Source organism: Mesorhizobium sp. P3_B5 (assembly GCF_056402815.1).
The window spans coordinates 281,730-506,665 of the sequence record NZ_JBFUGR010000001.1 but is presented as its reverse complement, the minus strand read 5'-3'; the positions used below and the strand labels follow the sequence as shown (position 1 = coordinate 506,665).

Annotated in this window: 215 protein-coding genes, 2 tRNA genes and 5 pseudogenes (2 of these 222 cut by a window edge); 110 read left to right on the top strand and 112 right to left on the bottom strand. The window is 62.8% G+C overall.

The features are described 5' to 3' along the window. Nucleotides 1-667: the 3' portion of an NAD(P)/FAD-dependent oxidoreductase gene (locus AC1DVW_RS02460; protein WP_477320935.1), read on the top strand. 503 nt of this gene lie to the left of the window's left edge; only the last 667 of its 1,170 coding nucleotides appear in the window; its start codon lies beyond the left edge, outside the window; the stop codon is at nt 665-667. A gap of 66 nt (nt 668-733) precedes the next feature. Here the strand turns inward: AC1DVW_RS02460 and AC1DVW_RS02455 are convergent, their stop codons facing one another. The 13 genes from AC1DVW_RS02455 to minC form a co-directional block, all read right to left on the bottom strand. After that, nucleotides 734-1,867 carry a substrate-binding protein gene (locus AC1DVW_RS02455; RefSeq protein WP_477320934.1) on the bottom strand — a complete coding sequence of 378 codons (1,134 nt, stop codon included), beginning with the start codon at nt 1,865-1,867 and terminating at the stop codon, nt 734-736. 67 nt (nt 1,868-1,934) lie between these two features. Beyond that, entirely contained in the window at nt 1,935-2,207 is a 273-nt protein-coding gene (locus AC1DVW_RS02450; protein ID WP_477320933.1) for a hypothetical protein, read from the bottom strand. A 91-nt stretch (nt 2,208-2,298) separates the two neighbouring features. Further along, a complete protein-coding gene (locus AC1DVW_RS02445; protein ID WP_477320932.1) occupies nt 2,299-3,876 on the bottom strand; it encodes an HD domain-containing phosphohydrolase in 1,578 nt (525 codons plus the stop codon). Nucleotides 3,877-3,957: 81 nt separating this feature from the next. Further along, nucleotides 3,958-4,833, bottom strand: a complete 876-nt coding sequence (locus AC1DVW_RS02440; RefSeq protein WP_477320931.1) for an aldose 1-epimerase — start codon at nt 4,831-4,833, stop codon at nt 3,958-3,960. A 5-nt stretch (nt 4,834-4,838) separates the two neighbouring features. Then, a complete protein-coding gene (locus AC1DVW_RS02435) occupies nt 4,839-5,639 on the bottom strand; it encodes a FadR/GntR family transcriptional regulator (protein ID WP_477320930.1) in 801 nt (266 codons plus the stop codon). A gap of 2 nt (nt 5,640-5,641) precedes the next feature. Further along, nucleotides 5,642-6,643 carry an ABC transporter permease gene (locus tag AC1DVW_RS02430; protein WP_477320929.1) on the bottom strand — a complete coding sequence of 334 codons (1,002 nt, stop codon included), beginning with the start codon at nt 6,641-6,643 and terminating at the stop codon, nt 5,642-5,644. Beyond that, complete coding sequence (locus tag AC1DVW_RS02425; RefSeq protein WP_477320928.1) at nt 6,640-8,163, bottom strand: sugar ABC transporter ATP-binding protein; 1,524 nt, start codon at nt 8,161-8,163, stop codon at nt 6,640-6,642. Before AC1DVW_RS02425 ends, AC1DVW_RS02430 begins: the two co-directional genes overlap by 4 nt. 104 nt (nt 8,164-8,267) lie before the next feature. Beyond that, complete coding sequence (locus AC1DVW_RS02420) at nt 8,268-9,251, bottom strand: substrate-binding domain-containing protein (RefSeq protein ID WP_477242005.1); 984 nt, start codon at nt 9,249-9,251, stop codon at nt 8,268-8,270. A gap of 25 nt (nt 9,252-9,276) precedes the next feature. Beyond that, nucleotides 9,277-10,053: an SDR family oxidoreductase gene (locus AC1DVW_RS02415; protein WP_477320927.1), complete on the bottom strand. Its 777-nt coding sequence runs from the start codon at nt 10,051-10,053 to the stop codon at nt 9,277-9,279. A 5-nt stretch (nt 10,054-10,058) separates the two neighbouring features. Next, nucleotides 10,059-11,231 carry a galactonate dehydratase gene (gene dgoD, locus AC1DVW_RS02410; protein ID WP_477320926.1) on the bottom strand — a complete coding sequence of 391 codons (1,173 nt, stop codon included), beginning with the start codon at nt 11,229-11,231 and terminating at the stop codon, nt 10,059-10,061. A 615-nt stretch (nt 11,232-11,846) separates the two neighbouring features. Beyond that, nucleotides 11,847-12,119 (bottom strand): cell division topological specificity factor MinE, encoded by a 273-nt coding sequence (gene minE / locus AC1DVW_RS02405; RefSeq protein ID WP_477241999.1) that lies wholly within the window; start codon nt 12,117-12,119, stop codon nt 11,847-11,849. Next, on the bottom strand, nt 12,116-12,931 hold the full coding sequence (gene minD, locus AC1DVW_RS02400; protein ID WP_477241997.1) for a septum site-determining protein MinD: 816 nt from the start codon (nt 12,929-12,931) through the stop codon (nt 12,116-12,118). The genes minE and minD overlap by 4 nt, the downstream gene beginning before the upstream one ends. Nucleotides 12,932-13,003: 72 nt before the next feature. Then, nucleotides 13,004-13,735 (bottom strand): septum site-determining protein MinC, encoded by a 732-nt coding sequence (minC, locus tag AC1DVW_RS02395; protein WP_477320925.1) that lies wholly within the window; start codon nt 13,733-13,735, stop codon nt 13,004-13,006. Between the two features lie 722 nt (nt 13,736-14,457). Here minC and AC1DVW_RS02390 point away from each other — a divergent pair. The 3 genes from AC1DVW_RS02390 to AC1DVW_RS02380 all read left to right on the top strand — a co-directional run bounded on the left by AC1DVW_RS02390 (nt 14,458) and on the right by AC1DVW_RS02380 (nt 21,154). After that, complete coding sequence (locus AC1DVW_RS02390) at nt 14,458-16,215, top strand: ATP-dependent nuclease (protein WP_477320924.1); 1,758 nt, start codon at nt 14,458-14,460, stop codon at nt 16,213-16,215. A 231-nt stretch (nt 16,216-16,446) separates the two neighbouring features. Then, nucleotides 16,447-19,425 (top strand): P-loop NTPase fold protein, encoded by a 2,979-nt coding sequence (locus AC1DVW_RS02385; RefSeq protein ID WP_477320923.1) that lies wholly within the window; start codon nt 16,447-16,449, stop codon nt 19,423-19,425. 580 nt (nt 19,426-20,005) lie between these two features. Next, nucleotides 20,006-21,154 (top strand): sulfite oxidase, encoded by a 1,149-nt coding sequence (locus AC1DVW_RS02380; RefSeq protein ID WP_477320922.1) that lies wholly within the window; start codon nt 20,006-20,008, stop codon nt 21,152-21,154. A gap of 81 nt (nt 21,155-21,235) precedes the next feature. Here the strand turns inward: AC1DVW_RS02380 and AC1DVW_RS02375 are convergent, their stop codons facing one another. Then, on the bottom strand, nt 21,236-21,661 hold the full coding sequence (locus AC1DVW_RS02375) for a globin family protein (protein WP_477320921.1): 426 nt from the start codon (nt 21,659-21,661) through the stop codon (nt 21,236-21,238). A gap of 763 nt (nt 21,662-22,424) precedes the next feature. Between AC1DVW_RS02375 and AC1DVW_RS02370 the strand changes: the two genes are divergently transcribed. The 6 genes and pseudogenes from AC1DVW_RS02370 to AC1DVW_RS02345 all read left to right on the top strand — a co-directional run bounded on the left by AC1DVW_RS02370 (nt 22,425) and on the right by AC1DVW_RS02345 (nt 29,205). Then, nucleotides 22,425-23,582 (top strand): acyltransferase family protein, encoded by a 1,158-nt coding sequence (locus AC1DVW_RS02370; RefSeq protein ID WP_477320920.1) that lies wholly within the window; start codon nt 22,425-22,427, stop codon nt 23,580-23,582. After that, nucleotides 23,579-24,685, top strand: coding sequence for a glycosyltransferase family 2 protein (locus tag AC1DVW_RS02365; protein WP_477320919.1), 1,107 nt, complete (start codon nt 23,579-23,581; stop codon nt 24,683-24,685). The genes AC1DVW_RS02370 and AC1DVW_RS02365 overlap by 4 nt, the downstream gene beginning before the upstream one ends. A gap of 3 nt (nt 24,686-24,688) precedes the next feature. Then, on the top strand, nt 24,689-25,723 hold the full coding sequence (locus AC1DVW_RS02360) for a glycosyltransferase family 2 protein (protein ID WP_477320918.1): 1,035 nt from the start codon (nt 24,689-24,691) through the stop codon (nt 25,721-25,723). A 9-nt stretch (nt 25,724-25,732) separates the two neighbouring features. Then, a complete protein-coding gene (locus tag AC1DVW_RS02355; RefSeq protein ID WP_477320917.1) occupies nt 25,733-27,517 on the top strand; it encodes an ABC transporter ATP-binding protein in 1,785 nt (594 codons plus the stop codon). Between the two features lie 310 nt (nt 27,518-27,827). After that, a pseudogene (locus AC1DVW_RS02350) lies at nt 27,828-28,304 on the top strand (FAD-binding oxidoreductase); the annotation flags it as partial. A 178-nt stretch (nt 28,305-28,482) separates the two neighbouring features. Then, nucleotides 28,483-29,205 carry an FAD-binding oxidoreductase gene (locus tag AC1DVW_RS02345; RefSeq protein ID WP_477320916.1) on the top strand — a complete coding sequence of 241 codons (723 nt, stop codon included), beginning with the start codon at nt 28,483-28,485 and terminating at the stop codon, nt 29,203-29,205. A 55-nt stretch (nt 29,206-29,260) separates the two neighbouring features. Here AC1DVW_RS02345 and AC1DVW_RS02340 read toward each other — a convergent pair whose 3' ends face one another. Continuing rightward, entirely contained in the window at nt 29,261-29,512 is a 252-nt protein-coding gene (locus AC1DVW_RS02340) for a hypothetical protein (RefSeq protein ID WP_477320915.1), read from the bottom strand. Nucleotides 29,513-29,882: 370 nt separating this feature from the next. Continuing rightward, nucleotides 29,883-30,557 (bottom strand): BA14K family protein, encoded by a 675-nt coding sequence (locus AC1DVW_RS02335; RefSeq protein ID WP_477320914.1) that lies wholly within the window; start codon nt 30,555-30,557, stop codon nt 29,883-29,885. A 224-nt stretch (nt 30,558-30,781) separates the two neighbouring features. Between AC1DVW_RS02335 and AC1DVW_RS02330 the strand changes: the two genes are divergently transcribed. Together AC1DVW_RS02330 and AC1DVW_RS02325 are read left to right on the top strand one after the other, a co-directional pair. Next, nucleotides 30,782-31,312 carry a FecR domain-containing protein gene (locus tag AC1DVW_RS02330; RefSeq protein ID WP_477320913.1) on the top strand — a complete coding sequence of 177 codons (531 nt, stop codon included), beginning with the start codon at nt 30,782-30,784 and terminating at the stop codon, nt 31,310-31,312. Between the two features lie 6 nt (nt 31,313-31,318). Continuing rightward, nucleotides 31,319-33,187, top strand: coding sequence for a CHASE2 domain-containing protein (locus AC1DVW_RS02325; RefSeq protein WP_477320912.1), 1,869 nt, complete (start codon nt 31,319-31,321; stop codon nt 33,185-33,187). A 79-nt stretch (nt 33,188-33,266) separates the two neighbouring features. Here the strand turns inward: AC1DVW_RS02325 and AC1DVW_RS02320 are convergent, their stop codons facing one another. Continuing rightward, on the bottom strand, nt 33,267-34,394 hold the full coding sequence (locus AC1DVW_RS02320; protein ID WP_477320911.1) for a KamA family radical SAM protein: 1,128 nt from the start codon (nt 34,392-34,394) through the stop codon (nt 33,267-33,269). A 121-nt stretch (nt 34,395-34,515) separates the two neighbouring features. Then, the gene (locus AC1DVW_RS02315; RefSeq protein ID WP_477320910.1) at nt 34,516-36,219 is read right to left on the bottom strand and encodes a BTAD domain-containing putative transcriptional regulator; all 1,704 of its coding nucleotides are present in this window, start codon (nt 36,217-36,219) and stop codon (nt 34,516-34,518) included. Between the two features lie 136 nt (nt 36,220-36,355). Between AC1DVW_RS02315 and AC1DVW_RS02310 the strand changes: the two genes are divergently transcribed. From AC1DVW_RS02310 to AC1DVW_RS02285, 6 genes are all read left to right on the top strand, one after another. After that, entirely contained in the window at nt 36,356-37,021 is a 666-nt protein-coding gene (locus AC1DVW_RS02310) for a peroxiredoxin (RefSeq protein ID WP_477241959.1), read from the top strand. A 114-nt stretch (nt 37,022-37,135) separates the two neighbouring features. Next, the gene (locus tag AC1DVW_RS02305) at nt 37,136-37,369 is read left to right on the top strand and encodes a hypothetical protein (RefSeq protein ID WP_477320909.1); all 234 of its coding nucleotides are present in this window, start codon (nt 37,136-37,138) and stop codon (nt 37,367-37,369) included. Then, nucleotides 37,363-38,277: an NAD(P)/FAD-dependent oxidoreductase gene (locus AC1DVW_RS02300; protein ID WP_477320908.1), complete on the top strand. Its 915-nt coding sequence runs from the start codon at nt 37,363-37,365 to the stop codon at nt 38,275-38,277. The genes AC1DVW_RS02305 and AC1DVW_RS02300 overlap by 7 nt, the downstream gene beginning before the upstream one ends. 146 nt (nt 38,278-38,423) lie before the next feature. Further along, nucleotides 38,424-40,082 (top strand): acyl-CoA synthetase, encoded by a 1,659-nt coding sequence (locus AC1DVW_RS02295; RefSeq protein ID WP_477320907.1) that lies wholly within the window; start codon nt 38,424-38,426, stop codon nt 40,080-40,082. Nucleotides 40,083-40,362: 280 nt separating this feature from the next. Next, nucleotides 40,363-41,256, top strand: a complete 894-nt coding sequence (locus tag AC1DVW_RS02290) for a hypothetical protein (protein WP_477320906.1) — start codon at nt 40,363-40,365, stop codon at nt 41,254-41,256. Between the two features lie 131 nt (nt 41,257-41,387). After that, the gene (locus AC1DVW_RS02285) at nt 41,388-42,236 is read left to right on the top strand and encodes a class II aldolase/adducin family protein (RefSeq protein WP_477241951.1); all 849 of its coding nucleotides are present in this window, start codon (nt 41,388-41,390) and stop codon (nt 42,234-42,236) included. 44 nt (nt 42,237-42,280) lie between these two features. Here AC1DVW_RS02285 and AC1DVW_RS02280 read toward each other — a convergent pair whose 3' ends face one another. After that, nucleotides 42,281-42,919, bottom strand: a complete 639-nt coding sequence (locus AC1DVW_RS02280) for a TetR/AcrR family transcriptional regulator (protein WP_477320905.1) — start codon at nt 42,917-42,919, stop codon at nt 42,281-42,283. Nucleotides 42,920-43,056: 137 nt separating this feature from the next. Between AC1DVW_RS02280 and AC1DVW_RS02275 the strand changes: the two are divergent. From AC1DVW_RS02275 to AC1DVW_RS02265, 3 genes and pseudogenes are all read left to right on the top strand, one after another. Beyond that, nucleotides 43,057-44,190, top strand: a pseudogene (locus AC1DVW_RS02275) (alpha-hydroxy acid oxidase). 321 nt (nt 44,191-44,511) lie between these two features. Then, complete coding sequence (locus AC1DVW_RS02270; RefSeq protein ID WP_477320904.1) at nt 44,512-46,050, top strand: winged helix-turn-helix domain-containing tetratricopeptide repeat protein; 1,539 nt, start codon at nt 44,512-44,514, stop codon at nt 46,048-46,050. Nucleotides 46,051-46,331: 281 nt separating this feature from the next. Next, entirely contained in the window at nt 46,332-48,185 is a 1,854-nt protein-coding gene (locus tag AC1DVW_RS02265) for an ABC transporter ATP-binding protein (RefSeq protein ID WP_477320903.1), read from the top strand. Nucleotides 48,186-48,302: 117 nt separating this feature from the next. Here the strand turns inward: AC1DVW_RS02265 and AC1DVW_RS02260 are convergent, their stop codons facing one another. From AC1DVW_RS02260 to AC1DVW_RS02240, 5 genes are all read right to left on the bottom strand, one after another. Beyond that, nucleotides 48,303-49,925 (bottom strand): ABC-F family ATP-binding cassette domain-containing protein, encoded by a 1,623-nt coding sequence (locus tag AC1DVW_RS02260; protein ID WP_477320902.1) that lies wholly within the window; start codon nt 49,923-49,925, stop codon nt 48,303-48,305. Between the two features lie 194 nt (nt 49,926-50,119). Beyond that, nucleotides 50,120-50,281 carry a hypothetical protein gene (locus AC1DVW_RS02255; RefSeq protein ID WP_477320901.1) on the bottom strand — a complete coding sequence of 54 codons (162 nt, stop codon included), beginning with the start codon at nt 50,279-50,281 and terminating at the stop codon, nt 50,120-50,122. Between the two features lie 51 nt (nt 50,282-50,332). Beyond that, nucleotides 50,333-50,830, bottom strand: a complete 498-nt coding sequence (locus AC1DVW_RS02250; RefSeq protein ID WP_477277578.1) for a YciE/YciF ferroxidase family protein — start codon at nt 50,828-50,830, stop codon at nt 50,333-50,335. Between the two features lie 70 nt (nt 50,831-50,900). After that, on the bottom strand, nt 50,901-52,064 hold the full coding sequence (locus AC1DVW_RS02245; RefSeq protein ID WP_477320900.1) for an extracellular catalytic domain type 1 short-chain-length polyhydroxyalkanoate depolymerase: 1,164 nt from the start codon (nt 52,062-52,064) through the stop codon (nt 50,901-50,903). Nucleotides 52,065-52,184: 120 nt separating this feature from the next. Beyond that, nucleotides 52,185-52,928 (bottom strand): 2OG-Fe(II) oxygenase, encoded by a 744-nt coding sequence (locus AC1DVW_RS02240; protein WP_477320899.1) that lies wholly within the window; start codon nt 52,926-52,928, stop codon nt 52,185-52,187. A gap of 137 nt (nt 52,929-53,065) precedes the next feature. On the opposite strand from AC1DVW_RS02240, the gene AC1DVW_RS02235 reads away from it, so the two are divergent. Both AC1DVW_RS02235 and AC1DVW_RS02230 read left to right on the top strand, forming a co-directional pair. Continuing rightward, a complete protein-coding gene (locus AC1DVW_RS02235) occupies nt 53,066-53,821 on the top strand; it encodes a bestrophin-like domain (RefSeq protein ID WP_477320898.1) in 756 nt (251 codons plus the stop codon). Between the two features lie 154 nt (nt 53,822-53,975). Next, nucleotides 53,976-55,229 carry a GGDEF domain-containing protein gene (locus tag AC1DVW_RS02230; RefSeq protein WP_477320897.1) on the top strand — a complete coding sequence of 418 codons (1,254 nt, stop codon included), beginning with the start codon at nt 53,976-53,978 and terminating at the stop codon, nt 55,227-55,229. Between the two features lie 531 nt (nt 55,230-55,760). On the opposite strand, the gene AC1DVW_RS02225 is transcribed toward AC1DVW_RS02230, so the two are convergent. Both AC1DVW_RS02225 and AC1DVW_RS02220 read right to left on the bottom strand, forming a co-directional pair. After that, a complete protein-coding gene (locus AC1DVW_RS02225; RefSeq protein WP_477320896.1) occupies nt 55,761-56,288 on the bottom strand; it encodes a carboxymuconolactone decarboxylase family protein in 528 nt (175 codons plus the stop codon). Between the two features lie 24 nt (nt 56,289-56,312). Further along, complete coding sequence (locus AC1DVW_RS02220; RefSeq protein ID WP_477320895.1) at nt 56,313-56,738, bottom strand: OsmC family protein; 426 nt, start codon at nt 56,736-56,738, stop codon at nt 56,313-56,315. Between the two features lie 277 nt (nt 56,739-57,015). Here AC1DVW_RS02220 and AC1DVW_RS02215 point away from each other — a divergent pair, with 277 nt between their 5' ends. Then, nucleotides 57,016-59,451, top strand: a complete 2,436-nt coding sequence (locus AC1DVW_RS02215) for a putative bifunctional diguanylate cyclase/phosphodiesterase (protein WP_477320894.1) — start codon at nt 57,016-57,018, stop codon at nt 59,449-59,451. 114 nt (nt 59,452-59,565) lie between these two features. After that, a complete protein-coding gene (locus AC1DVW_RS02210) occupies nt 59,566-60,222 on the top strand; it encodes a phytochelatin synthase family protein (protein ID WP_477320893.1) in 657 nt (218 codons plus the stop codon). A 34-nt stretch (nt 60,223-60,256) separates the two neighbouring features. Here AC1DVW_RS02210 and AC1DVW_RS02205 read toward each other — a convergent pair whose 3' ends face one another. Beyond that, the gene (locus AC1DVW_RS02205; RefSeq protein ID WP_477321571.1) at nt 60,257-61,747 is read right to left on the bottom strand and encodes an AMP-binding protein; all 1,491 of its coding nucleotides are present in this window, start codon (nt 61,745-61,747) and stop codon (nt 60,257-60,259) included. 53 nt (nt 61,748-61,800) lie between these two features. After that, on the bottom strand, nt 61,801-62,616 hold the full coding sequence (locus tag AC1DVW_RS02200; RefSeq protein ID WP_477320892.1) for a p-hydroxycinnamoyl CoA hydratase/lyase: 816 nt from the start codon (nt 62,614-62,616) through the stop codon (nt 61,801-61,803). A 123-nt stretch (nt 62,617-62,739) separates the two neighbouring features. Between AC1DVW_RS02200 and AC1DVW_RS02195 the strand changes: the two genes are divergently transcribed. The 8 genes from AC1DVW_RS02195 to AC1DVW_RS02160 all read left to right on the top strand — a co-directional run bounded on the left by AC1DVW_RS02195 (nt 62,740) and on the right by AC1DVW_RS02160 (nt 69,251). Beyond that, on the top strand, nt 62,740-63,192 hold the full coding sequence (locus AC1DVW_RS02195; protein WP_477320891.1) for a MarR family winged helix-turn-helix transcriptional regulator: 453 nt from the start codon (nt 62,740-62,742) through the stop codon (nt 63,190-63,192). A gap of 201 nt (nt 63,193-63,393) precedes the next feature. Beyond that, complete coding sequence (locus AC1DVW_RS02190) at nt 63,394-64,119, top strand: 3-keto-5-aminohexanoate cleavage protein (RefSeq protein WP_477320890.1); 726 nt, start codon at nt 63,394-63,396, stop codon at nt 64,117-64,119. Between the two features lie 333 nt (nt 64,120-64,452). After that, entirely contained in the window at nt 64,453-64,962 is a 510-nt protein-coding gene (locus AC1DVW_RS02185; RefSeq protein WP_477321569.1) for an Lrp/AsnC family transcriptional regulator, read from the top strand. Further along, complete coding sequence (locus tag AC1DVW_RS02180) at nt 64,959-66,122, top strand: saccharopine dehydrogenase family protein (protein WP_477320889.1); 1,164 nt, start codon at nt 64,959-64,961, stop codon at nt 66,120-66,122. Before AC1DVW_RS02185 ends, AC1DVW_RS02180 begins: the two co-directional genes overlap by 4 nt. Before the next feature lie 104 nt (nt 66,123-66,226). After that, a complete protein-coding gene (locus tag AC1DVW_RS02175) occupies nt 66,227-67,015 on the top strand; it encodes an ABC transporter substrate-binding protein (RefSeq protein ID WP_477320888.1) in 789 nt (262 codons plus the stop codon). Nucleotides 67,016-67,132: 117 nt separating this feature from the next. Next, nucleotides 67,133-67,810, top strand: a complete 678-nt coding sequence (locus AC1DVW_RS02170; protein WP_477320887.1) for an amino acid ABC transporter permease — start codon at nt 67,133-67,135, stop codon at nt 67,808-67,810. Next, entirely contained in the window at nt 67,807-68,481 is a 675-nt protein-coding gene (locus AC1DVW_RS02165) for an amino acid ABC transporter permease (RefSeq protein ID WP_477320886.1), read from the top strand. The genes AC1DVW_RS02170 and AC1DVW_RS02165 overlap by 4 nt, the downstream gene beginning before the upstream one ends. A 26-nt stretch (nt 68,482-68,507) precedes the next feature. Then, nucleotides 68,508-69,251 (top strand): amino acid ABC transporter ATP-binding protein, encoded by a 744-nt coding sequence (locus AC1DVW_RS02160; RefSeq protein ID WP_477320885.1) that lies wholly within the window; start codon nt 68,508-68,510, stop codon nt 69,249-69,251. A gap of 245 nt (nt 69,252-69,496) precedes the next feature. Here the strand turns inward: AC1DVW_RS02160 and AC1DVW_RS02155 are convergent, their stop codons facing one another. Together AC1DVW_RS02155 and AC1DVW_RS02150 are read right to left on the bottom strand one after the other, a co-directional pair. After that, a complete protein-coding gene (locus tag AC1DVW_RS02155; RefSeq protein ID WP_477320884.1) occupies nt 69,497-70,009 on the bottom strand; it encodes an OmpA family protein in 513 nt (170 codons plus the stop codon). An 11-nt stretch (nt 70,010-70,020) separates the two neighbouring features. After that, nucleotides 70,021-70,680: a L,D-transpeptidase gene (locus AC1DVW_RS02150; protein ID WP_477248077.1), complete on the bottom strand. Its 660-nt coding sequence runs from the start codon at nt 70,678-70,680 to the stop codon at nt 70,021-70,023. A gap of 366 nt (nt 70,681-71,046) precedes the next feature. Between AC1DVW_RS02150 and AC1DVW_RS02145 the strand changes: the two genes are divergently transcribed. Beyond that, nucleotides 71,047-72,864: a patatin-like phospholipase family protein gene (locus AC1DVW_RS02145; protein ID WP_477320883.1), complete on the top strand. Its 1,818-nt coding sequence runs from the start codon at nt 71,047-71,049 to the stop codon at nt 72,862-72,864. Here the strand turns inward: AC1DVW_RS02145 and AC1DVW_RS02140 are convergent. The 5 genes and pseudogenes from AC1DVW_RS02140 to AC1DVW_RS02120 all read right to left on the bottom strand — a co-directional run. Beyond that, nucleotides 72,860-73,066: pseudogene (locus AC1DVW_RS02140) on the bottom strand (ubiquinone-dependent pyruvate dehydrogenase); the annotation flags it as partial. The gene AC1DVW_RS02145 and the pseudogene AC1DVW_RS02140 sit on opposite strands and share 5 nt — an antisense overlap. A gap of 247 nt (nt 73,067-73,313) precedes the next feature. Further along, nucleotides 73,314-73,601 (bottom strand): annotated as a pseudogene (locus AC1DVW_RS02135) (adenylate/guanylate cyclase domain-containing protein); the annotation flags it as partial. A 101-nt stretch (nt 73,602-73,702) separates the two neighbouring features. Next, nucleotides 73,703-74,977, bottom strand: a complete 1,275-nt coding sequence (locus tag AC1DVW_RS02130) for a GGDEF domain-containing protein (protein ID WP_477320882.1) — start codon at nt 74,975-74,977, stop codon at nt 73,703-73,705. Nucleotides 74,978-75,157: 180 nt separating this feature from the next. Further along, the gene (locus AC1DVW_RS02125) at nt 75,158-75,901 is read right to left on the bottom strand and encodes an alpha/beta fold hydrolase (RefSeq protein ID WP_477248081.1); all 744 of its coding nucleotides are present in this window, start codon (nt 75,899-75,901) and stop codon (nt 75,158-75,160) included. A gap of 110 nt (nt 75,902-76,011) precedes the next feature. Continuing rightward, a complete protein-coding gene (locus AC1DVW_RS02120; protein ID WP_477320881.1) occupies nt 76,012-77,556 on the bottom strand; it encodes a bifunctional AfsR/SARP family transcriptional regulator/alpha/beta hydrolase in 1,545 nt (514 codons plus the stop codon). A 298-nt stretch (nt 77,557-77,854) separates the two neighbouring features. Between AC1DVW_RS02120 and AC1DVW_RS02115 the strand changes: the two genes are divergently transcribed. Next, the gene (locus AC1DVW_RS02115; protein WP_477320880.1) at nt 77,855-78,397 is read left to right on the top strand and encodes a class I SAM-dependent methyltransferase; all 543 of its coding nucleotides are present in this window, start codon (nt 77,855-77,857) and stop codon (nt 78,395-78,397) included. Between the two features lie 8 nt (nt 78,398-78,405). Here the strand turns inward: AC1DVW_RS02115 and AC1DVW_RS02110 are convergent, their stop codons facing one another. From AC1DVW_RS02110 to AC1DVW_RS02090, 5 genes are all read right to left on the bottom strand, one after another. Further along, nucleotides 78,406-78,807 carry a GFA family protein gene (locus AC1DVW_RS02110; protein ID WP_477320879.1) on the bottom strand — a complete coding sequence of 134 codons (402 nt, stop codon included), beginning with the start codon at nt 78,805-78,807 and terminating at the stop codon, nt 78,406-78,408. Nucleotides 78,808-78,970: 163 nt separating this feature from the next. Further along, on the bottom strand, nt 78,971-79,963 hold the full coding sequence (gene add / locus AC1DVW_RS02105) for an adenosine deaminase (RefSeq protein WP_477320878.1): 993 nt from the start codon (nt 79,961-79,963) through the stop codon (nt 78,971-78,973). Between the two features lie 120 nt (nt 79,964-80,083). After that, nucleotides 80,084-81,142, bottom strand: coding sequence for a Gfo/Idh/MocA family protein (locus AC1DVW_RS02100; RefSeq protein WP_477277527.1), 1,059 nt, complete (start codon nt 81,140-81,142; stop codon nt 80,084-80,086). 111 nt (nt 81,143-81,253) lie between these two features. Beyond that, nucleotides 81,254-82,039, bottom strand: a complete 786-nt coding sequence (locus AC1DVW_RS02095) for a ThuA domain-containing protein (protein WP_477320877.1) — start codon at nt 82,037-82,039, stop codon at nt 81,254-81,256. Nucleotides 82,040-82,215: 176 nt separating this feature from the next. After that, nucleotides 82,216-83,748 carry a DUF2778 domain-containing protein gene (locus tag AC1DVW_RS02090; protein WP_477320876.1) on the bottom strand — a complete coding sequence of 511 codons (1,533 nt, stop codon included), beginning with the start codon at nt 83,746-83,748 and terminating at the stop codon, nt 82,216-82,218. Nucleotides 83,749-84,245: 497 nt separating this feature from the next. Here AC1DVW_RS02090 and cueR point away from each other — a divergent pair, with 497 nt between their 5' ends. Both cueR and AC1DVW_RS02080 read left to right on the top strand, forming a co-directional pair. Then, nucleotides 84,246-84,638 (top strand): Cu(I)-responsive transcriptional regulator, encoded by a 393-nt coding sequence (cueR, locus tag AC1DVW_RS02085; protein WP_477320875.1) that lies wholly within the window; start codon nt 84,246-84,248, stop codon nt 84,636-84,638. 80 nt (nt 84,639-84,718) lie between these two features. Then, on the top strand, nt 84,719-85,186 hold the full coding sequence (locus AC1DVW_RS02080) for a cytochrome c (RefSeq protein WP_477320874.1): 468 nt from the start codon (nt 84,719-84,721) through the stop codon (nt 85,184-85,186). Nucleotides 85,187-85,455: 269 nt separating this feature from the next. On the opposite strand, the gene AC1DVW_RS02075 is transcribed toward AC1DVW_RS02080, so the two are convergent. Further along, nucleotides 85,456-86,388, bottom strand: coding sequence for a dimethylarginine dimethylaminohydrolase family protein (locus AC1DVW_RS02075; RefSeq protein ID WP_477320873.1), 933 nt, complete (start codon nt 86,386-86,388; stop codon nt 85,456-85,458). Between the two features lie 21 nt (nt 86,389-86,409). Next, nucleotides 86,410-88,011, bottom strand: a complete 1,602-nt coding sequence (locus AC1DVW_RS02070; protein ID WP_477320872.1) for a zinc-binding metallopeptidase family protein — start codon at nt 88,009-88,011, stop codon at nt 86,410-86,412. A gap of 84 nt (nt 88,012-88,095) precedes the next feature. Here AC1DVW_RS02070 and AC1DVW_RS02065 point away from each other — a divergent pair, with 84 nt between their 5' ends. Further along, entirely contained in the window at nt 88,096-88,992 is an 897-nt protein-coding gene (locus AC1DVW_RS02065) for a LysR substrate-binding domain-containing protein (RefSeq protein ID WP_477320871.1), read from the top strand. A 73-nt stretch (nt 88,993-89,065) separates the two neighbouring features. Further along, the gene (locus tag AC1DVW_RS02060) at nt 89,066-89,740 is read left to right on the top strand and encodes a helix-turn-helix domain-containing protein (RefSeq protein WP_477320870.1); all 675 of its coding nucleotides are present in this window, start codon (nt 89,066-89,068) and stop codon (nt 89,738-89,740) included. A gap of 52 nt (nt 89,741-89,792) precedes the next feature. On the opposite strand, the gene AC1DVW_RS02055 is transcribed toward AC1DVW_RS02060, so the two are convergent. Further along, the gene (locus AC1DVW_RS02055; protein ID WP_477277512.1) at nt 89,793-90,911 is read right to left on the bottom strand and encodes an epoxide hydrolase family protein; all 1,119 of its coding nucleotides are present in this window, start codon (nt 90,909-90,911) and stop codon (nt 89,793-89,795) included. A gap of 256 nt (nt 90,912-91,167) precedes the next feature. Here AC1DVW_RS02055 and AC1DVW_RS02050 point away from each other — a divergent pair, with 256 nt between their 5' ends. The 4 genes from AC1DVW_RS02050 to AC1DVW_RS02035 all read left to right on the top strand — a co-directional run bounded on the left by AC1DVW_RS02050 (nt 91,168) and on the right by AC1DVW_RS02035 (nt 95,109). Continuing rightward, nucleotides 91,168-92,262: an ABC transporter ATP-binding protein gene (locus tag AC1DVW_RS02050; RefSeq protein ID WP_477248112.1), complete on the top strand. Its 1,095-nt coding sequence runs from the start codon at nt 91,168-91,170 to the stop codon at nt 92,260-92,262. Nucleotides 92,263-92,345: 83 nt separating this feature from the next. After that, nucleotides 92,346-93,461, top strand: a complete 1,116-nt coding sequence (locus AC1DVW_RS02045; RefSeq protein ID WP_477320869.1) for an ABC transporter substrate-binding protein — start codon at nt 92,346-92,348, stop codon at nt 93,459-93,461. 11 nt (nt 93,462-93,472) lie between these two features. Next, on the top strand, nt 93,473-94,306 hold the full coding sequence (locus AC1DVW_RS02040; protein ID WP_477248116.1) for an ABC transporter permease: 834 nt from the start codon (nt 93,473-93,475) through the stop codon (nt 94,304-94,306). Beyond that, nucleotides 94,306-95,109 carry an ABC transporter permease gene (locus AC1DVW_RS02035; RefSeq protein WP_477248118.1) on the top strand — a complete coding sequence of 268 codons (804 nt, stop codon included), beginning with the start codon at nt 94,306-94,308 and terminating at the stop codon, nt 95,107-95,109. Before AC1DVW_RS02040 ends, AC1DVW_RS02035 begins: the two co-directional genes overlap by 1 nt. Here the strand turns inward: AC1DVW_RS02035 and AC1DVW_RS02030 are convergent. From AC1DVW_RS02030 to AC1DVW_RS02005, 6 genes are all read right to left on the bottom strand, one after another. Next, nucleotides 95,106-95,894 carry a 2-keto-4-pentenoate hydratase gene (locus tag AC1DVW_RS02030; protein ID WP_477320868.1) on the bottom strand — a complete coding sequence of 263 codons (789 nt, stop codon included), beginning with the start codon at nt 95,892-95,894 and terminating at the stop codon, nt 95,106-95,108. The genes AC1DVW_RS02035 and AC1DVW_RS02030 overlap by 4 nt on opposite strands. A 51-nt stretch (nt 95,895-95,945) precedes the next feature. Continuing rightward, nucleotides 95,946-96,800 carry an arylamine N-acetyltransferase family protein gene (locus AC1DVW_RS02025; protein ID WP_477320867.1) on the bottom strand — a complete coding sequence of 285 codons (855 nt, stop codon included), beginning with the start codon at nt 96,798-96,800 and terminating at the stop codon, nt 95,946-95,948. A gap of 265 nt (nt 96,801-97,065) precedes the next feature. After that, nucleotides 97,066-98,505, bottom strand: coding sequence for an FAD-binding oxidoreductase (locus AC1DVW_RS02020; protein ID WP_477320866.1), 1,440 nt, complete (start codon nt 98,503-98,505; stop codon nt 97,066-97,068). A gap of 278 nt (nt 98,506-98,783) precedes the next feature. After that, a complete protein-coding gene (locus tag AC1DVW_RS02015) occupies nt 98,784-99,143 on the bottom strand; it encodes an ArsR/SmtB family transcription factor (protein ID WP_477248125.1) in 360 nt (119 codons plus the stop codon). A 306-nt stretch (nt 99,144-99,449) separates the two neighbouring features. Next, nucleotides 99,450-99,526: transfer RNA gene (locus tag AC1DVW_RS02010), tRNA-Arg, on the bottom strand. Between the two features lie 64 nt (nt 99,527-99,590). Further along, entirely contained in the window at nt 99,591-99,896 is a 306-nt protein-coding gene (locus AC1DVW_RS02005; protein ID WP_477248127.1) for an ETC complex I subunit, read from the bottom strand. Between the two features lie 151 nt (nt 99,897-100,047). On the opposite strand from AC1DVW_RS02005, the gene AC1DVW_RS02000 reads away from it, so the two are divergent. The 6 genes from AC1DVW_RS02000 to AC1DVW_RS01975 all read left to right on the top strand — a co-directional run bounded on the left by AC1DVW_RS02000 (nt 100,048) and on the right by AC1DVW_RS01975 (nt 106,948). Beyond that, nucleotides 100,048-101,253: a flavin-containing monooxygenase gene (locus tag AC1DVW_RS02000; RefSeq protein ID WP_477321567.1), complete on the top strand. Its 1,206-nt coding sequence runs from the start codon at nt 100,048-100,050 to the stop codon at nt 101,251-101,253. 161 nt (nt 101,254-101,414) lie between these two features. Further along, nucleotides 101,415-102,956, top strand: coding sequence for a M20/M25/M40 family metallo-hydrolase (locus tag AC1DVW_RS01995; protein ID WP_477320865.1), 1,542 nt, complete (start codon nt 101,415-101,417; stop codon nt 102,954-102,956). Nucleotides 102,957-103,167: 211 nt separating this feature from the next. Next, entirely contained in the window at nt 103,168-105,783 is a 2,616-nt protein-coding gene (locus AC1DVW_RS01990; RefSeq protein ID WP_477321565.1) for a bifunctional diguanylate cyclase/phosphodiesterase, read from the top strand. A gap of 75 nt (nt 105,784-105,858) precedes the next feature. Then, a tRNA-Pro gene (locus AC1DVW_RS01985) sits at nt 105,859-105,935 on the top strand. A gap of 270 nt (nt 105,936-106,205) precedes the next feature. Continuing rightward, a complete protein-coding gene (locus tag AC1DVW_RS01980) occupies nt 106,206-106,520 on the top strand; it encodes a hypothetical protein (RefSeq protein WP_477248133.1) in 315 nt (104 codons plus the stop codon). A 161-nt stretch (nt 106,521-106,681) separates the two neighbouring features. Continuing rightward, nucleotides 106,682-106,948, top strand: a complete 267-nt coding sequence (locus tag AC1DVW_RS01975; RefSeq protein ID WP_477320864.1) for a hypothetical protein — start codon at nt 106,682-106,684, stop codon at nt 106,946-106,948. Between the two features lie 223 nt (nt 106,949-107,171). Here AC1DVW_RS01975 and AC1DVW_RS01970 read toward each other — a convergent pair whose 3' ends face one another. The 5 genes from AC1DVW_RS01970 to AC1DVW_RS01950 all read right to left on the bottom strand — a co-directional run bounded on the left by AC1DVW_RS01970 (nt 107,172) and on the right by AC1DVW_RS01950 (nt 110,341). Beyond that, entirely contained in the window at nt 107,172-107,555 is a 384-nt protein-coding gene (locus tag AC1DVW_RS01970; RefSeq protein WP_477320863.1) for a type II toxin-antitoxin system VapC family toxin, read from the bottom strand. After that, nucleotides 107,552-107,809: a type II toxin-antitoxin system Phd/YefM family antitoxin gene (locus AC1DVW_RS01965; RefSeq protein ID WP_477248139.1), complete on the bottom strand. Its 258-nt coding sequence runs from the start codon at nt 107,807-107,809 to the stop codon at nt 107,552-107,554. Before AC1DVW_RS01965 ends, AC1DVW_RS01970 begins: the two co-directional genes overlap by 4 nt. A 96-nt stretch (nt 107,810-107,905) precedes the next feature. Next, entirely contained in the window at nt 107,906-108,607 is a 702-nt protein-coding gene (gene hdaA, locus AC1DVW_RS01960) for a DnaA regulatory inactivator HdaA (protein ID WP_477320862.1), read from the bottom strand. A gap of 5 nt (nt 108,608-108,612) precedes the next feature. Continuing rightward, entirely contained in the window at nt 108,613-109,812 is a 1,200-nt protein-coding gene (locus tag AC1DVW_RS01955) for an AI-2E family transporter (RefSeq protein WP_477320861.1), read from the bottom strand. Beyond that, a complete protein-coding gene (locus tag AC1DVW_RS01950; RefSeq protein WP_477321563.1) occupies nt 109,784-110,341 on the bottom strand; it encodes a CDP-alcohol phosphatidyltransferase family protein in 558 nt (185 codons plus the stop codon). The genes AC1DVW_RS01955 and AC1DVW_RS01950 overlap by 29 nt, the downstream gene beginning before the upstream one ends. A gap of 187 nt (nt 110,342-110,528) precedes the next feature. Between AC1DVW_RS01950 and purM the strand changes: the two genes are divergently transcribed. The 6 genes from purM (at nt 110,529) to AC1DVW_RS01920 (ending at nt 113,826) form a co-directional block, all read left to right on the top strand. Continuing rightward, on the top strand, nt 110,529-111,608 hold the full coding sequence (gene purM, locus AC1DVW_RS01945) for a phosphoribosylformylglycinamidine cyclo-ligase (protein ID WP_477320860.1): 1,080 nt from the start codon (nt 110,529-110,531) through the stop codon (nt 111,606-111,608). Beyond that, nucleotides 111,605-112,312: a phosphoribosylglycinamide formyltransferase gene (purN, locus tag AC1DVW_RS01940; protein WP_477320859.1), complete on the top strand. Its 708-nt coding sequence runs from the start codon at nt 111,605-111,607 to the stop codon at nt 112,310-112,312. The genes purM and purN overlap by 4 nt, the downstream gene beginning before the upstream one ends. A gap of 75 nt (nt 112,313-112,387) precedes the next feature. Further along, nucleotides 112,388-112,675 (top strand): type II toxin-antitoxin system ParD family antitoxin, encoded by a 288-nt coding sequence (locus AC1DVW_RS01935; RefSeq protein ID WP_477320858.1) that lies wholly within the window; start codon nt 112,388-112,390, stop codon nt 112,673-112,675. Next, nucleotides 112,668-112,961 (top strand): type II toxin-antitoxin system RelE/ParE family toxin, encoded by a 294-nt coding sequence (locus AC1DVW_RS01930; protein WP_477320857.1) that lies wholly within the window; start codon nt 112,668-112,670, stop codon nt 112,959-112,961. Before AC1DVW_RS01935 ends, AC1DVW_RS01930 begins: the two co-directional genes overlap by 8 nt. 16 nt (nt 112,962-112,977) lie before the next feature. Next, nucleotides 112,978-113,301: a hypothetical protein gene (locus AC1DVW_RS01925; RefSeq protein ID WP_477320856.1), complete on the top strand. Its 324-nt coding sequence runs from the start codon at nt 112,978-112,980 to the stop codon at nt 113,299-113,301. A 9-nt stretch (nt 113,302-113,310) separates the two neighbouring features. Continuing rightward, on the top strand, nt 113,311-113,826 hold the full coding sequence (locus AC1DVW_RS01920; RefSeq protein WP_477320855.1) for a SixA phosphatase family protein: 516 nt from the start codon (nt 113,311-113,313) through the stop codon (nt 113,824-113,826). A gap of 128 nt (nt 113,827-113,954) precedes the next feature. Here AC1DVW_RS01920 and AC1DVW_RS01915 read toward each other — a convergent pair whose 3' ends face one another. The 8 genes from AC1DVW_RS01915 to AC1DVW_RS01880 form a co-directional block, all read right to left on the bottom strand. Continuing rightward, complete coding sequence (locus AC1DVW_RS01915; RefSeq protein ID WP_477320854.1) at nt 113,955-114,188, bottom strand: DUF680 domain-containing protein; 234 nt, start codon at nt 114,186-114,188, stop codon at nt 113,955-113,957. Between the two features lie 349 nt (nt 114,189-114,537). Further along, nucleotides 114,538-115,323 (bottom strand): 4-hydroxy-tetrahydrodipicolinate reductase, encoded by a 786-nt coding sequence (gene dapB, locus AC1DVW_RS01910; RefSeq protein WP_477320853.1) that lies wholly within the window; start codon nt 115,321-115,323, stop codon nt 114,538-114,540. Between the two features lie 65 nt (nt 115,324-115,388). After that, nucleotides 115,389-117,497, bottom strand: coding sequence for a molybdopterin-containing oxidoreductase family protein (locus AC1DVW_RS01905; protein WP_477320852.1), 2,109 nt, complete (start codon nt 117,495-117,497; stop codon nt 115,389-115,391). A gap of 236 nt (nt 117,498-117,733) precedes the next feature. After that, entirely contained in the window at nt 117,734-119,611 is a 1,878-nt protein-coding gene (locus tag AC1DVW_RS01900; protein WP_477320851.1) for an ABC-F family ATP-binding cassette domain-containing protein, read from the bottom strand. A 169-nt stretch (nt 119,612-119,780) separates the two neighbouring features. After that, a complete protein-coding gene (locus tag AC1DVW_RS01895; RefSeq protein ID WP_477320850.1) occupies nt 119,781-120,227 on the bottom strand; it encodes a Ros/MucR family transcriptional regulator in 447 nt (148 codons plus the stop codon). Nucleotides 120,228-120,393: 166 nt separating this feature from the next. Continuing rightward, nucleotides 120,394-120,612: a hypothetical protein gene (locus tag AC1DVW_RS01890; protein ID WP_477320849.1), complete on the bottom strand. Its 219-nt coding sequence runs from the start codon at nt 120,610-120,612 to the stop codon at nt 120,394-120,396. Continuing rightward, nucleotides 120,605-121,504 (bottom strand): DMT family transporter, encoded by a 900-nt coding sequence (locus tag AC1DVW_RS01885; protein WP_477248170.1) that lies wholly within the window; start codon nt 121,502-121,504, stop codon nt 120,605-120,607. Before AC1DVW_RS01885 ends, AC1DVW_RS01890 begins: the two co-directional genes overlap by 8 nt. Continuing rightward, nucleotides 121,498-122,331 (bottom strand): hypothetical protein, encoded by an 834-nt coding sequence (locus tag AC1DVW_RS01880; RefSeq protein ID WP_477248172.1) that lies wholly within the window; start codon nt 122,329-122,331, stop codon nt 121,498-121,500. Before AC1DVW_RS01880 ends, AC1DVW_RS01885 begins: the two co-directional genes overlap by 7 nt. A 111-nt stretch (nt 122,332-122,442) precedes the next feature. Here AC1DVW_RS01880 and AC1DVW_RS01875 point away from each other — a divergent pair, with 111 nt between their 5' ends. From AC1DVW_RS01875 to AC1DVW_RS01845, 7 genes are all read left to right on the top strand, one after another. After that, nucleotides 122,443-123,384, top strand: coding sequence for a LysR substrate-binding domain-containing protein (locus tag AC1DVW_RS01875; RefSeq protein ID WP_477248174.1), 942 nt, complete (start codon nt 122,443-122,445; stop codon nt 123,382-123,384). A gap of 298 nt (nt 123,385-123,682) precedes the next feature. Continuing rightward, complete coding sequence (locus AC1DVW_RS01870; RefSeq protein WP_477248176.1) at nt 123,683-124,006, top strand: ArsR/SmtB family transcription factor; 324 nt, start codon at nt 123,683-123,685, stop codon at nt 124,004-124,006. Further along, nucleotides 124,003-124,434 carry an SRPBCC family protein gene (locus AC1DVW_RS01865; protein ID WP_477320848.1) on the top strand — a complete coding sequence of 144 codons (432 nt, stop codon included), beginning with the start codon at nt 124,003-124,005 and terminating at the stop codon, nt 124,432-124,434. The genes AC1DVW_RS01870 and AC1DVW_RS01865 overlap by 4 nt, the downstream gene beginning before the upstream one ends. A gap of 69 nt (nt 124,435-124,503) precedes the next feature. Next, nucleotides 124,504-124,896: a VOC family protein gene (locus AC1DVW_RS01860; protein ID WP_477320847.1), complete on the top strand. Its 393-nt coding sequence runs from the start codon at nt 124,504-124,506 to the stop codon at nt 124,894-124,896. A 33-nt stretch (nt 124,897-124,929) separates the two neighbouring features. Further along, nucleotides 124,930-125,151, top strand: a complete 222-nt coding sequence (locus tag AC1DVW_RS01855) for a hypothetical protein (protein ID WP_477272337.1) — start codon at nt 124,930-124,932, stop codon at nt 125,149-125,151. Nucleotides 125,152-125,257: 106 nt separating this feature from the next. After that, on the top strand, nt 125,258-125,674 hold the full coding sequence (locus AC1DVW_RS01850; protein ID WP_477320846.1) for a DUF1801 domain-containing protein: 417 nt from the start codon (nt 125,258-125,260) through the stop codon (nt 125,672-125,674). A 26-nt stretch (nt 125,675-125,700) separates the two neighbouring features. After that, the gene (locus AC1DVW_RS01845; RefSeq protein ID WP_477321561.1) at nt 125,701-126,147 is read left to right on the top strand and encodes a DUF1801 domain-containing protein; all 447 of its coding nucleotides are present in this window, start codon (nt 125,701-125,703) and stop codon (nt 126,145-126,147) included. 161 nt (nt 126,148-126,308) lie between these two features. Here the strand turns inward: AC1DVW_RS01845 and AC1DVW_RS01840 are convergent, their stop codons facing one another. Continuing rightward, nucleotides 126,309-126,476, bottom strand: a complete 168-nt coding sequence (locus AC1DVW_RS01840) for a hypothetical protein (protein ID WP_477320845.1) — start codon at nt 126,474-126,476, stop codon at nt 126,309-126,311. Between the two features lie 123 nt (nt 126,477-126,599). Between AC1DVW_RS01840 and AC1DVW_RS01835 the strand changes: the two genes are divergently transcribed. The 3 genes from AC1DVW_RS01835 to AC1DVW_RS01825 all read left to right on the top strand — a co-directional run bounded on the left by AC1DVW_RS01835 (nt 126,600) and on the right by AC1DVW_RS01825 (nt 129,392). After that, nucleotides 126,600-126,869: a hypothetical protein gene (locus AC1DVW_RS01835; protein ID WP_477320844.1), complete on the top strand. Its 270-nt coding sequence runs from the start codon at nt 126,600-126,602 to the stop codon at nt 126,867-126,869. After that, on the top strand, nt 126,850-128,928 hold the full coding sequence (locus tag AC1DVW_RS01830) for an ATP-dependent helicase (RefSeq protein WP_477320843.1): 2,079 nt from the start codon (nt 126,850-126,852) through the stop codon (nt 128,926-128,928). The genes AC1DVW_RS01835 and AC1DVW_RS01830 overlap by 20 nt, the downstream gene beginning before the upstream one ends. 161 nt (nt 128,929-129,089) lie before the next feature. Next, on the top strand, nt 129,090-129,392 hold the full coding sequence (locus tag AC1DVW_RS01825; protein ID WP_477320842.1) for a DUF982 domain-containing protein: 303 nt from the start codon (nt 129,090-129,092) through the stop codon (nt 129,390-129,392). 25 nt (nt 129,393-129,417) lie between these two features. On the opposite strand, the gene AC1DVW_RS01820 is transcribed toward AC1DVW_RS01825, so the two are convergent. Continuing rightward, nucleotides 129,418-129,681 carry a DUF982 domain-containing protein gene (locus AC1DVW_RS01820; protein WP_477320841.1) on the bottom strand — a complete coding sequence of 88 codons (264 nt, stop codon included), beginning with the start codon at nt 129,679-129,681 and terminating at the stop codon, nt 129,418-129,420. Nucleotides 129,682-129,810: 129 nt separating this feature from the next. Between AC1DVW_RS01820 and AC1DVW_RS01815 the strand changes: the two are divergent. From AC1DVW_RS01815 to AC1DVW_RS01795, 5 genes and pseudogenes are all read left to right on the top strand, one after another. Next, a pseudogene (locus tag AC1DVW_RS01815) lies at nt 129,811-130,043 on the top strand (hypothetical protein). A 735-nt stretch (nt 130,044-130,778) separates the two neighbouring features. Next, complete coding sequence (locus tag AC1DVW_RS01810) at nt 130,779-132,866, top strand: methyltransferase domain-containing protein (protein WP_477320840.1); 2,088 nt, start codon at nt 130,779-130,781, stop codon at nt 132,864-132,866. Further along, a complete protein-coding gene (locus tag AC1DVW_RS01805) occupies nt 132,863-133,936 on the top strand; it encodes a glycosyltransferase family 2 protein (protein WP_477320839.1) in 1,074 nt (357 codons plus the stop codon). The genes AC1DVW_RS01810 and AC1DVW_RS01805 overlap by 4 nt, the downstream gene beginning before the upstream one ends. 77 nt (nt 133,937-134,013) lie before the next feature. Then, a complete protein-coding gene (locus AC1DVW_RS01800) occupies nt 134,014-134,745 on the top strand; it encodes a class I SAM-dependent methyltransferase (RefSeq protein WP_477320838.1) in 732 nt (243 codons plus the stop codon). A 97-nt stretch (nt 134,746-134,842) separates the two neighbouring features. Beyond that, on the top strand, nt 134,843-135,517 hold the full coding sequence (locus tag AC1DVW_RS01795) for a CmcI family methyltransferase (RefSeq protein ID WP_477320837.1): 675 nt from the start codon (nt 134,843-134,845) through the stop codon (nt 135,515-135,517). Nucleotides 135,518-135,633: 116 nt separating this feature from the next. On the opposite strand, the gene AC1DVW_RS01790 is transcribed toward AC1DVW_RS01795, so the two are convergent. From AC1DVW_RS01790 to AC1DVW_RS01780, 3 genes are all read right to left on the bottom strand, one after another. After that, nucleotides 135,634-136,422 (bottom strand): GGDEF domain-containing protein, encoded by a 789-nt coding sequence (locus AC1DVW_RS01790; RefSeq protein WP_477320836.1) that lies wholly within the window; start codon nt 136,420-136,422, stop codon nt 135,634-135,636. 291 nt (nt 136,423-136,713) lie between these two features. Beyond that, entirely contained in the window at nt 136,714-137,238 is a 525-nt protein-coding gene (locus AC1DVW_RS01785) for a hypothetical protein (protein WP_477320835.1), read from the bottom strand. A 517-nt stretch (nt 137,239-137,755) separates the two neighbouring features. Then, on the bottom strand, nt 137,756-138,268 hold the full coding sequence (locus AC1DVW_RS01780) for a DinB family protein (RefSeq protein WP_477248208.1): 513 nt from the start codon (nt 138,266-138,268) through the stop codon (nt 137,756-137,758). A 60-nt stretch (nt 138,269-138,328) separates the two neighbouring features. Between AC1DVW_RS01780 and AC1DVW_RS01775 the strand changes: the two genes are divergently transcribed. The 4 genes from AC1DVW_RS01775 to AC1DVW_RS01760 all read left to right on the top strand — a co-directional run bounded on the left by AC1DVW_RS01775 (nt 138,329) and on the right by AC1DVW_RS01760 (nt 141,081). After that, nucleotides 138,329-139,021, top strand: coding sequence for a glutathione S-transferase family protein (locus AC1DVW_RS01775; RefSeq protein ID WP_477248210.1), 693 nt, complete (start codon nt 138,329-138,331; stop codon nt 139,019-139,021). A 160-nt stretch (nt 139,022-139,181) separates the two neighbouring features. Beyond that, nucleotides 139,182-139,817, top strand: coding sequence for a 5,6-dimethylbenzimidazole synthase (bluB, locus tag AC1DVW_RS01770; RefSeq protein ID WP_477320834.1), 636 nt, complete (start codon nt 139,182-139,184; stop codon nt 139,815-139,817). Nucleotides 139,818-139,908: 91 nt separating this feature from the next. Further along, a complete protein-coding gene (ndk, locus tag AC1DVW_RS01765; RefSeq protein WP_477248214.1) occupies nt 139,909-140,331 on the top strand; it encodes a nucleoside-diphosphate kinase in 423 nt (140 codons plus the stop codon). Between the two features lie 141 nt (nt 140,332-140,472). Next, the gene (locus AC1DVW_RS01760) at nt 140,473-141,081 is read left to right on the top strand and encodes a class I SAM-dependent methyltransferase (protein WP_477320833.1); all 609 of its coding nucleotides are present in this window, start codon (nt 140,473-140,475) and stop codon (nt 141,079-141,081) included. 49 nt (nt 141,082-141,130) lie between these two features. On the opposite strand, the gene AC1DVW_RS01755 is transcribed toward AC1DVW_RS01760, so the two are convergent. From AC1DVW_RS01755 to AC1DVW_RS01730, 6 genes are all read right to left on the bottom strand, one after another. Beyond that, nucleotides 141,131-141,892 carry a YbaY family lipoprotein gene (locus AC1DVW_RS01755; RefSeq protein ID WP_477320832.1) on the bottom strand — a complete coding sequence of 254 codons (762 nt, stop codon included), beginning with the start codon at nt 141,890-141,892 and terminating at the stop codon, nt 141,131-141,133. Nucleotides 141,893-141,977: 85 nt separating this feature from the next. Beyond that, nucleotides 141,978-142,460, bottom strand: a complete 483-nt coding sequence (locus tag AC1DVW_RS01750) for a molybdenum cofactor biosynthesis protein MoaE (protein ID WP_477320831.1) — start codon at nt 142,458-142,460, stop codon at nt 141,978-141,980. 1 nt (nt 142,461) lies between these two features. Beyond that, nucleotides 142,462-142,716, bottom strand: a complete 255-nt coding sequence (gene moaD / locus AC1DVW_RS01745) for a molybdopterin converting factor subunit 1 (RefSeq protein WP_477320830.1) — start codon at nt 142,714-142,716, stop codon at nt 142,462-142,464. A gap of 1 nt (nt 142,717) precedes the next feature. Then, on the bottom strand, nt 142,718-143,314 hold the full coding sequence (gene pgsA / locus AC1DVW_RS01740; RefSeq protein ID WP_091577231.1) for a CDP-diacylglycerol--glycerol-3-phosphate 3-phosphatidyltransferase: 597 nt from the start codon (nt 143,312-143,314) through the stop codon (nt 142,718-142,720). Between the two features lie 102 nt (nt 143,315-143,416). Beyond that, a complete protein-coding gene (gene uvrC / locus AC1DVW_RS01735; protein ID WP_477320829.1) occupies nt 143,417-145,483 on the bottom strand; it encodes an excinuclease ABC subunit UvrC in 2,067 nt (688 codons plus the stop codon). Then, a complete protein-coding gene (locus tag AC1DVW_RS01730; RefSeq protein ID WP_477320828.1) occupies nt 145,480-146,244 on the bottom strand; it encodes an SDR family oxidoreductase in 765 nt (254 codons plus the stop codon). The genes uvrC and AC1DVW_RS01730 overlap by 4 nt, the downstream gene beginning before the upstream one ends. A 411-nt stretch (nt 146,245-146,655) precedes the next feature. Here AC1DVW_RS01730 and AC1DVW_RS01725 point away from each other — a divergent pair, with 411 nt between their 5' ends. Further along, entirely contained in the window at nt 146,656-147,303 is a 648-nt protein-coding gene (locus tag AC1DVW_RS01725; protein WP_477320827.1) for an outer membrane protein, read from the top strand. An 88-nt stretch (nt 147,304-147,391) separates the two neighbouring features. Here AC1DVW_RS01725 and AC1DVW_RS01720 read toward each other — a convergent pair whose 3' ends face one another. The 3 genes from AC1DVW_RS01720 to AC1DVW_RS01710 all read right to left on the bottom strand — a co-directional run bounded on the left by AC1DVW_RS01720 (nt 147,392) and on the right by AC1DVW_RS01710 (nt 148,984). Further along, nucleotides 147,392-147,814: a GFA family protein gene (locus AC1DVW_RS01720; RefSeq protein WP_477320826.1), complete on the bottom strand. Its 423-nt coding sequence runs from the start codon at nt 147,812-147,814 to the stop codon at nt 147,392-147,394. A 74-nt stretch (nt 147,815-147,888) separates the two neighbouring features. Then, nucleotides 147,889-148,260 carry a TfoX/Sxy family protein gene (locus tag AC1DVW_RS01715; protein ID WP_477272297.1) on the bottom strand — a complete coding sequence of 124 codons (372 nt, stop codon included), beginning with the start codon at nt 148,258-148,260 and terminating at the stop codon, nt 147,889-147,891. 127 nt (nt 148,261-148,387) lie between these two features. Further along, a complete protein-coding gene (locus AC1DVW_RS01710) occupies nt 148,388-148,984 on the bottom strand; it encodes a glutathione S-transferase family protein (protein ID WP_477320825.1) in 597 nt (198 codons plus the stop codon). 348 nt (nt 148,985-149,332) lie between these two features. On the opposite strand from AC1DVW_RS01710, the gene AC1DVW_RS01705 reads away from it, so the two are divergent. Beyond that, nucleotides 149,333-149,752 (top strand): hypothetical protein, encoded by a 420-nt coding sequence (locus AC1DVW_RS01705; protein ID WP_477320824.1) that lies wholly within the window; start codon nt 149,333-149,335, stop codon nt 149,750-149,752. Nucleotides 149,753-150,131: 379 nt separating this feature from the next. Here AC1DVW_RS01705 and AC1DVW_RS01700 read toward each other — a convergent pair whose 3' ends face one another. Beyond that, entirely contained in the window at nt 150,132-150,662 is a 531-nt protein-coding gene (locus AC1DVW_RS01700) for a DinB family protein (protein WP_477320823.1), read from the bottom strand. 96 nt (nt 150,663-150,758) lie between these two features. Here AC1DVW_RS01700 and AC1DVW_RS01695 point away from each other — a divergent pair, with 96 nt between their 5' ends. Beyond that, a complete protein-coding gene (locus tag AC1DVW_RS01695; protein WP_477321559.1) occupies nt 150,759-151,364 on the top strand; it encodes a TetR/AcrR family transcriptional regulator in 606 nt (201 codons plus the stop codon). 117 nt (nt 151,365-151,481) lie between these two features. On the opposite strand, the gene AC1DVW_RS01690 is transcribed toward AC1DVW_RS01695, so the two are convergent. The 3 genes from AC1DVW_RS01690 to AC1DVW_RS01680 all read right to left on the bottom strand — a co-directional run bounded on the left by AC1DVW_RS01690 (nt 151,482) and on the right by AC1DVW_RS01680 (nt 153,793). After that, nucleotides 151,482-151,934: a hypothetical protein gene (locus AC1DVW_RS01690; protein WP_477272291.1), complete on the bottom strand. Its 453-nt coding sequence runs from the start codon at nt 151,932-151,934 to the stop codon at nt 151,482-151,484. A gap of 393 nt (nt 151,935-152,327) precedes the next feature. Beyond that, complete coding sequence (locus AC1DVW_RS01685; RefSeq protein ID WP_477248242.1) at nt 152,328-153,176, bottom strand: 23S rRNA (adenine(2030)-N(6))-methyltransferase RlmJ; 849 nt, start codon at nt 153,174-153,176, stop codon at nt 152,328-152,330. Next, nucleotides 153,173-153,793: a hypothetical protein gene (locus tag AC1DVW_RS01680; RefSeq protein WP_477320822.1), complete on the bottom strand. Its 621-nt coding sequence runs from the start codon at nt 153,791-153,793 to the stop codon at nt 153,173-153,175. Before AC1DVW_RS01680 ends, AC1DVW_RS01685 begins: the two co-directional genes overlap by 4 nt. Before the next feature lie 1,232 nt (nt 153,794-155,025). Here AC1DVW_RS01680 and AC1DVW_RS01675 point away from each other — a divergent pair. After that, nucleotides 155,026-156,063, top strand: a complete 1,038-nt coding sequence (locus AC1DVW_RS01675; protein ID WP_477320821.1) for a UDP-glucuronic acid decarboxylase family protein — start codon at nt 155,026-155,028, stop codon at nt 156,061-156,063. Further along, entirely contained in the window at nt 156,064-157,197 is a 1,134-nt protein-coding gene (galE, locus tag AC1DVW_RS01670) for a UDP-glucose 4-epimerase GalE (RefSeq protein ID WP_477320820.1), read from the top strand. A 296-nt stretch (nt 157,198-157,493) separates the two neighbouring features. Here the strand turns inward: galE and AC1DVW_RS01665 are convergent, their stop codons facing one another. Both AC1DVW_RS01665 and AC1DVW_RS01660 read right to left on the bottom strand, forming a co-directional pair. Then, the gene (locus AC1DVW_RS01665) at nt 157,494-159,851 is read right to left on the bottom strand and encodes a sulfatase-like hydrolase/transferase (protein WP_477320819.1); all 2,358 of its coding nucleotides are present in this window, start codon (nt 159,849-159,851) and stop codon (nt 157,494-157,496) included. Nucleotides 159,852-160,254: 403 nt separating this feature from the next. Further along, nucleotides 160,255-160,773 carry a hypothetical protein gene (locus AC1DVW_RS01660; protein ID WP_477320818.1) on the bottom strand — a complete coding sequence of 173 codons (519 nt, stop codon included), beginning with the start codon at nt 160,771-160,773 and terminating at the stop codon, nt 160,255-160,257. A 349-nt stretch (nt 160,774-161,122) separates the two neighbouring features. On the opposite strand from AC1DVW_RS01660, the gene AC1DVW_RS01655 reads away from it, so the two are divergent. Beyond that, nucleotides 161,123-163,702: a DUF6212 domain-containing protein gene (locus tag AC1DVW_RS01655; RefSeq protein ID WP_477320817.1), complete on the top strand. Its 2,580-nt coding sequence runs from the start codon at nt 161,123-161,125 to the stop codon at nt 163,700-163,702. 162 nt (nt 163,703-163,864) lie between these two features. Beyond that, nucleotides 163,865-164,152, top strand: a complete 288-nt coding sequence (locus tag AC1DVW_RS01650; protein ID WP_477320816.1) for a hypothetical protein — start codon at nt 163,865-163,867, stop codon at nt 164,150-164,152. 37 nt (nt 164,153-164,189) lie between these two features. Here AC1DVW_RS01650 and AC1DVW_RS01645 read toward each other — a convergent pair whose 3' ends face one another. After that, complete coding sequence (locus AC1DVW_RS01645) at nt 164,190-165,203, bottom strand: glycosyltransferase family 2 protein (protein ID WP_477320815.1); 1,014 nt, start codon at nt 165,201-165,203, stop codon at nt 164,190-164,192. A gap of 235 nt (nt 165,204-165,438) precedes the next feature. Between AC1DVW_RS01645 and AC1DVW_RS01640 the strand changes: the two genes are divergently transcribed. Both AC1DVW_RS01640 and AC1DVW_RS01635 read left to right on the top strand, forming a co-directional pair. Next, nucleotides 165,439-168,636: a DUF6212 domain-containing protein gene (locus tag AC1DVW_RS01640; protein WP_477320814.1), complete on the top strand. Its 3,198-nt coding sequence runs from the start codon at nt 165,439-165,441 to the stop codon at nt 168,634-168,636. A gap of 85 nt (nt 168,637-168,721) precedes the next feature. Beyond that, on the top strand, nt 168,722-169,006 hold the full coding sequence (locus tag AC1DVW_RS01635) for a hypothetical protein (RefSeq protein WP_477320813.1): 285 nt from the start codon (nt 168,722-168,724) through the stop codon (nt 169,004-169,006). Between the two features lie 44 nt (nt 169,007-169,050). On the opposite strand, the gene AC1DVW_RS01630 is transcribed toward AC1DVW_RS01635, so the two are convergent. Further along, entirely contained in the window at nt 169,051-169,659 is a 609-nt protein-coding gene (locus AC1DVW_RS01630; protein ID WP_477320812.1) for a TetR/AcrR family transcriptional regulator, read from the bottom strand. Nucleotides 169,660-169,795: 136 nt separating this feature from the next. Between AC1DVW_RS01630 and AC1DVW_RS01625 the strand changes: the two genes are divergently transcribed. After that, a complete protein-coding gene (locus AC1DVW_RS01625; RefSeq protein WP_477320811.1) occupies nt 169,796-170,263 on the top strand; it encodes a carboxymuconolactone decarboxylase family protein in 468 nt (155 codons plus the stop codon). A gap of 65 nt (nt 170,264-170,328) precedes the next feature. Here the strand turns inward: AC1DVW_RS01625 and arsK are convergent, their stop codons facing one another. From arsK to AC1DVW_RS01595, 6 genes are read right to left on the bottom strand one after another with little or no spacing between them, the layout of a single operon-like run. After that, a complete protein-coding gene (gene arsK / locus AC1DVW_RS01620) occupies nt 170,329-171,573 on the bottom strand; it encodes an arsenite efflux MFS transporter ArsK (RefSeq protein WP_477272264.1) in 1,245 nt (414 codons plus the stop codon). After that, a complete protein-coding gene (locus AC1DVW_RS01615; protein ID WP_477320810.1) occupies nt 171,570-172,982 on the bottom strand; it encodes an NAD(P)-binding protein in 1,413 nt (470 codons plus the stop codon). Before AC1DVW_RS01615 ends, arsK begins: the two co-directional genes overlap by 4 nt. Nucleotides 172,983-173,034: 52 nt before the next feature. Beyond that, nucleotides 173,035-173,355 (bottom strand): ArsR/SmtB family transcription factor, encoded by a 321-nt coding sequence (locus AC1DVW_RS01610; RefSeq protein WP_477320809.1) that lies wholly within the window; start codon nt 173,353-173,355, stop codon nt 173,035-173,037. A 37-nt stretch (nt 173,356-173,392) separates the two neighbouring features. Beyond that, nucleotides 173,393-173,842, bottom strand: coding sequence for an arsenate reductase (glutaredoxin) (arsC, locus tag AC1DVW_RS01605; protein WP_477320808.1), 450 nt, complete (start codon nt 173,840-173,842; stop codon nt 173,393-173,395). Next, nucleotides 173,839-174,528, bottom strand: coding sequence for an aquaporin (locus AC1DVW_RS01600; protein WP_477320807.1), 690 nt, complete (start codon nt 174,526-174,528; stop codon nt 173,839-173,841). Before AC1DVW_RS01600 ends, arsC begins: the two co-directional genes overlap by 4 nt. 51 nt (nt 174,529-174,579) lie before the next feature. Next, nucleotides 174,580-174,912 (bottom strand): ArsR/SmtB family transcription factor, encoded by a 333-nt coding sequence (locus tag AC1DVW_RS01595; protein WP_477248277.1) that lies wholly within the window; start codon nt 174,910-174,912, stop codon nt 174,580-174,582. Between the two features lie 184 nt (nt 174,913-175,096). Here AC1DVW_RS01595 and AC1DVW_RS01590 point away from each other — a divergent pair, with 184 nt between their 5' ends. After that, nucleotides 175,097-175,678 (top strand): cation efflux transmembrane domain-containing protein, encoded by a 582-nt coding sequence (locus AC1DVW_RS01590; RefSeq protein ID WP_477321557.1) that lies wholly within the window; start codon nt 175,097-175,099, stop codon nt 175,676-175,678. A 101-nt stretch (nt 175,679-175,779) separates the two neighbouring features. On the opposite strand, the gene AC1DVW_RS01585 is transcribed toward AC1DVW_RS01590, so the two are convergent. Beyond that, nucleotides 175,780-178,014 (bottom strand): heavy metal translocating P-type ATPase, encoded by a 2,235-nt coding sequence (locus AC1DVW_RS01585; RefSeq protein ID WP_477320806.1) that lies wholly within the window; start codon nt 178,012-178,014, stop codon nt 175,780-175,782. 67 nt (nt 178,015-178,081) lie between these two features. Between AC1DVW_RS01585 and AC1DVW_RS01580 the strand changes: the two genes are divergently transcribed. Continuing rightward, nucleotides 178,082-178,498: a MerR family transcriptional regulator gene (locus AC1DVW_RS01580; protein WP_477320805.1), complete on the top strand. Its 417-nt coding sequence runs from the start codon at nt 178,082-178,084 to the stop codon at nt 178,496-178,498. 18 nt (nt 178,499-178,516) lie between these two features. On the opposite strand, the gene AC1DVW_RS01575 is transcribed toward AC1DVW_RS01580, so the two are convergent. The 3 genes from AC1DVW_RS01575 to AC1DVW_RS01565 all read right to left on the bottom strand — a co-directional run bounded on the left by AC1DVW_RS01575 (nt 178,517) and on the right by AC1DVW_RS01565 (nt 181,220). Then, nucleotides 178,517-179,125, bottom strand: a complete 609-nt coding sequence (locus tag AC1DVW_RS01575) for a class I SAM-dependent methyltransferase (RefSeq protein WP_477320804.1) — start codon at nt 179,123-179,125, stop codon at nt 178,517-178,519. A 68-nt stretch (nt 179,126-179,193) separates the two neighbouring features. Next, on the bottom strand, nt 179,194-179,643 hold the full coding sequence (locus tag AC1DVW_RS01570) for a DNA polymerase III subunit chi (RefSeq protein WP_477320803.1): 450 nt from the start codon (nt 179,641-179,643) through the stop codon (nt 179,194-179,196). Nucleotides 179,644-179,723: 80 nt separating this feature from the next. Further along, on the bottom strand, nt 179,724-181,220 hold the full coding sequence (locus AC1DVW_RS01565) for a leucyl aminopeptidase (protein WP_477320802.1): 1,497 nt from the start codon (nt 181,218-181,220) through the stop codon (nt 179,724-179,726). Between the two features lie 340 nt (nt 181,221-181,560). On the opposite strand from AC1DVW_RS01565, the gene lptF reads away from it, so the two are divergent. From lptF to rsmA, 6 genes are all read left to right on the top strand, one after another. Further along, on the top strand, nt 181,561-182,763 hold the full coding sequence (gene lptF, locus AC1DVW_RS01560) for an LPS export ABC transporter permease LptF (RefSeq protein WP_477272247.1): 1,203 nt from the start codon (nt 181,561-181,563) through the stop codon (nt 182,761-182,763). 16 nt (nt 182,764-182,779) lie between these two features. Continuing rightward, the gene (lptG, locus tag AC1DVW_RS01555) at nt 182,780-183,862 is read left to right on the top strand and encodes an LPS export ABC transporter permease LptG (RefSeq protein ID WP_477320801.1); all 1,083 of its coding nucleotides are present in this window, start codon (nt 182,780-182,782) and stop codon (nt 183,860-183,862) included. Further along, on the top strand, nt 183,862-186,270 hold the full coding sequence (locus AC1DVW_RS01550; RefSeq protein WP_477320800.1) for an LPS-assembly protein LptD: 2,409 nt from the start codon (nt 183,862-183,864) through the stop codon (nt 186,268-186,270). Before lptG ends, AC1DVW_RS01550 begins: the two co-directional genes overlap by 1 nt. Nucleotides 186,271-186,394: 124 nt before the next feature. Continuing rightward, complete coding sequence (locus AC1DVW_RS01545) at nt 186,395-187,330, top strand: peptidylprolyl isomerase (RefSeq protein ID WP_477248292.1); 936 nt, start codon at nt 186,395-186,397, stop codon at nt 187,328-187,330. Between the two features lie 12 nt (nt 187,331-187,342). After that, nucleotides 187,343-188,371: a 4-hydroxythreonine-4-phosphate dehydrogenase PdxA gene (pdxA, locus tag AC1DVW_RS01540; RefSeq protein ID WP_477321556.1), complete on the top strand. Its 1,029-nt coding sequence runs from the start codon at nt 187,343-187,345 to the stop codon at nt 188,369-188,371. 10 nt (nt 188,372-188,381) lie between these two features. Further along, nucleotides 188,382-189,236 (top strand): 16S rRNA (adenine(1518)-N(6)/adenine(1519)-N(6))-dimethyltransferase RsmA, encoded by an 855-nt coding sequence (gene rsmA / locus AC1DVW_RS01535; RefSeq protein WP_477320799.1) that lies wholly within the window; start codon nt 188,382-188,384, stop codon nt 189,234-189,236. Between the two features lie 211 nt (nt 189,237-189,447). Here the strand turns inward: rsmA and gmk are convergent, their stop codons facing one another. The 9 genes from gmk to fabD all read right to left on the bottom strand — a co-directional run bounded on the left by gmk (nt 189,448) and on the right by fabD (nt 196,531). Then, nucleotides 189,448-190,104 (bottom strand): guanylate kinase, encoded by a 657-nt coding sequence (gene gmk / locus AC1DVW_RS01530; protein ID WP_477320798.1) that lies wholly within the window; start codon nt 190,102-190,104, stop codon nt 189,448-189,450. 5 nt (nt 190,105-190,109) lie between these two features. Continuing rightward, nucleotides 190,110-191,000, bottom strand: a complete 891-nt coding sequence (locus AC1DVW_RS01525; protein ID WP_477320797.1) for a YicC/YloC family endoribonuclease — start codon at nt 190,998-191,000, stop codon at nt 190,110-190,112. A gap of 174 nt (nt 191,001-191,174) precedes the next feature. Beyond that, the gene (mltG, locus tag AC1DVW_RS01520) at nt 191,175-192,437 is read right to left on the bottom strand and encodes an endolytic transglycosylase MltG (protein ID WP_477320796.1); all 1,263 of its coding nucleotides are present in this window, start codon (nt 192,435-192,437) and stop codon (nt 191,175-191,177) included. Between the two features lie 90 nt (nt 192,438-192,527). Further along, on the bottom strand, nt 192,528-193,790 hold the full coding sequence (gene fabF / locus AC1DVW_RS01515; protein ID WP_477320795.1) for a beta-ketoacyl-ACP synthase II: 1,263 nt from the start codon (nt 193,788-193,790) through the stop codon (nt 192,528-192,530). 34 nt (nt 193,791-193,824) lie between these two features. Further along, nucleotides 193,825-194,061 carry an acyl carrier protein gene (locus tag AC1DVW_RS01510; protein ID WP_056109445.1) on the bottom strand — a complete coding sequence of 79 codons (237 nt, stop codon included), beginning with the start codon at nt 194,059-194,061 and terminating at the stop codon, nt 193,825-193,827. Between the two features lie 190 nt (nt 194,062-194,251). Then, entirely contained in the window at nt 194,252-194,989 is a 738-nt protein-coding gene (fabG, locus tag AC1DVW_RS01505; protein WP_477320794.1) for a 3-oxoacyl-[acyl-carrier-protein] reductase, read from the bottom strand. 41 nt (nt 194,990-195,030) lie between these two features. Beyond that, a complete protein-coding gene (locus AC1DVW_RS01500) occupies nt 195,031-195,297 on the bottom strand; it encodes a type II toxin-antitoxin system RelE family toxin (protein ID WP_477320793.1) in 267 nt (88 codons plus the stop codon). Then, nucleotides 195,281-195,502 (bottom strand): type II toxin-antitoxin system RelB family antitoxin, encoded by a 222-nt coding sequence (gene relB / locus AC1DVW_RS01495; protein WP_477234946.1) that lies wholly within the window; start codon nt 195,500-195,502, stop codon nt 195,281-195,283. Before relB ends, AC1DVW_RS01500 begins: the two co-directional genes overlap by 17 nt. A gap of 87 nt (nt 195,503-195,589) precedes the next feature. Then, on the bottom strand, nt 195,590-196,531 hold the full coding sequence (fabD, locus tag AC1DVW_RS01490; RefSeq protein ID WP_477320792.1) for an ACP S-malonyltransferase: 942 nt from the start codon (nt 196,529-196,531) through the stop codon (nt 195,590-195,592). A gap of 231 nt (nt 196,532-196,762) precedes the next feature. Between fabD and AC1DVW_RS01485 the strand changes: the two genes are divergently transcribed. From AC1DVW_RS01485 to AC1DVW_RS01425, 13 genes are all read left to right on the top strand, one after another. Beyond that, nucleotides 196,763-198,724, top strand: coding sequence for an LTA synthase family protein (locus AC1DVW_RS01485; protein WP_477248308.1), 1,962 nt, complete (start codon nt 196,763-196,765; stop codon nt 198,722-198,724). A gap of 314 nt (nt 198,725-199,038) precedes the next feature. Next, entirely contained in the window at nt 199,039-199,539 is a 501-nt protein-coding gene (rpsF, locus tag AC1DVW_RS01480; RefSeq protein ID WP_477272221.1) for a 30S ribosomal protein S6, read from the top strand. Beyond that, the gene (rpsR, locus tag AC1DVW_RS01475) at nt 199,539-199,787 is read left to right on the top strand and encodes a 30S ribosomal protein S18 (protein ID WP_006203718.1); all 249 of its coding nucleotides are present in this window, start codon (nt 199,539-199,541) and stop codon (nt 199,785-199,787) included. Before rpsF ends, rpsR begins: the two co-directional genes overlap by 1 nt. 218 nt (nt 199,788-200,005) lie before the next feature. Then, nucleotides 200,006-200,590, top strand: a complete 585-nt coding sequence (rplI, locus tag AC1DVW_RS01470; protein WP_477248313.1) for a 50S ribosomal protein L9 — start codon at nt 200,006-200,008, stop codon at nt 200,588-200,590. 178 nt (nt 200,591-200,768) lie between these two features. Further along, nucleotides 200,769-202,058, top strand: a complete 1,290-nt coding sequence (locus AC1DVW_RS01465) for a class I SAM-dependent methyltransferase (protein ID WP_477320791.1) — start codon at nt 200,769-200,771, stop codon at nt 202,056-202,058. 85 nt (nt 202,059-202,143) lie between these two features. Then, the gene (locus AC1DVW_RS01460; protein ID WP_477248317.1) at nt 202,144-202,467 is read left to right on the top strand and encodes a YnfA family protein; all 324 of its coding nucleotides are present in this window, start codon (nt 202,144-202,146) and stop codon (nt 202,465-202,467) included. A 3-nt stretch (nt 202,468-202,470) separates the two neighbouring features. Beyond that, entirely contained in the window at nt 202,471-203,439 is a 969-nt protein-coding gene (locus tag AC1DVW_RS01455) for a small ribosomal subunit Rsm22 family protein (protein WP_477320790.1), read from the top strand. A 210-nt stretch (nt 203,440-203,649) separates the two neighbouring features. Further along, a complete protein-coding gene (locus AC1DVW_RS01450) occupies nt 203,650-205,140 on the top strand; it encodes a replicative DNA helicase (RefSeq protein ID WP_477248321.1) in 1,491 nt (496 codons plus the stop codon). Between the two features lie 231 nt (nt 205,141-205,371). Next, a complete protein-coding gene (gene radA / locus AC1DVW_RS01445; protein ID WP_477320789.1) occupies nt 205,372-206,775 on the top strand; it encodes a DNA repair protein RadA in 1,404 nt (467 codons plus the stop codon). Between the two features lie 48 nt (nt 206,776-206,823). Further along, nucleotides 206,824-207,498 (top strand): CvpA family protein, encoded by a 675-nt coding sequence (locus AC1DVW_RS01440; RefSeq protein WP_477248325.1) that lies wholly within the window; start codon nt 206,824-206,826, stop codon nt 207,496-207,498. A 129-nt stretch (nt 207,499-207,627) separates the two neighbouring features. Next, nucleotides 207,628-209,109: an amidophosphoribosyltransferase gene (purF, locus tag AC1DVW_RS01435; RefSeq protein ID WP_477248327.1), complete on the top strand. Its 1,482-nt coding sequence runs from the start codon at nt 207,628-207,630 to the stop codon at nt 209,107-209,109. Nucleotides 209,110-209,157: 48 nt separating this feature from the next. Further along, nucleotides 209,158-209,913 (top strand): SDR family NAD(P)-dependent oxidoreductase, encoded by a 756-nt coding sequence (locus tag AC1DVW_RS01430; protein WP_477320788.1) that lies wholly within the window; start codon nt 209,158-209,160, stop codon nt 209,911-209,913. Between the two features lie 135 nt (nt 209,914-210,048). After that, a complete protein-coding gene (locus AC1DVW_RS01425; RefSeq protein ID WP_477248331.1) occupies nt 210,049-210,270 on the top strand; it encodes a hypothetical protein in 222 nt (73 codons plus the stop codon). Between the two features lie 207 nt (nt 210,271-210,477). Here the strand turns inward: AC1DVW_RS01425 and AC1DVW_RS01420 are convergent, their stop codons facing one another. Together AC1DVW_RS01420 and AC1DVW_RS01415 are read right to left on the bottom strand one after the other, a co-directional pair. After that, nucleotides 210,478-210,984, bottom strand: a complete 507-nt coding sequence (locus tag AC1DVW_RS01420) for an OsmC family protein (protein ID WP_477320787.1) — start codon at nt 210,982-210,984, stop codon at nt 210,478-210,480. Between the two features lie 313 nt (nt 210,985-211,297). Further along, the gene (locus tag AC1DVW_RS01415; protein ID WP_477248335.1) at nt 211,298-211,729 is read right to left on the bottom strand and encodes a nuclear transport factor 2 family protein; all 432 of its coding nucleotides are present in this window, start codon (nt 211,727-211,729) and stop codon (nt 211,298-211,300) included. Between the two features lie 292 nt (nt 211,730-212,021). Between AC1DVW_RS01415 and AC1DVW_RS01410 the strand changes: the two genes are divergently transcribed. Beyond that, nucleotides 212,022-212,963: a DMT family transporter gene (locus tag AC1DVW_RS01410; RefSeq protein ID WP_477320786.1), complete on the top strand. Its 942-nt coding sequence runs from the start codon at nt 212,022-212,024 to the stop codon at nt 212,961-212,963. A 133-nt stretch (nt 212,964-213,096) separates the two neighbouring features. Here AC1DVW_RS01410 and AC1DVW_RS01405 read toward each other — a convergent pair whose 3' ends face one another. Continuing rightward, nucleotides 213,097-213,960 (bottom strand): LysR substrate-binding domain-containing protein, encoded by an 864-nt coding sequence (locus AC1DVW_RS01405; protein ID WP_477320785.1) that lies wholly within the window; start codon nt 213,958-213,960, stop codon nt 213,097-213,099. Nucleotides 213,961-214,075: 115 nt separating this feature from the next. On the opposite strand from AC1DVW_RS01405, the gene AC1DVW_RS01400 reads away from it, so the two are divergent. Continuing rightward, complete coding sequence (locus AC1DVW_RS01400; protein WP_477320784.1) at nt 214,076-214,483, top strand: tautomerase family protein; 408 nt, start codon at nt 214,076-214,078, stop codon at nt 214,481-214,483. 159 nt (nt 214,484-214,642) lie between these two features. Next, nucleotides 214,643-216,865 carry an AMP-binding protein gene (locus tag AC1DVW_RS01395; RefSeq protein ID WP_477320783.1) on the top strand — a complete coding sequence of 741 codons (2,223 nt, stop codon included), beginning with the start codon at nt 214,643-214,645 and terminating at the stop codon, nt 216,863-216,865. A gap of 443 nt (nt 216,866-217,308) precedes the next feature. Here the strand turns inward: AC1DVW_RS01395 and AC1DVW_RS01390 are convergent, their stop codons facing one another. Together AC1DVW_RS01390 and AC1DVW_RS01385 are read right to left on the bottom strand one after the other, a co-directional pair. After that, a complete protein-coding gene (locus AC1DVW_RS01390) occupies nt 217,309-218,124 on the bottom strand; it encodes a CDP-alcohol phosphatidyltransferase family protein (RefSeq protein WP_477248347.1) in 816 nt (271 codons plus the stop codon). 3 nt (nt 218,125-218,127) lie between these two features. Then, nucleotides 218,128-218,826 (bottom strand): phosphatidylserine decarboxylase, encoded by a 699-nt coding sequence (locus tag AC1DVW_RS01385; RefSeq protein ID WP_477248349.1) that lies wholly within the window; start codon nt 218,824-218,826, stop codon nt 218,128-218,130. A gap of 210 nt (nt 218,827-219,036) precedes the next feature. On the opposite strand from AC1DVW_RS01385, the gene AC1DVW_RS01380 reads away from it, so the two are divergent. Further along, on the top strand, nt 219,037-219,930 hold the full coding sequence (locus AC1DVW_RS01380) for an SMP-30/gluconolactonase/LRE family protein (RefSeq protein WP_477320782.1): 894 nt from the start codon (nt 219,037-219,039) through the stop codon (nt 219,928-219,930). On the opposite strand, the gene AC1DVW_RS01375 is transcribed toward AC1DVW_RS01380, so the two are convergent. From AC1DVW_RS01375 to AC1DVW_RS01360, 4 genes are all read right to left on the bottom strand, one after another. After that, nucleotides 219,909-220,250 carry an antibiotic biosynthesis monooxygenase family protein gene (locus AC1DVW_RS01375; protein WP_477248352.1) on the bottom strand — a complete coding sequence of 114 codons (342 nt, stop codon included), beginning with the start codon at nt 220,248-220,250 and terminating at the stop codon, nt 219,909-219,911. The two genes, AC1DVW_RS01380 and AC1DVW_RS01375, sit on opposite strands and share 22 nt — an antisense overlap. 285 nt (nt 220,251-220,535) lie before the next feature. Beyond that, complete coding sequence (locus AC1DVW_RS01370) at nt 220,536-222,422, bottom strand: ABCB family ABC transporter ATP-binding protein/permease (protein ID WP_477320781.1); 1,887 nt, start codon at nt 222,420-222,422, stop codon at nt 220,536-220,538. A gap of 24 nt (nt 222,423-222,446) precedes the next feature. Further along, nucleotides 222,447-222,779, bottom strand: coding sequence for an ArsR/SmtB family transcription factor (locus AC1DVW_RS01365; protein WP_477243986.1), 333 nt, complete (start codon nt 222,777-222,779; stop codon nt 222,447-222,449). A 229-nt stretch (nt 222,780-223,008) separates the two neighbouring features. Further along, a complete protein-coding gene (locus tag AC1DVW_RS01360; RefSeq protein WP_477320780.1) occupies nt 223,009-224,625 on the bottom strand; it encodes a LysM peptidoglycan-binding domain-containing protein in 1,617 nt (538 codons plus the stop codon). Between the two features lie 128 nt (nt 224,626-224,753). On the opposite strand from AC1DVW_RS01360, the gene AC1DVW_RS01355 reads away from it, so the two are divergent. After that, on the top strand, nt 224,754-224,936 hold the 5' portion of the coding sequence (locus tag AC1DVW_RS01355) for an LOG family protein (protein WP_477316436.1). The gene runs 429 nt beyond the window's last position; only the first 183 of its 612 coding nucleotides appear in the window; the start codon lies at nt 224,754-224,756; its stop codon lies beyond the right edge, outside the window.

Genomic DNA, 224,936 nt, shown 5'->3' with positions numbered 1-224,936 from the left:
ACGAACAAGCCGACCCTCCGATCTTTTCGGGTTCAAGGCGCATTTTAGAGGCGCCGCGCTGCCGCCCGACCTGATGCCGCTGCTGGTATTCCCAGGCGGCTATGGCGGGATGGTAACGGCGGACCGTGGCCGGGTTTCGATTTCCTGCTGTATCCGCAGGGATGTTCTATCCGAGCTGCGCCAGCGCTTTGGAAACATCGCGGCCGCCGATGCACTATCGCGCCACGTCCTGGCTTCGTGCAGAGGCGTAGCGACTGTGCTGGCCGGTGCCGAACTGGATGGGCTATGGCTTGCCGCGGGACCGATTCATCCCGGCATTCGAGCCGGCTATGATCAGGGCATCTTCCGCGTCGGCAACATCGCAGGCGAGTCGCACCCTGTCATCGCGGAAGGCATTTCGATGGCGCTGCAATCCGGCTGGCTTCTTGCGAGAGAACTGGTCGCATCGGGCGAAGATCGCGATGGTAGCGACGCCGCCGGACGTCGCTACCAACGCGCATGGCGTCGGCAATTCTCGGCTCGTCTGCGTGCCGCGGCCCTGATTGCCCGAATAGCGATTGGGCCTGGTGGCGCGACGGCCATGCGTGCCGTGATCAAGAATTTTCCGGTGGCTTTGACGCTTGGCGCTCGATTGAGTGGAAAGACCCAGCCTCTTCCGGGCTTTTGACGTTTAGCGGTATTGCGGCGGTGGCGAGGGCAACTTCCCCTCGCCCCCGCAGTTGCCGCCGCCGGCTCAGCCGGCTTTGCTGAGTTGGAGTTCGTCGGCAATCACCCGTTCGTTGGGATCGATCGGACCCAGGTTCTTGACGACCCTGAAACGACCGCCCCGCGCCTGCGCGATGTACATATTCATGCGCACATGGTGCTGGCCGGGGACCATTTCGGCCGGGCCACCCGGCCCCTCGCTGATCCTGGCGTGATCGAGCGCCCGGATGACCGCGCCCTGCTCGAGCGTGCCGGCTTCCTTCACCGCGGCTTCCCACATCTTGATCGCCCGGTAGTGGCCGGTGCAGCCGCTGCCCGCGGTCAGCATGGCGCTGCCGGGGAAGCGGTCCTGGTAGCGACGCAAGAGCGCGCGGCCGAACGGATCCTCGAGTTCCTGATAGTAGTCGAGGCAGCTGTAGAGGCCTTCGATCTGCGCGGACGGCACGAGATTGAAGAAGTTTTCGTCGAAGTAGGTACAGATGGTCTTGCCGCCCCGTTTGCTGAAACCGGCTCTGTCCAGTTCGTCGAGGAAAGGCATCAGGCCCGGCGGAACCAGGGTGTTGAACACCACGTCGGCGCCGCTCGCCATGATCTGCTGCACCGTGCGCCGGAAATCGACGGTATCTAGCGGGAAATACTCCTCACCGACGATCTCGCCGCCATTGGCGCGCACCACCCGGCTCGCCGCCTTGTTCAGCAAATGGGGCCAGATGTAGTCGGCCGACGGCAGGTAGAATGTCTTCGCCCCGGTGCTCTGCATCAACCACGGGATCAGCGGTTCGACCTGCTGCGCAGGCACCGGACCGGTGCAGAAGATCAGGGGATCGTTTTCCTGGCCCTCATACTGTTCGGTGTAGATGTAGAGCGTCCTGCCGCGCGCGACCGCCTCGCTCTTGATGGCCTGGCGGGTCGAGCTGTAGATGCCGCCAACGACCAGGTCGACCTTGTCGACGTCGATCAGTTTCGCAGTCCTTGCCTTGGCGACGCTGTCGGTGGTCTCGCCGTCCTCGATGACGACCTCCACCGGCCGGCCCAGGAGACCGCCTTTGGCATTGATGTCGTCTACGAGCATGGTCGTGAGGTTGGCGTTGGCGATGCCCATGAAGGACAACGCACCGGTGAGTTCGGCAACAAGGCCGATCTTGATGGGTTTCGGGTCCATTTCAGTTCTCCGATCTTGGGGTTTGGTAGGCGCGCCGCTGCCGGTGGCAGGCGGCGCGCGGCGCACATCAGGCCTCGTAGTGGCCGAGCAGCAGCGCCGCCTGCGGCTTGCCCATGTGGCCGGCTTCCTGCAGGATCGCCGGCACTTCGGGGTCCGAGACGAAGTTCTTCCAGCCCTCGGCATCCCAGTCGAAGATCGCCCAGATGCGGTCGGCCTCGCTGGGGTCGCGGAACACGGTTGCGCCGTTCGAACCGTGCAGCCGGCGCTTGTCGGCGCCCTTGGTCGAAAAGATACGGATGAAGCGGTCGACGTCCGCCACCTTGGTCGTTGCGAGAAGCATCTGATTGTCCTCCTGTCGGTCGCGGCCACCATTGGTCCGTCGACAGGATCACGATGCGCGCCCCGAAGCGGGCGCACATGGGGTGGATTCCCTATGCCTGCGTTTCGCCGGGCCGGACAAGGCCGTGCTCGACCGCATAGAGTGCGGCGGCGGCGCGGGTGGTCACGCCGATCTTGGCGTAGACGCTCTGGATATGGTGGTCGGCGGTCTTGGGCGAGATATCCAGCTTGCGAGCCGTCTCCTTGGCTGTGAGGCCGGCGGCGATCAGGCGCAGCACCTCGATCTCGCGTGGCGTCATTCCGCCCATCGGCCGGGGCGGCGCCCGGCGCGACGGCTGCCCGGCGAAAGACAGCACGGCCTCGGCGGCGTCGGGGCAGATACAGCCCTCACGAATGGCGGCGCGCAACTGCGTTGCCGCCGCCTCGCTGGACAGCGCCCGGCGGTGAGGACGTTCCTCTCGCGACGTCTGGAAGGCTTCGGCAGCGGCCAGGATCCTCGCCGCGGGCGACAGGTCGGAGCCGTGGACCTTGCGATGATAGCCCGAACCGTCCAGGCGTTCGTGATGGCGCAGGACGAGTGCTGCCATCGCCTCACCCTCGCGACCGAACGAGGCCAGCGCCCGCTCACCGTAATAGGCGTGCAGTTGTGCTGCGTCGCGCTCGCGCACCGACAGCGGACCGTTGCGCATCCAGGTCGCCACCGGCACCACGAGTTCGCCGATGTCATGGATGCACCCCGACCAGCGCAGCGCGCGGACGTCGGCGGCTGGCAACCCCATCTGTCCCCCCGCTCCCTCGGCCAGTTCCGCCACCATCCGAGAATGGCCGTAGGTAAACGGCATGCGCATGTCGATCATGTCGGCAATGGCGAGGAACGCCTCGTCGCGGGCTGCCTCGTCGAGCGTCACCGGCGGATCGGGCTCGAGCGCCAGGATCGTCTCGCGGTCGACCGTCGCGCCGATGCCTTCCATCAGCGCCGGCGCGTTGGCCGAAAAGAGCCGCGCCAGATCCGCTTCGTATGGGCCGTCGGCGCGGCTGGCGACGATTTCGGCCATCCCTTGGATACCGAGGGCATCGCTGAGCGCTATGGCGTCCTGCGCCAATGTGATCAGGCGCACAGCTGGCAGGACATCCTCGCCGCTCAGCCCACGCGGCAGACCCTTGCCATCCCAGCGTTCGTAGATTTGTCCAAGGTTGCGCCGGATGTCCTCGGACAGGCCGAGCCGCTCGCCGATCCGCTGCGCGACCTCGCAATGCGCGGTCAGGACCGGGCGGGCCACCGCGATCGCCTGCGACAGCCCGGCCTCGATCGCCTTCGCCTGGGCGTCAGGCTCGAGATCGTAGTAGAACCGCTTGAAGGCCTGGACGAAGACCCTGCCCAGTTCCGCACGGTTGCCCATGTCGAGGCCGACGAGATCCTGACGGAGCGCGATTTCGTCGCCAAAGGTGGCCGACATGAGGTCGGTATCGGCATTGCAACCGGCATAACGGAGCATCGATTGGTGGTAGGCGTTGCGCCGATCCTGCTCGGAAACGCCGGCAAGATCGGCGATCCGCATCGCAAGCACGCAGGATTTCAGCGCGAAGTCGCGAGAATGGCCGGTGGCAAGGTCCGACGCATAGGCGAGGACCATCATGAAGTCCGCCCGGCGGATCGCGACGTTTGTCATCCCCACCTCCCAGTGACCCTATGCTAGCCCCGGGTGCCGCTAATATATAGGGCAAAAATCGCGGGTCGGCGCAGTGGCCTGCTAGGTGACAGCAAAGCTGCAGCGCGCTGTCAGGCCCTCCTCCGGGCCAAGCACTACCAACCCATTCCATGGGTCGATCGAACCGCGGTTATGAGCATCCACGACATGGCTGACCGGCTCGAAGCAGAAGAAGTCGCTGGCCTGCGATGGCGAATAGACGAGGTAGAAATTCAACGGCGGGGACGCTTCGACCCTGACACCGCACTTTTGCTCCGGCCAGGATATGGTAGCGACGCGGTCCCAACCTGCAAAGGCGCTGTTGATCCATCCGCCTGGCAAGGCGGTCGGCGTGCTGAAATCCCAATCGGGACGGGTTTTGACATCGACGAACCTGTCGGGGAGATGATCGGGCCGTTCGAGACAAACCTGCGACGCCGGGGCGTGAAGCGTTGTCCGTGCCGTTCGTGGCAACCAGGGATGGATGCCAAGCCCGAACGGCAGGCTGACCGGCGCGCGGTTGACGATCTGAAGTTTTAGGTCGAGCGCCTGTGCGGTCAGCGTGTAGCTCACCTCGGCGCGATAGCGGTACGGGTCAGGTCCGTCGCTGACGAGCGACAGTTGCGCCCTGTCCTGTGTCACACTGTCGACATCCCATTCGCTCGAAAATCCATTGCCGTGAATGGGATACGGCTCGCCGGCGAGGTTGGGTAGCAATTCGTGGAATTTGTTCTCGAAGGTGAAACCGCCGCCCGAGATGCGATTTGACCATGGCAGCAGCAGGTTGCAGGCGAGATCGAATGGGTTCGAACTTCCGCCGTCAGGCCATGGCCTGAACAGCGGCACGCGCCCGCAATCGAACCGCGCCAGACCTGCCCCAAGCGATGGGACGATTTCGGTGGACAGGTCGCCGCTTCGAATTTTGATGGTCTCGATCATCAAACTCAGACGGTATCGGCCCTGGCAGCGGGAGCCGGCTGTTGATGGCGGCCCTTGCGGGCGACCGCGAGCAGGTCGTTCGAGGCGATGCCGATCAGCGCCTTCATCTGGTCGTGGGCCTCGTCGACCCTGCGCATGCGGATGGCCTCAAGCACGTCGCCATGGGCGCTGAGCGTCTGCTGATAGTTGGCGGTGGCCGAAGTGGTCAATCGGAAGGAGAAGCTGAGGGCTGCGGCAAGCATGTTGCCGAGATTGGCGAAAACCGGATTGCGGCTGGCGCGAAGGATGGCCGTGTGAAACCGCACGTCTGCGTCGAGGCAGGCGGCGAGGTCATCCTCCGGCGCAATGCGCATGGCCTCATAGGCGGCTTCGATGACCGCCAGATCGCCCGAGGTCGCCATCTTCGCCGCAAGCTGGGCGGCAGCCGGCTCGATGACCAGCCGCGCCTCGATCAGGCCGCGGACGAAATCGAGATCGGGCTCGATATCGCGCATCCATTCTAGAACCTGCGCATCCAGCCGGTTCCATTCACTCGACACGCGCACCCGCGTGCCGGCGCGCTTGCGCGCCTCAATCAGCCCCTTGGCCGAAAGGGTCAGCAGTGCATCGCGAAGTGCCGTGCGGCTGGCGCCGTAGATGACGCACAGTTCAGCCTCCGTCGGCAGCACCGCGTGCTGCGCGTAGGTGCCGGCAAGGATGCGCTGTCCGAGATCGCGGGCGATGCGATCCTTGAGCGACGACGTCGCGCCCTCCCCGGCAGGAAGATCTCGCTTGCCTTGATCGATTGCAGCTGTCGCCGCGTCCATCGTCATGTCCTGTTCAAGTGATACTCGGCAATTACGACAGCCAGTATCAGCAGCGAGCCTTTTGCAAGCAATTGATAGAAGGTTGGCACCGACGTCAGTATCATTCCGTTGTTGAGCACGCCAATGATGGCGACGCCGAGCAGCGCGCCGACGATCGTTCCCTTGCCGCCCTGCAGGGCACAGCCACCCAGCACCGCGGCTGTGATGGCCTCAAGCTCCAGGCCCTGCGATCCGGATACGGGCTGGCCCGAACCGGTGCGAGCGGCGAGCAGGATCCCGGCCAGTCCGGCGGCAACGCCGCTCATGATGTAGATGCCGACGCGGTAGCGGTTGATGTTGATGCCGGAGAAGCGGGCGACAACGGGATTGCCGCCGAGCGCATAGATGTTGCGGCCGACGATCGAGCGCGCCAGGAAGAGGTGGAACACGATCGCGGTCAGCACAAGAATCCAGATCAGCAGCGGCAGGCCGAGGATCCGCCCGATGCCGATGAACCGGAACGTGTCGCTGAAGATGGCGATAGACTGGCCGTCGGACATGATGAAGGCGATGCCGCGGAAAATCGCCATGGTGCCGAGCGTGGCGATGACGGCGTTGACCCGGCCGTAGGTGATGATGATGCCGTTGACGAGACCGGCAAGACCGCCAAGCACCAGGCCGGCAACGATGCCGGCCGCGGGCGACCCGGTCGCCTGGATGGCCATTGCCGTCGACACGGTGGTCAGGCCGACAGTGGCGCCGACAGCGATATCGAGACCGCCGGCGACAATGACCACGGTCTGGCTCATCGCCAGCACGCCGAGGATGGTAATGCCGAGGCCGATGTTGAGCAGGTTTCGGCTGGAGAAGAACACATCACCACGCAGCGAACCGAAGATGACGACGAGAATGGCGAGCGCCACCAGCAGGCTGATGTTGTGAACGCCAAGGCGCTCCACCAGGCGCGCGGAAGCGCCCCTGGCGTCGGTCTGCACTTTCGAGGCGCGAAGCTCGAGGCTGTTCATTGGATGTGGTCTCCGGGCGCAGATGTGGATTGCGGCATGGCGTGTTTGAGGATCGTCGCCTCGTCGATGTCGGGGCGGGACAGTTCGGCGGTGATGCGGCCTCCCGCCATGACCAGAACCCTGTCGGCGAGGCCGATCAGTTCCGGCATTTCCGAGGAAATCAGGATGATGCCGATGCCGCTTGCCGCGAGTTCGTCGATCAGCCGATAGATTTCAGCCTTGGCGCCGATGTCGATGCCGCGGGTCGGCTCGTCGAGGATGAGCAGCATCGGCTGCCGGGCCAGCCAGCGCGCCAGAACGACTTTTTGCTGGTTGCCGCCCGACAGCTTTGAAACCTGCTCGTCGAGATTTGGCGCCTTGATCGACATCTTGGCCGCCAGCGGCGAGACGATCTCCAGCGCCTTGCGCCGGTTGAAGAAGCCGAAGCTCGACGTCTTGTCGGGCACGCAAAGTGCCGCGTTGTCGAGAATGCTGCGAAACAAAAGCAACGCCTCGTGCTTGCGGTCTTCCGGGGCAAAACCGATGCCGGCGACAATTGCCGCATGCGGACTGTTGGGAAGAACGGGCACGCCGTTCATAGCTATGGTGCCGGCGAGGCGCCGGTCATAGCCGACAATCGCCTTTGCCAGTTCGGAGCGGCCCGCCCCCATGAGGCCGGCAATGCCGAGCACTTCGCCGCGACGAACCCTGAGGCTGACATCGCTGACACGGTCGGTGGTCAAGCCCGTCACATCCAGCAATTGTTCGCCCGACCGCCAGGTCTCGCGGGTGAACAGATCGGCAATGTCGCGGCCGACCATGAGCTTGGCAATGCCCTGTTCGCTGGCGCCCGCCGCCGGGGAATTGTCGACCAGCCTGCCGTCGCGCAAAACGACGATGCGGTCGGCCAGTTCGATGATCTCGTTCAGCCGGTGCGAGATGTAGATGACCGACGTGCCGTCCTCGCGCAGCCGGCGGATGACGGAAAACAGGCGGCGCGCTTCGTCGTCGGTCAGCGACGAGGTCGGCTCGTCGAAGGCGATCAGCCGGCCGCCGGCACGGATGGCGCGCATGATCTCGATCATCTGGCGTTGCGCCGGCCCAAGCGTGCTGCACAGTTGCCGCGGTCGCATGTCCTGCTGCATGCCGAAGGTCGCAAGCACGCGGTCGGTCTGCTCCTCGAGCTTGCGCCAGTCGAGCAGGACGCTCGCCAGTCGCGGCAACTCACCAACGAAAATGTTCTCGGCCACCGTCAGGTTCGGCACGATCTCCGGCTCCTGATGGATGACGCGTATTCCGGCCCTGTGGCTGTCGCGCGGTTCGCCGAAGACGATCGGCGTTGATCCGTGCAGCACAGTGCCGCTGTCGGGAGCGAACACGCCCTCAAGAATGCGCATCATCGTCGATTTGCCGGCGCCGTTCTCGCCGACCAGAGCGAGCACCTCGCCTGGCCGGAAGGCAATCGAGACGTCGTCAAGCGCCTGCACGACGCCGAAGCGCTTCGATACCCGGTCGAGCGAGAAGAAATCCGGTTGCGTCAAAGCTCACTCCCTGGGATCGATCCGTGTTCGGTGGCGTGGCCGCCAACGAACCTGCCAACTGGAGCGCGTCATGCGCCTTTGAGGGCGCATGACGCATGTCCGGTTCACTTGCAGAGCTTGGCCTTGTAGTCCGAGGCAAAGTTGTCGGCGGTGATGTATTCCGGGTCGGTGAAGGACTGAACCGGCAGCGGCGTTCCATCCTTGATCGACGCCAGCAGGATCTTCACCGCCAGCGCGCCGTGATTTTCCGAATTGAGCCACATCGTACCACGGAATGCCGAAGGTTTTCCGGATCCGAAGGCATCGCAGGCGCGGCTGCCGTCAATGCCGATGCCCATGCCCTGGTCCGGGGAATAGCCGGCGTTCTCCAGGGCGCGGGCCCCACCCAGCACGCCATCATCATTGCAGGAATAGAAGATCCAGTTGGTGACGCTGGGATTGGCCGTCAGCGTGGTGGTCATCACGTCGATGGAATTGACCATCGTGTTGTCGTAGGGGACGCGAACGATGTTTGCCGGCTTGAAGTCGGGCACCGCCTTCAGGAACGCTTCTTCGGCGCCCTTGTTGCGCTGCATGCAGGTGTCGGCCTTGCGGTCCTCGATCGAGGCGATGCGCACCTCCTTGCCGGCCCAGCCATCGGCCTTGTAGAGCTTGGCCAGTTCTTCGCCGACGCGTGCGCCGATATTGTAGGCATTCATGCCGACATAGGGGACCTGGGTGCCGTCCTGGTAGTAGATGTCGTCGTCGACCGCCACCAGCGGGATTTTCGCCGCCTTGGCCTTCTCGGCGATGACCGGTCCCAGCGCCTTGTCGGGAACGACGATGGCGATGCCCTTGACGCCGTCGCCGACCATCGTGTCGAAGGTGGTGATGGTCAGATTGGCGTCGAACTGGACGTCCTGCGACACGAAGCTGGCGCCGGCCGCCTCGGCGGCTTTCTTGGCGCCGCCGACTTCGGCGACGAACCATGGATGGTCGCCCATCTTGTTGATGTAGCCGATCTTGATGTCGTCGGCGCTTGCCGCGCCGGCCATCAGTCCGGCCGCCAGTATCGCCAATGTTGCCAATGCCTTGGTCGTCGTTTTCATGTGGATCCTCCCTGCTTGGTGGTTATCAGTCGTGGTAGAGAACCGAGCGTCCACCATCGATGGTGATCGTCTCGGCATTGATGAACGGCGCTTCGTCGGAAGCGAGGAAAACCGCCGTCATTGCAACTTCGTCCGGCCGGCCAATGCGCTTGGGCGGATGAAGGTCGTAGGCCCGCCGCTTCTCCTCGGCGGGGTCTGGAAATGTGTTCCAGTAGGCTTCAGCGATCGGCGTCTCGACATAGCCGGGAGCAATCGCGTTGACGCGGATGCCGCGCGCCGCATATTCGATGGCGAGCGAGCGGGTCAGGCCGACAAGCGCGTGCTTGGCGACCGGATAGGGAAAAGTGTGGGGGATGATCTTGAAAGCGTGGCAGCTGGCTATGTTGACGATCGACCCCGAACCTTTCGCCAGCATCGTCGGCAGAACCGCCTTGGCGCAGAACCACGCGGCCTGCAGGTCGAGCTTGAGACAGCGGTCCCATTCCTCGTCCGGCATCGAGAGGGGTTCGTAAAAGACGTTGGCGCCGGCATTGTTGACGAGAATGTCGACGCCGCCATAGGCCGCGATTGTCATCGCCACCATATCGGCGACCGCCGCTGCTTCGGTGACATCGGTTTCGACGAAAAGCGCGTCCGCGCCCTCAGCACGCAATTCGTCGGCGATTGTCTTGCCGCTTGCCGCATTCAGCTCGGCGATCACGGTCTTAGCCCCCTGCATGGCGAACGCTCGCGCGGTGGCCGCACCAATGCCCTGCCCCGCGCCGGTGACGATTGCGATCTTTCCCTGCAGCCTGCCTGTCATGGCGCTCACCAGTCGACCACGGTGCCGTCGGGCATGACGGCGTTGCGGGCATGCAGCACTTCCTGCTTGAAGGGGTGGCGCGCGATGACATCCTCGTTGACGGTGACGCCGAGGCCCGGCAGCTCGGGCACGTCCCAGCGGCCGGGTTTGCGCTGGATCGGCCAGGTGACGACATCGTCGTACCAGGCGACCGCGCCGGACATTTCTTCCTGGATGATGACGTTGGGCGTCGAGATGCCGAAGTGAAGGGCGGCGACGCCGGCGATCGGACCGAGCGGGTTGTGCGGCGCCAGCCCAATGCCCGCCGTTTCCGCCAGGGCGGCGATCTTCTTGGTCTCGAGCAGCCCGCCGGTATGGCAGATATCGGGCTGGGCAATGTTGAAGGCGCGCGCGGCGATCGAGTGGGTGAATTCGCGGCGCCCGATCAGCCGCTCGCCGGAGGCGATCGGCACCGTCGATCGCGCGGTGATATGGGCCAGGCCGGCGACGTCCTCGGGCGGCACCGGCTCTTCGGCGAACATGATGCGGGCCGGTTCGATCGCCCTCAAATAGTCCATCGCCGCGTTGACGGAGGCCGGGCGGCCGTGAAAATCGACCATGATGTCGATATCGGGACCGACGGCCTCGCGCAGCGCACCAACCATGTTGGCGACGGAGTCCACCGCCTTCACCGGCGAGACGTAGTGGGTGTAAGGGATACAGACGACCTTGACCGCGTCGTAGCCGGCCTGCGTGACGATGCGCCCGCGTTCGACGATCGTGTCCGCCGACCCGCTCTCATAGACCGCCTTCATGTCGCCGAGGCCGAGATGCGTGTAGGTGCGCAGATAGTCGCGGACCTGGCCGCCGAGAAGCCGCMAGACCGGGACGTCCAGCGACTTGCCCAGAATATCCCAGAGCGCGATCTCGATGCCGCTGACGGCTGACATGCCCTCGACGCCGAGACGCCAGAAACCGTGGCGCGTCAGGATCTGGTAGCACTGTTCGACATTGCGCGGATCCTGCCCGACGAGCAGCGCCTCGAGATCCTGCAGCGCGCCGACGACGGCGCGCGTCTTCCATTCCAGCGTCGCCTCGCCCCAGCCAAACAAACCGGGCTCGTCGGTTTCGACCCGAACGAAAACCCAGTTGCGCATCTCCGCATTGCAGACCAGCGCCTTGATGGCCGTAATTTTCATCGGTCCTCCCAGACACACCGTCTTTTTTCACGACATTATGTATGATTTATTCCTGTTAATATGGACAAGTCAAGAGGGACGTCAGGGTTGCACGCGGCATCGTGGGGGGTCTGCAGCCTGCACATGCGGCGGCGGAGGCTTTCAAGGGGTGAATGCAGCGGCGGACGGGACGGGCTCCCCACCTCCCCCTTGTGGGGAGGTCGGACCGCAGGTCCGGGTGGGGGTGCTTGGCGCTGGCCGTGCGAGATTTTTCTTTCCCTCACGAATGTGGGGGGTCCGAAGGACGGGCGAGACAAGTGGCTCGCCCCGGAACGGTGGCGCGGCGAAGCCGCGACGGAGTGGGGGAATGGCTCGGCCCTCAATGAATTCAGAGGAACCGCCGGCGGGACAGCGCCCCCTCTGTCCTGCCGGACATCTCCCCCACACGGGGGGAGATTGGATGTCATCCTGGCCTTCGCCAATCGCCAACGTTGCAGAAATGAGCAAGGCGCCGAACCTGCCGATCTCCCCCCAAGTGGGGGAGATGTCCGGCAGGACAGAGGGGGGCGCTTGGCGCCGACCCCCACCCCGATCCGCTTTGCGGATCGACCCTCCCCACAAGGGGGAGGGTAAAGCTCACCCCGCCATGGCCAGCGGCACGGCGCTCTTATTCGGAATCTGGATATCAATCTCCAGCGTCGACATGGTCTCGCCGCGGTCCATCGAGACTTGCAGATAGTCCTGGTCGATCTGCACATGTTTGGCGATCACCGCCATGATCTCCTCGCGCAGGATGGAGACGAGGTCGGGCTGGCTGCGGCTGCGGCGCTCATAGGCGAGCAGCACCTGCAGCCGTTCGCGCGCCACCGGCGCGCTGGAGCGCCGCTTGAAGAGGTCGAGCAGGTTCATGCCGCCCTCCTTCCCAGAAGACGATCGAGGAAGCCCTTGCGCTCGAAGGGCACGATAACAGGCAATTCCTCGCCTTCCAGCCTCCTCGCAGCATCGATATAGGCCTTGGCGGCGGCGTTCAGCGGATCCGAGAGCGTCACCGGCGAACCGAGGTTGGAGGCGCGCAGCACATCCTGGCTTTCGGGAATGATGCCGAGCAGCGGTGTCGACAGGATTTCCAGCACGTCGTCGATCGACAGCATTTCGCCGCGAGCCGCGCGGGCGGCATCATAACGTGTCACGAGCACGTGCTTGGCGATCTGTTCGCCCCGCTCGGCCCGCAAGGTGCGAGCATCGAGCAGGCCGATGATGCGATCGGAATCGCGCACCGAGCTCACTTCCGGGTTGGTGACGATGACCGCCTCGTCGGCAAAGCGCATGGCGAGCTGAGCGCCGCGCTCGATGCCGGCCGGGCTGTCGCAGAAGACGTAGTCGAAGACAGAGCGCAGCTTGTCGATGACCTCGCCGACGCCCTCCTCGGTCAGCGCATCCTTGTCGCGCGTCTGCGAGGCCGGCAGCAGGAACAGCGTTTCGACCCGCTTGTCGCGGATCAGCGCCTGCGAGAGTTTGGCCGAGCCCTGGATGACGTTGACCAGGTCGAAGACCACGCGGCGCTCGGCGCCCATGATCAGGTCGAGGTTGCGCAGGCCGACGTCGAAATCGACCAGGGCCACCTTCTTGCCGGTCTTGGCGACCGCGGCACCCAGGGCCGCCGTCGAGGTCGTCTTGCCGACGCCTCCCTTGCCCGAGGTGACCACCACTACCTTGCCCATCAAACTGCCTCCATTATTGTTCGTTGAATTGCCTGTTATTTCTTCGTCGATTTGCCGTCAGCCGAGCATCGTTCAGCCGAACGGCGCTATGCGCAGCATGCCATTGTCGAGAAAGGCCTGGACCGCTTTGCCGCGCACCGACGGGTCCATCTCTTCCGCCGTGCAGTACCAGCCGTCGACCGACAGCAATTCGGCTTCGTTCTTGCGGCAGAAAATGCGCGCAGCCGCATTGCCGAGCCCACCTGCCGAAGCCCTTCCACGCAGCGTGCCATAGACATGAATGGAGCCGGCGGCGACGATCTCCGAACCGGAGGCGACGGAGCCGAGCACGATGACATCGCCATGCGGATGAAAAACCAGCTGGCCCGAGCGGATCGGCGCCTTGATCATCAGCGTGGCCGGCGCCTCCTGCGGCTTGCCCTCCTCCGCCTTGCTCGTCTGTTCCGGAGCCTTGCGGCCGGGCTGCGCCAGCAAGCCGTCGGTGGTCGCCTCCTTGGCGCCGATGAGCACCGGCGGCAGATTGGCTTCCAGCGCCGGATTGCCGTCGAGCTCGATGGCGTAGATGCGAATGCCGCGCTGGCCAAGCACGGCGACCAGCGAACCGATCGCGGCGACATCAGGCTTCAGCGTGTTCAAATCGAGCAGCACCGGCCGGCCCGAGAAATAACCCGGCGAGTTGCCGATCCAGCGATCGAGGCTTTCCAGCCAGGCGTCCAGCGGCGCCTCCGGGGTCAGCGTGAAGGCGACGAAGGAGCGGGCGCGAAAGCGAATGGATTTGGTCTCGACGGGGGCGGCGAAGGTCACGGACAGCGATTCCTTACTGATAGGTAAACGCTAGCCAGCCATGGTTAATGAAAGGTTAATTTTGGACATTGAGAGGGTTAAGAACCGACTTGTCTAACCATTGGACGAAATGCGCCGAGGGGTCAGCCGAACCAGCGATACGAACCCGATGGCCACGACGTAATGTCGACTTGCAAACCGATTCCGTTAGCAGACTCGCTCCGTCGGCTATCTGCGCAGATTCTTGAAAATAACCATGTGTAACTGACCCTGGAATACTTGCGCGACGTTTTGCGCTGCGCAATGTTGCCAGAGGGCAATTTTACTGGGGATTTGGGGGGAACTGTGAAGCGTTCTGTTTTGACAATATCGATAGTGGCTACACTGGCGGCATGTGCCACGCCGCCTGAGAGGATAGCCGGGATTCCAAATTCTGGCCCCTGCACTCAGGCAGACAGGCAGCGGCTGGCCGTTATATCCAATCAACAGAGCAAGGCGTCGACCGGAGATGCGCTCGGCGTCTTTTTGATAGGCGTGCCAGTCGCATCCATGTCAGGTAGCGACCATGAGGCGGAGATCGCGGTGCTAAAAGGACGCTGCGGCCCGCCGAAACTTAGCGCGTTGTAGCGTAGCGATTGGTGCCCCTAGATCGAGACGAATCTATTTCGAACTGGATTCCCACCTTCTGAGCGTTGATCGCATCATACTAACAGCTGTGTAGTTGGCGGGAGCACCAATCAGCGATGCAAATAAAAACGTTAGATTTCTTCGACTATAAATCGTTCCCAAGGTTCACAATATCGGCACGTACGAAGAACGTTCTGGTTGGTCCAAATAACGCCGGAAAATCCACTTCCCTCGACGCCTTACGTATAGCTTTCGATGCCCTTCGCTTCGCCAAGAGGAGAACTGCGGTATTGAAATCACATGGTGATGACGGGGTATGCTCCACATATGCAGTTCCACAATCTGTAATTCAGGTTGATCTTCGATATTGCGTCCACAATTTCGAAGATCAAAAGGCAAAGATTGTTCTAACCGCCACCAATGGAAACAGATTCGTTATCATTCTTGACCCAAGTTATGACTTGGAATGCTACCTTGTTTCTGACACTCGAGCGCAAAAGGGTAGCACCTACCTGAGAAATCAGTTTCCTTTGGAGATTGTCGTCGTTCCAACTCTGAGTCCTCTGGAGCAGAACGAAGAGGTTGTACAACATGAAACAATTGAGCGAAATCGATTTGGACGACTAGCGAGCCGCAATTTTCGAAATTTTTGGCTCCATAAGACTCGGGAGGAATTCGAAGAATTTTCGGACTTGGTTGAGTATGGATGGCCCGGCACTCGCCTCATGAGACCTGAAATTGAACGCGGCGATCGAAACATCGTGAGGATGTACTTCAGAGACGGCCCTAACGTACGAGAAGTACAGTGGTCCGGTTTCGGCTTCCAGGTTTGGATGCAAACTATGATGCATTTGACACAAGCTGACAGTCGCTCAGTGTTGGTCCTAGATGAACCTGACATCTATCTTCATCCGGACCTCCAACATCGGCTACTACGGATAGTCTCGCAACGCGTAGAACAATTTTTCATCGCCACTCATTCAACCGAGATCATCAACGCAGCGGATGCGGGTGATGTCCTGATCGTCCGGCCGTCGGCGAGATCTGCCAAACGAATTCGGACAGACTCGAACTATCCAGAAATTTACTCGGCAATTGGCAGCTCTGAGAATGCCCAATTTGCCCGCTTAGCGAGAACCAGAAAAGTTCTCTATTTCGAGGGTTTGGACAACCGCCTTCTTTCAAAGATATCGAAATCGCTTGGAGGAATAGACTATCTGTCCGGATCGTCGGTCACCTTAATGAAAGCCGACGGTTTTTCTAATTGGAATCGGGTTACAACTACGGCTTGGGTTTTCAAGGAATTCTTTGAGCTGGATGTTCAGGTGGCGGCGCTTTTCGATCGTGACTACCGTTCGGATGAGGAAATTGATGAGTTTGAAGCTGATATGTTGAAGGCTGGAGCCTTCTGCTTCGTTCTTCCCTGCAAAGAAATAGAGAACGTAGTATTGGTACCTAAGGCCGTGCGGGCGGTCGTCCAAAGATATACCAATGGCCCAGCAACAACTTTGATGCTTGATAGTGTTGAGAGCGAAATTGAAGAACTGATAGATAAATCAAGAGATCAGGTTTTTAGTCAACGAATGGGCCACTTTATCCAATACAGCTTATCAAAGAATCCTAGAGCCAACACTCCCGAGCTTGCGGTTCAGTTTCAGAGAAAATTTTCGCAGGACTGGGGAAGTTCTGTGTTTAGGAGATCCGTGGCGCCTGGAAAGGCGATATTTTCCGCGTTGGCTAAATCCATCCAGACCCGGCTTGGGGTAACATTAACGGCGGCAAGGGTAATAGAAGAGCTTTCTCCGGCCGACATCGATCCAAAGCTGATAAAAATACTGGCAGATTTGAAGGACTATTTTGGCGCGGACGTCTGAATGGCGATGAGCAGCCGACGTGCGCGCCATCACCAACCGCGCCTTCTCATGGCCTAACAGCACTCGGCACTTCTTCTCGACCTCGTCGCCGAAAAAAGGCCGAAGCAGCCGGCCAGCGCGCTAGTCCAAACTATTTAACAAAGAATGTTCTATCTCATATTGCAAGCATATAAAGCTGACTCGAAAATCACTCATTGATAGGGCTTTCTACAAATCCAGTTGGAGGGGTGAATGGTTCCGGAATCGATACCTGACATCGATTTATGGCAATCGATCGAAGAGGATTCTTTTGGCGCATTCGACGGTTCAGCCAACAGCAACGCTCCGGGCTTGGTGGCCACTCTGAAAAGAGCAGTCCACTATGCAGACATCAGAACAGGTGAAGTCGTAATCGACCGAAGAGCATTTTTCTTCGGTCTCCTGTCCTATGGTCTGCTGGACAATCCGTCCACATCATTCGGCAATACAGCAACATGGGTAGCAAATTGGATTGTCTCCCGCGCCGGTCAAACGCTGGTGTCAACCGTGCAGGGTAGCGTGACTGGGACCGATGCAGTTCTCAATGCATATCAGTCCAGCAAGAGCGTGGTTACCGAAGTGCTCCGACCTTTGGTGATCGCCTCCCAATCGATGCAATCCGTCACGCAGTTGGCGGTCCAGTACGCACAGCAGACAGTCGGGCGTGACGTTGCCGACCTTCGGCACTTCTTCGCCGCCTTCCTCGAAAGCCCAGCTGCTGTTGAGGATGTCACAGCCAGCGGTTGGACGCCCACAGGAGATGACATAAACAAGCTTCGACAGGAGCTTTACGACAGGATCAGGACAAACCCCGAGTCTGAAGAACGTATGGATGCCTGGGGTCAGATTTTGCTTGGTCCCAAACCTAGGGACGACGGCCCCAAGCTTTCCCAGCCGATGCGCTCCGAAATCTCCGGCTTCACATCAGACCGCGTAGGCACATCCGCTGCCGATGGCGATCCTTTGGAATTGCTTTCAGACGTTAGAGCATTTGCGAGATTGATCTGTTTGGAGGAGGCAGAGCCACCCTTGTCCATCGGGCTATTCGGTGGCTGGGGCTCCGGCAAATCTACGTTCATGCAGCTGCTGGAGAACGAGATCGACGCGTTGACGATGAAGACTCGCGCTGCGGCTAAGACTTCTGTCGAAACGCCTACCGACAAGGGCGCCATCCCTGCCCCTTCGTTTATCCGAAACGTGGTTCAGATACGATTCAATGCTTGGCATTTCGCGGACGCCAACCTTTGGGCGAGCCTAACAGCCGAGTTTTTCGATCAGTTGAGGGCCGGCGGTTACGCGCGCTCCGGCCAGAGGATCCATACGCAGCTTGTCGAACGGGTAAATGCTCATGTCCACGTTCTCAGCTCCGAAGCGATGAGCGCGAGGCAGGCACTTCTGGCAAGCGAAACCGCATTGCAGGACGCTCAGAAGGCCCGTGATAAAACGGTTGCGGATGTCGAAAGCGTATCAGGTCATGCCGTTAAGCAGACGGTCGTGGATGCTGTCACCAAGGCTTTCGAAGAGCACAAGGCAGATCTTGGGGAAATGGGACTCGGCACGTCCAAGGATGAAGACATCAAGGACTTCATCGATCTCTCAAAGCGGCTGCAGACTGCATCAGGCCAATTCTGCGCGCTATTGACGTTCGTTTTTGCCCGTGGCTGGCGTGCATTCTTTGCCACAGCCGGCGTGGTTGCGGCTTTGGTGAGCCTCTGGTTCGTATGGCCGAACGACCTGACAAGAGGGATGTTTCAATTTAGGCCGCTCAGCATTTTCGGCTTACTTGCTGGTCTCGGTGCATTCGCCCGGGCGGTCCTTCCAGGCGTCAAGATAATTGGTGGACTGATAGAGAGCACAGCAGGTTTTGCAACCCATCTCGATGAGAGTCTCAAAGTTGAAATTGCCAAAGTTGCGCAGGCCGAGGAAAAGCTCAAGCGTGCAACCATAGAAGCGGACGCCCGGCGCACCGCTGCAGAGCGGGCTGGCAAAGCACTTGCTCGATATGTCGACCCGAGTTCGAAGGTCGCCAATCCGCCACGACTTCTGCGCTTTATGCTGGAGGACGACCCTGACACGCGTGCGATGGAAAAGGAGGTTGGCTTGATCAGCCGGGTCCGTCGCCTCTTTCAGGCAGTCGATGAGATCGTTCAGGAGGAAAAGCAGAAGGACGTGAAACCGGGAACGCAGAAGGACGGGAATGCTGCCCAACCGGAAAAATGGCGTGATCCAGACGTTCCAGACAGAATCGTCATCTACATTGATGATCTTGACCGGTGTACGCCCGAGCAGGTCTACGCTGTCCTACAGGCGATCCATCTCCTTCTAGCGTTCAAATTGTTTGTGGTCGTCGTCGGCGTTGACGTAGCCTGGGTCCAGGAAGCTCTGGCTCATGAATTGCGGCCGACGCTCAATCGTGCGGTATCGACGAACGAGGGGAAGAAATCTGAGATCGATGAGAGAAAACTTGCGATTCGTTATCTTGAGAAAATCTTCCAGCTTCCGTTCTGGCTCCGCCGGCTATCGACCGAAGGCAAGGACGGCGGGTCCTATGGGCGCTTCATACGCGCGCTCCTAGCGCGAAATCTGATGGCTAGAGGTCCAGGACCTCTCCGTACAACAGCGGATCCCTCAGAGAATTCCGGCTCGGGTGGCGACCAGCACGAAGAAACAGTTCGTGCCAACAACAACCGTCCCACTGCGCCGTCCAATGTATCTGCCCAAGAAGATCTGCAGCAACCAACCAACGACACAGGATTGGAAGAGGCCCTCGCGACCGTGCAACTGACGACCGGCGAAGTCGACTTTCTGGCCAGCGAGGCGGTGGGAAATCTGTCGGGGCGTGAGCCGAGAACGGTCAAGCGGTTCGTTAACATCTACCGTATCATTCGGGCGAGGTTGACGCCTGATCAAAGAAACTTGTTTCTTGGCGGAGGCGGGACGCCCGCCGATTACCCGCTCGTGGCCATTCTCATCGCGGTGGAGACAGGACAAACGATGGAAATTGCTGACCAATTCTATTCCAAATTGGCCGACTCAAGCCAAGATGGGCCGATCGTTGGCGATTCAAATCCCGGCATTTCGGCTGCCATAAGAGAGGCTCAAAAGATTCGAGGCGGAGCAGATATCAGCCGCAGGGATTGCGCGCCTTGGGCCCAGTTAGTGCGGCGCTATTCGTTCAACAAATACAACTGAGCAAACAGGCCCCACATGAATTGAACGTGAAGGCAGCAATTGGCAGTAGCACGATCCGGAGGGGCATCGCTCCTCATCGACGGGCGCGCGCAAATCCTTGTTCGGCGTCGCCCGGGCGTGGCAGTGGTGCGTCGGCGCGATGATGGGGAGTTGAACGCGTAGCGAATCTCTGATCACGGCACGGTCTGGACCAAGCCGAGTTGGCCGGCGGCGATCTGGGGCTTCGACCGGCCCAATTTTGGCGCCTCCGCGCTGGTGCGCCCCACCGAAGGTCCCGGACAGTTTTTGCGTTCTGAGCAGCAACGATTTTGGCAGGGCCGGCGATCACTCTGCAACGCCAAAAAATTATTATGTCCCGTCCAAGTTGTGGACACGTCCTTTTCAAAGGCGCACTCTTAGATTGCGAAACGCAAGCTAGAGTTTCGTCCAACGCTTCACATGCTTGAGGTGCGTCGGTGATTGTTTGACCTGTCCGGATACTTCCGGCTGGGCATAACTTTTATTGTGTCGCCTACCCGTGATCAGGCTTCGGCCTAACGCACGTTGCAGCCTGCTCCGGATCAACTGGGAGGTAAACAACATGCATGGCATTCAACGCAGAGAACTTCTGGTTCAAGGAAGTGCTGCTCTTGTCGCAATCGCTCTCTCGCGTCGCGCCTACGCTTTTCCAACGCAGGCGGGCGAGGAGGTTGTTCCGTGGCTGGATCAGCCGACAGAAAATCCCAATCCGGATGGGATCAAGACGCAGCTCGTCTGGGAGGATCTGGATAGCTGGATAACACCAAACGACAAGTTCTTCAGCATCTCGCATTTCAATCGGCCAACGATCGATGAGAAGAGCTGGTCCATGGAGATCGATGGCCAAGTCAAAAAGCCGTTGAAGCTGACGCTCGCCGACATCAAGGCGCGGCCACGCCAGGAGGTCGTTTTCACGGTGGAATGCTCGGGCAACCACGGTTTTCCGTTTTTCACCGGCGGCATCGGCAATGCAAGCTGGGCGGGGACGCCGCTGGCGCCGATCCTCGAGGAAGCCGGCGTTCTGGAGAAGGGCATCGAGGTGGTCTTTTTCGGTACCGACGAAAGCGAGGTCGCCATACGCGACGTCAAGATGAAGCAGAATTTCGCGCGCAGCATGTCGCTCACTGATGCGATGAACCCCGAAAATCTGCTCTGCTATGAAATGAACGGCGCCGCCTTGCCGGCGGCCAATGGTTCGCCGCTGCGGCTCATTGCTCCGGGCTGGTACGGGATCGCCAACGTCAAGTGGCTGAAGCGCATCGAGGTTCGCGACACAAGGTTCATGAGCCTGCTGATGGCGCGTGACTATGTCACCATCCGGGAGGAAGACCACAATGGCGAGACCGTATGGGCCGAGACCTCGGTGGGCCGGGCGCTGCTGAAGTCGGCACCCGCAAAGGTCACCAAGAAAGGCTCGGACTACGCCATCGTCGGGGCAGCCTGGGGAGCGCCGATCGACCGGGTCGAAGTGCAGATCGATCAGGGGCCCTGGGCGCCTGCGACCATCGACCACTCAGAAGAGGCCGAGCACGCCTGGAAGATCTGGTCCCTGGCCTGGCCAAACCCCACGCCGGGAGAACACACAGTGACCTCGCGCGCGGTCAGCACCACGGGACAGGTTCAACCGGCAATGGACGACCCGTTGATCGCCAAAAAGCACACCTACTGGGAGAGCAATGGCCAGGTGACACGGCACGTCAAGATCGCTTGACGCCCGCAAGAGGCCAGTGGCGAACATTGTCATGCCGTGCGGCATGACAATTCGTCAGCGGTGCATCGTGCCTGCCTGCCCTCACGCCGCGAGCTGGACCTCGCGGGCGGCCGCGATCATGACACTGGCGAGCAAGCCGTAGGCTGCCTCCCAGGCTTCACGCACGGGCGGCGTAAAGGCCGCGCCGAGACCGGCGTCCAGCGTCTCGATCAGTGCTTGCCCGACGATCGGGTAATGGTGCTCCTCGACGCCGTAGCCGACGTGCCGTTTGGCGAGCTCGCGCACGGTGGGCAGGATGGTCTCGGCACGATCCAGCCCATGCACGACGAAGCCGAGGCTCGCCATCAGCTTGGCGCCTTGCTTGGTCATGTCCCGCACCGGAAACAGCGCCCGAAGGTTTTCGTCGATGGCAAACAGGCGTTCATAGAAAATGGCGGCGGCAGCCGCGCGGATCGGGACGACCTCGCGAAAGCTCTCCTGGACGAGTCTGATCTGATCGGGTGTCATCGGTGACGCTCCTCGTGTTTCTGGCCTGAGCGCGACCATCCCCCCGGGGCGTTTCGCCGGCATGTCGCCTGTCGCCGCGCATGTTTCAATCTGGTTTCAGGTTGCATTCGGTTGTTTTCACACCCTTCCGCCCCGACGAGCCAAACCGTGGCCGCCGCGCCGTCTGCCTGCTTCCTAGTCACCTATCTCTGCCCCTCGCCGGCATCCCTCCCGTCTTCCCCCACCAGGCTGCACAACCGAACCATGCTGCACCGCCCAAAGCCAACGACCCAAGTCCATGCATCATTTGACAAGTGCGAAATTGGCCTTTCTGGAACATATTTCTGTATAACTTCTCATCATCCGTAAAAATATTGAATAACTTTCACCATCAATCCGAGAGTGTTCTGAGCAATCACTTTCACACGAAACCAATGCACCTTATGCGTTAGGGATAAGTCCGCAAAAATCGCCGTATCGGTGAAAAACCGGCTGTTTTCGTTGAATTTTTAGCATTTGCTCACGCGAGTATTTCAGCGGGGTAAATTTTTTGTGTTGCGCTGCACAATGCCGTGGCCGAAGCATTCCCGGGGGACTCGTTTTGCGACTGGAAATATGCCGTGAAGGATCCCGCCAGGTTGACTGCCTGTCCGTTCGTCGATTGCGCGCCCGGCCCGCCTGCAAAGCGCGGGTTTGATGGCACCGGCGTGCTGGCGAGCCACGCCTCCCCTCGCCTGCCGCTCGAAACGACCGGCTGGCGGCTCGGACATGGCGGAAGCCGGTGATGGAAAATACCCGCGACACCCAACTGGATGCGCTGAGAGCCGTCGCGGTGACGATGGTGATGTACTCGCATTTCTTCGCGGCTGGCGGATCTTCGTTCTGGGGCCATATCGGCGTGCGGCTGTTCTTCGTGCTGAGCGGCTTCCTGATCACGCGCCTGCTGCTGGAAGCGCGCGCGGCCGCCGCGTTTGAAACCGGCCCGGCGCTGCGGTCCTTCTACATCAGGCGCGGCTTGCGGATATTCCCGCCCTATTTTGCCGTTCTGGCTTTCGTCTGGCTGGTCGACCTGGAGCAGTCCAGGGGATCGCTGGTCTGGCATGCGCTTTACCTCTCGAACTTCTGGTATGCGCTGCACAATGACTGGAACCCCTGGGTGCTATGCCATTTCTGGAGCCTGAGCATCGAGGAGCAGTTCTATATTGCCTGGCCGCTGGTCGTGCTTCTGGCGCCGCGCCGGCGCTTCGAACAGATCTGCATCGGCGTCATCGCGCTGTCGCTGACCTATCGGTTCTACTGGCCGCTCACCGCCAACACGGCGCTGGCGCGCGACCTGCTGCCGCCGGCATCCATGGATGCGCTGGCGACGGGCGCGCTGCTTGCCTGCTGGCGGTCCAGGGGCGCAGCCCTTCCGCAATGGATGCGGCTGGGCTGGCCGGCCTTCGCGGCCGCATTCCTCGTCATCGAGTGGTTTGTCCCGCCGCCTGCTGATCCGATGCTGGAATGGGGCCACTGGCTGGTGCGGCAAGTCCTGCCGCTGGTGCCGCTGATGGTCATCGTCGCCGCCTGTTCGAGCGGCGTCGGCGGCACAATCGGCAAGCTGCTCGACCTGCCGCCGCTGCTTGGTCTCGGCCGTATCAGCTACGGCGTCTATCTCTATCATCCGATCTTGCTGTCGCTCGCCGTCAAGTCGCAGCCCTGGATTCCGCTCAATGTCTCGGAGCAAGGGTCAGGGCGGTTCCTGGTCGCTGGCACCGCCACGATTGTCGCGGCCTCGATTTCCTGGGTGGTGTTCGAAAGGCCGCTCAACAGCCTCAAGCGCCACTTCCCCTATGTCGCGCGCGCCCCGAAACCAGGCGCTGGCCATGCCGGCAGGTTCGCGATGACACCCGACGGCCGCACGCCAGCACTCGACCTGCAGCGAACGGATGCCAGACGATGACCGCCGCGCCGCTCGTCTCCGTCGTGTTGCCGGTCTTCAATGCCGGGCCGTATCTTGCCGCAGCGCTTGGAAGCATGCTGCGGCAGGACTACGGCCGCCTGGAGGTCATCGCCATCGATGACGGCTCGACCGACAATTCGCTCGAGATCCTCGAGCGACACCAGAGGAACGACAGCCGCATTTCGATCATTTCGCGCGAAAACCGCGGCCTCGTCGCAACGCTCAACGAAGGGCTGGGAAAGGCCCAGGGCGAGCTGGTGGCGCGGATGGACGCGGACGACGTCGCCTATCCGTGGCGCCTGTCGCGCCAGGTGGCGCTGTTCGCGCGGCGGCCCGAGCTCGGCTTTTGCGGCGCCGGCGTCGACATGTTGATCCGCGGCCGCATCGCCAGGGGCAGGCCCGATCCGGTGTTCCAGTTCGGCCAGTTGCCCATATTGGCGAAGTTCTTCACGATCTTCATGCACCCGACCGTCGTCTACAACAGGAAGGTCATCGCAGACGACGATCTCTTCTACGACAAGACCTACAGGCACGCCGAGGATTTCGATCTTTTCAGGCGGCTGGCCAGCCTCTACCCGGCCGCCATGATGCCCGAAAACCTGGTCGTCTATCGCACACATGAGGGAAGCGTGACCCACCGGCACAGCAAGGAGATGCGCAGGACGCATTTGCGGATCGTGGCCGAGAACCTTGAGCGCGAGGGCCTTGCGGAAGCCACGCTGGACCTGCGCGCCATCGGCGAGGCGGTCAGCCTCGACACGGTTACCCGTGCGGCCGACTTCATCGTTGCGCTGGAGCGGCGGATTTGCTCGCTGCCGGCCGAGACGCGGCCGAGCTTCGCGGCCGGCGCGCTGAACCTGTTCTATTTCCTATACCAGCTCGTCGCCGACGAAAAGCAGCCGCCGCTGACGCATGAACTGCTGACGCGGACCGGGAAGTGGAACGTCATCCGGCGGCGCGAGAAATATGCGCTGCGGCCCGGCGCCTGGGCGCCCTGGCTCAGCCTCGCCTCGCTGTCGGCCGGCAGGCAGGCGGACGCGGTCGAGTATTTCTTCAAATCCGCGCCCGCTGCGGCCGTTCTCGCACCTTATCAGTTGAGCTAGGAGATGACCGTCAAAGCCCACCACCCCCTGCAGCGCGCTCGCCTGGCCTCGCATGAGCCCGTCCCGGCCGATCCCCGGCCCGAACGCTCGGCGCCGGAGGTCAGCTTCATCATCTGTACGCGCAACCGCGTCGCCGTGCTCGAGGCCTGCATCAAGTCGGTGCAGGCCGCGTGCCGCGCCCATGCCACCTTCGCCGCCGAGCTCGTGGTCGTCGACAACGGCTCGAGCGACCGCACGGCCGAACGCCTGGCCAGCATCGCCGAAACGTCGGATATTCCGTTCACGCCCGTCAGCGAGCCGCGCCCCGGATTGGCGGCTGCCCGCAACGCCGGGTTGCGGCGGGCGCGCGGCCGCGTGCTGGTCTTCGTCGATGACGATTGCGCGGTCCATTGCGACTATCTCAGCGATCTGGAACGGCACTATGCGTCCGGGGAACAATGGCTCATTCGGGGCGGCCGCGTCGAACTTGGTGATCCCAGGGATCTGCCGTTCACGATCAAGCGGTCGCGGGTGCGCGAGCGGCTGACGCCGGATGTTCATCCCGGCGGTTTCGTGCTGGGCTGCAACATGACCATGCACCGCGATGTCGCGGCCCGTATCGGCTGGTTCGACGAACGCTTCGGCGCCGGCGGGCCATTGCGATCGGCGGAAGATACCGATTACCTCGTGCGAGCGATGCTGCTCGGCATCGCGGTCGAGTATGTGCCTGACATGACGATATTCCATCATCACGGCCGGCGGGACCGCAAATCCATCGAAAAGCTCCACCGCGACTACAGTATGGGCAATGGCGGGCTTTGCCTGAAGCATGTTCGCCATGCGCCGTGGCTGCTGCGCCATTTCTACTGGGCCGCGAGAGGCGCTTTGCGGGAACGGACGGGAGGGCCTGCGTTCGATCGCGAGCTGAAGCTGTCGCATTGGCCGATCGTCACCATGAATTTGCTCGGCGCGGCGAGATTCGCGGTTCTCGTGCTGGCGAGACGGCCGCAGCGGGCGCCGGTGCGGCAAGATCAACACGCAAATGCCCAGGCGAGGTAACCCACCATAATGCCATTGCTACCGCCAAGCCTGCCCATGCTGTTCCGGGCGTTCGGAAAGCGGCAACTGCGCCTGCTTCCGGCGGTGGTGGTTCTCGGCCTGGCCAGCGCTGTCCTCGAAGGGTTCGGCATCGGCCTCATCATCCCACTGCTGGGCATTATCATGGGACATGGGGATGCGGCCGGGATGGCCGGCTTCTCCGCCGTCCTCCAGCACGTCGGATCGGGCTTGAGCGAGCGCGACCGGCTTATCGCCATTTCGGTCGCCATCCTCGGCTCGATCATCCTGAAGAACGTCTTCGCCTTCGCCAACACGCTGCTGACCACCTTCATCTATGGCAAGGCCAGTCACTCGATCCGCAGTGCGTTGTCGGAGCAGCTGCTGAGAGTGGGCTATCCATTCTTCCTGCGGCAGAGTCCGGGACGGCTGCTCAACATCATCTCCAACGAATCCTGGCGGGCGTCGGATGCGATCCAGATCATGCTGTCGGCCATCGTCAGCGCATCGGCGGCCATCATTCTGCTGGCTTTTCTGCTGCTGCTTTCGTGGCGCATGACGCTGCTGGTCACGCTGGGACTAGCGCTCGTCCAGATCGCGCATGCCATCCTCTCGGCCAATCTGAAAGAGCCCAGCCGCAGCGTCGCCTCGCGCAACGGCCACCTCGCCTCACAGATGCTGCATCTGGTGCATGCCGGGCGCCTGATCCGCATCTTCGGACAGGAGAGCCGGGAGAAGGCGATATTCGATGCGGCATCGGACGGGGTTCGCCGCGCCGCTTTCGTGCTGCTCGTGCGCCAGGGAGCGCTGCCGCCGCTGACGGAGGTTCTCCACGCCATGCTGTTTCTGGCGGTGGTGATCGGCGCCTGGCTTGCGCAAGTGAGTTTCCCGCTGATCATCGCGTTCGTCATACTGCTCTACAGGCTGCAGCCGCATATGCGGGCCCTGCAAGGCTCGTGGAGCCAGCTGCAAGGCCTGAGCGGATCGCTGGAAGAAGTGACATGGATGCTGGATCCCACGGGCAAACCCAAGCCTCCGCATGGCGACGGGCCGTTCCACGGTTTGCGCCAAGGCATCAAGTTCGATGACGTGACGTTCACCTATTCCGGCACGGACCAGCGCGAGGTGGTGCTGCATGCGGCGACGTTCGAAGTCCGCAGCGGCCGCTCGACGGCACTGATCGGTCGCTCGGGCGCCGGCAAGACGACGATCGTCAACCTTCTGTGCCGCTTCGTGGAACCGGACACCGGCAGGATTCTCGTCGATGGATCACCGCTCGACCAGATCGACGCCAGCCAGTGGCGACGCCACATCGCCCTGGCCAGCCAGGAGCTGGAACTGGTCGACGGCACCATTTTCGAAAACATCACCTATGGGCAGGACGCGGCGACAGCCGACGACGCCGAGCGCGCCGCCAGACTGGCCGAAGCGCACGAATTCATCGAACGGCTGCCTCTGGGTTACGACACGCTCGTCGGCTACCGGGGCGTCAATCTCTCGGCGGGGCAGAGGCAGCGCATCGCACTGGCCAGAGCCCTGGTGCGCGATCCCGATCTGCTCATCCTCGACGAAGCCACCAATGCGGTGGACGGACTGTCGGAAGCGGCCATCGTCGAGACCCTGAAGTCGAGAGCCGGCCGCCGCACGACCATCGTCATCAGCCACCATCACAGCACCATCTCGTTCTGCGACGACGTGGTGATCCTCAGCGGCGGCCGGGTGAAAAAGCAGGCGCCCTTCGGCGCCCTGGCATCACTGAGCATGGACGAGCTTTATCAGCACGAGCCGCTCGACTGAGTCGCCATCCTGCAGCGCGGTATTCGAGATCGCTGCTGCCGGCATCTTCCGCGATCGCGCCAATGCCATGCTGCTCGGACGCGTTATCTTGCCTTTGCGGCGGACCTGTCGATCCGCCTGGCCGGCGCCCATCAACTTACTCTCCTGGTGTGGCGCCGGCTCTCTTTGCCCTCGTCGCTTGCCCGCCGAGCCGCCCCCTGAGGACGGACCAAGTGGCATCCGGCTTGCCAGCACCGTGCAGCTGCCCAACACCACCGCGCAAATCCATTTGTTCGGCATCGTCCGGGCGTGATAGCGGTGCGCCGGCGCGATGATGGAGGCTGAAAGCGTGAGCGACGAGACACTGATTGCAGAACTGCGCAAGGTGGCCGGCACTGTCTGGGACCAGGCCGAGCTCGCTGGCCGCGATCCCGGCTTCGACCGGCGCAATTTCGGCGCCTCCGCCCTTGTGCGCCCCGCCGATACCGCCGAGGTGGTGGGGCTGGTGAGGTTCTGCGCCGCGCATGGATTGGGCCTCGTCGCCCAGGGCGGGCGCACCGGGCTCACGGGTGCGGCCAGCACCGTGCCCGGCCAGATCATTTGCGATCTTGGCGCCATGGCCCGCGTCGAGGAGATCGACCCCCTCGCCCGCGTCGCGATCGTTCAGGCCGGCACGCCGCTCGGCACGCTGCAGGAGGCGGCGCTGGCGCAGGGCCTCGATCCGGGCATTGATCTCGCCGCGCGCGGCAGCTGCACCATTGGCGGCATGGTTTCCACCAACGCCGGCGGCATCATGGCTTTTCGCAACGGCACGATGCGCCATCGCGTACTCGGGCTCGAAGCGGTGCTACCTGATGGAAGCGTCTTTTCCGATCTCACCCGCGTGCTCAAGACCAGCGCCGGCTATGATTTGAAGCATTTGTTCATCGGCGCCGAGGGCACGCTCGGCATCGTCAGCGGGCGCCAGTGCCACGGCGCTGGTCGGCGTGCCGGATGCGGCCGCCGCGCAGCGCATCGTGCGCTTTTTCCTCGGCTCGACCGCCACCAGCCTGCGCGCCGCCGAAATCCTGTGGCACCGTTTCGCCGTGGCCATGAACAGGATGCTCGGCTTCGCGCCCGGCCATTTGCCGCTCGACGCGCCATGCCTCTTGGTGCTGGAACTCGGCGCCGACAGCATCGAGGGCGCAACCAGCGCGCTCGAGGAAGGCCTGGCGGCGATCTGGGAGGAGGCCGGCATCATCGACGGGCTGGTCGCCAGCTCGGTCGCCCAGGCCGAGAGCATCTGGCGGCTGCGCGAGGAGACCGAAATGATCGAGCGCATGCACCATTTGCCGCCGTCCTTCGACGTGTCGGTGCCGGGCGGCGACATCGATGCCTATGTCGCGCGCATCGAAGCCGGGCTCAAACGCATCGACTCTGCCTATGCGCCGTATGTGTTCGGCCACCTAGCCGACGGCAATTTGCATATTTCGATCAACACCGACGGGCCGGTTTCGCACGCGCTGCATGAGGCGATCGAGGACGTGCTCTATACGGGTTTGCGCGAAAGCGGCGGCTCGTTCTCGGCCGAGCACGGCGTCGGCATCGAAAAGCGCGACGCCTATGAGCGCTACGCCGATCCGGTGAAGCAGGCGCTGGCGCGCGCCATCAAGGGGCTGATTGATCCCGGCAATATGCTCAATCCGGGCAAGGTTATTTCCGACCGGTGACGCCGGCCGGCGGAAGGTGTTTCCAGGCGGCGGTCCGCCGCCTGGAAGTCGGATGTCAGCGGCCCCAGATGCCCTGGCCATAGCCCCATACCGGGATATCGTAGGTCGAATTTCCCGCTGCCTTGCTGTCGGTAGCGATGCTCTTCGTGGTCTTCATGTCGACCGACTTGGCGCCGGACACCATGGAGTGGGTGTTCGGATGGTTGCCAGCGGCAGCGATGGGGTCCGAGCCAAAGTGGTCACTGCCGGCAAAAGCCATGCTGGAGGCAAACAACAACGAGGCAATGGTAAGTGCGATCTTCTTCATTTCAGTTTTCCATCTTGAAAGTTGACATCTGGCCTCAACGCGCCGCCCACCGCGTTCATGAGGCCGTCTCTTGTTGCTCCTGGGCGAAACCGGCCGGCCACATCCTTGTGGATTCGCGGAGGCCGGTTGCTCAGCGCACGGTCGTCTTGGTCCGTCCGTTTGCTGTTGGCCGCTTCATAGGGCCGTGGTGTTTGGCCGAGCGTGGGAGCCGGCGTGGGAGGAAGCGGCAAAAGTGTTGGATTTTGCGTTGAAAGCAGCCGGAAGTGCTGGGAAACGCACCATCGAGGGTCTGTTCGTGCCCAGGAATATGCTCAATTGCGGGAAGGTTGTTCCCGGTCGCTGAAGTCGACAGGCGGCGCCGGAGCCCGCCTCATTGGCACTGCCTGCGCGGGCCGCCGGAATAGGGCTGGTAGGTGTTGTCTTCCGGCCGATAGGAGCGGTAGCGGCTGAAGCAATAGTCTACGTGGTCGGGCGAAAGCTGGGCGCCGCCCTCGTCTATCGCTCTCTCATCCGTCGAGGCGTAGCCATCCATCGAAGCGTCGTCTGCCTCGACGTAGTTGACGGCATCGAGCGGCTGCGAGGCGCGCCCGGCGGCGGCGGCGTCGAGATAGGGCGAGATGCAAGGGCGCTGCTGCCCGCTGTAGGACATGTAGCTGTTGTCGTCCGGACGGTAGGATCGGTAGCGGCTTGCGCACCAATCGACATGGGCGGCTGGCAGTTCGGCCGAGGCCTGTACCTCGCCTGTCGAAGGCTGGATGGCGGAAGTTGCGATCGCGTCGGTCGCAGCCGGGGTCTCTTGCGGCGCAACGGCCGCCTCCGTCTTGGCGTCTGGCACGTTGGCCTGCTCGGCCGGGATGCGCTCCAGGGTCTGCGCCGCCTTGTTCACCGGCCGCGCGTCCCTGGTCCAGAGTTCCGCGACCCCGATGCCGGGTGTTGCCTGCGGCACCGGCTTGGCGACGAGAAGCCAGGTGGCGAAGGCAAGGCCGCTGGCGAAGACCGCAAGCGTCAGTACAAAGCCACCGACTATTCCCAACAAGGCTTTCACACCGCGCTCCTGAGGCCCCGCTCATACAATGCGGGGCGCGGACTCCGGTTCCAAGGAACCCTGCGGGGGGCGAGGAATCCGAGCTTGGCGTGCCGTGCCGCGTGTGCTTGGCGCTGGAGCGGGTTATCGTGCTAGGATTGCCCGTCGGCACCAACTGCTTCATGGTTGCAAGTGCCGGTTTCAGGATTTCCTACCGCAGTTTTTTGCGAAGCAAGGAGGCATTGATGAGCGCAAGCGGCCGATGTTTCCGCAGCCTGGTGGCTGCCATGCTTGCCGGCGTCTTCTGGGTGGAAACCGCGCGGGCGCAGGTCGCAGGGTGTACGACCGAGCCGGTGGCGGGTACCTCCCGGCAGGTCCTGCGATGCAGGGAAAGCCTAATCATCATTGTCGAAAGCGGCGCGCGTTTCTCACTGGTGGACCGCGATGGAAACGGCAATGCCGATGCGGTCAGATTGCGGCGCAAGGCGCTGTTGCTGGAGACTCCGGCCGGCTCGGTTCCGGGCGGCTTCGTGGTCCTCACCCCGCAGGCGATCGCCGCGGTGCGCGGCACGAAATGGACCGTCGAGGTCGGCCAGGGCAAGACGTCCGTCTTCGTCCTTAGAGGTCGCGTTGCCGTGCAAAGGCCGGCGTCCAATGCCGGCGTGGTGCTGGCTCCGGGTGAAGGCGTCGACGTCGAGGCAGGGACAGGCAAACTGACCGTCAAGCGCTGGCCCGCCAAGCGCGTTTCGGCATTGATGGCCCGTTTGGGTCAGTGAGCCGCAATGAGCGGTCGAGCGCTTGCGACGCTGATCGCGCTCATCCTGGCTGGGCTTTGGGGCGCCGGCCTGGGTTTCGCGCACTGGCGCGGCAACCTATCGTTTCTCGATCGCGTCGAAGCGACGATGACCGATCTTCGAACGCTTGCTCGAGGAACGGTAAAGCCACCGGAGCTGATCACCATTGTCGCGATCGACGACGAAGCGGTGCGCGTTGAGGGCAGCTATCCGCTCAGCCGCGCCACGCTTGCCCGACTGGTCGATGCGATCGCGCGCTTTGAGCCGAAAGCCATTGCGCTCGACCTTCTGCTGGTCGATCCTGGGGCAAAGGACGATGACGCGGCGCTTGCCCGTTCACTGGGCGGGAGTGCCAGTGTCATCGCTGCCGCCGCGGTCTACCCGGGAGGCAGACAATGGGCAGTGGCCGAGGGTGAGGGTCCCCTCGCCCGGGTGGCGAATGCCGAGCGGTTTCTCAAACCCCTGAAAGCGTTTTCGGATGCCGCCGCCGTCGGCGTCGTCAACGTGGTCACCGACCGGACGGGAACGCCCCGTTTCGTGCCGTTGCTGTTTCGAGCCGGAGATCAGCTGGAAGCGTCCTTCTCCCTGCGTGTCGTAGCCACGGCAGAGGACGAGGATCCGGAAATTGCGCCCGATGATCTATCGCTGGGCGGACGATGGATCAGGACGGACATCGGTCATATCCTGCCTCTGATATTCTATGGCCCGCGCGGCACCATCCGCACGATCAGTGCCGCGACGGTGCTGGCTGGCCAGCTTGACCAGCGCATTATCCGGGATCGAATTGTCGTGATCGGAGTGACGGCAACCGGCGCCGGCGATGTGTTCCCGACACCGTTCGATCCCGTGCTGCCAGGCGTCGAAGTCATGTCGACGGCAATCGCCCATCTGATGACCGGTGACGGAATCGTACGCGACCGGTCCGTTCGCCTTGCGGATGCCGGCTTTGCAGTGGTGCTGCCCATGGTGCTCGTCGGGCTGCTGGCATGGCGGCGAAACGCCATCGGCCTGGCGGCGGTCGCCGGCGTGGTGTTGGTCTGGTCCGCGGTCAATATGACCGCCTTCTCGCACCATATCTGGCTGAGTGCTGCACTGCCGATGGCCGCTGCCGTTCCGCCGGCTCTCCTGTTCGGGGCGGCACAACTTTGGCTGGGCAGGAACCGCGCCCAGTATTTCGCCACGCAGAGCGAATTGCTGCAACGCGTCGAGGCTCCGGGCCTGGGCGAGTGGCTCGCCAGACATGGCGACTTCCTCAAGGAACCGGTCCGCAGCGACGCCGCCATCCTGTTCATCGACCTGTCCGGCTTCACCGGACTGAGTGAAGCCCTGGGGCCGAGCGCCACCCGCGAACTTCTAAACGCGTTTCATGCGTTGGTGAACGAGGAAGTGGCAGACTGCGGTGGCGTCGTCATTTCCTTCATGGGTGACGGAGCGATGATCCTGTTCGGCCTGCCGGAACCGGCGGCAAATGACGCCTTCAAAGCGGCTCGCTGTTGCGCAGGGCTCTCGAGCCGCACCAACGATTGGCTCGCCTCGCTGCCGGCAGCGACGGCGTCCCGGCTCGGCTTCAAGATTGGAGCGCACCACGGAACGATCGTCGCCTCTCGACTCGGCGGCGAAGGCCGTCAACACATCGCGGCCACCGGTGACACTGTCAACGTCGCCAGCCGCCTGATGGAGATCGCGGCCGAGCAGAACGCCGAAGTCGCGGTGGGCGACAAGATGCTGCAAGCCGCCGGTCCCGACTGCGCACTGTTCAAATCCGGTGTTCTGATAGGACCTGTGGAAACACAGATCCGTGGGCGAGCCGGCGCGCTGGCAATCTGGCTTTGGCAGAGCGCGCGGACGCCGCAGTAGATCAGGCTCTGGCGCCGGGATCTCTTCGACTGACGTCAGGAAAGCGCCCGACATTCGCACGTTTCACCGTGCGCCGACATCATTTCGTTCTATTCGTCACGATCTCCGTATAGGTCCTCACCTCGCCATCATACCCGCGAAAACGCCACGTATCCCCCTCCCGCGCCTCGACATAGGACGGACCGATCGGCACTTTCCCACCGCCTTCCAGCAGGTCGAGCACATAGACGGGGTTGCAGATGCCCGACAGGCGGGCACGCAGGGCGGCAGCCAGCGCCTGTCCCTCGGCAATCGTGGTGCGCCTATGCGCCATGCCACGTGCGAGGTCGCCATGGTGCAGGTAATAGGGCTTTATCCCGAGGCGATACATCAGCTCGCGGCAGAGCTCTTCCAGCACCTCGACGTTGTCGTTGACGCCTTTCAGGAGAACGCTCTGGTTGAGCAGCACGAAGCCGGCTTGCCGCAGCGTGCGGCAGGCCACCTCGGTGGCGTCGGTGATCTCGCGCGGGTGGTTGAAATGGGTGACGATTGTGACCATCAGCCGGCCCTGCAGAGCCGTGACCAGCCCCGGTGTGATGCGTGAGGGCAGCGCGACCGGCACGCGCGTGTGGATGCGCAACAGCCGCACATGCGCGATGGCTTCGATGCGGGCGCGGATTTCGGCCAGCGCCTTGTCTGGCAAGGACAGCGGATCGCCGCCGGTCAAGATCACCTCGCGGATCTCGGGATGATCAGCGATATAGGCGAAGGCCTCTTCCAGCGCCTCGCTTGTATAGCCGCGACCGATCGCGGTCAGCGATTCCTTGCGAAAGCAGAACCGGCAATAGACCGCGCATTGATAGGTTGGGAACAACAGCACCCGGTCGGCATGGCGATGCGTCAGGCGCGGCACCGGGCTGAATTCATGGTCGGCGATCGGATCGTCGAGCTCGCCCTCCGCCTCCACCAGTTCGTAGGGCGACGGGATGACCTGCGCCCGGACCGGATCTTGCGGGTCGTTCCAGTCGATCAGGTCGAGATAGGTTTTCGGGATGCGCACCTTGTGGTTCGCGGCCGCGCCTTGGGCCGCCGCGCGCTCGGCCGGTGACAGCGGGAGGGAGGCGAGATCGCGCACATGGCGCACGCCCTGGCGAACGTCGTCCTGCCAAGCAGTGTCGGCGGACGGGGTGCGCTCGATTGCGTCGTTGAGGTTGGAGTCTGAAGTCATCGGGGTTCTCGGGGGCAATTTCCGGCGGAGCTATCGGCCGGATGGCAAGTTGGGTCAACCATCTGCTTGCCGCAGAGTGCCAACCTCGTTCATCCGCAACCAAGCTTGGCGCGGCCGCCCCCTACCCTTCTTGGCCCATGCGGGCCAGGCAGCGGGCCTGGTCGCGCGGGCGGCCAAGCTCCTGATAGCGCGAGGCCGCCTCGTCGAAGGCGGCGAGCGCGCGGATCTCATGGTTCTGCGCCCGCCGCTGCACGCCGCGCGCTTCCCAAAGGGCGGCCGCCCAGGGACCGCCATGCCACATGCCGGCGATGCGCTCGGCGTCGTTCAGGCGGCGGTCGACCTGGTCCAGCTCGCCGGCCTCGGCGAGTGCGATTGCCGAGGCGGTGCGCAGCGCCATCGAACAGGGCTGGCAGGCGCCTGGGGTCAGCAACCGGTCGCCGGCCAGGATTTCTTCCGCCACCATCTTGGGTGTCGCCGCCGCGCGCACGGCCAGCGCCTGCATGCGCATGATCAGGTGCGGCGACAGCCATGAGCGTTCGGCGTCGGTGAGACCGCGCTGGATGAGCCGGCTGGCGCGCCACTTCTGGCCGCGCTCCAGCGCAATCTCGGCCAGCCGCTCTATGGCCAGCACGCGGCCGGCCACCGCATCCGCCTCCAGCAGCAGCCGCTCGGCCTCGGTCAGGTGGCGCTCGGCCTCGTCGAGGTCGCCTGAAAACAGCGCCGCCTCGCCCAGAAGCAGGCAGGCAAGCCCGCGGCCGGCTTGCGATGCGGCCAGCTCGGCGACGGTAAGCAGCTCGCGGGCGAGGCCTGCCACTTCGGCATGGCCCGAGGCGCTGCACAGGCAGAATTCGGACAGGCACAGGTGACCATCGAAGACATGCTGCACGAAGGCCGGCTTGGCACGAACCCATTCGATGAATTCGGAACGGAACAGTTGCGGCCACTGCGCCCGCATCATCGAGGCGAGGCCGAGCAGCGCGCTCGCCTCGCCGACTTCGCGCGGCAGGTCGGCACCGAGCGCCAGGTCGCGCGTGTGCCGGGCGATCTCGCTTGCCTTGTCGAACTCGCCGCTCTGCAGATGCACCAGGCCCCAGGCAAGCGAGGTGCGGATGCGCTCCGACGGGCTGACGGTCTCGGTGCTGGAGAGGGCCAACGCCTTCTCGTAGAGGGCGATGGTCGCCGCACTCGGCCCGACGCCGAGCTCGGCGTGCAGGTTCTCGCGCAGCTGGTTGAACTGGCGAATGGCCTCGACGCGGTTGCCGGCATCGAGTGCCACCTGCATGAGCGCGCACTGGGCCTGCTCGTCGGCGGGGTCGAGCGCGATCAGCCGCTGCCACAGGCCGCCGGCGCGCAAAAGGTCGCTGTAGCGCTGCTGCAGGTGCGCGCGTGGCGTGTCGAGCCACTCGACGAAAAGATCGTCCGGCAACAGCCTGCCGCCATAGAAGTCGGCGGCACGCTCATAGGCGCTCTTGTCACCACCGTGTAGCGCCGCCTTGGCGGCGGCCTCGAAGCTTTCGGCGTCGATCTCGAGCTCGGCATGCGGGGCAAGCGAGACGATGTCGTTGCTCACCTCGATCAGGTCGTGGACGCCGAGCGTGCGGCGCGCGAAATGAATGGCCTTGCGCAGATTGGCGCCGGCTGCCTCGGGATCAGCGTCGGGCCAGAAAATTTCCATGGCCTGCTCGCGGTGGATGCGATGGCCAGGCCTGAGCGCCAGCAGCTTGACCAGGGCCGCGGCGCGGTCGCGCCGCCAGTCGGCCGCCGGGATCGGGCGGCCATCGACGCTGACGGCGAAGCGGCCGAGCAGATGGATCGAAACGCGCATGCAGGCACCATCAGGAAAGGTCCGGCCATGGCGGCGCCAGAGCCGTCACCAACGAGGGGGCGTCGGGGAACGCTGGCGGAACATAGATTTCCTAATATGCCCCCGCAATCGAATTCCAACCGGAAAGGAAAGCAACATGTCACTCCGTATCGCAGACATCGCCCCCGACTTCACCGCCGAGACCACTCAGGGCAGCATCAGCTTCCACGAATGGCTGGGCAAGGGCTGGGGCATCCTGTTCTCCCACCCCAAGGACTACACGCCGGTGTGCACGACCGAACTCGGCTACATGGCGCGCCTCAAGCCCGAGTTCGACAAGCGCGGCGTCAAGGTCATCGGCCTCTCCGTCGACCCGGTCGAGAAGCATGCCGGTTGGGCCAAGGACATTGCCGAGACGCAGGGGATGGCGCCGAACTTCCCGATGATCGGCGACCCGACGCTCGCCATCTCGCAACTCTACGACATGCTGCCGGCGTCGGCCGGCAACAGCGCCGACGGCCGCACCGCCGCCGACAACCAGACGGTGCGCAACGTCTATGTCATCGGTCCCGACAAAAAGATCAAGCTGGTGATATCCTACCCGATGACCACGGGCCGCAACTTCGACGAGGTGCTACGCGTGGTGGACTCCCTGCAACTGACAGCCAAGCACCGCCTGGCGACGCCGGTCAACTGGAAGCCCGGCGACGACGTCATCATCGCCGGGTCGGTGTCGAACGACGAAGCCAGGCAACTCTACCCGCAGGGCTGGAAGGAGCCGAAGCCCTACATCCGCATCGTGCCGCAACCGGTCCTGACCTGAGACATCCAAGGCGGCAAGGCCAGCAATCAAGCGCCTCGCCGCCCGCCTTTTTCCGAGCAACCCGGCGACTTCAGCCTCCGGCAAGGCGCCAAGACAGATCCGAGGGGACTTGAGATGAACACCGCAAGCAAACCGCGTATCGTCGTGCTGGGAGCCGGTTTCGGCGGCCTGGAGCTGACGACGCTGCTTTCCGAGGCGATGGGCGACAGCATCGAGGTGACGCTGATCGACCAGAGCGATTCCTTCGTGTTCGGCTTTTCCAAGCTGGACGTGATGTTCGGCCTGAAGACGCCGCAGGCCGTGCGCCTGCCCACAAAAGCTATGCCAAGCCGGGCGTCAGGATGCTGAAGCGCACGATCACAGGGATCGATCCCGAGAGGCGCCGGGTGACCACCAATGACGGCGTGTTCGAGGCCGACCACCTCGTGGTTGCGCTCGGTGCGGAATATGATTTCGACGCCACGCCAGGGCTTTCGGGAACCAACGAGTTCTACACCGTGGCGGGAGCGGAGCGGCTGCGCGACGTGCTGCCCACTTTCAAAAAAGGCAAGGCGATGGTCGGCGTCTGCGGGGCACCCTACAAGTGCCCGCCGGCGCCCAGCGAATGCGTGCTGATGCTGCACGACTATCTGGTCAGGCAAGGCGTGCGCGCGGACTGCGAGATATCATTGGTGCTGCCGCTGGGCAGCCCGGTGCCGCCCTCGCCCGACACCTCGCGGGCGCTGCTGGCGGCCTTTGCCGAACGCGACATCAAGTTCATCCCGAGCCGCCGCGTCGCCTCCGTCGACAATGCCCGCAATTTGGCGGTGCTCGACGACGGCACGGAAATGCCGTTCGATCTCTTCCTCGGCGTTCCCAAGCATCGCGTGCCGCCGGTGGTGCTGGAAAGCGGCATGGCCGAGAACGGCTGGATCCCGGTCAATCCGCGCACGCTCGAAACAAAATACGAGAACGTCTATGCCGTCGGCGACGGCGCCAACACCGGCACGCCCAAGGCCGGGGTGTTCGCCGAAGGTGCGGCGCGCGCCGTTGCCACCGGGCTCATCGCAAAACTGCGCCAGAGCGGCAGCGGCTCGCTCTATGACGGCTTCGGCACCTGCTATATCGAGTTCGGCGGCGGCCGCATCGGCAAGGTCGAGGTCGATTTCTTTTCAGGCCCCGCGCCGACCGGAAAATACCACGAGCCCTCGGTAGCGCTGCGCGCCGACAAGGAGACTTTTGGATCGAGCCGGCGCTCGCGCTGGTTCGGCCTCTGAGGCCGGAGGATGAAGACCGCTCAGGGGGCTGAGAGCCCCCGGGGCGGTCCTGGCTCCTCATCGACCACGAGCGCGATCTTGGGTATCCTGCCGGCCATGACGATGGTCCACAAGGAGGTGGACGCCGCTACGGGAGGAATGCCGCGATGGTTGGAGCTTCGACCGGCTTGCCGCGCTATGAGGATGCCGTTCAACGCTTTCGCATCGAGGATGAAGTCGCGCGCCTTGATGGCGACCCCGCGACAGGCATCAACGCCTATCTCGAATGCTGCGGCCGCTACACTGGCCAGAATCGTCTGGCGCTGCGCGCCATCTCGGCCGGCGGGAGCCTGAGCGAATTCAGCTTCGACGATCTCGCCGACATGTCGGGACGCGCAGGCACCCTGCTGAAGGATCTGGGCGTCGGCCCCGGCGATGTCGTCGCCGGCATGCTGCCGCGCATTCCCGAACTGGTGGCGCTCATTCTTGGCACCTGGCGCATCGGCGCCGTCTACCAGCCGCTGTTCACCGCCTTCGGCCCAAAAGCCATCGAGCACCGGCTGGGCTACAGCGGCGCGAAGCTGGTGGTGACCAATCCGGCCAATCGCGGCAAGCTCGACGAGGTCGAGAAGCACCCGTGCGTCGCGACCATCCTCGGCGCCGGCGACACCCAGCCCGCAGGCGACATCGATTTCCGCGCCGCCCTTGCCGCCGCCTCGCCCGATTGCCAGCCGGTGCTGCGCAAGGGCGACGACCTGTTCATGATGATGTCGACCTCGGGCACGACCGGCCTGCCCAAGGGCGTGCCAGTGCCGCTCAAGGCGCTGATGTCGTTTGGCGCCTACATGCGCGAGGCGATCGGGCTGAGGCCCGGCGACGTGTTCTGGAACATTGCCGATCCCGGCTGGGCCTATGGCCTCTATTACGCCATCACCGGGCCGCTGCAGCTCGGCATCGCCACCACCTTCTATGAGGGCGCCTTCAACGCCAAAAGCACCTACGACATTATCGAGCGGCTGGGCGTCACCAGCCTCGCCGGATCGCCTACCGCCTATCGCCTGCTGATGGCCGAAGGCGCCGCGGCCGCTGCCCGCATCAAGGGGAAGCTCAGGGTGGTGAGCAGCGCCGGCGAGCCGCTCAACCCGGAAGTGATCCGCTGGTTCGACGCCCACCTCGCCGCCCCCATTCATGACCATTACGGCCAGACCGAGAACGGCATGATGGTCAACAATCATCACGGCCTGTCGCACACGGTGCGGCCGGGCTCGGCAGGTTTCCCGATGCCGGGCTATCGCATGGTGGTGCTGGACGAAGCGGGCCGGGAGCTTGGCCCCAACCAGCCCGGCATTCTCGCCGTCGACATCGCCAATTCGCCGCTGCGCTGGTTCGACGGCTATCACCAGGCGGAGACGCCGGCGATAGCAGGCGGCTATTACCGCACCGGTGACACGGTCGAGTATGAGCCGGACGGCTCGGTCTCGTTCATCGGCCGGGCGGATGACGTCATCGCCTCGGCCGGCTATCGCATTGGCCCATTCGACGTCGAAAGCGCACTGATCGAGCATCCGGCGGTCAACGAGGCGGCGGTGGTCGGCGTGCCCGATCCGCAGCGCACCGAGATCGTCAAGGCCTTCGTGGTGCTGGCGTCGGCCTACCAGGGCAGCGAGGCGCTAGCCGAGGAACTCGCGCAGCATGTCAAGAAGCGGCTCTCGGCACATGCCTATCCGCGCGAGGTCGATTTCGTCACCGAATTGCCGAAGACGCCGAGCGGCAAGATCCAGCGGTTTTTGCTGCGCAAGGCGGAGGTGGAGAAGCGCAAGGGCTGACGCTGCGCCTGAGCGCCAATCTCCCCCTCGAGGGGGAGATGGCCGGCAGGCCAGAGGGGGTCGCTGCGCGTGAAGCGCCGGCGTCCTCGGCGGCGATAGACGACGCTGGCGAACTATGTGAGACGCCCCCCTCTGTCGCCTTCGGCGACATCTCCCCCTCGAGGGGGGAGATCAGCGGCTCCAACGTCGGCGTTTCCAGCCTTGTTTTAGCCTGATCTTGTCTTCAAACGTTCGTATTGTCCTTGGATACAACGTAGAGCGTAGAGCGGAGAGCTACATCATGCGGCTGGTCTGGACATTTCTGTTCGCGCTCGCGAGCAGTGCTGCTTTCGCGGCTTCGCCGGAGGACGACTATATCGCGGCGCGCGACAAGGCGATTTCCGCAATCGCGGCGCTGGCAAGCTCGAACGCACCCGTGGAAACGCTCGATGCCGCCGGCGCAAAAGCGCTGGCCGATCTCGAAAGGCGTCTTTCCGCCCTTGTCGGCCCCGTGACGGTCAAGGATTTTCCGGCAACCGGCACGATCAATCTAGAAAGCCTCAGCGATGCCGATATCGGTTTCGGCATGCTCGACGGGTTGAGATACGCCAAAGGCGACAACGGCCCGAGCCTGGTGGCAACGACCCGGGGCCTGCTCGAGCGCTGGCTGCAGTCCAGAGCCGCCGAGACCGACGAGAGCTTCAAACTGCCCGCCGGCATCGATGCGGCGCTGAAACTCGACGCCTTCTACACGCAGGCCATCAACAGCGACGCCGCATTCGAGGGGACGCTCGACTTTCCGCTGAAGAAGCCTGAAGGCGCCGACCTGGCTTTTGCGCGGCTCGGCGGCTGGACGCAGGATTTGGGGCCGATTGACGACCAGCAGGTCATCGTCACCCTCGTCAAGGGCAACAGCGTGATGATCGCCTCGGCGTCTGCGGCACGCCCTGTTCCGAAGATCGCGGCCTGCGACGCCGTGTGGACTGCTGCGAACGCTGCCGCCCAGAAATTCCAGGAGGCCTACCAGGCTTCGGACCTCAAGGACGAAACGGCGTTCGATGCCGCCAACGCCGCCCTGGAAAAAGGCGACGCCGACTATCGCACCTGCATGGGCGAGCACCTGCCTGATGACCCGGCCTTCCCGGCGCTGCTCAAGCAGGTTCAGGAGCTTGCCGATCACATGGCCGGCAAGTAGGCTCTCGCTGATCCTGGTCGGATCATCGCCACGGCACCGAACAGTTTCGCATCTATTCGGAAGAATTCGGAACTATTGATGCCGCCTTTGAGACGCTGTCTCGAGGCTTCTCCAATCTGGAGCCTGCCGTCATGCAGACGGTGCAGGACTTCAAGGAGGACGCCATGAACATCGTCACGTCAATTCCCGAAAGCGATTTGGCCGTCAGCAAGCAGGCGGCGTATGAGCCTCTTTTCAAACGGCCACCCAGCTTCGAAAACCTGGAACAGGAGCGGCAACACCGGAAGGAAAGACTTGCCGCCGGCTTCCGCATCTTCGGAGCGCTGGGCTTCAGCGAAGGCGTCGCCGGACATATCACGGCGCGTGATCCGGAATTCACCGACACGTTCTGGGTCAATCCGTTCGGCATGCATTTCGCGCATGTCACGGTCTCCGACCTCATCCGTGTCGACGCCACGGGCGCGGTGGTCGAGGGCACGATGCCGGTCAACGTCGCCGCCTTCGCCATTCATCATCAGATCCACGCGGCACGGCCGGATGTGGTGGCGGCCGCGCACACGCATTCCATCTATGGCAAGGCGTGGTCGGCGGTCGGCCGGCTGCTCGACCCGATCACGCAGGACGCCTGCGCCTTCTACGAGGATCACGTCTTCTTCGATGACACACGGGTGATGGTCACGGAGGCGAGCGAGGCGGCGCGGATCGCCGAAAGCCTCGGCGGCCACAAGGCGGCGATCCTGCGCAACCACGGCCTGCTCACGGTTGGCCAGACCGTCGACGAAGCCGTCTGGTGGTTCATTTCGATGGAGCGCTGCTGCCAGGCGCAGTTCCTCGCCGAGAGCGTGGGCACGCCGCTGCAGGTCGACCCGGAAAACGCGCGCGCCACCCGCGCGGTGAATGGAACGGCGCAAGCCGGGTGGTTTCAGTGCCAACCGCTGCACGACCGCATCCTCAGGCAGCAGCCCGATCTGCTTGGATAGGCTCTCGCGGTCAGCACCTGGCCGACGAAAGCTGGCCATCGGCGTCAAGAGGCTGATCCATTCACGATCAGCCTTTTGGCTGCGGCGGCCGCGGCAGTGCAATAGTTTCGGTCGCCATGGACCAGCATCATTACCATTGCACCCTCGACCAGCAGGAACAACTCGCGCGCCCGCTCGCGCGGCGATGCCACCTTCGCTTCGGCGAGAAGGGTTGCCAGATGCTGTTCCATCAAGGCTTTGTGCTGGCGCGCCATCGAACGCGCGGGATGCCCGGAGAGATCGGCAAGCTCGATTGCCAGCCGGGTAAATCCCGATCCCGCCCAGCGCGGTTTGGCCGACCATGCGGCCAGTCCTCCGAACAGCTTGTCGACCAGTTTCTCCGGACCGCCAGACAGGTCGATGCCATAGGTCTGGAACTCGGCGAACGCCCGTTCGTGCTGTGATGCAAGCACCGCGGTCAGCAACGCGTCCTTGCTGTCGAAGTGATAGTAGAGTGTCTTCTTGGTGACGCCGGCGGCGCTTGCGATATCATCCATGCCGACGCGAAAGAATCCTCGCTGGCGAAAGAGCTTGTACGCCGCCTGCAATATCACTGGCCTGGTCTGGTCGGACGATCTGGGCACGGGGCTGACGCCGATGAAAGTATACTCGCTAGTGAGTTTACATCCGCGCGATCGCGACATTCAATGGACCAGAATTGGCTAATATTCGTTGGGAGCCGACGATGGACAGGCTGATCACCGCAGTGCCCGATCTCCAACAATTCAGGGAAGCCACAACCTTGGGCGACCGGGCCAAGGCGCCACCGGCGCCTTCGCTCCTGAAGACCATGACCTGCATCGAGGATCTGCGGCAGGCCGCCCGCCGCCGCGTTCCCCGGGCCTTTTTCGACTAGGTCGAGGCAGGCTCCTACTCGCAACAAACCTTGCGCGCCAACAGCGCCGATCTGGCGCGGCTCACTTTCCGCCAGCGCGTGCTGGTCGACGTTTCGCAACGGGATACGGGGACGATGATCCTCGGCGAGAAGGCTTCGCTGCCGATCGCGTTGGCGCCAATCGGCATTGGCGGGATGCAGTGGGCCAATGGGGAAATCCTCGCCTGCCGCGCCGCACAGGCGGCCGGTGTTCCCTACACACTCGGGACAATGGCGATCTGCTCGATCGAGGACGTTGCCGCGGCGGTCGAGAAGCCGTTCTGGTTCCAGCTCTATGTGATGAAAGACCGCGGCTTCGCGCGTTCGCTTGTCGAGCGGGCGCTCGCTGCACGCTGCAGCGCGCTGGTGCTAACCGTCGACCTGCAGGTGCTGGGACAGCGCCACGCCGACGTCAGGAATGGGCTGTCGGTTCCGCCGGCGCTGAAAGTACGAAATCTTCTCGACATGGCGACCAAGCCCGCCTGGGCCTGGAGGATGCTCACTGCCAAGCGCTGGACGTTCGGAAATCTCGCCGGCCATGTGAAAGGCGAGCAAGGCGTCAAGGAGCTCGCGGACTGGGTGTCGCATCAGTTCGATCCCACACTCAACTGGAATGACGTCGAGTGGATCAGGAGCATCTGGCCAGGCAAGCTGATCATCAAGGGTATTCTCGACGTCGACGATGCGCGCGCCGCCAGCAAGGCTGGCGCAACCGCGATCGTGGTGTCCAACCATGGTGGCCGGCAGCTGGACGGTGCGCCATCGACGATCTCCAAGCTGCCGAAGATCGTTGAAGCGGTGGGCTCCGAAATCGAGGTACTGTTCGACGGCGGCGTTCGGTCAGGCCAGGATGTGATGCGCGCGCTCGCCCTTGGCGCCAGAGGCTGCCTGGTCGGGCGAGCCTATATTTACGGCCTCGGTGCCGGCGGAGAGGCTGGTGTGGCGACCGCCATTGAGATCCTTCGCAAGGAACTGTCCGTCACCATGGCGCTGACCGGCACGAGAAGCATCGACGAAGTCGATGAGCGGGTGCTGAACTAGCCGAGTCGTCCTGGATGGGGCTGTCGTTGTGGCATTGGGCGCCGCTGTGGTTTCCGTTGCCGCGGCGTTTCTGGCAGGCGATGTAGTCCGCCACATAGCGCTCGAGGGCGGCGCGGAATTCTTCGTCACGTGGGCACGTCCTGCTCGCTGGAACGGCTTGCTCGGTCTCCGTCTCTAACTCCACACGGTCAAAAACAACAGCAGACATTTCCGGCTCTCCTGTCTCAAAACGTGGTGACAGGGTGAGCCCAGCGGGCGGTGGCGTCGCGGGCGCCTGCCCGAATACTTCCGAAAAGCTCCGAAAAGATGTTAGTTTGCGCCATGGTGGGGAAGCGTTTTGCCTTCGGTCCGTTCGAGCTCAACCCGGAAGCGGGAACGCTGCTCCGGCAGGGCCTGCCCGTTCCGGTCGGCTATCGCGGCGTGCTGCTCCTGGCGGCGCTGGTGGAACGACCCGGCGAAGTCCTGTCCAAGGCGACGCTGATGGACGCGGCATGGTCGCAAGCGGCGGTCGAGGAAAGCAATCTCTCGGTCCAGATCGCATTGCTGCGCAAACTGCTTGGGCCGGGACCCGACGACGCCGAGTGGATCGCGACAATCCCCCGGGTCGGCTACCGCTTCGGTGGCGCCGTGGAGTGCCTCGACACCGCTGCTGCCCCATCCGACAGTGCCGAGGCCGGGCCGTCCATCGCCGTGCTGCCCTTTGCCAATCTCAGCGACGACGCCGAGCAGCAATATTTCGGCGACGGCCTCGCGGAAGACATCATCACCCGACTGGCGCGGCTGCGCTGGCTGTTCGTGTCCGCCCGCAACTCATCATTCACCTATGGCGGCAAGGCGGTCGACGTGAAGCAGATCGGGCGCGAGCTCGGCGTGCGCTATGTGCTCGACGGAAGCGTGCGCCGTTCCGGGCAGCGGCTGCGCATCAACGCCAGGCTGAGCGACGCAGACCACGGGCGCCAGATCTGGGCCGAGCGCTACGATGCGGAAATCGCCGATTTCTTCGCGCTGCAGGACGAGATCGCCCAAAGCGTCATCGGCGCCATCGAGCCCAGGCTCTACCTTGCGGAGCAGGAGCGTTTCCAGAGCCGGTCGCCCGGCAACCTCGATGCCTGGGGCTTCGTGATGAAGGCGATGCCCTATGTCTGGACCTGGGCTTCGCTGCCGGATTTCGAGATCGCCGAGCGGCTGCTGAAAAAGGCTGTCGACATCGACCCCGACTATCCGCGCGCCAACTGCCTGATTGCCTGGGGCCTCGCCGCAAAGTCGATGCTTGGACTGGCTGATTCGGAAGCCGCCCTGCCTGCTGCCCACGACATGGCGCAACGGGCGATTCGCAGCGACCCGGAGGACCCGTGGACGCACTTCGCCACGGGCTTCGTGCATATGGCCTCGCGCCGCTTCGACCCGGCCGTGAAGGCCCTGTCCGAGGCGATCACTCTCAATCCGAGCCTCGCCTACGCGCATATGATCCTCGGATCGACCTATGCCTATGCGGGCATGCCCGACGACGGCCTGCACCATGTCGCGCTGGCCGACCGGCTCAGCCCGCGCGATTTCACGCAAGCAGGCAGCCTTTCCGTCGCTGGGCTCTGTCATTTCATGGCCGGGCGTTACGCCGAGGCGGCCGAATTCGAGCGGCGGGCGGTGGATCTCAGGCAGAATTTCGGGACGGCGTGGCGCACATACGCCGCCTCGGCCGGCATGGCTGGCGACCGCCCCACCGCCGCCCACGCGTTGTCGCAGACACGGCGCCTGCATCCATCCGTGTCCGTGGACTGGGTCGAGAAATACCACCCCATCGTGCACGAAAGGGATCGGGCACGCTACATCGAGGGGCTGCGCGTCGCCGGGCTCGACTGATCGAGGAGGCCGGGTCAATACCGGTCATGGCGAAGCAACCTTGGTAGACCGAGCTCCCATCCGCTTCCCAATCCGTCAGCTCCGCAACCACGGCGCTTCCAGCGGTTTTTGCTGCGCGAGACGCAGGTGAGACGCGCAAGCAAGGCTGACGTTTGAGCGCGCGGGTTGCGATCTCGCGCCCGACTTGGCATAATTGTCCGACCATTCGCAGCAGGAGAGTGAGATGAGAACCTTCATGTCCAACCGGAAAGGAGAGATCGATCAACAGGACATGAAGCTTTATGCAACGCCACTTTTCCCGGGCGAGGACGCATGCCGACGCGCGCCATAGCCAATCCCTAGGTAAACCTTCACCGCCTTCGGCCGGATTTTCCGCGCGGGCTGAGCGCAGCCGGCGGTTCGCACACGCGCGCAAATTCCTGTCGTACTACAAGCCGCATCTGGCTCTGCTGGCGGCGGACTTGGCGTGCGCCGTGCTCATTGCCGCGACGGCGCTTGCACTGCCGGTTTTCGCCAACCATGTCACCAGGGGTCTGCTGGCTTTGCCGCAGGCAGCCGAGACGCTCAGCCATATCTACGTCTCGGGCGGACTCATGCTCGCCATGGTGGCCATCCAGGCAGTCGCCGTGTTCTTCGTCGACTATCAGGGCCACGTCATGGGCGCCAGGATCGAGAGCGCGATCCGCCAGGAGCTGTTCGAGCATTGCCAGAAACTGTCCTTCAGCTTCCATGACGGGCAGCGTGTCGGACAACTGATGAGCCGCATCACCAACGACTCGCTATCGCTGGGCGAACTCTACCATCACGGCCCCGAGGACCTGTTCATCGCAGCGCTCAAGTTCCTCGGCGCCTTCGTCATCCTCACCATCATCGACCCGGTGCTGACCGCGCTGATTGCCATCATGACGCCGTTCGCGGTGATCTATGCCCTGCACTTCAACCGCCGCATGAACGGGGCCGTGCGACGCAGCAAGGAGCGAATCGCCGCCATTAACGAGCGGCTGGAAGATTCTCTGACCGGCATCAGGGTCGTCCAGTCCTTTGCCAATGAAGATCTGGAAATACAGCGTTTCGCGCAGGCAAACGCGATGTTCCTGGAAAGCCGCCGGGACGGCTATCTGAGCGAGGCCTATTTTTCGCTGGGAACGGCGACCTTTGCCCAGATGATCACCGTGCTGGTCATCGTCGCCGGCGCCGTTCGCGTGCTGAGCGCTGAGCTCAGCGTCGCCGACATGCTGACCTTTCTGCTGTGCGTAGCGGTGCTGGTCGACCCGGTGTCGCGCCTGGCCAATCTGGCGCGGCTCTGGCAGGAGGGTCACACCGGCTTTGTCAGGGCGATGGAACTTCTGGATACCGCTCCCCACATCGAGGACCGGGACGGCACGGTCGAACTCGGCCGCCCGATCGGGGCGGTCAGCTTTCGCGATGTCGGCTTCCGCTACGAGGCCGAGGGCGCTCATGTACTGAAACGCCTGACCTTCGACATCGCGCCGGGCGAATTCGTCGCGCTGGTTGGCTCGTCAGGCGTCGGCAAGAGTACGTTGTGCGCGTTGATCCCCCGCTTCTACGAGGTCAGTGCCGGACAGATACTGATCGACGGCATCGACGTGCGCGACATCAGCCTCGCATCGTTGCGGCGCAGTATCGGGGTGGTACAGGAAGACGTCTATCTGTTCAGCGGCACGGTGGCGGAGAACCTGCGCTATGGCCGCTTCGACGCGACGGACGCCGAGATTGCCGCTGCCGCCGAGGCGGCCAACGCGCATGATTTCATCACCGCCCTGCCCGACGGCTACGACACCGACATCGGGCAGCGCGGCGTGAAACTGTCCGGCGGCCAGAAGCAGCGGTTGACCATTGCGCGCGCCTTCCTCAGGAACCCGGCCATCCTCATCTTCGACGAGGCGACAAGCGCGCTGGACAATGAGAGCGAGCGGGCCGTCCAGCAGGCGCTGCTGGAACTGACTAGGGGACGCACGACCATTGTCATCGCGCATCGCCTGTCAACGGTGCGCCATGCGGACCGCATCCTGGTGCTGACCGAGGACGGGATCGGCGAAGAAGGAAGCCACGACGCGCTGATGGCGGCCGGCGGACTCTATGCCGCGCTCCACAGAGTGCAAGCCAGCATCTAGCACACCAGTGGCCCGCTTCCCTCTTGCGGAAACGGGCCGAGTGTTGCGGAAGTCGAAAAGCGGAAGAGAGGATGAAATCGGAGCTGAATGCTGGGACGCGATGCCGAGGCCCTTCCCCTACCCCCTGAGCCCCGGCGCTTCCTGCCCTGTGCGCTCGACATATTCGGTATAGCCGCCGCCATAGGTGTGGATGCCCTCCGGCGTCAGTTCCAGCACGCGGTTGGAGAGTGCGGCCAGGAAATGGCGGTCGTGCGAGACGAACAGCATGGTGCCTTCATACTGCGAGAGTGCGGTGATCAGCATCTCTTTGGTGGCGATGTCGAGATGGTTGGTCGGCTCGTCCAGCACCAGAAGATTGGGCGGGTCGAACAGCATCAGCGCCATCACCAGCCGCGCCTTCTCACCGCCTGACAGCACGCGGCATTTCTTGTCGATCTCGTCGCCGGAAAAGCCGAAGCAGCCGGCGAGTGCCCGGAGCGGCGCCTGGCCGGCCTGCGGAAACGCGTCCTCCAGCGTCTGGAACACCGTGCGCTCGCCTTCCAGCAGCTCCATGGCGTGCTGGGCGAAATAGCCCATCTTGACGCTCGGGCCCCGCGCCACCGTGCCATTGTCGGGCTCGGAAGCGCCGGCGACCAGTTTCAGCAGCGTCGACTTGCCGGCGCCGTTGACGCCCATGATGCACCAGCGCTCGCGGCGGCGGACCTGGAAGTCGAGCCCTTCATAGATTGTGCGGCTGCCATAGCCCTTGTGGACGTTCTTCAGCGTCACGACATCCTCGCCGCAGCGCGGCGCCGGCTGGAACTCGAACGACACCGTCTGGCGGCGCTTGGGCGGTTCGACGCGATCGATCTTGTCGAGCTTCTTCACCCGGCTCTGCACCTGCGCGGCATGCGAGGCGCGCGCCTTGAAGCGCTCGATGAAGGCGATCTCCTTGGCCAGCATCGCCTGCTGGCGCTCGAACTGCGCCTGCTGCTGCTTGTCGGCGATGGCCCGCTGCTGCTGGTAGAATTCGTAATTGCCGGAATAGGCGGTCAGCGAACCGGCGTCGATCTCGACCACCTTGTTGACGATGCGGTTCATGAACTCGCGGTCGTGCGAGGTCATCAAGAGCGCGCCGTCATAGCCCTTGAGGAAGGATTCCAGCCAGATCAGGCTTTCGAGATCGAGATGGTTGCTCGGCTCGTCGAGAAGCATGACGTCGGGTCGCATCAAAAGAATGCGGGCGAGCGCCACGCGCATCTTCCAGCCGCCGGACAGTTTGCCGACGTCGCCGTCCATCATCTCCTGGGTAAAGCCGAGGCCGTCGAGCACCTCGCGGGCGCGGCCGTCCAGCGCGTAGCCGTCGAGCTCCTCGAAGCGGTGCTGCGCTTCGCCATATTTTTCGATGATCTCGTCCATCCGGTCGGCCTGGTCGGGATCGCCCATGGCGTGTTCGAGCTCACGCATTTCGGCGGCGACGTCACTCACCGGCCCGGCGCCGTTCATCACCTCGGCCACCGCGCTGTGGCCGGCCATGTCGCCGACATCCTGGCTGAAGTAGCCGATGGTGACGCCACGATCGACCTGCACTTGCCCCTCGTCGGGCTGCTCCTCGCCATTGATCATACGAAACAGCGTCGTCTTGCCGGCGCCGTTGGGGCCGACGAGACCGACCTTCTCGCCCTTCTGCAAGGCGGTCGAGGCCTCGATGAAGACGATCTGACGACCGTTCTGTTTACTGATGCTTTCGAGACGTATCATGCCTGTTCGCGAGCCCTGGAGGATTTTCCCCGGCCTTACGCGATAGGCGGCGTCAGAGGAAGCGCACAAGCGCAACCCGCGCGAAAAAGCCGCTGCGGAACCCTGCCTCCTGAAGGCAGAAGCCCACGGCGGAGGCGCGGAAGCGCCAGTCACAAACACAGGGCAACCAACCGGTTTTGACGGGTAACCGGCCGTCAGCCCTCGTCCTTGGTCTTGCGGGCTTCCTGTTCGCCCTTGGTCTTACCATGCTCTTTGGCGAGATCCTTGGCCTGCTGCGGTGAAACGTCGGTCTGCTCGGCGATACGCAAAGCTTCCTTGTCGGAAATGCGGTGGGTCTTGGACGGTGTGTCGGTCATGGCGAGCTCCAAAAAGGCGGCCCGCCGGAGACCGGCGGGCCGTGGTGTCCGTCAGGCTGCTTCGGCCTGCTGGTTGACGACACTCGTCGCGATACCTGTCAGGGCCTCGTCGGTCGCCTTTTCTTCCTTCAGCGTCGCTTCAAGAAGCGCAACCGCGTCGTTGAGGCCAAGCTCCTCGGCCCAGGTCCGCATCGTGCCGTAACGGGAAATCTCGTAGTGCTCAACCGCTTGCGCGGCTGCCAGCAGGCCCGCGTCGAGCGCCGGCGAGCCCTTGTATTCTTCCATGATTTCCGCGCCCTCGTCAGTGATGCCGACGATGGCCGCGCAGGTCTTGCCCTGCGGCTTCTTGCCGATAACGGCGAACACTTTTTCGAGGCGGGCGACATGGCCTTCGGTCTCGCTGCGATGCTTGGTAAAGGCCGCCTGCAACTCGGCGCTCTGGGCTGCCTTGGCCATCTTGGGCAAGGTTGCGAGAATTTTCTTCTCGGCAAAATAGATGTCTTTCAGCGTGTCGTGAAAAAGGTCTTCGAGAATTTTCTGTTTGGCCATTGTCTACTCCTGTGGGTTTCTTTTCCCTCGAGTGGACAATGAGCGGTTAGGCGAATTGTTCCGCGCTTGGCTAGCGCATCAACCCGGCTGCGCGTAGCGCGTCCTCGATGACCTTGGAGATGCCGGCAGCCGAGTCGCGCGCGTCAGGTCGCGGTTCTCCGGTGTGGTCGATGCGTGCCGCGCGCGGCTTTTCAGGCACGCTGTAAATCTTCAAGGCGGCGCCGGAGACAGGCGCCGCTGACGTGGCGTCTTTTTTCGCGTCGCCCCGCGCAGCTGGCTTCGCGAGATCCCAGAAGCGAGCTATGTGGCGTGTCGAGGAAATCCCGACATCCAGCATGAACGGCCCTGCCCTGCCCAGGCCATCATCGCCGATCGTCTGCAGTGGCGTGCCATGGCCCATGCCGGCCACGCTATACTTTTCGATCAGCTCCCGGCCACTGCCGTCGCACCAGACCTGTCGTGTCTGGCCATCGACCGTCTCGACGCGCGTCGGGCTGGTGCCAACGCCATGCACCCCTTGCCATTGCGCGACAATGGCATCCGCGTTGGACTGCACGACGGTGTTGTCGGCCGAGCCCTGCCAGACCGAAATCGTCGGCCAAGGACCCCTATGTGACGAGGCCCCGCGCAAGAGCCGTTGCAGGTCGGCCTTGGACGGGCCGCCATGGCCACGCATGCGGTCGAAGGCTTCGGGGATCGTCACCGCACTGCCGTAGGCCAGTCCGGCAACGATTGCGCCGCCGGAGAACATTTCCGGATAGGCCGCTAGCATCGCCGTCGCCATGGCGCCGCCGGCGGAAAGGCCGGTGATGAAAATACGCTTGCGGTCAACACCATGGGTGGCAACCACCGCCTCGATCATCTGGCGGATGGAGAGCGCTTCGCCGCTGTCGCGGATGATGTCTCCCGGGACGAACCAGTTGAAGCAGAGATTGGCATTGTTGGCGCGCTGCTGCTCCGGGAAGAGGACTGCAAACCCCTGCTCCGCCGCGAGTTGCGACCAGCCGGAACCGTGATCATAACCAGCTGCGCTCTGGGTACAGCCATGCAGGACCACGACCAGTGCTGCATCTTCCTGCAGGTTTGCGGGCACGTAGAGGCGTGCACGCAAGGCGCCAGGATTGGAACCGAACCCGCTCACATCGGACAGCCGATCGTCATGGTGCTGCCCGGAAGCGACGGGGCGGCCGCGCATCGCGCTCAGCCGCGCGATCGTATCTGACATGTTTCGCAAATCGGTATCCTTGCTTGCCGGGATGGCATCGCACACAACGCGCTTGCAGCAATATCGTTGCTGCACTGCACAATAACAAGCTGTGACGCGACGGCGGCGCGGGACGCCTTTGCCGCCTCGCTACTTCGCGTCGTGAAAAATGATGCCGACGGTATGCCGTATCCCCGAGCGCAGGCGGCTGACGCCGTGGCGAAGATTGACCCGGTAATTGCCCTTCGTCCCCTTCACCGGGCGATTGTGGACGGCGAACACCACCGCGTCGCCCTGGCTGAGCGGCACCACTTCGGCGCGGCTTTGCATGCGCGGGCGCTGCTCGGTCAGCACGAACTCGCCGCCGGTGAAATCCTCGCCGGGTTGGGAGAGCAGGATCGCCACCTGCAACGGAAAGGCGAGGTCGCCATAGAGGTCCTGATGCAGGCAGTTGAAGTCGCCGGGCACGTATTGCAGCAGAAGCGGCGTCGGCCGCGTCTGGCCCTGGTCGTGGCATTGCCTGAGAAACGCCGCGTGTTCGGCGGGGTAGCGCTGGGCGATGCCCATACGCTCGTTCCAGTCATTGGCGACAGCGGCCAGCCGCGGGTAGAGCGCAGTGCGCAAGGCGCCGATCAGGTCAGGCAAGGGATAGCGGAAGTAGCGATACTCGCCCTTGCCGAAACCATGCCGCGCCATGTGGACATGGCTGCGGAAATGGCTTTCGTCGGGATAGAGGGCGGCAATCTGCCGGCACTCCTCGGGCGTCAGCAACTTTTCGATGACCGCGCAGCCATGGTTGCTCAATTCACTGGTGAGCGCCGCCCAGTCATGGGCTGCGACGCGCGTCTCGGCGGCACGAGCCGCTTTTGCCGTATCGAGGGAATGGATGGTCATGGGTCTTGCCTCCGATGCTACCATCAGGGTCGGCGAAAGCAGGCGCGCCAGCCACCCGTTTCCTGCCAGGGTGGCTTGCGGGGCGGGTGAGCCGGCCGCGCGGTTGGCAATTTCCGCGTCTCGTGCACAATGGCGCCATGCGCGAGGCTCTTGTCGGAGTGGCGATCTTTGTCTGTCTGGCCGGGGCGGCATTGTGCAGCCTGGCGATCTACGATCGTTTCCCCGACAGGCACCGCCAGGACGACACCAGTGCCATCGTGCGGCTTATAGCCAATCTGTTCGTGGTGATGACCTCGCTGGTGATCGGCCTGATGATCAACTCGGCCAAGAACACCTTCGAATCCATCGACCACAATGTGCACGGCTATGCGACGCAACTGATCCTGCTGGACAGGACGCTCCGGCAATATGGCCCCGAAACCAACGCTGTCCGCGAGCCGCTTGGCGCCTATGTGCAACGGGTGGTGAGCGACGTCATGCCCCAGGGTGAAACGCCGGTTATCGCCAACAGGCTGTCGGAGCATCTGCTCACCGAAGTCGGCGACCGGCTGAGCACGATGACCCCGGCGGATGCCGCCCATGGCGCCTTGCTGCAGGATGCCCGCCAGCACCTGCAGAAGGTCCTGGAACAGCGCTGGGTGCTGATCGAGCAGTCGGAGGGTACCATTCCACTGCCACTGATCGTCATGCTGGTGCTGTGGCTGATGCTGATCTTCGGCAGCTTCGGCTTCCGCGCACCGCGCAACGCTGTCGTCGTCGGCTCCTTCGTGCTGGCGGCAGCGCTGATCGCGAGTTCGCTCTATCTGATCCTCGACATGGACATTCCGTTTTCCGGACCGATCCAGATATCGCCGGCGCCGCTCGAGCGTGCGCTGGCGGAGATCAGCCGGTAGGCTGGATTGCCGCGACATCGTCAAGCGCCTCGGCCGCAGGCGGCAAACCAAGGCCCTCGCGGCACCGATTTGTCGCTTTACCGAATTTTCAGCAAGGACTCGGATGCTCGCGACGGCGTTGACGCGCCGCGAAGCGGTATAGAGGCAGAACGCGATGCACCGGAACCTTATCGACGCACCGCCATCGGCGATGGATGCAGACAGCATCGAGGCGGGACGCCTTGACGCGCTCGACCGTTTCGACGTGATGGATACGCCGCGCGAGGAAGCGTTCGACCGCATCACGCGCCTGATCAGGAATATCTTCGACCTGCCGATCGCCATCGTTTCGATGATCGATGGCCACAGGCAGTGGTACAAAGCCTATGACGGGCTGGGCAACCGCGAAGTCGATCGCAACGAGACCTTTTGCAAATACACCGTGCAGGAACTGCTGCCGGTCATTGTTCCCGATGCGCGCGACGATATGCGTTTTGCACACAATCCGAGCGTCACCGGCGATCCACATATCCGCTTCTATGCCGGCGTGCCCTTGCGCACAGGCGATGGCCACAACATCGGCACGGTGTGCGCCATTGGTTACGAACCGCGTCAGTTCAGTGCGCGGGAAACCGCGATCCTTTCTGATCTCGCACAGCTGGCGATGGATGCGCTCGAACTGCGCCAGCTTGCCGCCGTCGACGGCCTGACCGGCGTCCTGTCGCGTCGCGCCTTCAAGGAACAGGGCGCCCATGCCCTGGCGCTGGCGCAACGCCACAAGCACAATCTGGCGTGCATCGCCTTCGACCTCGATCATTTCAAATCGATCAATGACCAATATGGCCATGCCACCGGCGACAAGGTTCTCACGGCCGTTGCCAAGGCATGCCGGGAACACCTTCGCGGCAGCGACCTGTTCGGACGCCTGGGCGGCGAGGAATTCGCGCTGTTGCTGCCGCATACCGATCGCCACAGCATGATCGGCGTCGCCGAAAAGCTGAGCAACGCCGTTGGCGAGATCGTGGTCAACCAAGGGCCGTCGAAGATCGGCGTCACCGCCAGCTTCGGCATCGCCGCGCTCGATGCACAGACGCCGGAGATCGACACGCTGCTGGCCAATGCCGATGCCGCGCTCTACGAGGCCAAGGCCGCCGGCCGCAACAGATGCATTGCCTGGCGCCCGGCAAACGACGTCCCCAAAAGCCCGCGCCGCCGCGTGCTGAAGGCAGGCCGCATCGTGTTCAACAACCACATGTCGTCGATCGACTGCACGGTGAGGACGCTGGCTGACGACGCGGCCGGCCTCGACGTGACAAGCGCCGTCGGCGTGCCCGAGATATTCAACCTGGCGATCAGGTCGGACGGATTCGAGACGCGCTGCCGCGTCGTCTCGCAGACCGAGCGGCACATCGAGGTGGAATTCTGCTGAGACGGGCGTGATCGCCGCAAGCCCCTTTTTGCCCTGCCATCACGGCGCGTCAGACTCTAGTCTCCTCCCGCCCGCCTGATCGTTTCCCGGTTTGCCCGGAGAACGTCGAGATATGTTTGCTTTGCCTCCGCATTTGCAAAACAGAAGAACCTGAGCAACTCGTTGGCACGATCTTGCAAGGCATGGAACGCGGGAGCCTCCTTGGTTCCCTCGCTCGTGGCGCGATCGAGCGCAAAAACATCGTGAAACGGCGCTCCATCCTTTGACGACGAAACAACTACTCTTTGCATTTTTCCGGCGACATAAAAGGTCGATACCCTCGACCGCCCGCCTCTGGTATTTGCATCGATCGTTTCCAGAAGCCCATCTCCTGCCTGAGCAGGGCATTCGACAGGAGACCCTCAGGAAGTCGCTGTCTGCAAAAGACGACCCCCCTCCCGTCGCTGAGAAAACGAGCAGGAATACCAGCCTTTTCAAATTCAGTTCCGAACGGTTGGACATCTTCAACATGCCTTCGGTTGCCGCCTCGCTTCATGCCTTCTTCCGATAAGGCTCCAGCTCCGGATCGAGGTCGACCCGCAGTGCATTGGTGAACACCGTCGTCGCCACCATGATGCCGGCGAAGGCGACGAGGTTGACCAGCACCGTCTCGCCGTAGCGAGCCTTCAACGCATCCCACATCGCATCGGAAACGGCGTTGGAATTGGTGGCGATGGCCTTGCCGAAGGCGATCAGCAGCGCCTCGTCGACTGTCGGCTCGACAGTCTCGGGATCGACACCGGCGCCGATCAGTGCGCGGCGAAAGAAGGTAACCGGTATCTCGGCATGGGCGCTTTCCGAGATCGCCAGTGACAACAGCCACACCGCGCGATCGTCGAGCGCAGGCCGCAGCAAGTCGCGCAAGGTGAACCATTCGGCATAGATGCGATGCGCCACCGGCGAATGCAGCAGGATGCGCTTCATATTGGTCATCCGGCCGCGAAGGCCCATCTCCCGGTCATGCTCGGCGCGGATTTCGGGCGAAGCTGTGGCGTAGTCGATCGGGGAGATGCGTGCCATGGGGTGGTCCTGGGTTGTCGGGTCTCAGCCACCGAGCGTGGTGTGAAGCTCCGGCGGCGTGCGCAGCGTATTGCTGACCGTGCAGATCGTTTCGGCGTCTTCGACAATCTGCCTTTTCGTCGCTTCGTCGAGATCGCCCTGGACGTCGAGCACGATCGTAAAGCGGCCGACCCGCGAGATTTCACCTTCCGCCTTTTTGCCTGAGACCTCGGCGCTAACTTCGCCGAGATTGGCGGCGACGCCCAGGCGGCTGGCGGCGATGCGGGCGCTCAGCACCATGCAGGCGGCGACCGAGGCATAAAGCAGGTCAAGCGGGTTGAAGCCAGGGGCGCTGACCGCGGTGACGACATCGACACTGCCGCCGGTGGGCGTGGTGACCACAGGCAGACCGCCCGGTTGCAAGACGGCCAGCGCGCCTGTCACCCGGGTCCTGATCTTGAGTTCACTCATCTCATATCCTTTTGGCAGCCGGGCAAACTCTGCGGCGCACACCGCGTTGCGGTCATATGGTACCGTGCTCCTCGGACATCATCGACCTCTTTCCCGCTTGCTGTGGAAAAATGGCCAAGCTGTTGCGCGCCCGATCGATCACGACTCCCGCCGGAGGCGCTGATGTCGGATCTTGCTCCGTATCGCAATCGGCTGATCCGGCAAATAGAGGCAGTGTTATTAGCGCTTCCTAAACCGCGCCGCGGTATTGCTTGCCGATTGACGGTGGGAACCGCGGATGAACGCCTTCAGGCGAATGATCGGATTTGTTCTGATCCTGCTTACCGGCACGGCGATGCTGGCGGTGTGGCATGTCGATGCCAAGCGAAACTTCGCTCTGGCCAAGGAGCGCTATCTCGAAAATTCCCAGGCAACATCCAGGGCGACCGCGAAGACCGTCGAAGACGCGTTGCGGGCCATCTACGAGAACGTGCGGACCCTGGCCTATTTGCCAAGCGTTCGAAACCTCGACCGGCATGGCACCAACCTTGGCGACGAGGGCCGCGCCACGATCCAGCAGATCTACAACAACCTCGCCAGCAATGTTTCCATTTCCGAGGTCTACTTCCTGCCATTGGATTACGACCCCGATCGCTTCGATCCAGTGACGGGCAAGCTCGAGGAGCCGATCCTCCAGTTCGACCAGCTGATCGTGAATGCGAGGGCGCGGTCCGATGCCGCTGGCGACGCAAAACCCAGAAAGCTGGATGAGAATACGCTGGTCCGTCCAGCCGAAGAGGTTGAAACCTATGAATACCATGAGTTGGCCAAACAGCTTGCCTGGCTGAAGGCGAACTATCCGAATTCGAGCAACATCGACGGGCTCAACGTGCCGATCATCGGCACGAAGGAGCTGATCACCTGCGACAACACCGATTTCATCCACAGCGGCAATGACGCCGACCGATCCGGCTTTATCCTCTCGGTCCCGGTGTTCGGGCAAGATGGCAGCCTGCGTGGCTCCGTTTCGGCGATCATGCTCACCTCGGCGCTGAGGAAATTGCTGCCTGGCAATGACTATGTCATCGTCAATTCGGGCTACGGCTTCGAATCCGACCAGCATCGGCTGTCGACGTCGCTGGCGGCAGATTCCCGCTCGTTCACGGCGCCCGACCCAAAGCTGATCTATTCCGAGGTCATCCCGCTTTCCATCAACGATCCAAGAAGCGCATGGCGGCTCTGGGTCGGTTTTCCCAACAGCAGATTCGAAAGCAACATCGACGCCCAATCAGTGCGGGAGTTCGAGCTGGCGGGCTATGCCGCGGTCGCGATCGTCACCCTGCTGGCGCTGGCCTGCTGGTATGCGATCGGGCGGACGATGACGATGCAGGTCGATGCCGCCGAGACCCTGGAGCGGCGGGTGGAGGAACGCACCGCCGAGATCCAGCACCTCGCCACGCATGACATTCTCACCGGCCTGCCCAATCGCGGCCTGCTGGCCGACACGATGGACGAGGCGCTGAGGAGCCTTAGGGACGGCGAGAAGCTGGCGGTCCATTGCGTCGACCTCGACCGTTTCAAGCCGGTCAACGACACGTTGGGACATCCGGTCGGCGACGAGCTTCTCGGCGCCGTGGCCAAGCGCCTGAAGCAGCAGGCCGGCGAAACCGCCATGGTGGCAAGAGTGGGCGGAGACGAGTTCGTCATCCTCCAGCTGCTGCTCGATGGCGACGAACAGGCCGGCGTGCTGGCAAGCCGGGTCATTCACGCCCTGGCGGCCGAATATTTTATCCAGGGCCACAAGGTCAACATCGGCAGCAGCATCGGCATCGCCGTTTTCCCCGACGACGGACAAAGTTCCGAAATCCTCATCCGCAATGCCGACCTGGCCTTGTACAAGGCCAAGATGGAGGGACGCGGCACCTGCAGGTCGTTCGAGCCGGGAATGGACGCGCGATTGCAGGAACGTCGCCAGCTCGAAGCCGAACTGGCGCTCGGCGTGCCCAACGAAGAGTTTGTTCTGCACTATCAACCGCTGCGCGACGCCAAGACCTCGAAACTCACCGGCTTCGAGGCGCTGGTGCGATGGAACCATCCGCGCCTCGGCCTGCTGCCACCGTCGGAGTTCATCCATCTCGCCGAGGAGACGGGCGTCATCGGCGCGCTGGGCGAGTGGATCATGCGGCAGGCCTGCAGCGATGCGGCGAAATGGCCCCTGCCCGTCAAGGTCGCGGTCAATCTCTCGCCGGCCCAGTTCAAGCAGCAGGCGCTGCCGCTTCAGGTTGCGTCGGCACTCGCCGCTTCAAATCTACTGCCGTCGCGGCTCGAGCTGGAGATCACCGAGTCGGTGCTGCTGGCGCACAATGAGAACACCATTCAGACGCTCTACAGCCTGCGCGACCTCGGCATCAGCATCGCCATGGATGATTTCGGCACCGGCTATTCTTCGCTCAGCTATCTCAGGTCGTTCCCGTTCAACCGCATCAAGATCGATCGCAGTTTCGTCAGCCTGATGTGCGAGAGCAGCGAAAGCCGGGCTATCGTCAAGGCGGTTGCCGAACTCGGCACCACGCTGGGCATGACGACAACGGCGGAAGGTGTGGAGACCGAGGACCAGTACAGGCTGGTCAAGGAGAACGGCTGCACCGATGTCCAGGGATGGCTGTTTGGACGTCCAATGCCAGTATCCGAGGTCTACGCACTTTTCGAACAGCCGAAAGCCTTGTTGGCGTAGAGCAAGGCAGCCCGCCCCGAGGACGCTCTGCCAAGCAACGCCAACATATGGTAGTCTTGGGGCCAACACCGCAACATCGACCGACGAACAAACCGTCTGCTTCGAGGTGCAGCAATGAGGCGCAGTCTCGGTTTGAGCTTGATTGCCGGCGTTGGCCTGCTCTGTGGCGTAGCGTTTTTGATTGTCGGTCAGTCCGCAGTCTCGCCAGACGCAATCCAGTCGTCGGTTATCCGTACCCCCGAATTGATCGGCAGCGCCTGGAAGCTGCCCGTGGCCGCCACTTTCGGTGCCGACGTCACATGGCAATCGAACGGCTCACGCTGCGGTCCGGCAAGTGTTGCAAACACGTTCCGCTCGATCGGCGAAGAGGAGACGACCGAAGCCGAAGTGCTCAAGGGAACGGGAAAGTGCTGGACCGGCTTTTGCATCATCGGACTGACGCTGGATGAGCTTGCCGACGTCGCTCGGACGAACACCAAACGGAAAGTCTCCGTGCTGCGGAATCTGACCGCCGACGAGTTTCGCGAGCACATGAAGCATGCCAACGACCCCGGCCGCCGCTACATCATCAACTTTACCCGAGAGACGATATTCGGCGCCGGCGGTGGTCATTTTTCACCGATCGGCGGCTATCTGGAAGCCGAGGACCTGGTTTTCGTTCTCGACGTCAATGAGCGCTACAAGCCTTGGCTGATCGAGCGTGAACGGCTGTTCTCGGCCATGGACACCAGCGATGGCGACAAGAAGCGGGGGTTGCTGCTGATCGAGTAACATGGTCGGTTTCGTAGCAAACGCGGTCCCGGCGCTACCACCCGCGCAAAATATGTTTCTGGATCTTGCCCGACGACGTGCGCGGCAGCGCTTCGGTGAGCAAAAACTCCTTAGGCACCTTGTAGCGGGCGATACGCGCCGCGCAGTGACCGGCCAGCGCCGCCGGGTCGAGGATACGGCCGGGTTTTGCCACGACGAAGGCACGGCCGACCTCGCCCCAACGCTCGTCGGCCATGCCGATGACGGCTGCTTCGGCGATGTCGGGGTGGTCGAGCAGCACCATCTCGATCTCGACCGGATAGACATTCTCGCCGCCGGAAATGAACATGTCCTTGCGGCGGTCGACCAGGGTGACGAAGCCGTCCGCGTCCCGGCGGGCGATATCGCCGCTGCGCAACCAGCCATCGGCGGTGAAGGCGCGCGCCGTCTCTTCCGGCCGGTTCCAGTAGCCGGGCGTGACATTGGGGCCGGACAGCCAGAGCTCGCCCGCCTCCCCCGGCGCGACGTCGCGGCCTTCGTCATCGACGATGCGCAGCAAGACCGATGGTCCCGGCAGGCCGGACGAACCGGCCTTGCGGGCAATCTGGCCGGCGTCGACCGGCATGCAGAGCACGGTGCCGGCCTCGGTCATGCCAAAACCGTCGGCCATGCGGATGCCTTGCTCCAGCCACCAGAGGATGTCGGCAGCCGGATTGGGTGCGCCGCCGGTGAAGATAGCGGTGAGCGAGGCCCAGCGCGACGGCGCGAAATCCGGGCTGGCGCGAAGCATCTTTGCCATCTGCGGCACGCAGAAATAGTGAGTGATGCCGAGGGCAGGATCGGCCAGCCGGCGGTTGGTGAGGCCGGCGTCGAAGCCGGGCGAAATCAGCACCGTGCCGCCCTGCAGCAGCGGCGGTCGCAAGCAGGTGATGAGGCCGATGACATGGAACATCGGCGGATCGCAGAGGAAAATGCTTCCATTACCGACCTGCCCCAAAACGCTGAAATTGACCGCGGTGGCCAACGCGTTGCGCTCGGTAAGGATGACGCCCTTGGGCCGGCCCGACGTGCCTGAGGTGTAGAGGATGATCGACGGCGCATCGTCCGCCGGCAAGCGACGGCGTGGCGCCGGCGCTTGTGCCTCGACCGCTGCCGCGAAAGCCGCGACCTCAAACGGCGCGCAACCTTTTGGCAGCGCCACCTCAAGGGCCGCATCGTGCAGCAGCAGCGCCGGATCACAATCGGCCAGGATCGCCTGCTGCTCAGGCCCGGCCAGGCGCCAGTTGACCGGCACGAAGATGGCGCCGAGGCGCATGGCGGCCTGCTGCGCGATCAAGAGATCGGCGCTGTTGCGGGCAAGCGTGGCGATCCGCTGTCCGGGCTCGATGCCGTAATCTTCGAGCACGGCGATGGCGCGCTGGATGGCCTCGTCGAGCCCGGCATAGGTCCAGCGCCGCCCGGATGCGAGATCGACGCAAGCGATACGCTCCGGCTGCGCGCTGGCGTGCAGCGCCACGGGGTCTGAAGTCCAGGCCGGCATTCGCATCTCCTCCCCGGATTGCGTCTTCACTCTCGGCTCAGTCGGTCATCTTGCCCAAATCATCTGGCCTTGTCGTAGGCAGCCAAGCCTGGCTTGTAGCTCTTCTCATCGATGAACTGGCGGATGCCTTCCTTGCGGCCGTCATTGTCATAGGAGTTGGCCGCTTCCTGCGCCCGCACCAGATAGTCCTCGGCATTGTCGTAGGTCATCTCGGCGACGCGGCGGATGGCGTCCTTGGTCGCTTTCAGCGCCACCGGGTTCTTTTTCAGCAAAATGCCGGCGACCTCGGTGACGCGCGCCTTCAGGTCCGCCAGCGGCAGGCTTTCATTGACCAGCTTCCAGGCGGCGGCCTTCTTGCCGTCGATGAGCTCGCCGGTCAGCGCGTGATACATGGCGTCGCGCATCGACAAGAGGTCGACCACTACCTTGGTGGCGCCGCCGCCGGGCAGGATACCCCAGTTGATCTCGGACAGAGCGAACTGCGCCTCGTCGGCGGCGAAAGCGAGGTCGCAGGCGAACAGCGGGCCGTAGCCACCACCAAAGCACCAGCCATTGACCATGGCGATGGTCGGCTTGCGGTACCAGCGCAGGCGGCGCCACCAGCCATAGGCTTCGGACTGGGCCTTGCGCACGGCGCCAAGACCTTTTGCCTCGGTCTCGCGAAAATATTCCTTGAGGTCCATGCCCGCCGACCAGGCGCTGCCCTCGCCCGACAGCACGAGCACGCCGACATCGTCGCGATATTCGAGCTCGTCGAGCACCTCCATCATACGCCGGTTGAGCAGCGGGTTCATGCAATTGCGCTTGTCCGGACGGTTGAAGCGCACCCAGGCGATGCCGTTCTCGACGTCGAAGGCAACGGTCTCTTCGGTCATGGTCGTGTCCTCCCGTTCAGTCGCTTGCATGGCTAATTGCTATGCAGCATAGCGATCATATCCGCTATGTCGCATAGTATTTTTTTCTTGACAAGAGCCTTGATCAAGGGGATCGGTTTCAGCATGGACGAGACAGACCTTCGCACCGATCCTGACGAGGCACTCGACGCGCAGATCGGCTATAATCTGCGGCGCGCCTCGGCCTTGGCGCTCAACGACTTCGCGGTCGGGCTAGCCGATGCGTCGCTGCGCCCGGTGACCTATGGCATGCTGGCGCTGATCGATGAAAAGCCCGGCATCCGCGCCGCCGAGCTTTGCCGCCTGCTCGGCATGAAGAGCGCCAACATGGCGCCGCTCCTCGCCGAGCTCGAAGAACGCGGCCTGGTCGAACGCGACGACCATGCGCAGGATAAGCGCGTGCAGGTGCTGACCCTGACCAGGGCCGCAACGGAAGCGATGCCAGCCTGGCGGCGGCAGGTGCGCCAGCACGAGGACCGCTTCCTGCACCGGTTGTCGAAGAAGGAACGGGCGACATTGCTTCGGTTGCTGCGCCTGATCTGGACGGATGAAGACTAAGGTTGGCGCCAGCCCGCGGCTCTGCCGGCGGGTATCCAAGGCACCTGAGAAGATAGCGACGAAACAGGCCGATAGAGGCGCATCTTGCCGGAGTGATTCAAGCTGGCCCGCGTCCGTCTGTCAGGAGAGTTGCTGGGGCCGATTCCGGTTTTCATCGGCCCACGCTAGACTGGCGGCAACCACAACGGGGCTGCCCTTCGCATGATCGTCCAGACCTGCATCAATGGCGCGCGGAGCGCCGATTTCCATCCTGACCTGCCGCTCGACGCGGACGCCATGGCGCGCGATGGCTCGGTTTGCGTTGCCGCGGGGGCGGCCGAATTGCATGTCCATGCGCGCGGGGTTGACGGGCGCGAAAGCTTGGCGCCGGCGGCGATGGACCGGACAGTGCTGGCGCTGCGCCGCGCCTGTCCGGGAACGCTGATCGGCGTTTCCACCGGCGCCTGGATCGAGAACGACGACCTACGCACGCTGGTTGCCATCGCCGGCTGGCGTGAGTTGCCGGACTATGCCTCGGTCAATCTCAGCGAGCTTGCGGCGCCGCTGGTGATGGAGAGCCTGCGCCAGCGCGGCATCGGTATCGAGGCCGGGCTTGCGTCGATCGCCGACGCCGAGCGACTGGTCAGCCTCGACCACGGCGGGCGGGTCCTGCGCATCCTGATCGAGATTTCCGAGCAGACGCTGGAAGAGGCATTCGCTGTTTCGGACGGCATCGAAAAGGTGCTGGAGCGCGCCGGTATCCGCCGCGCCATCCTGCTGCATGGCGAAAACGCCACGGTCTGGCCCTTCGTGAAGCGGGCAGCGGAACGCAACTGGTCGACGCGCGTCGGGCTGGAAGATGGCAAGGAACTGCCGGACGGAACGATTGCAGCCGGCAATGCCGCGCTGACGGCTGCGGCGGTGACGATCTATCGGGCTGGGCGGTAGCGGCGGCGCACGCCGAGGTCAGCCATGCCAAGGCTATCCCACTGCCCAGACACTCGCTTGGGCGACGATCCCTGAACACGGGCGCGAAAAGAGTCCGATCAACAAGATAGCCGCCTCTGCTGCCGCAATGATTCAAGTCCCGGCGCCCATTCAAGGCGACCGCGTCCGCGGCCCGACCGATCCGCAACGAGGCACTAATCCCGTGCGGTCAGGGGCCGGCACCGTCAGCAATATGCGCCGACGCTCTTGCTGTTGTTAAAAATTCCTCATAAGGTATTTTCATATCAGAAAGAAATTCCCATCAATTTTTCTCTTTTATGAAAGTCTGTGCCTTTGCGGGAACATCTCGATCAGACTGACAGGCGACTGGTCAAACTGCTGTCGCAGGACGCGCAGCTTGGCGTTAACCGCATCGCCGAGACGATGGCGATCTCGGTGCCGACGGTGCGCACGAGGCTGCGCAATCTGCTCGACCGCAATCTGCTGAAAATCGTCGGACTGCTGAACCTGACCGAGCGCCCGGAGCTGATCTCGGCCATTGTCGGCATCAATGCACAAGGGCGCGGCCGGGCTCGCGAACTGGCGCAGCGCATCGCGGAACTGCCCTTCGTCAACTCGGCTTCGGTGGTCACCGGGCGCTTCGACATCATCGTCGACGTCACGGTGGCCGGCGATGTCGCCGACCTCTACCGTGTCACCAGCGAGCTGATCCCGGGTGCCGGCGAGCCCGGCGAAGTCATGCGCAGCGAGACGTTCGTCGTCATGGCGTCGTGCAACAAATGGGTCAGCCTGCCGGAAGGCTGCTGGTCCGAAGACGTCCCGGCGCGCAGGGAGCCCGCATGAAGATCGCGGTTCTCGGCGGCCTCGGCCTGCAAGGCCGGGCCGCCATCGCCGATCTCGTCGCCAGCGCCAATGTCGAGGAGATCATCTGTGTCGATACATCAGCCGATGGCCCTGCCCGGCTCGGCGGCCTGACCGATCTATCCCGTGTGCGTTTCGTCGTGCCCGAGGGCGCCATCGGCCCGGCGCTCGCCGCTGTGCTCGCGGATGTCGACGCGGTCATCGACCTGCTGCCGCAGCCGCTGATGCGCGAGGCGGTGCAAGCGGCGATCGCGACGCGCACGCCGCTGGTCACCACCAACTACGGCAAGGCCATCGCCGACCTGGCGCCTGCGGCGGAAGCGGCAAGCGTTTCGATCATGACCGAATGCGGGCTCGATCCCGGCATCGACCTTGTGCTCTACGCGCGCGCCGCGAGGCAGTTCGACGCGATCACCTCGATCGATTCCTATTGCGGCGGCATCCCCGAGCCGAAGGCGTTGGCCAAGCCGCTTTGCTACAAAGTGAGCTGGAATTTCGACATGGTTCTGGTCAGCCAGAACCGCGACAGCGTGATGATCGAGGACGGCAAGCGCGTCGCGGTGCCGGCCGGACAGCAACACGACAATCATTTCATCCACGAGATCGAGGTGGCGGGCCTCGGCCGCCTGGAAGCCTTCCCCAATGGCGATGCGCCGCACTATGTCGAGATGCTGACCGCCGCCAAGGGGCTGCAGCGCTCCGGCCGCTACACGCTGCGCTGGCCAGGCTGGTCGGCATTCTGGGCGCCGCTGAAGGAACTCGGTTTTCTCTCCGAAGACAAGGTTTCCGGCACCACCGTGAGCCCGCGTGAATTTCTCGGCCGGCTGCTAGGTCCGCAATTGCAGTATGGCGCCGATGAGAAGGACCTTTGCGTGATGCGCAATGTCTTTTCCGGCCTCGAAGGCGGCCGCCGCAAGACGGTGACGTCAGAGCTGATCATCGAGCGCGACCTTGTGTCGGGCCTGTTCGGCATGAGCCTCGGCGTCGGCTATCCCGCCAGCATCGTGGCGCAGATGCTAGCGCGACGCGAGATCACGACGCCCGGCCTGCTCAACCCGCTGCTGCATGTGCCCGATATCAGCTTCTTCGACGAACTGGCCAGGCGCGGCATCAAAGTTGCCGAGACGGTGGCCTGGGACTGAGGATTTTCGAACGGTGGTCGCCGCTGGCAACGGCGCTGCCGCTCAAAAAAGAGCCCAAGGAAACCCGCGGGCAAAATAACAACGACAACAGGGAGGAATGCCCAATGAAGATTGCCAAGCTTTTCATCGCCGGACTTGCGCTTGCGAGCCTTACCGCTGCTGCCAGTGCCGGGACACTCGACGACATCACCAAGCGCGGCGAATTGCGCGTCGCGGTGCAGACGCAGGGACCACCCTTCTCGCTGGTTGGAGCCGCCGGCGAACGCACCGGCAGTTCGGTTGAACTTGCCGAGCTGATGGCCAAGGAAATGGGCGTCAAGATCACCTTCCTCGATTTCGACTGGGACGGGCTGATCCCGGCACTGCTTTCGGGCAAGGCCGATCTGCTGGTCGCCGACATGACACCGACGCTGGCGCGCGGCATGAAGGTCGCCTTCACCACGCCTTACATGTACACGGGCAGCACCGTCTTCACCAAGGCCGACAGCAAGTTCAAGACCACCGAGGACTGCAAGGCCAAGGGCACCAAGATCGCCGTGCTGCTCGGCGCCACCGGCGAGAAGGAGGCCAAGACCGCCTTCCCCGACGCCGACATCAAGAGCTACAAGGGCGGCGGTCCGCTGCTGCTCGACGCCGTCAACAACGGCCAGGCCGATTGCGGCGTCAATGACGTCTCGGCCGTGAAAGGCCAGTCGACCGCCTACCCGGCCGGCAGCTTCACCATCATGCCGGACCTGTTGTCGAAGGAGCCGCTGGCCTTCGCCACTCGCTATGACGAGCCGGACCTGCTGGTCTGGATGAACCTGTTCCTCAACCAGGTCAGCATCGACGGTCGCCTGCAGAAGAACCTCGACTACTGGGTCAATTCCGACGCCTGGAAGAAGGACCACTGAGGAATTAGTGAGTAGCGAATAGGGAATGGCCGTTCCGGCCATGCTTCGCTGCTCCCTACTTCCCTACTCGCTACTCACTATTCGCTATTCGCCCTTCCCTCTCACTGCCGCGCTGCCATGTTCGAAAATTTCAGCTTCCGCACCATCGTCGAATATCTACCCTTGTTCGGGCAGGGCCTCGTCACGACCGTTTGGCTGTCGGCGCTGTCCTTTGCCGGTGCGCTTGCTGTCGGCATCGTGCTCGCCGCCATGAATTTGCAGCGCAGCCAGCTGTTTCGCGTGCCGGCCAAGGTCTATATCGACGCCGTGCGCGCCACGCCGTTGCTGGCGCAGCTCTATTTCCTCTATTTCGGCCTGCCCCGGCTCGGCTTCGTGCTGCCCGAACTCGTCGTCGGCATCCTGGCTTTGTCGCTGAACAGCGGCGCCTATGTCGCCGAGATCATCCGCGCCGGCATCCTGTCGATCCCGCGCGGCCAGGTGGAGGCCGGCGTCGCCTCGGGGATGACCTATGTCCAGCGCATGCGCTTCGTCATCCTGCCGCAGGCGTTCAAGGTGACGATCCCGCCGCTGCTCGGCCAGGCGATCGTGCTGGTCAAGGATTCGGCGCTGCTGTCGCTGATCTCGGTTTCCGAACTGACCCGCGCCGGCCAGCTGCTCGCTTCCGACCGCTTCATGCCGGCGGAAGGTTTCATCACCATCGCCGCCTTTTATCTCGTGCTCTACTACTGCCTGAAAGGATTGGCGGCGCTGTCCAGCCGCTGGCTCGGCTTGCAGCCGGCAAGGAGCAGCACATGATCTGGCAGCAACTGCAAAGCCTCGCCGGCAGCTACCCCCTCGCCTTGCGTGGCCTAGGCATGACTGTTGTCTTGTCGCTCATCAGCCTGGTGCTGGGCACGCTGCTCGGCTTTGGCCTCGGCATCTTGCGCACCGGCGGCAACCGGCTGATCGGCAGCGCGATCGGCGCCTGGGTCGATTTGATCCGCGGCACGCCGTTCCTGTTGCAGATCTTCCTGATCTTCTTCATCCTGCCGGAATTCGGCATCGAGCTCGACGCCTTCACCGCCGGCATCATTGCGCTGACCAATCTGGCCGCCTGCTTCATCTGCGAGATCGTCGCCGCCGGCATCCGCTCGGTGCCGACCGGCCAGGTCGAGGCAGCCCTTGCATCCGGCCTGTCGCGCTGGCAGCGCATGCGCCAGGTGGTGCTGCCGCAAGCGATGCGCATCGTGCTGCCGCCGCTGGTCGGGCAATATGTGCTGCTGATCAAGGATTCCTCGGTCGTCTCGGCCATCGGACTGACCGACCTCACCCGGGTCGGCTGGCTGGTGGTGCAGCGTGTGCCGAACGGCCTGCTGGTCTTCTTCCTGGTCGGCGTCGGCTATTTCATCGTCTGCTATCCGCTGATCATGCTGGCCCGCCGGTTGGAGCGCCGCATGGGTGCGGCTCATGGCGAGGTGCAATTGTGACAGCGAACCCCAAAGGCTCAGAAAACATGACCAAAGCGGGCATGATCGACTTTCGCGGCGTCAACAAATGGTTCGGCGCGCTCAACGTGCTGAAGGACATCACGCTCAGCGTCGAGCCGCGCGAGGTGGTCGTGGTCTGTGGTCCAAGCGGCTCAGGCAAGAGCACCCTGATCCGCTGCATCAACGGCCTGGAGACGATCCGCGACGGCGATCTCGTCGTCGACGGCCAGCGCCTCGGCGACCCCGCCACCAACATGACGCGGCTGCGCACCGAGATCGGCTTCGTCTTCCAGTCGTTCAACCTCTACCCGCACAAGACCGCGCTGGAAAACGTCACGCTGGCGCCGATCCATGTGCGCAAGATCGCGCGCGCCGAGGCCGAGCAGGCCGGGCGCGAATTGCTGGCCAAGGTCGGCCTGGCCGACAAGGTCGATGCCTATCCGGCACAGCTCTCCGGCGGCCAGCAGCAGCGCGTGGCGATCGCGCGCTGCCTCGGCATGCGGCCCAAGATCATGCTGTTCGACGAGCCAACCTCGGCGCTCGATCCCGAGATGATTTCGGAGGTGCTCGACGTCATGGTCGCGGTGGCCGAGGAAGGCATGACCATGATGGTGGTGACGCACGAGATGGGTTTTGCCCGCAAGGTCGCCCAGCGCGTGGTGTTCATGGATGCCGGCGCCATCGTCGAAAGCGGCACGCCGGAGGAATTCTTCTCCAATCCCAAGACCGACCGCAGCCGCGCTTTCCTGAGCAAGGTTCTCAGGCATTGAAGCCAGCGACCATGCCTTGACTACAGCGATGCGCCCCGTTCGCGACGAGGTCGCCTCGCGGCGCTGAGGAAGCTGAATGCCAATGTCGGCAATTGGCGCAATCAAGACGTCCGGCCCTGCCGCTGGCCACGTCTGCTTTCAGGCAGCGGCTAAGCCAATCTCTACGGCCGACATGAAGGCGCAAAGCGGCCATGCCGCCGTCGCGCGTGAGGCTCTGATTTGGTGGCAAGCAAAACAGCAGCCCCCTACGACTCGTCCCTCTCATCGCGCAAATTGGACACAACGCGGCGGTTCTGCGACCTGCAGGCGTTGTCGGGGCAGTCGCGGACGAGCCTGTCCTTGCCGTAGCCCTTGGCCCACATGCGGTTGCGGTCTATGCCGCCGGCGGCGAGGTAGTTCATCACCGCATCGGCGCGCTGCTGCGCCAGCGCCGTTTCGCTTGCGCCGGGATCGTCGGCGAAACCCTGCAGCTTGAGCAGCCAGCGCTGATACTTTGACAGCCATGCGATCTGGGTGTCGAGGGTGGTCTTGGCAACAGAATCGAGCGCGGCCGAACCTTTCGTGAAATAGGTGCGGCGGCCGACATTGAGGATAAAATCCTCCTCGCTGCCCGGCTGCACGTTCTGGAAGCCGGCAATCTCGGCGTTGGTGACGTCGGGTGTGGGCGGGGTCAGCGTGTTGCTGGTCGAGCAGGATGCGGTCAGCACCAGCAGGCTGGCGGCGAGCAGCCGGCGCGTATTTTCAATCATGCGGTTCATGATGCGCCCAATCATTCGACAGTGGTGGAAGCGGGCGCCTGGTCGGCGATGTGCGGCAGGACCTCCACCGCGGTGCCGATCGGGCACCGCTGGTAGAGGTCGATGATGTCTTCCGGGAACATGCGGATGCAGCCGCTGGAAGCATCGGTGCCGATGCTCCATGGCTCCAGCGTGCCATGCAGGCGGTAGCCGATGTCGGCGCCGTCGCGGTACAGATAGAGCGCGCGCGGCCCGAGCGGATTGTTGGGCGCGCCGCCTTCGACCATGGGCGGCAGCTCCGGCCTGCGCTTACGCATTTCGGGGGGCGGGACCCATTGCGGCCACAGCGCGCGGCGGTCGATCGTCGCGCGGCCGTACCATTTGAAGCCCTCTTTGCCTACGCCGACGCCGTAGCGGATGGCGGTCTTGTTTTCCATGATGAGGTAGAGGAAGTGGTGACGGGTATCGACCACGACGGTGCCGACCGACTCGCTGCTGAAATACTTGACGATCTGGCGATGCCATCTCTTGTCGATCTTGGCGAAGTTGGTCTTGCGATAGACAAAATTGTTGTCGCTGGCGGTACCGGCGAAAAAGGATTTTGCCGTCGCGGCTTGAACAATATTGCCGGTTGCACCGACCGCGACCAGCGCCAAGCCGCCGAGCACGACACCCCTGCGTGACAAAACCATCGGCAATCCCCCCATGCCTTTAGCCTGACGGACCATAGTTGAGAATTATTTCGCCTCAAAGTGGAAAATGCTGCAGTTAGCCGAGAGCTGACCGCAGCTTCGGGCCTCGGATAGTCAGAAGCGTCCGCAGCGACGGCGCGCCTTCGAGATGGCCTGGCGAATCCCACCAGTTGCCGCGGATCGAACGCCTCGCAGATGCCATAGTGAAGCCAATGCTTCGCATAAGGGTCGGCACATCAGAATTTGATCCATAGACGGCGCCGGCCCGGCAATTTTGCGGTTCGGCTCGGATCGCCTTGCGATGCTGCAAACACGAGCGGTACAGGATACAATACCGAAGCGAATGCATTCCCCGGATGGCTCAAAATGTCCTCCGCCGACTCTCTCGCCGCGAGGTTAATGTCGGCGACATTGATGTTCGATCGTGCGTCGTTGCTGGCGCTCGAGGCTTTGGCTGCCGAATCCGACCGTCGGGTCCTAAGGCGCGGTGAGGTCCTGGTTCGTGAAGGCGATCCATCGGACAGGTTCTTCGTCGTGCTGTCCGGTCGCTTTACGGTACACAAAGGAGATCGGATTGGCTCGGTCGCAGAGATCGCGCAGGGTGAACTAGTCGGCGAAATTGGTTTCTTTGCAGGGCTGCCCCGTACGGCCACTGTCGTTGCAGCGCGCGATTCGATCGTCCTTGAAATCAGTCGTAGTCATTTCGAGAAGGCGGCCGAGGCTCTGCCGAACCTGAGAGAGGCGGTCACAATATCTCTGGCGCGCCGGTTCGCCACGCAATCTCCGATTTTGTCACGTCTCCAGAAACCTGCCAAAATCCGAACGCTTGCCATCATTGCAGCCGGCGGAAGTCGCATCTCACCGGTTTTCATCCGGCACCTACAGCAAGAGTTCGCCGCGGTCACGCGCGCTCAGTTCGTATCCCGGCTTGACGTCCACGCGAAGTTCGCAGGTCGTCCGATCGACGACCAGCCGGTCCTTAACTGGTTGAACGAACTGGAGGCGCAAGCTGAATTCGTTGTCTACGTCGCGGATGAAGAACCTAATGAATGGACACGAGTCTGCATTCGCCAGGCCGATACCGTCCTGCTGCTAGCGAACGCGTCCTCCTCGCCTCGCTTGAACACGTCCGAGGAATTGGCGCTATCGGTCCATCCACCATCGACCGGTCGGCTTGTCTTAATTCACGACAATCGCTCGGCTGCGGTCTCCGGCACCTCTGCGTGGCTCGATGAGCGCCCCCATGTCGGCCAGCATCATCATGTTGCGCTGGAGGACGCGTCTGATATCCAGCGCCTGGTCCGATTTATTTCCTGCAAGGCACGTGGCTTCGTGGCGGCGGGAGGTGGGTCCCTGGGCAGCGCCCATCTGGGCGTTTACAAGGCCTTCGTCGAGGCGGGCGGGCGCTTCGACTATCTCGGCGGGACGAGTTCCGGAGCGGCGATGATGGCCGGCTTCGCAAGAGGGCTGGACGCGGAGCAGATCGACCGCGGCACGCACAACGTATTTGTCAAGAGTCGGGCGTTTCGGCGCCCCACCTGGCCGCGTTTCGCGCTTCTGGATCACAAAGCCTTCGATCGAGCCCTTCGGGAGGAATACGGCGACGTTCTGATCGAAGATCTTTGGTTTCCGTTCTTTGCGCTTTCGAGCAATCTGAGCAGCCGTCAGCCCCATGTCCACCGTCGTGGAAAACTCTGGCAAGCCGTTCGGGCATCCGGCTCGCTCCCGGGTGTCCTGCCGCCGTTCTTTACGGCTGACGGCGATATGCTGGTGGACGGCGCCATCATGAACAATTTGCCGCTGGAACAGATGAGGGAACTCAAGACCGGCCCCAATGTCATCGTGAGCTTTGGGTCCAGTGCACCGCAAAAATACCACATCGACTATGACCGCATCCCCGGAAGATCGGAACTTGCGATCGCCCTGCTGAACCCTTTCGGCCGTGCCCGCCTGCCGCAGGTTCCGAGCATGCTTCAGGTTATTGCTGCGAGTATCCTGGCACACGGGCCGCAGGACATTGCCGCCGGCGACGAGGATGTCTTGGTCTGTCCGCAGGTTTCGAGCACCTTCATGGATTGGAGTCGGCATTCCGAGTTGTTTTCGGACGCCTACGACCGCACGGCGCAATGGATCGAGGAACGTCTCCGCCAGAACGACTCAGGGTTCAGGGCGGTGCTCGGTTGAGCAGGTCGGCGAGCGGATCGAGTTGAACGACGACCGGCTGTCGGATTGCGGGAGCGACGGGCGCCGAGAAAGGCGCCTCGTATTTCTGAATCGCAACGTCGCCAGGGATGACGACCACCGCCACACCGCGCCGCCCGATCGCGGTGCGGATCGCGGCCTCCAGCACCTCCGGTAGCTGCGATGGATGGGAAACCAGCTCGCAGACGATGCCGATCTGGATATCCAGGTCGCGCGCCAGGCGCCGCAGGTCGGCAACTGGCGCAACCGTGGCCCCCAGAACGGTCGTCGGCTATGTCTGCTTCTGGCTACCGCAAAAATGAACTCTATGACTGTATGAGGCGCGAAGCGGACATTCGGGTCCGCTCCCCTCAGGACGCCCAGTCGCGCCCGCGAAACCCATTGACGGCGGACAGGTGGAGGGCAAGCCGGCATCGGAGCTGCCCCCGCGACTAAAATCTCAATACCCAGGCTTCCACTTTTCCCTTGCCTTTGACTTCGATGGCGCCGCGCGGCTCGAAGACGAATTGGTCCTTGAGCTGTTCGTAGACGGGGCGCGTCACCTGAACAGAGTCGGGAACTCCGCCAGACTCCATGCGGCTCGCCAGGTTCACTGTGTCACCCCACAAATCATAGATGTACTTACTCTTCCCAATGACGCCGGCGACCACTGGCCCACTGTTGACGCCAACCCTGAGCTTCATCGAGATGTTGTGTTCCATCGCGTGCTCGCGGGTAAGCGTAGGAGTCAAAACTCAATATGTCGGCTGTTGCCGATGGCTGGGTTGGACGAAGACGGCACCGCGAAGCGACTATTCTGCCATCGCGTTGCGGGCTGGCATCACCGCGTCGACTGAATATGCTTGCGCGCGAACGGCTCCGGTTTGTGGAGCAGCACTCGGTTGCGGCCGGTTTGCTTGGCGAGATAGAGCGCCGCATCCGCCTGTCGCTGTAACTGCTCCGGTGAGATGGCCTCGTCAGCCCTCTGAACTGCAACTCCAATGCTGAGGGTGACGCGCCGCGACACGCGGGATGCAGGATTGGGAAAAGCGGCGGCCTCAACGCTCTGGCGAATTCTCTCGGCCACAGAGATGGCCTCTTCATTGTCTACACCAGGCAGGAGCACCAGGAATTCTTCGCCGCCGTATCGGGCCACGAGATCGTTATCGCGCCTGACGTTTTCCTTGATAATGCGGGCGACCTCGACCAGACAGCGATCGCCCTCGGCATGGCCGAGGCGATCGTTCAGCTTCTTGAAGTCATCGATGTCGCACATCAGCATGGCGGCGCCGCCGGGGCATGTTCCGCCATCGGCCCAAAGGAGGTCGAGCAGCTCTGTCATCCAGCGCCGGTTGGCAATGCCGGTGAGCGGATCGGTGCTCGCCAGTTGCTGAAGCCGATCATTCGCTTCCGCCAGTTCGGCGACTCTGTGGCGGTCGCGAAGCTCAAACAGGAAGGTCTTCTGGGCGAGAATTGTCATGATGCGCCGCGCGGCGATCGTTGCGATGATCCCGCTGGTGAAAAACAGCGTCGCAGCCGCGGCGCTTCCAAATTCGATACCCGGGTTCTGCAGCTGAAAAACGAGATAGAGACCGAGCGCGGAGGCGGCAATAGTCATCGTCCAGGCCAGCGGGATGCCGAAGATGATGATGGCTGTAATGGCCACGAACAGCATGATGTTCAGGTGCCGTTCGTAGAACTCGCCACCAGCGCTGACCCCGACCAGGGCGACTGACAACAAGATGAGGAACATGCCTGCAATCAGCGAAGCCCCCTGGAGCCAGGGCGCCTGCGGTTTTCGCCAGAGCAGGACGACAATCATGACGACCGGCGGAATGATGGCGCCAGGCAGGAGCATCGAGAACGCGATCGCCTTTGGAAGCATCAACATGTCGAGCGCCAGGGTCAGCACATCCAAAAATGCCACCCAGATCATCCAGGCCCGGATGATCTTCGCTGTTTGTGACCACACACGGGCTCGAAATAGGCGCTTGATCTCGCCTTTGAGGCGGATATCGCGCGTGCGGCGCGCCAGCTGCCGCTCGACTTCCGCAATTATGGCAGGATCATCCTGCACGTCGAGATGAATCCTATCCGACACAGTCGGCGGACCCATAAGCTGGTTTCACCTGGACATTCATCCGAGCCATCCGGTCGTCGGCCATGGGCAAGCATGTCAGGTGATCCTGAAGATTTGATTTATCAGGCCATTACAAAGTCCCTCAGCTTCCAACCGAGGAAATATCTCCTGCCTGCTGTCAGAACCGGCGAGGCAGCAGAGCAGGATTCTGAGGCACTAGAGCAGCGACAGAAACTCTTCCATGCGCGCGCATACCGGGTCGACCGCCAAAAACGCCTGGAAATGATTGCATCCGGCGAGTTCGAAATAGTCGGCGCCGGCAAAGGCTGCAAAATCACGAACCTTCCGACACAACGGATCGGCCTCTCCGCTGATGGCAAGTATCGGTCGATCAAAGCTGACGAGCGGTGCCGACCGATCGGCCCGATCAAGCGCTACGCATGCCCGCAAGGCCTCAAGATCATTGCATCTGAGCTGCCTGACGTTCCCGTCTGTCAACGGCCAGTTCTCGGTGCGCAGATACGAGATCCAGGGTTCCATGCCAACGTTCACGGCTGCCCGCAGCAGACGCAAATCCTGCCCGAAGGGATGCGCGCCGTTGACAACAAGCGAGCGCACCCGGTTCCGGTAGTGGGCGGCAAACGCCAGGGCAATCGTACCACCCAGAGAATGCCCGCAGATGTCTGCATCTACTGCCCCGATGTCATCCAGAACGGCCGCGACGTCTGTTGCGCATCGCCCGAGATCATACCAGTCGGGCACGTGCGGCTTGTCACTTCTGCCGTGACCGCGCCCGTCGATCAGTATCAGTTGCCGCCCAAATGCCACCAACCGCTCGACGTAGCCCACTTCACGCCAAATCGTGTGATCCGCTGTAAAGCCGTGCAGCAGCACCAGCGGTCTTCCAGTCCCGACCACTTCATAGGCAATGCGGGTTCCGTCTTCAGAGACAGCAAACATGATCGCTCCTTTTGCCGGGCGCGCAATAACCTCTGCTTCACAACTGACATCAAGAGTTGTGAGCGCTACCCTGCACAGGGGGTGTCCCCTGATCGTCCCCGGCTGAGCGATCAGCTGCGTCGTGCAATCGCGCCAATGCTATCGAGCAGCGGCTGCTGGTCGCCGACCCAGAACCAGTGATCGTTGCCGGCGACCTCGATGAACTTCGCGCCTGGGATGTTGGCGGCGAGGAAGCGCCCGGCTTCGATGCGCACGGCGCGGTCGCCGGAGCGGTGCAGAACAATCGTCCTTGCCGAAACTTTTGCAAGGAGATGACGGACATCGGTATCGCGTAGCGCTTCCAGCAGGCCCGCGACCGCGCCGGGACTGGAGGCTGCCCTGAGCAACCCAGCCCACCAGCTCTGCGCCTGGCGGTCTGCGGTCAGGCTTGGGGCGAAAGTTTCGATTTCCGCCGGGCCACCCCAACCGGCGAGCAGCCGTTGCTTCCACAGATCGTATTGCGCGACGGTCAGGGCAAAGGGATAGTCGGGTGCGCGACTGCCTTTCGCCAGGGAGCCCCACAGAACCAGACCGATCAGGCGATCAGAGTGGTTTACGGCAAAACGGACACAACCCGGGCCACCTTCTGACGCGCCGATGAGCAAGGCCCTTCGGCTGCCGGCCGCGTTCATGACCGCCAGAATATCCTGCGCTGTCGCTTCGACGGTCGGGCGGGCACCGACACGGTCGGAAAGTCCCATGCCTCGCCGGTCGAAAAGGATCAGGCGGCCAAGACGCGAAACCGCGGTGATCCAGGCACGGCAGCTCCTGTCTTCCCAGACCCTTTCGACATGCGAAATGAACCCCGGAACAAGCACGATGTCCATCAAGCCCTTGCCGACGATTTGGTAGGCGATATGGATGCCACCCACTTCGACATAGCGCGTTCTGGGCATGTCCAAGGTGGCATCGTGAGTTGGCCCATGCAGCATGGCAAGCGTTGTGGGGTCCGGCGCGATGCCGAGTTCGTCCCGCAGCAGCCTGACACAGGTTTCGGCCTGGCGCTCGGCTGCCGCCCTGTCCCCGGCCGTCAGGTGCGCACGGATCAGGTGACGGTGCGCGCTTTCGCTCAAAGGGTCCAACCTCGTCAGGCGCGTCGCATGCACTACCGCGGCGCGGGGCTCACCGCCGGCAATCTTCGCTTCGACGAGCCGCTCCAGCGCCTGTACCAGCCGGCTGCGCAGGGCCTCGCGCCTGAAGAAGACCCACTCCTCGAATTCCATGCAGTCCGGCAGAGAGAAGCCGGCGAGATAGTCGCCCTTATAGAGGTCAGCTGCCTGGTTGAGGGGACCGAGATCACAGGCATGCTCGAAAACCCTTGAGTCGACCTCAACGGACAGCGACGGATGCAGGCTTAGCGATGTTCCGCTGGCAGCGATAACCTCGCTGCCGAACGCGATGCGAATCTTATACAGCGTGCGCCGAAGTCGTGCGCGTGCGGCTTCCTCGTCGGTTTCGGGCCACAGGAGCGTGGCTGCGACCTCACGCGCCACAGGCCCAGCGGCCTCGGCGAGGTAGATTAGGAGCGCTGCCGCCTTGCGCAAGGCAAGTTCCACCCGCCGCCCGTTCAGACGGAACTCCGGAAAACCCAAAAGTCGGAACTGCAATCGCTCCATGGATCCGTATGTGCCGGGCGGGGACGTTGAGGGGACGCAGACCTTCTACCTATCCCCACGACGTTGGGCCGATGTGGCCCGTCTGAAGACAGACTTGGAGCGATAAATGTCACTGGTCAATACTCTCACCCATCATTGCACGTCCGCGGCTGTTGCCGAAGATGGCGGCCTTATCGACGCTCGACAGGGAGGCTGAGATATGTGCCAATCCTGTCTCTCCTGGTACGCACGCTGCGTTGCTCCCTACTTCGTCCACGCCGGCTGTTCGGCCAACGCATTCGCGCACATGCGAAGGCACATGATCCCACAGGCAGAGGGCATTGTTGTGGAAGTCGGCTTCGGGTCCGGCCTGAACCTTCCCTACTACGATTCCGCCAAAGTGGAGCGGCTGGTGGGCGTCGATCCCGACGGCACAATGCTCGGCTTGGCCGAACCGAAGAGCCGTTCCATGCCGTTCGATGTCGAATGCCTCCGGGCCCGCGGCGAGACCCTGCCATTGGCCGATGATTTTGCCGACACGGTCGTCGTCACCTACGCTTTCTGCACCATTCCGGACCCTGAGGCGGCGCTGAGCGAAATCCGGCGCATCTTGAAGTCCACGGGCCGGCTGATCTTCATCGAGCACGGCCAGGCCGCTGGGCCGCGTTGCCGCAGGTGGCAGGAGCGCCTGAACCGGATGTGGGGAGCGCTTGCCGGCGGCTGCCACCTCAATCGCGACCCATTAGGTCTGATTGACGGGGCCGGCTTCAGGCTCGTTCATGAGGAGCGAACGCGATTTCCGCTGCTCTTCTGGCAGCTCGGAAGTCACTACGCCGGGGTCGCAGTCCCACCGGCAGGTTGACTGCGTCTTCAGCCGAGCCTTGCCAAAGGCTCGGCTTTGATCTCGACCCACTCGCAGCGCCTGGTGTCGTGGTAGAAGGATTGGAAGGGCGGCGGGAACGACGGATCGGCGAAGGCGCCCACGGGAATGGCGATCACGCCGGGCTGGGTGTCGATCCGGTAGTGAACATTGGTGCCGCAATCCGGGCAGAAGCTGTAGATGACGCGGCCGCCCTGGTCGCCAGTGCGCATGAATTCCGCAGCTCGCCCCTGGACCGATACGTCACCCTCCACGAAGCGGACATTGTAGCTGAAGGCGCTGCCCGTGCGGCGTTTGCAGTCCAGGCAGTGACACACCGAGATACGGACCGGCTCGCCCGAACAGGTGGCTGAAAGCTGGCCGCAGGAACATTCGGCGCGGCGCGTTGTCATGGCTGGCTCCTTTCAGCTCCGCCCGTTTCCCATGCGAGACCAACGAGAGATCGAGCAACCTTATGCAGTTCGGCGGCGTGGCGGAAGGACGCTTTGGGGCCGCTGAGCTTCGCCTCGTCAGGCGCGTCGGCGCCCTCCTGCACACGAGTCGACAGCGGGCTTGTCAAGCCTGCCAGGCCGCCAGATCCGCCAGACTTTGCGCCTTCACCGCGGGATCGGCATAGCTTGCGCGCAGCGATGTCGCAGCGAGCTGGCGGATGGTTTCAGCGTCCCACGCGAAGGCCTCAGTGCAGGCGGCATAAGATGCTTCGAGGGTCGTGTCGAGCAGCGCCGGATCATCTGTGTTAATCGAGACGGGGACGCCGGCCTTGCGCAGGGCATCGATCGGATGTTCGGCAAGCGACGGATAGACGCCGAGCGCCACGTTGGAGATCGGGCAGATGCCCAGGGGAATCTGCCTCTGCGCCAGCAAGTCGACAAGCTCCGGGTCCTCGATCGCCCTGACACCGTGGTCGATGCGGTCGGCGCCAAGCAGTTCGATTGCGTCGCGAATGCCCTCCGGGCCGCTCGACTCCCCCGCATGGACGGTGCGCCGCAGACCCGCCGCCGCAGCACGGCGAAACGCCTCGGCGAAGCGTGGGCCGGTGCGGCCGGCAGCCGCCTCATTCCCGTCGACCGAAAGCGCAACGACCCGCTTGTGCCTGATCTCGCTCAGCAACTCCACCAGTCCGATGGCCTCCGCCGCCGACTGGGTGCGAAGCAGGCTGACGCAAAGCCCGACCGGCGGGTGCCCGTCCTGCTCGGCGGCCGCAAAACCGGCATCGAACGCGTCGATCATCCCGGGGATGTTGCCTTGCCAATGCGGCCAGTGTGTCGGGTTGACGATGACGTCGGCGTAACGCACACCGCTCTTGCCCATGCGCTGCGCAAACTTGTAGGCCGTGGTGGCCAGTTGCTCGCGCGTCCGAAATGTCCCGCACAGCCAGTCGAGCATCTCGAGGAAGCTCTTCAAATCGTGTGCCTCGAAGAGCCTGTCACGCGGTGCACGCAGCGGAATGCCCGCTTGTTCGCAATTCCTGATCACATCGTCGGCCTCGAAGCAGCCCTCGACGTGGATGTGCACTTCGGCTTTCGGTAACCCGATGTAGTCGGTCAATGACGCCTCCCGTGTTCGCAGGCGCCATCAGATCATGAAACGGCTGGTTCCCATTTCAAGAAATGATTGAAAGAATTGCGCGTGGTCCGTGAGATCGGCGCCGCCTCGCCGAATCCAAGCCTACTGCGTGTCGGCGTTTGCCCTCAGTTCAGTCCGCTTCGCGTCTGAGACGACGGCAAGGTCGAGCACCTTCTGCAATTCGGCCGCATGGTGGAATGATGGTTCGGCCTGGACACCGCTGTTCACCGCATCGACAAAGCGCTGGTAGTTGGTCGGCACCGTGCCGGCATCGAGCACCTGCCATTTGGCCGTCTCGATGTTCTCGCCCAGGCACGCTTTCAACTCCGAACCTTCCAGATTGTGCACGACTTCGATGCCACCCTTGTCGCCATAAATGCGCAGGCGCAGTTCGTTCATATGGCCCGTCGCCCAGCGGCTGGCATGGACGACGCCGAAGGCGCCGTTCGAAAAATCCAGCGCCATGGTGAAACTGTCATTTGCGTCGAGGTCGTATTCGCCGATGCGGTTGCCGGGCGCCTTGTCAAAGGCTTTCAGCCGGCAGAAGACGTGGTCGATGTCGAGCGCGGCGCCATAGCTGGCGAAATCGAGGATGTGGATACCGACATCGCCGAGAACGCCATTGGAGCCGTGGCTGCGCGACAGGCGCCAGAGCCATTTCGGATCGGTGCGCCAGTCGCCCCAGAATTTGGACACCAGCCAGCTCTGCAGATAGGACGCCTCGACATGCCTGATCTCGCCAATGTCGCCGGCAAGCACCATGGCGCGCGCCTTCTGCAGCGCCGCGACATTGCGATAGGTCAGGTTGACCATGTTGATGATGCCGGCCCGTTTGGCGGCGTCGGCCATCTCACTGGCCTTCTCGAAGTTTTCGGCCAGCGGCTTCTCGCACATGACGGGCTTGCCGGCGGCGATCAGCGCCATGGTGGTCGGATGGTGGATGCGATCGGGCGTCACATTCGTCACCGCGTCGAACTTGCCCCATGCCAGCGCGTCCTCCAGCGCGGTGAAGCGGTTGGGGATGCCGAAGCCGTCGGAAAATTCATCGACGCGTTTGGCGTCGACATCGACGGCGCCGACCAGTTCAACGCCCTTGATCTTGCCGAATTGCCTGGCGTGTTCCTGAGCCATCCAGCCGGTGCCGAGTATCAAAAGTCGCATTTTGTTGCACTCCGAGCGAATTGGTTCGATTCAATGAGATGGGACGGATGTGGTCTAGGTGTTATTTTGACGCAAATCCAGACGGAAAGCCGCTGTTCCCTCTTACTGGGTTTAGCGGAAGCCGGCCTCACCCGAGGCGTGCAGCTTGCCGCCGCGCTCGACGATTGGTTCCAGCGCCTTGTCGACCGGCACGTTCGGCGCGTCCAGGATCGCGGGCTTGGTGCCCTGCGGGTTGTGCGCCCAGTTCACGGCGTTGCGCAGCACCTTCTGGACGCTGGCGTCGTGATAGGTCGGATAGGTCTCGTGGCCGGGCCTGAAATAGAAGATGTTGCCCGCGCCCCTTCTGTAGGTCAGCCCCGAGCGGAAGACTTCACCGCCTTGGAACCACGAGATGAAGACCGTTTCCAGCGGCTCCGGCACAGCGAACTGCTCGCCATACATTTCCTCGTTTTCGAGTTCGAAATACTCGCCCACCCCGGCAGCGATCGGGTGGCTCGGGCTGGTCACCCACAGCCGCTCGCGCTCGCCGGCCTCGCGCCATTTCAACGTGCAGGGCGTGCCCATCAGCCGCTTGAAGATTTTTGAGAAATGGCCGGAATGCAGGACGATCAGCCCCATGCCTTCCCAGACCCGGCGCGCCACGCGCTCGACCACTTCGTCGGCGACGGCGCCATGGTCCTTGTGGCCCCACCACACCAGCACATCGGTTTGTGCAAGACGGTCTGCCGGCAGGCCATGTTCGGGCTGCTCGAGGGTTGCCCAGGACGCTGATATGTTGGGGTCGGCCTTCAACGCGTTGGCGATTGTCGCATGCATCCCCTCGGGGTAGATGCCGGCGACCACCTCGTTTGTCCGCTCATGGATATTCTCGCCCCAAACGACAGCGCGTATTGTCATGACATCCTCTTGATTGTTTGAAGCCGGGAGCCGCCCTGATCACTCATAGTATCCCCAGCCGGAATTGAAAACGCTTTCAATGCCGGCTGCTGACAATCGGGTGGAAAGGCGTTGGATGGAGACCATGAAATATCATGGTCAAACAGGATGATAGCGGATCACCCTGCCAAAATGATTCAGGCGCCGCGCCCGTCCTGGGCGACCTGCGTCAAGGGCTTGGACATGCGCGGCACCACGACGAGGCGCTTGATCTTGCCCTTCTTGTAGGCGGCGAGGAAGCGGGCATAGTCCTTGAAGACGACGCAGCCATTGGATTCGGCACGACCGCCGCGCAGCATGTAGGTGTGGGCAAGCAGGCCGTTGCGGCCATATTTGTTGTTGCCGCCCACCGGTGTGAGGCGGATCGCCTCGACGCCGTGGAAGCGCGATTCACGCAGCTTCAGGTCATATGTATCGGGCGGCGTCGGACCAGTGTTCTTGCGGTCGACATAGCGCGGCTGGTCGACCATCGCACCCAGCCCGGAATGCGCCTCGAGCCGCGAACCATCGGGCATGTAGACGGTCTTGGCCGAGATGTCATAGATGGCGACGCCATTGCCCATGCTGGGCTTGGTGAACAGGTTGCGAAAGACTCCACCCGAGCCGCGCTCGGGCATGTCGGGCTTGGCATAGGCCAGCATCTCGGCGGCCTGGGCCTTCGACCGCTTGGTGGGCTTGCCCTGGCTGCTCTGCTTGCCCTGGCTGCCTATGGTTGGCACGATCGGCTGTGACGAACTGCGCATCGACTGCACGCCGGGCAGCGCGTCGACCGTCGGCGCGTCGGCGGTCTGGACCCTGGTTGTCTGGGCCTTTGCCGCCTTGGGCGATTGGGGCTTGGCCGGAGCTTCGGCCTTGGGGGCCTTGGCCGGCTGATCGATTTCCGCCTGCGGACGCCGGCCCGGCAACGGCATGTTGTCAGGCAGGTCATCCTGTGGCGGCAGCGAGGCCAGCTGAACTTCACCCGGCTGCGGCTCCTGCGGCGCAACAGGGTCCACCGTCGCCAGCGCAACCGATGGCGTCACATCGACAGACACTTCCGGCAAGGTATTGGCATGCGCCAGCGCCAAGCGGGACGAGCGTTCGATTTCCGCGACCTCCGGCCCGAAGCGCGCCGGTGCCGGACCGTGCTTGTCCGGCATACGCACCGGCTCGGCAAAGCGAGCGTCCGTCGGCAGGCTGGCAAGCATGAAGGGGGCGCCAGAGGGGTGGGAAGCGGCGCGGGCGAAGGCGTCAGCCAGCTTTTGCGGCGACAGTTTCGCTTTCGCCACCACGCCGTCGAAACGCGCGTCACGCGGCGTGACCTGTGCAATGGCATTCGGGGCGACTGCAGCCGGCGTGGCGCTGGCTGCAGTCGCCGGCCTCAGCCTTGCCATCTTGCCGTCATGCGCGAAGCTCGACGCCAGGCGCAGGCAAGCGGCGTCACATTGATTGAGCAGGGCCACCTGGCGCTGCCGGCTTGCGGCCAGCGCCGGTGCCCATGAATTGGCAAGGGCGCGCCGGGAATCGGCGAGCGCGACGGTGCGCGGCAGAGCCAGGCTTTGCGGAAGACTGTCTGAAGCAGCGGTGAGCGAGGTCCCCACCGAATAGAGGCCGGCCATGGTCGCCACCGACCATAAAACGACCGCGGCGCCAACGGCCGGAATCGCGACCCAGCTCAGGCGGGGCCTCATCGAAGTCAATCCGGATACTGGATTGTCACCCCGGTCTTTCAAACGCACAAACGCCATACAACCACTCTCAATCGGCTGCCGGCTGCGGTCTTGCAGCCGTGACGATCACAGTTCGCCTTGGTGCCCCCTGCACCCTTCGCGTCTGTTGCCGATTGATTCAAAAGATGGACAAGTTTGGTTAACCAATCACTCTATCGGTCGCCGATTGCACTGCGATCGATGGCAAAAAGCGTCCTCCCCGGCCGTCAAAATGGCCTAAATCCTCTCCGTAGCCGACTTTGCTGCCCGTTTTTGCGTCCCGAGTCAAGGAACCGCAGTTGTAGGATTTTTGCCGGAGCCATTGCAGACCGACAGCACCGAGGCTCGTGAGGAGGCCGCTGCCACGGCGGATGCGGTCGAAAAATGGCGGCTTGATGACGCTGAAGAAGACCGCGACGGCGTGTTGACCTTCCAGTGGCTGGAAGGTCTATTCTTCTCGGCAAAAGGAGATTCCAGCCATGAACATCGGCCTCGCGTCCGAAAAGTCCGGCCTGCCCTCGAAGACGATACGCTACTACGAGGATATCGGCCTTCTGCGCCCCGCCCGGACAGACAACGGCTATCGTGACTACTCGGCGGTAGATATCCACCGCTTGCGCTTCCTGCAGCGCTCGCGCAGCCTGGGGTTTTCGGTCGATGAGTGCCGCCAACTGCTGTCGCTCTATCAAGACAAGGACCGCGAGAGCGCCGATGTAAAGGCCGTCGCACAAGCCAAACTGGTGGAGATCGACAGGAAGATCGCCGAACTGACCGGACTGCGGCATCTGCTGCATCATCTGGTCGACCACTGCCACGGCGACGAGCGGCCGGACTGCCCGATCATCGACGAGCTGGCCGGCCTGGTTCAGTGAGACCTGCCGCCATCGCTGCGATGTTGGCGTTTGCCTGCGCTTCGGTGGCTGGCGCCGCTGCTGGCAGCGAGGCAATCGTCATGGCGCGCCAAGCCTCAATGAAGGAGATGGCAGCAGCAGCCAAGACGATCGCCGGGATGTTCGATGGCAGACAAGCCTATGACGCTGCGGCCTTCAAGGCGGCGGCGGAAACCATCCGCGCCCGCACCGGCCCTGCCCTCATTGCCGAATTTCCCGGCGCCTCATTGGGCGCGCCTTCGGGCGCCAGGCTGAAGATTGATCAGGCACGACCGGAGTTCGAGGCGCTGGCCCGTCACATCGGGACGCTGGCAAGCGCTCTGGCCAAGAAGGCCGGGCGAGCGCCAGCCGGCATCACCGACGACATGAGGATGGGTTCCGGCCTGGTGATGGGCGGCGGCAGCTTGCTCGGCAAGCGGCCGGGCGCCGTGGAAGCCGATCCCGCCAAACTGCCGGCGGAGCATCTCCTGCACCTCATCCTGCAGGATTGCTCGAGCTGTCACTCAAAGTTCCGGCAAAAGATTGAATGATGGTCGATCTTGCGAGACCCAGCGAGCTGACCGTCGCGACAAAAAAAGCCCCGCCGTTCAAACCCGGCGAGGTCAATGCGAATACAGCACCCTTGCCCTCAAGCTACGCTCAAGGCACCTTCGATGCGCCGCCGGCAGCAAGCGATCCGAGCTTTCCCGCCTTGCGCAGCTCAGGCTTTTCGTAGGTTCTTTTCACAGATTCTCTCCTCTAATATGCCGGGAGTCTCCCCCTCTGCGGCCATTGTGTCAATGTACCGGGGAAAGCTCCCTCAGGCCGGCTCGCGCTTCAGCGCCTGCGCCATGCAGTGGATGCCGCCGCCGGTCTTGGAAATCTCGCTCATGTCGATCGCCGCCACCTCGAAGCCGCGCGCCTTGAGCTGGCCGATCAGCGCCTTGCTTGACGTCGGCGCGATCACCCGGTCCTTGCCCAGCGACATGAAGTTGCAGCCGAGCGCCATCGTGTCCTGGAACGGCACGTCGATGATCTCGTGGCCCTTGCCCTTCAGCCAGTCGACGATGCCGGGCTCGGTGCAGGCGAGACAGACCGCGGTCAGTTTTTCCGCGATCGGCACCACCATCAGGTCGATATGGACATAGTATTCGTCGATGAAGGCGATGCGGGTCTCCCAGCCTTCCTTGTCGAACCAGGCCTGAACCTGGCGGGCGCCTTCCTCCTGCGTGCGGGCGCCGCCGCAGCCGATCAGCACGACGCCCTCCTCGATGACGTTGAAGTCGCCGCCCTCGAAGGTGCCGGCAGTCACCATATCGTAGATCGGGATGCCGAGTTTTTCATAGGTGCGGATGGCGGCATAATTCTCGCCGCGCCGCCACCAATTGGCCATGGCGGTGATGAAGGCGCCGTAGGGCGTCATGACGCTGGAATCTCTGGAATAGACCTGCATCGGCAGTTCCGGCGTCGGCTCGTGCCAGTGGATGTTGACGCCGAAATGCTCGTAGGCGGCGACCAGATCCTTGTGCTGCGCCTGGGCGATCTGAACGTTGCAGGGAGCTTCGCGCAGATGCTTGCGCGACAGTGAGCTGGTCGAGAGATGGCGCAGGAAATTCGGCGATCCGAGCAACACGTCGGTCAGCACATCGGTCTCGTTGGCAAAGCCCCATGATGTCAGCGGCTTGGTGCCGCCGGCCGGGTTGCGGCGCTGCAATGAAAACGGCTCAGTGACGATGCGGTCATGAACGGTCATGGGGTTCTCCTCGTGCTTTGATCAGGTGGCTTGGTCGGGTTGGCTGCTCGGTATCCACCAGTCGCGTCCACGCGCGGTGGTGACATATTCCGGCCAGCGAAAATGGATCGGCGGGTCGTAGTCGCAAAGCGGCGCGATCCAGTTGGTACCGCCAATGCCGCCGCCGGTGCGGGCCACGAATTCATCCATCGCCGCATCGCGGGCGGCCTTGTCTTCCAGAAGGCGAAGAGCTGAAAGCGCGACCGTTTTGGCAGCGCAACTGACCATTGGATCGATCGTCGCCGAAATGCCGCCCAGCGCATTCATTGCCCAGGCCGGATAGGCGTGGCCATTTGTCGAGCATAGCGCCGGCCGGGCGACGTAGAAGCGGGCCRTCGGCGCGTGCCAACTCATGTCGGTGTAGTCGTCTGAGGTCGAGTTTGTCTGCGACGGCGGCAGGTCGCGGCGCAGGATCGCTTCGGCGTCCTGCGGTTCGATCAGCCGCTTCAGTTCGTCGATGAAAGGGTTTTCGGTCACCGTACCACCGGCATTGACCTGGATCTCGCGGGCGATGGCTCTCGCCTCTTCGTCCCAGCGCGGCGGGCCGACCGTCGACAGCGCCTCATAGGCGATCCCTGCCATGGCGTGGTTGGCGAGGCCCGGCCGCGACTTCGACACCCAGTGACGCTCGTACCGGCAGCCGCTCATCGCGGCTGCGGCCTGGGCATTGCGGTCGAGCATGGCGGTGACCTGTTCGGCCATGGCAAGCGTCGGCACGCGGAGCATGTACTGGATCTCGGCCAACCCCGCCGGCAGATTGTCGGCGGTCGCCTGCCCCGCCGTCAGGATCGCCTCGCTGATCGACCAACCACCCTGATGCGGCAGCATGGAATCGCGCAGCGCCTTTGACGCCATGTACATCATCATCAATGCGTCATTGGCGCCCGGCGCCCTGACCGCCGAGTGTGCCTGCGGGATGGGTGCGCCATCGCTTGCGCGAACCCAGTGTTCGGGTTCGTCGCAGACAAAGCGGTAGATCATTGCGTAGGCGGCGCCGCAATGCGTGTCCCAGCGCGCCGTGTTGCAGAGCGGCAGCATGTAGAAGGGATGGAAGGAGATCATGCCGGCAAGGCCGTCATAATAGCCCTTGGCCGCATGGATCGGCTTCGATCCGCGCACTTTCTCCGCCGGCTCGCCGGTGAAGCGCAGCGTGCCCTCAATACCGTGGCGTTGCATCGCCGCCTTGGTCGCCAGCAGGCCGCCAAGGCTGGCAATGCCGAGCCCCGAATGCGGATCGGTGTGGCCGCCGGCCTCGACACCGAGGCCCTCGCGCGGCCGTTTCACTGTTGCCGCATCCTGGCAATTGCCCGGCACCGCGTCATATTCGGCGTATAGGCCAACGGTCGGACCGGGTCCGTTGGTCCAATGGGCGCAGAAGGCGGTTGGCATGCCGCCCGAGCCTTCCTCGACCGAAAAGCCCTCGCGCTTCAGCCGTTCGACATACCAGGCAGCGGATTGATATTCGCGCCACGCGGTCTCGCCGAAGTCGAAGATGGTGCGCGTCCACGCCGACAGCGACGGCTGGATGCCATCCAGGCAGGCAAGCGCGGTTGCTTGCGCCGATGTGGTGAGCGCTTTCTCCATGGCCAGAGAAGAAAGCAGTGAAGCGGCCAGCCAAAAAGTGATATGTTTTCCCGGCTCATGCAAATTCGGTTCACCTGAGGCCTCTTGCGAATACCCTCCACTCAAGCGCTGCGCGCCCTCGACAGTTTCGCCCGCCACGGCAGCGTGTGGCGCGCCGCCGACGAACTGCACCTGACCCGCAGTGCCGTCAGCCACCAGCTTCGCCTGCTGGAGCGCGACCTCGGCTTCGACCTCCTGGAGCGCATCGGCAAGGGCGTGGCGCTGACGCCGCGCGGCCAGCGCTATGCCAGCGACGTGCGCAAGGCGCTGACCGTGCTGGGTGATGCGGTGACGCGCCATGCCGGCACCGGGGTCGGTGGCTCGTTCAGCGTCTCCTGCACGCCGGGCTTCGCCTCGCTGTTCCTGTGCACGCATATCGGCGAGTTCCGGCAGATGTACCCAGACGTCGCGCTGCACATACTGACGCCGCGCCGGCTCGACGACGTCAGCAACCCGGACGCCGACGCCTTCATCGCCTTCGGCGTCGGCAACTGGCCGAACCGGGCAGCCGAGCTTCTGTGCGAGATTTCCTTCACGCCGCTGTGCAGCCCGACCTTGCTCAACAAGGTCGGCGGCTTTGCTAAACCGGCCGACGTGCTGCGCGCCAATCTCTTGCATCTCGGCGACACCGAGGACTGGGCACGCTGGCTGGCGCTGTCCAGGGTGGAAAACCCCGACACCGAAGGCGGCATCTTCTTCTCGGACATGAACCTCGTGTTTTCGGCGGCGATCGCCGGCCAGGGCATCGCCATGGGCGACGAGTTGACCAGCCGCCGGGCGCTGAGCGAGGGTCGTCTGGTGCGCCCCTTCGACATCGCGATCAAATCGCCGCGGTCGTATTTCCTGGTTTCGGAGCACGCCAAGGCGAGCCATCCGGTGCTGGTGGCGTTCGGGGGGTGGCTGAGGTCGAAACTGTCGGAGAACAGGGTCGAGCCGTATTGAGGCGGGCCGGCGCTGTTGCGACGGATGCGGATTGGCAGAGTAATCTCGAACGTACTTCAACACGCTGACAGGCATGACGCAGAAACATACGCATCGCTCCTCGCCCCATCCCTGGATCGACAGGGTTTGGCAGACGGTCTGCCTGACGGACGGGATCTACAGAGCGACTCCCGATGGCTCCTGGGACCTGATCCTGAGTGTCTCGCCCGATGGGCGACCGACGATCTTCCTGAGCGGGCAGGCCACCGAGCCGGTCGATGTTCCCTACCTGGCCGGCGAACATTCAGTGGTCATATCCTTTGCAGCCCATGTCTACCTTGCGACGGACAAGGAGGTCAGAACCGGCGCTGCGATACGCTTGCTGCCGGTCGAGGGCGAGGTCTTTCGGCTTGACGGTGTTGAACTTCCGTTGCCGACCTTCGGCAATGCCGAACAGCTTACCGAGATGATGGTTGCGGCAAATCTGTTGCAATCCAATGACCTGGTCGCCAAGGCATTCACCGAGAGGCCCAAGGCTGCCTCGACCCGGTCGGTTCAGCAACATTTCAAGAAGACGACCGGCATCACCCAGAAGGATTTTCAACTGATCAGGCGAGCGCAGGAGGCTGTAAGGCGGCTGAAACTGGGCGACGCCTCAGCTTCCGTTGCAGCTGATCTCGGCTACACCGACCAACCGCACATGATCAAGTCCATCAAGAAAATCATGGGTCACCTGCCCTCTAATCTCGACCCGGTCCATAAAATCTGAACACCGGAACAAGACAGACTTGCCCCGGTGTCCACAAGCACGAAACCGCGCGTCATTTGTTGAGAAGCGCCGCGAACCGCCTGATGTCGCCGGCATAAAACGCCGGGTCCTCCCAGGCTGCGAAATGGCCGGCAGTCTCCATGTCGTGGAACTGAACCACATTGCCGGAGGTCTGACGGTCCGCCCATTCGCGCGGCAGCCGCACACCGCCCGGGATTGGCGCCTCGGTCGCCACGGCGACCGGAACCTTGGTGTCCAGCCCCTTGATGGTTGGCGGCTGCATGGCGTTCTGACTGTAGATGCGAAACGATGAGGCCGCTGTTTCGGTCAACCAGGTGATCATGATGTTGGTGAGCAATTCGTCACGTCCGAACCGCGCATCCGCATCGTCTCCCAGTCCCATGCCGGCCATGAAGCTCATGATCCATGCGGCGAGGCCAACAGGTGAATCATTCATGGCGAAGGCCAGACTTTGCGGTTTGGTGGCCTGCACGAGATTGAACGCGCCATGGGCGAAGAACCATCGCTGAATTGCGCCCGCATAGGCTTGCTCCGGCTGGCTCAGCGAGGCGAAATCGGTCGTGTGGTCGGGATAGCCGATATCCGTGACGTGATAACCCAAAAGCTTTTCCGGATGCCGCTGGGCCAGCGACATGGCAATCACGGAGCCTCCATCGCCGCCGGCGGCGATGAATTTGCCATAGCCAAGCACTTCCGTCATGAGCTTTGCGAAGATGTCCGTGACCTTGTCCATCGGCAGTGCGGTCTTGCCGGAGAAACCGGTTCCCGGGATTGACGGCACGACGACGTGAAAATCCTCCGACAGCGGCTCGATCACCTTATGGTAGCGGTAGAAGGTATCAGGCCAGCCGTGCAGCAGAAGCAGCGGTGTTGCATCCTTCTTCTTCGAAGGGTGATGCACGAAGTGGAGTTCGACTCCATCGACGTCGACCTTGAAATTGTTGAGCGCGTTTATGGCTGCCTCGGCCTTGCGCCAGTCATAGCCATTGATCCAATGGTCGGTCAGCCGCTTCATGTAGGCCAGGTTTGGACCGAGCATCCAGCCGGCATCCGCAGGCTCATCCGGCCAACGCGTATGCTCAAGGCGAAACTTGAGGTCGGCAAGCTGCGATTCAGGGATGGCGACGGTGAAGGGGGTCGGGGTGGCCATGGACGTTTTCTCCTCTTGAAAATTCTCGCCGTTTCCGCAGTCGTTTCTCGGCTGCGTTGATGTGACCAACCTATGGGCAATGGCGGAAAACCGATTGTAGAAATACGCAAACTTTCAGTGCGTCCTCGAGGCAAGGGACATTCGACCCAAAACCCGCCACCCGTGAATCAAATTTGCCGATGAGGCGAAAACTATTCGGTTGCGGTGAGGCCGCGCCCTGCCCTACGATTTCGTTCAACGCTAGGGAAAGGGCAGGATGCAGCAACCCGGCCGGGCCGCAGAGATCAAGGCAATCGGGATCGGCAAGAGCTTCGGCTCGTTCCGTGCGCTGGACAATCTGTCGCTCAATATCGGCCGCGGCGAGTTCCTGACCCTGCTCGGCCCCTCCGGTTCGGGCAAGACCACCTTCCTGATGATCCTTGCCGGCTTCGTCCAGCCGAGCGATGGCCGCCTCTATAGCGACGGCGTCGACATCACCGACCGGCCGGCCGAGCAGCGCGCCGCCGGTATGGTGTTCCAGGGTTATGCGCTGTTCCCCCATATGAGCGTCGAACAGAACATCGCCTTCCCGCTCAAGGTGCGCAAGAAATCGGCGGGCGAGATCAAGCGGCGCGTCGGTGAGATGATCGATCGCGTCGGGCTGGTCGGCCATGGTAAGAAACTGCCGGCGCAATTGTCGGGCGGCCAGCAGCAGCGCGTGGCGCTGGCGCGCGCGCTGGTGTTCGAGCCCGGCGTGCTGTTGCTCGACGAGCCGTTCTCGGCGCTCGACAAGGGGCTGCGCGGCCAGATGCAGGCCGAGATGAAACGGCTGCACCAGGAGACCGGCACCACCTTCGTCTTCGTCACCCACGACCAGAGCGAGGCGCTGGCGCTGTCGTCGCGCGTTGCCATCTTCAACCACGGCAAATTGCTGCAGGTCGGCGCGCCCGACGAGGTCTACGACCGGCCGGACAACCGCTTCGTCGCCGAGTTCCTCGGCGAGATCAACATGCTGCCGCTGAAGGGCGTCAGGCCCGCCGACAATGGCTCGACGGGCCTGTGCGAAGACCGCGCGGTCTCCATGCACTGCAAGGCCGAAAAAGTTCGTGGCGACGCCATCCTGGCGATCCGGCCCGAATACATGTCGATCGCGCGTGAAGCGACCTTGGGCGAGAACGGCATTGCCGCGACTGCGATCGCCTCGACCTATCTCGGCGCCGCGACGCGGCTCGACCTGACCACGAAGCAAGGCGCCAAGGTGACGGTCTCGGTGCCGAACGAGGTTGCCGCCGCCGCGCTCAGCAAAGGCAACTCCGTCTGGCTCACCTGGCCGGCAGAAAAGGGTTTCCTGCTTCCGGACGGAGGACAATGACGATTTGAGTGGCAAGCCTTCGAGCGATGATTCCAAGGTTGACACTAACCAACTGAACGACCAACGAAAAAAGGGGAACTGACATGACAAATGAAACCAAGAAACACTCCATCGAGGTGCTGTCGGCCAGGACCGTGCGCGGCGAGATCTCGCGCCGGCAATTCACCCAGCTCGCCGCACTTGTGCTGGCCGGCACTCCGATGCTGCTTCGCTCCTCCGGTGCCTTTGCCGCGGCGAAGGAATTGGTGCTGGTGAACTGGGGCGGCGACGCCATCACCGCTTATGACGCGGCCTACGGCCAGGCCTTCACCAAGGACACCGGCATCACCGTCAAGATGGACGGCTCGGGCCCGACCGAAGGCGCCATCGCCGCACAGTTCAAGAGCGGCGCCCCGACCTGGGACCTGGTCGACGTCGATCCGTTCTCGGCGATCACGCTCGGCGCCCAAGGCATGCTGGAGCCGATCGACTACGCCGTCGTCGACAAGAAGAAGATGCGCGAGGGTTTTGGCTGGGAATACGCCGCTTCGACCTATTTCTTCTCCTATGTCATCGCCTACGATTCCGAGAAGTACGGCAAGGACGCCCCGACCGGCATGGCCGACTTCTTCGACGTGAAGAAGTTCCCGGGAAAACGCTCGCTCTACAAATGGGGCGTGTCAAGCTGGGAAGCGGCGCTGCTCGCTGACGGCATCGCGCCAGCTTCGCTCTATCCGCTCGACCTCAAGCGCGCGCATGACAAGATCGCCGCCTTCAAGGAAAACGTCGTTGCCTATTGGGGCGGCGGCGCCGAGAGCCAGAGCGTGCTGCTCAATGGCGAAGCCTCGATGGCCATCGTCTGGTCGACTCGCGCCTCGCTGATCGAGCAGGACTCGGGCGGCAAGATCAAGTTCATCTGGGACCAGGGCCTGATCTCGCCCGGTGCGCTCGCCGTGCTCAAGGGCAATCCCGGCGGCAAGGACGCGGCCATGAAGTTCATCGCCAGCGCTCAGGACCCGGCAAAGCAGCTTGTGATGTTCGACAAGCTCGGCCAGGGCCCGGCCAATCCGGCTGCCGACGCGCTGATCCCCGCCGACAAGAAGCGCATCAACCCCGTCGATCCCGAAAACATGAAGAAGCAGATCGCGCTCGACATGGACTGGTACGCCAAGAACTACGGACCGGCGCTCGACGAATACACCAAGATCATCTCCGCCTGATAAGGGCGAAGATGAGAGGTTATCTCTCCGACAGGATGGGCGCGGCGCTGTTGATGGCGCCGCTGCTCCTGTTTCTGGTTTTGGCCTATGCCTGGCCATTCCTCGGCGTCGTCAAATGGAGCTTTACCCTGCCGACGCCAGGGCTTGGCCAGTATGGCGCGCTTGCCACTGACGAGCTGGTGCAGTCGGTGTTCATTCGCACGTTGCGCATCGCCGCCATCGTCACCCTGGTTTCGGTCACCGCAGCCTACGCCATCACCGTGGTATGGGTGCGCGGCACGCCGGTGCAGCGCGTGATCGCCGAGTTCTGCATCCTCGTCCCCTTCTGGATCTCGGTGCTGACACGAGCCTTCGGCTGGGTGGCGCTGCTGTCCAATCGCGGACTGATCAACACCTGGCTGCAGGCGATCGGCTTCATCTCCGAGCCGCTGGCGCTGGTGCGCAACGAATTCGGTGTCATCGTCGGCATGACGCATTTCCTCATCCCCTTCGCCGTCTTCCCGCTGGCATCGGCAATGCGCAGCCTCGACGACCGCGTGCTTTTGGCGGCGCGCGGGCTGGGTTCCAGCCGAATGCGCACCTTCTGGTCGGTGTTCGTGCCGATGACGCGTTCCGGCATCATCGGCTCGGCGATGATCGTCTTCGTCTTCTCGCTTGGCTTCTTCGTCACGCCGGCGATCCTCGGCGGCGGCCGCAGCGTCATGATCGCCGAGCTGATCTATCTCCGCATCTTCCAGAGTCCAGACTGGGGCCTGGGTGCAGCGATCAGCGTCGTGCTGGTGCTGTTCGTCGGCGCGCTGATGGCGCTTCTGTTCCGCTATGTCAGACCGAAGCAGCTGATCTGATGCCGACCTATCGCCCCGGTCCCGCCTCGCTGATCATCGCCGCCTTCGTCGCACTGTTCCTGCTGATGCCGCTGCTGGCGGTCATCCCGGTTTCGCTGACACCGAGCCGCATGCTGGCAATGCCGTCTGGCGAACTGTCGCTGCGCCACTACCGGGCGCTGATCGAGGACCCGCGCTGGATCGACGCCATCCTGCTCTCGATCCGGATCGGCATCGTCAGCAGCGCCTTCTCCACCGTGCTGGCGCTATGCTTCAGCCTCGGCGTGTGGATGTTCCAGCCGCGCTTCACCGCGGTGCTGGTCGGCTTCGTGCTGCTGCCGATGGTGGTGCCGCCGGTGGTTTCGGCCATCACGCTCTACTTCCTGTTGACCTCGATCTCAGGTTTCAGCTCGTTCTTAGGCTACGACACCTGGCTGGGTGTCGCCATGGCACATGCGGTGATGACGGTGCCTTTCGCCACGGTACTGATGCTGGTGTCGCTCAGCCAGCTAGACCGCCGCATCGACCTCGCCGCGCGTGGGCTCGGCGCCACCGTGTGGGAGCGCGCCACCCGCATCATCATGCCCAACATCAAGTTCGGCATCATCACCGCCGCCCTGCTCTCCTTCGTGCTGTCCTGGGAAGAAATCGGCGTCACTTTGTTCATCACCTCGGTCAACGCCATCACGCTGCCCCGGCTGATGTGGATGGGCCTGCGCGACAACATCGACCCGGCGATCGCGGCGCTCTCGGTGATCCTGATCATCATCACCGTGCTGGTGCTGGCGGTGCGCAGCATCGCCGTTAGGCAGCGGCCGCACTAGACAAACCTGACCGAGACCCTGCCAAACCGGCCCAGATCGCCGGTGACTTCGTCGCCGGCCTCGACGCTAATCGGCGTCACGCAAGTGCCGGTTATCACCACCTGTCCCGGCTGCAGGGCTATGCCCAGGCTCGACAGTTCATTGACGATCCAGGTGAGCGCAATACGCGGGTCGCCCAACACTGCAGCCCCTGTCCCGTTGTGCTGCGACTTTCCGGAAACGAAAGCAACCACCGGGTGATTGGCGAGATCCACGTCGCGCCAATCGTCGTCCACCGCCTCGCCGATGACAAACAGATTGGCGCAGGCGTTGTCGGCGATGAGTTGTGCCGCCCCGACGGCGCAGAAATCATCATATCGCGAGTCCGGTATTTCGATCGCCGGGTGCAGGCTCGCCACCGCATCCATCACCTCGGCGATTTCATAGGGTACCGCACGTGGGGGCAGCTGGCGGCCGAAACGGAACGCAAATTCGATCTCGGCCACGCGCATCTTGCTCGTCGCCAGGGAAACGGCCCCGCCAACCTCAACCGCTTTTTCGGCCAGCAGACGCCCGGCCATCGGGCCGTCGACGTTGATGTGCCTTTGTCCAGCCAGGCTGGTTGCGGCAATCTTCCAGCCGAAAAGCGGTGCCACCGAGCGATCCATCACATGCGCCTGGATGGCGTAGCCTTCGATCCGCGTTTGCGGCCGCAACGCCTGGGGTATGGCGTCGAGGCGGGTGCCGTTGTCCCAATGGTCTACCAGCAAACGCGACGCGGCCCTGGCCTTTTCTGGGTCGAACATCGTCAGCTCCGGAAATCCGTGGGGTGAATGATTTCGTCGAGATGCGGCACGCTAAGCGAAGAACGGATGCGGCGCGCCGCGCGTCCCTCGTTGTTCCATATGAGCGACGGCCGTTTGCAATTTGGTCTCGGAAAGATGGAGGCCAAACTCGTTCGCAAGCACATCGCGAAACCCCTCGATGCCGTTTATGGTACGCCGTTCTACCTCACCTGATGGGTATCGCCTATTGAAGCGCGAATTAAACAGGGTCAGTCGCGTTCTGTTTGGTCCAGGACGCGCCGCGATCAGGTTGTTGAGGTATGGGCTCTGCGGATGACTGGCGGTAAACCAGTTGCAAATCTCGTACTCGGCATCGACACGAGGAAGAAAGACAACCCTGTAGATATGCTCCCATCCGGTTCCCAGCCTGGACTGCAGCACCAACTCATCCCCCATCTCCAAAAACCGCATGATCTCGTGGGGAGTCTCTTGCTCCTCCTGCGTAAAGAGCTTCAGCGCGGTCGTCGGCGCAAGATTTCCAAATCCCACATCTGCAAGGAACGAGCCCTCCGGTAGTTCCACCCGCAAAACCATATGCAGCATGGGTCGAGGCGCATCGATCTCCGATCCGCGCACCACGCGAGCCTGAAGGCTTGTCACCTTGTATCCGAGCGCCAGCAAGCCGGCGCGAAACAGCATGTTCTGTTCAAAACAGTAACCGCCTCGTCCGCCAAAAATTATCTTGGCCTGCAGCGACAGGGGATCGAGCGCGGGGGGGATATCCAGAAGAACGTCGATGCTCTCGTAAGCAATGGCCGTCGCGTGCGCAGTCACCACCGCTTTGAGCGTTTTCAACGTCGGATCACGCGACCCATCGTATCCGATACGGGAAAGCCAAGCGTCGACGTTGAACTGGCTATCTGGCATTGGACCCCGCCCCTCGCTCGCATCGGCCAAGGGTGCCAATGAAACACGCCTCGTTCAAGGCAAATCTGTCCCGGATCCAGACAGCATCGAAGCTGCGGCCATCGGCTCGGAACGCTCCGCCAGCCGTGCCGATGACGCAAGGATCAAGCTTGGGCGGCGATCATCCGATTGCCGGCCCGGGCCGTTCCGAACCGAAGCTCATTGCGGCAAAATCGATTGCGATATTCGCTGGCGCAAATCTCCGGTCCGGGGCATGCGCTGCCGCTCAAGCGGCGCGCTGGCTTTCTTTCGGTCGCAGATTCTGGTTCATGCGGAACAGGTTCAGCGGGTCGTAGCGCTGCTTGACTTCAAGCAGCCGGCGATAGTTGCCGCCATAGGCCGCTTCGACCCGGTCGACCTCGTCCTCCGGCATGAAGTTGACGTAAGCCGTGCCGGCGGCATAGGGCTTGACCGCCTCGTAGATACCACGAGCCCAATCGATGCAGGCCTTGTCCATTGCCGGTTCGCGCCAGCGGGCGTGAACGTTCATGACGAAGTGCGAGCTGCGCTGCGGAAACGCCGTTGCATCTGCTTTGACGCGGCCTGCCGCACCCCCGACATGGCCGAAGAAGATTTCGCATTCGGGGCCGGGAAGCCTGGTAATCGCCGCGGTGGTGACGCCAATCGCGCCGTCGGCAAGCTCGGTCAGGTCATGGCTCTTCCAATAGTTGCGGGCGCCGGGCGCCAGCAGCGGGTCAAACGCCTGCTGCCAGCCGGTGAACGGGTTGGGACCGACCACGTCGGCAATCGGCTTGCCGATGGCGCGAAGTTTTTGCGTCGCCTTTTCGCCCGCCTGGATGTCGCCGCAATAGCACATGGCCAGAACCAGCACCTCTTTGCCATGCCACTCGGCCGGCAGGAAGGGCAGCGGCGGCGCCTGCCGCATGACTATCCAGCAGGTCAGTTCGTCGGGTGCGGTTTCAAGCGCCTTGCGATACTCCGGCAGCACCTTTTCGGCATCCGCGAAGGGATGGACGACGAGCCCCGACAGAACCTGCGGACCCATCTGGTGAAGCTGGAACTCGAACGCGGTGACGATGCCGAAATTGCCGCCGCCGCCACGCAGCGCCCAGAACAGGTCCGGATTGTCCTTCTGGCTGGCGCGCAGCAACTTGCCATCGGCGGTGACCACATCGGCTGAAACAAGATTGTCGATGGTCAGGCCGAATTTGCGGGTGATCCAGCCGAAGCCGCCACCCAGCGTCAAGCCTGCTATGCCGGTGGTCGAGTTGATACCCGTCGGCACCACCAGGCCAAAGGCCTGCGTTTCCCGGTCGACATCGACGAGCGTGGCGCCGGGTCCGACCCATGCCCGCCGCGCCGCGACATCGACCCGCACCGACTTCATCGCCGACAGATCGATCATCAGGCCGCCATCGCAAACGGCACTGCCGGCAATGTTGTGGCCGCCGCCGCGCACGGAGACGAGAAGCCTGTTTTCCCTGGCGAAATTCACGGCGCTGATGACGTCGGAGGCGCCGACGCAACACGCGATCAGCCCAGGCCGCCGGTCGACCGTGGCATTCCAGACGGTGCGGGCGACATCGTAGGCGGCATCGCCTTCTCTCAGTAACGTGCCACGCAATTGCGCCGAAAGCGCTTCAAGGGCTGCGGCGTCGACGGTCGTCTTGCCGCGGTCAAGCGTGGTGAGGCTCATGCTGTTCATGGTTTCCTCCCGATTTGCTTTGTGAGCCGTTCTCCCCCCAACGCTTCGAACTTTGCTCTTATATTAGAAATCACGCAAGTTCGACGCTGGCCGGCGTAGCGGCCATGTCGACGCCCAACGATGTGCGGTTTGGCCGGCCTGGACGACCGAGCGCTGGGGAGGCGCAAAGTCCATGAAAATACGATCGGCGCCGGCATGGCGCCGACGTCGATGTCGCACTTAAGAGTAACGAAGCCCGGCCGTGAGGCCGGTCAGCCAATCCAGGCTTGTGGCTGCCCTCAGGCTGCCTGCACCCGGCGCAGCCTCTCGGCGACGTAGCGCGGGGCCTGCCCCGACAGCGGTTTTTCCGTCGCCAGGAAGCCATCCAGCATCGCAAGCAGTTCGCGCGCCGCTCCGGACGACGAGGAGTAATAGACCATCTGGCCATCGCGACGGGCATCGACAAGCCCGAAGGCCCGGAGCTTGGCAAGATGCTGCGACAAGGCCGATTGGCTGAGTTGGACTTGCTCTGCAAGAACGCCGACCGAGCGTTCGCCGGCGGCCAGATGGTTCATGATCAAGAGCCGCTTCTCGTTTCCCATCAAGTTGAGAAAGGTTGCGGCAGTATCGGCATTGGCGACAAGTTCTTTCGAGATCATCGATTTCCTATGCTTTCGCGCTCGTGACGCCATTGACGCGATGGCGCCTGCAGACCTGTGGATGCGCCGTTGCGATGGTTTCGTCGTATCTCGCCCGCCGGCACCAATCAGACTAAAGTCTTAGAAAGTGTCAGACCAAAGTCTATCAGCGCTGCGTTCTTTCTACAAGACCGTAACGATTTCCGCTGGCGACCTGCCTTGCAAAGTAGCAGGCAGGAATGGCGCAGACGTCCACTTCGCACTCCGTGGAAAAGCGGAAGACGTTGGAACTTTTGAACGACGCCTGAGCCAAACCATTGAAATATATGGCGATCCCGACAGGATTCGAACCTGTGACCATCGGCTTAGAAGGCCGGTGCTCTATCCAGCTGAGCTACGGGACCACTGGGGCCGGCCCAGGGACCGGCTGATCTTTCCATTGGCGCTGGCGCTGCCCGGCGATGCCGGTCAATGCGTCCAGGGCGTCCTGCGGTCATAGCGGAAATTCTCCGCATAGGAAATCTGGCGGCGCTTGGTTTCCTTCGGCTCCTCGACGCGGAAGGCCAGCCCTTCCTTCTCGGCATAGGCCACCGCTTCTTCCCTGGTGTCGAAGGTCAGCCTGATCTGGCTTCTCATATCGCCGGAGGTCGTATAGCCCATCAGCGGGTCGATCTTCTTGCGCGATTCCGGATCGAATTCCAGCACCCAGTGGCCGGTCTTGGCCTTGCCGGACTGCATCGCGGTTTTGGCTGGGCTGAAAATGCGCGCTGACATGGGCACCTCGTTGCTGGGTCAAGGCGGCTGCGCCGCCTTGTTTCCGTCAATACTGTGCAATGGTCCCGGCGGCAAGGCTTTGCAACGGCGGCGCATCCCGCGCCTCCGCCAAGCGGCATCGGCCAGATACACTGGCGTGCCAATCAGGGCTATGCTGACGACGGTGACAGATACAGGCTTGGAATCAGGGATCTTGCACGTTCCTACCGGCCAGCAAGCGATTTTCGACGGCACGATCGTCATCGGCGCCGGCGGCGCCGGGCTGGCCGCTGCCCAAGCGTTAATCAAGGCCGGTGTGCCGACGGTGGTGCTGGAAAAGGAAACACGGCTGGCCGAGCCGTGGCACCGGCGGCACGAACATCTGCACCTGAACACGCATCGCGATCTCTCGGCGCTGCCCGGCGTCGCCTTTCCCGCCGACACCCCCGCCTTCCCGCACCGGACCGCCGTCATTCGCCATCTGAACGCGTTCAGCGCAATGCACCGACTGCCGGTCGAGTTCGGCGTCGCGGTCGAGGAGGTCGTCTTCGACGGCGACCACTGGTTGGTGCGAACCAGTGGCGGGTCGCGACTGGCACGCCACGTGGTGATCGCCACCGGGCGCGACCGGCAGCCGTTCATCCCGGCCTGGAAAGGCATGAGGGATTTTGCCGGGCGGATCATCCATTCGGCCGATTTCGGCGCGGCCGAGGACTATGCCGGCAGACAGGTACTGGTGGTCGGCGCCGGAAACTCCGGCTTCGACGCGCTCAATCACCTGGCGGGTGCCAACACCGCAAAGATCTGGCTGTCGGCGCGACACGGCCCCGCGCTCTTGCCCAAGCGCATCGGCCGGATCGCCGTCCACCGGTTCTCGCCGTTGCTGGCGCGCTTCCCGCTCAGGCTCGCCGATGCGGTGATTGCGGCGACGCAGCGGCTGGTCTTCGGCGATCTCAGGAAATTCGGCATGCCACCAGCACTTTCAGGCGGGGCGAGCCGCCTCACCTCGCATTACACCGCGATCGCCTCCGACGACGGCGCCGTCGACGCCATCAAGACCGGCAAGATCATCGTCGTGCCACAAATTCGGGAATTCACCCACGACGGTGTCGCTCTCGACAACGGCATGCTGATCCAACCCGATATCGTTATCGCCGCGACCGGCTACCGCACCGGGCTCGAGACCATGGTCGGCAAGCTCGGCGTGCTCGATGGCAAGGGCGTGCCGCTGTTCAACGGCGCCGACAGCAACCCGAAGCTGCCCGGCCTGTGGTTTACCGGCATGCGGCCGAGCATTCGCGGCTGTTTCGCCAACGCCGTGATCCAGGCGAAGGCGATCGCCGACCGGATCGGGCGCCTTGAACTTTTGCGGCTTTGACTTCAAACTTCACGAAAAGCCATTCAGGCTGGAGACGCAGCATCGACCAGGCCCGACGACTATCCAGCCACGCAAGGGACTGGGCCACGACACTGACCCTGCAGCAGAGCGTCACCGGAACGCCCGGCGAGGCCGCGTTCGGACCTTGGCTTGCTGAGAGATTGCGCAGCGATCCGGTCTTTGACGGCGCCGAGATCTGGACCATCCCTGTGGCCGACGGCGATCCGCGGCAATGCGTGGCGATGTTGATGCGCGGCAGCGGCCGCGGCACCGTCATTCTCACCGGCCACTATGACACCGTGTCGATCGACGACTATGGCGATCTGCGGCCGGTGGCGACCGATCCCAAGCGGCTGTTGGACGGCCTGCGGCAAAGACTGGCCGAGCGCGCCGATACGCCGGCAGCCTTGCGGGCCAAGGCCGACTTTTCGACGCAGGATTTCCTGCCGGGGCGCGGCCTGCTCGACATGAAGGCCGGTCTTGCCGCCGGGCTGGCGGCGAGTGCGGCGTTCTGCGAAGCCGTCACCAAGACCGGCAACGTCCTTTTCCTTGCCGTCCCGGATGAAGAGAACAATTCGGCCGGCGCGCGGCGTGCGGCACAGGAACTGCCGCGGATCGCCGGGGAACGCGACCTCGATTTCGTCGCCGCGATCAATCTCGATGCCATCGCCGATGACGGCGACGGCAGCCAGGGCCGCATCATCGCGCTCGGCACCGTCGGCAAGGTGCTGCCGACGGCTTGCGTCGTCGGCATTCCGACCCATAGCGGCTTTCCGCTGAACGGCGTCAACGCGGCAACGCTGGCCGCGGCAATCGCGGCGCGCGTCGAATGGGCCTCGGAATTGACCGATGCGCAAGCCTCCCTGCCGGGCACGCCGCCAAGCCTGCTCAGCATGCGCGACGGCAAGTCCGGCTATGACGTGACGACGCCGGCGACGGCGTTCGTTACCTTCAACGTGCTGAATTACCGCCGCACGCCGGCCGACGTGCTGGAGCGTTTCGACCGGCTCTGCCGAGAGGCAGCATCATCCCATCTCGACCAGTTGCGCCAGCGGATCGCCCAGTCCGGCCATGCCGGTGCCGCCAACGCGCTGGGTACGGCGATCCCGATCCATCGCTACGAACAGGTGGAAGCGGAGGCGGTGAGGGTCAATCCCGGCAACCGGGGAGAATTGCAGGCGACCGGCGTTGCGCTCGCCGCTGGCGGACTGTCGCTGCCCGAACAATGCCTAGTGATGACCGAGCAGGCGTGGCGCCTCAGCCAGCTGCCCGGCCCAGCTGTCGTCACCGGGTTCGGCTCAATCCCCTATTTGCCGACCAACCTGTCCGACAGTCCGGCCGCTGCAAGGCTGCGCGCCATTGCGTTGGAGATCGCCTCCACTGCTGAGGCCCGCTACGGCGTCGCGATCGGTTGCACAGACTATTTTGCCGGCATCTCCGACATGAGCTTCCTTGGCGAGGCGGACGAACGCGATATCGACGTTGTTGCCCGCAACACGCCGATGTGGCGGGCCGGCGTGCGTTGGCCAGACAAGAACGGGGTCGGCAACATTCCAACAATCAACGCCGGGCCATGGGGACGCGACTATCACACGCCGCTCGAACGGCTGCATGTCGGCTATGCGTTCGAAGTGCTGCCGCACTTGATCGGCGATCTTGTCGAAGCTCTGCTTGGGTCGGATGCGATATCGCCGATCCTTTAAGGACCAGGTACCGGCAATCAGGCTCAAACCCCCGCGGATGCATGCAAAACATCGATAATTGCATGTTTGCGCCGCAGGTCTCGAAATTTTCCAGGCGCTATGGCAAGTCAAAGTTAAGTAGTTCGGGCTAACGTGACTGCGGCCCTGTTCGGGCCTGGAGGCAAAACAGGTCGACGCGCAATTGACTGCTTTCAACACCAGCTTCGGCCGCATTCGTCAGGCCGTGTTTTCACCGGCCAACATTCCGGCGGTGATTGCTGTTGTGGTCATCGCGATCTGCGCCGCGTTTGCCGACCATCAAAATCGAGTTGTCGCAGAGCAGGCGGCGCGGGCTGATGTGCTGGCGCGGGTCAACCTTGTGCGAACCAAGCTCGAAGGCAATATCAGTGGCAGCCTGCACCTGGTCAGGGGCCTGGTCGCGACGATTGTGACCGAACCCTATATGGGCCAGCAGCGTTTCGCCCAGCTGGCCAGCAATGTGCTCAGCGAGGACACGTTGTTGCGCAACATCGCCGCCGCGCCGGATCTCGTGGTTTCCCTGATGTACCCGATGGCCGGCAACGAAAAGGCCATAGGTCTCGACTACCGCACCGATCCAAAGCAGCGCGAAGCCGCGCTCAGGGCGCGCGATGAGAAAACGCTGATCCTGGCCGGCCCGGTCGACCTCAAGCAGGGCGGCAAGGGCTTCATCGGGCGCTTTCCCGTCTTCGTCAAAGGGGCCGCCAACAGCGACCGTTTCTGGGGTATCGTTTCGGCGGTCATCGATGTCGACCGGCTTTACGAAGCCAGCGGCCTGCTCGACCCCGATCTCGGCCTCGACATCACCCTCACCGGCAAGGATGCGACCGGCGTTGCCGGCGCGCGCTTCTTCGGCGACGACAGCGTCGGCCAGGACAATCCGGTGACGGCCGACGTCATGCTTCCCTCCGGATCCTGGCAAATCGCGGCGATCCCCAAGGGCGGCTGGACGTCGATGGATGCCGAGGTCTGGTGGCTGCGCGCGGTGATGGGAGCGGCCGCGGCAGCGATGGTGATACCGATCCTTGTAGCAGGCCGGCTGGTCGGAGAGCGGCAGCGCAATTACTCCGAACTGCGGCGCCTGTCGCGACGCCTGGAACTGGCGATGGAAGCGTCTGCGATCGGCGTCTGGGAGCACGATATCGCCAGCGGCTCGTTGGTGTGGGACGACCGGGTCAACGAGATCTACGGCAAGGAACCAGACGGCAAGCCGCGCGGCTATGAGGACTGGGCCGGCGCCATCCATCCGCTCGATCTGCCCCGGGCCTTGGAAGATTTCGATCGCTCGGCCTCCACCAAAGGACCTTACTCGTCGGATTACCGGATCGTTCTTCCCAATGGCGAAATCCGCTATCTGCGCACCAGGGCAGCATTCTTCCAGGACGGCAACGACACGCCAAAGATGATCGGCGCCGAGTGGGACGTAACTGCCGATGTGCTGTTGAACCAAGACCTGGAACGGGCTCGGCAACTGGCGGAGACGCGCAACTCCGAGCTCGAACTCGCCAAGTCGCGCATCGAGCACAATGCGATGCACGATTCGCTGACCGGCCTGCCGAATCGGCGATTTCTGGACGAGATGCTGGAGAGCTTCTCCCGCAAGCCGGGTGATGGCCGTATCGCGCTGCTGCACATCGACCTCGACCGCTTCAAGCAGATCAACGACACGCTTGGCCATGCAGCCGGCGACGCGATGCTGATCCATGCCGCCGAAGTGCTGAGCGCCAATGTTCGCGATCATGATTTTGTCGCCCGCATCGGCGGCGACGAGTTCGTCGTGGTCAGCTGGAATTGCGACGACAAGGAACTCGCCCAGCTCGCCGAGCGGATCATCGCCGAGATGCGCCAGCCGGTTTACTATCAGGGGCACCAATGCCGCTTCGGCGTCAGCGTCGGCATTGCCACCGACGACGGCCCAAACCTCGTCGGCAAGGACCTGCTGGTCAATGCCGACATCGCGCTCTACCGGGCCAAGAGCAATGGCCGCAACCGCTATGAATTCTTCTCCAATGCCCTGCAAGAGAAGATCGTCAACACAAAGCGGGTTGCCGACGAGATTCTGGGCGGCCTCGAACGCCAGGAATTCGTCGCCTATTACCAGCTTCAGTTCGACGCAAGGACACTCGAGATCGCAGGCGTCGAGGCGCTGGCGCGCTGGAAACATCCGACAATGGGAATTCTGCCCCCGGACCACTTCCTGAGCATCGCCGAGGAACTGAACGTCGTCTCGACGATTGACAAGGTGGTGCTCGAGCAGGCGCTGGCCAGCTTCGACGAGTGGGCGATTGAGGGACTCCAGATCCCCCGTGTATCGGTCAACGTGTCGGCACGGCGGCTCCAGGACAAGGAACTGATCAAGGGCCTGCGCGACCTCAACATCAGGGCCGGAACCGTCTCCTTCGAACTCGTCGAATCGATCTTCCTCGATGAGAGTGACGATCTGGTGACCTGGAACATCGAGCAGATCAAGCATCTCGGCATCGACATCGAGATTGACGATTTCGGTACCGGCTATGCCTCCATAGTCAGCCTGCTCAAGCTGCGGCCACGGCGCCTGAAGATCGACCGCCAGCTGATCAGCCCGATTGTCGAATCCGAACAGCAAAGGCAGCTTGTCGCATCGATCATCGAGATCGGCAGGTCGCTTGGCATCGAGGTTGTCGCGGAAGGCGTCGAAACCATGGAGCATGTCCGTATCCTGCAGACGCTCGGCTGCGACATGCTGCAAGGCTACGCTTTCGGCGCCGCCATGGATTTGAAGACGCTCAAGGGATTTGTCCGGTCACGGCGATGGCGCGCGGCTGGCTAAAGCGCGTCGCGTTCGTTGCCGTTCGCGGTTTAGGGGTTGCACAGCCGCGCCCGGAACCTTATACGCCGCAAAGCTCGGAGTGTAGCGCAGCCTGGTAGCGCATCTGGTTTGGGACCAGAGGGTCGGGAGTTCGAATCTCTCCACTCCGACCATTCTTCCTCTCAGTGATACAAAGACCCATCGTGGCCGATAGCGCCATAGCGTTCGCCGTACGGGGCGCGGCCAGGAAAACCAACCCATTGGCTGACGCAAACGGCCGCCCGAAGGAGCGCGCCGGCATGGCGCATGGCAGTGCCGGTTTGCGGCTCCATGCGCGCCAGGAATGCGAACTTCACCAGGTCTTCGCCGGCTGAACTGCCGATTTGGTTTGGAACGCGAATTCATTCCGCGAGTTGTGTGTTGTTGGATCCAAGGAGTTAACAATGAAGAACCTGATACTCGCTTCCATGATCGCGTTTGCCGGATCGGCCGCTGTCCTGGCACCGACGCAAGCTGCCAGTGTGATCATCCAATCCGACGACGGCGATCAATATTTTCCCGACAATGGTGAAATACAAATTCGCCGTCATCACAATCGCCACATCGATTACAACGACAACAATGACAATTACGGCGACGACCAGAACAATGACTGGCAGTGGCAGCGCCAGCACCGACATCACCGGTGCCATATTGAGCTGATCAAGCACTGGCGCCATCATCACAGGGTGATCGAGGAGGTCAGGGTCTGCAATTGACCTGATCATTCGAGATTTGCTCCGGCCGGGCTTCGCTGGCCGGAGTGCCGCCTTGCGGCTGCGATTGAGCTCGCCCGGACCGAGCGCACCTGTGGCACCGACAATCCCCTCGCTTCCATCGCTGTCGCCGGTCTAGACTTCGGCAAAAGAGGGGATTCTGGATGCTTGGTCTTGAAGCGTGGCTGTCGCTGATTGGCCCTGCCTACTTCGCTTATTACGGTTTCACGATTCCGGTCATGGTCGTCTGGGCAATTGTCTGTGCCGCCCTGTGGATGTGGAACAACCGGCCAAGCAAGAGGCAGGACGGCAGCGCCGCCCTCTCACGGTTCGCCAGCCTGATGTTTTTTGTCGTCGTCGCCGTCTGCTATGTGGCGGCGCATACGGCGGCTTATCTGGTGGTCCAGCATCTGGCCGGGCTGTGGGCGTAGAGGGAGCGCCCTTTTACAGGACGCTCTGGCGACCACTCGATCTGAAGGCAAGCTCGCCGGGCGAGAACCCCAACAGCCTCATTCCCGACGAGCCTACTAACCTGATTTGGAACGCAATCAGGACCGGGGTTAGCCGGCAAGACGATAGCAGCAAGACGGATGCCAGCAATTACATCCCAAAATGGGACAGTGAAGCCATCCCGGGTGTCCTATCGGGGCCGTGTCAGAGCACGCTTTCTATATCGGTCTTCGAAAAATCGTCCCCGACATAGAGCAGGCGGCAGGCATGTTCCTTCGCCACCTCATAGGCAAAACAGTCGCCGAAGTTGAGCGCGGCCGGGTGAACACCCTTGCCCCATTGCGCATAGGCCTCGGCGATACGCCGCGCAGAAGCCGGCGTCACCGCCGCGACCTCAAAGCCCAGCCCCTCGATCAGGCTGGCCAGTTCCTGACCGACATCGCGCCTGGCTGCGACGATCAGCGCTTCGGCCACGGTGCCAGCTGAAATCAGAACATTGTCTTCGGCTTCCAGGGCAGCGATGCAGGCATCGGCCTGCGACTCGTCGAGGACGATCGCCATCAGGGCCGAGGTATCGACCGCGATCATTCGGGAAGGCCATGGTCGTTGTAGAGGAAATCCTGACTTCGCGCTGCAGATGGTCCCGCCTTTGCCTTGGCGGCGCCAGCTGCCCGCGCCGCCTCAAGCAAGGCACGGCGGCCCTTTCTGTTCGGCATCGGCTTGACCGGAACCAGCCGCACGGCGGCATGGCCGTGGCGCGTCAGGATCACTTCATCACCAGCCTCGGCACGACGCACCAGTTCGGTCAGCTGGCCTTTTGCATCGGTGACGGATACCTGCATTGGCTTCTCCTAACGGACCAGATAATGGTCCATAACTAGGAAACAAATAGACCATTCAATGGTCCATTGCAACCGAACGATGCGCGCAAGACAGCCCTAAATCTCGAACTCGCCCTGCCCTTCGTCCATGGCGCTGACGGTCTCGGCGGCCAGCGCCCTGGTGATCGGCGTCTTGCGCTCGAGGGCCGTGCGGTCCAACCGCTCGACCACGCGCATGGCGGTCGCCAACGAGCGCTCGATGCGGCGCACCAGATATTGCACGACATGCGGCTCGACCTCGACCTGGCGGTCGGCGAACAGTTTGGTGATGACGCCGGCCAGCAAGAGATCGTCGGGTTCGTGGATCTCGACCGTCGCCGCCGCCTTCAGCCGTGAGGCAAGGTCGGGCAGCGCAACGCCCCAGGCGGCGGGAAAGCGCCGTGCGGTCAACAAAAGCTGCGAGCCGGCGCCGCGCACCGCGTTGATCAAGTGGAACAATCCGGCTTCGTCGACCGGGCCGGCATCGACATCGTCGATCAGGGCCGGCCGCGCGCCAAGATTTGCCATGCAGTCGCCGATGCGCCGGGCGTCGACCCTCATCGCGCTGGCGCGGGCGCACCAGATCGAGGCCAGATGGGTCTTGCCGGAGCCCGCCGGGCCGGCCAGCACGACCACCGGCGAGGGCCAGTCCGGCCAGCGGTCGACCAGCACGACTGCTTGTTCATTGGTGCCGGAGGCGACGAGATCGTCGCGCGAATAGCCGGTGCCATGGCCGAGATCGAGCGGCAGTTGACGCGGCGTTTCGGATTGGTCCGCCATCAGGCTCAACCGCGCGGCCCGCCCCTGCGGCGGCTGGCCGGCAGCGGCGGAACAGGCTCGGTGCCGTGGCCCTTGTAGAGCGGCGATTCGAGATAGCGGGCAATGGCAAAGCGCACCAGCACGGCAATGGCGGCAGCGGCCGGCACGGCGATCAAAAGGCCGACGAAGCCGAACAGCGCGCCGAAGGCAAACAGCGCAAACATCAGCCACACCGGATGCAGGCCGACGCTTTTGCCAACCAGCCGGGGTTGCAAAATGTTGCCCTCGATGAACTGGCCGACAAAGAACACGCAAGCGACCGCCACCACCATGGTCCAGTCGGGCCAGAACTGGACGAAGGCGACGCCGACCGCCAGCACCAGCCCGGTCAACGAGCCGACATAAGGAATGAAGGAGATCAGCCCGGCGAACAGGCCGATGAGGATGCCGAAATTGAGACCCGTCAGCGTCAGGCCGGTGCCATACATGGCGCCCAGCACCAGGCAGAGCGTGCCCTGGCCGCGCACGAAACCGGCGGTGGCCGTGTTGATGTCCTTGGCGATGCCCCTGACGGTCTCGACATAGTCGCGCGGCACCCAGCTGTCGACGATCGCCACCATGCGGTCCCAGTCGAGCAGCATGTAGAAGGCAACGACCGGCGTGACCACGAACAGGCTGACCACCGAGACCAGCGCTACGCCGGAGGTCCAGATCGAGGTGAACACGGTGGTGAGCAGGCCGAAGCCGGAGGTCAGCAGCGAGTTCAGCCCGTCGCGCAGGCCGTTGGCGTTGACGCCGAATTTCTGTTCGATCCATTTCGGATCGAAAGAGGTGATCAGGCTCTGCAGCCGGGTCAGATATTCCGGCAGCTTGTTGGCGAAATCGGCCATCTGCGTCGCCAGCACCGGGATCAGAATGACGAAGGCCAGCACCAGGATGACGATGAAGGCGATGAGGATGACCACTGTCGCCATCAGCCTTGACAGGCCGAGCCGCTGCAGCCGGTCGGCCACGGGATCGAGGAAATAGGCCAGCACCATGCCGGCGACGAAGGGCAACAGGATGCTGGAGAAAACATAGAGGAACAGCGCCAGCAGGACGGCGCTGGCCAGCCAGAAGAAGATCTGGCGGCGAAACGCCAGCGACGCAGCTTCGCTGGCCACAGCCGCTTCAGCAGCCGCTTCGATGGATCCTTGGTCAGGTGCCCGGGGTGGAGCCTTCGCCATAGCCGCTCATATGCCTCAGCCAAGCCACGAGATAGGCCGCGGCCGAAGCCACGGTCAAGACCCCGGACAGGATTATGAGCGCCGGCCTGAGTGGGTCGAGGTGGACCGAAAGCGCGAGTTCGCCCAGCACCACCGCCGCCAGCACGATCTGGATGGCGGTGTTGGCCTTCGACACGAACAGCGGCTTCATCTCCACCGGGTGGGCCATGACGGTGGACAGAACGACGGCGCAGACGATCAGCCCGTCGCGCGACACCATGGTGACGACCAGCCACAGCGGCAGCTCGCCGATGAAGCCCATGACCACGAACACCGAGACCAGCAGGAGCTTGTCGGCCATCGGATCGAGATAGGCGCCAAGCTCGGAATGCTGGTTAAAACGGCGGGCAATGAAACCGTCGACGCCGTCGGAAATGCCGGCGACGAGAAAGCCGGCAAAGGCCCAGTCCCAGCGCATCTTCAACATGGCCAGCACCACCGCCGGCACCAGCACGAAGCGCATGATCGTGATCATGTTGGGGATGGTCAAACGCATGTCCCGTCAATTTTGTTTTACTGATACATGATGGAGACGGAGGATGCGTGCAAGGACCAAGGGCGCAGGGGCCGCTGTCCACGATTTTATCGAGGGCAAAAGACCGGCATTTGGCCGTTATCCTTGCAGACCGAAACTGTTCATGCGAAGAGCCCGCAAGGGAAACAGCGACGAGCCGGATATGACGAAGCGCGATACAGCCAAGCGCAAGAACGGGCTCACCTATGCCGAGGCGGGCGTCGACATCGATGCCGGCAATCTCATGGTCGAGAAGATCAAGCCGCTGGTGCGCGCCACGCGCCGGCCGGGCGCCGATGGCGAGATCGGCGGCTTTGGCGGCCTGTTCGATCTCAAGGCCGCCGGCTTCACCGACCCGGTACTGGTCGCGGCCAATGACGGCGTCGGCACCAAGCTGAAGATCGCCATCGACGCCGGCAAGCACGACACGATCGGCATCGACCTTGTCGCCATGTGCGTCAACGACATCGTCGTGCAGGGCGCCGAGCCGCTGTTCTTCCTCGACTATTTCGCCACCGGCAAGCTCGACCCCGACCAGGGGGCCTCGATCGTCGGCGGCATCGCCGAAGGCTGCCGGCAGGCCGGCTGCGCGCTGATCGGCGGCGAGACGGCGGAAATGCCCGGCATGTATCACGGCAACGACTACGACCTTGCCGGCTTTGCTGTGGGCGCCGCCGAACGCGGCCAGCTTCTGCCGACCGACGACATTGTCGAGGGCGACGTTTTGCTCGGCCTCGCCTCATCCGGCCTGCATTCCAACGGTTTTTCGCTAGTCCGCCGCATCGTCGGCGTCAGCGGCCTTGCCTGGAACGACCCGGCGCCTTTCAACGATGAGGCGACACTGGCCGAGGCGCTGCTTGAGCCGACGCGCATCTACGTCAAGTCGATCCTCAAGGCGATCCGCAACACGCATGGCATCAAGGCGCTGGCCCACATCACCGGCGGCGGCTTTCCCGAAAACATTCCGCGCGTGCTGCCGAAAGACTTTTCCGCCGAGCTCGACCTCGACGCGATAGAGGTGCCGGCGGTGTTCTCGTGGCTGGCCAAGACCGGCGGCGTGGCACCGGAAGAGATGATGCGCACCTTCAACTGCGGCATCGGTATGATCCTCGTCGTCACCTCCGGCCAGGCCGCACAAGTCGCCGCCGTGCTGCAAGAGGCCGGCGAAACGGTAACGCCGATCGGCCGCATTGTGCCGCGCCGTGATGCCGGCGTCATCTATCGGGGTTCGATCGGACTATGAACAAGAAACGCACCGTGGTGCTGATTTCGGGACGCGGTTCCAACATGACGGCGCTGATCGCGGCGGCCAGCGACCCGGCCTATCCCGCAGAGATCGTCGGCGTCATTTCCGACCGGGCCAATGCCGCCGGCCTCGGCATCGCGGCGGCCCGCAGCATCACCACCAAGGTCATCCAGCGCTCCGACTATGCCAGCAAGGAAGCCCATGACGGGGCAATCGACGCGGCCCTGGTCGGGTTCGGCGCCGAGATCGTGGCGTTGGCCGGCTACATGCGCATTTTGGGCGCACGTTTCGTCGAGAAGTGGCTGGGACGGATGGTCAACATCCACCCTGCCCTGCTGCCGGCCTTCAAGGGCCTGGATACGCATGCGCGGGCACTGCGCGCCGGCATCCGCATTCATGGCTGCACGGTGCATTTCGTCACGCTGGACATGGATGACGGCCCGATCATCGCCCAGGCGGCTGTGCCGGTAATGATCGGCGACAATGAGGATACGCTCGCCGCACGCGTGCTCAAGGCCGAGCACCGGCTCTATCCGCTGGCGCTGGGGCTGGTCGCCGAAGGCAAAGCGCGCATGGAAGGCGGCCGCACCGTGCTCGCCCACTTCGCCGACGACGCCGAAAACGGCACCTCGGTGGTGATGGCGCCCGACCCGCTGCGCGAAGAGCGCGATCTCGAGCAACTGGCGCGGATTACGCCCTGAGAGACCGACCCGAAACCTCCAAACTTGAAGATGGTAGCAAATATTGCTACCATCTTCAAGTTTGGAGACAGGTTGATGGCGACAGTCGAAAAAGTCAGCGTGGCGCTTTCCCCGGAACTGCTGGACATGGTCAAGGGCGCCGTGGCCAGCGGGCAATACGGGTCGGCAAGCGAAGTCATCCGCGAGGCGCTGCGGGAATGGCGGCTTCGACAGCCCTTGCGCGAAGCGGAAGCCGAGCGGCTGCGTAAAGCCTGGACGGAGGGGTTGGCGAGTGGTCCGTTTGCGCCTTTCGATATCGATGACATCAAGCTGAAAGCCCGCAGCCGGTTGACCGACGTCGCCAAAAAACAGCAGAATGACTGATATCCGCATCGTCCGCAGCCCGGCGGCCGAAAACGATCTAATCGAGATCTGGTTTGGCATCGCTCAGGACAGCCCGCTCGCTGCCGACCGCTTTTTGGACGCCATCGCGGAGCGCATCCTGCAGCTGGCAACCTTCCCTGAATCCGGCCCGCGAAGGCCGGATATCGGTGCCAAGGTGCGGGCGCTGACGATCGGCAACTATCTTGTGCTGTATCGCCTTGCCGACGAGCGTGTCGAGATCGTCCGCATCGTGCACGGCGCGCGCGACGTCTCAGCGCTATTTTGAAGAACCGAGCGGACCCGTGGACGTTTTCGACACCGCAATCCGGGCAAGAGGCGATCTGGCTGGCGTGTTCGAATATGACGAGACCGGAAATCAACAAAACGCCACAGCATATTTCTACCTTTACCAAAATCCGGCAGGCCCAGTCATCGATGCAATCCACATTCTATCTGGCCCTTGGGCCATCACCGAAGCGGACATTTCCGTCAGATGGGATAAGGATGAAAGGTGTGTAGGCCTGTTCATCTTTGATGCGCTCTGGGCGGCTTTCGATACGACGACGGATATGAAGCACGGTGGCGGGTATGGCAGAGACTTCCACCCCGACATCCCCTGGTCCTGAGTTTAATCGATGAAGCAGCTGCTCCTCCTGCGCCACGCCAAGTCGAGTTGGGACGATCCCGGTCTTGCCGATTTCGACAGGCCGCTGTCCGGGCGTGGGCTGAAGACGGCGCCACTGATCGGACGCGAACTGGCGAGACGCGACTGGCTGCCCGATCTGGCACTGGTGTCGTCAGCGCTGCGCACCCGCGACACATGGCGGCTGATGGCGGCCGAATTGCCGGCGAGAGTGCCTGCCGAATTTGTCGAGGCGCTTTACGAAGCGAGGGCGGCGGACATTCTCGTGGAACTGCGCAAGGCAAGTGCCGCGACCAACACCGTTCTGGTGGTCGGCCACAATCCCGGGCTGGAAGAATTCGCGCGGCGCCTTGCCGGTTCGCAATCGGATCGGTCGGCGCTGAACCGGCTTGCGGAAAAATTCCCGACCACGGCGCTGGCCCGTTTCGTCGTTGGCACCGACTGGACGGATCTCGCCTTTGGCGAGGCGCGGCTGTCGCATTGCCTCAGGCCGAAGGATTTGGCGTAGGCCGAAGGATCTGGGGTAGACTCTTCGATCTGGAGTGGTTCATGTCTGGATGGAACGAGGCATTGGCTGCAAAAAACAAGAGCGGCGGGCCAAGCCCGCCGCTCTTTGTGGTCGAAGATTTAGTGGAATCAACGGCCCCAGATGCCTCGGCCGGACTGCGCCGGAACATTGGGATTGGCGTCACCCTGTGCCTTTTCAGACTTCACAATCGAGCCGGTGAACGAGTGGTCGATGTAGGAAGAAGACAACTGGCTGGCAACCGGCTGGTTGGCATTGTTGTCGCCATAGTGGTCGCTGCCGTTGGCAAAAGCGGCGCCCGTGGCGACGAGGATGGCGGCGGCGGTAAGAGCGATCTTGGTCATTTTAAGTACTCCAGTATTTCTAATGTTCTGTCCGTCAAGTGGCGTGCCTTGGGAGGAATTCGCGTCGCTCGGACCACCCCGAGATGGGCCTGCTTTGGTGCCATTACCAATCACGAAAATGTGTGAACCGAACCGTTCGGTTCGATCTTGAAATTCGCTAAATGACGCTGCGGCCACAATTTTCTATTGAGATATCATGTAGTTAGGTTATAGCACTGGCTATATGACGCAGCCAATCGCCGGCCGTCGTTCACAGAACACGATACAGTGCGTCAACATAATCGAACCGAATGGTTCGATTTCATACAAGTGGCGCTGCGACCATGGCAACCTCGCGAGGGATTCGCGGTCAGCGTGCTGCCTTTTTGTTGAGCCCGAGCACGTCGCGCATGTCGTATTGGCCGGGCGGGCGGCCCGCCACCCAGAGGGCTGCAGCGATTGCGCCGTGGGCGAACATCGAGCGGTCGTCGGCTGAGTGCGAGAGTGTGAGCGTCTCGCCCTCGGCCAGCAGGCTGACGTTGTGCTCGCCGACGATGCCACCGCCGCGCATCACCGCAAAGCCGATCTCGCCAGTCGGGCGTGCACCAACAATGCCGTCGCGGGCTGGCCTGGCGGCGGCATCCAGTTTGACGCCGCGGCCCTTGGCGGCAGCCTCGCCCAGCATCAGCGCCGTGCCCGACGGCGCATCGATCTTCTGTCGGTGGTGTGCCTCAAAAATCTCGATGTCACAGGTCTGCGGATCGAGCGCCCTCGCCGCTTGCTCGACCAGCCCGACCAGCACGTTGAGCCCAAGCGAGAAACTGCCGGAGCGCACGATGGCGACGGTCTGCGAGGCAGCGGCAATAGCGGCCAATTCAGCGTCGTCGAAACCGGTCGAGCCGATCACCAGCGCCGGCCCGCCGCGCTCAGCGCAGACCCTGGCGAGCTCTGCCGACGCGGCCGGCGTGGTGAAGTCGACGACGACGTCGGCAAGGACAAGCGCCTCGTCTCGCCCGACCAGCCCCTCGCCGGTTGTGCCCGGCCGGTGGAAGCGGGCAGTGAGCGCCAGCCGCGCATCGGCCTCGACGGCTTCCACCATCTCCCGGCCCATGCGGCCGAGCGCGCCGGCGATGGCTATCTTGAGGGGTTGGGGCAACACGCCTCCGGTTTGGAAAGGTCGGGCTTAACCAACAAGATAGAAGCTAACCCTGCGAAGATGATTCAATCCAGCGCCTTGAGCCAGACCTTGTTGTCATGGAGTGCTGCACCGCCATAGGGCGCAGGCGCATCGGCGCCGGTCAGCACATTGATGCCTTCGCCGCGCTCATGGGCGCTGTTGGGCCAGATGCCTTCGGCGATGACGACGCCGCGCTTGATGCCGTCGAAGAATTTGGCGTGCAGCACCACTTCGCCGCGCGTGTTGCCGACTTCGACGCGGCCGCCATCGGCGAGGCCGAGTGCTGCCGCATCGTCGGGATGCAACAAAAGTTCCGGGCGGCCTTCCTTGGCCTTCGACACCGGCGTTTCGGCAAAGGTCGAGTTGAGGAAGTTGCGTGCCGGCGATGTCGTCAGCCGGAACGGGTGCGTCTCATCCGCCACCTCGATCAGGTCGACATGGTCGGGAAATTCCGGCAGTTGGTCGACCTGCCCGAACAGGCCCATGCTTTTCGGCGGCCGGTTGGGTGCCGCCTGCCCGGTCCAGTCGGCGCGGAAGCGGAACTTTCCGTCCGCATGGCCGAAACCATTGATGAAGTGCGCGGTGTCGAAATCCGGCTGCAGGTCGACCCACTTCTCTTCCTTCAAGCTGTCGAAGCTGCCCAGCCCGCGCTTGCCGAGAATGATGTCGATGTGCTGCTGCTCGGTCAGGCCGAAACCTGGCCGGTCGGCGACGCCAAGGCGTTTTCCCAGTTCCTCGATGACGAAATGGTTGGTGCGCGGCCCTTCCGGCGGGTCGATCAACTTCGGTCCGAGCGTGATGTGCTGGTTGCCGCCGCCCTTGTAGACGTCGTCATGCTCCAGAAACATCGTCGCCGGGAGCACGACATCGGCGAGTTTGGCCGTGTCGCTCATGAACTGCTCGTGCACGCAGGTGAAGAGATCGTCGCGCAGGAAACCTTGCTTCACCAGCCGCTGCTCGGGCGCGACATTGGCCGGATTGGTGTTCTGGATCAGCATCGCCGTCACCGGCGGGCCGCCATAGAGCGCGTCCGCAGCACCCGTCAACACCGGGCCGATCCGCGAATGGTCGAGATGGCGGATACTGGGATCGCGCATCTTCGTGCCTTCCAGCACGTCCTGGTTGAGCTTGAAGATGCCCGAATTGGAATGGAAGGCGCCGCCGCCTTCATACTGCCAGCAGCCGGTGACCGCGGCGATGCAGGACGCCGCGTGCATGTTGACCGACCCGTTGCGCTGGCGCGCAAAGCCATACCCGAGGCGGAAATAGGTTTTCTTGGTCGTGCCGACGAGGCGGGCGAAGGCCTCGATCTCGGCGACCGATAGCCCGGTGATGTCGGCGGCCCATTCGGGCGTCTTTGTCCTGAGATGCGCTTCCAACCCCTGAGGGTCGTCGGTGTATTTTTCGAGGTAGGCTCGGTCGGCCATCCCCTCCCTGAACAGCACATGCATGACCGCACAGGCCAGCGCGCCGTCGGTGCCGGGCTTCAGCACCAGGCCGAGATCGGCTTGCTTCATCGTCGCATTCTCGTAGACGTCGATGACGACGATCTTCGCGCCGCGTTCCTTGCGCGCCTTGATGGCATGGGTCATGACATTGACCTGCGTGACCACGGCATTGGTGCCCCAGATCACCACGCAGTCGGATTTGGCCATCTCACGCGGGTCGGGACCTCGCAGAGCGCCCGCCCCCACCATCCAGCCGGTCCAGGCCAGATTGGTGCAGATCGAGCCGAAGAAGCCGGAATACTTTTTCGCGTGCCGCAGCCGATCGATACCGTCACGCTGCACCAGCCCCATCGTGCCGGCATAGTAGTAAGGCCACACGGTCTCCGAGCCGTATTTTGCCTCAGCCGCAATGAATTTTTCGGCGACGAGGTCGAGGGCTGCCTCCCAGCTCGCTTCCTTCCAGGCGCCCTCGCCCTTGGCGCCGGCGCGGATCAGCGGCTTCAGCAGCCGGTCGGGATGGTGGACGCGGTCGGCATAACGGGCGACCTTGGCGCAGATGACGCCTGCGGTGTACGTGTTGGCCTTGGCGCCATGGACGCGACCGATGCGCTTGTCGTCGATGAGTTCGACCTCGAGCGCGCAGGTCGACGGGCAGTCATGCGGACAGGCCGAATGGCCGATTCTGAGCTTGGCGTGCTGGTTCATGGGAGCAAACTAGCCGGTTGCGATGGCGGCGTGTAGGGCCACATGATTAGCCAATCTCCCCCCAAGTGGGGGAGATGTCCGGCAGGACAGAGGGGCGCGAAGGATCGCCAACCTTTGGTGACCGTCCTCGACCCGAAACTGACTATGGCTGGTGCGGATGGCTGACAGGCTGGCGGGACAGCGCCCCCCTCTGCCCTGCCGGGCATCTCCCCCACAAGGGGGGAGATTGCGCTCCCCTACTCCGCCGTACCTTCCTCATACTCCGCCGACATCGACAGCCATTTTTCCTCATGGCCGGCCAGCGTCTGGGCCAGTTGCGAGCGCTCTTTGGCCAGCCGCGTCGCGGTCGACGGGTCCTTTTCATAGACTGCCGGATTGGAAAGCTCGTCCTCGATGCCGTCGATGCGCTTGCGGATGCGGTCCATCAGCGCCTCGGTGGCGCGGATTTCCTTGGCCAGCGGCTCGAAGGCGGCGCGCCGTGCCGCTGCATCGCGGCGGCGGTCGGCTTTTGACGCCTTGTCGGCCTCGCGCTTGCCGCGGCGGTCGCCGGACACACCGGTGACCAGCGTCTTGTAGTCTTCGAGATCGCCGTCATAAGGATTGACCGCGCCATCCTTGACCAGCCACAGCCGGTCGGCCGTCGCTTCGAGCAGATGGCGGTCGTGCGAGATCAGGATCACGGCGCCGGGGAATTCGTTCAGCGCATGGATCAACGATTCGCGGCTGTCGATGTCGAGATGGTTGGTCGGCTCGTCGAGAATGAACAGGTTCGGCCCCTCGAAGGCCGACAGGCCCATCAACAGCCGCGCCTTCTCACCGCCGGAAAGATCCTTGGCGGCGGTGTTCATCTTCTCGGTCGTCAGTCCGAACTGGGCGACGCGGCCGCGCACCTTGGATTCCGGCGCCTCCGGCATCAGCCGGCGGACATGCTCGTAGGCATTTTCTTCAGGGCGGAGATCGTCGAGCTGGTGCTGGGCGAAGATCGCCACTTTCAGCCCGGGCGCCACCGTCATGGTGCCGCTCTCCTGCTTCAGCCGGCCGGACAGCAATTTGGCGAAGGTCGACTTGCCGTTGCCATTGGCGCCAAGCAGCGCGATGCGGTCGTCGGCGTCGATGCGCAGCGTCATCTTCTTCAGGATCGGCTGGCCTTCGGTATAGCCGACATTGACATTGTTCAGCGCCACGATCGGCGAGGCCACGGTCTTCACCGGCTCGGGGAAGGAGAACGGCCGCACGGTGTCGTTCACGATTGCCGCGATCGGCTTCATCTTCTCCAGCGCCTTGATGCGTGACTGCGCCTGCCTGGCCTTCGAAGCCTTGGCGCGGAAGCGCTCGACGAAGGACTCCATATGCTTGCGCGCGGCTTCCTGCTTGACGCGGCCCTTTTCCTGCAACTCACGCTGCTCGGTGTACTGGCGCTCGAACTGGTCGTAGCCGCCGCGCCAGAAGGTCAGCTTCTTCTGGTCGAGATGGACGATCGAGTTGACGGCGCGGTTGAGCAGGTCACGGTCGTGCGAGATCAGCAAGACTGTGTGCGGGTATTTCGAAACATAGTTTTCCAGCCACAGCGTGCCTTCGAGGTCGAGATAGTTGGTCGGCTCGTCGAGCAGCAAAAGGTCGGGCTCGGAAAACAGCACCGCCGCGAGTGCCACGCGCATGCGCCAGCCGCCGGAGAAGGACGAGGCCGGGCGCCGCTGCGCCGCATCGTCAAAGCCGAGACCGGCGAGAATGGTGGCGGCGCGCGACTCGGCCGAGTGCGCGTCGATATCGGCCAATCGCATGTGGATGTCGGCGATGCGGTGCGGGTCGGTGGCGGTCTTTTCCTCTTCGAGCAGAGCCGAGCGTTCAAGGTCAGCCTTGAGCACGATCTCGATCAGCGGATCCTCAGTGCCCGGCGCCTCCTGCGCCACCTGGCCGATGCGGGTGTTCTTGGGCAGGCTGATCGAACCGGTCTCGGAAGCGAGGTCGTCGGTGATGGCCTTGAACAGCGTCGTCTTGCCGGTGCCGTTGCGGCCGACAAGCCCGGCCTTGGTGCCGGCCGGCAGGGTCAGCGAGGCATGGTCGAGAAGCAGGCGTCCGGCCATGCGGAGCGAAAGGTCTGAAATAACAAGCATAGCGGCGCTTTTGCACGGGAGATCGGCGCTTCGCAAGGCCTTGCGGGCCAAGAGACGAACAAGTTCGCTCTGGGTTGGCCGCATAACGCATGAAAACGGCGCGCCGACAGCGCGCCGTTTGTGGACTGGTCTTGCAAGCGACGACCGCTTTTCAGCGGTCGTCGGGCGCTCAGGCCTTTGCCTTGCGTTTTGTCACCTTGGCCGCAGCGGCAGGCGTGGCCGGCTTGCGGCCAAGCCCCGAGGATTTCGCCAGCGCCGAGCGGGTGGCGGAGTAGTTTGGCGCCACCATCGGGTAATCCGGCGGCAGACCCCACTTAGCCCGATACTCATCCGGGGTGAGACGATGGTCAGTGCTGAGGTGCCGCTTCAGCGACTTGAACTTCTTGCCATCCTCCAGGCAGATGATGTGGTCGGGAAACACCGACCGTTTCGGGTTGACGGCTGGAGTGAGGGTTACGCTTTCCACCTCGCCAATGCTGCCCAGCTTACGAACCGATGCGCTGACGCTGGCGATCAAATCCGGCAGGCCGGATGCTGGAAGCGGATTGTTGCCGACATAGGCAGAGACGATGTCGGCGGTTAGTTCGATAGCTGTCTTGTTGTCGATACTAGACATTCTTTTTTCTCCCGTCGGTTGTAAATCGCCGACTTTTTCTAGAGTTTTCTTGATGTATCGATTTAAACTCATCCCCCCAACGGGACGCCCAAATCTCAGTAAACCATCAAGACTCGGAACGAGACGATGTTTCTACCGAAGACTCAAGCCGCGCAAATTAGAAAATCTAATACTTGACAGCGGCAGACTTTGAATCCGCAGACTTGGCGGGACTGGAGTCGGCCAGTATCTCCAGAATACGCTTCCAATGGGCGCAGCGACCGAAATCTCTCTGCTCGATCGCCTTTTCCGCCTTCATCGCGGCGTAAAGTGGCGCCTCGGCGCCGAACTCCCTGATCAGCCAGTACGCTTCCTGTCTGGCGAGACGTTCATCGTCGTCAAGCATGGTTTCCAGCCTCCGAGCGTTCGACGCCCACCGCAATGCAGCTGCCGATGACGAGGACGGCGCCGGCAATCGCCGTCATGGTCAGCCTTTCGCCGGAGAGGGTCAGCAGAAGTGTCGAGGCGATCGGCGTGAGATAGGCGACGACCGCAACCTTGCCGCCACCTTCGAGCTTGAGGGCACGCGACCAGAAGTAGTAGCCGAGCCCCATCGGACCGGCCCCGAGATAAAGCCCCAGAAGCAGATCCGCACCAGTTGGCCAGACGATGCCGTCATGAACGCACCACAGCAGCGTCAGAACCACACCGATGAGGGCCGATGGCAAAAGCAGACGGTCCGGCGAAGCGGCAAGCCGACCGACGACAATCGAGTAGAAGGCCATGCACAGCGCCGAACCGAAGGCTGCGAGGTAGCCGATGAGATTGCCCTGGAACCAGGATTCTTCGCGGCCGCCGGAAATCACCAGCGCCACGCCGACAAAACCAAGCGCGGCGGTCAGCCCGAGCAGCACCGGGCGTCGCGGATGTTCCAGGACGATCACCGCCGCCGCGACCATCAACGGCCAGGTGTAGGCGACGAGATTGGCTTCGATCACCGGCATCGAGGCGAAAGCGATGTATTGCAGCACCATCGTGCCGACCAGGCCGATGAAGCCGACAGCGACCGGCACCAGTGTGGCCTTCGCCAAGGCTGTTTCCTGCGGTGCATTTTCCGGCCGGACGTTCTCCCGGCTCAACGTGCGGATAAAGACGAAGACCAGTGCCGCTCCGACGAATTGCAGAAACTGCACCAGCGATACCGGATAGTTTGCCAGCAAGGATTTGCCGACCAGCGCGTTGGTCGACCACAAGGCGACCGCACCGGCGGCAAAGACCAGCGCGGATTTGGCTACCATGTGTCCCTTGCCCCGCCCGAAACCGGCGCGTCCGTGGCTACCGGCACCGGACGTTCCTCTTCGAACCGGCGATAGGCCGGCAGCTGGTTGGTCCAGACATCCTCGGCCAGTTCGTTGACCCATTCGCGGTCATGATCGTTGTCGGCGGCAAGATAGAACATGCGGTTGTCGTCGACATAGGGCTTGGCCACCGAGCGCTGGTTGAGCACCAATGTGACGCGCTCGCCAAGCTGGATGGGGGCGGTGCGATGCAGGACGCCGAGAAACTGGCCAAGCGTGGCGTAGTTCATCTTGTGGTCGATGCGCATGACGCGGTTACGCGGGATCTCGCGGCCGGTTTCGAGGATGGCACGGCCGGTTTCCGAATCGTCGCAGTAGATTTCGAGATGGCCACCGACCAGCGGGTCGCTGATCGACAGCGGAATGAGTTCGGTGACCGGAACGCCGTCGCAATGCCAGTCGACGGCGCCATCCCTGGGATTCATGAAGGTGACGGTCGAGCCGACGATCGACAGCGGATACGGCTCCAGCTTCGTGCCCATCATGTCGGACAGCCGCTCCAGACGCAGCTTGTCATGCAGGAGTTCCTTGATCTCCGGGATGAAGCGGTCGGCGCCGGTGATGAAGGTGAGATCGAGATGCTTGTGAACGGCGTGGCTGCTCTTGAGCTTCAGCGCAGCCTCCTCGATCGCGGCCAGCAGTGCGGGATCATAGCCATGGCGATACTGCGCGACGCCGAAGCTCGAAATCTTCCAGGCGGTTTCGTGACCGATGATGGCTTCACGACTCATCGCGTAACGCAATTCGGGAATGCTATGTGCGTTCATGTTACTTCTCCAGGATGGGGGCGGGACTTAAATGACAGTTGAATAAATTAGCCCCCCCTGTAAAATTAGGAATGCTGGTGCTACCGTAAGCCAAGCTTAAGGTCGAAACCCGTGCGTCTGCTCAGTCAGGTCAACCTCAATTCGCTGAAAATCGTGGAGAGTGCTGCGCGGCATAAGAATTTTACGCGAGCCGGCGAAGAGCAGTTCATAACCGCTTCGGCGGTCAGCCAGCGCGTCAAAAGCCTTGAGGACCAGCTGCGCTTCAAGATTTTCCTGCGCGGCGGCAATGCCGTTTCGTTGACGCCCGAGGGCGAGACCTATGTGTCGCGGGTTCGCGAAGCGCTTGAGCGCATCGTCGCGGCGAGCATGGAAGCGACCGGGCAGTCGCAGGAACATGTGCTGAAAATATCGGTGCTGCCGACATTTGCGACGCGCTGGCTGTTTCCGCGCCTGCCGCTGTTCCAGCAGCAATATCCCGAGATCGAGATGCGCATAGCCACCTCCTATGCGACGCACGAATTCGCGACGTCCGAATTCGATGTCGAAATCCGCTATGGCGACGGCAGCTTTCCCGACCTGCAATCCGAGCTGCTGTTCAGGGAAGACCTGACGCCGGTGTGCAGCCGCAAACTCTTCCATCAGGTTCTCGGCCACAAGCCGCTGTCGAAAGTGACACCGGACGATCTCAGATACTTCACCCTTCTGCATTCCGACACCTGCACCCAGAATTGGGAATCCTGGCTCGGCTTCGCCGGCGCCAGCTCCGTACTCGAAGAAGCCAGGAGCATCTTCTTCGATTCGTGCATGATGTCCTACGAGGCGGCCAATGCCGGGCTGGGATTTGCCGTGGCCAACCGCGCCTACATAGCCAGCGACATCCTCGCCGAAAGGCTGGTCGCTCCGTTCGCCATCCACCACCCAAATACGGCCGGGTGGTATTTCGTCTGCCCGGACAAGATGCTTGCCGCACGCAAGGTGGCGCTGTTCAAGCACTGGGTGATGACCGAGGCGGCGATGATGCAGAGCCATCTGGATCTCGAGATCAGCGGCTAAACGGCGACCGCCTTCGGCAGCCAGCTGCTTAAGTCAGCATTGGATTGATTGCCTGCCGGCAAGATGCGACGAACCAAAGAAAATCTGAAGTTGAGAGCTGCGAGTGGCCTGGCGTAAGGCGATGCTGCAGTTGAAGACGAGACGGCAGCTTGAAAAAGTGCTCGCCGAGGCGGGGCCACCAGCCACCCGGTATGCCCCGCATCTGACAAGAATCATGCGCCGTCCGACGTTCTCGCTTGACTCACATATATCTCGGCGGTTATACGTCAATCAATAGCCAGCGGGTTATCGATCTCAAATGACGAACGCTCACGATATGCTCTTCAGAACATTGGCCGATCCGACGCGTCGGGGGATTTTCGAGCGCCTGTGCCGGCAGGGCGAACAGACAGTGGGGGCTCTGACGGCGCAGTCCGGGGTCTCACAACCGGCCGTGTCGAAGCATCTCGGCGTGCTGAGGCAGGCCGGGTTGGTGCGCGACCGCCATGAAGGACGACAGACCCACTACAGCGCGCAGCTCAACGCACTTGCACCGCTGCTCGACTGGACAAGTGAGATGGCCGGGTTTTGGGAAAGCCGGTTCGACGACCTCGAAGACCTGCTGAAAAGGATGGACCAATGAGCAATACCGCAACGCAATGGCGTTCGGTCGTTGTCGAACGTGAAATCCCTTATCCACCGGAAAAGATCTGGCGCGCGCTGACACAACCGCACCTCATCGCGGAGTGGCTGATGAAGAACGATTTCAAGCCTGTTGTGGGCCACAGTTTCAATCTGAGCGGAGACTGGGGCGGTGTGTTGGACTGCCAGGTCCTCACCGTCGAGCCGAACAAGACGCTCTCCTACACCTGGAATTTTGCGCACGAGGATGCCGCCTACAATTTGGAGAGCGTGGTGACCTTTACGCTCACGCTAACGAGCGCGGGGACTCGCCTGCGCATGGAGCAGTCGGGCTTCCGGCCGGACCAGAAGCAAGCCTATGGCGGCGCCCATGCCGGGTGGCGGCAGTTCTTTGCAAATCTGGAGCAGGTCCTGGCGCGGACAGAGTGAAGTCTGCCGGCAGAGCCCAAGCCCTTTCTCCACAGCGGCACACCCAAACGTGACAACGGAGCAATAGCAATGAAGATCAAGTTGACCAGCGTGTACGTGGACAACCAGGAAAACGCTCTGCGCTTCTACACCGATGTGCTGGGCCTTGCCAAAAAGGCCGATTTCAGCAACGGGCCCTATCGTTGGCTGACCGTAGCCTCACCCGACGAGCCTGATGGAACCGAGCTGCAACTCGCGCTCAACGACAACCCGGCAGCCAAGGCCTACCAGCAGGCCATCTTCCAGCAGGGTCAGCCCGCGGTCATGTTCTTCACCGACGACGTCAACGGCGACTACGAGCGCATCAAGGCGCGCGGCGCCGAGTTTGCCATGCCGCCGACCGAGGTGACCGGCTCGACCATCGCCCAGCTGAACGACACCTGCGGCAACCTCATCCAAATCACCCAGCTGGCGCGCTGGTAGGTCGAGCCTGTTCGTTTCTTAGAGGAGGTTGCATTGAACTGGAACAATTGGATCCGCCAGAGTCATCGTTGGTTGTCCATCGCCTTTACGGTGACCGTCATCGCCAACTTCGTCGCCATGGGATTGGGGCAGCCTCCCGCCTGGGTGGTCTATGCGCCGCTCTTGCCACTCTTCCTGCTGCTGTTCACGGGGCTCTATATGTTCGTGCTACCCTATGCCACCAAATGGCGTGGCGAGCGGCGCGCCGGCGCATGAGCGCAATAGTAAGCAAGACGCCGGGGAAGGCCGACGGCGAGGCCGCGGTGATCGCGAAGACCGCCGCAGGCAAATCGCATCGAGAGACAAGAGTTCGAGGCATACGATGAACCCATCACAACAAATCGACCAGTTGATCGCGGGGCTCCCAGACTGGCGTGGCAAAAAGCTCGCGAGCATCCGCAAGAGCATTCTCGAAGCCGCCCCTGGCATCATCGAGGAATGGAAGTGGATGGGAAGCCCGGTTTGGTCTCGCGACGGAATGATCGCGGTCGGCAACGCCCACAAGGACAAGGTGAAGCTCACCTTTTCCCATGGCGCGAGCCTCGCGGATCCTGACAAGCTCTTCAACGCCGGTTTTGGTGGCAAGGTGTGGCGAGCCATCGATGTTTTCGAGGGCGATGAGATTGATGGGCAGGCTCTGAAAAATCTCGTCCGCGCCGCGATTGATTTCAATCAGGCCAAATCGAAAAAGAAAGCGCCAGCGGGCACGCGAGCGAAGGTACAGAAGCAGAGGACATGAAGCGTGTTGGGGAAGCAGCCAAGGCGATGAAGGCCAAGGCGCTGCCGAAGGCAGGCGCGAAGGCCAAGCCTGTGAAACTCCTCTCGGGCGGCAACCCTCAGATCGCGAAGGCGGATGGCGACACCCCTGTGCAGGCCTACATCGCGGCAATGCCAGGCTGGAAACGGCATGTCGGGCACCGCCTCGACGCGCTCATCGTGCGTACCCTCCCCGGCGTGCGCAAGGCCGTCAAATGGAACTCGCCCTTGTACGGCATGGAAGGCCAAGGCTGGTTCCTCGGCGTCCATTGCTTCACGCACTACGTCAAAGTGACCTTCTTCCGCGGCACGTCGCTGCGACCGGTCCCACCCGGCGCCAGCAAGAGCAAGGACACGCGCTACATCGACATTCGCGAAGGCGACGAACTCGACGAGGCGCAGATGGCGAGCTGGGTGAAGCAGGCCGCCGCGTTGCCAGGTTTTCTCGGGCCTTGACCCTGCTGCGAACGGTCAGACGACCGTCCGCAATCGCACCATGACGCAAGGGAAAGACTCAGCTATCCTCTGCCGCGCGGCGGACCTGATATCCGCCTGGCCGGCGCTATCAGGCAACCTCCCAAGCGGCGCCGGCCTCCTTCCCCACCCTGCCCCGATCGTCATTGCGCGAGAGGCGTCGCCGGTTCAGCGTCTGTTGCCGGCTTGAGCACGGGAGCGACCTGAAGGTTTTGATCGACCCCAGTGGCGTTGGTCGGCGGAACATTGTTGTCGCAACCCGCGACAGCCAGCGCCGCCGCCAGTGCGAGCAAGATCGGGAGCTTTTTCATCACAACCTCCTCTCGTTCGGTAACGAGGCGGTGCCCGATTGGTTGCGCGGGCTCGATGCTGCAACGAAATCGCGGAACCAAACGCCGCCTCCCCGGTTGGTTTAAACCAATGGAGGTGCAACCATGATCCGTCTGCTCATCGCTGGAACCATCGCTTATGTGGCCTATCGCGTCACCAAACAGCTGATCGACGACGTGCCGGGCAATGTCGATCCGCTGCTGATGCCGTCACAGGCCAATCGCGAGGCGCTGCGGCGGCAGTCGGCGGCAATGGGTCGACCCCATGCGCTAGCCAGCCGTGTCGTTTCTCGGCTCTCCGCTCTGCGAACGCTGCCCCCGTTGCGAACAAAGCGGAAACGATGCTTGATGGGCGATGACCCTTGCCATCAGTGATTCGACTTTTCAGCCGGCCTATCTCGCCAGGCTGAACGACCAGCAGCGGCTGGCGGTCGAGCATGGCGACGGCCGGATTGCCGGACCGCTGCTGGTGATTGCGGGTGCGGGCTCCGGCAAGACCAACACGCTGGCGCATCGCGTCGCGCACCTGATCGTCAGGGGCGCCGATCCCAGGCGCATCCTGTTGATGACGTTTTCGCGCAGGGCCGCTTCCGAAATGGCCAAGCGGGTCCAGCGCATCGCCGGCGAGGTGCTGGGCCGCGATGCCTCCATCATCACCGATGCGCTGACATGGGCCGGCACCTTTCACGGCATCGGCGCCAGGCTGCTGCGCGACTACGCACTGGAGATCGGCCTCGATCCGGCCTTCACCATCCACGACCGCGAGGATTCCGCCGACCTGATGAACCTTGCCCGCCACGAGCTCGGTTTTTCAAAGATGGAGAGCCGGTTTCCGACCAAGGGGACTTGCCTTGCGATCTATTCGCGCACTGTCAATGCGCAGGCGCCGCTTGGTGAGGTGCTGGGGTCGGCGTTTCCCTGGTGCGCGGGCTGGGCCGACCAGTTGAAGACGCTGTTCGCCAGCTACGTCGAGGCCAAGCAGGCACAGAACGTGGTCGATTACGACGATCTGTTGCTCTACTGGGCGCAGATGGCCGCCGAGCCGGAGATCGCGGCACATCTTGGCCAGCGCTTCGACCATGTGCTGGTCGACGAATACCAGGACACCAACCGCCTGCAGGCCTCGATCCTGACAGCACTGAAGCCGGACGGTGCCGGGCTGACGGTGGTCGGCGACGACGCGCAGTCGATCTATTCCTTTCGCGCCGCTGAAGTGCGCAACATCCTCGATTTCCCAAAACAGTTCGCGCGGCCCGCCGATGTCATCATGCTGGAGCGCAACTACCGCTCGACCGAGACCATCCTCGCCGCAGCCAATGCGGTCATCTCCGAGGCTTCCGAGCGCTTCACCAAAAACCTGTGGTCGGAACGCAAATCGTCGCAAAAGCCGAAGCTGGTCAGCGTCCGCGACGAGGCTGAACAGGCGAACTATGTCTGCCAGGCAATCCTGGCCGAACGCGAGGCCGGCACGGCGCTCATCACGCAGGCCGTGCTGTTTCGCGCCTCGCACCACAGCGGGCCGCTGGAGATCGAGCTGACGCGCCGCAACATCCCGTTCGTCAAATTCGGCGGGCTGAAATTCCTCGATGCCGCCCATGTCAAGGATGTGCTGGCGGTGCTGCGCTTTGCCGAAAACCCGCGCGACCGCGTCGCCGGTTTTCGCGTGTTGCAGCTTCTGCCCGGCATCGGTCCTTCGGCGGCGTCGCAGATCGTCGAAACCATGGCAACGTCGCTCGACGAGGCGATGGGTCTTGCCCGCTATCGCCCGCCGCAGCGTGCAGCTCAGGACTGGCCGGGATTCGTCGCCTTGTTTTCCGGCTTGCGCGCCGGCGCGAAATGGCCGGCCGATCTTGAACAGGTGCGCCTCTGGTACGAGCCGCATCTCGAACGCATGCATGAGGACGCGACGACGCGCCGGGCCGATCTTTTGCAGCTGGAACAGATCGGCGCCGGCTATTTTTCGCGCGAGCGTTTCCTCACCGAACTGACGCTCGACCCGCCGGACGCAACCAGCGACCAGGCCGGGCCGCCGCATCGCGACGAAGACTATCTGATCCTGTCGACCATCCATTCGGCCAAGGGCCAGGAGTGGAAGAACGTCTTCGTGCTCAACACCGTCGATGGCTGCATCCCGGCCGATCTCGGCGTCGGCACCAAGGAAGACATCGATGAAGAGCGCCGGCTGCTCTATGTCGCGATGACGCGGGCCAAGGACGGCCTGCATCTGGTGACGCCGCAGCGTTTTTTCACCCACGGCCAGGCGGCGCGCGGCGACCGCCACGTCTATGCCTCGCGCACCCGCTTCATCCCGGCCTCGATCCTCGGCGCCTTCGAACAGACGTCATGGGCCAGTGTGCAAGCCACGGACGATCCGCGCCGGCAGCCGCAGGTGCGGGTCGACCTCGGCGCCCGCATGCGCGGCATGTGGAAGTAGTTTTGCCGGCGCCGACCGACGAATGTCGTTTGACCTGATTGTCACCAATGAAAAAATCTCGATATTTTTGGAACCTCAGGCCGCCATCGACGTTTCCCGGCGTCCGACCCTGATCGGAGAGCGGCGACCGCCGTAACCTCCGCCCAATTCGAGAGGCCAGAATGAACGACAGGATGTTCTTCACCCCGGTTGCCGTCACCGTTGGCGCCGGCCACAAGCGCATGATCGCTTCGCTCTCCGAAATGCATGAGTTCCTGACCGAATTTCCGCCGTCGCGCCGGCGCTTGAGCTATGGCACGGCCGTGAAAGCGTGTGAGGCGGCAAGTGCCGGAGAGATCTCGACCGAAGCCGCGCGGGATGCCCTGATCACCTTTGCCGTTACGACAGGCGTGCTGTGGCCTGCCGCCGCGCCGATCATCTCGGTCAAGCCGGTCGCTCGCGGCTATGGCGGCTACGCCGCCTGACATCCAGGCTGATCTCGCCGCTGCGCTAGACGACCCTGTCGCGCTCGACCAGGATGTCGGCCTCGATTGCCGCATTGATGAACGCCGCACGGGCGTAGCGGGCTTCCTTCACCCCTTCCAGCGCGGCAAGGCAGGCCTTGCGGGCGGCAATGTGAAAGCGGCCCGTCTTGGCCGGCCAGCGATTGAGCAGGATGTCGGCCGCCTGGGCAACGCGCTCGACGGTGAAGATGATGTTCCCCGATCGGCCGAGCGCGACCCGAACCGGCTCGTCGAAATGCTGATCCCGCATGGCGCCATCTCAGCAGAAGCTGAAGCCGAACGCGACTCAATTCGCGATACTATGATAGGGATCTGTTGACATCGTCGCACCGTGCCGCAGCCTCGTGCGTCGGTACTCAACAGACCCTGGGTTCCCAACATGTCTGATGGCCAAAAGAACCCGAAACTGATCGTTGTCGTCGCCTTTGACCGCGGCGAGGACGGCGAGCTGTTCGCGGGCTTCGGGCCGGCCGACCAGCAGAGCGAGGACCGCGCCGTCCGAACAGCCAAGGGGCTCGCCGCAAAACATGTCGGCGTGATCGCCTGGCGCTTGGCGACTACGGACCACCGACAGTGCTGTTCAGCAGCGGTGACGTGCCCGACATGGAATAGCCTTGGCGCGACATAGACTTGGCGCGACGAGTTTTCCGCCAGGCCGCAGACTTCCAAAATCGAGTTAGCGAGAAAGATCACTCCGACTGGCTGGCTGCTGCAGGCGGGAACCTCGCCGCGGCAACGGTGATTGCTCCTCGTGCAAAATCGGACGGCGTGGTCTCGCGGTCTGGCCGACGAATGGATCGTCGCCGATCAAACGGCGAAGGATGAGCGGATTGTTGCTGGCGTCTGACGGCATGAGCCATGCTCATTTCCAAAAAACGATTTTTCCGTTTCGCTAGATGAAATTCCGCGCAAATGGCGAGGCGCAGCGCAGATACGATAGTTTACGCTGCAAACAGTAAACCCGATTTTTGGCATATGCGACGCCATATCTGTCATATTTCCGCGCAACGAAAGCTGATGCTAAAAACACTCGTAAAAGTAGACGCATCAATGTGTTCATAAACATTGAAGGCATATTGTGAAATGAAGCTTTGGTAGCTAACCTGCCTCGACGATCATGGAGGATGGCTAGGTAATCTGTTCGACGCACACATATCCAAATGAAATTCTGAAAAGAATATCAGCAGGGAAATGAGTGGAACCTTGGAGAATACGCGAGGTATATTGACGTACCGACCAGATCAGCCTTGGGACGGAGGCAATCTTGGCTCTCTGCTCACGGCAGCCAGACGACTCGGTGTTCAGAGGTTTTTTGGCAAAGAACGTGCGGCCGAGAAGACCAATCCATTGCCCGAAGCACTGCATGCCGGAACACTGCCTGCCGAAAAAATTGTCCATATGATCGACTGGCTATGGTGCGACGCCTATGGCGTTTTCGTGAAGGGCTGGGCTCATGCGCATGAGCGGCCGATCAAGGCACTGTATCTGCGCAGCGGTGATTTTCGGGCACAGATTTCAGAGTTTCACGACCGACCGGATCTGCTGAATTTCTATCCGCATCTTTCATCAACCAAATACGGTTTCTCCGGCTATCTGGCTTGTAGGCCGTTTCGGCCGGTTACCTTGGAAGTCGAAACCGCGGAAGGTTTGGCCGAAGCCGACATTACGGCGCTTTCAGACGATCACCCCGCCAATGCCGCTCCGCCTGCACCGGACACCTCGGTGGCCGATTTTACGCGCGAGATGAAGAAGATCCGCGGCACAGTCGTGGAAATCGGCGCGCGCGTCGTCGGGCCATCGTCCTCTCTGCAGGCAGCGCTGTTCCAGCCCGAGTGCAAGTTCATTGGTGTCGACATCCATCAGGCGCCGGGCGTCGATGTCGTGGCAGACGCCCATTTCCTCAGCGAGCATTTCGAACCGGGTTCAATAGACGGAATATTCTCATACGCGGTGATGGAGCATCTTAGTTGTCCGTGGCTGCTGGCGGCGCAAATCAACAAGGTGCTCAAGATCGGTGGTCTGACCCTGCATTCCGTGCCGCAGTCCTTTCCCGTTCACGAAATACCCAACGACTTCTGGCGAGTTTCGAGCGAAGCCCTGAAAGTGCTGTTCTCACCCGAGATGGGCTTTGAAATAGTCCAGGTTGGGATGGGTATCCCCCTCAAGATGCACGTGCACCCCGCCTTCCGGGAAGGTCCCATGCTCGAATTGGCGCTTCACGACGGAATGGCGGCTTCCTATGTGCTGGCGCGCAAGACCTTCGATCTCCCGGATGGCGCTGTCGCCTGGCCCCTGCAGAGAAGCCAATCCATGAAACACAGCCAAGCCTATCCCGCGCATGGCAGCGAAGCGACGACGGCTTCGCGCTCGACGAGCGAGCCGGTCGAGCCCGCCAAACCCGCATCGGCATCGGAATGGCCCATGACGGACAGAACCAGGCTGCTGTTGTCGATGTTCGATGCGAGCGAATTCGGCCTGGAAGTCGGTCCTAGCTACAATCCGCTGTTGCCAAAGTCGCGTGGCTACAATGTCGAAACAATCGACCACGCCGACGCCGCGACCTTGCGCGAGAAATATCGCGACAACGCATCACAGATCGAAGAGGTCGACTACGTTTCGGACGGGCGCAGCATCCTTGAGACCATTGGCAAGAAGAAACGCTATGACTTCATTTTTGCGTCGCATGTCATCGAGCACGTGACCGATATCGTCCGCTTCATCCAGGATTGCGAAGCGCTTCTGAAGCCGGAGGGCCTGCTGGTGCTGGCAGTGCCCGACAAACGGTTCTGCTTCGACGCGTTGCGGCCGCTGTCCACGGTCGGGCAGGCTCTGCAAGCCTATATCGAAAGACGCAAGCGCCACACCCCGGGAGTTCTTTTCGATCAGGTCTCCTATATCTGCACCAAAGCCGAGCAAATCGTCTGGATCGAACCGACCCTTGATGACGTCGCCCTGATGCAAAGTGGTGACGAAGCAAAGAAATTATTCGATAACGTGCAGACCAGTTCTGACTATACTGACGCTCACGGCTGGCAATTCACGCCGAGCTCTTTCCGATACATGGTCAAGAAACTTCGCTCCCTCGGCTACATCAAGTCAGGCGAAGTCGCATTTCGTACGAACCCTGCGGGACAGCCGAATCTGCATGAGTTCTACATCACCCTTTCCAAGAGCGCGCCCGCGCTGAAGGAGTCCGATGTCGACCTGCTCAAGCAAACCGAGCAGGAGCTTCGCGCTATCTTCGTGAGCCGGCATGAGATTGATACAAACAACAGGGTCGACACCCTGGAGCGCGACGCCTGTGCCGCGCGCCTACAGATGGAGGCCGCAAACCAGCAGATCCAGCTTCTCACGGCCAAGGCCGATGCCTTGCAGCATTCGACATCGTGGAGGGTAACAGCTCCCCTACGCTACATCCGGTCGGTGTTCCTATGATGATGCACGTATACCCCAAGCTTTCGAAGGCCTCGGCGAAAAAAGCGCCCACGGTGGTGGTCATCATCCCTTACTATAACGGCTCCGCGTTCATAGAGCGGTCGGTCCAGAGTGTCCTCAACCAGACGCTTCAACCCGACGAGTTCATCGTCGTCAATGACGGCTCGACTGCAACCGAAGCGGCATTTCTGCACAAGCTTGCCAGACGGTTGCATTTCAAGGTGATCAACCAGCCCAACAGCGGTCAGGGATCGGCCAGGAATGCCGGCGTACGTGCGTCGATCTCGAACTACATCAGCTTTCTCGATCAGGACGATTTCTATCGGGATACGCATATCGAAGCCCTGGTGCGTGCAATTCCAGCGGACGATCCGCATTTCGGTTGGGTCTACGGCGATCTCATGGAAGCGGATGGCGCCGGCAATGTGCTGCGAACAGCAACCGTGAAACGCCACAGCGCTCACCCGAAGCAGGATATCGAACAGATGGTGGGCTACGACATGCATGTCCTGCCGTCCGCATCGCTGATTTCGCGTACTGCCTATGAAGCCGTCGGTGGGTTCGACCCTCAGTTCATAGGCTATGAGGACGACGATCTTTTCCTGCGCATTTTCAGAAGCGGCTACAGCAATTATTTCGTCGATCAGCCCGTGACAGTCTGGTGTATCCGGCCAAACAGTACATCCTACAGCATCATGATGTCTCGCAGCCGGTTTCGTTATTTCGAGAAACTTCTCGCCATGTTCCCCGACGACCGAAAAATGGTCCGCTATTACATGCGGGACTTGCTGATCCCCCGGTTTCACTCGCAGTTCGTTAACGACGCGGTCAGATGGGCCATCCACGACGACAACCACCTTGCTGACCACAAGAACGAGATGGTCTCCATCTTCAACGGGTATGGGCGGGCTGTTCTGAGCAACAAATCCATCCCGTGGCGCTTCAAATTGAAGATCTGGCTTGAGCGCGTAGTGGTGAACACGAATTCCAGGATCGTGATCATCGCGGCCGTGAGGTTGGCCCAGGCCGGTCGTGGTTTGCGTGTGTTTTTCACCCGGACGCTACGCTAGCGCGGCATGTGTGCAATCAGTTGTCACGCGCAGGCGGCGCGCGGGAGCTGTTGGGGCTTTCAGCGCGGGATTGGACAATGCTGAACCAGTTTTTCAAGTGGCCAGTCAGTAGCGCGGCGCCAGATTCAGGCGGGCCGCCTCTTGGCTCCACCATGGATGCGCTGGCGACGAAACATTACAGCAACGATGGAACGCGCAAGGCACTGTCGTACTTCGCTGAATACGAGCGCATCATCGCTGACAGGCGAATCCAGCCCCTGCGCATCCTTGAGCTAGGGGTTTTCTCGGGAGCGTCGATGCTGATCTGGCGCGACTACGCTCCCAACGCCACCATTGTCGGCCTCGACAGTGCGAAGGCTCCGCCGGCGGCGATATCCGGAGAAAAGAGAATTCATTTCATCAGCGGGCTGCAAGACGACCCTGCCACACTCGACGCCGCCCTGCACGCCGCAGGCGGCCCGCTTGATCTGGTCGTGGACGACTGTTCCCACATCGCCAGGGTCACAAAGCGGAGTTTCAACCACCTGTTCCCGCATGTCAGGCCCGGAGGCCACTACGTCATCGAGGACATCGGCACGTCGTTCCTGACCGGCGTGTTCGATGACGGTCAGGACTTCAGAGAGCCGCCGATGGTCGATGCAGACCCTTCAATCACCAACTTTCCGAGCCACACCAATGGCCTGGTCGGCATGGTCAAGCAGTTGATCGACCATGTGCAGCGCGATGTCGCGACGCGCACACCCAAGGTTCTGCCAATCGAAAAAATTACCATCATTACAAACATGGCAGTCATTCAGAAAACGGCCTAGGGCACGCATGGCCGACATCTCGAAATCGTTTACCCGCCGAATAAACGTATCGATGTTTGAACGCGCTGGCGCAATCTTGGTGTGGAGATGAATTCGGATGCCGGGTGACGGATTTCTGCACAGGTACTATCTCAACAACGGGGGAAAGCGGCTTCACAAGTGGTTCCATTATTTCGACATCTACGAGCGTCATTTCGAGCGCTTCAGAGGTAGAGCCCCAACGATCCTTGAGATAGGCGTGTTCGGTGGCGGCTCCCTTCAGATGTGGAAGGCTTATTTCGGCCACGGTGCTCGCGTGGTCGGCATCGATATCGATCCGGCCTGCAAAGCGCATGAGGAAGACGGGATCGAGATATTCATTGGCAGCCAGGATGATCCGGCGCTGATCAGTCAGATCGCCGACAGATACGATGCCTTCGATATTGTCATCGACGACGGAAGCCACATCATGCGGCATGTGATGAAGAGCTTCGAGCTGTTGTATGACAGGGTCGCCCCTCATGGGGTCTACCTGGTCGAGGATCTTCATACTGCGTATTGGGATGAATACGAAGGTGGCTTGAAGCGGGTCGGAACGTTCATTGAATTCGTCAAGGACAAGTTCGATGAGATGAACGCGCCGCATACGAGGGGTGCGATCCCTGTTTCCACCTTCACCCGATCGACAGCCTCTATCACCGTCTACGACAGCGTCGTCGTGTTCGAGAGGCGACCGCAGGGCGTACGCCAAACCTTCGTCACGATTGGAATGAGCCATGCTGAACAGGACTGAGTTCCAGGCTGCCATTTACACTCCCGAACATCGGTGTGAGCCCGTTGAGCTGATGGCTCGGACGTGGAACCCGCTGGCCAGGCCGATCCCAACCGCAGCTTCGCCAAGCTAGCCGTCTAGTGGATCACTGTCGGGTCGCCGGCCTGCTGGCTGCGCGACCCTGCTGTTTCAAAGCTGACCTGGTCGCGGCCGTTCGACTTGGCCTTGTAGAGATGTCTGTCCGCCACCAGAAACATTTCGGCATAGGTGGTGGGGCCGCTGAAGGCGATGCCGCCAATGCTTACCGAAAGCGGGCAAGGCCGCCCGCCCGGGGCGAACTCGGCTTCGCGGATTCGCCGCCGTATGCCCTCGGCGACCAGCCATGACTGCGAGGAGTCGGCGCCGGGAAGGAAAACCGCGAATTCCTCGCCGCCAATTCGTCCGACGATATCGGCACCGCGCAGTTGCCCCTGGATCGTCTTGGCGATCAGCTTCAGCGCCTGATCGCCGCAATCGTGGCCGAGGCGATCGTTGATGGTCTTGAAATGGTCGGCGTCGACGATCAACAAGGCGCCGGCATTGACGACGGAATGGCTGCTGGCCTGGTCGAGATAAGCCTCGACAAGCATGGAAAACGCGCCGCGGTTGAACACCGCCGTCAGGCTGTCGGTCGCCGCGACAATGCTCAATTCCCTTTGAGCGATGGCCAGCTGGCGCATCTTGTGCATCAGGAAAAAGAAGAACGATCCCCCCAGCACCAGCGGCAGCAGCAAATCGGTCAGCTTTGCCCAGCGCAACGCCTCAGGCGACAAAGACGGAAAATTGAAGGAGTCGACGAAGAAGGCCGCGGCAATGCAAACCGCCGTGCCGGCGATGGATACAGCTATGACCCTGCCCCAGCTCGTTGGGGACAAATCGATCCGCATGCCGTTACTCCCGCTACGTCAGCCATTTTGCAGCGGCAAGGCAAACGAAGTCCTAAGGCCCTGCTTCCAACTCGAATGTGGTTAACCGCGCGTCAAAGGGTAGGGATGCGCCTGCGCAGCCCGCGCCTGCAGCAAAAAGCCCGCCACCTGGGTGGCGGGCTTTCCGACTGGCCGGAGGCCAGGAGTGTGCCGTCGAAGCCTCCCGGCTGGTTCGACACTTCTGCCGGAGTTAACCGGCCCTACAGTGCGGCGCGTCCGCTCTGGACGCGCCGGGTGCAGCACCTTCATGCGCTAGCGGCGCGAGATCAGCAGGCAGAGCTGGCGCAGGTCGCGATCATAGGTGCCTTCGCTGGCGAGCACGTCGACGCAGCGCTTCTTCATGCGTGCGATCTCGGTGCTGGACATGTCGGCGACGACGCCGGGGAGACCACCGGGAGTCCCAGGAGTGCCGGGTGTTCCGCCGATACCGACGCCGACGCCGACATTGACGCCATTGTTGGTACCAATGGTTACGTTGGCAGTGGTGCCGTTTGTGCCGATGGATGCCGTGGCACCGCCGCCACCAATGGTGGCGTTCGCATCTGCGCCGCCAGCGCCGCCGATCGAAGCGTTGGCACTGGTGCGGCTACCACCCAACGACACACTGGCGTTGGCACCGTTGGCGCCGCCCACATTCGCGCTGGCTCCGCTATTGCCAACGGAAGCGCTGCCGACGCCACCAATGCCAATACTTTGGGCGTTGGCAGGCACGGCAAGAATAACGATAATCGCACCATGCGCCAGTGTTCTAGCGATTTTCTTGGTGATATCTACCATGACACTCTCCTGTGTTGTCCTTCTATTTGCTGCACTGCAACAGACTGGAATCAAGCCCCGCCTCTTTGCTTGTGCACCTTATGATACGTACGGGAAGTCCTTTAAGTTTCTTAATTTTATTTTGACCTATCGAACTTAGTTCTCAACTGTTTCATAGTTGTTCTAAAAAAAAATATGATTTTTCTTAAAGATTTAAATTTTATCGAATCCTACAACAAAAACTGCACGTTAAATCGGGCACTGCGGGCCGCTGTTCGGCGCTCGGGAAGAATATCCGGCCAAACAGGCCCACGAACCTGTCCGAAATGCCGACGACCGGGTCCAGATACTTGCGAAAACCAAATGTGCGGGGTGAGGACGCCCTTGCGCCCACTGGTTGCCGCCCCTTGGCGAAGCCGGAGCCGCATGGTCAGGCGTTTGAGAGAAAACCAGCTGCCGCCAGGCCGGAGAGACAGGCGCCAATGCCAGCGGCTGCTCTCTTGTGGAATTCAGGATGGCAGCGGCGCGTATACCAACGTCAGGCGTAGACGCGCCCTTCTTCGGTGCGCTGGAACAGCATCAGGTCGAGCGGCACCGAAGGGCGGCCCAGGATCGTCAGGATCGCGTGCGCCTGGCCACGATGATGGGTCTGATGGTTGAAGACGTGAGCCAGCGCCGGCGCCAGCCGCTGCGAGACGGTGCGCATGTCTGAGACGGTCATGTAGGTGAAGCGGCCGGACAGCGCCTTGTCACTGAGGCCAACGACCCAGTCGATGATCCGCCTGTCTTCGGACTCCCTCGCCATCCGCAATACGGGCAAGGCGCGGTGCATGATCGCGTCGAGGCTGGCCGGTGCGTCGCCTTCGCCAGTGAAGCGTTTCATCCAGATGCGGTCGGCGGTGAGCAGATGATTGAGCGTGCCCATCATCGAGCTGAAGAAGGCGCCGACATTGCGGTTGAATTCTTCGTCGTTGAGGTCGCCGGCGGCATCGTAGATGCGGCCATTGGCCCATTGATTGTAGGCCGCAAACATCATGAAATGCTGTTTCATCTTTTCACCAGCCTCGCATCGAATCCCGAGCCTACCTAAACCCGAGGGGCGACCACGCCAATGACCATTCTGCTCTATGAACTCGTTGGACGCGATGCCGCGCGTCCCTTCAGCCCGCATTGCTGGAAGGCGGCGATGGCGCTCGCCCACAAGGGGCTCGACATCTCCAGCGTGCCGACGCGCTTTCTCGAAGTGCCTGCCGTCGAAGGCGGCGTCTCGAAGCTCGTTCCGGTGATCCGCGACGGCGATCATGTGGTCGCCGATTCCTTCGCCATCGCGCTCTATCTCGAGGAGACCTATCCTGAACGGCCGACATTGTTTTGCGGCGACGGCGGCAAGGCTGCGGCGCGCTTCATCGAGCGCTGGTCGCAGCTGACCATCCATCCCTATGTCACCACCGCCGCGATCATGGATCTTCACGCCATGCAGGACGAGGCGAATGCCGCCTATTTCCGGCAGAATCGCGAGCAGCGCTTCGGCAAGCGGCTGGAAGAGGTGATGGCCGCCCGCGACGCCGGACTTGGGGCTTTTCGGACTTCGCTGGAGCCGCTGCGCTCGATGCTTACCTATCAGCCATTCATCGGCGGTCCATCACCGCTGTTTGCCGACTACATCGTCTTCGGTGCGCTGCAATGGGCGCGGATCGCGACGCCCTACCGGTTACTCGACGACGGCGATGTCGTGGCACAGTGGTTCGAACGCTGCCTCGACTTGCACGGCAGGCTCGGCCGCAAGGTGGCTGCCGCCGCCTAGGACGGCACGCGGATCTCGCAGGTTTTCGCCAATCGCCAACGAAATGCGACAATGTGGATGCACAAGCGTCGTTTCAAACGCCTCACCATCGCCCTGATCCGGGGCAAAGAAGACAAAAAAATCCCGTGACCGGGCAATCGAAACAAGGCAGCGCGACGCCATGACGTCAGGCCCGGAATTCCGCGACGATTTTCGCGCGGAGCTCATCAACCTCTTCCGGTGGCGCCGGGATGTCAGGCGATTCAGGCCGACGCCGCTGCCCGAAGGGGCGCTGGAGCGGCTGCTCGACCTTGCGAGCATCGCGCCGTCCGTCGGGCTCAGCCAGCCCTGGCGGTTTGTCGTGGTCGAGAGTGCCAATTGCCGTGACGCCGTCAAAGCGTGCTTTGAACGCTGCAATGCGGAAGCGCTATCATCGTTCTGCGGCGAGCGCGCCGCTCTGTATGCCCGGCTCAAACTCGCCGGCCTGAACGAGGCGCCTTGTCAGTTTGCGGTTTTCGCCGACCGCACAACGGAACAAGGGCATGGGCTCGGCCGCCTGACGATGCCGGCGACCATCGAATATTCGGTGGTGATGGCGGTCCATACGCTGTGGCTGGCGGCGCGCGCCGAAGGCATAGGCATGGGTTGGGTGTCGATTCTCGACCCGGTCGAGATGGCGACGATCCTCGACGCGCCGCCGCAATGGACGCTGATCGGCTATTTCTGCGTCGGTTATCCCTCGGAGGAGCACATCACGCCGACACTGGAGCGGGAAGGCTGGGAGTTCCGACGGCCCTCGATGGTGATTACGCGCTGACCCGCGTCACATGCTCCACTTGGCAATGGGCCGGGCGGCTTGTATAGAGCCCGCCACCCTCAATTCCATTCTCTTGAACAAGGACGACCCCATGGCGCTCGAACGCACCTTTTCCATGATCAAGCCGGACGCGACCCGGCGCAATCTCACCGGCGCCATCACCCAGATGCTGGAAGCGGCCGGCCTGCGCGTCATCGCCTCACGCCGGGTGTGGATGAGCCGCCGCGAAGCCGAAGGTTTTTATGCCGTCCACAAAGATCGTCCGTTCTTCGGCGAGCTGGTAGAGTTCATGTCGTCGGCGCCGACCATCGTCCAGGTGCTGGAAGGCGAGAACGCCATTGCCCGCAACCGCGAAGTGATGGGCGCCACCAACCCGGCCAACGCCGCCGAAGGCACCATCCGCAAGGTGCATGCGCTGTCGATCGGCGAAAATTCCGTGCACGGCTCGGACGCGCCGGAGACCGCCGCCGAAGAGATCAAATACTGGTTCTCGGACACCGAGATCGTCGGCTGAGCCGACAGGTTCCACATCTGATCAACAAAGGCCGGCGCAACGCCGGCCTTTCGTTGGCGGGTAGCCTACGGGCTCCTCGGCCGGCTACAGGTGCGCTAAGGTTAGGGTCAGGGCATTGCCGATAGTGGAGCCGAGCCGAGCATGACCAGCACCATTCCCGGCTTCTTCCAGGGCACCGAGATGCCAAACAGCGGCTGGTGGGAAGCGCTATGGCCCGACCCGGCGGGCGTGCTCGCGGCAACGGGGATCAAGCCGGGCATGGTCGTAGTCGACCTCTGCTGTGGCGACGGTTGGTTCACGCTGCCGATCGCCAGGGTGGCTCGTCATGTCATCGCCGTCGACATCGATGCCGATCTGCTCGGAGCCGCCCGGCGCCGGCTGGCCGATAGCGGCGCGACGAATTGCGATTTCATCGCCGGCGATGCCTATGAGCTTGCCCGGCTGGCGCCTCGCCCCGCCGACTTCGTCTTCCTCGCCAACGCCTTTCATGGCGTTCCGGATCGGCCACGGCTGGCGCGCGCAGTGCGCGCGGTGCTTGGCCCGGCCGGCCGTTTCGCCATCGTCAACTGGCACCAGCGGCCGCGCGAGAAAACTGTGGTGCTGGGCGAGCCGCGCGGACCGAGGACCGAGTTGAGACTATCCCCGCAACAGACCATCGCGGCCGTCGAAGCGGGCGGCCTCAAGTTTGCCGAACTGGTCGACGTGCCGCCTTATCACTACAGCGCGGTGTTCGAAAAAACGACGACTTGAGTGTCTTCCGGAAACCGGCAGGCCGGCATCACCTGAAGATCAGCACATCCTAGCTCGCTGCGTTGAAGCGCAAGATATCGCGGCCGTCCTTGTCGGCGATGGTCAATTTGCCGTCGTCGACATGGTATGACGCGGCCTTGGCGAGCGCCTCGAACAGCGCCTTTTCCTCGGCCATGATCTCCGGCGCACAGGCCTTGAAGGTCGAGCCGATGTCGCTGATGGCGATGGTCGAACCATCGACTTTGGCGGTGGCGAAATAGACATTGCACGGGCCGCTGCCGCCGGCCTTGCCGGCCTCGCTGATCCTGAACGTCGCCTGCGGCTCGGCGATGACGCCGATGCCGTCAATATATTCGACCAGCCAGCTCTGCCCGATCACCGCCGTCGCCGTGTCGCGAGGCGCGACCATTTTCAACACGATGGCCTGCGGCGCATCGCTCAGCGGGTCGACCTGATAGCTGACATCGGTGATGAACATCAGCCTGTCGTCGGCGGTGATGCGCGCCTGCAGCGCATAGGTCATCTCAGGCCGGATCACTGCCGGGTCGAAGCTGATCTCGAACTTGATCGGCACCTGCCCGGCCTGCGTCACCTTGCGCTCGCCGATGACCACAGCCGGCGCATCAGCCAGCGACATATCGGCAAGCTGCACGGACAGCACGGCATTGGGCGGCAGCGCGATGCGTTCGCGATACGTCACCTCGCCCTTCAGGGTCTTCTCGGCAGCGGCCGACAGATCCGGCACTGCAAGCACGCCGACGACCAGAGGCACGAAGCCGAATATGAAGAACTCGGCAATCCTGTCCAGCATGACCTTGCTCCCCTTGCCAAATCTGATTTGGGCCGAACGAGATTTGGCCAAAGGATTGCGGTCAATGCATGACTGCGGCGCGATATTATTCGGACGGCGGCTGTTTCCAGCGGCGCGCCGCCTTGTCGTCGGTTTCCTTGGCGTCGACCCAGGCGCCTTCGGAGCCGTCGGCACGATGTTCCTTCTTCCAGAACGGTGCGCGCGATTTCAAATAATCCATCAGGAAATTTGCCGCTTCGAATGCCGCCTGCCGGTGCGCCGAAGCGGCCACCACCAGCACGATGTTTTCGCCGGGCGCTATCTTGCCGTGGCGATGGATGGCGGTGAGCCCCTGCAGCGGCCAACGCTCAATCGCTTCCGCGGCGATGCGGGTGATTTCGGCCTCGGCCATGCCGGGATAGTGTTCGAGTTCGAGTGCAGACAGCGCGCCCTGCTCGTCGCGGCAGAGGCCCGAAAAAGTTACCACGGCGCCGATATCGGCGCGGCCGGCGGTCAGCCTGGCGATCTCGGCGGCGATGTCGAAATCCTGCGCCTGGATGCGCACGACAGGCACCACCGGGGATGGCATGTCAGCCACCGGTCATCGGCGGGAACAATGCGATCTCGCGCGCGCCTGATATCTTTTCGCGGTGCTCGACATGTTCCTGGTTGATGGCGACACGGATCACATCGGGATACTGCAGTGCGTGCTCGTATTCCTCGCCCCGCGATTTCAGCCAGCGCAACAGGTCGGCGACCGTCTCGATGCCGGCGGGCAGGTCGACATCCTCTTCCGGCTTGCCGATCCGCTCGCGCACCCAGGCGAAATAGATGAGCTTCGTCATCTCACTCGTCCATGATGTGCTTGAGGCCGGCACGGAAGTAATCATATCCGGTGTAGAGCGTGACCAGAGCCGCGATCCACAGCAGCACCAGACCGGTCTGGGTGGTCAGCGGGAAAATCTTGTCGCCGGCCGGTCCGGCCAGCAGGAAGGCGATGGCGACCATCTGGATGGCGGTCTTCCATTTTGCCAGCTGCGTCACCGGCACCGAGACCTTCAATGCCGCCAGATATTCGCGCAGGCCCGAAACCAGGATTTCGCGGCACAGAATGATGATCGCCGCCCACAGCGACCAGCCGGCGATGCCGGCATGGCGGTCGGTGTCGGCCGCCAGCAGCAACAGGCATGTGGCGACCAGCAGTTTGTCGGCGATCGGGTCGAGCATCTTGCCGATGTTCGAGGTCTGCTGCCAGGCGCGCGCCAGATAACCATCGAGATAATCGGTGATCGAGGCCAGCAGGAAGATGATCAACGCCGACCAGCGGGCAAAGTCGCTCGACTTCAGATGCCCTTCGAGAAAAAAGCACAGCACGACCAGCGGCACCGCGATGATGCGGGCGTAGGTGAGCATGTTGGGCAGGTTGAACGCGCGCTTGGCCATGTGCGGGGGGACTCTTTCTTCCTGCGTACTCAAATCAGAAGCGAATGTGGGGGGTCAACAGGCCAGATTCGACTAGCCAGCTGAATATACCGCCTAAAGCCATCAACTTTCATGAAAATGATTGTAGACCAGCTTGGCCACCTGCTCGGAAATGCCGTCGACCACCATCAGATCCTCCATCGCGGCGCGGCTGACCGCCTTGGCGGTGCCGAAATGCAACAGCAGCGCGCGCTTGCGGCCGGGACCGATGCCGCTGATCTCGTCGAGCGGGCTCTTGACCATCTCCTTCTTGCGCCGCGCCCGGTGCGAGCCGATGGCAAAGCGGTGGACCTCGTCGCGCAGCCGCTGGACGAAATAGAGCACGGGATCACGCACCGGGAGCGAGAACGAGTCCCTGCCCCGGACGAAGAAGCGCTCGCGGCCGGCATCGCGGTCCTGGCCCTTGGCAATGCCGATCGCCACTACGCGGTCCTCGATGCCGAGATCGGCGAGGATTTTGCGCACCGCCGACATCTGGCCCTGGCCGCCATCGATCAGGATAACGTCGGGCCAGGCCGGGAAACTGCCGGAAATGTCGTCTTCAATGTCGTCGCCTGCTTCCGCCGCAACCGCAGCGTCGGGCGCAACATCGCCATGTTCCTTCAGCAGTCGCGAAAAGCGCCGCTCCATCACCTCGCGCATCATGCCGAAATCGTCGCCCGGGGTGATCTCGGTCGAGCGGATGTTGAACTTCCGGTACTGGTTCTTCACGAAACCTTCCGGCCCGGCCACAACCATGGCGCCGACCGCATTGGTGCCCATAATGTGCGAGTTGTCGTAGACCTCGATGCGCACCGGCGGCTTTGCCAGGCCGAAGGTCTCGGCAAAGCCGGCGAGCAGCCGCCCTTGCGTCGAGGTTTCGGCCAGCCGGCGGCCAAGCGCCTCGCGGGCATTCTGCAGCGCGTTGTCGGTCAGATCCTTCTTCTCGCCGCGCTGCGGCACCGAGATCGCCACCTTGCGGCCGGCCCGGGTGGAGAGCGCCTCGGCCAAAAGCTCCTGATCCTCGACTCCATGCGACAACAGGATGGCGCGCGGCGTCGGCTTGTCGTCATAGAACTGGGCCAGGAACGAGCCCAGCACTTCCGCCGCCTCCAGCGCCGGATCGGCCTTGGGGAAGTAAGCGCGGTTACCCCAGTTCTGGCCGGTGCGGAAGAAGAACACCTGGATGCAGACCTGGCCGCCTTCCTGATGAATGGCAAAGACATCGGCCTCGTCGACGGTCGCCGGGTTGATGCCCTGGTGGCTCTGCACATGCGACAATGCCGCCAGCCGGTCGCGATAGATGGCGGCGCGTTCGAAATCGAGGCTTTCCGAGGCCAGCTGCATGGCGGATGAGATTTCCGTCTTCACCTTCTGGCTGCGGCCCGACAGAAAATCCTTGGCCTCGCCGACCAGCTCGGCATAGTCGCTGTGCGAGATCTCACCGGTGCACGGACCGGCGCAGCGCTTGATCTGATAGAGCAGGCACGGCCGCGTGCGGTTCTCGTAGAAGGAGTTGGTGCAGCTCCTCAAGAGGAAGGCGCGCTGCAACGAATTGATGGTGCGGCCGACGGCGCCGGCCGAGGCGAAGGGGCCGAAATAGTCGCCCTTGCGCGAGCGCGCGCCGCGATGCTTATAAATGCCGGGCGAGACATGATCGCCGGTCAAAAGGATATAGGGGAACGACTTGTCGTCCCGCATCAGTACATTGAATCTTGGCCGCAAGCGCTTGATAAGATTGGCTTCGAGCAGCAGCGCTTCGATCTCTGTGCGGGTGACGACGAATTCCATCGTCGAGGTCTCGCGCACCATGCGGCCGATACGGCTGGTGTGGAACCGGCCTTGCGCGTAATTGGTCACGCGCTTCTTCAGGCTGCGCGCCTTGCCGACATAGAGCACGTCGCCGGCAGCGTTCATCATGCGGTAGACGCCGGGTGCGTTGGGCAGCCGCTTGACCAGCGTCTGGATGACCTCGGCGCCGACCATGCCGTCGGCGTCACCGGCATGCGGCGTCCAGTCTATTGCCGTGAAGGCGACGTCCGGGCCGGCCGGCGTGACGATCTCTTCCGCCGCCTCGTCCTCGAGGTCGATTTCGGGGGGCAGGTCGTCGGCGCCGCCGCCGCGCTTGTGTTTCTGCTCTACGGGACTCATTCCGTCATGCCTGTCACATCCGGCGTCTGCCACGCAAGATGCTGGCCGCCATCGAGCGCGATCATCTGGCCGGTGACCGAGCGGGCCGCCCACAAATAGCGGATGGTGGCGCCGAATTCCGACAGGTCCGGCGCACGTTTCAGGATCAGGCCATCGACCTGCGCGGCAAAATCGTCGTCGTCCTGGCGGGTGTTCTTCAAGGTCGGGCCGGGGCCAATGGCGTTGACGCGGATGCGCGGACCCAGCGCCTGCGCCATCATCTGCGTCGCCGTCCACAGCGTCGACTTCGACAGCGCGTAGGAGAAATAGCGCGGGGTCAGCCGCCAGACTCGCTGGTCGATGATGTTGACGATCAGCCCCTCCTGCCCCTCCGGCAGGGCGCGGGCGAAGGCCTGCGCCAGCAGCGCCGGCGCCTTGATATGGACGGCGAAGTGGCGATCCCAGGCCTGCCAGTCGAAATCCTGAACACTGTCGTCGACGAACAGCGAGGCGTTGTTGACCAAAAGCGTGACCGGGCCGAGTGCTGCCCCGGCGCGGCCGACCAGATCGGCGACGGCGTCCATATCAGTGAGGTCGGCGGCAAGTGCGGCAGCGCGGCCGCCGGCCTCCCTGATGCGGGCGGCTAGAGCGTCGGCCTCGGTCAGCGAATTGTTGGCGTGGACGGCGACGGCAAAACCATGCGCGGCAAGGTCTTCGACGATCGCCTTGCCGATCCGCTTGGCGCCGCCCGTTACCAGTGCGGTCCCGGCCGCTTCATTCATCTGTCAATCCTCAAATTGCGGTCTCGATTCCGGTGCGCCGGCAAATATGGCCCGCCAGGGGTTAAATGCCGTTTCCACCTGGGGCGGGATTGTGGCGAACGGCCCTATCGGCTCTCCGAGCCTGCCAAGACTCGGGATGGGCCGAACCGCAATATAGGGCGCTGGACCCCTTGCACCAAGCCGTGTGCAGCGCAGCATGACAAGCTTGCTGACATCTCGCTGTTGCGAAGATGCAACGTCAAGGTTCAGCCTCATTCGTGCCGGGGAATGACCCAAGTTCAGGTTCGCTTCAGCCGCATTTTGACACGACATTTGGAACTGTTGAACGCCAGATCCGTTTCACCCCCCGGACGGGTCGATGGCGCTCATGACAAACAAGCCTGTGTCCTGTGGCTTAAGGAGTAAAGAACAATGCAAGCCAATCTTAAATTTGCGCGACCACTTGCGGTAGCGCTCGGGCTCTTCGCCCTCAGTGGAACTGCCTATGCCGCGGACGTCGTTTCGGAAGAGCCGCCGGCACCCGCTCCGATCGCGGAGCTTCCAGTCGCCTCCTGGGCCGGCCCCTATGCCGGTCTCAACGTTGGCTATGGCTTCGCTGGCCATGCCGATGTCGATGGCGGCCCCGATATCGGTACCAAGGGTTTCGTCGGCGGTGTCTTTGGTGGCTACCAGTGGCAGCAGGAGAACTTCGTCTACGGTGCGGAAGCCGATATCGGCTACAACGGCGTCAAGGGCGACAGTGGCGGCCTTGAAGCCAAGGGCGGCGTCGAAGGCTCGCTGCGCGCCCGTCTCGGTTATGCCGTGACCCCGGAAATCCTGGTCTACGGCACCGGTGGCGGTGCCCTAAAGAACCAGAAGATCGAAGGCGCCGGCGTCAGCGAGAGCAACACCATGCTTGGCTGGACGGCCGGTGTTGGTACCGACATCAAGATCACCGACAATGTGTTCGGCCGTGTCGAGTATCGCTACACCGATTACGGCGACAAGGACTTCGGCGCTATCGGCAACGTAAAGTCGACCGACAACCGCGTCACCTTCGGCGTCGGTATGAAGTTCTAAGTCGTTCTAGCCACGACACGAAAAAGCCGGGCCTCGCGCCCGGCTTTTTTTGTGGCCGGTTTCCTGCATGTCGCGACATCATCCGGGGTCACAAGCTGTCTGGGTGGATCGACGGCTTTTGCTGGAAACCGTCATGGGTCGCAATCGACGGCAGCTGGTCGAGCCATCCCACCTTCGACGGCATGAAGACCTGCGCATCCGGCCGATACTCGCCCGGGCTGCTCATCGTGGCGGCGTGAACATGAATCTCGGTGGGCCATCTGTCGGAGCGGAAATAGAGCCTTGAGCCGCAGGACGGGCAGAAACCGCGAAATGTGTTGGGGCTGCTCTCGTAATGCACGATGTCCCCTGTCCAGGTCAGATGCTCCGGCCTCATCCCCAGGAAGGCCGTGAAAGGGGCGGACGTGGCGCGCTGGCAATCGGCGCAGTGACAGACCAGGTTGCGTGTGAGTTGCCCGGAATATGTCCAGGCGACTGCCCAGCACATACAATGTCCGGTTAGAAATGCCATTGCGACCTCCCGCCGGCTGCGCCTCAGAGCCGGGCTGCAACATCGACCGGCGCAGGATAGCCAGCGCGATCGCCTCAAGCGCGTCGCTTTGCGACCTTGGTGGGTTTCGATTTCGGCGGCAGCGTCTCGACGAAAGCCAACGCGCGATCAAGCCAGCCGGCGAGATCGGCTTCGGTCGCGGTGCCCTCCGGCGCGACATGGACATAGCCTTCCATCGCCCGTCCGCCCATCTCCATCGGGCGGGCGTGCGGACGCGCGACGGCCGCCTCATGCGCCGCCTTGCCGACACGCACCAGCAGTCCGCGCTTCGAGGTGCCGATCAGCATGTTGCCGTTGAACATGAAGCAGGTGCCGCCGAACATCTTCTGTTCGGTGAAGGCGCGCTGGCCAAGGGCGGCACGCAGGCGCTCGACCATGGGGTCCGCTGTGCTGGCTGATTTCGGCATGTTCGCCACCTGTGTGCGATTTGCGTGGCGTCAGGCAAGCACGGAAGCAGGCGGGGGATCAACAAGGAAGTGAGAGTGTAGCCTGCGGCAGCGCCTTCTCCCGTTCTTGTGGGAGAAGGAGGAGTGACTACGCCGGTACCGCCGGCTTCAGCTCCGGAAACTTCTCGTCGAAGCGCGCCGCCCAGCGTGTCAGCCGGCCGCGGCCCTTTTCCCATTTTCCGGCAAAGCGCAGCGATAGATAGCCAAGGCAGGCGCGCAGCGCCATCTGGCCGGCGGTGATCTTCTTGGGCAGTTTCGGCGGATTGGCGTTGAGCAGATCAAGGGCCGCCGTAATCTTCGACCACTGCTTGTCCAGCCAGGGCTGGTAGACCACATCTTCCGGACGCACGCGCCGCTCATAGACCATCGACAGCGCGCAATCGCAGATGCCGTCGGCCAGCGCCTCCAGCACCTCCGCCTCAAGGCGCTTGTCGGCATTGCGCGGAAACAGCGCACTCTTCGACACACGGTTGAGATGCTGGGTGATGGCACGGCTGTCGTGGATCGAGCGGCCGTCCTCGAGCACCAGCACCGGAATCTTGCCGAGCGGATTGGCGGCCATCAGTTCGGCTGGCTTGTCCTCGGTCCTGAGCGGCACGAGATCGATGGCGATGCCGGCATAGGCTGCCGCCATGCGTACTTTGGAACTGTAGGGAGAGGACGACGCGTAGAGCAGCTTAGGCATGGTCGGGTTCCTGTTTGCCGATGGGGCAGTGTTGACCGATCAGGCACAGCCGAGCAATGGCCAGAAGCGAAAAACCCAGCCGCCAGAAATTGGCGATGTTTTTTTAGGACCGGACAGGCCTCGGCATTGCAGCGAAAACAAAAAAAACCCCACCGGACTTCGCCTGACGGCGAAGTCCTGGGAGCTGCGAAAAGATATCCTCCGTCCGCCTCTGTTCTCGCCTTCCGAATACCAAGCCGACCAGCGAGCGGAGCGCCTGTCCGGCACCGCCCTTGACTGCTTGGCACTGTCCCCCGGCGAGGGAAGAAACGCGCTTACTTCTTGCCGGCCTTCGCGGGCGCTGCCTTCTTGGCCGCCGGCGCTGCTTTCTTCACCGGTGCCGAAGACTTCGCTGCCGCTGCCTTTGCCGGTGCAGCCTTCGCGGCCGGCTTCTTGGCAGGTGCTGCTTTCTTCGCTGCTGGTTTCGCCGCTGCCTTCGCAGCCGGCTTCTTTGCCGGTGCAGCCTTCGCAGCCGGCTTCTTGGCCGGTGCTGCCTTCTTCACTGCAGGTTTTGCCGCAGCCTTTGCAGCCGGCTTCTTGGCCGGTGCTGCTTTTGCCTTGGCCGCCGCGGCCTTCGGCTTGGCAGCGGGCGCTGCTTTCTTCACTGCAGTCGCAGCCTTCGCCGCTACTGCTTTTACAGGTGCTTTCTTTGCCGGTGCCTTGGACGCCGGCGCTTTGGATAACTGCTTAGCCATGCGATGCCCCTTTAGTTGTGCCGATGGCCGTTAATGACCCGGCGCGTCAATGCATATCTGACTCGCGCGTGTCTAGCCAGCGAAGCATTACAGTGATTTTAGCAGATTAAGTTTCGGTTACGACCGCAAAGCGATCGTGCTGAATCTTTGATCGCGCAACGAAGTCTGCGGCGGAAATTCTTCGCACTCTATCTTGGTTGATCTTGTCGACACGCTCAGGATTTTTTCGAGCGGCGTCGACCGCAGACACCGGCAGCCGCTCGCAAAGATCATGAAGAGTTGCCGGATCGCACGCTTCGTCTTGTCCAGTCGCGACGAACAAGCGCGAAGACGAAAGCAACACGACAGGCGTGTCGTTGCATCATCTTGAGGCATACGATGAAGGTGAGCTTTGAGCTCATATTCCTTGGAGATCAGACGCCGAGCGGCTCGCGTACCGTTTGCAGCCGGCGCTCCGGCTCGGCCCGATGGAGATGGACGGCGAAGGTGTCCCATGGCGGCGAGAGGGAAAGCCCAACCAGGATGCGGCCGATCTCGCCGCGATGATAGCCGCCGTGCAGAACGACATGGGTCAGCATTTCCTGGCGTGACATCAAGCCCTTGTCTTCATTGGTGAAAATGAACGGCACGGATTCGGACAATTGGCGTGGCGACACGGCTTCAAGATAGTCCAGGTACCAGCAATCCATCGCTGCGACATCGGTGCGCAGCGCGTCGAGCGCCGGCGTTTCCTCTGTGTTGTCGGCGCTGTAGCCGTGGCGCGCGCCTGTGAGATGCGCCGCGAATATTTTTGACACCACGTGGCTGTGATTGAGAAGCCGTGTCGCGACGTGGCGCTCCTTGGCGTGCGCATGCGGATCCAGTTTCGCAAGCTTCTCCAGCAACTCGTCATTGGCCCACGTCTGATAGGCGAAGAGACTGCGAAGCAAAACCAGGGCACTCATGATCGGTATCCCTTTGCGGAGAATGTGAGTATCTTGTCCATATTCTCGCGGGATGGAGCGGACATGTCTACTCGCATTGCAAAGCCGCGCGTGCGCATGCGCAAGGAGCCGCGCCAGGCGCGCTCCAGAGCGACCGTCGAGGCGATCATTGAGGCGGGTGCTCACGTTCTGAGCGATCTCGGATGGGCCGGCTTCACCACCAACAAGGTGGCCGAGGCGGCCGGCGCCAGCATCGGCTCACTCTACCAGTATTTCCCCGACAAGCTTTCTTTGGTCGAGGCAATCCGGCGCCGTCACTTCGATCAAGTGCTGTCGGTCATTGCCGAGGCGGCCGAAGGGGACAAGCCGCTCAAGAGATTCGCGCAGCAGCTGGTACGTGGCATGATCGCGGCGCACAGCATCCACCCGACATTGCACCAGGTGCTGCTTGACGAGGCGCCGGGCGACCGCGGCTCAAGGGCCGCCCATGCGTCGTTCCAGTCGCGCTATCTCAGTCACTATGCAGCGGCCGTCGCCGTCTATCGCAAGCCGAGAAAGAACGCCGATGTTGAAACCGTCGCGCGCGTGCTGTCCTCCGCAGTCGAGGGCGTTATCCACAACGCAGCGCGACGGGACATGCTGGACTCACCCGAGTTGCAACAGCAGCTGGTCGAACTGATCTGCGCTTACCTTGCCGAACGGCACAGAACCACGCAGCGGTGAGACGGCGGTCTATCGGGGTCGATCTTGTCGCAAACAAGCGCAGTCACCAGCAGCGCCGGGGCGGCGTTGGCATCTTGCCGAGCAACAGCACGAAAATTTCGTGGTTGGAAGACTGCGTCAGCGCAGGACGCGGCAGCGGCCGTTGTAGACCATCCAGCGGTCGAAGCCCGAGACGCAGAACTCGACATTGTCGCCGATCGAGGCAAAGCCCTGGCCTTCCTCGATCAGGTACCAGATGGTGCGGGCGCGGCCGTCGGAGAGGCTGACGGTGGCGCCGCAATAGCGGCGGCCGATCGGCCAGGTGTCGTTGGCCGGCAGATAGCGATGCTGGTGGATGCGGCGGAAATCGGTGATCGCGACATCGGGCAGATGCGGCACGTGATGCACCTGGTAGGAGAAGCGGCTCGTGATCTTGTTCAGCACCCAGGCCTGGCCGCAGACACTGTCGTCATCGTCGGAATAGACGCCGAGGTCCGCCGCCTGCACCGCCTGGGTGAGCCCAAGCGAGGTACCGAGCGGCGTGCAAAGGGCGATGAGTGCGGCAAGAGCGGATCTGGCGAAGCGAGTCATGGCAGCCTCTTGTGGTCGATTGCGTCCACTGTGCGGATTCGCTCACGCGCGGTCAAGCGGTTGCACTGATGATGGTTTCCAGTTCGCAATTGCTTTTGGCAGGCCCGCGCCTCCGGCATGGAACCGGAATGGCTTCGGCGCGTTGATGTCCAGATCCGAGAACCCAAAGACTTGGGTCGTTAAAGAGCCCGCCTTCCCGACCCCTCAGGAAGGCGGGCTTTTTCGCGCCTGCCGCCAGCCTTCGCTCAAAGCGAAGAGGCTGCAGCTTTCCTGGCTCTGCGGAGCATTTGCGGTTGGCACCCGGCTGTCGAAATCTTTAGCGACTTTGCGTCGTCGCCGCGGGCATCGCCAGCCGTCAAAGCGGCCAGCGCGTGAAAACCGGCGCTTGTGTGGCTACTCGCCGGCCAGCCACTCCAGCGACCAATGCGCCGGCTTTTCCACGGCCAGCAATTTGTGCAAGGCCGGCAGCACGGTTCGCAATTCACCCTCCAGCGTGAATGGCGGGTTGACCACCAGCATGCCGCTGCCATCAAGGCTAGGCTCTCGCGAGGCCGGCCTGATCTCGAATTCGATGTCGAGCAGCTTCGGGATGCCGGATTGCTTCAGCGCCTTCCTGAAGGCAATGACCGCCTTGCGGTCCTTGATCGGGTACCACAGCGCATAGATGCCGCCCGGCCAGCGTTTGTGCGCTCTTTGCAGCCCGTCGACGAGGCGCTCGAACTCGCCCTCCTCCTCGAACGGCGGATCGATGAGCACCAGGCCGCGCTTTTCCTTGGGCGGCAGATGCGCGCCGAGCGCCAGCCAGCCGTCGAGTTCGATCACCCGGGTCTGGAAATCGCCGGCGAACAGCGTCTTCAGCCTGGTGACGTCCTTGGGGTGCAGCTCGATCGCCGACAGCCGGTCCTGCTTGCGCATGAGGTGGCGCGCGATCAGCGGCGAGCCGGGATATTTCTCGACGCCGCCCTCGGGATTGAGCGAACGCACCGCATCGAGATAGGGCGCAAGAAGAGTCGCCGCCGGACCGCCGGGCGCGGCATCGATCAGTCTTCCGATGCCGCCCTGCCACTCGCCGGTCTTCTGCGCTTCTACCGACGACAAATCGTAGCGGCCGATGCCGGCATGGGTGTCGATGACGCGAAACGCCTTGTCCTTCTGCTTCAGATAATCGAGCAGCCGCACCAGCACGACATGCTTGACGACATCGGCAAAATTTCCGGCGTGATAGGCGTGGCGGTAATTCAAGTGGCGCCCCTGCCCCACCGCGGCGGTGGCGGCTGCGAGTTTGGATTTTCCGGCCGGCCACCACCGCCACCACGAAAGCGCCTGGCCAGCAACAGCCCGATCAGGCCAGCGGCCATCAGCGAGAAGCCGACCGGCCGGGCTCTGCTGTCGATCGCGCCGGCACCTGAGCGCAGCACGAGATCCGCCGCCCGCATCTCGATGCCGTCGGCGTCGCCCGGACCGACGGTGAAGATGTAGGGGCCGGGGCTGACGGCAGCGATCACGCCGGCCTCGTCGCGAAAAATCTTGTCGGGCAGTTGCGGGCTGACCTGGCGCGGATTGTCGGCATGGTTGAACTGCAGCGTCGAGGCCAGCACCGTCTTGCCACCTGTCGCGGCGGTCAGCGTCAGCACCGTGCGCTGCTGCGAAACAATGCGCTCGGCTTTTGCGGTGAGATCGACCAGCACGCGCACCGGCGCGTCACGCCCGGCCAGAGGCACCGTCACCGGCTTGAAGCGGCCCTGCTCGTAGACCCGCCATGTGCCGATCTCATGGCCGGAGAAATTGCTCATCGCCCAGGGATAGACGATGCCGATGCCGGCGCCGGCAAGCAGGATCAGGACAAACAGAAAGCGCATTGAGGATCACCCGAGTGTTCGACCAGCTTGCCAATAGCGCTCTAGGGATCAAAAGGCGATGGCCCTGCGCCGCGGGCCTCGTCTGTCCAAGACAAAGCATAATCACCAAAGGAGTGATTGTGCGGATTCGGCCAAAGCGAGTTACCCGCCGTCCAACTCATCGGCGTCATGGCTGCGTCGCAACACTGACGGATTTCTACCTATGCGCTCAAAAGCAATCGCTAAATTAGAAATTTGCTACATAAATGGATGGGGGCCAGGACCGTTCCACGACTTTGACTATTGAGGGGCATATTGTGCCCGATGGATTTCGAATCCAAAAGTCCACGAGAAGCACGATGGCACATATTTCAATCCGAAATGCCTTCGATACCGACCCTCATGCATAATTTCACAGTCACATGAGTTTTATCGCAACTGTAATCAGCCGCAAAATTCTATTAATTACGCGTCCGTACTGTTAAATTTCCCTATAATCATTGACTTTTATGTGGATAATCTTGATATAGGTCGAGCAATAAAGAGCACGAACGCGCCTTCTCCAACCGATGGGGTGAACCTAAACCCCTACATTGGCAATGCCGCGAACATTTTTAGCCCGAGCCGTTTCGGGCGCCGATCGCATTGTTTTCTAAGAATTTATGGAGGAAGCGCGGTGTTACGCTGTTTTCGGTGTTTTAAAAATTGGAGCATTTTTAAATATAATATGCATCATGTAGGACATTCACTGATATTTGACTGACGTATCTCACTCCTAATCTAAGATTATTTTTCTATATCACCGGCTTCTACCATCGCAAAATCCCATAAACATTCGTATTTTCTATTGGTATATTTACAATTGCGCGACCAACCCTCGGACTTCAGCGGCAGACGCTGCCGACCTCATGATTAACCACTCTCCAACGATTACGGTTAAGGATTCGCTAATTTAGTTGACTATGTTTTCCACAGGTATATTTTTAATACGTTGGGATGTGCAATTTGGGCGAGCAATGGGCGATGGTGGCACCAGACGCGTAACCGCGATTTCGGGGCGTGATCGAATGCTGAACGGCAGCCAATAAGCCGCATAGCGTCGACCAGCGAACTCAGAAAGCAATCAACAGACATCAGGAGTGACGATTCCGCAGGAGCGGAGGGTTTGCGACGTCCGCAAGGACGTGGCCGGGCAACGCTATGTCCGGTCCGGGCGGTAGCGTGCTCAGTGCGTTAGGGCGATGGGGTGGAATATGGGTAGAACTGTCAACGTTCTGAAACTCGAGTCCGGGAACCGCCGAAGGGGCGCCAACACCAATCGGGGCCGCGCCCTGGTTGCCGGTGGGGCAGGATTTCTGGGTTCGCATCTGTGCGAACGTCTTTTGCTGGATGGATACGACGTTGTCGTGCTGGACAATTTCCACACCGGCAAAAGATACAATCTCAATGCCATCCTGCGCAATCCGCGCTTTACGTGCATCAAGCACGACATTGTCGATGCATTGCCTTCGGATCTTCAGGTCGATGAAATCTACAACCTCGCCTGCCCGGCCTCCCCGCCGCATTACCAGGCAGATCCGATCCATACGTTCAAGACAAGCGTGATTGGTTCGCTGAACCTGCTGGAACTCGCGCGGCGCAACAATGCCAAGATATTTCAGGCTTCGACGTCCGAGGTCTATGGCGACCCCCTGGTGCATCCGCAGCCGGAGGGTTACTTCGGCAACGTCAACCCGCATGGTCCGCGTTCCTGCTATGACGAGGGCAAGCGGTCGGCCGAGACGCTGTTCTTCGACTATTCGAGAATGTTCGGCCTCGATATCCGCGTCGCTCGGATTTTCAACACCTATGGCCGCCGCATGCAGCCAGACGATGGCCGCGTCGTGTCGAACTTCATCGTCCAGGCTTTGCACGGTGACGACCTGACCGTCTACGGCAGCGGCCAGCAGACACGCTCATTCTGCTATGCCGACGACCTGATCGAAGGCTTCATCCGGCTGATGAATGCACCGAGGGCGCCGCAGCACCCGGTCAATCTCGGCAACCCTGCCGAATTCACCATCATGGAGCTGGCGACACAGGTGATCGAATACACGAACTCGCGGTCGAAGATCGTGCATCGGCCGCTGCCCGTCGACGATCCCAAACAGCGCAAGCCGGACATCTCCTTCGCCAGGGACAATCTCGGTTGGGAGCCAAAAATCAGCCTGAGCCAGGGGCTTGCGCATACCGCGGCGTATTTTGACGCCCTGCTCTACGCGCGCCGGCCCGTCAAAGGGGCTGCGATGTAAATGAACCGCCCGGCAATCCTGGTGACTGGTGGGGCCGGTTACATCGGCAGCCACACCTGCAAGCAGTTGTCAGCCGCCGGCTACCTGCCCGTTGTTTTCGACGATCTGAGCCGCGGCAACGAGAAATCCGTTGCCTGGGGGCCGCTTGTGGTCGGCGATATTCGGGACAGGAAGGCGCTGCAGCAGGCGATCAGGACGTATCAGCCGAAAGCGATAATCCACTTTGCAGCGCTGGCCTATGTCGGCGAGTCCGTTCATGAGCCCGCAGACTACTATTCGATCAACGTGTCGGGTACCATCGCGGTGCTTGATGCGGCGCGCGCGAACTCGATCGAAAACATCATCTTTTCAAGCAGCTGCGCGACATACGGCGTGCCCGAAACACTGCCCATTCGCGAGACCTCGGCGCAAAATCCAATCAGCCCCTATGGCCGGACCAAGCTGATGGGCGAGCAGATCGTCAGGGACTATGCCTGCGCCTACGGAATGAAATATGCGATCCTGCGCTATTTCAACGCCTGTGGCGCCGATCCCGACGGTGAGCTCGGTGAGTGGCACTCGCCTGAAACGCACCTGATCCCGCGAGTGCTCATGGCCGCATCCGGCATCATCGACGAGATCGAGGTTTTCGGCACGGACTACGACACGTCTGATGGCACCTGCGTGCGCGACTACATCCATGTCAGCGATCTGGCGCGCGCGCATCTGAAAGCCCTCATACATCTGGAAGCGGGTGGCGAAAGCCTGTCGGTCAATCTCGGCACCGGACGCGGGGTGTCCATCAAGGAGATCCTCCAGGCGGTCACCCGGATGACGTCAAAATCGGTTCCGGCGGTCTTCAGGCCCCGGCGCCCGGGAGACCCGGCAGAGCTCTACGCCGACCCGGCTAGCGCACGCGAACATCTTGATTTCATGCCGGAACTTTCCGACATCGACACGATCGTCAGGACGGCCGCCCCATTCTTCGGACTGGCGGCCGCCGCGTCCACAATTCCGATGCCGACGGCGAAGCGCCGCCGGTCAACTGCGCAGGCATGTCAAATGCATCGGAAAGCAATACCAGCTCGCAAAGCTGGTAGTGTGTCGGGACGTGGGCTCGCTGAGGTGGGTGAGGGCTTCTCAGCGAGCCTTTGATACGGCTCACCGGCTGGGGCCTGGAAATCGTGGAGAGCCCCGACGACAGCGCTTGAAACCAAAGCGCGTCAACGCGCTTGTCTTTGTCTTCATGCATGCCTTTATCCCAAAAGCTGCGCACCCTCGGGTCAAGCCCGAGGGCATGCTTTTGGGCGGCATGCATCACCGGGATGGCTAACAGTATCTGTCGGGCCGTAGATCAAGGACGACGGTGCTCTCGACGCATCGCCGGCGTCGTCCAATGCCGCGCATCTGGAATGGGGAAACGAAGCGACCCGCTTAAGGCACGCGGCGCTTCATACACATCCCTCGACGAAGGGGCCGCTAACCCATAGCGAGCCGTTGCTGTACATGGCGGTCCCGTTGTCGTCGGTGTAGCCATGAGACTGCTCGTCGACATGCAGCCTGGCGTTTGGCACCAGCTGACCGTTGACCTTGATGCTCTTGATGAACAGGTTGCGATCGCCTGGCTTGCCCTCTCCGGCCCACAGGTCGTTGACATAGCGAAGCTCGATCGTCTTCGGATTCGGCACGCTGCTGAGATCGATGTGGAACGGCTGGGCCTCGGTTGACGCCTGCATGAGCTCCGCCACGGCGGCTTGAGGCGTCGATGCGGCGCTTTCCTTGCCCGGGACGTCGATCTCGGCGACGGTCTTTCCGTCGACCAGGACGTCGAACCGAGGCGCGCCCTGGAGATTTATTCCGGCAGCGTCGACCTCCAGGCTGGTGATGGTGCAGCGTCCTGTGTCTTTCGCCGCTGCGGCCACCAGGTCGGCCACGCGCTGCCTCTGCGATTGCACCCATCCGGCGATGGGCTGCAGCAGCGCGTTTCGGTCGCCGGTATCGACCTTGAAGAGGTTGGTTCGTTCACCGGAATCGGCCTTGAGGTCGTATTCCTCGACCTTGCCGGTGGTAGCGTTGAAGATGACCTTTCGATCATTCTCGCGATAGCCGAACAGGAACCCGGCCCAGGGATTGAAGAAGAAGGTCTTGTTTGGCCGTTGCTCGCTGAACAGGCTGCGCCCCTGCCACTGCTTCGGCAGCGGAAGCCCGAGTATGTCGAAGATCGTCGGGGCGATATCGATGATGCCGCCGACCGGGTGCGCAACCTCGTCATGAAACAGATACTTGTTGATCATGATGAGCGGGATGTGGATGTTTTCCTCGTAGATCGCGCTGGCATGGATGTAGTCGCCATGCTCCCCGAACGCCTCGCCATGATCGCCCAATATGACCACGAGGGTCGAATCGAGCTTGCCGGACTGCTTGAGCGATTCAAGGATCTCGCCAAGCGCCGTATCGCCGACCTTCAGGGCGTTGAGATAGGCATTGAATTTCTGGTCATCCGAGTAGTGGACCAGCGCGTTGCCATCGGAGGAAGGCACCATCTTCGAAAACATCGGGCTGTCGGTGATGTAAGGATAGTGGGTCATCGCCGTGAACATTATGCCGAAGAAGGGTTTTTCCGCGTCCTTGTTCATCCAGTCGATGATCGACTGCGCCGTGCAAAGATCGCTGTTGTAGTCCATGTTCTTCCACTGCTCGGAGCTGAGCTTGAAGGTCGGGGTGCCACATTTCTGTCCCCGGTAGTCCTGGATCACATCCAGTCCCTTGTTGAGCAGAAACTCATCGACCCTTTGGAATCGGGAATCCGCGCTCCAGAAAAACCCTGTGCGGAAATTGTTCTTGGACAGGGTGTTGGAGATGGTGTCCAGAGGCAGATAAGGATACCTGGTGGTCATGCCATAGTATGAAATATCGTTATACATCGAGGTGAGCAGAGAAAATACCGAGTAGTGCGTGGAAGGAGCGTGCGCATATATGTTGTCGAATCGTATGGAATCCTTTGCGTAACTCTTGATATTTGGTGTGATCGGATACTTGCCGCCATACGTCTCGATGTATTTGGACGGCACCGACTCCATCATGAAAACCAGCACGTTCTTGATCGGGTTTGGCGCCGGCGCCTTGAAGGCCGACGTCTCCGGCGGACGCTCGCCGACGCTCGCGACATCCGGGTCATTGGTGTTGGCATTCATTGCCAGCACGACCGGCGTTGGACTGAACACGGCCGATTCAACAAAATACAGGATCGGATTGTCGATCTTGGCCGCCGGCAGCGCCTCCGCCCGCACGTGGTACCCGGTGCCGACGAGGGCCGCGCCGACACACACAACGAGCACGCCCAGAAAGGCCCCGCAGCCAGCGGCGCTCAGCCGCTGGCACAAACTGGCCGCGGCATAGCCAAGGATGAGCACCAGAACGACGGACCCGGAAAGGGTCGCGAAGTCCTTTATGTTGAGCGCGTCGCCCATCGCGTTCCTGGCATCGGCATTCTGCAGGAAGTCGCCATAGACCAGCCACTGGAAGGTGAACGGTTCGCCCAGCATCTTGACGAGATTGATGTTGGCAAATCCCCAGCCCAGCGAAATCAGGATGGCGAGATAGAAGAGGAAGACGACGACGACGGAACCGATGCGGCTGGCCTTTGCCAGGAAAAGCACAATCAGAGCCGCCACGGTCAGGGACGTAACGACAATCAGGTCGTAGTAGCTTGATGCCAATCCCTTGGGGATGGCCCCCAAAAGGCCTGGAAACGTCGTTTGCGGATCAACGATCGCGCTGCGGTAGATACCCAAAAGCAGCCAGGACAACAGCCCCGTGCAAATGATCCGCAGGCTCCTGCGACGGAAGCGCATGTCCCGCGACAAAGCGATATTCGCCTTCGATACCGTCAGGCCGCTCTCAGGTCGACTCGCCGACCCCATACCGCCGCCGCTGCTCATACAACTACCCGCCGCCAGTTTGCGCTTCAGCCCCAACCGCGGCCAAGCCTTCAAACCCCAGCCGCAGAATCGGCTTGCACTAAAAAAGAGTCAACAAAATCAAGTTTACGTTAACCAAGTCTCTTGAGAACTGGTTAACCGAACGCATGGAGCGGCGATGCGTTTTGGCCAACCGACCTGCTCAATCAATTGTGCACCCGCCGTATGAATCGGCAACGGCGGGCGCTGTCAAGCACCCGCCGTCGTGACGTTTCAGTATTGGCTCCAGCAATCAGCCGCCACGCAGCCGCGTCGGACTGAGGCTCGCGATTGTCATGTTCCGCTGTCCGGACGGGCACGTCGGCAGAAAGCGGCTCGCATCCGCATATGTCATCGTCGCGATGGAACTCTTCAGCCCACCACGCTTGGCGATCCAGCCGCGAACCCAGCCAGGGTAGTTCTTCATCATGAAATTCGCGGCCACCTGATTGCCCCGCGCCCCAGCGCCATACGGCAGGTGAAAGCCGAACGACGCGTTGTGCGTGACGCACACCTTGCTCTTGGGCATCGACAGATACAGCGTGCAGGCCGAGTCGCACGCACCGTTGAACCGCACGAAGGTGCCGCTGCGGCGCATTTTCAGCGCACGGATGGCATAGTCGATCACATAGCCGCCGCGATCACCACTGATGGTCTTGACGTTGGCAGTGCCGAGGCTGATGCGCGGTCGCAGCAATTCACCTGCGGAGCCCGCCGAGACCATTGCGCCCATCAAACCGAGCGCACCGAGAAACTTCATTATCGTTTTCATTTGCGCCTCCTGCTATGCCGTCAATGACTAGCTGGGAGGCGTAAAGATTGAATATTCCGCGTCGCTAAAGTTGTATCAGTCGATTGATTGTACAGCCGTTTTAGGACCTGCTTGACGATTTGGTTTACCAATGGCGCAGAAGGATGGTGACGGAAAAGTAAACCCGGCGCCAGCATCATCGCCGATCGACTGTGCTGCGGAAGCGCGGTCGGCGAGTTGAATCAGAGGAAGTGGCATGGCCGTTGGTGGCAAGGAGCGGAGGCCGTCAAAGCCGGGAGGCAGGCCTCGCCGCGTCTGCGTCGTGACAAACGTGATCGATCAGGGTGGCGAAGACGCCGCCATGGTCGAATTGGCCAAGCTTTTCGCCGAAGATGGCGACGACGCCACCCTGCTATGGGTTCCTGGCAGAGATGCACCATCTTTGGGGGAAGATGCAGCGCGCCACCGCGAGCTGGAGGCGGCCTCGGTGCGACTGGAAATTCTCGACAAGTCCGACCAGTTGCTTCCTTCGCTGGCGACGCCCGAGAGCCGGTCCGCCGCGGTGCTGCATTATCTCGAACGGTCCGGCCACGATCTGGTCTACGCGCCGCTTGAGGGCGGATTGCCTTACTACACGCTGCTGGCGGTCGAGACTGCTGCCTTTACCGCGCCCCCGATCGTGGTCGTCGCCCACGCTCCGGAAGAATGGGAACATGAAGCCGACAAGGTGTTCATGGACAGCACGGAGGCGATTGCCGTCACCTACATGGAGAAATACTGCGCCGAGATGGCGAACAGGACGATCTGCGTGTCGGTCGCCTTGCGACAGTGGATGCTGTCGAAGGGCTGGAAGGTGAAGAAGGCGATAGTGACGCCAATGTTGCCGTTGCGGGATCGCCTCGGCCCAGCCGGAGCGCGGCCGTCGATTGCGACGGGGAGTTCAAAAGAGCTCGTCGTCCTGGCCGGGTGGCGCTTCCGCGATGGCCTGACGCTGTTTTGCGACGCGCTCGATATCATCGCGCCAACGGCGCCACAAGGGCTGACGGTCGCCGCATTCGGTCCATTCGGAAAGATCATGGGCGAGCACAGCGGTGGATTGCTTCTGAGGCGCGCCGAGCGCTGGCCGTTCAAGCTCAACCTGTTGGCGCGCGCAAGCCTCGCCGCAAGGCTCGACTACGTGGCGCGGACCGGCGCGCTTGCCGTCATCCCCGCCCGCGCCGCATCGACGGGCGGCACTGTTGCCGCATGTATCGAGGCGGGATTGCCTTTCGTGGCGACCAATGTCGACGCGAACGCCGAGACCTGGAATGCGCAGGCGAGGCAACCGCGGCTGGTCGATCCTGACGCTGGCGCGTTGGCGCTGGCGATTTCGGCGGCGCTCAATGACCCGCCTCGCCCACTGCCCGTCGACAGCCTGCGCCAATGTCGGCAATCCTGGCTGGATATGCGCAATTTGCCGACGCCGGCCAAGGGCAGGCGCGTCGATAAAAGTGCCGGGTCGTCACCGCTGGTCTCTATCGTCATGGCCCATCGCAACCGGCCGCTCTATCTGAAACAGGCAATCGCGGCGATCGAGGCGCAAACCTACGATCACCTGGAACTGGTGCTGGTCGACGACGGAAGCGACCTGGACGAAGCCAGGCAATTGTTGGATGCGCTGGAACCGACTTTCCGTCAGCGCGGATGGAAGATCCTTCGCCGACCGCACAAGCATCTCGGCGCGGCGCGAAATGCCGGCATCCGCGCTTCGCGTGGCGAGCTGATCCTGTTCGTCGACGATGACAACGCGCTGTTTGCGGAGGCCGTCGATCATTTCGTGCGCGCCATGGCCACATCGGATGCTGACATCTGCACCGCGTTCCAACTGATCTTCTACGAGGATTTCGTGCCCGAGGATCGCGCCGACGGGCTGATCCAGTACCTGCCCCTGGGTGGTCCCGACGCGCTCGGCCTGATCCATAACGTCTATGGTGACGCCAATGCGATGATGCGCCGATCTGTCTTCGCGCGGATCGGGTTCTTGACCGAAAAGCCCGGCTACGCCATGCACGACTGGGAATTCTTTGCGCGGGCCTCCCTCGCCGGACTCAAGATCAGGACGATTCCAAAGCCGCTATACTGGTATCGCTCGAAGCCGGATGGAATGTTCCGTACGTCGAATTGGTACGACAACCGGCTTCCTGTCCTGGAGGCGTTCAGGTCGAGCCAACCCGATGATTTCCGCCTGCTTTGTCATTTGGCCATCGCCCAGAACACACAGCGGTCCGAAATTGAAAGTGCCCGCGAAAACCTGAAATATACCCCCAGCAATCGAAAATTTCTGGAACTGTGCGACATCGAACCGAACAGCGATGCTGCCATAGAGAAACTTGCGAGCATTGCCGGGTCGATTGGCCGCCCCGATACGGCTGCCACCTTGCTTGGACGCCCCCTCGCGGCCGTATACCCCGATGCCCCGGATCGTCCTGATGTCGGCGGCAGTTCGCTCACCCTCGGCTACGACATACTGAGGAGCGCACGGTTGCTTACCCCGCGCGTCGCGGCTCTGCCGCTGCTGCTTGTTGCATCGGATGATGGCGGGGTGTTCCTGCGTCCGCATACGGACGGCGCGGTCGCGGCATCGCTTGATCATCAATTTCCAGCCTTCTTCCGGAAGGTGGAAGCAATCGTCGAAGTCGCTCATGCCGATGCGCCGGCGATGGATTTCGGTCTTGCCCTTGTTCGCCCCGATCAAACCATAGATTGGCAACAGGACATCGCCGCGCAAACGATCGCCTTTTCAGGCTGGATGAGCGTCGAAGACAAATTCGTGCGCCACCCCTTGGTGGCAGCGCTTCGCACACGACGGAAAATGCCGCTTTCAATCGTTCTCGCCGTTCGCTTCGCTGCAACGTCCAATGGTTCTCCGACCAATGCTTTCTTTCGCAGGCTGACACTGTTCGGTGATTAGCGGCGATCCGGCAAAGCAGGTGAGGCCCCTAAGCGCAAGCGAGGTCCCAGTCCGATCAATCGCGCGCGTTAACCATCTTGGCTCAACCTTGCCAAAATGGTTGACAAAACGTTAACAAATGCTAATATCTTCAGTGGGTTGTTTTGTGTGTGGGGTGGCGTTATGCGCAAGGTTCAATCGTTGCTTTTGGGCGGACTTAGTCTGCTGGGGTTGAGCGTCGCTTTCTCTGGCGCGGCGCAGGCGAAAATCAACGTTGGCGTCAAGGAAGCCGAGCTTGCCTGCGAGCAGGCTCTTAAAACCGGCACCATCGAGGCGCTCGAGGATTATCTGCACCGTTACCCGAATGCTCCTTCAGCCTGCAAGGCGCTTGCTCTCAACAGTCTGTCCCAGTTTGGGCCTGGTGGTGGGAACGGGAACCATGGTGAAGGTGGCAACCGCTACGGCGGATAAGCACCGGTCGGATGTTCCCTTCAACAGTTCGGGCACATCAGGTGGCCTTGTCATTGCGTTGGTGCGGCGTGGCCAGGGTTGACACGAATCCGGCATAGCGATCCGAGGTTTTCATCCAGCCGAGTTCCACGAGCTGCGCGGCGTCACCGCGATAGCGGACAGACCTTTGGTTACGGAGCGCCAGTTTCGGATCGCGCTCCAGGGCTTCCATGTAGGCGGCGCGTTCCTCAAGCGTCTTTTCCTTGAGTTGCGCATTTTCACTCAGAGACGACGCTGATTTCTGGCGGAAGCCCCAGACAAATTTGAAGTGCAGCAATGCGACGCGGAGTTCGCTGAACCGGACCTTGCTGATTGTGTGCTGTGCGACGTGATAGTGCGTGCCCCGCCCCCATTTTACGATCGGCACCTTTGTCAGGCACGGGGGAAAGGTTTGCTTGAACCGACCGTGCCAGAAGACCCGTTCCCTCACGCCACCGAACATCTGCTCCGGCGGATACATACCGTCGCGGGTGCGCAGCCACCCCGGCTCCGGGTCGAAGTAGGGTGAAGCTTCAACAAGCGGGATCGTGCCATCATAGCTGTATTCGGCCAACGGGCCGTCAGCATACATGTCGATCAGGGAGCCGATTACAGCTTCGGCCCCGGTGGCGTCTAGATAGCTGCAAAGCTGCCGTAGGTCTGCCCGCTCATAGTCAGGGTAGACGAGAAGCTCGTCGGCGTCGACCGAAAGGCACCAATGGCCGGTGCCGAAGACATTCATGAGCGTGTTGATCCATCGCGGCGGATCGATGTTTTCAGAGAAATGCGATCCTTCCGTGTGGAAGCAGTGGCTGTCCGGCTGCTCCAGGATCAGTTCACGCGTCCCATCCGTGGAGCCATTGTCCAGGAAGAAAAACCGATCGACGCCGAGGCCGCGGTAATGGTCGAGAAGTTGCGGCAGCAGCGCCGCTTCGTTGCGCAGTCCGACAAAGCACAAGATCTCGCCATCGGTCACGTCAATCGGCCGATCGTCCAGTCGCGCGAGATGTTTTGGGGATCGAAGTTCAACCATCCGAACGTCATCAAACCCGTTTACGCGAAAGGCAGGTACGGTATGGTGAGTCCCGCGAGACGATTATCAAAGTATTATCCAACTGTTGGCAAGACTGTTTCGAGCGAAGCGGGCTGACAAGGGGGACTCATTGAGCGTTGGTTCCAAGGCAGGCGCTATGCCCAAGGGCAAGCGACAGGCAAGCCAGAAGCCTCGCAATGTGTGTGTCGTTTCGGAGGTTGAGTTCGGAGCGACGGTGACCGCCGATCCGGGGTCGGCGACCTACGCGCTGGCGCAGCATCTGGCGGGAACCGGTGACACCGTGACCCTGCTTTGGGTGCCGAGCCCGCTCAGCCGCCATCCCGATGATCAGGAGATCGCCAGGCTAGGCAAATGGAGCTTCGACAATTTCCTGGTGAGGCTGGAATTGTTGCCGCCGTCGCCCGAGTTGCTGCGGGGCCTGGAGTCAAGCGACAAGAACTCGGTGGCTGTCTACCACTATCTCAAGCAGAACGCATTCGACGTCGTCTATTTTGCGCTTGAGGGCGGACTGGCGCATTTCCCTGCCCTTGCGAAGCGCACGGGCGTCTTTCCCGACCCTCCTGCGATCGTCGTGCTCGCGCATGAACCGCTCATGTGGAAGCTGGAGGCCAATGCCCGGGCGGTCGAACGCAAGGAGCAGATGACGGTCGCACACATGGAAAAGACGTCGGCCGAGACGTGCGACCATCTTGTCGTCACCGGCCAGTCGCTGCTCGACTGGATGGCCAAGGCGGCATGGAAGCTGCCCGCCAGCCGTCACATTGCTGCGCCCCTTGAACCGGAGGAATGGCGTTCGAACTTCGCTGTCGATCACTACAGGCCGCGAGAGCGGCCCGCCGCCGAACTGGTTCATTTCTCAGGCACGGAAGCGCATGACGGACTGACGCTGTTTTGCGATGCGCTCGATCGCCTGGCCGATAGCGGCGTCACCGATTTGGCGGTGACGGTCGTCGGCGCGTTTGGTCATGTCCTGGGCGAGCATTCGGGCGGCATGATCGTCCGGCGTGCGCGGCAATGGCCGTTCGGATTGAAGCTTCTGCCCATTCGAGATGAGCCTGAAATCTACAAATACCTGCGGCAGAGTCATGCGCTGGTGGCGATGACACACTCAGCGGCTCAGCTCCCGCTGGAAGTGGTGACGTGCCTCGACGAGGAGATTCCGTTCGTCGCGACAGATGTCGGAAGCATACGTGACATGCTCCATCCGAAGTCGGCTGACGCCGTCATGATGGAGGCGTCCGCTTCCGCCATCGCGGGCAAAATTGCGTCTGTGTTGGAAAGCCGATCGTTTGGCCCCGCCAAGCCGCTGCAAAAACGGGAAGCGCGCGAGAAAGCCTGGAGCAGGCTGCACGCAAAATTCTCCCGTGAATCCGGCAAGGTTTCCAGCCGCAGCCGGAGCCGACCCCCGCTCGTTTCGATCATCACCGCGCACTACAACCGGGCGCGGCTGTTGCCTCAGGCGATTGCTTCGGTTCGACGCCAGGACTATCCCAACATCGAACTGATCGTCGTCGATGATGGCAGCACCGAACCGGAAGCAATCCATCTTTTGGCCGAGCTCGAACCGGAGTTCGAGCAGCGAGGCTGGCGGATCATCCGGCAGAAGAACGGCTTCCTCGGCAAGGCGCGCAACACGGGAATTCGCGCCGCCAAGGGCTCGTTGATCCTGTTCCTGGACGACGACAACGCACTCTTCCCGAACGCCGTCAGTACGTTCGTCGCCGGCATGCAAAAGTCCGGCGCCGATATCTGCACGACCTTCGCCAAATGGCTCAACGAGCCCTTCGTGCCGCCGGACACCAAGAGTGGCTACATGCTCTACTTCCCGGTCGGCGGACCTACCGACATCGCCCTGATCAACAATCCATATGGCGATGCCAATGCGATGATCCGGCGTGAGGTATTCGACAAGATAGGTTACCTCAACGAACAGCGGGGATTTTCCGCAAGCGATTGGGAGTTTTTCCTTCGCGCGGACCTGGCAGGCCTGGAAATCGTCCCCGTCCCGGAGCCGCTCTATTGGTACCGGTCGGCACCGACGGGCATGAATCGAAATGCCGAGTGGCTGAGGAACCGCAAGCCGATCATCGCAGTCTTTCGAAAGCACAGATTCGCAAAAACGGACATGTTCGTGCAACTCGGCATCAGCTCGAACACCGCCAATCATGAGAAGGAGCTCAACCTCTGGAATTTGGAGCTGCGGGTCAACGACGAACGGTATCTCAAGCTAAGCACGGGTGCCGCCAATACCGCAGACGCAATGCAGTTGCTGGCCGAGATCGCAGCACGCGAAGGCAGGGCGGATACCGCAATTTCGCTTCTCGCCCAGGCAGGGCGAGCCGACTTCGCGTTGGGTGTGGCTGAAATGCTCAACGCGGCGACCGACGAGACGGTGCCGGAGCTACACTCCTCGCTCTACCGCGAGCATTATCTCTCCGCCGAGCCCTTGCGGCTGGCTCACGTCAGTTCGCATCCGGATGCCGATCCAGACCTGCTGAGCTATGTCGAACAATCGCCGGACCAGCTGTTTCTCGAAGCCAAGGGCAGCAATGTCACCATGGCTTTGCTGAAGGGCGTCTGCCCACCGGGCGTCACCAGCGCCAGCTGCTGGGTTTACCTCGACGAGGAGCTGGCGGACCCTGCTCAATTTCAGCTCGTCATCGTAGAAGCGCAAAACCAGGCCGTCAGCGATCTCGCCGAGCTCCTTGAAAGCGGCAACGGGAGCGGCTGGGCCGATCTCCGCCGAGCGCGCGAGGCGCGCGAAATAAGGGCGACAGTCAGTTCGCAGGCATCAGGCAGGCGCGATCTGTTGCTGGCGGTGAGGTGCGGCGGCAGCAGTCCGAGCGGGCGCGTACTCGGCGGCTTTTCAGGCATCCAGATCCGCCATGCCGTTTCGGTCGGTGCAACGCGCCCGCGCCTCAACGCGCCGCAACAGCGCCAACGTATCCGCCGGATGACCGATGATGAACTGAAGCGTGCAACGCTCGTGACCGATTATCCCTCCGAGCTGCCAACACTGCTCGTCGCCGGCGACAATGGCGGCATTTTCCTGCGGCCGAGCACGCATGGCATTGTTGTTGCCGCCCTCAATTCGGCTTTCCCCGCCTTTGCCAGAAGTATCATGGCGACAGTGGAGATAGCTCACGAGGATGCCTCCCCCTTCGATTTCGCCATGGCGCTGGGCAGGCAGGAAGAAAAACTCGTGTGGAAACACGATGCTCCGGTGGGCGCCTTGGCATTCTCCGGATGGACGCGCGTTTCGAGACCTTTCGAACTGCATGACCTGAAAGTTTCGATCCGGGAGATAGATCGCAAGTGGCTGACGATCTATCTGGCAATCCGGCTGCCACGCGGCTCGAAGCCGACGCCGTCCAATGCTTTCTGGCGCAAGTTGTTGTTGCTGTGGGACTGATGGGCGCGGGTCGTCGGGACCCGGTCGTGCCTTGTCGACGTTTAAGTGCGGCAGTAGATTAAGTCCGCGTGGAGGCGCCAGGACCATGAGGAAATCCCTGAATCTTGGTCTGGCGTTTGTTGTCATTGCCGGAAGCGCAGTGTCTTTCGCCGCGGCCGCCCTGACGGCCTTCGCGGCCACGGAATTCACCGGCGCCGACGCTGCAAAGACGAACAAGCAACTGGCCAAGCAGCGCCTGAAGGCGATCCAGGATATCTTGACCGCGGCCGGGATCGACAGCGACCGTCTGGTGGACACCAAAGTCGAGTACGTTGGCGACCAGAAACCGAACGTCGTTCGCAGTCGTTTGGCGACCGCGTCGCTGATGTAACGGTTACGGAACATCTCTGGCGCCTGCCGCACCTTGCCTGACAGCTACCTTGCATCGGCGCTGTCGCGCAGACGTTCCATCTCATCCAGCAGCATGTCGAGGCCGAGCTCGAATGTCGCCTCGAATTCGGCGGTGCCGAAGAAGGGGCCGGCGGCCATGACATTGGGAAAATCGCGCGCCAGTTGCTCGTCGCTCACCGTGCTGACCGCCGACGGACCTTTGGCATAGCCTGCAGTCTCGTCGAGGATGGCGCCCATCAGGTAGTATCCGGCCGTGCGGAACAGCCGCGCCGCCAGCTCGGCGCTGAAGCCGCCGGCTTCGAACAGACCGAGAATGCTGTTCAGCCAGGCGAGGCAGGTCGGCGAATTCATCCGGTAGGTAACGAGGAACGGCGCGAAGGCCGGATGCTCGCGGCCGACGCGGCGGAAATCCTGCATGGCCAAGCGCATCCTTTGCCGCCACGGCAGGCCGGCATCGGGCATTTCGAGCGCGCCGACCAGCCGGTCGACCAGCGCCTCGTGCAGATGCGCCAGCGAGGGAAAGTGATGATAGATGCTCATCGCCTCGCAGCCGAGCGCTGCCGCCAGCTTGCGCATCGAAAAGCCGGCAAGCCCTTCCCGCTCGATCACCTCGAAGGCGGCATCCTCGATCATCTGTCGGGACAACCGGCCACGTGTTCGCGTTTTTTTGATCGATGAGTCCATGGCGCTGCTTGACAACTTACACTGTAAGGTTCATTTTCCGCATCACCTTACATCGTAAGGCTAACAAAGACCAGAGGAGAAAATCATGTCTGCTCACCGCATTCTTTCATCCGTGCCGTCTTCCATCCGCCGTGCGTCCCTGCTCACCGTTGCCGCCTGCGCGCTTGCGCTGTCGGCGCCGGCCCATGCCGACGATTATGACGCAGCCATCAAGGACATGCAGGCGACGATGGGCGGCGTGCCAAGCTTCGTGAAACAGTTTCCGAAAGCCGCTCTGCCCGGCGCGTGGGCCGAGGTCAAGGCTTTGCAGTTGAGTGACAAGACGGCGCTGCCGCCCAAGGTCAAGTCGCTGATCTCGCTGGCCGTCGCAGCGCAGATCCCGTGCACCTACTGCATCTGGTCGGACACGCAGGATGCCAAGCGCGCCGGCGCCACCGACGAGGAAATCCAGGAGGCCGTGGCCGTGTCGGCGCTGACCCGTCACTGGAGCACCGTCTTCAACGGCATGCAGATCGATTTCGACACGTTCAAGAAGGAAATGGGCGGGCAGTGAGGTTTGAAGACAGGGAAGCGATGGCCCGGAAAAGCGGGCCGTCGCCTGTCTTGACAAGGAGCTCGTCAGACGATCTCCGCACCAAGTGCCGCGGTGGTCTCATCCGCAGTTTTGCGCGATTTGTTCTGGCTCCGGCTGAGCAAGGCAATCCCGGCAAACGCCGCAATTCCACACAGCCCGACCAGCACGTTGAGCCAAAGCGCCGGAAACACACCAACGGCGGCAATCATGAAGGTCAGACCAAACGGCGCGAAGGCGGAGCAGAACTGACGCGCCGCCGTGATCCAGCCGACATAGGAGCCGTAACGCGCGTGGCCGAACAATTCGAGCGGCAACGTGCCGGTGACGATGCTCATCAGGCCCGAACCGAAACCGAACAACACGGCAAACAGGACGGCGCCCGGCACTGACGGCGCCGCAACAAGCAGCACCGCAAGACCGCCAGCCAAAGCCGCAGTGGCGCCGAGCGCCAGCCATGTCTGGGACAGGCCATGGCCGAACAGCATGTTGACCAGGCGGCTCGCCACCTGCGAGGGGCCAAACAGGCTGGCGACAATCACGGCTGCTCCGCCAAGCCCGACCATCGTCAGCAACGGCACCATTTGGACCAGGATCGCCGACAGCATGAACCCCTCGATGGCAAAGCCTACCAGCATCAGGACGAAGATCGGCGACCAGCCATCGCGTTGCGTGGGCGTCGAGATGCCGGCAGTGGCGGGAACGATCCGGTGCTTCTCGCCAATGCTGCGGGAAAACCGCGCGAGCCACCAGTGGATCGGCAGGCAGACGCCGATATTGAGCGCGGCGAAGAGGAGGAGAACCTCGCGCCAGCCGAGATGGTTGTGCAACACCGTCGTCAGCGGCCAGAACAGTGTCGAGGCAAAGCCGGCGATCAAGGTGAGATGGGTGATGCCGCGACCGCGACCGCCCAGTTGCACGATGGCGACGAACGCCGTGCTGTAGAGCACGAAGCATGAGGCCAGTTCCATCGCCAGCACCCCGGCGGCAAAACCGATACGTCCAGGCGCCAGTGCGCACAGCAGCAGCGCACCGGCCGCGGCCAGCGAACCAGGCACCATAAGGCGGGCAGCGCCATATCTGTCCGCCAGGCTGCCGGCAATGGGTGCCAGAACAGCACTTGCCAGCAGCGATGCCGAAAGCACCGCGAACACCCATTTCGGTGACCATGCCAACTCCGTGGCGACGGCCGGCGCAAGGATGCTGTAGCTGTAGTAGAGCGTGCCGTAGCCGATGATCTGGGTGACGCCGAGCGCCCAGATCGCCGAAGGGGGAACCTTGCGGTCGCTCACTCCGCGGCTTCCATCGCGCTCGACTTTGCCACGCCGCAGCCACAACCAGCCTTGCCGACGGCTTTGGCCTCGGCGTCGGCGACGCAGCAAGCATCCGCCTGCTTTGGCGCCGGACCGCCGCAGCAGCCTTTGGAAGCCTCGCCAACTGTAGATGAAGGCACCGTGCAGACGCCGGTTTCCGGCAGCACCAGTTGCACGGCGTCGGCGGAAGCGATGTCGCCGGCGATCGCTGCTGCGACAGAGCGGACCTGCTCATAGCCGGTCAGCAGCAGGAAGGTCGGCGCGCGGCCATAGCTCTTGATGCCGGCGGTGTAGAAACCGGGCTCGGGATGGCTGAGTTCGCGGTGACCATGCGGCGGCACGTCGCCACAGGAATGCTCGTTGGGATCGATCAGCGGCCCCAGCGCCTTGACGCTTTCGAGCCACGGATCGAGGTCCAATCGAAGCTCGCGCGTCAGCGTAAGATCAGGCCGCTGTCCGGTTGCGGCGATGATGCGGTCGACGGGACCGATCTGCCGCAAGCCATCCTTCGTTTCACCGTCGACGATCAGACGGCCGTCGACCATGCGGATGGCGGTGGTGGCAAAGCCGGTCACCAGCGTGACGCGGCCGCTTTCGGCGAGGTCGCGCACATCGGCGCCGAGCTCGCCACGCGCCGGCAGTTGGTCGGCATCGCCGCCGCCATAGATGCGCACGAGATCGGTGCCGCGCGTCACCCAGATGAACGCCGTGTCCGGCTCGACATCCGCCAGCCTGGCAAGGTCGAGCAAGGCATTGGCGGCCGAATGGCCGGAGCCGGCAACCAACGTCGTGCGGCCGGCATAAAGCGCTCGGTCGCGGCCGAGAATGTCGGGGATGCCATAGGCGATGCGATCGGCACATTCTGCCTCACCTTCGGCAGCGATGCCGCCGGCGCCGAGCGGATTGGGCGTTCGCCATGTGCCCGAGGCGTCGATGACGGCGCGCGCGCTGTCGCGCCTTGTGCCATCGGCGGTCTCGACCACCAGCATGAAGGGCCGCGTCTCACGTTGATTGCTCACAACCTTGTCGGCGCCCCAGCGCGAGATGCCGACGACTCGGGCGCCGGTTTCGATCGATGGTGCGAGCTCCGGAAGGTTTGCAAGCGGCTTGAGATAGCGCGCGACAAGCTCATTGGCGGTCGGAAACGCTTCGAGCTCCGGCATTTCCCAGCCATGGCCTTCGAGGAGCTTTCTGGCTGCCCGGTCGACGCAATAGCGCCAGGGCGTGAACACCCGGACATGGCCCCAGTCCCTGAGGTTGGAGGCAACGCTGCTGCCTGCCTCATAGAGTTTCACCGGCAGGCCCTGCTTCAGCAAATGGACGGCTGCCGCCAGACCGACAGGACCGGCGCCGATGACGGCGACAGGGAGATCATCTCGCAAGTTCATTTTACACCTTCCATATTTCCGGGATTACCGAAATAGCTGGCAAAAAGAGAGATCAGGCGGCGGCCTCTTCCGCGGTCGAATTGCAAGCGGCGTCGGCGCAGCACTCGTCGGCGAGAAAGCCGATGAGTTCGTTCATGATGGGGTAGTTGGCGCGGCAGATCAGCGTCGTCGCCTGCCGCTCCTGCGTCACCAGTCCGGTGAGGATGAGACGGTGCAAATGATGCGACAGCGTCGAGGCGGCGATGCCGAGGCTTTCCTGCAGAGTGCCGACCGGCCTGCCCGCTTCGCCGGCCCGAACCAGCGTGCGATAGAGGTTGAGCCGGGTCGGATTGCCGAGCGCTTCGAGTTGTTTGGCTGCTTGTTCGAGTTTCATCGAAATAGCATACGCCAACGATCGCGGCGGTCAAGTCTTATTTCGATAAATCTCGAAATACGGCTTCAGACTCCCGGCTGCCGCCGGCATCGATGACGACTTCGCCGTCTTCCTTGGTGAAGGGGCCAATATCGGGATTGGGCAGGATGTCGAGCACCGCTTCCGACGGCCGCGCCAGAACGACGCCGCGCGGCGTCACCACGATCGGGCGGTTGATCAGGATCGGATGCGCCAGCATAAAATCGAGTATCTCGTCGTCGCTCCATTTGGGATCGCCAAGGTTGAGCTCAGCGTAAGGCGTGCCCTTCTCGCGCAGCAGTTCGCGCGGCGTCATGCCCATCGCCGCAATCAGCTCGACCAGTCTTTCACGCGACGGCGGCGTCTTCAGATATTCGATCACCTCCGGCTCCTCGCCGGATTGCCTGATCATGGCCAGCGTGTTGCGCGACGTGCCACAGGAAGGGTTGTGATAGATGGTGATGGTCATTGCGTAGCTCTCATTTCTGCCGTGGTTTTGGGTTCGGCGAGCAGCCAGCCGGCCAGCGCCATGGCGAGCAGCGCGCCGACCAACTCAGCGCCGATAAAGGCCGGGACATCGACCGGCCTGATGCCGGCAAACGTGTTGGAGAAGGCGCGCGCAATGGCGACGGCCGGGTTGGCAAACGAGGTCGAGGCGGTGAACCAGTAGGCCGATGTGATGTAGAGCCCGACCAGCCAAGGAATGGCGTTGCTGCGAAAGCGCAGGCCGGCCAGGATGGTGAAGACCAGGCCGAAGGTGGCCACCAGTTCGGCAATCCACTGGCCGCTTCCGCTCCGCACGGTCTGGGAAATCTGCAGGATGGGCAATTCGAACATGGCATGCGCCAGGAACGCGCCGGCAATGCCACCGAGGATCTGTGCAGCGACATAACCTAGCGCTGCATTGACCCCGATGTCCCGCCGCAACGCAAACACCAGCGTCACCGCCGGATTGAAATGCGCACCGGAAATCGGCCCCAGAATGGTGATCAGCACCACCAGCATCGCGCCGGTCGGAATGGTGTTTCCGAGCAGCGCCAGCGCCACATCGTCGGTCAGGCGATCGGCCATGATGCCCGAACCGACAACCGCGGCAACCAGCAGAGCGGTGCCGAGCGCTTCGGCGACGAGGCGGCGTGACAGATCAGTGGCCATGGGACTCAACCGGCTTCGGAAGATTGCAGAACTCGCTCACGGCTTCCTCCCCTAACACCTGCAAGTCACGGCCTGGGCAACCGGCTGGCAAAGCTCAGGCGCGCCGTTGCAGCAATCCTCCATGAGGTAGGCAAGCAGGTCGCGAAAGCCGGTCATGTCGGCGACATAGCGGATGGTGCGGCCCTCGCGCTCGGCACGAACCAGCCCGGCATGGTCGAGAACCTTCAGATGCGCCGACATGGTGTTCTGGACGATACTCAGGCGCGCCGCGATCTTACCGGCCGGCACGCCTTCGGCGCCGGCTTGCACCAGCAGGCGAAACACCTCAAGCCTGGTGTCCTGGCCGAGCGCTGCGAGCGCAAGAAGAGCGGTTGTCTTGTCCATGCATCCATAAATCCGGAACTAAGGATGCTTATCGCCGCAATATGAAAGTTGGATGACAGGCAGCGCCCGACGATCGGAAGGCGACGGCCCAGTCAATCCGACCGGAAAGGGTGGGGTCTGTTTCTTCACGCCAAGAATCGCGAAGCTGGTGGCCCAATGCAGCGGTCTCGTTTACGTTCAGAAGATGAACCTCCCCCTCCGTCGCATCGTCCTTATCGTCGCGCTGCTCAATCTCGCCTATTTCGGGATCGAGTTCGCGGTGGCGCTCACCATAGGGTCAGTGTCTCTGTTCGCCGACAGCATCGACTTTCTGGAAGACGCCTCTGTAAATCTCCTTATCCTGCTCGCACTTGGCTGGTCAGTCCGCTCTCGCGCACGAGTGGGGATGGCTCTGGCACTCATCCTGCTCGTGCCCGGTCTGGCCACGCTCTGGACGGCGTGGGAGAAGTTCAACGTGCCGGTGCCGCCGCAACCGATCGCCTTGACCCTGGCGGGCCTGGGCGCTCTGGCCGTCAACCTCTCCTGTGCCTACATGCTCGCCGCGTACCGTCACCGTGGCGGCAGCCTGACAAAGGCGGCCTTCCTGTCGGCCCGCAATGACGCCTTTGCCAACATCGCCATTATTGTCGCCGGGCTGGTCACGGCTTTGCTCTGGCACTCCGCCTGGCCCGATTTGATAGTGGGTTTAGGGATCGCGGTTATGAACGCCGATGCGGCCCGCGAAGTGTGGGAAGCTGCCCGTGAAGAACATCGTGCGGCGGCCTGAGAGCCGGGTAGAGCCGCCCTTGGCCGGCCCAGCCCTTGGGTTCATTCGCCCCGTTGGGCTGCACTGGCGGATGTGATACGACGCACGTCGACCGTCGCAGCCTACGTGGAGCCCTTCCAGCGCAACAACCGCATCGCGTTGGCTGTCACCAGCACCGTCGCGCCGGTATCGGCGAGAATAGCGGGCCACAGACCAGTCATGCCAGCTATGGTAGTCATCAGAAACACTACCTTCAGCCCCAGCGCGATGGTGATGTTCTGCTTGATGTTGGCCATGGTCGCTTGAGACAGCCTTATCATCGCAGCGACGTCTCCGACGCGGCCATGCAACACCGCTGCGTCGGCAGTCTCCAGGGCGACATCGGTGCCGCCACCCATGGCGATACCGACATCGGCCGCCGCGAGCGCCGGCGCATCATTGATGCCGTCGCCTACTTTAGCGACGAAAAGCCCCTGCCCTTTCAGCTCGCTGATAATGCGCTGCTTGTCCTCGGGCAGCAGCTCAGCTCGAACCTCAATGCCCAACTGCTTGCCGATAGCCGCTGCCGTGCGCTTATTGTCGCCGGTCAGCATGACGGTCTTGATGCCGGAATCTGTCAGCGCCTTGAGACCGGCCAACGCATCCGGCCGGGGCTCGTCGCGCATGGCGATGAAACCGGCCAGCACATCGTTGATCAACAGCACCGACACCGACTTGCCTTCATCGTTGAGTTCGGCGATGCGAGCTGCCTGGTCGGCCGGCAGTGCGGCTTTTTCGCCAGCAGCGATCGCCGAGCCCAGGAACGCGTTCTTCCCGCCAACGCGGCCCATGACACCTTTGCCGCCGAGCGCCTTGGCTTCCGCCGCCGCCGGCACCGGCACACCGTCGGCTTTGGCTTTTCGCAGAATGGCCAGAGCCAGGGGATGGCTCGATCCGGTTTCGAGTGCGGCCGCCAGCGACAGCACCTCCTTTTCGCTGACTTCGATCGCAACGACATCCGTCACCACGGGCTTGCCTTCGGTGAGCGTTCCGGTCTTGTCCAACGCCACGGCGGTGATCTTGCCGAGGCCTTCCAGCACCGCGCCACCTTTCATCAAGAGGCCGCGCCTGGCGCCGGCCGAGAGCGATGCCGCAATGGCCGCCGGTACCGATATGACGAGAGCGCAGGGACAGCCGATAAGCAGCAACGCCAGACCTTTGTAGATCCATTCGTTCCAGTCACCGGAAAAGGCCAGCGGCGGAACGATGGCCACTAGAGCCCCGACGGCGACAACGCCGGGCGTGTACCAGCGTGAGAAACGATCGATGAAGCGCTCCGTCGGCGCCTTGCTCTCCTGTGCCTCCTCGACCAGCTTGACGATGCGGGCAATGGTGTTGTCGGAGGCTGCCGCTGTCACGATGATGCGCAACACGCCATCGCCATTGATGGTGCCGGCGAACACGTTGGCGTCGACGCCCTTGCGGACCGGCACGCTTTCTCCCGACACCGGCGATTCATCGATGGCACTTTCGCCTTCGACAATCCTGCCATCGGCTGGAATGCGATCGCCAGGCCGCACCAGAATGACGGCACCAACCTTAAGGGCTTCGGCCGGAACTTCGCGCGTGGCGCCATTCTCTTGCAGCAAGGCCGTCTTGGGCACCAGCGTGGTCAGCGCCTGGATGCTGGAGCGAGCCTTGCCGGCGGCCACCCCTTCCAGCAACTCGCCGACGAGGAACAGGAAGACCACCGTGGCGGCTTCCTCGCCGGCGCCGATGATGACGGCGCCGACCGCAGCGATGGTCATCAGCATTTCGATGGTGAAAGGAATGCCGGCGACCGCGGCCATCGCGGCTCGCCGTGCAATCGGCACCAGGCCGATCAGCATGGCGGCAATGAAAATCCAGACGCCGGTGGCCGGCCAGAAATAGTGAATCGCAAAAGCTGTGGCCAATGCCCCGCCGCTGGCGATGGCCAGTCGCCCCTTGGCGCTTTTCCACCACGGTCCCGAGGTGGGCGTGTGCTCGTGGCCGTGCAAGCCCTCCACATCTCCGTCATGGTCATCTTTGGCTGTGCCGGCATGGTCGTGGCCAACGTGGTCATGATCTCCCTTGGCGCCGTGCCCGGCCAGCTTGGCATTCTGTCCGGCCTCGCTTGTGAGCTGAGCCACGTAATAGCCGAGGCCTGTCACTTTCTTTTCGATCGCGGCGAGATCGCTTTCCGGAGTGTGCCTGACGGTCATGGTGCCTGATGTGACCGAGACGTTCACATCCTCGACGCCATGCATGCGCCGCACCGCGCCATCGATTTTCGTCGCGCAGCCGGCACAATCCATGCCTTCGACGCGATAGCGGGTTTGTGCGGCGGTTGCAGCCATCGTCTCATTCCTTGAACCATTCCAGTCCGACGCTACATTCTCTAGCGACTAGAGGAGCAAGCGAAAAATGATCCCGATTGGCGAAGCGGCACGACGGAGCGGGGTGAAAGTGCCGACCATCCGCTACTATGAGCAGATCGGTTTGCTGCCCGCGCCGGTTCGCAGCGAGGGCAATCGCCGGCACTATGAGGCGAGCGATTTGCGCCGGTTGGCGTTTATTCGCCATTCACGCGAGTTGGGGTTCGACATCGAAGCCATTCGCACCCTGCTGACGTTGCAGGACAATCCCAGCCAGCCCTGCGCAACGGCCGACACCATAGCCCAGGCGCGGCTGGCCGACGTGGTTCAGCGAATCCGCAGCTTCACGGCATTGAAAGCCGAGCTGGAACTGATGGTCGAAGGCTGCCGGCATGGGAAGGTCGGCGAATGCCGGGTGATCGAGGTGCTGGCTGATCACAGCCAATGCGAACATGCCCGGCACTGACTGGCAGTTGGGATAATCTCAGCCCGTTGGCTGCTCAAACACGGCGCCGTAGTGATAGGGCGGTATTTCGACCACATGCCTTAGCCGCAGGCCGCTCGCCTCGACCGCCTCGATGGTTTGTTGCGGCGACAGTCTCAATTCGGTCCTTGGTCCGCGAGGTTCGCCCAGGATCACCGTTTCCTCGCGCGGGCGGCGATGCCAGTTGACAATGGCGAAGGCGCCACCAGGCTTGAGCGTTGCACGCAGGGCACGAGCCAAGCGCAGCCGATTGGGAACACCGTGAAAAGCGTTCGCCATAAAGACGAAGTCAGGTCGCCGCGAAACCAGACTGGCAAGCCCGTAGGCATCGGCTGCCACAAAGTCGCAATTGGTCACGCCGTTTTCGGCCACACGCTTGCGCGCCAACTCCAGGAAATGCGGATCGATGTCGATAGCCGTAACGTGACGCGCGATCCTGGCGATCGGCAGCGTGAACCAGCCATCACCGCAGCACAGATCGACCACATCCATACCCGGTTCGAGCCCTACTGCGGCGAGCACACCATCAGGGTCGGGCCAAAGTGCTTCCCACCAGCCGCTGGTAGGCATTTCGGTGCCCTCGAAAAATCCAGGAAGATTGGTGACCATGATTGTATTCCAGTAGCTGCCGCGATCATTTCACCCTTTGCGGAAACTCGAATGAGACACCACCCTCGCTAAGCCTTGCGTTCCCAGCGGCGGTCCGGCGTTTGCTGCCAGTAGGTCACGGCGTGGCCGGCCTCCTTCATCGTCTTCCAGTGCCCCCGCGCCGCCTCGACCTGGGCGGCGTCGTGGCCGTCGAACATGAATACCGCGCGTTCGTAGCCGGCAAGCTCCGGCGGCATCGCGCCGTCGACCAGAAAACGGATCTTTGCCTGGTTCGGATTCTCCTTGCCGGTGGTCAACAGGATCGGCTGCTCTGCCGGAAAGGCTTCGCGGTCGGTAGCATGGGCCAGGAACGAATCGTCGCGAAAGGTCCACAGATGCTGGTCGAGCGCGTCGCGCCGCTCCTCGGTGCCGGTCTGCACCACGGCGCGCCAGCCGCGATCGACGCTGCGCTCCAAGAGGCCGGGCAGCGCATCCTCCAGCGTCGATTCGGTCAGGTGGTAGAACAGGATGTCGGCCATGATTGCGCCTCTGGAGCAATTCCAGGAAAAGTGTGCAGCGGTTTTCCGTCAGGAATTGCGTAAAAACAAGGATTGAAAGCCTATCCCTCGTAGTTGTCGCGGACCAATCGGTCGAGCAGCCTGACGCCGAAGCCGGAGCCCCATGACTGGTTGATCTCGCTTGGCGGCGAGCCCATCGCGGTGCCGGCGATGTCGAGATGCGCCCACGGCGTCTCCTTGACGAAGCGCTGCAGGAACTGCGCGGCGATGATGGCGCCGCCATAGCGGCCGCCGATGTTCTTCATGTCGGCATTCTTGGAATCGATCAGCTTGTCGTATTCGGCGCCGAGCGGCATGCGCCACAGCCGCTCCTGCGTCGCCTGCCCGGCCGCCGTCAACTTCTCCGACAGTTCGTCGTTGTTGGAGAACAGGCCGGCATAATGCTGGCCGAGCGCGACCATGACGGCACCGGTCAGCGTCGCCAGATTGACCATGAACTTCGGCTGGAAGCGGTCGTTGCAATACCACAGCGCGTCGGCCAGGACGAGGCGGCCCTCGGCGTCGGTGTTGAGCACCTCGATGGTCTGGCCCGACATCGAGGTGACGATGTCGCCGGGGCGCTGGGCATGGCCGTCGACGGCATTTTCGACCAGCCCGATGATGCCGACGACATTGGCTTTCGCCTTGCGTGCGGCTAGCGCGTGCATCAGCCCGGTGACGGCGGCGGCACCGCCCATGTCACCCTTCATGTCCTCCATGCCCGACGCCGGCTTCATCGAATTGCCGCCGGTGTCGAAGGTGACGCCCTTGCCGACGAAGGCTACGGGTGAGTCCTTGGCCATGCCGCCATTCCATTGCATGACGGCCATGCGGGCGCCGCGCGGCGAGCCCTGGGCGACGCCGAGCAGCGAGCCCATGCCGAGCTTCTTCATCTCCTTCTCGGCCAGGATCTCGACCTTGACGCCGAGCGCCTCGAGCTCCTTCGCGCGGGCGGCAAATTCCACCGGCCCCAGCGCATTGGCGGGTTCATTGACGAGATCGCGGGCCAGAAGCACGCCGTCGATCACCGCCACCTCTTCGGCAAAAGCCTTTTTCGCCGCGGAAGGATCGGCGGTGTGGATGGTCACCTTGACCGGCTTCTTCGGCTCGTTCTTGCCGTCATCCTTGTCCTTCTTGGTCTTGTACTTGTCGAAGGAATAGCTGCGCAAAATTATGCCGGCGGCAACGCTCGCCGCTTGCCTGCCGGCAATGGTGGCGCCCGGCACATCGAGCACGACGGCCACCTCCGTCGCTTTGCGCAGCGACGCGGCGACGGTGCCGCCAAGCTTCAGCCAGGCATAGTCGTCGAGGTTGGACACCTTGCCGGCGCCGATCGCCACCAGCCGGTCGAGCGACGTCCCCTCCGGCGCCAGCACTTCGACAAGGCTGGCGAACTTGCCGGTGAAATCGGCCACCGGGAACGCCCGGTCGAGGGTTTTCGCCGGATCGCAGGCCTTTGCCGGCTCGCCAAGGCTGCCGTCGTCAGCCGCCAGCACGAAGGTGCTGCCCTTTTTGGGCGCGGCAAATTTGGCGAAGGCGATCGAAGGTCTCGAATTCATCAGGTCCTGCTTTCGGGAAACGGCTAAGCTCTAGGGGAAGTGTGCGCGACATTTGGTCGTTTTCCGGCATTTGGCAAGACTTTGCCGAAATTGCATCCCATATGCGCGGTTGAATCGATGACGATTCGTCGCGGCACGGCCCCGCTTCTTGCCGCAACCTGTTGTTAACCATTGATGTTCGCCCTTTCTTATCCATTGCCGCCGACACTCCGGCACGCGGGACGGCGATGTGGAACGGGACCGGATCGAACCGCCGGATGGAAGCAGTTGTACAGGCGCCTGCGGACGACTACCTTGTCGGCAGGCATGATGCCGTTCGGCAAAATCGAGAAAAGCCTTAATGAAGGTCGTTGAACGCTACATCATGCGTCGCGCTTTGGCGGTGTTCCTGGCTGCGCTGGTGTGGACGCTGGCCATCGTGTGGACGACGCAGGTGCTTGCCAAGATCGACCTCGTCACCGACAGCGGCCAGTCGGCGCTGACCTTTTTCGAGGTCGCGGCGCTGATCATCCCGACAATCATCCCGATCGTGGTGCCGTTCGCCCTGGTGGTGGCGGTCGCCCAGACGCTCAGCGTCATGAATTCCGATTCGGAACTGGCCGTCATCAACGCCGCCGGTTCCTCGCGCTGGACCATCGTGCGGCCGATCATGCTTTTGGCGCTGGCGGCGGCGGTCTTTTCCTTCGCGGTCGACAATGGCATCGAGCCCTATGCGCGGCAGAAGAACCGCGAGCTGGTCGCGTCGTCGCGCGCCGATCTGTTGTCGCTGATCATCCAGGAAGGCACTTTCCGCAAGATCGACGAGGGCCTGTTCCTGCAGATCGGCGAGCGGCTTCCCGACAACCGGCTTGGCGGTATCTTCGTCGCCGATTCGCGTGAGGAAGGCGCAAATCTGGTCTACTACGCCAAGACGGGCAGCGTCGTCGAACGCGGCAACGAGAAGGTGCTGATGATGAATGACGGCGTCATTCATCGCAAGACACTGACCGGCGACCTCTCGGTCATCCGCTTTTCCTCCTACGCCTTCGATCTGTCCGCCTTCATGGCGGCGGCGAACGAGGTCACGCTTTTGCCCAAGGACCGCACGACCCAGTACCTGCTCAACCCAAGCCCCAACGACAAGATGTTCCAGCGCCAGCCAAGCCGCTACAGCGCCGAAGTCAACCAGCGTTTTTCCGAATGGTCGTACTCGCTGGTGTTCGCGCTGATTGCGCTGGCGGTGGCCGGTGACGCACGCTCGCACCGCGAGGCGCGCATCCATCCGCTGATCACGGCCATTGCGGTTGCACTGTTCGTGCGCTGGCTCGGCTTCTTCGCCGCCGGCAAGGCCGACAAGATCCCGCAATACGCCTATATGGTCTACGGCGTGCCGATCGTGGCTTCATTGATTGCCATCTGGTTCATCGTCTCAAACCGGGCCATGGAACTGCCCGGCGCCTGGGCCGACTGGATGACCAATCTTGCCAGCCGCTTCAGCGACGGCTGGACCGCCATCAAGCTGCGCTTCGCCAGGCGCGGCGCGTCCGGGCAGGGAATCGGCTGATGGGCTGGACTCGCTAATGGGCTGGACTCTGGGTCGCTACTTCTTCTTTCGCTACGTGGCGATCACGGTGTGGTTTTTCATCGGCCTGCTGGCGCTGGTGTTCCTGATCGATTTCACCGAGCTTTCCGGCCGCATCGTCGGCTTGCCGGGCTTCACCTATGGCTCGGCATTCGCCATTTCGGCGCTGCGGATGCCGATGATCATGCTGCAGACGGTGCCGTTCGTCGGCCTGTTCTCGGCCATGGCGACGCTGGTGTCGTTGAACCGCAAATACGAGCTGGTCATCGCGCGATCGGCCGGCGTTTCGGCCTGGCAGTTCCTTTTGCCGTGCTGCATCGGCGCGCTCTTGTTTGGGGTGTTGTCGGTCGGCATCATCAATCCGATAGCCGCGCACGCCTTCTCCTGGTCCGAACAGATCGAAACCGAGCTACGCTCCGGCAAATCGAACGCCGTTTCGCCCGACGCGACGCCCTGGATCCGGCAGAAAACCAACTCCGGCGACACCATCATCGGCGCCCGCGCCATTCTCAGTCAGGGACTGGAGATGTCCGACGCCGTCTTCTTCGTCCTGTCTGCGCAAGGCGACATCGTCGAACGCAAGGATGCGGCGCGCGCCTTCCTGCGCGACGGCTATTGGGAGCTGCAGGACGTCAAGGTGTTCAAGAATGGCACCGTCCGGTCGCTGGCCAGCGACCGGGTGGTGACCAATCTCAAGCCGGAATTCGTGCAGGAACGGTTGGCGCGCCCGGAAACCATCCCTTTCTACGAGCTGCCGGGCAAGATTGAGGTTGCCCGTTCCTTCGGCCTGAAGGCAAATGCCTTCGCCATGCAGTTTGATTCGCTGGTGGCGTTGCCGTTCCTGCTTGTCGCCATGACGCTGATTGCGGCAACAGTATCAATGCGATTTGCGAGGATGGGGCAGTCGGCAACGATGATTCTGGGTGGCGTCCTGGCCGGCTTTCTGCTTTATGTCGTTTCGGTGCTGGTCAAGGCATTCGGCGTGGCGGGATTCGTTCCCACAGCCGTGGCTGCATGGGTTCCGGTTGTCGTGGCTATGTTCTTTGGGGTGACATTCCTGCTATACAAGGAAGACGGCTAGTGAGGGAGGCGGTTTTGCGCAGCCATAGGCAGGCCGGTTTGGCGCGCCTTTATGGGGCGAGCGCCTTGGCATGCCTGCTCGCCTGCGCCGTGCCGATGGCCCCTGCGCTGGCGCAGGACGTCACCGACATGGCGTCGAAAGTTCCGGCCGGCACGCAGATGCTTTTGGCCGCCGATACGCTTGTCTACAACAACGACAACCAGACCGTGACAGCCGTTGGCGGCGTCCAGATCGACTATGGCGGCAATCGCCTGGTCGCCCAGCGGGTCGTGTACGACCGCAACACCAAGCGCCTGGTTGCCAGCGGCGCTGTCGAAATCATCAACAGCGACGGCACCAAGATCAATTCGGACCATATCGACATCACCGACGATTTCGCCGACGGCTTCGTCAATGCGCTGCGCGTCGAAACGCCGGAAAAGGCCTATTTCGCCGCCGAGAGCGCGGAGCGGATGGGCGGCGTGCTGACGACCTTCCACAATGGCGTCTACACCGCCTGCGAGCCGTGCGAGGACAAGCCGGACAAGGCGCCGACCTGGCGCGTCAAGGCCAGAAAGATCATCTGGAACGGCGAGAAGAAGACGGTGCGCTTCGAGAACGCGAATTTCGAGTTCTTCGGCTTTCCGCTGGCCTACCTCCCGGCCTTCGAGATCGCTGACCCGACGGTCAAGCGCAAGAGCGGCTTCCTGATCCCCGGCATCACCTACAACACCGATCTCGGTGTCGGCGTCAAAATACCCTATTATTTCGCGTTGTCGCCGACTTACGACCTCACCGTCACCGGCAGCGGCTACACCAAGCAGGGTTTCCTCGGCGAGGCCGAGTGGCGCCAGCGCTTCAACAATGGCGAGTACAGCCTGAAGATCGCCGGCATCCGGCAAGAGAATCCCGACGAATTCATCGACAGCAGTGGCCACAACGTCAATTCCGGTGCCGCTGGCGACCCGAACAAGTTCCGCGGCATGATGGGCACCAAGGGCCAGTTCGCCATCAACCCGCGCTGGGATTTCGGCTGGGACGTCCTGCTGCAGTCCGACAAGAATTTCTCGCGCACCTATGCCATCGATGGCTACAAAGACGCCGTCCATCAGTCGACGGTCTACCTGACCGGCCTCAACGGCCGCAATTATTTCGACGTGCGCGCCATGCGGTTCCAGGTTCAGGAAAACACGCTGGTCAACGATCCGACCGCGCGCGCCGGCAAGCAGCCCTGGGTGCTGCCATCGCTCGACTATGCCTACATCCCCGACATGTCGGTGGCCGGCGGCCAGTTGTCGCTCAACGTCAATGCGCGGGTCATCAGCCGCGACAGCTTGGACAAGGCGCTTGATTCGGCCTCAAACGTCGAGCGCGTGCGCGGCATCGAGGGCCAATCCGGCCGCCTCACCGCCGAGGCCGAGTGGAAGCGCACCTTCACCACCGATGGCGGGCTGCAACTGACGCCGCTGCTGGCGCTACGCGGCGACGCCAGCTACCTCAATGCATCTTCGGCCTCACTCGCCGCGATCAACCAGATGGCGACAAACCTCGGCGAGAACGACGACATGCGTTCGTCGCTGGCCCGTTACATGGCAACCGCCGGGCTTGAAATGCGTTGGCCGGTGCTGTTCTCGATGCCCAGCTCCAGTCATATCGTCGAACCGATGGCACAACTCTTCGTGCGCCCGAACGAGCAATATGTCGGCGGCCTCAGCGTTCCCAACGAGGACGCACAGAGCTTCGTCTTCGACGCCACGACGCTGTTCGAACGCGACAAATTCTCCGGCTACGACCGCATGGAAGGCGGCAGCCGCGCCAATGTCGGGTTCCGCTACTCCGGCGCCTATGACAATGGCTGGAGCACCAACGCGCTGTTCGGCCAATCGTATCAGCTAGGCGGGCAGAACTCGTTCGCCGCGCCAGACCTGGTCAATGTCGGTGCCTATTCGGGCCTCGAGACCTCGACCTCCGACTATGTCGGCCTCGTCGGCTTCAACAGCCCCAGCGGCTTCTCCGGGTCGCTCAGCGGCCGTTTCGACGAGCAGAGCTTCGAGATCCGCCGCGCCGAGGTGAAGGCGGCCTATTCCGGCCTGCCGGTTTCGTTGAGCGCAAAATACGCCTTCATCCAGGCGCAGCCGCTGTACGGCTTCACCACCGACCGTCACGAGGTCACGCTTGGCGCCTCGACGCACCTTAACGAGAACTGGCGCATCTTCGGCACCGGAACCTATGACTTGCAGCAAAGCGTGCTGGTCAAGGACGGGGTCGGCTTTGCTTACAATGATTCCTGCTTCACCTATTTGATGACGTTCTCGGAATCGCGCGACTCGGTCACCAAGGAAGTGTCGCAGAATGTCGGCTTCAACCTGTCGTTCCGCACGCTGGGCGATTTCGGTTCGTCGACCAGCGCCGTCGACACGATCCAGTAACAGGCGATCTTGTGCGTCCAGGAGTGGGCGCACGTGGCTTCAGCGACATCGTTTTGCCGCATAAAGCAGGCACGGGTTTTGGCTCCCTGGCATGGGGTTGGGCGGGAACCAGGATAGATTTGGGATGCTTTCGATGAGAAAATACCTCTTTTCGGCAGGTTTCGCGCTGCTTGTGGCGGCGACTTCGGTTTCGATCACCGTGATGACACCGCCGGCCTTCGCCAGCGAGATCAAATACGTCGTCAACGACGTACCGATCACCACCGGCGACATCGCGCACCGGGCCGCGTTCCTGCGCCTGCAGCACAAGAAGGGCGACGCCGCCAAGGAAATGGTCGACCAGACGCTGCGCGTCACCGAAGCCAGGCGCCTCGGCATCCGCGTCAGCGACGCCCAGGTCGAGGCCGCCTACCAGCGCTTTGCCTCGACCAACAAGATGCAGCTCAAGCAACTGGACGGTGTCATGGCGCAGTCCGGTGTCAGCAAAGAGCATTTCAAGGAGTTTATCCGCGCCCAGATGGCCTGGAACCAGGCGCTGACCGCGCGCTACCACTCCGGTGACAGCGGCGGGGCGGTCAGCGAACAGGACCTTGTCAAGAAGATGCTCGAAAAGGGCGGCGCAAAGCCAAGCGCCACCGAATACATGCTGCAGCAGGTCATCTTCGTTGTGCCGGCGGCCGAGCGCAGCGCCACGCTGGCCAAGCGCAAGCGCGAGGCCGACGCTATGCGCGCCCGCTTCAATGGCTGCAACAGCACGCGCGAATTCGCCAAGGGCCTGATCGACGTCACCGTGCGTGATCTTGGCCGGGTGCTGGCGCCGCAATTGCCACCGGACTGGGCCGAACAGGTCAAGGCCACCAAGGTCGGCGGCGCCACGCCCACGCGCGCGACCGACCGCGGCGTCGAGTTCATCGGCATCTGCTCGTCGCGAGAAGTCTCCGACGACAAGGTCGCGCAGATGGTGTTCCAGGCCGAAGGCAGTACCGACAAGGACGCCGACGCGCTCAGCGAGAAATATGTCGAGGAGTTGCGGAAGAAAGCCCGCATCGTCCAGCGCTGAGCTGGCTTGGCCGTGCTTGACGCAGAGCTTCCGCTGGCGCTGAGCGTCGGCGATCCTTCCGGCGTCGGGCCGGAGATCGCCATTGCGGCGTGGCAGGCGCGCGACAGCGCTGGCGTACCGCCATTCTACCTTCTCGCCGACCCGTCGCTGATTGCCGCGCGGGCGCGTCGGCTCGGCGCCGATGTGGCGATCGTTGAGACGACGCCGGCGCAAGCGGCGCGCGTCTTTCACCGCGCCCTGCCCGTCGTGCCGCTGGTTGCCCGCTTCACCGACAATCTCGGCCGGCCGGACCCGGCCAACGCCGCCGGCACCATCGAGGCCATCGACCGCGCCGTGGCCGACTGCCTTACCGGCCGGGCCGCGGCCGTTGTCACCTGCCCGATCGCCAAGAAGCCGCTCTACGATGCCGGCTTCGGCTTTCCCGGCCACACCGAATATCTGGCGCATCTGGCGTCGCTTCACGGCGGCGTCGAAGTGACGCCGGTAATGCTGCTTGCCGGTCCCGAGTTGCGCACCGTTCCGGTGACCATCCACATTGCGCTGGCCGAGGTGCCGAAGGCGCTGACGACAGAGCTGATCGCCACCACCGGCCGCATAACCGCCGCCGATCTTGCAAGTCGTTTCGGCATCGCCAAGCCGCGGCTCGCCATTGCCGGGCTCAACCCGCATGCCGGTGAAGGCGGCGCGATGGGCACGGAAGACGAGCGCATCATCTGCCCTGCGATCGACATTTTGCGTGCGCTTGGCATCGACGCCTTCGGGCCGCTGCCGGCCGACACGATGTTTCATGCGCGCGCCCGCGCGGGCTACGATGTGGCGATCTGCATGTATCACGACCAGGCGCTGATCCCGGCCAAGGCACTGGCCTTCGACGAGGCGGTCAACGTGACGCTTGGCCTGCCCTTCATTCGCACCTCACCCGACCATGGCACCGCCTTCGACATCGCCGGCAAGGGCATTGCGCGCGCCAACAGCCTGATCGCGGCGCTGGTCCTCGCCCGCAGGCTGGCCGATACCGGAACGAAGGTCGCTGCCGAATGAGCCCTCGAACATGAGCATCGACGGGCTGCCGCCGCTGCGCGAGGTGATCGAGCGCCATGAACTGCAGGCGAAGAAGGCGCTCGGCCAGAATTTCCTGCTCGACCTCAACCTCACCGGCAAGATCGCGCGCGCCGCCGGCGAGCTGACAAACTGTACGGTGATCGAGGTCGGCCCCGGTCCCGGCGGGCTGACCAGGGCGCTGCTGCTTGCGGGCGCCCGCCGCGTCGTCGCCATCGAGCGCGACGAGCGCTGCCTGGCGGCGCTTGCAGAGGTGTCGGACCACTATCCCGGCCGGCTCGAGATCATTGCCGGCGATGCACTGAAGACGGATTTCGCCGCCCTTGCCCAGGAGTGGTCAGACGGCGACATGCCTGGAAGCGGGGGGTCGGTGAAGATCGTCGCCAACCTGCCTTACAATATCGGCACCGAACTGCTGATCCGCTGGCTGACAATTGCCGAGTGGCCGCCCTTCTATGTCTCGATGACATTGATGTTCCAGCGCGAGGTGGCCGAGCGCATCGTGGCCAGCCCGGGCAGCGACGCCTATGGCAGGCTGGGCGTGCTGGCCGGCTGGCGGACAGAGGCGAGGATCGCCTTCGACGTGCCGCCGCAAGCGTTCACGCCGCCGCCCAAGGTGACGTCCTCGGTGGTGCATCTGGTGCCGCGTGCCAGCCCCTTGCCCACCGAGGTGAAGAAACTCGGCCGCGTCACCGAAGCGGCCTTCGGCCAGCGTCGCAAGATGCTGCGGCAGAGCGTCAAGAGCCTCGGCGGCGAAGCGCTGCTGACCCGCGCCGGCATCGATCCGACGCGACGGGCGGAAACCTTGAGCGTCGAGGAATTCGTGCGGCTGACCAACGCGGTGTAAGGAACTGCCGATCTCCCCCCTAGTGGGGGAGATGTCCGGCAGGACAGAGGGGGGCGTGAAGGATCGCTGCCTCTGTCTGGACCTGCCAACGGCCGTCAGCCGGCTCAGGATGTAGTCTAAATTACTCAAACGCCGGCGGGACAGCGCCCCCCTCTGCCCTGCCGGGCATCTCCCCCACAAGGGGGGAGATTGGCACTCCACCGCAGCGTCCCTAATCCGTCTTCTCGTCCAGCAGGCCCGAGACGAAGTCGAACAGGCCCGGCCGGCGGTCGCGCCTCAACCGCTCGGCGGTGACGATCCCGCGCACCTCGGCGAAGGCGCGATCGAGATCGTCGTTGATGATGACGAAATCATATTCCTTCCAGTGCTCGATCTCGTTGCGGGCGTTTTTCAGCCGCATCTCGATCACCTGCTCCTGGTCCTCGGCCCGGCGCTTCAGCCGTGCCTTCAATTCCTTCATCGACGGCGGCAGGATGAAGATCGAGACGATGTCGGCGCGCATCTTCTCCTTGAGCTGCTGCGCGCCTTGCCAGTCGATGTCGAACAGCATGTCGCGGCCTTGCGCCAACGCCAGTTCGGCCGGCTCGCGCGGCGTCGCGTAGCAATTGCCGTGCACCTCCGCCCATTCGAGCAGCGCGTCGGAATCGCGCAGCCGCTCGAACTCGCGCATGGTGCGGAAGTGATAGTGGACGCCCTCGATCTCTGAGCCGCGGCGCGGCCGCGTGGTGACAGAGACCGACAGTTCGAGGCTTGAATCGCTTTCCAGCAGATTGCGCGCGATCGTCGACTTTCCGGCGCCGGACGGCGACGACAAGACCAGCATCAGCCCCCGACGGCGAATGCGGGAACCTACATCCTTGGCGGCCATCGGGGTTACTCCAGATTCTGGACCTGTTCGCGAAACTGGTCGACCACTGCCTTCAGCTCCAGCCCAATGGCGGTCACCGCCGCAGCGTTCGACTTCGAGCACAGCGTATTCGATTCGCGGTTGAATTCCTGCGCCAGAAAATCGAGCTTGCGGCCGATGGCGCCGCCACCTGCCAGCAGTGCCCGGCCCGACGCCACATGCGTCTTCAGCCGGTCGATCTCTTCACGGATGTCGGCCTTGGTGGCGAGAAATGCCGCTTCCATGTGCAGGCGGCCGGCGTCGAGATTGGCCGACGCATCCATCAGCAGTCGGACCTGCTCGGCGATGCGTTCGCGGATCGCCGCCGGTTCGCGCGACGGGTCGGCCTCGGCCTGCAGCGTCAGCGCCTCGATGGCGTCGATGTGGCCGGACAGCAATGAGGCTAGTGCCGCGCCCTCGCCCTGGCGCGCCAGCTCCAGCCCGCCCAGCGCCACTTCCAGTGCCGACACGATCGCCATATCGAGGGCTGCCCGCGCCTCTTCGGTTTCAGTGCTTTCAGGGATGTCGAGCACGCCGCGCAGTGCCAGCAGTCCGTCGGCTGTCGCGGGTGCCACGCCGAACTGCTCCTGCAGCCGCTTGGCCAGTCCGGCCAGATCCTTCAGGAAGACTTCGTTGACCACCGGCTGGACTTGCGCGCCGGCGGCGCGGCCAATGGTCAGCGTCGCCTGGAAATTGCCGCGGGAAAAGCGCTTCTGCAGCGTCTGCCTGACCGCAGGCTCCAGCCGCTCAAAACCTTGCGGCAGCCGCAGCCTGACCTCGACGCTCTTGCCGTTGACCGACTTGACCTCCCAGGCGATCGACGTGCCGTCCTGTTCGGCGACAGCGCGCGCAAAACCGGTCATGCTCTGCAAACTCATGGTTTCCGTACGTCCCCCTGGCGGTATGCCCCGAAAGCGCTCCGGACATGCCTGGCTTCAAAATGCCGGAGCGTCCCATGCGTGTTCAACGCGACGCTGGGCGCTCTTATAAAGTTTTAGAGCGTCCCTGGCGCGTTCAAATGGACACGCGAGGGGCGATTTTAGAAATCAGCGCTACTGGGCGGCTCCGGCATCGCCGCCAGCGTCGCCATTGTCACCGGTATCGCTGCCGTCACCGTCATCGCCGGTCTCGGCCGGCTTGTCGGCGCCAGTCTGGTCTGTGCCTTGGGCTGCCTTGGCGGCATCGTCTGCCTGCTTCTTCTGCAGCGCCCGGTAACGGGCAACGTTCTCATTGTGCTCTTCCAGCGTCGCGGCAAAGACATGGCCGCCGGTGCCGTCGGCGACGAAATAGAGATCATCGGTCTTCGACGGGTTGGCGACGGCTTCAAGCGCGGCGCGGCCGGGATTGGCAATCGGCGTCGGCGGCAGGCCGTTGATCAGATAGGTGTTGTAGGGCGTCGGCTTCTCGATGTCGGACTGGTAGATCGGGCGATCGGCGGGTTTGCCCTTGCCGCCGAACAGGCCGTAGATGATGGTCGGATCCGATTGCAACCGCATGCCCTTGGCCAGCCGGTTGAGGAAGACGGCGGCGACCCGCGAGCGCTCATCCCCCTTGCCCGTCTCCTTCTCGACGATCGAGGCCAGTGTGACGAAGTCCTCGACATTGGCCAGAGGCAGGTCGGGCGCTCGCCGCTGCCAGACGTCGTCGACCAGCTTCTTCTGGTCGGCCAGAAGCTTGTCGACCATCTGCTGGCGCGTGGCGCCACGGGTGAAGCGCAGCGTGTCGGTGGCGAGGCTGCCCTCCAGCGGCAAGGCCGCCGGCATGTCGCCGGACAATGCGGCCTGATCGGCGATACGCTGCATCGCCTGCTCGACCGTCAGCCCTTCGGGAATGGTCAGCGAATACATCACCGACTTGCCGCTCTTCAAAAGTTCCATGATCTCGCGCATCGAGGCCTTGGGCTTGATCTCGTATTCGCCGGCCTTCAGCGCGGAATCGTTGCCGTAGGCGCGCACGCCAAGGCGGAAGATGCGGGCGTCGCTGATCAGTCCGCGCCGCTCGAGCTGTTCGGCGATATCCTGGACGCCGGAGTTCGACTTGACCAGGAAGGTGTCGCCATTGGCCGACGGGCCGGCCTCGTTGAACGCCTGCTTGCCAAAATAAAGCGAGATGCCGGCCGCCAGAACCATCAGCATCACCGAGGAGATGACGAAGTTCATGAACACGACGACCTGGCTGCGCGAGGCGCGCGAACGCCGCGGCGGTGGCGTGCCGGCTTCAGGCCGCAATGCCTCGCTGGCCGTCTTCGGCACGATCGGACCGGGTGCAGCCTGTCGCTGCCCAAATTCTCCGTTGCCTGCCGGATTTGTGTTCATTGTGCCCTGCCGTTTGATCTCTCAACGAATCCCCTCGGGCAGAGTAGGGGCGAATATGGCAAAATTGACGACAGGCTGTTGGCGGGCCGGTCAGCCATTGTAGCGCTGGAAGATGAGCGAGGCGTTGGTGCCGCCGAAACCGAAGGAATTGGACAGCGCCACATCGATCTGGCGAGCCCGCGGTGTGTTCGCCACCAGGTCGATCGCTGTCTCGCGCTCCGGGTTGTCGAGATTGATGGTCGCCGGCGCAATGTTGTCGCGGATGGCAAGGATCGAAAAGATCGCCTCGGCGGCACCGGCCGCCCCCAGGAGATGACCGATTGACGACTTGGTCGACGACATCGAGATTTTCGACGCGGCATTGCCGACCAGCCGCTCGACGGCGCCGAGTTCGATCGTGTCGGCCATGGTCGAAGTGCCGTGGGCGTTGATGTAGTCCAGATCGGACGGGGTGAGCTTGGCCCGGTTCATCGCCGCCGTCATGCAGCGGAAAGCGCCGTCGCCGTCTTCGGCAGGCGCGGTGATGTGATAGGCGTCACCGGTCAGGCCATAACCGGTAACCTCGGCATAGATTTTTGCGCCGCGCGCCTTGGCGTGTTCGAGTTCTTCCAGCACGACGACGCCGGCGCCCTCGCCCATGACGAAGCCGTCACGGTCACGGTCATAGGGACGCGAGGCTTTTTCCGGCGTGTCGTTGCGCTCGGTGGACAGCGCCCGGCAAGCGGCGAAGCCGGCAAGCGAAAGCCGCGTCACCGGCGATTCGGCACCGCCGGCCAGCATCACGTCGGCATCACCGAAGATGATCAGCCGGGCGGCATCGCCAATGGCGTGCGCGCCGGTCGAGCAAGCGGTGACGACGGCGTGGTTGGGGCCTTTCAGCCCGTGCCGGATCGACACTTGTCCGGACACAAGGTTGATGATGTTGCCAGGAATGAAGAACGGGCTGATGCGGCGCGGGCCGCGTTCCTTCAGGATGATGGCGTTTTCGGCGATGCCTTCAAGGCCGCCAATGCCGGAGCCGATCATGACGCCGGTGGCGCAGCGCTCCTGCTCGTTCGCAGGCTCCCATCCGGAATCCTTCAGCGCTTCATCGGCGGCCGCGATCCCGTAAAGGATGAAGTCGCCGATCTTGCGCAGTTCCTTCGGCTCGAGCACGGCTTCGGGATTGAGCGTACCGTTGGAGCCGTCACCGCGAGGAATGACGTGGGCGATCTTGCAGGCAAGATCTTCCACTTCGAACTCGGTGACGCGCTTGGCCGCACTGCGGCCGGTCAGAAGTTGCTTCCAGCTGTGCTCGAAGCCCATGCCGAAAGGCGAAACCAGGCCAAGGCCCGTGACGACGACACGCCTCATCGCAGGTCCTCCCCGGTGATGCCTGCGAAAAGCCTCAGGCCGAGGCCTTGTCGATGTACTTCACAGCGTCGCCGACGGTCAGGATGGTCTCGGCCGCATCGTCCGGAATCTCGACGCCGAACTCTTCTTCGAACGCCATGACGAGTTCGACCGTGTCGAGGCTGTCTGCGCCCAGATCATCGATGAAGCTCGCCTGCTCCGTCACCTTGTCGGCTTCGACGCCAAGGTGTTCGATGACGATCTTCTTGACGCGCTCTGCGGTGTCACTCATTTGGGGCATCCTCGTCTTTTGTTTGTCTGTCTTCGTTAGCGGGCAGAATGCCGCTAATCAAGCTGAAAGATGGTCCTGCCGGAAACGCAACGACAACGGACCGGTTTTTGCCCGAACCGCCGGGTTGCGGGCCGCATTACACGAAAAATAGCGCGCGTCCAAGCCGAAATGGGGTGTTTTTCCGCAACTGTTAGATCATTGCCATGCCGCCATTCACATGAATGGTCTGGCCGGTGACATAGGCCGCCTCGTTGGAAGCGAGATAGGCGACAGCCGAGGCGACTTCGGCGCTGGTGCCCATGCGCCGGGTCGGGATCGCCGCCATGATCGCCTCTTTCTGCTTGTCGTTGAGCTTGTCGGTCATTGCCGATTCGATGAAGCCGGGGGCGACGCAGTTGACGGTGATGTTGCGGGTGGCGATCTCCTGCGCCAGCGACTTGGAAAAGCCGATCATGCCGGCCTTGGTGGCACAGTAGTTGGTCTGGCCGGGATTGCCGGTGACGCCGACCACCGAGGTGATGTTGATGATGCGGCCATGCCGGCGGCGCATCATCGGATGGGTGAGTTCGCGGGTCAGCCGGAACACGGCGGTGAGGTTGACCTCCATCACGCTGTCCCAGTCGGCGTCGGCCATGCGCACGAACAGCCCGTCCTTGGTGATGCCGGCATTGTTGACCAGAATGTCGACACCTTCGAGGTCGGCCTCCGCCTTCTGGCCGAGCGCCTTGACCTCGTCGCGGTTGGAAAGATTGGCGGGAAACAGCTTGACGCGATCACCGAGCTCGGCGGCCAGCGTCTCCAGTTTATCGACGCGCGTGCCGTGCAGGCCGACAATGGCGCCTTGCGCATGCAGCACCCGTGCGATCGCCTCGCCAATGCCTCCCGATGCGCCGGTGACGAGTGCCTTGCGGCCGGTCAATTCGAACATTTTTTATCCTCTTCTCAAATCAGACGGGCCGGCGAATTTGGCTATCTGTAGACGTCGCCACGATGGCCTATCGTCACCACCAGAATGACGAGCCGTTTGTCCTGCACATCGCAGATAATCCGATAATCCCCAACTCGATATCTCCAAAAAGTCGCCAGAGGTCCCTTCAGCGGCTTGCCGGCCTCGCGCGGATTGTCGAGTGCGGCGATGCGGTTTTCGATGAAATCTCGGATACGGTGACGTGTCTGCGGGTCCAGTTTTTCGACGAATTTGCGCGCCGAGCGGGCATATTCAAGCGTCCAGGCCACGCCAGAATTCCTCGGCCGTCACAACATCCTCCTCGCCGCTCCTGATCCGCTCCAAGACCTCGGCTGCGAGATAATAGTCTTCCATGTCCTCAAGACCGCGCTCGATGAGTTCGCGCAGATAGAAGGCCTTACTGCGGCCGGTCTTGGTCGCAAGAAAATCCAGGCGCTCTTCAATTTCGGGAGCCAGTCGGATCGAGGTTGGCATACCGCCCTCCTGATGAATACATGTATTCATGTACAGTGGTGAGACCAGAAATTCAAGCCCGAGCCTCGCCTGTGCCGGACGCTCTAATCAACCAAGCGCCGCCAGCGCCGCCTCGACATCGGCCGCCATGCCGACGGCGCCGGTGGCGATGTCGCGGTTGATGCGCCGCACCAGCCCAGACAGCACCTTGCCGGCGCCCACTTCGTAAAGCGTGGTAACACCGTTTTGGCCGAACCACTCAACCGTTTCGCGCCAGCGCACACGGCCGGTCACCTGTTCGACCAGGCGGCTGGCGATGACGTCGGGATCGCTGGTCGGGGTCACCGACACGTTGGAGACGACGGGAATGACCGGCGCGTTCCTCGTCACGCCGGCCAGCGCCTCGCGCATGACCTCGGCCGCAGGCGCCATCAGCGCCGAATGGAAGGGCGCCGAGACCTGCAGCATTAGAGCCCGCTTGGCGCCCTTTTCGGTGCACAGCCTCGCCGCCAGTTCGACCGCGGCCCTGCCGCCGGAGATGACCAGCTGGCCGCCACCATTGTCGTTGGCGATCTGGCAGACTGAGCCCTTGGCGGCCTCCGCGCAGGCGGCTTCGACATCGGCCTGCTCCAGACCGATGATCGCCGCCATGGCGCCCTCGCCGGCCGGCACCGCCGCCTGCATGGCGTTGCCGCGAACGCGCAGCAGCCGGGCGGCATCGGCGACGGACACGAAGCCGGCGGCGGCAAGTGCCGAATATTCGCCGAGCGAATGGCCGGCGACATAGGCGACCTTGTCCTTCAGCGAAAAGCCGCGCGCTTCCAGCGCCCGGATCGCCGCCAGCGACACCGCCATCAGCGCCGGCTGGGCATTGGCGGTCAGCGTCAGCGTCTCCTCCGGTCCTTCCCAGATCAGCTTCGACAGGTTTTCGCCGAGCGCTTCGTCGACTTCCTCGAAGATCCGGCGCGATTCTGGAAAGGCGTCGGCAAGGTCCTTGCCCATACCGACAGCCTGGCTGCCCTGTCCCGGAAAGGTGAATGCGACGGCCATGTGCGGCTCCAGAGGCTGGTTTTTCCCTGCCTGTGACGCAAGGCGGGCGGCCAAGTCAAGTCCACGAGGGGCCATTCGCGACCGGTTTCGGAACGGCGACACTGGGCGAGTGCCTGATCCAAAAGGCTTTTTGGCGATCACTCATGATGAAAACCGAACACGATTCGTTTGCTGGCTCTTCTCATTTTCGCCACAGGCGCTAGCTTTGCGTGACAGTTCGATGACAATTCGATGACGCATTTGTTGCGGGCCGGGGATTTTAAGGTGGCAAACCGTTTGAAGCGCGCTGGCAAGGCCGCGCCGCAGTTTCTGGAAGGCGATCCGTCCACCGGCTATCTGCCGGGCCGGAAATGGCCTGTTATCCGCTATGGGCTGCTCAGCCTGCTCGCGTCCGCAATCCTGGTTTTCGCAATCGAACTGATCGTGCGCGGCGACTTCATGGGCACGGTCGGCTTCTTCCTGCAGCCGTTCAAGCCGGGTTGGACCACCATCATCATCTTCGCGCTGATCCTCATCGGCCTCGATGCCGTGCTCGGCCGCAGCCACCAGAGCCTGATGATCGTCGCACCGCTGACGTTGGCGCTGGCGTTTGTCGGCCACCAGAAGTCGCTCTATCTCGGCGACCCGCTCTATCCCACCGACTTCCTCTACTCCCGCCAGATCGTGGCGCTGATGCCGCTTCTGGTGCGTGATCGCCCGGGAACCGCCATCATGATGGCGGTTGGCATCGTCGGCGGGCTGTCGCTGCTGGTCTATGGCTGGCGGCTATGGCGCCGCCGGGTGCCGGCGCTCAGCCACAAGGGCCGGCTCGCCCGGCTGACGCTGACCGTGCCGCTGCTCGCCTTCGTCGTCTCGATCATGGACTATGCCACTTTCTCGTGGACCCGCGACCGGCTGCAGATCATCCCGATCATGTGGGACCAGAAGGAAAACTACGCCTCCAACGGCTTTGCGCTCGCCTTCGCGCTCAACGTGCCGATGGCCCATGTCTCGGCGCCGGCGGGCTACTCCGAAAAGGCGATCGCGGCGATCGACAGATCCGATGTGACGGCGTCGGTGCCGGCAGAGAAGCCCGACATCATCATCGTCATGAGCGAATCCTTCTGGGATCCGACCAAACTGCCCGGCGTCACCATCACGCCCGACCCGATCCCCAATGTGCGGGCACTGCGCTCCGGCTATATGTTCTCGCCCGAATTCGGCGGCATGACCGCCAACATCGAGTTCGAAGCGCTGACCGGCTTTTCCAACGCCTTCCTGCCGGCCGGCAGCATTCCCTACCAGCAATATGTACGCACCCCGACGCCTTCGCTGGCGACGTTCCTGAAAGGCCAGGGCTACAGGGCGCGCGCCATCCATCCCGGCACCAACTGGTTCTGGAACCGCGGCGCGGTCTATGCCGATTTCGGCTTCAACGACTTCAAATCGGAAGAAAACCTGCCCTATCTGGAAAAGCGCGGACCGCTGGCCTCCGATGCGGCGATGACCGACGAGATCATCCGCGAGGCCGACGCCAGCGACGATCCGGTATTCTTCTTCGCCGTCAGCCTGCAGAACCACGGGCCCTACGAGCCGCATCGCTATTACAATCCGACCCACAAGGTCGACGCGCGGATCAGCCCGTGGGCGCGTGAATCGCTGTTGAGCTATGCCGAAGGCTCCGCCGACGCCGACCGCGGCCTCGAGCGGCTGATCGAATGGGCGAAGAAGCGCGACCGGCCGACGGTCATCGCCTTTTTCGGTGACCATCTGCCGCCGCTCGGGCCGGTCTATGTCGAGACCGGGTTCCTCAAGGACAATGTCGCGCCGCGCAAGGAACCGTCGGCCGAGGCGGCGCTCGAGCACCACCAGACACCGCTCATCCTGTGGTCGAACCGGACCGGTCCGGCCGAGGACATGGGCGCGGTCAGCCCAGCCTTCCTGCCCTATCATATCCTGACCATGGCCGGCATCAGCCACCCCTACTACACCGGCTTCCTTGGTGCCTTGCGCGAGCACTACCGTGTCGTCGACCGCAATCTCTTGCTGACACCGGCAGGCGACGCCACGCCCGACTGGGCACGGCAGAAGACGATCGATCCGGCGATCAACGATTTCCGCCTGTTGCAATACGACATGATGTTCGGCAAGCGCCACGCAGCCCCCGACTTCTTCCCCGAAACGGTCGACAAGCTCGTCGCTCATACGAGCTGAACGACGGCGTTTTTCGACCCTGCGACGCCAAGGACACTGCGTGCAACGCTGCTTGTGCTTGCCTTCCAGCCGGATTGCTGTATAGACGCCCGCAATCTGCCGGTCCTTGCTGGGGGCTGAACGGAGGGCCGGAGGTTTTATCCAAAACCTTCGTGTGAAGCCAGAAGCGCTTCCGCCTCCCGTGTCTCCGCTCTCGACCGTCTCGAAATGCTCCTTTCTTCCCCGCCCCCTTTCGGGATCAGCGGGTCAGAGAAGTTGCAGAGGCTTTTGCCGCCGGGAACCGGGAGAGAAACGAAGAAAGGCACTGAACCACTATGGCTCTATACGAACATGTGTTTCTTGCCCGGCAGGACCTCTCGCAGCAGCAGGTCGATGCGCTTGTCGAACAGTACAAGGGTGTCATCTCCGCGAATGGCGGGTCCGTCGGCCGGGTCGAGAACTGGGGACTGAAGTCCCTCACCTACCGGGTCAACAAGAACCGGAAGGCATACTACACGCTTATGGACCTCACCTGCCCGCCGGCAGCGCTCAACGAGATGGAGCGCCAGATGGGCCTGTCCGAAGACGTGCTGCGTTTCCTGACCGTCAAGGTCGAGGCGCATGAGGAAGGCCCGTCGGCCATGATGCAGAAGCGCGAAGAGCGCTCGGAACGCGGCGGCTTCGGCGATCGCGACCGTGGCGATCGTGGTCCGCGCTCGTTCGGCGACCGTGATCGCGGCGACCGTGGCGATCGTCCGCCGCGCTCGTTCGGCGACGCAGGTGCCGATCGTGGTCCGCGCCGTCCGCGCGAAGGCTTTGAAGGGGGTGCAGAATAATGGTCGACATCAATCAGATCCCGACCCGGCGCCCTTTCCACCGCCGCCGCAAGACCTGCCCGTTCTCCGGCGCCAACGCGCCCAAGATCGACTACAAGGACGTGCGTCTGCTGCAGCGCTACATTTCCGAGCGCGGCAAGATCGTGCCGTCGCGCATCACCGCCGTCAGCCAGAAGAAGCAGCGCGAGCTCGCCAAGGCGATCAAGCGCGCCCGCTTCCTCGGCCTGCTGCCATACGTGGTTCGCTAAGACTTTCGAGCGGGCGGTTCGCCGCCCGCTTTTTTCTCCCACGGCGACGGGCGCCGCAGGGTTTCTCTTCAAATCCCGGGTTGAGGTCAAAGACCTCTAACTGCCGCGACAGGCAGGACAGCGACACCAGCGCCAAAGGCGCTAGAAGCTTCCTGACCTGTTCCAGACAATTCGGCGTCGATCCCATGGATTGGCACCCAAACTGAAGGAACAAAACCATGGAAGTCATTCTTCTCGAACGCGTTTCCCGCCTCGGTCAGATGGGCGATACCGTCAAGGTCAAGGACGGGTTCGCCCGCAACTTCCTGCTGCCGCAGGGCAAGGCGCTGCGCGCCAACGAAGCCAACAAGAAGAAGTTCGAGGGACAGCGCGCCCAGCTGGAAGCCCGTAACCTCGAGCGCAAGTCGGAAGCCTTGCAGGTTTCGGAAAAGCTCGACGGCAAGAGCTTCATCGCCGTGCGTTCGGCTGGTGAAACCGGCCAGCTCTACGGTTCGGTGTCGACCCGTGACATCGCCGATCTGCTGACGGCTGGCGGCTTCTCGGTCAACCGCAACCAGATCCTGCTCAACCAGCCGATCAAGACCATCGGCCTGACCAATGTGGCGATCGCGCTGCATCCGGAAGTCGAAGTCACCATCACGCTCAACATCGCCCGCACGGCCGACGAAGCCGAGCGCCAGGCCAAGGGCGAGACGCTGACCACTGCCGAAGCCATCTATGGCGACGACATCAACGACAACGCCCGTCCGGAAAACTTCTTCGACCCGAACACTGAGTTCGAAGGCGGCGAAGAGAACGCCTGATCAAGCATGAGGAAGCGCCAGAGCGGCGCTCCCTCATCACTTTGTCGGCATCCAGCCTTTGTGGACCAATGCCCGGGCCTCTCGCCCGGGCATTTTTGTGCCAAGCGGAACTTTTCGAAACCCTATATATTGGTGCAGAATTTAGACAGGCTGTCTGACCGAAAGGGGACAATTGGTCATGAATATTCTGCTCAAACGCGTTCTCGATCGCCTGGTTCGCACAGGCAGTCTCAAGGTCACCGGGCCGAGAGGCTCGACGGTGGTGTTCGGCGACGGCAGCGGCGAAATGGTGCACATGCACATCAAGACCGCGCATGCCGAGCGCGCCATCACCTTCGACCCGATGCTGGCGGTGCCGGAAGCCTATATGGACGGCGAGCTCGACATTATCGAGGGCGGCGTGCTGGGCGTGATGCGCATCGCCTTCCAGAACATGGGCAGCGGCGGCATCGACGCCACCTGGGCGAAGGCGATCGAAGGCCTGCGCCACGCCTTCCGCCGCCTGCAGCAGATCAACACCGCGACGCGGGCGCGCCGCAACGTGCAGCGCCACTATGATCTGTCAGGCGATCTCTACCGGCTCTTCCTCGACGAGGACATGCAGTATTCCTGCGCCTATTTCGAGCAGCCGGACATGACGCTCGACGAGGCGCAGGCGGCCAAGAAGCGCCATATCGCGGCCAAGCTTCGGCTGAAGGCCGGGCAGACGGTGCTCGACATCGGCTCCGGCTGGGGCGGACTTGGTCTCTTCATGGCAAAATCCTTCGACGTCGACGTGCAAGGCGTGACGCTGTCGACCGAGCAGCATGGCGTCGCCACCGACCGTGCTCATGCGCAAGGCCTGGAAAACCGCGTGCATTTCGAACTGAAGGACTACCGCGAGCTCAACGAGCGTTTTGACCGCATCGTCTCGGTCGGCATGTTCGAACATGTCGGCGTCAACCACTACCGCACCTTCTTCGACAAATCGGCGACGCTGCTGAAGCCGGACGGCGTCATGTTGCTGCACACGATCGGCCGCTCCGGCGTGCCGTGGGCAACCAGCGCCTTCATCCGCAAATACATCTTCCCGGGCGGCTACATCCCCTCGCTCTCCGAAGTGATGCCGGCAATCGAGAAGTCGGGCCTCATCGTCACCGATGTCGAGATCCTGCGGCTGCACTATGCCGACACGCTGAAGCACTGGAGCCAGCGCTTTGCCGCCAACCGCGACAAGGCCAAGGCGATCTATGACGAGCGCTTCTGCCGCATGTGGGAGTTCTACCTGGCGGCTTCCGAAGCCGCCTTCCGCTGGCAGGATTTGGTGATCTTCCAGATCCAGATCGCCAAGAAGAACGACACGCTGCCGATGGCCCGCGACTACATGGCCAAATGCGAGAAGGCGCTGGAAATGCGCGAGATCGGACACCGCCAGCAACAGCCGGCCGCCAAGCCGGCCCGTCGCCGCAAGGTGGCGGATCCAGAATAGAACTACCGCGGCAACCAATCGGCCATTGTTCTTGCCATTGCCTGCCCAACCATGAAAAAGGTCTCGTTATCGCGAGACCTTTTTCATGACCTATCTCCTCTACGTCGCTGCCGCGCTGGCCGAGATCGCCGGCTGTTTTTCGTTCTGGGCGTGGTGGCGGCTGGAGAATTCGCCGCTATGGCTGTTGCCCGGCCTCGTCTTGCTGGCCCTATTCGCCTTCCTGCTGGCACTGGTCGACACGTCAGCAGCCGGCCGCGCCTATGCCGCCTATGGCGGCATCTACATTGCCGCGTCGCTGGCCTGGCTTTGGCTGGTCGAAGGCGTGCGTCCCGATCGCTGGGACCTTGCTGGGGCCACGCTCTGCATTGTCGGCGCCTCGGTCATCCTGCTCGCACCTCGAGGCGCCTGAACGATGGAGTTGCCTGCCCCACTGCGACAAGGCGTCGAGCGCATTCTCGAAAAGGTGCCGTTGCCGGTCCTCAAGCAAGCGGCAAAGACGCTTTCGGACCGCTACCGCGCCGAACTGCGCGACGGCCGCCTGCACATGGCGGAGGACATGGCGGTGAAAGCCTATCTGGCGACGCGGCTGCCGGCGACCTATGCCGCCGTCCGCGCCAGCCTCGATCAGCTGAGCGCTGCCCGACCGGACTATGCCCCGAAGACCTTGCTCGACGTCGGCGCCGGCCCGGGCACGGTGGTTTGGGCCACGACCGATCTCTGGCCTGACCTCGAACAGGCGGTGCTGCTGGAAGCCAGCGCCGCGGTGCGCAAGGTCGGCGAGACCCTTGCCGCCGACACGATGGGCGCCAAAATCGCCTGGTTGGCTGGCGACGTCACCATCGACCTTGCCGATCTCAAGCCGGCCGAACTGGTCACTTGCGCCTACGTGCTCGACGAGATCCCGCCGGCGTCATTGCCCAAACTCGTCGACCGGCTGTGGCAGCTGACCGCAGATACGCTGCTGATCGTCGAGCCGGGCACGCCGGCCGGCTGGCAGCGCATCCTTGCCGTGCGCCGACAACTGATCGAGGCCGGCGCGCATGTGCTAGCCCCATGCCCGCATGACGCGCCCTGCCCTGTCAGCCCGCCCGACTGGTGCCATTTCGCCCGCCGTGTCGCCCGCTCGCGCCTGCATCGGCTGGCCAAGGACGCCGACGTGCCGTGGGAGGACGAGAAGTTCATCTACGTCGCCGCCTCGCGGCAGCCCGCGTCCTCACACCTCGCACGGGTGATCGCGCCGCCGAAATCGGGTTCCGGCAAGGTGTTGCTGAAACTTTGCCAACCAGACGGCAGCGCTGACGAGAAACTGTTCACCAAGCGCGACGGCGGGCTGTTCAAGGCCGCGCGGCGCCTGGACTGGGGCGATGCGCTGCCCGAATAAGCCATAGATGTGGATTTTCTTGTTTTGTTCTCCTTCGAGAAACGCTACGCTCCCCAACTCGATTCGAGTCAATGACGATTCTTTCCACCGAAATATCTTGGCTGTGAATCGCGGGCATCAACGCTGATTGGACGCGAGTGATGCATATAAGTCAGCACCGGATTTTTCGCGTTCTGATATCGAGAAGCCGGGATCGAAATCGGGGACATCATGGCTGAGGCAGCACGCAAATTCGGCGTGGCGGAAACACCGCTCTATCGCGAGGCACCGAACAACATCGAGGCCGAGCAGGCGCTGCTCGGCGCCATCCTCGTCAACAATGACGCCTTCTACCGTGTCTCCGACTTTTTGAAGTCCGGCCATTTCTATGAGCCGCTGCATCGCAGGATATTCGAGGTCGCGGCCGAGCTCATCCGCATGGGCAAGGTGGCGACACCGATCACGCTGAAAACCTTCCTGCCGGCCGACGAGAAGGTCGGCGAGATGACGGTGGCGCAATATGTCGTGCGGCTGGCGGTCGAGGCCGTCACCGTCGTCAACGCCACCGACTACGGCCGCGCCATCTACGATCTGGCGACGCGGCGCGCGCTGATCACCGTCGGCGAGGACATGGTCAACATCGCCTATGACGCGCCGGTCGACATGTCGCCGTCCGAGCAGATCGAGGATGCCGAGCGGCGCCTGTTCGAACTGGCCGAGACCGGGCGCTACGATGGCGGCTTCGAAAGTTTCACCGATGCGGTCAAGACCGCCGTCGACATGGCCAATGCCGCCTATATGCGCGACGGCCATCTTTCGGGCCTCGCCACCGGCATGCGCGATCTCGACCGCCGCATGGGTGGCCTGCAGGCGTCGGATCTGATCATCATTGCCGGCCGCCCGGGCATGGGTAAGACATCGCTCGCCACCAACATCGCCTTCAACATCGCCGAGATGTATCAGCCGGCGCAGCAGGCCGACGGTTCGTTCAAGGCCGCCAATGGCGGCGTCGTCGGCTTCTTCTCGCTGGAAATGTCGTCTGAGCAGCTCGCCACCCGCATCATTTCCGAACAGACGGAAATTTCGTCGTCAAAAATCCGCCGCGGCGAGATTTCCGAGATGGATTTCGAAAAGCTGGTCGCCTGCTCGCAGACCATGCAGAAGATTCCGCTGTTCATCGACCAGACCGGCGGCATCTCGATCGCTCAGCTCTCGGCGCGCGCGCGTCGCCTGAAACGCCAGCGTGGCCTCGACCTCATCGTCATCGACTATATCCAGCTGATGCAGGGTTCCAGTGCCAAGTCCTCGCAGAACCGCGTGCAGGAAATCACCGAGATCACCACCGGGCTGAAGGCGCTGGCCAAGGAACTCTCAGTGCCGATCATCGCGCTGTCGCAGCTGTCGCGTCAGGTCGAAAGCCGCGACGACAAGCGCCCACAGCTCTCCGACCTGCGTGAATCCGGTTCGATCGAGCAGGACGCCGACGTGGTGATGTTCGTCTATCGTGAGGAATACTATCTGAAGAACCGCGAGCCGAAGCCCGGCACCGACGAATACATCAAATGGGAACACGAGATGAACGAGATGCGCGGCAAGGCCGAGGTGATCGTCGCCAAGCAGCGCCATGGCCCGACCGGTTCGGTCAGCCTTGCCTTCCAGGGCGAATTCACGCGGTTCTCGGATCTTGCCGAGGAGCATCATCTGCCGGATCGGTTTGAGTGATCTTTTGATCTACGCTCGCGTTCCGTCACACCCCCCTCTGGCCTGCCGGCCATCTCCCCCGCAAGGGGGGAGATTGGATGTTGCCATCGATTTCGCCAATCGCCAGCGTTGCAAGGAAAACGCCGCCCGTGAAGCTGCCAATCTCCCCCCTTGCGGGGGAGATGTCCGGCAGGACAGAGGGGGGTGGGCAGGATCGCCGAGCCTCTGCCACTTCCACACAGCATCAATCTAATGGCCAAATCCCGCGTCCAGTTCATCTGCCAGAATTGCGGTTCGGTGCATCAGCGCTGGGCCGGCAAATGCGATGCCTGCGGCGAATGGAACACGCTGGTCGAGGAAGGCACGTCGGGCGGCATCGGCTCGGGTCCGGCCAACACGCGCAACGCCCGCAAGGGCCGCGCCGTGGTGCTGACCACGCTGTCGGGCGACATCGAGGATGCGCCGCGCATCATCTCCGGCATCGGCGAACTCGACCGCGCCACCGGCGGCGGCTTCGTGCGCGGCTCCGCCCTTCTGGTCGGCGGCGATCCCGGCATCGGCAAATCGACGCTTTTGACCCAGGCGGCCGCGGCGCTCGCGGCAAAAGGCCACCGTATCGTTTATGTCTCGGGCGAAGAGGCGGTCGCCCAGATCAGGCTGCGGGCGCAGCGGCTCGGCGTCGCCGACACACCGGTCGAACTCGCCGCCGAGACCAATGTCGAGGACATCCTGGCGACAATAGCCGACGGCAAGCGGCCGGACCTGGTGATCCTCGATTCGATCCAGACGCTGTGGACCGATATGGCCGATTCGGCGCCCGGCACCGTCACCCAGGTGCGCGCCTCCGCCCAGGCGATGATCCGCTATGCGAAATCCACAGGGGCGGCGATCGTGCTGGTCGGCCATGTCACCAAGGAAGGTCAGATCGCAGGCCCGCGCGTCGTCGAGCACATGGTCGACGCGGTGCTCTATTTCGAGGGCGAAGGCGGCCACCACTACCGCATCCTGCGCACGGTGAAGAACCGGTTCGGGCCGACCGACGAGATCGGCGTCTTCGAAATGTCGGACAAGGGCCTGCGCGAGGTCGCCAACCCGTCCGAGCTTTTCCTCGGCGAACGCCATGCGAAATCGCCGGGTGCCGCGGTTTTCGCCGGCATGGAAGGCACCAGGCCGGTGCTGGTCGAGATCCAGGCGCTGGTGGCGCCGTCGTCGCTGGGCACACCGCGCCGCGCCGTCGTCGGCTGGGACGGCGCCCGGCTGTCGATGATCCTGGCGGTGCTCGAAGCCCATTGCGGGGTGCGTTTCGGCACACATGACGTCTATCTCAACGTCGCCGGTGGCTACCGGATTACCGAGCCTGCCGCCGATCTCGCGGTCGTGGCGGCGCTGGTTTCCTCGCTCACCGGTCTTGCCCTTCCCGCCGATTGCGTCTATTTCGGCGAAATCAGCCTTTCGGGGGCCGTGAGACCGGTGGCGCATGCGCTACAGCGCCTCAAGGAAGCCGAAAAGCTGGGGTTCGCAAGTGCGGTTCTGCCCTTGGGCAGCGAGGAACTTGCCGGGGGGATAGGGGCCGGCGCTTTCCAGCCCACCGAGCTTGCCGATCTCGTGGCGCGCATAGCCGGCTCACGGCGCAGCCGCGCCGACGAGGAAGAGTGACGCGGCTCGTCGAGCCGTGAAATAGAAAATCGGAGTGGGGCGAAAGACATGCCGATTACGCTGCTTGACGGAATTCTTGTCGGCTTCACCCTGGTTTCGGCGATGCTCGCCATGGTTCGCGGCTTTTCACGCGAGATTCTGTCCGTCATCTCCTGGGCAGCGGCGGCAGCGGCGGCGTTCTTCTTCTACAAGCCGGTGCTGCCCTACATCCAGCCCTATGTCGACAACGACAAGATCGCCATGGCGGCTGCCGCCGGCGTCGTCTTCATCATCGCGCTGATCGTCGTCTCCGTCATCACCATGAAACTCGCCGACTGGATCATCGATTCCAGGATCGGCGCGCTCGACCGCACGCTCGGCTTCCTCTACGGCGCGGCGCGCGGCATCCTGGTGGTTGCAGTGGCGCTGTTGTTCTTCAACTGGCTGGCCGGCGCCAAGGCTCCGGCCTGGATCGCCAACGCCAAGTCGAAGCCGCTGCTGGAATCGATCGGCGCCAAGCTCGAAAGCCTGCTGCCGGAAGATCCGGAAAACGCCATCCTCAAGAAGCTCAATCCGAATCAGCCGGCCGCGCCGGAGACGCCCCCTGCAGCCGACGCGCCGGCAGCGGATGCGCCTGCGGCCGGCGACGATGCCGATGCTCCGGCACCCGACGACAGCGAGACCGACGCGCCTCCGGCCGAAAATGCACCGGCCGCTCCGGCCCCGGCTGCGCCGGCAAACTGACTTTTGGGCAAGGTGGCACCTGCCAGACGGCGCCATCTCGCGACTGACGATCATGTGAACGGCGCACAGCATGCGTTGCTTTCGACGCACTATCACCTTATATGGCGATTTTAGCGGAGCTTGAGCCCCATGGCAGTTTCGAAGGCAGACGCAGACGACGTGCTTTCCGCCGAAGCCGACGATCATTTTCATGACGAATGCGGCGTGTTCGGCATTTTCGGCCGGCAGGATGCTGCGGCGATCGTCACGCTTGGCCTCCATGCGCTGCAACATCGCGGCCAGGAAGCGGCCGGCATCGTTTCCTACGACGGCACCCAATTCCATGTCGAACGCCATGTCGGCCTGATCGGCGACACGTTTACCAAGCAGCGCGTCATCGACAGCTTGCAAGGCAACCGCGCCATCGGCCACACCCGCTACGCCACCACCGGCGGCGCCGGCCTGCGCAACATCCAGCCCTTTTTCGCCGAACTTGCCGATGGCGGCTTCGCCGTCGCCCATAACGGCAATTTGACCAACGCCATGACCGTGCAGCGCGCGCTACAGAAACAGGGCGCGATCTTCTCGTCGACCTCCGACACCGAGACGCTGCTGCATCTGGTTGCCACCAGCAAGGAGCGCGACCTGAATTCGCGCTTCATCGATGCGGTGCGTCAGGTCGAAGGCGCCTTCTCGCTGGTGGCGATGACGTCCAAGAAGATGATCGGCTGCCGCGATCCGCTCGGCATCCGCCCGCTGGTGCTCGGCGATCTCGACGGCGCCTGGATCCTGGCCTCCGAAACCTGCGCACTCGACATCATCGGCGCGCGCTTCGTGCGCGACCTGAAGCCGGGCGAGATGGTCGTCGTCACCAGCAAGGGCATAGAAAGCCTGTTCCCGTTCGAGCCGCAGAAGACCCGTTTCTGCATCTTCGAATATGTTTATTTCGCCCGCCCGGATTCGTCGGTCGAAGGTCGCAACGTCTATGAGGTGCGCAAGCGCATCGGCGCCGAGCTGGCGCAGGAAAGCCCTGTAGAGGCCGACATCGTCGTGCCGGTGCCCGATTCGGGCACACCGGCGGCGATCGGCTTCAGCCAGGCCGCGGGCATCCCCTTCGAGCTCGGCATCATCCGCAACCACTATGTCGGCCGCACCTTTATCCAGCCGGGCGATTCGATCCGCCACATGGGCGTCAAGCTCAAGCACAACGCCAACCGCCGCATGATCGAGGGCAAGCGCGTGGTGCTGGTCGACGACTCGATCGTGCGCGGCACCACCAGCCAGAAGATTGTCCAGATGGTGCGCGACGCCGGCGCCAAGGAAGTGCATATGCGCATCGCCTCGCCGCCGACGCGCGCCTCCTGTTTCTACGGCGTCGACACGCCGGAGAAGTCGAAGCTTCTGGCCTCGCGCATGTCGATCGAAGAGATGGCCGAGTTCATCCGCGTCGATTCCCTCGGTTTCCTCAGCATCGACGGGCTCTACCGCGCCGTCGGCGAGGCGGGTCGCGACAATGAGCAGCCGCAATTCTGCGACGCCTGCTTCACCGGCCAGTACCCGACGCGCCTGCTCGACTTCGAAGGCCACGACAATGTGCGCACGCTGTCGCTGCTGGCGACGAGCGGGGCATAGGATTGCCGGTCCGCCATTTTCCCTAGTCAGATTTCCGGAATCCATCGCATGACCCTCGACCTTTCCGGCCGCGTTGCGGTCGTCACCGGCGCCTCGCGTGGCATCGGCTACTTCATCGCCAAAGAGCTTGCCGCTGCCGGTGCGCATGTCATCGCCGTTGCCCGCACCGTTGGCGGGCTGGAAGAGCTCGACGACCAGATCAAGGCCGAGCGCGCGAAGACCAGCAAGGGCGAGGCGACGCTGGTGCCGCTCGACCTTGCCGACATGGCCGGCATCGACCGGTTGGGCGGCGCCATCCATGAGCGCTGGGGCAAGCTCGACATCCTCGTTGCCAACGCCAGCGTGCTCGGCGTCATCTCGCCGATCGGCCATGTCGAGGCAAAAACCTTCGAGAAGGTGATGACCATCAACGTCACCTCGACATGGCGGCTGATCCGCTCGGTCGACCCGCTTCTGCGTCTCTCCGATGCGGGCCGCGCGATCCTACTGTCTGCCAACTCAGCCCATTCCGCGCGCGCCTTCTGGGCGCCCTATGCGGCCTCGAAGGCGGCGGTCGAGACCATGATGCGCTCCTGGGCGCATGAGACGGAAAACCTGCCGCTCAGGGTCAACGCCGCCGACCCCGGCCCCACCCGCACGGCGATGCGCGCGCAAGCCGTGCCCGGCGAAGACCCGGAGACGCTGCCGCATCCATCCGAAATCGCCAAACGCATCGTGCCGCTGGCCAGCCCGGACCTGAAAGAGACCGGGCTGATCTTCCAAGCCAAGCACAACCGGTTCGTCGCCTACCGGCAGCCAGAATAGGCCAGCTTTGGGGTGCCAGACATCACGGGGCTGTGATGTCATCGTGGAAGGCTGCGCGACGGCCACGCTTTCGCCATCGGTGCGAAGTTGATAGGATCAACCCGACTCCCACAACAAGCAAGACGAGGAATTCCCATGGCTGCTCCAAGCGTAGCGTTGGTCTGGTATCTGGTGATCGCCGGGCCGCAAGGCGGCATGGTGGTGCTGCCCAGCACCTTCGACACCCGCGAACAGTGCACCAACGCCGTCACCGAATATCAGAAGCAGCCGACGCCGGCCGGGTGGGCGGTGAACTGCGTGCCGAGCGCCTCGCCATTTACCGACGAGGGTGATGCAGAAGAGCCGGCGGCGCAGTAGCGTCATCTCCCCCCTGAGGGGGTTGAGAAGCGGTTCGCGTAGCGGACGGAAAGCCAATTGCTTGGCTTTCTGAGCGACGAAAGCCGGCAGGCCAGAGGGGGGTCGCCGCGCATAGAGCGCCAACCTCCTTCTGCCGTATGAAGTCGCGCCCGGTCGGCCCGCCCCCCTCTGTCGCCTTGGGCGACATCTCCCCCTCGAGGGGGGAGATCAGCGGCGCGCACTCACCGTCAATTCTGGCTTGCTGTTGATGGTCTGGAACACCACACAATAGCGTTCGGTCAGCTTGATCAGCGCGTCGATGCGCTCCTGCGGCTCGTCGGTGTCGAGGTTGAAACTCAGCCGGATGGCGCGAAAGCCGACCGGCGCGTCTCTTGCCACACCCAGCGTGCCGCGAAAGTCGAGATCGCCTTCGGCCTCGACCGTTGCAGCGCCCAGTTTGAACTCCAGCGCCGTCGCCACCGCTTTCAGCGTCACCCCGGCGCAGGCCACCAGCGCCTCCAGCAGCATGTCGCCCGAGCACAGTTCGAGCCCGGAGCCGCCGGTTGCCGGATGCAGACCGGCCACCGCCATCGCCCTGCCCGTCTCCACCTTGCAGGCGATCGACTGGTCGTCGATCGAACCCTTGGCCTTGAGCGTGATCAGCGCCCGCGAGGCATCGTCGCGATAGGCCTCCTTCAGCGGCGCCTGCATGGCCTTCAGTACGGTGGCGTCCATTTCCGATCCTTTTCGATAGTCCCTTGGCGCCATGGCGCCCGCGAGGGTTTGGAACGAAGCGATTGCGCGAGGCATCGTTGCGACAGGCCTCCTTCAGCGACGCGGCATGGCCTTCAGGGCGGTTGCGTCCATGTCCGCCTCCATGGCGACCACATGCTGATGCCGGTTCGGCCGGCCAAGACCAATGGCCAGGTTCGGGAACAACTACATGCCAGATTTCGCGAGCCTGAGCCGAACAGGCCTTCCCCCTTCAAGGCCCAAATACCCCTTGGGCGCCCAGCGAAGCTGTCTCCGCCGCGGCGCGGTGATGAAGTCAGGAACCGGTTCCACTGCTGGCTGTTGGCGGACGGCGCCCGGAGAGGGCTTCAACCGCCTCTTCGATGCCGACAACCTGCCGCTCGACGTCCTCCAGATACAGGCGCCCGGCCACAATCCGACCGTCGATGATTTCGAACAGCGTGACCCCGCGCACCTCGAAGGTTTGCCCGTCACTGCGAGTACCTGACCAATGCCATTCGCTCCACGTCGTGTCACCGTCTTGGACGGAGCGCGTGACCGCAGCATGGAAGTCAGGTATTCCAGAGAACATGGCCTCCCAGTTGGCGCGCATCTGGTCCCGCCCGACAAAGGCTCTGCTCGGGTGCGCCGGCTGAACGCTCCTATAGTTCTCGTGGATGAGAGCGGTGACAGCATCGAGGTGATGCGCGTTCATCGCCATCACCAGTCGATCGATCACTTCAGTCATCGAAAATCCCGGATTTATGCAGCGCACGCTCCGGCAAGCCCTCTCCATGGTCCGGGACGCGCCACGCCATTCGTGGGCTCAAAATTACCCGATTAAGCTGTAGCCGTCCAGCATTGCAACACGCCGAAAACGCGCGTCCGCCTCCTCGCATAACAGCATCGGCCGAATGAAAGGCCGCCAGACCCTGCCCCAACGCAAGCCGAAGTTGGCGTAGAGCCGCATCAGCCCTTGCCATAGGATCGTAACTGCTGCTGACAGCAAGGTGTCAAGACAGGAAGTGTAGTCTGGTGACATGACGGACTCTCTCGATCGACCTGAGACGCAGATGCAAGGCGCGCCCGACCTCGCCGCCGAGCGCACGCTGGGCATCATCCTGGTGTCGTCATCCGCGGCCGTCTTCGGCCTCACCGGCGTCTTGACCAAGTCGATCCATGCCGACCCGCTGACCATCATCTGCTGGCGCGGCTTTGTCGGCTCGATCCTGGTCGCACTCTATGTGCTGTGGCGGCGACACCGCTCCGGCGGGCGTGAGAGCCTGCGGCTAGGCTGGCGCGGCTGGCTGCTGGCGGTGGAAGGGGCGCTGGCCAGCATCGCCTTCATCTCGGCGTTCAAGTTCACCTTCGTCGCCAATGTCGCCATCATCTACGCCACCGTGCCCTTCGTCACCGCGCTGCTTGCCTTCCTGCTGGTCGGCGAGCGGTTCCGCCTGCAGACGCTGGCCGCCGCCGCCGTGTCGCTTTGCGGCGTGGCGATCATGGTGTGGTCGGGCTTCGGCAGCGGCAATCTCTTTGGCGATGGACTGGCGCTGCTGATGACGATGGGCAGCGCGCTCTACATGATCATGGTGCGCGCCTTCCGCGACACGCCGGTGGTGTGGGCGGGTGCGGTGTCGGCATTCCTTTTGTTCGTACTCGGCTGGTTCGTTACCGATCCGCTGGCGGTCTCGTCCAGGGATACCGTGCTGCTTGTCACGTTCGGCGCCTGCTTCGCGCTGTCCTCGATCCTGTGGACGGAGGGCGCGCGGCTCATCCCGGCGGCCGAATCCGGGCTGCTTGGCTCGGCCGAAGTGCCGTTCGCGATCCTGTTCGCCTTCCTGTTTCTGGGCGAAGTCGCGCCGGCCGCCAGCCTGATCGGCGGCGCCATCGTGCTCGCCGCGGTGTTTGCGCATGCCGGCCGCGACTGGCTGGTGGCCAGACAGAGAGTGGTCGGCACGCAAAGCGTGCATGTTCCCTGAAAAAAATTTTCGAAGTCACGGAACCATCATCAGACTCGGGCATTGTTGGTGCGACGGGCCACCCCCAAGTCCCCCCAAACCCCTCGGCCCGTCCTACTTGAAGCCGACCGTAAGGTCGGCTTTTTCTTTGCGTTCAGGCCGGAGCGGCCGACAAAGCAAGGTTGCCGCTCAGCAGCGCCGCAAGATGCTGCGCCGGCCGGTCGCCATCCTCACGCAGGCGGATGGCGAATTCGGCGACAGGAACCGGCGGCAAGCCAAGCTCGCGCGGCGCTTCGACAATGCCGGAATGGGCAAAGCGCGCCGTCCGCAGCGTCAGCGCGACGCCGGCATTCACCGCGGTGCGCAAGCCGGCCAGGCTGGCGCTGCCGGCGGCGATGCGGTAGCGGCGGCCGGCGGCGTCGAGAGCTGCAATCGCCGCTTCGCGAAAGCCGCAATACGGATCGAGCATTGCCAGCGGCACCTCCTCCTGGCGCGAGACCAGCCCCTTTTGCGACCAGAGCCAGATCATCGGCTCGCGCAGCACGCCGACTTCGTCCGGCGTCGCGGCCTGGCGCATGGCGATCGCCAGGTCGAGGGTGCCGGATTGCAACCCCTGCCCAAGTTCGGCGGAGCGGCCGACACGCAATTCGATCCGCACGCGCGGATGGTTGACGGCAAAGGCTCTCAGCAGGTCCGGCAGGCCGCTGTCGGCGAAATCCTGTGTCGTGCCGATGGCAACGCGGCCGTCGGCACGCGCGCCCTTCAGCGCCAGCCACGCCTCGCTGTGTACCGCCAGGATGCGCCTGGCATGTCCGACAAGATCCTCGCCGGCCGGCGTCAGGCCGCGACCACGGCCTTGCGCGAGAAGCAGCGGTTCGCCGACGATCTCCTCCAGCCGCTGCATCTGCGTGGTCACCGCCGAGGGCGAGCGGCCGACGGTCGATGCTGCCTGCGCCAGCGAGCCGCCATCGACGAAGGCGAGGAAGGTTTTCAGAAGGTCGGGATCGAGTGTTTGCATAATTCGATCATATCGAATTATAAGTTAAAAACAATTCGATTTTTTCTACCCATAGGCTGTGAGATGGTCTCTCCAACGGCGAACAGATGCCGCGAGAAACCAAGGAGACAAGACCATGCCGATCATCAATGTCAGCGTCACCGGTAAGCCCAACGCCACCCTTTCCGCAACAATCGCCAAGGAAGTGACCGAACTGACCGCGACGCATCTGCGCAAGGATCCAACCATCACCGCGGTCGCCATCACCTATCTCGACCCGGAGCACTGGTTCGCCGGCGGCAAGTCGCTGGCCGATCATGGCGCCAACACGTTCTGGCTCGACATCAAGGTGGTCGACGGCACCAACACCAAGCTTGAGCTGGAAGCGTATCTGAAGGCGATCTTCGCCGCCTTCGGCCGCCTTCTGGGCGCGGTGCATGAGGAGAGCTACGCCTTTGTGCATGAAGTGCCGGCTGCAGCCTATGGCTATGGCGGCAAGACGCAGGAATTCCGGTTTATCAGTGGGCGGTTGAAGGCGGCTTGAGACATCGATGCCGCCCCTCATCCGCCCTTCGGGCACCTTCTCCCCGTGAACGGGGAGAAGGAAAAAGCTGCGCATTGACCTTGTCCGCACTTCGGCTAGGCTCTGCCCGGAAGCGGCCGGAAAAGAGCCGCAGCGTGTAAACGCTGGGAGAGATGCGGCATGTTCCTGACACTGGCGCTGCTTGCGGGTCTGGTTGTGGCCTGGCTGCTGATCGGCGTGGTGGAGAAATTCCGCCTTGGCCTGCGCTTTGCCCAGGCGCTGCTCTATGTGCCGTTCAAGCTCGCCTACCGGATCGAAGACGATCGGATGAAGATCGCGCGCTCGGCACCGGCGCCGGTCATCTACGTCATCTCGCACCAGTCGCGGTTCGAACCGGCGCTGATGCTGTCGCTGCTGCCCGAGGACACGCTGCACATTCTCGACGAGGTCTCGGCGCGGTCGCCATGGCTGGAGCCGTGGCGCGAGCTTGGCCGCACCATCGCTTTCAACGCCGAGCATCTCTTCGTCAGCCGCCGGCTGGTGCGGGTGCTGAAGGGCAAAGGCCGGCTCGCCGTCTATCTGCCCGATGCGGCCGAACCTGACGTCAAGGCGTTTCGGCTGTTTCGCGCCGTCACCCGCATCGCCATGCAGGCGGATGCCTGCATCGTGCCGATCTTTGTCGGCGGCGCGCGCAGCCTGCCAGGGTCGCTGACGCCGGCCGACAAGGCACCGCGGCACTGGTTTCCGCACCTGTCGATCAGCGCCCTGGAGCCGATGACCATCGCCGAGCTTTTGGCGCAAAACCCCGACCAGGCCTCGAACACCAACGCACTGTTCGATCGTGTCGCCGAGGCCCGGCTTTTCGGCACAAATCTTAATCGCGGCCTGTTCCTGGCCATGCGCGATGCCGCCGACCGGGTCGGCGCCTCGCATCCAATCATCGAGGACGTCATCTCAGGCGCGCTGAGCTACCGCAAAATGTTCATCGGCGCGCGGGTGCTGGGCCGCCGATTCGAAGCGGTGACGGCGCCGGGCGAAGCGGTGGGGATCTTGCTGCCCAACGCCAATGGCGTGGTGCTGTCGTTCGTTGGCCTGTTGTCGGCCGACCGGGTGGCGGCGATGATCAACTACACCGCCGGCCCGGCCAGCGTCACCGCCGCCGTGCGCACGGCGGTAATCCGCACCGTTATCTCTTCACGTGCCTTCGTCGAGAAGGCCGACCTCGCCGACATCATCGCGGCGGTCGAAAAAGGCGGCGCCAAACTGCTGTGGCTGGAGGATGTGCGGACCAGCGTCACCACGTTGGAGAAGCTCACCGCGGCCTTGCTGTGGCGATTGCCCCTGCAGCGGCAGGACGCTGCCAAACCGGCGGTGATCCTGTTCACTTCGGGTTCGGAAGGCACGCCCAAGGCGGTGGTGCTGTCGCACAAGAACCTTGTGGCCAACGCCATGCAGGCAGAGGCGCGCGTCACCATCTCGCCGGTCGACATCCTGCTCAACGTGCTGCCGGTGTTCCACTCGTTCGGGCTCACCGGCGGCACCATCCTGCCGCTGGTCACCGGGGTAAAACTGTTTCTCTACCCCTCGCCTCTGCACTACAAGATCATCCCCGAGATCGCCCGCAAGGTGAAGCCGACGATCATGTTCGGCACCGATACGTTCCTCGCCAACTACGCGCGCACCGCCAAGGATGGCGACTTCTCCAGCCTGCGCTTCGTCGTCGCCGGTGCCGAAGCGGTGAAGCCGGAGACGCGCCGCGTCTACCGCGAGCGCTTCCAGGCCGAGATCATCGAAGGGTTCGGGCTGACCGAGGCCGCACCGGTTGTTGCCGTCAACACCGCCATCCATGGCCGCGACGGCACGGTCGGGCGGCTGCTGCCGGCCATGCGCATGAAGCTCGAGGCGGTCGAGGGCATCGAGGATGCCGGCCGGCTGTGGCTCGACGGACCGAACCTGATGATGGGCTATATGACCGCAGACCGGCCGGGCGAATTGCAGCCGCTCGAGGGCTGGCACGACACTGGCGACATCGTCGCGGTCGACCGCGAAGGCTTCATCACCATTCGCGGCCGCGCCAAGCGCTTCGCCAAGATCGCCGGCGAGATGGTGTCACTGGGCGCGGTGGAAATGCTGGTGCAATCGCTGTGGCCGGAAGAGCGGCATGCCGCGGTCGCGGTGCCGGACAAACGGCGCGGCGAGCGCATCGTGCTGGTCACCACCGCCGACGACGCCAATCCCGACGAGTTGCGCAAATTCGGCAAGCAGGCCGGCGCGGCCGAGCTGATGGTGCCCAACGACATCGTCAAGGTCGAGGAAATCCCGGTGCTGGGCTCGGGCAAGACCGACTATGTCTCGACGCGGAAGCTGGCGATCGAGAAGCTGGGGCTGGGTGTGGCGGCCTGAGAGTCCCTTGTCTAAAGGACCACCACCGACAATAGCAGGATAAGGCCGACCCCCATCATTAGCAGACCCGGCCAGTTCTGCGACAGACCAAAGAAACCGAGCCCGCGCCGCCGCGGCTCAAGTGTCGGGCCTGTCGTTGCGAGATTTGGCGTCGGGCGCTCCGGCGTCGCGGCAGAGGGCCTCGGATCGCTGAGCCGCCCGCGCCCGAGGACCGCGCCCGCCATGTACACAACGCACCGATAGTGAGTAACGCGCCGATGAGGATGACAGCCATTTCTCCTCGCTCTTGTTCAGGGCTTGTCTGACGCAAGTCGCTCTCGGGATTAGCGTTTCCGCTACGCCGCGCCTCGCCACTCATACCTGCCGACATAGCGCGACGGCCTGTTCCGATCGCCTATTGAGATACAACGTCAAGGTGCCCGGCAGGTTCCGACAGGGACCTGTCAGCCAATATCCGAAGGCGGAACCTTCTCGCCCTCGCGCTTGGCGCGTTTCGAGTACGCCCGCACGGAAAACGGCAGGAAGATCAGATAGCCGGCGACAGACGCGGTCAGCGTATACCAGGGATAGGTCATCAAAAGCAGGATGTAGAGCACGACGGCGAGGATGATCGGCAGCACCTTGTCGCCCGGCACTTTCAGGCTCTTGCCGGAATAGACAGGCAGCCGGCTGACCAGCAGGAAGGCGACCAGGACGGTGAAGCCGGTGGCGACGAAAGCGGCGGGGCGGCTGGGCTCAACGCCAACCCGCAGGAACGACAGATAAAGCGGCAGCATGACCAGCACGGCGCCTGCCGGCGCCGGCACGCCGACGAAATATTCGCTCTGCCAGATCGGGCGATCGTGGTCCTCGTCGAGAACGTTGAAGCGGGCGAGCCTCAGCCCGCAGGCGATGGCGAACAGCAGGACTGCGATCCAGCCCGGCGATCCCGCCCGGTCGAGCAGGAAGGCATAGAGCACCAAAGCGGGCGCGACGCCGAAATTGACGATGTCGGCCAGCGAATCCATCTGCGCGCCGAATTTCGAGGTCGCCTTCAACATCCGCGCCAGGCGCCCGTCAATGCCGTCGAGGAAGGCAGCGAGCAGCACCATCACCACCGCCGGCTCGAAGCGGCCTTCGAAGCCGAAGCGGATGCCGGACAGGCCGGCGCAAATGGCGAGCACGGTGACCAGGTTGGGCAGCACCATGCGCATCGGGATTTCGCGGATGCGCGGACCGCCGCTGCCATGCGCCTCGAATTTCTTGAACGGCGCGCCCATCGCTTACGAAATCCTGACCAGCGGCGTTCCGGCAACGCCGCCAAATTCGGCGATCACGGTTTCGCCGCCGACAGCGGTCTGGCCGACAGCGACGCGCGGCACGGCGGTCAAAGGCAGGAACACGTCGACGCGCGAGCCGAAGCGGATCAGTCCGAAACGCTCGCCGATGGCGATCGAGCCGCCGGTCTCGGCCCAGCAGACGATGCGGCGCGCCACCAGCCCGGCGATCTGCACGGCGACAACCGTGCCGTTGGGGCTGTCGATGATCAAGCCGTTGCGCTCGTTCTCGGTGCTGGCCTTGTCGAGTTCGGCGTTGAGGAATTTGCCCGGTCGATGCTCGATCCTGGAGATGCGGCCACGCACCGGGGCGCGGTTCACATGGCAGGAAAAGACATTCATGAAGACCGAGATGCGGGTCATTTCGGCGCCGCCAAGGCCAAGTTCGCGCGGCGGCACGGCCGGGCCGACGGCCGAGACGATGCCGTCGGCAGGGCTGACCACCAGCCGGTCGTCGACCGGCGTGACGCGCTCGGGGTCACGGAAGAAATAGACGCACCAGGCCGTCAGGATGAGGCCGACCCAGAACAGGATCGAGGAGAAATAGCCAAGGAAAAGCGTGCCAGCACCAAAGGCGGCGATGAACGGATAGCCCTCGCGATGGATCGGAACGAACGCATTCTTGACCGTGTCGACGAGGCTCATGGGATGGGGACAACCCTTGTTTCAGGTTCGGCCTCAATAGCGGAAACACCCCCTGCCCGCAACGCAACAATGGCGGCGCCCAAGGCATCGGACAGATGCGTACTGGCCGGCTGATAAAAACCAACGCTATTGTCGGGGCGAGCCACGCTCGCTCGTCCTTGGGAGATAGCGCTCCTTCGAAGTGCTGCCGAACCAACCACGGAGCCCGCAATGCCGTCGCAGAAATCAGCAGTCCATGAAGCGCGTATCGTAACGACTGGCCTCGCCTTCGGGGAATCGCCGCGCTGGCATGATGGACGCCTGTGGGTCTGTAACTGGGGCACCGGCGAGATCGTCGCTATCGATGGCGACGGCAACAGCGACATCATGCTGACCGTGCCGGCCGTCCTGCCCTATTCGATCGACTGGTTGCCGAACGGGCGCCTGCTCGTCGTCTCCGGCCGCGACGGGCTGCTGCTGCGACAGGAGCCTGACGGGACGCTGGTCACCCATGCCGATCTGAGAGGGCTTTCAAAGAGCCCGTGGAACGAGATCGTCGTCGACGGGCGCGCTAACATCTACGTCAATGGCGGTGGCCCGGCGCCGGCTGCCGGCGAGCATTTTGGACCAGGCACCATCGTGCTGATCACGCCTGATGGGACGATCCGCCAGGTGGCGGAGAACATCGCCTTTGCGAACGGCATGGCGGTGACACCGGACAACAGGACGCTGATCGTCGCCGAATCGCACGCCAACCGGCTGACCGCTTTCGACATCGGCGCCGATGGCAGCCTTGCCAACCGGCGGGTCTGGGCCGATCTCGGCAACGGCTTTCCCGACGGCATCTGCATCGATGCCGAGGGCGCCGTCTGGTATGCCGACGTGCCCAACCGGCATTGCGTGCGGGTGCGCGAAGGCGGCGACGTGCTGCAAAGCGTCGACGTCGATCGCGGCTGCTTTGCCTGCATGCTCGGCGGTCCGGACGGCAAGACGCTGCTCATCGTCGCCGCGGAGTGGCGCGGCTTCGAACATATGATCAGCGATGCCCGCACCGGCCAGGTGCTCAGCGCCGAGGCGCCGGCACAAGGGGCCGGCTGGCCGTCCTACAGCTCGGGCAAGCGCTGATAGTTGGCGATGTCGGCCCGGACACCGAGCCGGGCGATCGTCTCCTGCGGGTTGAAGGCGATGCGCTCATGCGCAGCCTTGACGATCGGCACGACCTTGTCGACGGCGGCCTGGCTTTCCCATTCGACGATGGTGACGAGGTTGAATTCACCCGGACCCGAGAACTGCTCGAGCAGGAAATCCTGGACGAAGCCTTGCTGCCGGCGCAGCAATTCATGCGTCGTCCTGACCTTGGTGAGGATCTCTTCGCGGGCAGCGGCCGGGACGACAAACTTGTCGACCCGAAACACGCTGCCATTGTGGTGATTTTTGGTACTCATTTCATTCATCTCCGATTTGGAAGGTTTGTTGGTCAGGAGGCTCGGAGATGGTTTGCAAGCTCAAGGTAAGTTGAGGTCAAGGGGATTTTTGCGGGGCGATGATGGCGCGGCGGCGGAGCGGCCATCTCCCCCCTTGAGGGGGAGATGGCCGGCAGGCCAGAGGGGGTCGTCTCACATAATCGCCGACGTCGTCCTCTTGATGAAGGCGCCGGCGCTTCACGCGCGGCGACCCCCTCTGTCGCCTCCGGCGACATCTCCCCCTCAAGGGGGGAGATCACGTCGGCGCTAGTTCACCTCTGACGTACGCCTGCGCACGACGACGCCAAGTTCGTCGCTTTCGCGTGCGAGGCGCAGCCGCTCCTCGGCTTCCGTCGCTTCGCGCTGGCGGTCCCACATCGAAGCGTAGAGGCCGCGCTTGCGCATCAGGGCGGCATGGGTGCCGCGCTCGGCGATCTGGCCGTCTTGCAGCACGATGATCTCGTCGGCGGTGATCACCGTCGACAGCCGGTGGGCGATGACGATTGTGGTGCGACCCTGGCTGACGAGGTCGAGCGCTGCCTGGATCTCCTGTTCGGTATGGCTGTCCAGCGCCGAGGTCGCCTCGTCGAGCATCAGGATCGGCGGCGCCTTGAGGATGGTGCGGGCGATCGCCACGCGCTGCTTCTCGCCACCCGACAGTTTCAGCCCGCGCTCGCCGACCATCGATTTGTAGCCGTTGGGCAGCCGCTCTATGAATGGCCCGATCTGGGCGAGTTCGGCGGCCTTGCGGACATCCTCCTCGCTGGCGCCGACACGGCCGTAGCGGATGTTGTAGGCAATGGTGTCGTTGAACAGCACGGTGTCCTGCGGCACCATGCCGATCGCGCCGCGCAGGCTCTCCTGCGTCACATCGCGGACGTCCTGGCCGTCGATCAGCACCGCCCCGCTCTGGATGTCGTAGAAGCGGAACAAAAGCCTGGAAATGGTCGACTTGCCGGCGCCCGAGGGTCCGACAATGGCGACCGTCTTGCCGGCCGGCACCTCGAAGCTGATGCCTTTGAGGATCTTTCGGTTGGGGTCGTAGGAAAAGTGCACGTCGCGGAATTCGACCTTACCGGTGCCGACGACCAAAGGTCTGGCATGAGGCTTGTCGAGGATCTCCTGCGGCACATCGAGCAGGTCGAACATCTGCTCGATGTCGGTCAGCCCCTGGCGGATTTCTCGGTAGATGAAGCCGATGAAATTGAGCGGCACCGAGAGCTGCACCAGCATGGCGTTGATGAAGACGAAATCGCCGACCGTCTGCGTGCCGGCCTGCACCTGCAGCGCCGACATGCACATGACGACAACCGTGCCGAGACCGAAGATGATGCCCTGGCCGAAGTTCAGCCAGCCGAGCGAAGTCCAGATCCGGGTCGCCGCGATCTCGTAGCGCGCCATCGAGCGGTCGAAACGCTCGGCCTCCATGCCTTCATTGTTGAAATACTTGACCGTTTCGTAGTTGAGCAGCGAGTCGATCGCCTTGGTGCTGGCGTCGGTGTCGCTGTCGTTCATGTCGCGGCGGATGACGATGCGCCAGTCGCTGGCCCGGACGGTGAACCAGATGTAGAGCAGCACCGTGACCGCAACGACAGCCACGTATTTCCAGCCATAGGTTACGGCGAAGATGCCAGCGGTCAGCGCGAATTCGAGAATGGTCGGCAAGGTGTTGAGCACGGTGAAGCGCACGATCGTCTCGATGCCCTTGGTGCCGCGCTCGATGATGCGCGACAGGCCGCCGGTGCGCCGTTCCAGGTGAAAGCGCAGCGACAGTTCGTGCATGTGGACGAAGGTGCGGAAGGCGAGCTGGCGCACCGCATATTGGCCGACGCGGGCAAACAGCGCATCGCGCAGCTGGTTGAAGCCGAGTTGCACCAGCCGCACGACATTGTAGGCGACGACCAGCATGACCGGCGCCAGCAGGAATGTCGGCAGCGGCGGCACCGACTTGGCATCGCCGGCCAGCGCATCGGTCGCCCATTTGAAGAAATAGGGCCCAGCGACCAGGGTCAGCTTGGCGACGACCAGTAGCACGGTCGCCCACACCACCCGCGCCCTGAGGTCGGCGCGGTCGGCCGGCCACATATACGGCCACAGGTTGCGCAAGGTCTTGAAGGTCGAGCCGGAGTCGGCGGAGACGGTTTTTTCGGCCATTTTTGGTGCCTTCTTCTTATCTTTTTAGCGGCCGGAGCAGCAGGAATTGACGAGCGCGGTCAGCGATGCCGAGATATCGGCGAGCGCCGCACGGTCGACCTCGTAGCGCGAGCGCTGGCGGTCGGGCTCGAAGCGGACCAGCCCGGCTTCGACGAGGATCTTCAGATGTTGGGAAACGGTGGATTGCGCCAGGTCGAGATGGTCGACGACCTCACGGCAGCAGCAGGAACTGCTGGCCGACAGATGTTTCAGGATTTCGATGCGCGCCGGATGCGAAAGAGCGGCCATGCGGGCAGCGACGGCGCGGCTGTCGGGGGCGCGGCAGCGTGTGTTTGTTTCGAGGAGAGATTCTGTCATCGGTCATCGGCGATAGACGATGAACGGGTGTGGGGCAAGCTACTCCAATGGGTAGCGACCTAGTCTCCCCCCTTGAGGGGGAGATGTCGCCGAGGGCGACAGAGGGGGTCGGTACGTCCTGACGCGACGTCGCTCGGAGAAAAGAGAAGGTCGACGCTTCACGCGCGACGACCCCCTCTGGCCTGCCGGCCATCTCCCTCTCAAGGGGGGAGATTAGCCAATCCCCGACCTACTGCGTTTTGGCCGGCGGGGTCGTCATCTGGTCGCCCATCGCCTTGAGGTCGGCGGCTTCGCCTTCCTTCGACTTTTCCGGCACCTTGAACACCTGCCCCGGCCAGATGCGGTCGGGATCGGTGATCTGGTCCTGGTTGGCGAGGTAGATGGTCGAATAGCGGACGCCGTGGCCGTAGACGCGCCGCGAAATCCGCCACAGCGTGTCGTGGCGGCGGATGATGACGGCGCCGTCGGCATGTTCGAGCTTGGGCGCTACGGTCTCGGGCACTTCGGCCGGCGGCGTTGCTGCCGCCACCACGGCCGGAGCCTCGGCGGCAGGAGCCGGCGTCGTCGCTGGTGCCGTCTCGGCCGGCGCGGCGGCAACAGCCGGCGCCGCGGGTGCGGGCGTTTCTGCGACCACTGCCGGTGCAGGCTGGGCGGCGGGTTCGGTTGTTGCAGGTGCGGCAGGCGCTTCGGCCACCGTCGCCGGCGCTGCCGGCTTGACCTCGGCAGGCTTGGCCTCGGCGGGCGCCACGGCGGCAACCGCCTCGCCCGGCTCGCGCTCGAACGGCACAGCGGCACGGGCCACCACCTTCACCCCGTCGGCATCGAGGCCGTCGACATGGATGGTGTAGCTGCCGACCGGAATGTCGCGCGTCGCCTCGACCAGGAAGTGGCCGTCAGGCGAGGTTTGTGCATCGCCGAGCAGGATGTCGTTGGCATAGGCGCGCACCTTGCGGCCGGCATCGGCGAGGCCGGCAACGAAAATCTTGTTGCCGTCGATCTCGACCGCCTCGACGACGATCTTGGGTTCGGCCACGGCTGCCGCCGGCGGCGTCGCCGGCGCCGCCTCAACCACGGCCGGTGCAGCCGGCGCGGGGGCGGCAGGTTCAGCAGCTGCGGCAGGCGCCGGAGCAGCGGGCGCAGGTGCCTCGGCAGCCGGCGCGGCAGGCTTCGTCTCGGGCGCCGGAACAGTCAGCAATTCGGCCGGCTTGCCCGGTTCCTCGACCATCGCCAGCACCTGGCCGGCGGCATCCTTGGGAACCGAGACGACAGCGGTCTGCACCGATGGGGTGACGACATCGCCGGTCGTGGCGCGCAGCGCGATCGTGTAATCGCCAGGCTTCAGCGGATCGTCGAGAACGATGACAAAGGCGCCATCGGGACCGGCGACCGTCGAACCGAGAACCGTCGAGCCGTCGAGGATTTCGACCTTGGCGTTGGGCGCCGCATTGCCGGCAACGACGATGGAGCCGTTGCTTTCGACGCGAACGACATCGAAGCTCGGCGCAATCGGGCCGGTGGCGGCCGGTGCTGCGGCAGGCGGGGTCGCTGCCGCGGGTGCTGCAGGCGCTGCCGCATCCGTTGCCGGCGCAGCCGGTGCCGCGGCATCCGTTGCAGGTGCTGGCGCAGCCGGCGCCGGCGCATCGGTGGCCGCGGCGGGTGCTGGCGGCAGCCGTCCCTCGGTCCCCGGGTCTGCCGGCTTTTGCGCCGGCGGTGTCAGCGCCGCGACTTCCGCCGGCGGCGTGTGATTGAGATACGGGTCAAGTGCACCCGACACATAGGCCGTTCCCGCGACCGCGGCAGTCCCACCCGCCGCGAACAAAAACGCCTTCAATGGATTGATTGCCATGTATTTGCTTACCCCTTAGCCACCTAATGCCGGTCTAGCGCGTTTTGTCTGGACCGACAAGAAAAAGCCCGGGCTTGTTCACCTCTGGGGCTTGACCACGCTTTCAGACCCAATCACCAATCACTTGCATGAACACGATTCGATCCGTCTGTGTCTATTGCGGCTCGTCTCCGGGCCGCGATGAAACCTATGCCAAGGCCGGACACCTGCTTGGCCGTTCGATTGCCAGGTCCGGCCTGCGGCTGATCTATGGCGGCGGCACCAAAGGCATCATGGGCGCCGTCGCCGAAGGCGCGTTGCGGGCCGGCGGC

Bases quoted from the DNA above. Each gene is read 5' to 3' on its own strand.
- AC1DVW_RS01510 (WP_056109445.1), bottom strand. From the start codon at position 194,061: ATGAGTGACACCGCAGAGCGCGTCAAGAAGATCGTCATCGAACACCTT.
- purM (WP_477320860.1), top strand. From the start codon at position 110,529: ATGACGAAGCGCGATACAGCCAAGCGCAAGAACGGGCTCACCTATGCC.
- AC1DVW_RS01390 (WP_477248347.1), bottom strand. From the start codon at position 218,124: ATGGGCGCGCCGTTCAAGAAATTCGAGGCGCATGGCAGCGGCGGTCCG.
- AC1DVW_RS02150 (WP_477248077.1), bottom strand. From the start codon at position 70,680: ATGGTTTTGTCACGCAGGGGTGTCGTGCTCGGCGGCTTGGCGCTGGTC.
- AC1DVW_RS01775 (WP_477248210.1), top strand. From the start codon at position 138,329: ATGACCATTCTGCTCTATGAACTCGTTGGACGCGATGCCGCGCGTCCC.
- AC1DVW_RS02290 (WP_477320906.1), top strand. From the start codon at position 40,363: ATGCGGCTGGTCTGGACATTTCTGTTCGCGCTCGCGAGCAGTGCTGCT.
- pgsA (WP_091577231.1), bottom strand. From the start codon at position 143,314: ATGGCCAAGCGCGCGTTCAACCTGCCCAACATGCTCACCTACGCCCGC.
- purF (WP_477248327.1), top strand. From the start codon at position 207,628: ATGGCAGTTTCGAAGGCAGACGCAGACGACGTGCTTTCCGCCGAAGCC.
- AC1DVW_RS01780 (WP_477248208.1), bottom strand. From the start codon at position 138,268: ATGAAACAGCATTTCATGATGTTTGCGGCCTACAATCAATGGGCCAAT.
- AC1DVW_RS02015 (WP_477248125.1), bottom strand. From the start codon at position 99,143: ATGATCTCGAAAGAACTTGTCGCCAATGCCGATACTGCCGCAACCTTT.
- minD (WP_477241997.1), bottom strand. From the start codon at position 12,931: ATGGGCAAGGTAGTGGTGGTCACCTCGGGCAAGGGAGGCGTCGGCAAG.
- AC1DVW_RS02315 (WP_477320910.1), bottom strand. From the start codon at position 36,219: ATGCGCGTTTCGATCCATCTGCTCGGCCGCTTCGCCGTCAGCGTCGAT.
- AC1DVW_RS02365 (WP_477320919.1), top strand. From the start codon at position 23,579: ATGACCGCCGCGCCGCTCGTCTCCGTCGTGTTGCCGGTCTTCAATGCC.
- AC1DVW_RS01615 (WP_477320810.1), bottom strand. From the start codon at position 172,982: ATGAACTTGCGAGATGATCTCCCTGTCGCCGTCATCGGCGCCGGTCCT.
- AC1DVW_RS01760 (WP_477320833.1), top strand. From the start codon at position 140,473: ATGACCAGCACCATTCCCGGCTTCTTCCAGGGCACCGAGATGCCAAAC.
- AC1DVW_RS01930 (WP_477320857.1), top strand. From the start codon at position 112,668: ATGACTGATATCCGCATCGTCCGCAGCCCGGCGGCCGAAAACGATCTA.
- AC1DVW_RS02125 (WP_477248081.1), bottom strand. From the start codon at position 75,901: ATGTTTGCTGTCTCTGAAGACGGAACCCGCATTGCCTATGAAGTGGTC.
- relB (WP_477234946.1), bottom strand. From the start codon at position 195,502: ATGCCAACCTCGATCCGACTGGCTCCCGAAATTGAAGAGCGCCTGGAT.
- AC1DVW_RS01785 (WP_477320835.1), bottom strand. From the start codon at position 137,238: ATGGTAGATATCACCAAGAAAATCGCTAGAACACTGGCGCATGGTGCG.
- AC1DVW_RS02000 (WP_477321567.1), top strand. From the start codon at position 100,048: ATGCTGACGACGGTGACAGATACAGGCTTGGAATCAGGGATCTTGCAC.
- AC1DVW_RS02270 (WP_477320904.1), top strand. From the start codon at position 44,512: ATGGTGGGGAAGCGTTTTGCCTTCGGTCCGTTCGAGCTCAACCCGGAA.
- AC1DVW_RS02235 (WP_477320898.1), top strand. From the start codon at position 53,066: ATGCGCGAGGCTCTTGTCGGAGTGGCGATCTTTGTCTGTCTGGCCGGG.
- AC1DVW_RS01440 (WP_477248325.1), top strand. From the start codon at position 206,824: ATGCCGATTACGCTGCTTGACGGAATTCTTGTCGGCTTCACCCTGGTT.
- AC1DVW_RS01395 (WP_477320783.1), top strand. From the start codon at position 214,643: ATGTTCCTGACACTGGCGCTGCTTGCGGGTCTGGTTGTGGCCTGGCTG.
- AC1DVW_RS01975 (WP_477320864.1), top strand. From the start codon at position 106,682: ATGCTTGGTCTTGAAGCGTGGCTGTCGCTGATTGGCCCTGCCTACTTC.
- AC1DVW_RS01595 (WP_477248277.1), bottom strand. From the start codon at position 174,912: ATGGACAAGACAACCGCTCTTCTTGCGCTCGCAGCGCTCGGCCAGGAC.
- AC1DVW_RS01800 (WP_477320838.1), top strand. From the start codon at position 134,014: ATGCTGAACCAGTTTTTCAAGTGGCCAGTCAGTAGCGCGGCGCCAGAT.
- uvrC (WP_477320829.1), bottom strand. From the start codon at position 145,483: ATGAGTCCCGTAGAGCAGAAACACAAGCGCGGCGGCGGCGCCGACGAC.
- AC1DVW_RS02050 (WP_477248112.1), top strand. From the start codon at position 91,168: ATGCAGCAACCCGGCCGGGCCGCAGAGATCAAGGCAATCGGGATCGGC.
- AC1DVW_RS02095 (WP_477320877.1), bottom strand. From the start codon at position 82,039: ATGACAATACGCGCTGTCGTTTGGGGCGAGAATATCCATGAGCGGACA.
- AC1DVW_RS01485 (WP_477248308.1), top strand. From the start codon at position 196,763: ATGACGCATTTGTTGCGGGCCGGGGATTTTAAGGTGGCAAACCGTTTG.
- AC1DVW_RS02325 (WP_477320912.1), top strand. From the start codon at position 31,319: ATGAGCGGTCGAGCGCTTGCGACGCTGATCGCGCTCATCCTGGCTGGG.
- AC1DVW_RS02170 (WP_477320887.1), top strand. From the start codon at position 67,133: ATGTTCGAAAATTTCAGCTTCCGCACCATCGTCGAATATCTACCCTTG.
- AC1DVW_RS02165 (WP_477320886.1), top strand. From the start codon at position 67,807: ATGATCTGGCAGCAACTGCAAAGCCTCGCCGGCAGCTACCCCCTCGCC.
- AC1DVW_RS01545 (WP_477248292.1), top strand. From the start codon at position 186,395: ATGCTTTCGATGAGAAAATACCTCTTTTCGGCAGGTTTCGCGCTGCTT.
- AC1DVW_RS02360 (WP_477320918.1), top strand. From the start codon at position 24,689: ATGACCGTCAAAGCCCACCACCCCCTGCAGCGCGCTCGCCTGGCCTCG.
- AC1DVW_RS01375 (WP_477248352.1), bottom strand. From the start codon at position 220,250: ATGAGTACCAAAAATCACCACAATGGCAGCGTGTTTCGGGTCGACAAG.
- AC1DVW_RS02435 (WP_477320930.1), bottom strand. From the start codon at position 5,639: ATGGACGCGGCGACAGCTGCAATCGATCAAGGCAAGCGAGATCTTCCT.
- AC1DVW_RS01635 (WP_477320813.1), top strand. From the start codon at position 168,722: ATGAGGAAATCCCTGAATCTTGGTCTGGCGTTTGTTGTCATTGCCGGA.
- AC1DVW_RS02030 (WP_477320868.1), bottom strand. From the start codon at position 95,894: ATGTTCGACCCAGAAAAGGCCAGGGCCGCGTCGCGTTTGCTGGTAGAC.
- AC1DVW_RS01900 (WP_477320851.1), bottom strand. From the start codon at position 119,611: ATGCTTGTTATTTCAGACCTTTCGCTCCGCATGGCCGGACGCCTGCTT.
- AC1DVW_RS01845 (WP_477321561.1), top strand. From the start codon at position 125,701: ATGAAGGCCAAGGCGCTGCCGAAGGCAGGCGCGAAGGCCAAGCCTGTG.
- AC1DVW_RS01680 (WP_477320822.1), bottom strand. From the start codon at position 153,793: ATGCGCTTTCTGTTTGTCCTGATCCTGCTTGCCGGCGCCGGCATCGGC.
- arsC (WP_477320808.1), bottom strand. From the start codon at position 173,842: ATGACCATCACCATCTATCACAACCCTTCCTGTGGCACGTCGCGCAAC.
- AC1DVW_RS01405 (WP_477320785.1), bottom strand. From the start codon at position 213,960: ATGCAAACACTCGATCCCGACCTTCTGAAAACCTTCCTCGCCTTCGTC.
- AC1DVW_RS01830 (WP_477320843.1), top strand. From the start codon at position 126,850: ATGACCCTTGCCATCAGTGATTCGACTTTTCAGCCGGCCTATCTCGCC.
- AC1DVW_RS01660 (WP_477320818.1), bottom strand. From the start codon at position 160,773: ATGAAAACGATAATGAAGTTTCTCGGTGCGCTCGGTTTGATGGGCGCA.
- AC1DVW_RS01460 (WP_477248317.1), top strand. From the start codon at position 202,144: ATGACCTATCTCCTCTACGTCGCTGCCGCGCTGGCCGAGATCGCCGGC.
- AC1DVW_RS01430 (WP_477320788.1), top strand. From the start codon at position 209,158: ATGACCCTCGACCTTTCCGGCCGCGTTGCGGTCGTCACCGGCGCCTCG.
- AC1DVW_RS02080 (WP_477320874.1), top strand. From the start codon at position 84,719: ATGGCGCGCCAAGCCTCAATGAAGGAGATGGCAGCAGCAGCCAAGACG.
- AC1DVW_RS01610 (WP_477320809.1), bottom strand. From the start codon at position 173,355: ATGAAACTCGAACAAGCAGCCAAACAACTCGAAGCGCTCGGCAATCCG.
- AC1DVW_RS02110 (WP_477320879.1), bottom strand. From the start codon at position 78,807: ATGACAACGCGCCGCGCCGAATGTTCCTGCGGCCAGCTTTCAGCCACC.
- AC1DVW_RS02145 (WP_477320883.1), top strand. From the start codon at position 71,047: ATGTCCTCCGCCGACTCTCTCGCCGCGAGGTTAATGTCGGCGACATTG.
- AC1DVW_RS02285 (WP_477241951.1), top strand. From the start codon at position 41,388: ATGCAGACGGTGCAGGACTTCAAGGAGGACGCCATGAACATCGTCACG.
- AC1DVW_RS01725 (WP_477320827.1), top strand. From the start codon at position 146,656: ATGCAAGCCAATCTTAAATTTGCGCGACCACTTGCGGTAGCGCTCGGG.
- AC1DVW_RS01600 (WP_477320807.1), bottom strand. From the start codon at position 174,528: ATGGCCACTGATCTGTCACGCCGCCTCGTCGCCGAAGCGCTCGGCACC.
- AC1DVW_RS02195 (WP_477320891.1), top strand. From the start codon at position 62,740: ATGGACGAGACAGACCTTCGCACCGATCCTGACGAGGCACTCGACGCG.
- fabF (WP_477320795.1), bottom strand. From the start codon at position 193,790: ATGAGGCGTGTCGTCGTCACGGGCCTTGGCCTGGTTTCGCCTTTCGGC.
- AC1DVW_RS02430 (WP_477320929.1), bottom strand. From the start codon at position 6,643: ATGAACAGCCTCGAGCTTCGCGCCTCGAAAGTGCAGACCGACGCCAGG.
- AC1DVW_RS01970 (WP_477320863.1), bottom strand. From the start codon at position 107,555: ATGATCGCGGTCGATACCTCGGCCCTGATGGCGATCGTCCTCGACGAG.
- rpsR (WP_006203718.1), top strand. From the start codon at position 199,539: ATGGTCGACATCAATCAGATCCCGACCCGGCGCCCTTTCCACCGCCGC.
- AC1DVW_RS01455 (WP_477320790.1), top strand. From the start codon at position 202,471: ATGGAGTTGCCTGCCCCACTGCGACAAGGCGTCGAGCGCATTCTCGAA.
- AC1DVW_RS01625 (WP_477320811.1), top strand. From the start codon at position 169,796: ATGTCTGCTCACCGCATTCTTTCATCCGTGCCGTCTTCCATCCGCCGT.
- AC1DVW_RS01880 (WP_477248172.1), bottom strand. From the start codon at position 122,331: ATGAACGCACATAGCATTCCCGAATTGCGTTACGCGATGAGTCGTGAA.
- AC1DVW_RS01425 (WP_477248331.1), top strand. From the start codon at position 210,049: ATGGCTGCTCCAAGCGTAGCGTTGGTCTGGTATCTGGTGATCGCCGGG.
- AC1DVW_RS01380 (WP_477320782.1), top strand. From the start codon at position 219,037: ATGCCGTCGCAGAAATCAGCAGTCCATGAAGCGCGTATCGTAACGACT.
- mltG (WP_477320796.1), bottom strand. From the start codon at position 192,437: ATGAACACAAATCCGGCAGGCAACGGAGAATTTGGGCAGCGACAGGCT.
- AC1DVW_RS02035 (WP_477248118.1), top strand. From the start codon at position 94,306: ATGCCGACCTATCGCCCCGGTCCCGCCTCGCTGATCATCGCCGCCTTC.
- AC1DVW_RS02040 (WP_477248116.1), top strand. From the start codon at position 93,473: ATGAGAGGTTATCTCTCCGACAGGATGGGCGCGGCGCTGTTGATGGCG.
- AC1DVW_RS01920 (WP_477320855.1), top strand. From the start codon at position 113,311: ATGAAGCAGCTGCTCCTCCTGCGCCACGCCAAGTCGAGTTGGGACGAT.
- AC1DVW_RS02375 (WP_477320921.1), bottom strand. From the start codon at position 21,661: ATGACACCCGATCAGATCAGACTCGTCCAGGAGAGCTTTCGCGAGGTC.
- AC1DVW_RS02175 (WP_477320888.1), top strand. From the start codon at position 66,227: ATGAAGATTGCCAAGCTTTTCATCGCCGGACTTGCGCTTGCGAGCCTT.
- fabD (WP_477320792.1), bottom strand. From the start codon at position 196,531: ATGGCCGTCGCATTCACCTTTCCGGGACAGGGCAGCCAGGCTGTCGGT.
- AC1DVW_RS02305 (WP_477320909.1), top strand. From the start codon at position 37,136: ATGAACACCGCAAGCAAACCGCGTATCGTCGTGCTGGGAGCCGGTTTC.
- galE (WP_477320820.1), top strand. From the start codon at position 156,064: ATGAACCGCCCGGCAATCCTGGTGACTGGTGGGGCCGGTTACATCGGC.
- bluB (WP_477320834.1), top strand. From the start codon at position 139,182: ATGACGTCAGGCCCGGAATTCCGCGACGATTTTCGCGCGGAGCTCATC.
- AC1DVW_RS02055 (WP_477277512.1), bottom strand. From the start codon at position 90,911: ATGGCCACCCCGACCCCCTTCACCGTCGCCATCCCTGAATCGCAGCTT.
- AC1DVW_RS02380 (WP_477320922.1), top strand. From the start codon at position 20,006: ATGCATGGCATTCAACGCAGAGAACTTCTGGTTCAAGGAAGTGCTGCT.
- AC1DVW_RS01700 (WP_477320823.1), bottom strand. From the start codon at position 150,662: ATGAGTGCCCTGGTTTTGCTTCGCAGTCTCTTCGCCTATCAGACGTGG.
- AC1DVW_RS02025 (WP_477320867.1), bottom strand. From the start codon at position 96,800: ATGCCAGATAGCCAGTTCAACGTCGACGCTTGGCTTTCCCGTATCGGA.
- cueR (WP_477320875.1), top strand. From the start codon at position 84,246: ATGAACATCGGCCTCGCGTCCGAAAAGTCCGGCCTGCCCTCGAAGACG.
- minE (WP_477241999.1), bottom strand. From the start codon at position 12,119: ATGAACCTGCTCGACCTCTTCAAGCGGCGCTCCAGCGCGCCGGTGGCG.
- AC1DVW_RS02370 (WP_477320920.1), top strand. From the start codon at position 22,425: ATGGAAAATACCCGCGACACCCAACTGGATGCGCTGAGAGCCGTCGCG.
- AC1DVW_RS01850 (WP_477320846.1), top strand. From the start codon at position 125,258: ATGAACCCATCACAACAAATCGACCAGTTGATCGCGGGGCTCCCAGAC.
- AC1DVW_RS01465 (WP_477320791.1), top strand. From the start codon at position 200,769: ATGAATATTCTGCTCAAACGCGTTCTCGATCGCCTGGTTCGCACAGGC.
- AC1DVW_RS02250 (WP_477277578.1), bottom strand. From the start codon at position 50,830: ATGGCCAAACAGAAAATTCTCGAAGACCTTTTTCACGACACGCTGAAA.
- AC1DVW_RS01890 (WP_477320849.1), bottom strand. From the start codon at position 120,612: ATGCTTGACGACGATGAACGTCTCGCCAGACAGGAAGCGTACTGGCTG.
- AC1DVW_RS02390 (WP_477320924.1), top strand. From the start codon at position 14,458: ATGCAAATAAAAACGTTAGATTTCTTCGACTATAAATCGTTCCCAAGG.
- AC1DVW_RS02260 (WP_477320902.1), bottom strand. From the start codon at position 49,925: ATGATACGTCTCGAAAGCATCAGTAAACAGAACGGTCGTCAGATCGTC.
- AC1DVW_RS02450 (WP_477320933.1), bottom strand. From the start codon at position 2,207: ATGCTTCTCGCAACGACCAAGGTGGCGGACGTCGACCGCTTCATCCGT.
- AC1DVW_RS02115 (WP_477320880.1), top strand. From the start codon at position 77,855: ATGATCCCACAGGCAGAGGGCATTGTTGTGGAAGTCGGCTTCGGGTCC.
- purN (WP_477320859.1), top strand. From the start codon at position 111,605: ATGAACAAGAAACGCACCGTGGTGCTGATTTCGGGACGCGGTTCCAAC.
- AC1DVW_RS01565 (WP_477320802.1), bottom strand. From the start codon at position 181,220: ATGAATTCGAGACCTTCGATCGCCTTCGCCAAATTTGCCGCGCCCAAA.
- AC1DVW_RS01915 (WP_477320854.1), bottom strand. From the start codon at position 114,188: ATGACCAAGATCGCTCTTACCGCCGCCGCCATCCTCGTCGCCACGGGC.
- AC1DVW_RS01750 (WP_477320831.1), bottom strand. From the start codon at position 142,460: ATGCCATCCCCGGTGGTGCCTGTCGTGCGCATCCAGGCGCAGGATTTC.
- AC1DVW_RS01675 (WP_477320821.1), top strand. From the start codon at position 155,026: ATGGGTAGAACTGTCAACGTTCTGAAACTCGAGTCCGGGAACCGCCGA.
- AC1DVW_RS01360 (WP_477320780.1), bottom strand. From the start codon at position 224,625: ATGGCAATCAATCCATTGAAGGCGTTTTTGTTCGCGGCGGGTGGGACT.
- AC1DVW_RS02190 (WP_477320890.1), top strand. From the start codon at position 63,394: ATGATCGTCCAGACCTGCATCAATGGCGCGCGGAGCGCCGATTTCCAT.
- AC1DVW_RS01525 (WP_477320797.1), bottom strand. From the start codon at position 191,000: ATGAGTTTGCAGAGCATGACCGGTTTTGCGCGCGCTGTCGCCGAACAG.
- AC1DVW_RS01710 (WP_477320825.1), bottom strand. From the start codon at position 148,984: ATGCCTAAGCTGCTCTACGCGTCGTCCTCTCCCTACAGTTCCAAAGTA.
- AC1DVW_RS02385 (WP_477320923.1), top strand. From the start codon at position 16,447: ATGGTTCCGGAATCGATACCTGACATCGATTTATGGCAATCGATCGAA.
- AC1DVW_RS02090 (WP_477320876.1), bottom strand. From the start codon at position 83,748: ATGAGGCCCCGCCTGAGCTGGGTCGCGATTCCGGCCGTTGGCGCCGCG.
- AC1DVW_RS01935 (WP_477320858.1), top strand. From the start codon at position 112,388: ATGGCGACAGTCGAAAAAGTCAGCGTGGCGCTTTCCCCGGAACTGCTG.
- AC1DVW_RS02310 (WP_477241959.1), top strand. From the start codon at position 36,356: ATGTCACTCCGTATCGCAGACATCGCCCCCGACTTCACCGCCGAGACC.
- rpsF (WP_477272221.1), top strand. From the start codon at position 199,039: ATGGCTCTATACGAACATGTGTTTCTTGCCCGGCAGGACCTCTCGCAG.
- ndk (WP_477248214.1), top strand. From the start codon at position 139,909: ATGGCGCTCGAACGCACCTTTTCCATGATCAAGCCGGACGCGACCCGG.
- AC1DVW_RS01695 (WP_477321559.1), top strand. From the start codon at position 150,759: ATGCGCAAGGAGCCGCGCCAGGCGCGCTCCAGAGCGACCGTCGAGGCG.
- AC1DVW_RS01630 (WP_477320812.1), bottom strand. From the start codon at position 169,659: ATGATCGAGGATGCCGCCTTCGAGGTGATCGAGCGGGAAGGGCTTGCC.
- AC1DVW_RS01590 (WP_477321557.1), top strand. From the start codon at position 175,097: ATGAACCTCCCCCTCCGTCGCATCGTCCTTATCGTCGCGCTGCTCAAT.
- AC1DVW_RS01905 (WP_477320852.1), bottom strand. From the start codon at position 117,497: ATGAACCAGCACGCCAAGCTCAGAATCGGCCATTCGGCCTGTCCGCAT.
- rplI (WP_477248313.1), top strand. From the start codon at position 200,006: ATGGAAGTCATTCTTCTCGAACGCGTTTCCCGCCTCGGTCAGATGGGC.
- AC1DVW_RS02355 (WP_477320917.1), top strand. From the start codon at position 25,733: ATGCCATTGCTACCGCCAAGCCTGCCCATGCTGTTCCGGGCGTTCGGA.
- AC1DVW_RS01410 (WP_477320786.1), top strand. From the start codon at position 212,022: ATGACGGACTCTCTCGATCGACCTGAGACGCAGATGCAAGGCGCGCCC.
- AC1DVW_RS01835 (WP_477320844.1), top strand. From the start codon at position 126,600: ATGATCCGTCTGCTCATCGCTGGAACCATCGCTTATGTGGCCTATCGC.
- AC1DVW_RS01400 (WP_477320784.1), top strand. From the start codon at position 214,076: ATGCCGATCATCAATGTCAGCGTCACCGGTAAGCCCAACGCCACCCTT.
- AC1DVW_RS01895 (WP_477320850.1), bottom strand. From the start codon at position 120,227: ATGTCTAGTATCGACAACAAGACAGCTATCGAACTAACCGCCGACATC.
- AC1DVW_RS02205 (WP_477321571.1), bottom strand. From the start codon at position 61,747: ATGCGAATGCCGGCCTGGACTTCAGACCCCGTGGCGCTGCACGCCAGC.
- AC1DVW_RS01955 (WP_477320861.1), bottom strand. From the start codon at position 109,812: ATGGCGAAGGCTCCACCCCGGGCACCTGACCAAGGATCCATCGAAGCG.
- AC1DVW_RS01385 (WP_477248349.1), bottom strand. From the start codon at position 218,826: ATGAGCCTCGTCGACACGGTCAAGAATGCGTTCGTTCCGATCCATCGC.
- AC1DVW_RS02180 (WP_477320889.1), top strand. From the start codon at position 64,959: ATGAAGATCGCGGTTCTCGGCGGCCTCGGCCTGCAAGGCCGGGCCGCC.
- AC1DVW_RS01420 (WP_477320787.1), bottom strand. From the start codon at position 210,984: ATGGACGCCACCGTACTGAAGGCCATGCAGGCGCCGCTGAAGGAGGCC.
- AC1DVW_RS01570 (WP_477320803.1), bottom strand. From the start codon at position 179,643: ATGGCCGACATCCTGTTCTACCACCTGACCGAATCGACGCTGGAGGAT.
- AC1DVW_RS01650 (WP_477320816.1), top strand. From the start codon at position 163,865: ATGCGCAAGGTTCAATCGTTGCTTTTGGGCGGACTTAGTCTGCTGGGG.
- AC1DVW_RS02155 (WP_477320884.1), bottom strand. From the start codon at position 70,009: ATGAACCGCATGATTGAAAATACGCGCCGGCTGCTCGCCGCCAGCCTG.
- AC1DVW_RS01885 (WP_477248170.1), bottom strand. From the start codon at position 121,504: ATGGTAGCCAAATCCGCGCTGGTCTTTGCCGCCGGTGCGGTCGCCTTG.
- AC1DVW_RS01370 (WP_477320781.1), bottom strand. From the start codon at position 222,422: ATGGCCGAAAAAACCGTCTCCGCCGACTCCGGCTCGACCTTCAAGACC.
- AC1DVW_RS02440 (WP_477320931.1), bottom strand. From the start codon at position 4,833: ATGATCGAGACCATCAAAATTCGAAGCGGCGACCTGTCCACCGAAATC.
- AC1DVW_RS02210 (WP_477320893.1), top strand. From the start codon at position 59,566: ATGAGGCGCAGTCTCGGTTTGAGCTTGATTGCCGGCGTTGGCCTGCTC.
- gmk (WP_477320798.1), bottom strand. From the start codon at position 190,104: ATGGCCGCCAAGGATGTAGGTTCCCGCATTCGCCGTCGGGGGCTGATG.
- lptG (WP_477320801.1), top strand. From the start codon at position 182,780: ATGGGCTGGACTCTGGGTCGCTACTTCTTCTTTCGCTACGTGGCGATC.
- AC1DVW_RS02415 (WP_477320927.1), bottom strand. From the start codon at position 10,053: ATGACAGGCAGGCTGCAGGGAAAGATCGCAATCGTCACCGGCGCGGGG.
- AC1DVW_RS02455 (WP_477320934.1), bottom strand. From the start codon at position 1,867: ATGGACCCGAAACCCATCAAGATCGGCCTTGTTGCCGAACTCACCGGT.
- rsmA (WP_477320799.1), top strand. From the start codon at position 188,382: ATGAGCATCGACGGGCTGCCGCCGCTGCGCGAGGTGATCGAGCGCCAT.
- AC1DVW_RS01415 (WP_477248335.1), bottom strand. From the start codon at position 211,729: ATGACTGAAGTGATCGATCGACTGGTGATGGCGATGAACGCGCATCAC.
- AC1DVW_RS01575 (WP_477320804.1), bottom strand. From the start codon at position 179,125: ATGGTCACCAATCTTCCTGGATTTTTCGAGGGCACCGAAATGCCTACC.
- AC1DVW_RS01965 (WP_477248139.1), bottom strand. From the start codon at position 107,809: ATGCAGGTATCCGTCACCGATGCAAAAGGCCAGCTGACCGAACTGGTG.
- AC1DVW_RS02215 (WP_477320894.1), top strand. From the start codon at position 57,016: ATGAACGCCTTCAGGCGAATGATCGGATTTGTTCTGATCCTGCTTACC.
- AC1DVW_RS02160 (WP_477320885.1), top strand. From the start codon at position 68,508: ATGACCAAAGCGGGCATGATCGACTTTCGCGGCGTCAACAAATGGTTC.
- AC1DVW_RS02280 (WP_477320905.1), bottom strand. From the start codon at position 42,919: ATGTCGCGATCGCGCGGATGTAAACTCACTAGCGAGTATACTTTCATC.
- moaD (WP_477320830.1), bottom strand. From the start codon at position 142,716: ATGACGAAGCTCATCTATTTCGCCTGGGTGCGCGAGCGGATCGGCAAG.
- AC1DVW_RS02020 (WP_477320866.1), bottom strand. From the start codon at position 98,505: ATGAACAGCATGAGCCTCACCACGCTTGACCGCGGCAAGACGACCGTC.
- AC1DVW_RS02230 (WP_477320897.1), top strand. From the start codon at position 53,976: ATGCACCGGAACCTTATCGACGCACCGCCATCGGCGATGGATGCAGAC.
- AC1DVW_RS02300 (WP_477320908.1), top strand. From the start codon at position 37,363: ATGCTGAAGCGCACGATCACAGGGATCGATCCCGAGAGGCGCCGGGTG.
- AC1DVW_RS01715 (WP_477272297.1), bottom strand. From the start codon at position 148,260: ATGCCGAAATCAGCCAGCACAGCGGACCCCATGGTCGAGCGCCTGCGT.
- AC1DVW_RS02255 (WP_477320901.1), bottom strand. From the start codon at position 50,281: ATGACCGACACACCGTCCAAGACCCACCGCATTTCCGACAAGGAAGCT.
- AC1DVW_RS01580 (WP_477320805.1), top strand. From the start codon at position 178,082: ATGATCCCGATTGGCGAAGCGGCACGACGGAGCGGGGTGAAAGTGCCG.
- radA (WP_477320789.1), top strand. From the start codon at position 205,372: ATGGCCAAATCCCGCGTCCAGTTCATCTGCCAGAATTGCGGTTCGGTG.
- hdaA (WP_477320862.1), bottom strand. From the start codon at position 108,607: ATGGCGGACCAATCCGAAACGCCGCGTCAACTGCCGCTCGATCTCGGC.
- AC1DVW_RS02220 (WP_477320895.1), bottom strand. From the start codon at position 56,738: ATGAGTGAACTCAAGATCAGGACCCGGGTGACAGGCGCGCTGGCCGTC.
- AC1DVW_RS02005 (WP_477248127.1), bottom strand. From the start codon at position 99,896: ATGTCAGCGCGCATTTTCAGCCCAGCCAAAACCGCGATGCAGTCCGGC.
- AC1DVW_RS01645 (WP_477320815.1), bottom strand. From the start codon at position 165,203: ATGGTTGAACTTCGATCCCCAAAACATCTCGCGCGACTGGACGATCGG.
- lptF (WP_477272247.1), top strand. From the start codon at position 181,561: ATGAAGGTCGTTGAACGCTACATCATGCGTCGCGCTTTGGCGGTGTTC.
- AC1DVW_RS01805 (WP_477320839.1), top strand. From the start codon at position 132,863: ATGATGATGCACGTATACCCCAAGCTTTCGAAGGCCTCGGCGAAAAAA.
- AC1DVW_RS02045 (WP_477320869.1), top strand. From the start codon at position 92,346: ATGACAAATGAAACCAAGAAACACTCCATCGAGGTGCTGTCGGCCAGG.
- AC1DVW_RS02075 (WP_477320873.1), bottom strand. From the start codon at position 86,388: ATGACCGTTCATGACCGCATCGTCACTGAGCCGTTTTCATTGCAGCGC.
- AC1DVW_RS02420 (WP_477242005.1), bottom strand. From the start codon at position 9,251: ATGAAAACGACGACCAAGGCATTGGCAACATTGGCGATACTGGCGGCC.
- AC1DVW_RS01865 (WP_477320848.1), top strand. From the start codon at position 124,003: ATGAGCAATACCGCAACGCAATGGCGTTCGGTCGTTGTCGAACGTGAA.
- AC1DVW_RS02120 (WP_477320881.1), bottom strand. From the start codon at position 77,556: ATGGAGCGATTGCAGTTCCGACTTTTGGGTTTTCCGGAGTTCCGTCTG.
- AC1DVW_RS02200 (WP_477320892.1), bottom strand. From the start codon at position 62,616: ATGACCGAAGAGACCGTTGCCTTCGACGTCGAGAACGGCATCGCCTGG.
- AC1DVW_RS01870 (WP_477248176.1), top strand. From the start codon at position 123,683: ATGACGAACGCTCACGATATGCTCTTCAGAACATTGGCCGATCCGACG.
- AC1DVW_RS01585 (WP_477320806.1), bottom strand. From the start codon at position 178,014: ATGGCTGCAACCGCCGCACAAACCCGCTATCGCGTCGAAGGCATGGAT.
- AC1DVW_RS01365 (WP_477243986.1), bottom strand. From the start codon at position 222,779: ATGACAGAATCTCTCCTCGAAACAAACACACGCTGCCGCGCCCCCGAC.
- AC1DVW_RS01820 (WP_477320841.1), bottom strand. From the start codon at position 129,681: ATGCGGGATCAGCATTTCGACGAGCCGGTTCGGGTCGCGCTCGGCCGA.
- fabG (WP_477320794.1), bottom strand. From the start codon at position 194,989: ATGTTCGAATTGACCGGCCGCAAGGCACTCGTCACCGGCGCATCGGGA.
- AC1DVW_RS02225 (WP_477320896.1), bottom strand. From the start codon at position 56,288: ATGGCACGCATCTCCCCGATCGACTACGCCACAGCTTCGCCCGAAATC.
- AC1DVW_RS01795 (WP_477320837.1), top strand. From the start codon at position 134,843: ATGCCGGGTGACGGATTTCTGCACAGGTACTATCTCAACAACGGGGGA.
- AC1DVW_RS02445 (WP_477320932.1), bottom strand. From the start codon at position 3,876: ATGACAAACGTCGCGATCCGCCGGGCGGACTTCATGATGGTCCTCGCC.
- AC1DVW_RS01825 (WP_477320842.1), top strand. From the start codon at position 129,090: ATGAACGACAGGATGTTCTTCACCCCGGTTGCCGTCACCGTTGGCGCC.
- AC1DVW_RS01450 (WP_477248321.1), top strand. From the start codon at position 203,650: ATGGCTGAGGCAGCACGCAAATTCGGCGTGGCGGAAACACCGCTCTAT.
- AC1DVW_RS02295 (WP_477320907.1), top strand. From the start codon at position 38,424: ATGGTTGGAGCTTCGACCGGCTTGCCGCGCTATGAGGATGCCGTTCAA.
- AC1DVW_RS01690 (WP_477272291.1), bottom strand. From the start codon at position 151,934: ATGACTCGCTTCGCCAGATCCGCTCTTGCCGCACTCATCGCCCTTTGC.
- AC1DVW_RS01860 (WP_477320847.1), top strand. From the start codon at position 124,504: ATGAAGATCAAGTTGACCAGCGTGTACGTGGACAACCAGGAAAACGCT.
- AC1DVW_RS02330 (WP_477320913.1), top strand. From the start codon at position 30,782: ATGAGCGCAAGCGGCCGATGTTTCCGCAGCCTGGTGGCTGCCATGCTT.
- AC1DVW_RS02130 (WP_477320882.1), bottom strand. From the start codon at position 74,977: ATGGGTCCGCCGACTGTGTCGGATAGGATTCATCTCGACGTGCAGGAT.
- AC1DVW_RS01840 (WP_477320845.1), bottom strand. From the start codon at position 126,476: ATGAAAAAGCTCCCGATCTTGCTCGCACTGGCGGCGGCGCTGGCTGTC.
- AC1DVW_RS02340 (WP_477320915.1), bottom strand. From the start codon at position 29,512: ATGAAGAAGATCGCACTTACCATTGCCTCGTTGTTGTTTGCCTCCAGC.
- AC1DVW_RS01730 (WP_477320828.1), bottom strand. From the start codon at position 146,244: ATGAATGAAGCGGCCGGGACCGCACTGGTAACGGGCGGCGCCAAGCGG.
- AC1DVW_RS02100 (WP_477277527.1), bottom strand. From the start codon at position 81,142: ATGCGACTTTTGATACTCGGCACCGGCTGGATGGCTCAGGAACACGCC.
- AC1DVW_RS01720 (WP_477320826.1), bottom strand. From the start codon at position 147,814: ATGGCATTTCTAACCGGACATTGTATGTGCTGGGCAGTCGCCTGGACA.
- AC1DVW_RS01755 (WP_477320832.1), bottom strand. From the start codon at position 141,892: ATGCTGGACAGGATTGCCGAGTTCTTCATATTCGGCTTCGTGCCTCTG.
- AC1DVW_RS01790 (WP_477320836.1), bottom strand. From the start codon at position 136,422: ATGCGGATCGATTTGTCCCCAACGAGCTGGGGCAGGGTCATAGCTGTA.
- AC1DVW_RS02320 (WP_477320911.1), bottom strand. From the start codon at position 34,394: ATGACTTCAGACTCCAACCTCAACGACGCAATCGAGCGCACCCCGTCC.
- AC1DVW_RS02240 (WP_477320899.1), bottom strand. From the start codon at position 52,928: ATGACCATCCATTCCCTCGATACGGCAAAAGCGGCTCGTGCCGCCGAG.
- AC1DVW_RS01980 (WP_477248133.1), top strand. From the start codon at position 106,206: ATGAAGAACCTGATACTCGCTTCCATGATCGCGTTTGCCGGATCGGCC.
- AC1DVW_RS02060 (WP_477320870.1), top strand. From the start codon at position 89,066: ATGACGCAGAAACATACGCATCGCTCCTCGCCCCATCCCTGGATCGAC.
- AC1DVW_RS02265 (WP_477320903.1), top strand. From the start codon at position 46,332: ATGCAACGCCACTTTTCCCGGGCGAGGACGCATGCCGACGCGCGCCAT.